The organism is Oscillospiraceae bacterium MB24-C1 (assembly GCA_030913685.1).
GTDB lineage: Bacteria > Bacillota > Clostridia > Oscillospirales > Ruminococcaceae > Yanshouia.
The window spans coordinates 634,387-865,072 of record CP133187.1; the positions used below are offsets into that span (position 1 = coordinate 634,387).

A 230,686-nucleotide genomic window follows, 5' to 3' on the forward strand; every position below is an offset into this window, starting at 1 on the left:
TCCACTCTGGGCTGTCAGCAACACGAGCGCCGTCAGTGTGCAGGAAAGTGTGGTATCTATAAACACCTCTAAAATGCCCCACATGCCCTGAGTCACCGGGTCACTGCAATTTGACTGCGAATGCGCGATGGGGCTGGAACCCATCCCGGCCTCGTTAGAAAACACGCCCCGAGCCAACCCGAACCGCATTGCGCTGCGCGCTGTATGGCCGATAGTTCCGCCCGCGGCAGCCCGCAGACCAAAGGCCTGCGAAAACATAGCACCGACTGCATCGGGCAGTTGTGATCTACCCTGCCATACCGCCACCATTGACAACAGTAGGTAACCGACCGTAATAACCGGTACAATCCAGGCTGATAATATCATAATGCCTCTGACTCCCTTACCGGTGGCCACCCAGGTGAACAATCCCAGCGCGACAGCGCATAGAATGGGCGAAACCGAAAAATACGCTAGCGCCTGCGCCGCAGAGTTGGACTGTGTCATATTCCCTGTGCCAAGTGAAGCCGCAACACAACTAACGGCAAACAAAGCGGCCAACACACCGCCCCATTTGCCCAACGCGTGCAGATAGCCCATCGGACCCGCACCCTGCCGTTTATATTTAACAGCCAGCGCCACTTCGGCAAACTTGATCATCATACCGGCGAGAGCAGCAAGCTGCATCCATACTACTGCGCCGGGCCCGCCCGCCACGATGGCGGTGGCAACACCGACGATATTTCCGGTGCCCATTGTGGCCCCAAGCGCAGTACTCATCGCCATAAAAGCGGAAACATCACGCTTTTCTTGACGTTTGACACCAAGATTGCCAAAGATGTTTTTAAATGCCTGTGGCATGCTTCTGAGTGAGAAAAATTGAGTTTTTACTGTTAGATATCCGCCCAGCCCCAAAATTATAACCATGGTAAACGGCCCCCACAGGGTGCCGGCGGCGCGTTCAAGCAGCATGTCGGTCAATGGTATCCCCTCCTTTAAACAGGCTATTCCCAATGACAGCGAATCATGCCGGGTAATAATGTTATAAGATAGCAAAATAACAGAGACCCGCCATTTTAAGCGGGTCTCTGTATTTAAGGAGAGTTTTGAACGAACGCGAGGGCTTTTTAGTGGAGAGCACCCTCGTCTATGAAGGTAAAAAAGGTTTTAGGAGAGTACCTTTTCACCGAGAAATCTGATGTTAGTGGCGATCCGGTGGCAGAATCTCAAGCCAGTAGCCATCCGGGTCGCTGATGAAATAAATTCCCATACCCTTATTTTCGTAGCAGATGCAGCCCATTTCGCTGTGCAGCGCATGCGCCGCCTCGAAATCATCAGTGCGAAACGCGATATGAATTTCGTTTTCGCCAAGATTATAAGGGTCGGTATGGTCGCGCAGCCAGGTCAGCTCAAGCTGGTGTTCGCTGCTGCCGTCCGACAAGAATGCCAGTGTAAAGCTGCCGTCCGCCGCGTTCTTGCGTCGCACTTCGTTTAATCCTAGCGCCTTTTTATAAAACGCGATACTGGCGTCTAAATCACAGACATTTATATTATTATGTGCAAACTTAAAGGTCATCAGCCATACCTCATTAATTAATTTTATGGGTTAATGATACCTTATTGAGTGCGCGATTTCATCCTTTGTTAATTAAAGAGTGGTTACAATTTGTTTTCAAGCATCAAAAGGTTATGACAAAGAAGATTTTTTGCAGTATTTTTTTTAATTTCGACCACTCTATATAATGTCAGCTTGTATAGTCTTCGATAAGCTGCAATAGCTCAGCATAATCTGAAACCTCGATACCCTGTTCAAGCCGCATGCGATCCACGTCGGGGAGATAATGCAGGTAGCGGTCAAACACTAGCTCAGGCTCTTTTTTCCCGATCATATATACCGCCAGCTTGCCCTCATACCCCGACAGTAGATAACGCGGTTTTTGCGGTGTCTCTTCGGCGCTTATCCCCGGCTTGACATCCATAGCTGCCTGAGGAATATCGGACGCCTGAAATTTTGCCCATATACCGAAAGCGCTGCCGCCCAATATAGCCACCGCCAAAGCTGCAACACCAAACCAACTCATCTTTCTCTTCACAGCTATCATCTCCTGCACAATTAATAGAAATTGAACAAACCTAGAACAGTTCATTCCCCTTATTTACAATGCCGCTATCAGAAATATTGTTGACTCTATTTCAGTGTGGTATGCGCTTCAAGCACAAAACTTTTGGGCAAAATACATGTACACAAACACTTTTATTTATGCTATACTTAGCGGTGATATCTTGATAAGGATATCATTATGATATGCAGAATATATCAGTTTGGCTTTGCCATGCAATATAAAAAAGGAGTGATTTGGTGTCAGTTGAAAACACCAGACAACCGGAGAACCGGCCGTCAAAGCGTCGCCGGCGCAGCCCCCGCTATAATCCACTGGCCATTTTCGGCAAGTTTTTTGCCGTAATTGTAATGGTCGGTATTATAACGGGTTGTATTGTTGCGTCTGTACTTACCGTTTATGTCCTTAATACGCTGGATTCTAGCGACCGCGTGGAGCTTGATAATGTTAAGATGAGTTTTACGACCATTCTTTACGCTAAAAAAGAAAACAGCGACGAGTATTTTGAATTGCAGCGTGTGCAGAACAACGAAAACCGTATCTGGGTGGATTATTCCGATATTCCACAGAGCCTCAAGGATGCGGCAGTCGCCGTTGAGGATAAGCGCTTCTGGTCTCATTCCGGTATCGACTTTAAACGCACATTGGCAGCGGTAATAAATTACGCAAACCCCTTTGCGCAGGACATGTTCGGCGGTTCTACCATCACCCAGCAGGTCATTAAAAATGTGACTAACGACAATGAGTTCGATGTAGGCCGTAAGGTGCGCGAGATTTTTCGCGCTATCAACCTAGAAAAGAACTATTCAAAAGAGCAGATTCTCGAAGTTTATCTTAACACCATTGCGCTGGGCAACGGTCAAAATGGCGTTCAGTCTGCCTCAAACCTTTATTTTGGAAAGAATGTCTCCGAGCTAACCCCGGCAGAATCTGCGTCGCTGATCGCGATTACCCAGAACCCGACCAAGTGGAATCCCTTTTCCAACCCCGAGGATAATCGCGCCCGTCAGCTGATGATTCTGGGTATGATGCATGAACAGAGTCACCCGGACGGCACCCCACTGCTGACCGACGAGGAATATGAAGCGGCGATCTCTCAGGAGATGATGTTCAAAAAGGATGAGTATGTCCAAAAGCTCGACACAGTGCAAAACTGGTTTATCGACACCGTCTATGAAGAGGTGCGCAAAGACCTTGTTGAAAAAGCAGGTTATACCGAATCGGGTGCGCGAGAGGCGGTTCGTACCGGCGGCTTTAGAATTTACACCACCGTCGATGCCGAAATGCAGGATTATCTGGAAGAAAAATATCTCAATCCTGATACCTTCCCGACCATCCGCAACAAGGAATATCCTGAATCAGCTTTTGTCATTTTAGATTTTAACGGCCAAATTAAAGCTATTGTCGGCTCAAACCGTGAAAAATCGGGTGCGCTTGTGTTCAATCGTGCCACCAGTGCGGTGCGTCATCCAGGCTCCACCATTAAGCCGATTGCCTCTTATGCGTTGGCACTGGAATACAATATGATCAACTGGTCGATGGTCTGGGAGGACAGCCCCATTCTGCTTGACCCCGAAGATCCGAACTCGATTTACCCAAAGAACTTCTACAATGCCTATAAAGGCCCGATCACCATTACCGAAGCCATACAGCGTTCAACCAACACCATACCGGTTAAGTTGGTACAAATGTTGTCGCCGCGTACCAGCTTTAATTTCCTGTGCGATTCGCTTGGGTTTAAAAACCTGGTGGAAAGTGAAGCAAAGAACGGCAAGGTTTATACCGATGTTGCGCTGGCACCTATGGCGCTGGGCGGCTTAACCAAGGGTGTTACGCCGCTTGAAATGGCCGGTTCCTATCAGATTTTTGGCAATGGCGGACTTTATACTCCGCCACATTCCTACACTAAGGTCATCGATTCCGAGGGTAATATTATCCTTGAAAACAAAGCTGTTCCCAAACGTGTCATTTCGCAAGAAACCGCAACCATTATGAATAAGCTGTTGCAGCGCGTAACCTCTGCGGCCCCCGGCACCGCCACTAACGCGCGTTTCCCGAACTCTAGCATGCCCATCGCGGGTAAAACCGGCACCTCGGATAACGACTATAATGAATGGTTTATTGGCGTGACTCCTTATTACGTCGGTGTGTGTTATCTCGGTTATGACGAGATGGAAACTATCAATTACTCCGGCTACTACTATCCACCACCCCTGATCTATCGCAATGTCATGGCGCCGATACATGCCAATCTGCCGGTTATCGACTTCCCTGTTTCCCCCAACGTTATCGAGCGCACCTATTGTACCGAATCAGGTTTACTCGCCTCCGAAAAGTGTACAAATACGGCTATGGGATGGTATAAAATCGATGCCATGCCGGAGGTCTGCGATATCCACGACGAAGAAGAAGTGGATGATGATGACATTGAGCGCTTTGACCCAAACTCTGACATGTCTTATTGGGACTGGCTCAGCTCCCGTTATCCCACAGAAGAATAAGCTTCATATTTAAAGACAGCAGAGGGTTTGAAACCCTCTGCTGTCTTTTGTTACATTGACAGACCCCATCGCATAAAGCAAACGCGCAACAGAACCGTTTCGGGTTTTGTCGCGCGTCCACCATTTTTAATGTTAATCAGCCAATGCAAAATCAATTCTACCTGTAGAAACCTCTGCGGCGGCCACAATAACCGCTATTTGATCCCCCACTCGGACGTGGCGCTTTCCGTCGGCGGTAGCATATTGCATCCTGCCATCGTAGAGCATTCCTTCACCCAGTGATTCGGTACGCACCAGTCCTTCGATGGTGTTTTCGAGCTGGACATAAACACCATGCGCCGCAGCGGAAGTAATGGTACCGGTATAGCGTTCGCCAATGTGACGACTCAAATATTCGGCTTTATAACAATCCTCGCAGGAACGTTCGGCGCCCATTGCGTTAACCTCCGCCTCGCTCGATTGCTTGGAGGCTGACGCCGCAAAACTGCCAAATCGCTTTTGCAGTTTTGGAACCGATTCACCCTTGACAAAGGCCGAAAGAATGCGATGAATCGCCAAATCGGGATAGCGACGGATCGGCGAGGTAAAATGCGTATAATTAGCCAGAGCAAGACCATAATGTCCCAGGTTTTTTTCATTGTAGCGTGCCTTTTGCATGGCGCGCAGTATGGCCGAATTAATCAGCACCGCATAAGGTGTCGGCTGCGCACGCTGCAAGATATCTGAAAGCACCGTAGGTCGCACGCCGGGCAGTACCTTACCGGAGGGCAGTCCAACAGTATCCAGCAACTCTTTTAGTGCTGCCAGCTTTTCGGGGGCGGGCGTCTCATGCACACGAAAGACAAACGGCAGTTGCTGATCTAAAGCTAGCGTTGCCGCCGCCTCATTCGCGGTAAGCATCAACTCTTCAATCAAACGCTCGGCTTCGCCCTGTACACGGGGCAAAACATCTGAGGCCACACCGTTTTCATCCACCTTAATTTTCGATTCGGTCGACGCCAGCGCCAAAGAACCTCTCTGAGAACGCTGCTTTTGCAAAAGCTTTGCCAGCTTCGCCATCTCAATAAGCTGCGACTTAACCTCACTATATTTTTGGTCTAGCGCTGCGTCCTGCTCACCCGAGAGGATGCGGTTGACCTCGTCATACACGCCCTTGACACGGGAACGTATCACTGTTTTGACAAAGCGATAATCAGTCAGCGCGCCATCGTGATCCAGCTTAATCAGCGCTGAAAAGGCAAGTCTATCCTCCTGCGGGTTCAGCGAACAGGCTCCGTTCGAGAGTGCAGGCGGCAACATTGGAATAACCGAGTCCGCAAAATAGACCGACGTACCACGATGGTACGCTTCGGCGTCAAGAGGGCTGTTTGGGGTGACATAGTGACTGACGTCCGCAATATGCACGCCCAACTCCCATCCGGTTTCGGTTTTTTTAAGCGAAACCGCATCGTCAATGTCCTTTGTGTCGGCACCATCTATTGTAAAAATTAGCTCATGACGTAAATCTAGTCGATTGATAATTTCCTCGGTAATATCGCGTCCGGCGGCCTTCTCTGCTGCTTGCAAAACCTCGGGTCGGAAGCGCCGGTCTATTCCAGCAGCGTCTAAAATGGCATCGCAACAATTTTTTGCTAGCATAGCACTGCCAAAACGACCCTCGACCACCGCACGATAATCACGGTGTCTGTCACCATCCTGCCGAATGGTTGCAACCACCTTTTCACCGTTTTCCACCGCGCGCTTTTGCCCTTCGATTAGCAACGGGGCAAAGGCGGGATTGTCGGGAATGAGCTCCAGCTCTCCATAGGCATTGGCTTTCGCAGTACCCGAAAGACGCACATGGGCACGTTCTAAGACAGAAAGCACCTCACCCGCATCTAATTCACCGTTAGATTTGCTAATCTTCAACATGACGCGGTCTCCGGGCATAGCACCCATCAGTTGATGTCCCGGTACAAAAACATCCCGATCCGCGCCATCCGGGCGTGCAAAACCAAAGGTACCTTTCACCTTGATAATGGTAGCAGGCTTTGCACCGACGTTTTGAGATAATACCACGCGACGGTTTTCGCCCACAATTTCGCCGCGCGCTTGCATCCGGTCTATTAGCTTTTGGTATTCGCCCATATCCTTATTACCCACTCTGGCGCGGCGGCGCAACTCTTTGTGTGCAATAGGCTTTTTACCGCTTTTGCGTAGCTGTACCCGAATTCTTTTTTCTAAATCCGACATAAATATTCCTTTCATATTATTGCTCTCACCATAAGGTGGACGAATTATATATAATCTTTTATTTTCGATTGACAAAGAACGTCTTTGCGCATTAGCACAAAACGTCTGTATTTAGTAGGAGATAAATTGATGATAAAAAACGGAGTCCCGCTATAAAAGCAGAACTCCGTCACCATATTTGCAGATTTATCTAAGCGACGCGAAAAGCACAACCAAAGTGACAATCACCATAGCGACGCCAGTGATAGTTGTTGCCCGAACCAACATGGCCTCTTTGGTTTTTCCGCGGTTTTTATCAAAAAACGTTCCAGACGATTCGCCTGCAATGGTGCCAAGTCCACTCTTAGATTCCTGAGCGGTAACGACGGCAATAATGATGACGCATAAAGCAATAAGAACAAAACCGCCGACGATTTCTAACATTCCCATTAATATGACCTCCGATTCATTTAAAGCATATGCTTTGACTGATAAATGATATCATAAAAAAAGCAGCAATGCAACCTTTACGTAAAAATACTTCATGAATAATGCTCGTGCATAAAGGCATAATAACAAACGCCGCACTGAGTTCGGGAAAGCGTTTGCCCTGCACTCTGTCGGTTTGCCCTTTTGGGCTAAGCTGTCATGTGAATTTTCACATGACAGCTTTTATTTATTCCTGTGATTCTAGCGTAATCTGGGTCATAATATCCTCTTCCCGCGGCGTATAGCCAGCCGAAGGAATAGATCGTGGGGCGTAGTGATGCGCATTATCCAACATGCCGTCCTCAAACATCTTCATGGTGGTGACAACATTTTTGCCTTTAACGGTCATTACCTGCACGCCGACTGAGTCACGTGCGGTTTTGGCCGAAATACGTGCGGTATCCAAAAGCATCACCTTGCCGTTCTTGGCCTTGAGCAACAGTGTAGCGTCACCTTCAGCCGAGAGCATCCCCGCTAGCGGCTCTTTGGTGCTATATGCACTAGTCAGCTTTTTACGGCGTGTTTTTGTTTCGTAAGAAGTCAGCGCAATTTTTGCAACCTTACCATTTTCAAAGCCAAAGAACATAAAGCCCTTATAGTCATTGGTCACCGCCATATAAACCGAGTTTTCGCCTTCGTCAAAGCCGAGCTTGGCTGCGATAAAATCGCCTAGAACACTGGCCTTGGTATCGTCGAAATCAGACGCGACAGCCTTATAAACCTGCCCCTTGTCCGAGAAGAACAACAGATGTGAACGGTTGCCGGCCTCGATCGCCTGCACCACCTCGTCGCCTTCTTTAAGCTTGTGCTCGCCCGACATGCGCCACGACTGCGGCGTAATCTTTTTAAAATAGCCCTCGCGGGTAAAGAACAAGTGCACCGGATAATCGGGCACGGCCTCCTCCACTTGGGCCTCTTCAATGTCGTCGTCAATGATGACCTCGCTTCTTCTCGGCTGTCCAAATTTTTTGGCGACGGCTTTAAGTTCGGACGTAACAATCGCAAGCATGCGGGGGCGGCTTTTCAGCGTCTCCTCCATATCGGCGATGCTGTTTTTAAGGTCGTCAATTTCCTCGATGCGCTTTAAGATATATTCGCGGTTTAATTGTCGCAGCTTAATTTCCGCCACGTATTCGGCTTGCACCTCGTCGATGCCAAACCCGATCATCAAATTCGGGACAACCTCGCGTTCCTCTTCGGTCTCGCGAACAATCTTGATTGCCTTGTCAATATCCAATAGAATCTTCGCTAGGCCCTGCAACAGATGCAGTTTTTCACGCTTCTTTTTAAGCTCAAAGAATAGCCTACGGCGGATACATTCCAACCGGAATGCCGTCCACTCGTTTAAAAGCTCACCAACGCCCATCACCCGCGGACTGGAGCCAATCAACACGTTAAAGTTGCATGAAAATGTGTCCTCCAGTGGCGTCAGCTTATAAAGTCGGCGTATCAGCTTCTCCCCATCGGCACCACGCTTCAGGTCGAGCGTAATTTTCAGGCCGCCGAGGTCGGTTTCGTCCCGAATATCTGCAATCTCACGTACCTTACCGGATTTAACCAGTTCAACCACCTTGTCGATGATGGCCTCCACCGTTGTGGTGGGCGGAATTGCAACAATCTCAAGGCAGCCGCTGCTCTTATCAATGCGATAGCGACTGCGCACCCGGACTGAACCACGCCCGGTAGCGTAGATTTTCTCCAGGTCATCGGCGTTGTAGATAATCTGCCCGCCGCCCGGAAAATCGGGTGCCTTCAGTGTGTCCGATATGACATGCTCCGGGTTTTTAATCAATGCAATCGCCGTTTCACAGACCTCAGCGAGGTTAAACGGACAGATAGAACTCGCCATACCAACCGCAATGCCGACGTTTGAATTGACCAAAATGCTTGGATACGATACCGGCAGCAGTGTTGGCTCCTTCATTCGACCGTCGTAACTGTCCACCATATCCACCGCATCTTTATCCAGATCGGCAAAAAGCTCCTGACACAGCGGCATCAGCTTGACCTCGGTATAACGTGCCGCGGCGTAAGCCATGTCACGCGAATAGGACTTGCCAAAGTTGCCCTTGGAATCAATATATGGATGCAGCAACGCCTCGTTACCACGCGAGAGACGCACCAGCGTCTCGTAGATGGCTTGGTCTCCATGCGGGTGTAGCTTCATTACCTCACCCACCGCGTTGGCCGATTTGACCCTGCCGCCGTTGATGAGCCCCATCTTGTACATAGTATAAAGAATCTTACGGTGTGAGGGTTTAAAGCCATCAATTTCGGGGATAGCGCGTGAGACAATGACGCTCATCGCGTAGGGCATGTAGTTTTTGGTCAGCGTCTGGGTAATCGGCTGTTCCTGCACAATCCCTGCATTTTCAATCACCGCATTACTGCCCGTAGTAGGCTTTAAGGAATCAGATTTTTTCTTTTTCGCCATTCGGTTGCTCTACCCCCTTTCTACGCCAAATCCAGCTCATCCAAATATAGATGACCATTTTGCGCAATGTAGTCTTTTCGCCCTGAGAGGTTGTCCCCTAGCAGCAGGTCAAAGGTCTCGGCAGTTTTAGCCGCCGCTTCCGGCGTAACACGAATCAGCCGACGGGTTTCAGGGTTCATGGTGGTCAGCCACATCATGTCCGCCTCATTCTCGCCCAAACCTTTCGAGCGTTGAATCGTCAGCTTCTGCCCCGCCAATGTCTCAGTGATGCGATTTTTCTCGGCGTCAGAATAGACAAACCAGGTCTTGTCCTTGCCGGTAATCTCATAAAGCGGTGACTCGGCGATGTAGACATATCCTTCTTCAATCAGCTTTGGCGTCAGCCTGTAAATCATGGTGAGGATCAGCGTGCGGATCTGGAAGCCATCGACGTCGGCGTCGGTACAAATGATGATTTTATTCCAGCGCAGGTTTTCCAAATCGAAGGAAGATAGCGCCTTGTTGGCTTTACTTTTAACCTCGACACCGCAGCCTAGCACCTTGATAACGTCTGTTATAATCTCATTTTTAAAGATCTTATCATATTCTGCCTTCAAACAATTTAAAATTTTACCGCGTACCGGCATGACAGCCTGAAACTCCGAGTCGCGCCCCATCTTGCAGGAACCCAGCGCAGAATCACCCTCAACGATGAAAACTTCACGACGAGAGACGTCCTTGGTGCGGCAGTCAACAAACTTTTGTACACGGTTAGAGATATCCAAAGACCCCGCCAACTTCTTTTTGATGTTGATTCGGGTCTTTTCAGCCGATTCACGGCTGCGCTTATTGATTAACACTTGTTCGGCAATTTTAAGCGCATCGTCGGGGTTTTCGGTAAAATACACTTCCAGATTATGCTTTAAAAATTCCGCCATGGCCTCGTATATAAAGCGGTTGTTTATCGCCTTTTTCGTCTGGTTTTCATAAGAAGTCTGGGTGGAAAAGTTGGAGGAAATCAGCGCAAGGCAGGGCTCAATATCATTATAGGTAATCTTGCTTTCATCCTTGAGGTATTTATTGTTCGACTTCAGCCATCCATCTATCTGGTTGACAAATGCCACCTTAACCGCCTTTTCAGGACTTCCACCATACTCGAGCCAGCTGGAGTTATGGTAATATTCGGTGAACGCTGTCGTGTTGGAAAAGCACAGTGTCACCAGAAGCTTGACGCGATATTCCGGGCGATCCTCGCGATCACGCCCCTTACGTTCGGCCGACCATGTCTGTATCGGCGTAATAAAGTCGCTTCCAACCCGTTCAGCTAGATAATCCGAAATGCCGTTCTGGTAGATGAATTGCTCCTCTTCAAAGGAATTACCGATCTGATTACGCAGAACGAACAATATATTGGGGTTGACCACCGCCTGACGGCGCACCGTCTCGCGGAAATAGTCTATCGGAATCGCAATGTCTGTAAATACGTCGAGATCGGGCCGCCACTTGATCTTGGTGCCGGTCTGTTTTTTCTTGGTGGGAACCTTCATCAGGTCCCCCACATTCTCGCCCTTTTCAAACGAAAGATTATATTGATAGCCGTCTCGTATGATCTCGACCTGCATATATTCCGACGCGTACTGCGCCGAGCAAAGACCAAGGCCATTTAGACCAAGCGAGAACTCATAGCTGTCTTCACCACCATCTTTATATTTTCCGCCTGCGTACAGCTCGCAAAACACAAGCTCCCAGTTAAAGCGTTCCTCGCGGGTGTTATAATCGACCGGTATGCCACGACCAAAGTCCTCGCACTCGATGGAGCCATCCGCATAGCGGGTGAGGATGATCTTGTTGCCATGGCCTTCGCGCGCCTCGTCGATCGAGTTTGAAAAAATCTCAAATACCGCATGCTGACAGCCATCCAGACCATCCGAACCGAAAATAACCGCCGGGCGCTTGCGCACACGGTCGGCTCCTTTTAGCGAGGTAATGCTTTCATTGGTATATCCCGAAGCAGGTTTCGCCATAAAATTCTCCTTCCTGCATAGTTGTAATGAAATGCCGTCATGAGATATCATATCCCCTTTTAACGGTCAAAATCAGTCAAAATAAACACGCAAAATGCAAAGCTGCACGTTTTGTTTTCCGGTGGTGGATTTATCCGCTTTAGATCAACGCAAAAGTAGGGGCTCATCGTCCCCTTCATCTTGCCGTATTCTATATATTTTATCTGGAAAACGCTGCATTTGTCAAGCGAGTACCATTGTACGCACAGCACAACTCATCGCCTGATCGCGTATTCGCATTGTATACATCAAAAATTTGATCCGTCCCGTTAACGCAAATATAGACGACATTCTATTCCTTCATAACGTACTTTACCCGCATTCGCTTCATAAGGAATATCCCTGCAATAATTAAACCCTAGCTTTTTTAGAATATTGCCGGAAGCCGGATTATCTTTTGCATATCTTCCGACCAGCTCTTTAATTTGCAAATCATTTTTGGCAAAATTAATTATTTCACGCATTGATTCCGTTGCAAAGCCTTGTCCCCAATATTGTTTCCCAAAATTATATCCCACTTCAAATAAGTTGTATTCCGGTTCAAAATAAATCAGCCCTGTACCGATTAAAACGCCTGTATGCTTTTCTGTTACCGCCCACCTATACCAGGCGTCTGAAGATATTTGCTCGATTTCGGACTTAACCCATTCCTTAGTCTTTTCTATATCATTATGGCTACGCCAAAACATATATTTTGAAACATCGGGGTCACTTTCCCAACAGTCAAATACATTTTGCGCATCATCTTCACAAAATGGTCTAAGTAAAAGTCTCGTTGTTTCCAAAAATGGTGTATTCATATAAACCTCAGTAATCAATGTAGTTAACATTCTTGCTATTTCAATTTGGGCGTTCTCCCACCTGCGCAATCAAACGGTTAACACCCTGCGCAATGCCGCCGTGATCAGGTCGGCTCAAATCAGGATCTTCCCTCAGTAGCGTGGCTGCTACCTGCTGCGCCTTTAAAAACAGCGCGGCATCCTGCGCCAGATCGGCATTCTCCAGCCCGGGCAGACCATGCTGTCGGGCGCCTAGGATATCACCCGGGCCACGTAGGCGTAAATCCTCTTCCGCGATGCGAAAGCCATCGTTTGTAGCGGCAATAGCCGCCAAACGCTCTGCAGTTGCCTGACTTTTAGAATCGGTAACGAGAATGCAATAGGCGCTGTGTTTGCCGCGCCCCACCCGCCCACGCAGCTGGTGCAGCTGTGAAAGGCCAAAGCGTTCGGCATTCTCAATGAGCATAACAGCCGCGTTGGGAACATCTACTCCAACCTCAATGACCGTTGTCGAAACCAACAACTGTATTTCACCTGCGGCAAAGCGCGCCATCACGCGCTCTTTATCCGCGGGCTTCATTTTACCATGTAATAGACCAACAGTGTAAGCTTTGAATACGCCTACAGCGAGTGTCTTGGCGTAGTCCTCAGCGGCGTGTAGTGGAGGGCCCGGCTGCGTTTGCTGTGTTTCTTCGTCCTGCGCACTGACCAGTGGACAGACGATATACGCCTGACGCCCCTCGTTTAACCTCTCGCAAATAAAACTGAAAGCGCGCAACCGCTTGGCGGAGTCAATGCGATAGGTTGCCACCGGTGTTCTGCCGGGTGGCAGCTCTTTGATTAGCGACACGTCAAGATCGCCGTACAAAATCAGCGATAGCGTACGCGGAATTGGCGTAGCGCTCATAACCAGCGTGTGTACCGCATTCCCCTTTGCGGTGAGTGCAGCGCGCTGCGCCACCCCAAACCGGTGCTGCTCATCGGTGATTACCAGTCCCAGCGACGCAAATTCGGTGCTGCCGGACAACAGCGCATGCGTGCCGACGATGACATCGCGTTCGCCTGACGCTACCCACGCATCCTGCACACGTCGTTCCTTGGCTTTAAGCGATCCAGTCATCAGTGCAACACGGATTCCAAAAGGTGTAAGCAGTTGCGTCAATGTTTTGTAGTGCTGTTCGGCAAGAAGCTCGGTCGGCGCCATCAGCGCCGTCTGTTTGCCGTTCTGCCACACAATGTAAGCCGCTGCTGCCGCTACTAGCGTCTTACCTGAGCCTACGTCTCCCTGAATAAGTCGGTTCATTACATTTCCAGATGAAAGATCGCGATCAATGTCCTCAATAGCCGCAAACTGTCCTCCGGTGGGCGTAAACGGCAGACTATCGAAGAACCTTCGCATCTCGCCCGATACCATCGGTGCTGTTTTTTGGTCACACCGAGATGAACGCAGCCGCAACATAGCGGCAGAGAAAACCAGTAGCTCTTCAAATAAAATGCGCCCACGCGCCGCCTCACATTGAGGCAGCGACTCCGGTGCATGTACGATACGGACGGCTTCATCCAGCGTGGGCAACCCGGCATTCTCACGCACATCCTGCGGCAGTGTATCCGTCACCGGCTCAGAGAGTGCGGCCAGCGCCCGTTGCACATCCTGCGCCACCGCGCGAGAGGAAAGTCCCGCACAAACGGGGTACACCGGCATTAACCGCCCCAGCCAACGGTCCGACAGAATCTGAGGCGCACTGATCTCGCGTTTAATAAGTGTGCCACCCATGATGCCGTAAAACAAATAGCTTTGTCCTACTTTGAGGGAATCTACCACAAAACGGGTGTTAAAAAAAGTGAGTAGAAGCGTTTCTTCACCATCTCCAACCTCTACCTTAAAAATAGACAACCCTTTTCTAATCCGCTGTTCACGTGATTTCTTCAAAACTTCGGCACGTATAACGTAGGGGTTTCCAAATCCGCATTGCGCAATTGTGGAAATGCGCGTTAAATCAACATAGCTTCGCGGCAGATGTAGCAGCAAACGGCGCACACTGTCAATGCCCAGTCTGTGGTAGAGCAGGGCCTTTTTAGGGCCGACGCCATTGATTTTAGTCACGCTGTCGTTCAACGTTAGCCCCATTGTGCATCCCCCTCTTTCCAGCCGCTTATTCCTTTTATCGCTTTAAATTATTCTATTCATGCGCGGCCTCCCAGTTTTTGGCCTCACCGTAGCATTTTACGCAAAGTTCTTTGCCTTTGTATGTAACAAACACCGCTCTATCACAGTCGGGTGTCGAACATGTTTTGTTGGGGTTGGTTACCCTTGGCTTGTCACTGGTAGCTGCCGTTTTTTCAGCAGTTTCCACTTTTTCGATACTTTCGGATGAAGATGCTGTCGACTTCGATTTTTTGGCACTCGTGCTGGGACGGTCTACATTTTCTACACTTCGGTTAGCGTACCATTCATATGCACCACCCGCCAGAATACCCGCTACAAATACTAATGCAAAAACTACTATTACCTTTTTCACCTTTTGGTACCTCGGTTTTAAAATATTGTTACCAATTTAGCAGCATAACTACTAAACATTTCTTTTATATTTTACATGGTTTGCCTAATAAGAGCAACATACTTCATGGCTTCCTAAGAAATTTTTATATTTTTACAGGCTTTTATAGCCTTTTTCCGGCAAACACAATCTTTTAATTACACAAAATAATATTTTTATTTAACTTATTGACAAATCCACTTACAGTTGCTATACTAGACAAGCATCATTTGAGCCACTAGCTCAGTTGGCAGAGCATTTGACTTTTAATCAAAGGGTCCGGAGTTCGAATCTCCGGTGGCTCACCAGAAAAGGACATTCTGAAAAGAGTGTCCTTTTTTCCTTTTGTCATGCGTTTTTTAAGTATCAAATGAGATTGTCCAGCGGACTAAAGTCCAAGAATTTTGACACGGTTTTTCGAGGTGTAGTGTGGACATATCGCTTTACCATTTCGAGCGAAGTATGGCCTAATATCTGTTGCAGCGCATAAATATCCCCACCGTTCTCTAAGAACCGTGTAGCGAAGGTATGGCGCAACAGATGTGCTTTTAGTCTTGGGATTCCAGAACGCTTTTTAAGCTTGCGGAAAAGCTGCTTAACTGTACCAAGGGAGATCGGCCGCATATCACCCATGAGAAACAGCCGATCTGTTGCCGCTAAAGCTGGGCGGTGCGAAAGATACTTCAGCAAGACCTTTCGGGATTGTAGCCCTAATGGAACAATACGCTGCTTGTTTCCTTTTCCCTCAACAACGATATATCCGTCAGACAGATGCAAGGCCGAAACTGTAAGAGTTACAGCTTCATTCATTCTCAAACCACAGTCTAGCATCAGGCAGCAAATGCAATAATTCCGCAGATGAATGTTATAGCGCAGATTAAAGCAGCTCATAAGCTGGCGAACTTCGGAATCCGTCAGCGTATCAATAACTTTTCGTTTCGCTTTGGGCAATCGGAACTTCTGCGAAAAATCCACAGAGCAATATTCCTCATCATAGCACCAAGACAGAAAACACCTTAATGCCCGAACATAGGTCTGAATCGTCACGCTGCTTAAGTTACGACCAGATAAAGAAACATAGTAGCTTTTCAACATTGGCAGCGTCAGACCAGATACGTCGAAATCGTTCCCAACAAACGACACGAAGTAACCAATACAGGAACGATAAAACGAAACAGTATTTATAGAATTGCCCTTTACTTGCTGGTCAAGCAAAAATGTTGAAAGGACAGCATCAACGGTCATAGTTAGAATTCTCCTTTAACCTGAATTTTGATACATGCTATATGTCACCACTCCGAGCTCATCTTCGCCCGAGTTTCCCTAATCGTTATTCTCATGCCTTAACCCCAAAGGAAATCGGGCTCGTTCGCCTTACGTTAGTGTCATCCCTAGCATGTGCAATAGAACGGCTGGACAGGGAAAATTGCAGCTAGAAGCCAAACCCTGTGCGCCTGGGCAAAGTCTGCTGTAACACAATTTTCTTGCCCTGGAGCGCTGGCTGCCGGGACGAATTGTGTTACTCCCCTCCTAGACCACGAATTTACTCCTGAAGATAAAGCGTGGGGGGCACGGTTTGTTTTGCGGCGCAAAGCTTTGCGCGCGCAAAAACAAAGCCGAAGCCCCTCCCTACGCCCTTATGTATATCCACTCAAACCAAAATTCATTAAAAGACTACATCAGGCTCGACGCCGATCAAGTAGGACAACCCACGGGCTGTATCTGCAACTTCATCCAATGCCATACAAAAAAGATCACTAGCAGCACGAGAATCCGTTAGACCGCCAAACTTTTTATCCATAATGTCCGAAAAAGCCTTTAGAGAAGCGTACGCAACCCCCAGACGGGCAACCTCGTTAGAAATGTCCTCATAGATCTCAGAGGAGATTTGCGGCCTTTCCTGCGGTACCTCCAATTGAATTGCTTTAACTGTTGACATGAACATTACCTCCTGTTTTGTTTTTAAGTGAGCCACAGCAAACATGCTACCATAAACAATTGTAAGAATTACTTACATTTTTAGCAAACGCCAAATGTAAGTGAAAATTACATATAGGCTTTAGAAATGTAAGAATAGCTTTCATATGCTTTCTTTTTCGCTTATAATTAAAACAAAGGAGTGAAGCCAAATGTCCGCATTTTCTGAAAGATTAAGAGCCGAAAGAAAGAAAGCGAAACTTACACAAGAACAAATGGCAAATCAGCTCGGAATTACCAGAGCCGCCTATACTCTTTATGAAACAGACAAAACACAGCCCACCCTAGAAACAGCAACTAAAATTGCAGAAATCTTAAAAACTTCATTGGATTACCTCACCGGACGCTATTCCTAGAAACAAAAAAAGACCTCCCACAGCTCAACGAAAGAGCCATGAAAGGTCTGCTTTTTTTGAATTATTGTGAAAATGCACAAAGAGCTTAAAAAAACGGCTTTATAATAACGTTTTTTTAAATCTATACTAAAATTGTATTGGAGTTAGTACCCCCCTGTTAGCCAGGGGGGGTTATGCTAGCCGAAGCTAGCAGTATGCACAATACACAAATACGAGATACTATAGTCCTATAATAACAAATCCACCGCAAAATGCAATACCAAAATGGACTTTCAAAGGGTTATAGTATCGACTTATAGAAGCAAACAATCTACCAGTCTTGCGAAATTGCAGAGCATGACTTTTAATCAAAGGGTCCGGAGTTCGAATCTCCGGTGGCTCACCAGAAAAGGACATTCTGAAAAGAGTGTCCTTTTTTCCTTTTGTCATGCGTTTTTTAAGTATCAAATGAGATTGTCCAGCGGACTAAAGTCCAAGAATTTTGACACGGTTTTTCGAGGTGTAGTGTGGACATATCGCTTTACCATTTCGAGCGAAGTATGGCCTAATATCTGTTGCAGCGCATAAATATCCCCACCGTTCTCTAAGAACCGTGTAGCGAAGGTATGGCGCAACAGATGTGCTTTTAGTCTTGGGATTCCAGAACGCTTTTTAAGCTTGCGGAAAAGCTGCTTAACTGTACCAAGGGAGATCGGCCGCATATCACCCATGAGAAACAGCCGATCTGTTGCCGCTAAAGCTGGGCGGTGCGAAAGATACTTCAGCAAGACCTTTCGGGATTGTAGCCCTAATGGAACAATACGCTGCTTGTTTCCTTTTCCCTCAACAACGATATATCCGTCAGACAGATGCAAGGCCGAAACTGTAAGAGTTACAGCTTCATTCATTCTCAAACCACAGTCTAGCATCAGGCAGCAAATGCAATAATTCCGCAGATGAATGTTATAGCGCAGATTAAAGCAGCTCATAAGCTGGCGAACTTCGGAATCCGTCAGCGTATCAATAACTTTTCGTTTCGCTTTGGGCAATCGGAACTTCTGCGAAAAATCCACAGAGCAATATTCCTCATCATAGCACCAAGACAGAAAACACCTTAATGCCCGAACATAGGTCTGAATCGTCACGCTGCTTAAGTTACGACCAGATAAAGAAACATAGTAGCTTTTCAACATTGGCAGCGTCAGACCAGATACGTCGAAATCGTTCCCAACAAACGACACGAAGTAACCAATACAGGAACGATAAAACGAAACAGTATTTATAGAATTGCCCTTTACTTGCTGGTCAAGCAAAAATGTTGAAAGGACAGCATCAACGGTCATAGTTAGAATTCTCCTTTAACCTGAATTTTGATACATGCTATATGTCACCACTCCGAGCTCATCTTCGCCCGAGTTTCCCTAATCGTTATTCTCATGCCTTAACCCCAAAGGAAATCGGGCTCGTTCGCCTTACGTTAGTGTCATCCCTAGCATGTGCAATAGAACGGCTGGACAGGGAAAATTGCAGCTAGAAGCCAAACCCTGTGCGCCTGGGCAAAGTCTGCTGTAACACAATTTTCTTGCCCTGGAGCGCTGGCTGCCGGGACGAATTGTGTTACTCCTCCTAGACCACGAATTTACTCCTGAAGATAAAGCGTGGGGGCACGGTTTGTTTTGCGGCGCAAAGCTTTGCGCGCGCAAAAACAAAGCCGAAGCCCCTCCCTACGCCCTTATGTATATCCACTCAAACCAAAATTCATTAAAAGACTACATCAGGCTCGACGCCGATCAAGTAGGACAACCCACGGGCTGTATCTGCAACTTCATCCAATGCCATACAAAAAAGATCACTAGCAGCACGAGAATCCGTTAGACCGCCAAACTTTTTATCCATAATGTCCGAAAAAGCCTTTAGAGAAGCGTACGCAACCCCCAGACGGGCAACCTCGTTAGAAATGTCCTCATAGATCTCAGAGGAGATTTGCGGCCTTTCCTGCGGTACCTCCAATTGAATTGCTTTAACTGTTGACATGAACATTACCTCCTGTTTTGTTTTTAAGTGAGCCACAGCAAACATGCTACCATAAACAATTGTAAGAATTACTTACATTTTTAGCAAACGCCAAATGTAAGTGAAAATTACATATAGGCTTTAGAAATGTAAGAATAGCTTTCATATGCTTTCTTTTTCGCTTATAATTAAAACAAAGGAGTGAAGCCAAATGTCCGCATTTTCTGAAAGATTAAGAGCCGAAAGAAAGAAAGCGAAACTTACACAAGAACAAATGGCAAATCAGCTCGGAATTACCAGAGCCGCCTATACTCTTTATGAAACAGACAAAACACAGCCCACCCTAGAAACAGCAACTAAAATTGCAGAAATCTTAAAAACTTCATTGGATTACCTCACCGGACGCTATTCCTAGAAACAAAAAAAGACCTCCCACAGCTCAACGAAAGAGCCATGAAAGGTCTGCTTTTTTTGAATTATTGTGAAAATGCACAAAGAGCTTAAAAAAACGGCTTTATAATAACGTTTTTTTAAATCTATACTAAAATTGTATTGGAGTTAGTACCCCCCTGTTAGCCAGGGGGGGTTATGCTAGCCGAAGCTAGCAGTATGCACAATACACAAATACGAGATACTATAGTCCTATAATAACAAATCCACCGCAAAATGCAATACCAAAATGGACTTTCAAAGGGTTATAGTATCGACTTATAGAAGCAAACAATCTACCAGTCTTGCGAAATTGCAGAGCATGACTTTTAATCAAAGGGTCCGGAGTTCGAATCTCCGGTGGCTCACCAGTGCAACCTTATCCGAACACTTCCCCTTATTTTACATCTTTTTGGGTGTGGGGTACAGTGTTCGGATATACTGTTTTTAAGCTTATATTATAACTATACCGCTCTGGATCGTTCCAGAGCGGTATTTTAAATTATAGATAGCTCTTGTTTGAAATAGCCATTCATGCTCTCAGAGTATTCCTAAAGGTATTATCTAAATAAAACATAATGGGAAATGGTTTAATGCAAATTAATTATATTCATTCATAAATCCCTTGTTTTCAAATTTGACAAAACACTTAATGTACCAAATTCCATGATGCCGCCACTCGTTCGGTTGCATACAAATTTATTTGAAAAGAAATCTATGTATTTATTTTCATGGGAATATATATTGGATGTCGGATAGATTAATATTCTAGTAGTATCTAATGCTCTAAAGCTATCAATTGACAGTTTTGAATTAGTGACTTGTCCAAATATAAGCCTATCAAATCTCATTTTACCTCCATACCAATGCTGTTTAATCCTCTTCAAAATGTCTTGTGTGGTTCCAATGTATAGCTGACAGAATTTATCAAGTATCATTATGTAATAGCCCGGGCAACTATAGTTTGTCAAGTCAGTAATTTCAAAAAATGGAGATCTGTGAAGGAAGTTAGTAATTTCTCTTTCAAACTCTTCATGATCCAATTTCCCAAAAAACTCAATATTTAGATCATAGTTCTGCATCACTTTAGCCAAGTGCGTTTTACACCAATCGTCTTTGTATACTAGACCTTCATAATCAGCATAAACTTCAGAATAACACTTTATAAGGTTCTCGTCTTTATCTTCTAGTGCTTTAATGTATATTAAATTTTTCCCTAGTGTACTTTTGTTTGAAACGTCAGCATAATTTTCTCGTGTTAATTTATAACCACGCGTCCGAAAATTCATTGATACTCCAAAATGAGTAATAGAGCTATGTTTCATCATATACCTCTTAGTTCATTAAATATTCAAGGAGTGATGATTATTATCTATTTTGGTCCAGAAGAGTGCCTTCTGGCTTGCCCCTTAAGTAAACATAATTGTCAATTAAGAAACTATACAAAAATGTGATGGGGATGTATTTTCAGAATATATAAGCAATGTTACCTTATTAATCAATACTAGCATATAACCCATACTTATTTCCTCTGTAGTTCTTAAACAGCGTTCTCTGATATGTACGGAATGTCATGATTTCGCTTATATTGTTATTTCTGTTATTCCAATTAAAGAAACTCTCTTTGGGCTTATTCCCTGTTGCATCCTTGCGTAACAAATAGTCACATACAAGACGCGTTGCTTGAGCACTAGGAGTATCTTCTGCGGCATCATTTTTTATCGATATGATAATATTTGTGGCTCTATCTTTTATCGCTTGTGATAAAAACGGACAGTTATGAAAAACCAACACAAACCAGAATTCTTGTTGCTCCAAGTGCTTTTTGTCAACTATTTTTTCTAGTTCAGAAGATATGATTCCCTCCAAATTTGCCACTGTTTTATTGAAGAATGGCTCGTGATATTCTGAATAAAGCAGAATGTTTGCTAACACTAACGGATTCCTCTCGTCTTGTGCCTTCTGATAAACGGCATTTTCGACACTCTTGCCGAGTGTTAGTCCATACTCTCTAAAAAATATAAACCAATCGCACAAATCGGCAAGATTGCCACGTTCGAAAAGGAATTCATACCGGTTGATTACTTGCTGTAGCTTCTCATTTTCCTTGCTTTCTATCTCAGAGAAACCTACCTCTGTGTTCATAAAGACAAGTATAGATATTAGCTTTCGGGTATGCTCAAAACATGGCGAGTATGAATACATAAACATTGACAAATCAACAAACAAAGTAGCCTTTTTTGTTGTGCCTTCTTTAAATAACTGGTATCCATCCTTCTTTAAACTAAATTTATTAAGTAGCGTTGATAGAAGAAAAGACACAATTGTTCGTCTGTCTTGCGGAAATTCCTTCATCAAAATCACAAACTCGTCTTTCATTCTGTCTACGGACACAAAATCAGATTTTACTATGTATCGTTTGTCCTCTTCTAAACTCTGATACTCCTGTTTTGTGCCACAAAAAAAGCACTCACTTATCTTATCAGCAAGAATGCGTGTTTTCTCAATCCAATTGCTGAATGTTGCCGGTGTCTCACACTCACTGAATTTGAGTTCGTTGAGTCTGAGAAGGTACTTCCCGCTAATGGACTGAAATGTAGCAATTATCTTTTCCCGTATCTCCGGAGTGTTGGAGAAAATAAATATATCGTCTACATATCTGAAAACTCGATAATCCTTCTTCACTTGGAAACCGCACTTTAGAAGCTCAACCAAAACCTCGGAATCAATTTGTTGTAATAGTATTTCAACTATCATTCGAGAAAACTCCGGGCCAACCACAACCCCATTTGACGAGTGACAATTAATGTTCTGTATAAGCCTGTCAATTGTTAGGTAGATGCTTGAATTACGGGCTTCTTTTGAGTCGATTACTTTACCCTCAATAATCCACTTGTATGAATGGGAATATATACTATCGAAGCAAGACTTGTAGTCTATTTTGGCAAAATACCGATATTTGAAATTGCATATACGCCAAATACGCGAAGCGGTAAATGACCTTACAGAATCAAACGGAGCAATCTTAAAGTATCCCCCTGTTTGTTGTAAGACGCCTTTGCCAATTTTTATAGATTCTGCCCTGAAATACTCAAATGCATTTTTTGAGCGTGTTCTGTAGTATAAATCGTTGCTCTTACGATGATAGCGAATGGAAAAACAATGATTTTTCTCAAACAAGTCTAATAGGCGCTTTTGATAGCACTCTATAAATAGGTAAATATTCAGTGCAGACAATGGCTGAATTAGGCTCATTTCCCGTAGCGAATTGACACCTTTAAGAATATTAAACTTCAATGGTGCAGTTGCCCACTTGTCTTTAAACAGAACAACATTGCTTTTTGCTTGTTCTGTTTTCAATTCTTCGATCAAGCTCGTAAGAACGGTGCTATTTTCCTTACGAAGGAGAAAGTCATAGAATGAACGGAACGAAAACAACTCCGATATCTCTACAGGGAGAAGTTCAGATAAAATAAAATCCAGTTTATTTCGTTCAATTCCATTCCAACTCATTGACTTCTACCACCTTATTTATTAAAATAATATTGCAAGATAAGATCGCTACTTGCTTGCAGTGCTTCGGCACACACATCATCGGCGCACCGCCTGCTTTGCAATTTTACATATGCGACGGTTCGTTTAGAACATACCTACGGGAAATGTTCAACAAAGGGGCAGGGGAAACCTTGTCCCTTTGTTTAATACCCAACTTTTGTTTTTATCAAATAGTCTCTTACTAATTCGCCATATCCCTTGTTGCGCTGGCTATCATTGCGTTCGTTAGACCTCACAGTCAAAGGGATGCCGATTTTCTGACACATCTTTTCTAATGTGTTTCTATCAATGCCGATATGTTCTACAAACAACATTGTTTTATTATATTTGAGGTTTTCCAACAGGTTATAGCCCCTATTGCCATTTGCGCCTTTGATGAAGTATGGGAGTGGCAATCCCGCACGATAAAACGCCTCATCAACCATATTGTTTAAAAATCGTTTCGAAACAGAATCTATAATAGTCGTATCAGTTAAATATCGCAGTTCACCATAGTTTGCAATGAATCCTTTTACCTTCCACTGAGACGAGTTAAAATGTTTACTCATATAAACAGTTCGTTGTGCGAACGCGGCTATCCTATGGCGCAGTAACTCAAGGTCACCTTCTTCACTTGGCACAGTTCCCATACCTTGATAAGCGTCAATGATCTCATCCATCCGTTTATTGTATTTCTTTCTTTTAGCCTCTGTTATTCCGCATCTCAATTCGACTTTATCGTTATTAAGGCGAAAAATAAACTCATATCCTAAGTAATCCACGCGAACGGACGAATTTGTCAAAGCCCTATGAGAGATGTATACAAATTTATTGTCGTTGAATTTTGTCTTACATTTTACTCCAACGTTAATAGCTGCATCGTGATACACTTCAGTAAGAGCTTGTACAAAAATTTCATTGCACCTATCTTCGCTAATATGTTTGTTAAGGACTATTATGCTATCATCGATGTAGCGTTCAAAAAAGAGTAGTCCGCTACCGGAAAATAACATTTTTATCTTCTCATCAAACTGTTGTGCAATTATCTCAGAGATAACATTTGAGGTGCATAATCCAGCGTATGCGTAACGTGTCTGTACAGCAAAGGCATTAATAAGGTCAGTTTCAAAACGTGTTTTAATTTTGTCTTTTATGTATTTTTCAAAGACATAAATAGAGGACACTGAGTTGAAGTAATCCTTGAAGTCAAATTTGATGATAGTAAAATCCGACATTTGCCGAATAGCTTTCATTATATCAAATAAGGCTCGAACAGACTTGTTTCTATTAGGATACTTAATTGAAAAACTTCTGTCCAGTATCTGTTTAACGCAGTGGCACAGAATATTCTCACACGAAAACTCATCAAAAACTTTTACAAGTCGTTTTTTATCATTTTGATTTAATATTATAGATTGCGCTGATGTAAAATCATATGAACGACCTTTCGCTTTCGCAATGCTTTCGCTTATGAGAATAGTCATTTCTTCGGGTGACTTTTTATCCGAAACGGCAGCGTTTACGTTGATATGATTAACCGCTCTTTTTACCATATCTTCAAAATTCATACCGTTGTCGCCTCCTTGTCGTTCATAATATCAACATATAGCCAACTTCACCTAATTGCTAAACCCTTCCGTTAGCCTAGTTATTGCTATAACCTGTCGTTAGACCCAAGTAAAAAGAAATATTTACCACCATTATACATTTGATTGCATCAAGTTACAAGTTTCGCGCTCTAAAGAACTTACCAAAATTCAGGCGTGATTTTCTTTTTGTCACTACGCAAAAATAAGATGGGCCTCCTGATTCAAAATCAGGAGGCCCTTTCGTCACATACCTATAAACTTTATTCCCCGTCAACAAGCGCCCGCAGCTTGGCCAGCAGCCTCTCATACATCGCCTTATAATCCGGCTTCGTGTCGTAGTCTTTTTCCGGCTCGTCCGTTTTGCTCCAGCCATTCAGCCCCGCACCCTTGATAATGCTTGGGTAATCCACATAGCACACATTGACGTCACAGTTCGCACCTACCCCCGGCACTGCGCCGTCAATCGTGAAGTCCTTGCCCTTGGTGCCGTATGAACCGATCACCCCATGCTGCCAAATGCCGACCTTGCCGGTAAAGGTGCAGGCGCTCGCATACTGCGCCACCCACGCCGCAAATTTAGCCACTCTGCCCGGTGCGTAGTTGTACAACTTTTGCAGATAATAGGCACTCATGTAGATCATGCCAAAGTAACCGGCCTTTTCAATAACACTCAAAAATGCCTCAATGATACAAAGCTGCTTTTCCAGACTGTACCCCTTGTAAGTAATCCCGTTTTTAGTACCGCCGATCTGGAACGGTTCTTCAAAGTCGAACGCCACCGGCATGGTGGGCTTGTACGGCGCAATATGCCGCAGGAAGAACTCTGCCTCTTTGACGGCATCCTCCGGGCTTTCGGCATAGGAATAATGATAGAAGCCATACGGCAGGCCCACGGCCTCACATCCGGCGATATTCGCCATCATTTTCGGGTCAATCTGCTTGTCATTGTCCCAACCATAGGTGGCCTTTATCATGGCGAATTCATAACCTGCAGCTTTGACCTTTGCCCAGTCAATCACGCCCTGATAATGTGAAACATCTATGCCTTTCATTCACTACACCCCCGACTTGCCTTTTTCTTCGGCCTGCTGCTGCACCCACTTGACCATAGGCAGCAGGAATGCGGGCGACTTCACGCCAATGTCGCCGATGTTCTCCAGAATACTAAGAATTTCATTGGCAACCAACCAGATTGCTACCAGCGCAGCAAACAGGCATTTGACCGGCGACACCATACCGAGCGTTGCAGCGGCGAAAATCAGCAGCCAGTCAAGCGCCATACCAAGGCCGACCAGCACCAGCATGCACAGCTTTTTTGCAATCCCACGAAAGCCCTTGTCGCTGTTGCGCGTCTCACCGCGATAGGGTGCCGCAGTCACGCCGGTAATATAATCGGTAATCTGCAAAATCAGCAGCAGATAGACCAGCGGAGCCAGCGTTCCCAACCATGCGTTAATGACCGTAAATATCGCGATAAATATTCCTTTGACCTCATTTGTTTTCATAGACACTTTCCTTTCATATCAAATCCCCGCCACTTTTCAGCAGCGGGGATTCTTTTTTATATTAGTCTGTACGACGGCATTTTGTCGCCGTACCACTTCCAGCGCAGTATATCATCCAGTATGATTATCGGCCCGGATAGCACCACCCACAGGAAACTATACTGTGGGCAGATTTGCCCCCACAGGTTGCCCAGCAGCGCGGAATAATCCCACACGTTCCAGCCAAACCAGAGGTTCACGACGATGCCAGTCAGCAGCTCGCCGACCGTGATAATCAGCCCGCCGAGCAGCATTTGACGCACCAGTGGCATTTCCCACGGCAAAAACTCATTGAGGCCGCCCACCAGCACAAAGCATAGCCCACCGAGAACAAACATTGTCCAGTGAGAATATCCCCGCCACAGTGTTTCAAACAGGAAGTACAACGCCCCGCCCGTCATGAACAGGGCGCTTATCCGCTTCATGATCCGTAGGCGATCACAATCGCCTCGACTTCGGCCACGGTGCTGCAGGCGTTAATGGCCACCTCTGCGGCCTGCTGCTGTGAGACAAGTGGCTCAACATAGGCCGCAATCTCCAAGGCCAGCGCCGCCAGATCAGCGTATTCCCACACGGTGCATTCCTCGCCGGTGGCGTTCCACTTTAACGCAGTTTGCACCCCGGCGGCGGTTGCAATCTGATATCGCGCCAGTGCCGAGGTCAGCAGGCTTTGCTTCTCGGCGGTGACGCTGTATTGCTTGCCGTCGGTGTATGTAAGCGGGTGGGTTTCTAAATACTCTGCGAGCTGTGTTTTGCTGGCGGAAATTTTGGAAGATTTGATTTCATTCAATGATCTTTCTGACCATTCCCCGCCGCTGATGGCATAACAAGAAAAATCGGATATGCCTTCAAAGCTAGCGATGCAGTTGCCGCCACTGTCAAACAGATATATATCCCTGTCTCCCTTAACGGCTTTGGCACACTCAAATTGTGCTCCATATGCTGTCATTTTCATGTTTTATCCCCCTTTTTTAGCCAGTATATGCTTGACCTCCGCGTGTCTTTGAGACTTCTGTTGTTGAAAATCCGCTTTGTAAAGTCCCATATGTTATAATTCCTCCCCACGCTCTAATGCCAATTCCGTTCCCGTTCCCCATAATGGTATTGGCATAAACACGACCTGTTCCGTTTGCTGCAATAGCAGCATTGGTCATGTCTGTGATGCTTATTGTTCCGCTTGCAACAGCGGTGTTCATGTTGCCGCCTAACTCGGCTAATACTCCAATAACCCCTGACAGGCCACTGGTATTAGTTAATATCAGCGTTTTATTGTCAAGGTTAAATGTTCCGCCTCTGTTAACATTCACCAATATAGCAGACGCAGACGTAGCATTTATCGTAAGATTATTACCGAGAACAATTTGCGCTCCTGATATGGTCAGTGTTCCGTTTATCGTGGTACTCCCAGATGGGCTTAACGTTACAACATTACTGATATTTGCAATCAAAATATTCTCTGTGTATGTCCCGGTAGCTATATTGATGGTGGTGTTATAGTTGCCCGCAGACACAGGCGTTAGCATGCTTACGGCCTTGCTTATAGTTGCGTACGGATTTGCACTTGTGCCATCGCCAGTAATGTCGCTCCCCGTAGTTGCTACGTATATGGTGCGGCTGCTTCTCATGAAATCAGGTGCGGCCCCTATCTCGCCAGTCGTTGGTAACCAGTCATTAGGCCGTGCGTCTACGTCTGGCGCAGTCAGCGTCACATCAGCAGAAAGCGCCTTGCCGTTCACCTTCCGCGTGGTCGGAACAGCGCCCACCGCCGCCGCTGTGTGGTTGTGGTTGCCCAGCGCCACGGTGCCGGATGTGGTGCCGGTACACATCCACGCCGCCGCGCCGAAACTTGCGTACCACTTCATGAGCTTGCCGAAGATCACCGACAGCTTTTCACCGCTGGAAATGTTCAATTTTGACGATGCCTGTGTAAAGTCCGCCGTCACATTCGAGCCGTTGCCGTCAGTGTTCAGCTTACCGGTGTTCAGTTTCTCAATATTCGCCTTGAAAGCGTCGTGGTCGTAGGCCGTGAAATTTCGCGCGATGGTCGTTCTGTCCGCCCACGTCCGGGCGGTACCGTTCACCGCGCGCTGAATGGTCAGCGTCGAGCCAGACACCGCCGTCAGCAGCACCGTCTCGGCGTCGGGCCTGTCGCCGCCGATCACCAAAAGGTTCGGCGGCACCGGTATTTTGGTAATGTCCTGCACCGTCACGGTGGTGTCGGTCGGCGAAATCGCGCCGAGCGTCACCGTTTCCGGGCTGTTTACAAAAGCCGGGTACATCGTTTGCATTTAATAATCCCCCTTGCCGCGAGAATTGATGAAAACCTGCACCATGACCGACGCCTCGATGCGGGTCAGCAGGTTGGGTATAATCTCGATAGAATGCCACGCCGACCGGGTGATTTTCCCCGCGTTGTCGGTGGCCAGATATTGCACAATATCCAGCTCGGTGTCGGCGGTCGCCGGAATGGCGCGCCCGTCTACCTTGATGGTCGCCGCGCTGGCTTTGGTGCCGGTAAAAATGCCATGCTGCATGTCGTGCGTGTGTGTCGGAACATCTACCTTGTGGGTGTGGGAAGGAATATCGAAGGAATGCCGGTGATCCGGTATCGCTACCTCATGTGTATGACCCGGGACGGTGTGCGAATGCGCCATTGTCCCCGTTCCCACCGTGTGGTAATGCTCTTCAATGCCCTCGCCGTCGTCATATTTGGGATAGCTCGACGCCACCGAGTTGTAGGTCGGCGAATAGGACACCGTCACCCTGCCGCCCGATTCGCTCGTTACACTGTCCCCGCCGCCCGCGTCGGATGTGGCGCTTTGTCCGCCGCCAGACTTCGAGGTCACGCTGCTGCCGCCCCCGCTCGCAACACCCTTAGAGAATGAACGAAACGGCAGGAAGGAATAGGTCAGCTTCACCGCGTTGATCCGCACCGCCTCGGCAGGAATATAAAACCGCAGCGTTGCCGGATTAGATGCGTCACAGTTGTCGGCGAAGTCGTGGGAGTCGATGTTGGTCGCCCCCTGCGCGTAGAGGTCGGCGATCCGCTGCCGGTCAGAAAGGTCGGCAATCGTCGCCGCCACATCCTGCACCTTGCTGGCGATCTGCACTGTGACGTTATCCTGCGCCACCGTCATAGCAGCCACGACGGCATAAAATTCGATGCCGTCCTCGTCGTCTAGTACCCGCACTGTTTCGCCGATGGTTGCGGCCTTGTCGGTCGCCTGCATCGTGTAACTGACATATGGTTCCTTGGCTGCCTCCAGCACCGCCCGCCCCGCCGCGCGCAGGCTTTCACGGGTCTGCTGGCTGCGGTCGACATAGATTTTAGAAATAATGCCATAGCGGTCGATGGTGTCGGCATCCAGATACGGCGGGCTGCCAATCGTCAGCTGGTTGTCCCCCTCCCCATACCCGAGGCAATAAAGCCGGGTCGTCAAGTTGGTGGCGTCCACCGTCTTGGTGATCTCCGACATATTTTTGCGGTAGCGGATTTCCTTGCCGCTGAAAGTCTCGTCGGCAGGAATGAGATTCAGCACCCACGGCGTCACGGTCGTGTCAAATGTCCAGCGGTACGCCACCGTAAAGGGTGACGGAATGGAAAAGAGTGCCGACAGCAGGTTTTCGTTCTCCCACGCATACTGATAATAGTCGCCGAAATCGCACCGCCCCAACTGCCAGCGCGTCACAACCTGCCGGTCGAGGACATAGCGCATGATCTGAGGCGTGGCCATGTTGCCCAGCTCATGCCAGCCGAATAGCACATCGTCCATCAGCACCGCGAGAACATGCTCGCACTCGTAGGTGTAGGCGTGGGTGTCCGCCGTCCGGGTGAAGGTATACGGCATGATGCGAAACAGCTCGACCCGCTCGTCGCCGTCGAACAGCTCCACATAATTAAACGGTGTACAATAGGCGTTTTTGGCGTCCTCCGCCGGGAGGGAGAACCGCGCCGTGTGTAGGCCGTTGAGGTTCAGCGAATATTCAATGTCAAAGGCATTTTGCAGAAAACACAGCCGCAGCCCCGTTTTGTGGTCGTAGATTGTCGTCACCATATCACAGCCACCTGTCGCGCCATGTCACCGTGAGGGCTGCTTTGCGCGCCGATCCGGTGTCGTAATAAATGAACGTATTTTCGCCCGGTGCCAGCTCAAAAAACTTGCTGCCCAGCTGCCAGTGCTGCACCGCGTTTTTGCCGTTGATGGTTACCGTCATGTTCTCGGTGTCGATCTCCAGCGTTTCACCGGGCATCAGCGCAATGCCTTTCAGGTCGATGTAATCATAGGCGGTGGTGCGCAGCGTCGGGGCGGATAGCGAAAACTGCGCGATAATCTGCGCCGTTCCCAAATTGACCAGATACTTCGGCCTTGCCACACCTGAGAATGCCGACTGAATCGAACAGCGAGCGGCCAACGTCGCCGACAGCCTGCCGGTCACGCCATGCGCCGCTGAAAGCGTCGTGCGCTCCAGCTTTACAAGCGTGGACATGCGCGCTTCAACCCCGTGTGACGCGCGTACATCGCAAATGAAGCTGGTCGTGTCCCCACCCGAAACGTTGAACTTGCCCCTGTTAAAGCGGATCATTGCCCCGCCCCCTTATTCAAGGAATACCGTCAGCGTCCCCGCCTCAAATTTCGGCGTTGTCCCGGTCAGCACATCGAGCGCCGTACTCAGTGCGCCATAATATAGCAGGTTGCCGCCGGTTGCGGCATCGCGAATGCCAAGATAGGCGACGCGCCCCCATGAGCCGCCCGCTTCGGGGAACGTCACGACCGCCGAATTGGACACCGACGAAGATGTCCCGCTCGACGTGGCAGCCGAAAATGCCACCGGCACCCGCTCATAGTTGATGCCGTTGACCTCCGTGCCCGAATCGCTCGACCCGGGGTTAGTGGTGTAAAGCGCCAGATAGCAGGTGTTTGGAATGGTCGGCACAGTCCCGCGCAAAAACGCGTTGAGGGCTTGCCGCTGTAAATAGTTGCTTGCAGGCATATCAATTGACCTCCTTCCGGTGCCCGATCTGGATGTTATAAATCGGGCTGGTGCCGGTATTTTTGATGCGGATCACGCAAGGTGTATCAGCGGTGCCGCTGACCGCGACCTGCGCAGTTTGCTCGTGGCTGCTGATGAAGAAGTCCACCATATTGGGCTGGCTCAACGCAAAGGGAAAGCCTGAAAATGCAATTTGAAAGGACTGTGTTGACTGGTTGGGCGACAGCACAATCTCCCCGTCCGGCGACATGTCATAAATGCGGCCGGGCGTCGAGAGGATCACCAGCTCGCCGGAAGTGGAAAGCCATTTGGCGATGGCCTCCACTTTCAGCTGTAGCGCCGCGCGACTGTGCTCAATCAGCATGCAATCCATGAGGATCTGACGCTCGGCATAGGTGCCGTCGGTCTGGCGCGTCACACCGTTGCGCCCAGCAATGGTCAGCAGATTGACCCGCTTCGCCGGTTTTAGCAAGTTCGTGATCCGCTGCACAATAATGCCCTTTGACGAGGCGCGTTCACCCCTGAATGTAAAATCATTGACCATTAAGGCAACCCCCTCCCGCGCTTTTCACGCTGGATTTTCCGATGCAGCGCCGTTGCAATCTTGTCAATATCGGCCTCTTCCCGCACGATGATGGTGTCGGCCAGCTTGGCGATAGTGACACCGCCCTCCTGCCCGTAGCCTCTGGCCTCATCAGCGGTCAGCACCCGCTCGCCTTGGTGCAGCTCCGCGACATAACCGTCATACGGCACATAAGAAAGGCCGGTTGCATGGCTGCCGTCGATGTCGTCGCCCTCGCTCATCTGCGACTTTCCGCTGCGCCAGAATGCGAGCTTGTCGGCCAGCCAAGAGACTTTTTCACTCACCCAGCTGACAATGCCGTCCCACACGCTTTTAAGGCCGTCCCACAGCGCATTGAACAGGCTCTCACCGACATCAAACAGCAGCGAAAAGCCCAGCTCAAAAGCTTTGATAAAGGCTTGCAGCAGCAGCGGCACCAGCTGAACAATGCCATCCCACAAGGATTTGAGCAGGGTTTTAATCTCTGTCCAAAAGCCCGACCAGTCCCCTTTGAACAAGGCGGCGAATGCCCGGAACAGCGCCATGAGGACATTGAGGGCGGTGTCGATAATGACCTTCACGCCCTCCCACAGCGGTTCGATAATTGCGATGATCTCGTCGCCGTGGGCTTTCCAAAAGGCGCTCATTGCATCCATAAAAGCCTTAATGACTTCTAAAACGGTCGCCGCCAACTCTTGCACCCACTCCCAAAGAGAAGCGAGCGCCGCCATGACGGCGTCTATCGTTTCTTGGTTGCTGGTCGCCCATTCGGCCCATGCCGCAATGAGCTGCGCGATAAAGTCCACAACAACCGAAACGCCCGACCCGATGATGTCAAAGACCTTGCTCACAACTTTCTGGATCATGGGCATGTTTTCAATGACCCAGCTCGCCGCCTGCTGGATGATGGGCATCAGCTTGACGCCCACCTGCGTGGCCGCCGCACCGAAAGAGCGCTTCATCTGGTCAATGGTGTCGGTGAACTTTACACCGGCATCGACCGCATCGTCGGCAATGACAAGCCCTAATTCATGCGCCTGCTTGCGCATTTCCTCCATGCTGCCCGCCTGCCCGTTTAATAACGGCATCAGCTCGGTGCCGGTTCGCCCGAAAAGCTCCTGTGCGAGGCGGGCCTTTTCGGTGCCGTCCTCCATCTTCTGAAAGGCGTCGATGGTATCAAAAAGCACATCCTCCTGATTGCGCAGGTTGCCGTTGGCATCCACCGCCGACACACCCAGCTTATTAAAGTTTTCAATGGCAGCCTTGTTGCCGGTGCTGACGCCATCAATGGCCGTGGTCAGCGACTTCATGCCCGACTGCATTTTATCGACTGATGTGCCGCTCTGCGACAGCACAAAGTCCAATTCCTGATAGGCGGTGCGCGAGACGCCAATCTTCTGGCTCATTTTGTCGATGGTGTCGGTCGCTGCCGCTGCCTTGGTCGCCATGCCATACATCGCCGCCGCACCGGCAGAGGCCGCAGCCCCCACCGCCACCGCCGCACCCGCGACGGCCTTGATCCCACCGCCGACCGAATCCATCAGCCCTTTGGCTTTGCCGTCGGTCTGGCTGATGCTGTTGAGCGCCTCTTTGTTATCGACTAGAATTGTGCCAAACAGTTTAAACAGTTCCACAGCATCACCTCGCCATGCTCAAAATAGACTTCACGTCCGCTAAAATATCCGATTCGTTCCGGGTGTCCGCCCGCGCCGACAGGCCGCGCTTGAATTCCTCAAACGGTATGTGCTGATATCCTGCCACCCAGCGCTGGCGCAGAAAATCCTCTTCCCGCTCTCGCATGGCGTGGCGGATCAGCCGCAGCCCATCCCCGGACGGCATCGCCATGATGAACGCTATTTCGCGATAGCGGCAAAGGACGAGGTCGAGGACTTCGGTGTAGTCAAGCCGCCCAGCAACGTAAAAAAACCGGCGAGGTTGTTTTCCTCCGCCAGTGTTTTAACGTTTTCCGCTAAATCCATCAGCGGCATGTCGCGCACTTCCTCGGGCGTTATTTCAAACGGCCCGGCGAGAAATTCATAAATGCGCCCCTCCGCCTTTTTAGAAACAAACAGATCCAACACCTTCATAAACGCCTGCGCGCCAATCTCGTCTTTAGACAGTTTGCCATCGTTGGCCAGCTGCGCAAGGGTCTGAATCTCGTCTTTAAGCTGCAAATCCGAAGCAATTCGCAGCGCAGAAAAAACATCCTGCGTCGTTAATTTTCTCATGCCTATGCCTCCGTTTCAGCCTTGGGATAGAAAATCTTAAATGGCGGGCTGTCCAAACTCGCTTGGTCATAGTGCCCGGTGAAAATCATCTGCACCACGCCCTCGTTCTTGTCTTGCATGCTGGCGGTCAGTCCGTTGGTGTTAATGGCGTTCATTACCTGAATAATCACCGGCATACCGCTGCCCGAAAGCTTGCCCACCCATGTAACATTCTCGATATAGTCCGCCAAATCGAAGTAGTTGCGGGCCGAAAGAATGTTGTAATCAGTGTTGGTCGTGCTGTCCACATCCGCCGAAACCAGTGCCAATTTTAGCACGTCCTCCGAGAGTTCCAAGAAATTGGCCATCAGTGTGACCACCCACTCGTCGATGGCCTCCAGCCCCTTGGCCGCACCCTTGACGCCGTCCACCTCAATGCGGCGGATGGTCGGGGCAGCCTTAAATTCACCGCCTCCGCGTGTCGCGCCAATCAGTTTTCCGGCAGTCACCGCCGTGTCAAAGGTATCGGTCGCGGCATCAAAATTCTTAAAAAAAGCGCCCGCATCCAAAAGCAGGCGCTCCGGGGTCTTTGCAGTAAAACCGCTATATGTTTTGCTCATGTGTTACTCCTTTCGTAAGCATAAAGTTCAAATGTCAATCGTCGGCGCCGCAGTTCGGGGTCGGGGTCTTCCACCTTGTTGCGCGTCGCCCGGTAAATGCGGTATTGCAGTGTGTCGGTCAGTTCACAGCGGTGATCCAACGCCTTGGTGCAGGCATCCGCCAACGCATCGACCGCCGCCGTGTCACTTGACCTGTCCCACACATTAATCTCCAGCGAATAGTCCCACCGATCCCCGCTGAAAAAACAGTTGAGATCAAACACAATGTGCGGGAACAGCTTCTCGGGCGGCGCGTCCTCATAATAAACATTCGGGCAGCGTGCCATCAGCAGCGCCCGGATGATGGTTTTAAGTTTCTGCGTCATCGTCGCCCGCCTCCCCGATTTCCTCGTTTTCGTCGATTAGCTCCTGCGCGCGGATGTCGTCCTCAATAGCGGATAGATACGCGCCCTGAATCTTGCGAATGTCCTCGATGCTCTCCCGCACCGTGGATTGCAGAATCTCGCGCCGCGGCTGGTTCGAGGTGCCCAGCTCTTGCAGTTCGCCATACCATGCCTCACCGTGCGCGCCCCGCTGCAAATTGTGAATGCCAATAATCAGGTCATTTTCCTGCTTGCGCACCCAAAATTGAAATTTACCGGTGCGGTTTTTGTTCATGAACTTCGAGCCGCCCGGAAGTGTCCGCAGTTTGCGCGCGCAGCGCATGAGGATCAACCGCCCAGTGTCTTTTAAGGCGGCGCGGGTTAATTCGGTCAGGGTGTAGCTGGCGCGGTCAACGCTAGAAACAAGCTCAACCTGCCCCTTTCTAAACTTCACGGGTGAAGGAATCGCCATTAACCCACCCCCGACTGACAGGTTAGCTCCATATGGTCGCCATCCTGATAGGTTCGGTTAATGCGATACACCCGCCCGTCAATTTCCACCTGTTGCTGGCCAGCGTATTCCACCGCCCAAATCACGGCTTTAATCTCCGGCTTTTGCCCCAATGCCTGCGCCTGATAAAATTCAGACTGACCGACCGAGCGAATGCGCGCAACCACGTCGGTGCGCGCGCTGCCCGGGATCGTATCGCCCGCCGCATTGACAGAGGGTTCACCACCCAGCAGCGTTATCACGGTGTCACGATTCAACACGATAATCCCCCGCAATCATCAAAGAACCTTTCAGCATGTCGTAGGACTGCTGATAGCGCCCGGCGTTGTCGTCCGCGCCAAAATGCGCCTTGCAATAAAGCACAACGGCCCGCTTTATCAGCGGGTCGTCCTGTTTTTCGGCAGCATTGACGCCGCACAGTGTCAAATCGGCCTGCGCGGCGTCGATCAAATCAGTCAGTTCAGCGTCAAAATAGCCGGTTGTAATCCGCAGCGCCAGTTTGACCACGTCCAGTATCGCCGCCATTAGGCCACCTTGACGGTCAGCAGCGCGAAGGACTTATCATCCATCAGCGCGCCCTCGCCTCGGGCATAACCGGCATAAGTATAGACGTGGTTTTTGATGTCCTTGTCCCGCTCGATCATGATATCCTGCACCATGTTGAACAGCACCCGGTTCGGGTCGCCGATCAGAATCTTATCGTCGCCAACCGAATCCTCAATGCGGATCAGGCCGCCCAGCAGCGCACCCTTGGCACCGTCCTGCATGTTGGGCTGGAAAATCGGCCGGCCGGTGTCGTCGATCATAGCCACCAGCCGGTTGTAAAGGGTGGCGTTGGTGACATAAATCTTGATGTCGCGCGCCCGCTTTAGCAGCCCGAAGAGGGCAGCCAGCTCCTTGTAGGTGACGGTCGCCACCGTCGCCGTTTCAACTTTGTTCGTCGCGTTGATACCTGCGATAATCGTGGCGACCGCGTCGTCGGCCATCGCCTCGCCCAGCTGCTCCGAAAGCTCGGTGACAAGATACGCCTCCAGCGCGTCAATGCTCATTTGCGCCATGGCATACGAAACGTTGATATGCTTCGAAAAGTCGTTGCCGGTGAGTGTGACATCCACGAAGGTGTTCTTCTCGTCGTCGTTGGCGGCACCCTCCGCCACCTTCTTGGCCTTGCCCTGCACAATGGCGATATGCTTTGCAACCTTAATCACGGTGCCGGTTTTCAGCACCTTGATATCCTTCATGATGCTGTGCTGCCCGCTCACCAAGTCCCAAATCTGGTTTAGAGTCGTGGTCGGCAGCACGGCGGTGGTGTTGGTGGTCAGGTGGGTGAAAGCGGCGCGTTCCTCGGTGTCCAGCTCGCGGCCCAGCAGGTTTTTAAAAAACGCGCTGCGGTACTCGGGCGATTCAGCGGAATACTTGCGCGCCTCCGGCCCATCGCCAAAATTGCGGATCACCTGACCCGCACCACCCTCGGAAATGCTGTCCAGCAACTTCTGGCGCTTTTCGGCCTGTTCCAGCAGGCCCTTGCGCTCTTCCTGCAAGTCGCCCGCCTCCTTGGTCAGCGCGTCAATGTTCGCGTCGTCCTTTGCCGCCTCGGTCTTGATGGCCGACAGGCGCGCTTCAATTTCAAGAATTCTCTTTTTCATGCTAAAATCCCTCCGTTGTTAAATTTAAAATCAGTCTTTTTGCCGCATTTCGGTGCTGAATAACTTCTGCCGCCTCGGCTTCTGCCTGCGCCTCAAAAAAGGAACGCGCCGAAATGCTGGTGCTATCGTAAGCCGGAATATCGACCGCAGCCACGTCATAGATGCGCTCGAAGCCGGAAATACGCCGTGTATGGGTCAGCCGGTCATAGCTGTCCCGGTTGGGGTCTGCCTTGAAGGTAAAGGACATTTTGTCGATGTACCCGCCCTTGACCTCTTCGTAGAGCCTGCGCCCCTCTTCGGTGCCGGAAAGGTCGGCCTTGATTTTCAGGCCGTAGTCGTCCACCTCCAGCGTCAGGGTGCCGTTCTTGGTGCGGGCCACCGGCTTGCCCCGGTGGTTAAAGTTCATCATCACGTCGGACATCTGCGCGCCGGTGAACGCCCCGCGCGAAATGACCTCGTAATACTTGATGCCGTCATATTCATACAACACGGTGGGCTGCTCAAAAGTGGCGGCGTAGCCCTCAACGGTCATGCCGTCCGCCGCTGCCCGAATCTCAAATGTGCGGTGCTGCCGGTCTTTTGTAACCAAATTGCTTCTCCCTTCCTGTTTCTGTACACTCTCATGCGCTTTAAACCATTCATCTATTTTAGTTCGCCACGCTTCTTTGTCCGGTCGGTCATCATCCCCCGCTAACCTTTTGTAGCATTCTTCCTTGGAAACATCCATTTCGATGTAGTTGGGGTTCATCGTGTCCAAATAGCTTTTGAAGTTGTCGCTCAAATTCGTTGTAATAATCCATGCATTCTTAACGTCTTTTTCCCGATTTAGCCGTCTGAGAATCGCCATTCTAACCTCAATAACATACGGGTGAATTGCCTCGCGCTCAGTCTTATGCTGCTTGTCATAGGTCAGTGCCCGAGCAATACGGTCATAGTCGGAAACAATATCGCCCTCTTTGATGCGCTCTTGCACATAGGTCGATTTTCCCGAACAAGGAGGGCCTATGATAACATTAATTGTCATGTCGGTTCCTCCTTTGTCGGGTGATATTCGCCGCGAATATAATAGCCGTCCCCATCATCCAGTGGTGGCAGGTTCCAAATCTCGCGTATCTCGTTGCGGTTCATGAGGCCACGGTCGAACATTAAGGTTGACACCCGCAACTTGTCATTGTTTGTCATGTATTGCAGCCGGTTGGCAGTGAGAAAAATCTGGTTGCCGGTTGAACGCTCGCGGTCGGTGAAGGTCATATTGGTCATAACGGTGGAAATCTGAATGGAAAGCGGCTCGATCTGCCCCTCATAGAATGCCGCCCAGCTGTCGCCGATGGCCTTATTCTGCAAAATCTCCTCATTGACCCCGAAGTAATTAAACACATTCGCCTGAATCGCCTGCATCTGCGCGGCATCCACTACAAACGGCTGGCTTTTAATCTGCTGTATGTTGGTGTAGGTGTTCGGGAACAGCAGCAGCCCGCCCGACTCTTCGGCGGCGAAGTTCTCGGTGGTGAAGCGCTTGCGCTCGGCAGTCAAATCGGTACCCTTGGCGAAGTTTGAGGACTGCGCCATAAAGCGGAATGTCGCCGAATTCTTCACGCCCTCCTGAATACCCTGATTTTGTGTGTGGATCAGCTGCATGGTCGGGTTCATGGCCGCGTTATTTTCGCCGAAAAAGTCGTCGCGATACTGGTGCATCGTCAGCACCCCCGCCCGCTCCAGTTCAATGGTCGCGCGTTTCCCGCTCGAAAAGGTATAACGCAAATAGGGCCTGCCGCTCACCTCCATGACCTCGCAAAGCTGCGGCAGCGCCGGATAATACCCGATGATGTCCCCGAATCCGTCCTCAATCGGCACAATGAAAGCCGTGTTATTCACCAGCAGAATGGTGGCCAGCCGGTATAAAAACTGCGGCGTCGATGAAAACGGGTTCGGGCGGTAGGCAAGTGTGCGCGCCAAATGTGGCTTTGCCGCCCCGATCACCTCCGGCTTTAGCTTGCTGACGTGGTTTGCTACCGCGTGAACCGCCGCGCGGGTCAGCTCCATCTCATACAGCCCGCCCTCAAACGAAGAAAACACCGGGCGGTAGGCCGTCAGGGTTTGAAAATACTGCCCGGCGTCGTTCGCGCGGTTGGGCCGCTTAAAAATACTCTCGAAAAGTCCCAAAGAATCACCCCTCGTTTTTTAGCTGCTCGCCGATGTCGGCATACCATTTTTGGCGCACCGTCATGGCGTCGATCACGGCGACAAAGCCGTCAATGCGCTCACGCTGCCCAATCTTCACCGGGCGGAATTTTCTTGTCTCGCTGTTGTGTTTTAGCGCCACATTGAGAAAATGCGCCTTTAACAGCGCATTGTCGCCCATCTCGAACGCGCCGTCTTTCAGAATGCCCTCGAATTCCCGAATAACCGGTGTGAGGTTCTCGCCCTGATGCACGTCGTCCATGTGAAAGCCGTATTGCTTCATTTCCTCCACCAAATACTGCGCCGAATAACGGTCATAGCCGATTTTTAGCGGTAGAATCTCGTATTCCTCCACCAGCATTCGGAACCAGTTTAGGCAGTCCCGATAGTCCACATAGTTCTCGCCAGAAAGCTGCAAGAGGCCGCACTGCCGGAACAGCTCATAAGGCACACCGTCCTCGGCCTGCGCCGCCTCCAGCCGAGACGCAGGCATGAAGAATTTTGCAAAGGTGAACAGTTTCCCCTCCCGCTCGATCACCACACAGCAGGCGGTCAGGTCGGTGGTCTGCGAGAGGTCGATGCCACCAACGCAGTAGGACGAACGGAAGTCCTCGAGGCTATAAACCTTTTTCGCGGCCTTGTCCACTGTCTGATAATCCAGCCACGCGACAGAGGCGTTCTGCTTGATGTTGCAGTATTTGGTCAGGAATTCTGCCCGCTTTGAAAGGCTGTTTTCGGCGACTGCAATCTCTTCCAGCAGAAAATCCACCGCCACCGACACGCCGAGGTTCGGCCCCGCCTTTTGCAGTTCGTTGATGTCGCTCCACTTGTCCGGGTCGTCGATCATGTACAAAAACGGCAGCAGGCGGCGCTCCCGGCTGCTCCCCAGCAAAAAGGCCGTGGCGCGCTTGACCAGCTCGTCATAAATCGAATCGTTGATATAGCCCGCAGTAGAGATTGAAAGAATCAACGGCTGCCGCCGGGCACCGAGCGCCGACTTCATGACCTCATACTGCCGCAACCCCGCCTCACCTGACCAGCCCGCGATCTCGTCGCAGATCACCAAATGCGGGTTGAAGCCGTCCGACTTCTTGGCATTAAAGGCTATAGGCTTGATGCTGGTGTTATAGTCGGCGATGTAAATATCCGACCGGCGTTTCTTGGCCAGCGCCGACAATTCCGGCTCCTTTTCCACCATCTGATAAAAGTTTTCGTACACGATGGCGGCCTGCTCCAGCTTTGGCGCGAGGCAATAGACCTTTGCGCCATACTCGCCGTCGAGGTACGCCATATAGGCGATAATCGCCGAGGCGAAAAGCGTCTTGCCCTGCTTGCGCATCATGATGATTAATACCTCGCGGAATACGCGCAGGCCCTCACCGTCCACAATGCCGAAAACGCAGGAGAGTATCGCCTTTTGCCACAGCTCCAGCTTAATTAAATCGCTGCGCCCTTCGCAGTGGTGACAAAACGCCTCCACAAAGCGGATGGCCTTGCCCGCCTTTTTAGAGGAAAAGAAAAACGAGCCGTTTTCCAGCCCGCTCACGATATATTCGTACACCAGCAAAATCCACTTGCCGACGATGATTTCCCCGGCCTTGATTTTCTGGTAATACTCCAGTATGTAGTTCATCCGCTCCCCCCTTACTCGCCGCGCATCGCGTCAAGCTTGGACTTTCGCTGCTCCGGCGGCAGCAGTTTTTCAAGCCGTTCCATGACGGTGTTGTAATTCTTGAAAAGGCTGTTGTACGCCTGCAAATCGGACGAGGCTTTCTTCCCGAACTGGTTGGCCCCGTTCCGGTAGTCCTCGCTGCAGCCGTTGGAGTTGAGCGACGCCTGCAGGTCGTCCAGCGTGACACGCATAAACGCCGCGTTTTCGATCAGCGGAAAGGCGAGCGCATACTTACCCGGCTCCAAAACCTTGTAGATTTTGTTAAGTCTGTTCTTCTCCTTCTTGATCCGCTCTGCTTTAGTTTTTTCTGGCTTATTTTCCATGGGTACACCCCCCTTCGCGACCCTGCGGTAAAAAATGAATGGCCCCTCTCGGTCTTGAGGTATTGATAAACGAAAAATTTTCAAGGGGGGAGTACGTTTCCATCTGCCCCCCACCGGTACCGTTGCGGGCGCTCCTGCTGCCGCGCGGCATGTTCTTTGTTGTGGCATTCCTGACAGAGATATTCCAGCCTTGCATGGTTGAGTGTAACGCCCGGGTCGTTGATATTATGCGGCGTGAGAATGGTCTTGTGGTGGACGATGTCGCCCGGTTTGCCGCACCGCTCGCACAGGCCAAACACCGACGCGATGTAGCTCTCTCTACAGGCTTGCCATGCTGTTGAATTGTAGAATGCTTTTGCGAATAATTTTGCCATGTTTGCATCCTTCTGGTTACCCGTCTAGGAATGTTGAATTTATTATAAATCAGTGGTAATATATGTATTATTCTTTATATTGGAGGTACCTACTATGCCTGGTAGCGCTGCACCCAGTTCTGATGCACTTCTTGGATTTGGTAAAGAATTTGTTGGCCCTAGTTCAGGATTGATTAATAAAATAGCCTGCTTTGGGCTAAATCCACTTATTCCATGGTTAGCTAAAAGATCCGATGAAGAAGAAGCTGTAAAATCATTAAGACATTCTTTAGAAGCCATGGATATGGACCCTTTAATGAAAGCCGCTATGATAGCCACAGCAAGACAAAATTTAAATTATTTTCTAAATCAAAGTAGCATTATAGAAAAAGCCATCCCGTTACTGCACGAAACAGAGCGTTCACAAGATGTTGACGAAGAATGGCTCTCTCGTTTTTTAGATGGCGCAAAGCATGTTTCCTCAGACGAGGTGAGAACTATATGGGCTAATATTCTAGCTAGCGAATGCAACGAACCCGGAACAATTCCGAAATCAATTTTGGCTGCTCTGGCTTCTATCGAAATTGAAACTGCGAGAGCCTTTGAAATTCTAGCAAAGTTCGTCATACAACTGTCCCCCTACGGACTTCCAAATTTAGTGATTGATTGGAATCAAAATTTTGTGTTGCGTAAATTTGGTGTTTCTTTCGCAGATATTTTAGAACTTTCCAGAATAGGCTTAGTCTCATGGAGTAATGAAAATGGTTTTAATTTTGATGTCGAACAAGTGACATTTAAATTGCCCCTTGAATCCGATTTCTGCCACACATTTGTTTATGATGTAAAAAAGCCGCATCATAAGTTTTACACTCAACAAGGCCGCATTTCAAGGGGAAACGTAGTATTTACACCTGCTGGTCTATCGCTTTATCAAACGCTTACTGTAGAGCCTCTGGACGCAACAGATTTTATGGCATATTTGAATACATTTGCTGAAAGCTATGACCTTCTGATTAAATAATGCATCTTATGATACTGAAAGTGATTTCTACAATATATAAGGCACCCTCCTTGTGAGGGTGCCTTATATTATATCTATAATACCACTTGATTTTTGCCCCGTGATATCAACATCAGGCCAAACCGGCATTTTTTGCAACGTACCAGATATAACGAGAACGCCACCGCTGCCACGTTGCACTACCGGCTATAATCGGGTAAGGCATTCCATAAAGAACATTGTTCCATACACCCCGTCGGTATTCTTCTGGTATTTTTTCTGCCGCCCGCTCGATGGCTCGAATCTGATCTTCAACTCGGCTCAGTCGTTCCGCTTTATTATACGTTTGGTCTGCTGGTTCGGAAGAGCGTGGCATGCCGTCATTAATTGGAACAGCGCATAGTATGTCTTGGCGCTCTGCACGCAACCGATCATAATCCTTCGTCATGTAAAGAACCTGCTTATAAACATTGTGTGGTAAAAGATATGGGTTTCGCCGCTGACGCTGGTAATCTCTCAATTTATCATCACCTTTCTGTTGAGGGTGTTATATGGTTATTGCTCCTCTCGCGCACTATGTATTATCAGCACCCAATAACGCTTTACCGGGTCGCCGCCCCACTCAGGGCTATGCCCGCTCGCTCGGCGTATCGGCGTGACTTCACAAATAGCGGTGGGTGACGTGCTACTATACCCGTTGCGCAGCTTAATGGTTATGCGCTGACCTTCGTAGCGCTTAAAGCGGGCGGCATAATAAGGCGTATCGTCGCGGTATTCCTCGCCTTTTATGCCTGCAAGTATCATCTGGTACCAGTTGCTTTTTATCGGCAAAGTTAGCATTTCTACACCTCAAAACTACTGTTTGCACAGTTGAAGGTCTTGCGCATCTGCTATGCGCTTCTTTGCAACATCGAAATTATGTGAGTCAAGTTCTATCCCAACAAAATTTCGGGATGTATTGATGCAGGCCACGCCCGTGCTGCCGCTGCCCATGAAGCAATCGCAAACGGTGCCACCCTCGGGAACGATTCTTACAATGTTCTCCATTAGCTCAACCGGCTTTTCGGTCTGGTGGTTTAGTTTGCTGGTTGGGACATTGGAGTGAGAAAAAAGCCCGTCTAGTATAGGAACACCCCGGTCAAAAGGCATCTTGCCATTACTACCCCACACGACATATTCGCACCGGTTTCTAAATCTGCCCATTTGCGGGCGACTGTTTTTCTTATCCCATACGACAATGCCGCGCCATGTCCAGCCCGCCATTTGTATGGCATCGGCTACTGCAGGCAGATTTCTAAAATCAATAAACACGCAGCACACGCCGCCTTCTTTTGTTTTCGCTCTGGCAGTGAACAACACCTCGCGCAAAAAGTTGGTATAACTGCGCATATCCATATTGTCGCCACTAAAGGATGGCATTTTTACTGCCCTTGCGCTGCCGCTGCTCGCATATTTGCTTGCTGTATCGTTTTTTCTTTGGGTAGAAAACGTTCCACCCGAAGAATATGGCGGGTCAATGATAAAGCCGTCAATGCTGTCAGCGGGCAACTTTGACATTTCGGTTAAACAATCCCCGCAGAAAAGTTTTGCTGTTTGATTCATTGTTTATATGCGTCCTCCAATTTAAATTTGTTTTTCTGTCGCTTTTTGATGTATAATGTTTCCAAAAGAGGTGATTTCCTTGGGCTTAGATTGGGAACAGATCATGCAGGATAGCCTAGCAATTTTTATTAAAATGGCCTCAGATATACTTGTTGATACTTGGCCTATTTGGGCCTCAATTATCGGCGCTGCAATCGCCAGTTTTATTGTCAACCGCACTTTGCGTAGCGGTTTTATCTTTGCAGGATACCCTCGCCACCAAGCCAAGAAAAAGGCTGATAAAATCAGCGGTATTTTGGATTTAATATCCACCGCATCCGATTTGAATAAAAAGAAATGACAGGACGTTAATTGTTTCATCGCGCCTCAAAATCATAGTTTGTGATTACATTTCTTGCACTTCGCCGGTATCACAATTCACGGTCAGCCCCATTTCTGCCAGCTGCTCGGCCTGTTTTCTGACCTTCTCCCGCTCGGTGGCTAATCGTATTTGATCCGCCAGCCCTTCAAGAGAATCGGCAAAGTTGCCTTTTGGCATCGACATGGGCATAATGGCCGCCTGCACAATCAAGCCAGTTTTCACAACGATGTAACTAATGCCGTTCGCCGTCTTGCGCTCAAAGAAGCGCTGAAAGTCCTGTTCGTCTGATACCGGTTTGAGGTACTTTGTCTGAATGAACATAATACCGTCGCTGATTCTCAGCGGCTTCAAGACCCGCTCGGTATAGACAATTTCGGGGTAGGCGTCCCGCTCGTCTATTGGCAATTCATTTTCGCAGCAGTCGGTCATGTTGATTTCGGTCGGCAGCGCCCGATTTAGCACCGTCCACTTAGGGCGGTTTTTCTCTGGCACATCAAAGATGGTCAGCAGGTTTGAAGCGTCCAAATAAGGCAGCCTGAACAGCTTATAAATGCCCCCGCCGTCACTGACATACTGCTCCACGGTGTCTTCTCCCCTGCTCTCGAACAAAATAGCCACCTTGTTTTTCTTGCATATAGTCGCCACGTCTTTAATTTTCATGCTGTCCTCCTGTCTCGCCAGTTGCTTCTGCAGCTGGCTTTTATGTTTTATGATCTTACATGGCATCTTTTGCCCGCAGGCGACAAAACGCCTCCAGCTTCGCCCGTGCCGTGGGCCTGTCCTCTGCCTGCATGTGCTTATTGATCCAGTTGTGAGCATCGGGCAGAAGGTCACCCGGATGGCTGCCGGAAGAGATCAGCACATCAACGCGGTTTATCAGGGCAGCGTATGAAGGATATTTCAAAATCAGCTCTGCATGTTTAATCACCCGCTCGCCCCTTCCCTTTTGGCAGTGTTGGGCGCGGTTCATATAGCCCTGTTTCATCGGTTCCGGCCACATAGCGCAAAATCACCCGGGCGGCATCTTCGCAGGAATAGCAAACTGCAACGCAATAGCCTTGACCGACAAGCTGCTCCATCCACCACGTTTGATTTTTATCGGGCCGGTTCTTGCCGAACTTCATTTCGATATAAAGGCCGTGATATGTATCGCGGGCAACTGGCAGGCACAGATCGGGAACGCCCGCTCGCAGTCCTAACCGTTTTTGACGGGCACCACCGGCAACACTGCGCTTGCCCTCGTTCGGCACATGATACAACAGCTGCAATTCGGGGTATCGGGCGGTCTGCCATGCGGCCCATGCAATAAGCTGCTGCTGTTCGTTGTCCTCGCTGGACTGAATGGGATATTTCATTGCTGGCGGTTCCTCCTTTCGGTTTCCTGTTCTGCCTGCTCGAATGACTCAAACAGATCATGCGGCAATACCAAATCAGTGAGCGATAAATCGTCGACATCTTGGACGGCATAGGTCATGCCTGTACCAAAAGCATGAATATCTACCATTCCGGCCAGCTTCTTTTCGACCGGCTGCCATGTGCTTTCTTCATCCACCACTAGCACCCAGCAGGATTGACCCAGCGGCACAGGCAATCTGTGCCAACAGCGGCGATTGCGGTTCCAGTCCCGGTCTTGCCACGAGCGGGTGAGTCTTTTCTTTGCACGACTGTTCATTTTCAACATCTCCTTTTGATCGGTTGTAATCGGATGAGGGTATAGCGCAGGTATTCGGCCCCGCTGTATGGGTTGCGTCCCCGTTCCGGTTCGGTCTGCGGGTCGAGCATCCAGCCCTTTGGCACCTTGATACCCTCCCGCCAATGTTTTGCCTTAATGGTCGCCTGCTTTGGTTGGGGCCTGTCCAGCCCTTTTGAGCATTTCCAGCGATTGCCCACCCGCTCGGGTGTGTCGGTGTGGGCAAAGATATACTCTGCCAGCCTGCGATATTGCCCCGATTCATCTAGCGGGCGCACATTGACATGACCATACGGCCATAGCGCCTGCAGCTGTCTCAGCTTGATGCCCGGCAGCACCATATGGTGGTGCGATTTCTTCGATGGTCTTTGTTCTGTGACAGCCACATACCGCAACGGGACGTTTTCAGCAGCGTATATTTTTCTGATATTCTGCATTAAGGTGTGATAATGGGCTAATGCTTCGGCAGTAGTTGGGCGCAGCTCTTTGCGATAGGTGAACGTCACCCATATATCCTCCGGGCCGAAATTCGCATTGAGGATATGGCGCAGCCGTCGAAGAGCGTTACTGCGGTTTACTCTTGCGATCTCTTCGGGGGATGGCTTATGCCACTCTTCCCCCGATCCCGTGGACTGGCTGCGGACGGCTCTCTGCCTTAGTTCTACCTCTCGGGTTCGACCGGCGTCGGTCGTTCTCTTACAGTAGGGCATGGTTTGTTCCTTCTGTCCCCCTCGGGGCGGGTGAACCAAAAGTTAATACCCCTTAATCAAGCTAAAAGGCGCATTCTGGCGCACTTTTTAATTGATTTTCTCGCGCGATTATGCTATAATATTTATGTACAGTTGGCGCGAAAGCGTTGGGTATTTTAGGGGCATCACCGTTTGCGGCGGCGATGCCCTATCTCTTTATGCGCTTTGATGCCGGGGGCGCGTCCCGGTGCGTTGGCTCGGCGAATTGCCGGGCCTCTTTGCTTTGGTTAAAGTTGCAGACTGTGCGGCTGCTGCTCTGGTCGAGGTGCGGGCAACCGCTGTAACAATGGGTCATGCAGACGGGTGCCTGATGCTTCGGGCATCGTACCCATGACCGCTGTTGTTCCGGTGTCTTTCCGCAGACAGGGCAGCGCGTGTCATGTTCCGACATTCTCGCACACCTCCCCGGTGTAGCGATTGCGCCCGCTCGCTTCGAGCTTGTCCCCGATGGCGCGGCGGCCATCCGTTTCGAGGATGTTTATAAAGTTCTGCCATGCGATAAGCGGGTTCTCGTCCCACATCGCCCGCTCGATGGCTTCATCCACAAGGCGATGCAGTTCTGAGCGCTTCATAGCGGCGGTTGGTGCTATAACTGCCACCTCCCCCACCCGATCAGGAACAGGCCCAACAGCACGAGGCACACCCGCGACGGAAAATAAACGATATGTATCACAACCGGCAGCAGTATCATGACAAGGCCCGTAACCGTAAAAAGGCGCTTTAATCTGGTACGCGCCGCCTCGGCGAGGAAGATGCTTTTTAAGGCAAATAGCCGTTTGAAATAGCATGAAAGGTGTTTCCGCCGTTTTGTCCGGCAACCTTTAAGCGAAGCAAGTCGCATGTCATGGGTGATTTTCGGTGCGGTCAGCATAGGCCGCTCTTTTCCAACTGCGATTTCAGCAGCTTCGCCCGACGGTAGAATGCTTCACGGTCGTAATACATCGCGTCGGTCAGCTCTTTGCAGGTGTTGGGGTTGGTGACATAATAAACAAACTGCTCCAGTAGTTTCAGCGCATCGCCGGTGATTGTTGGGTTCAATACGAACATCCTTTCTTAGAGCATTAATATGTTGCACCTGCTAACATTTTTTCGCGCTGCCCTTCCCGCCACTGATACGGCCTGCCGTACTTTTCAACGTGCCACTTTTCAAAAGAGGCTATATTGTCCGGGTCTTGGTAAAACCGCGAAACGGCACCAATCGTCTTATGCGCCAGTAGCCTTTCCTGATAGGGCAGCAATTCCATTTTTCTACGCTCCTTTCATCTGTTTTTCGTATCTGTGCAAAATTTCCGCCGAGGTTGTGACGATCGCCTCGGCTTTTTTGCCGCGACGGGTGCCGGATAGCGACGAACTAAGCTCGGTTCCGCAGGTTTTAATTCCTCTTTCCTCTAATCTGTTTATCAGCCATATGTTTGAAAGCGAATTATCACTTAGCGCTCTCCGCACATAGAGTCTGACTTCCAGATTGCCCACTTGTTGATTTCTGACTTCCTGCACAGCATCACCCCCTTTCATTTGCGGCATTTTGTAAACATTTATTGACAAATTACATCCCCAGTGGTACAATTCATTTGTCGAGTTGAATTAAACCATTGGAGAACCGCAGCGCAGGGTGTCCCGCGTTGTGGCTAGTGTTTTATTGTCTTTTCTGTTTACAGTCTCAGTATATCCTACATAAGTTGGATAGTCAATTATATTTTCCTACTTTTGTTGGATTTCCCTTTATCTTATAAAAAGGTGGTGCTTTTGTTGTTGATTTTTGACAGGCTCGAGCGACTGGTCGAAGATAAGGGTATAAGCAAAGCCTTTATTGCTTCTAAGCTGGGCAAATCTCGCTCATTATTGATTGACTGGAAAAAGCAAAAATCTCAGCCGACACAAGAAGATTTAATTGTGGTGGCTGACATTCTTAGCACTACTGTCGAATATCTCACAGGCCAAACCGATATAAAAGAAAAGCCCATCTCCAATACTGGCGATGAGCTTTCGACCTTGGACAAGCAACTTATGAATGCAATGTTAGGTCTTTCTGACGATCAGAAGCGCTTTCTTCTGGCTCAGATCGAGGTAACGTTGAAGCAAGAGCAATGATTTTCAACTGTCCCTCACGGGATAGCAGATTGAACTTTTTTAGAATTTCATCTTCAATATTTGTGTTGCTGTTTACTTTCACGCTTTTGCTCCTTTCGTTAAGAACATTTGTTCTAGTATAATACTGCACTTTTCATTTACTTGCAATCGTATTTACTGTTTTTGGAGGAATTGACAAATGAGAGGTAAAATATCTGGTAGTGCTTCGGATATATTAGTTTTAGATGTTGAAACTCCGAACTTAAAGAATGACAGCATCTGTTCTATCGGGCTTGTGCGAATCCGCGATGGCGTAATTGAAGAACCATACTATTCACTAATCAACCCCGAAACTTATTTCAACGAAAAAAACATTGAAATTCACGGCATAACCAAAAATGACGTTCGATCTGCACCGCTGTTTCCAGACCTGTGGAAACAGTTTGAAGAAGATTTTAATTCCTGTATACTCGCAGCGCATAATGCATCATTTGATCTTGGTGTAATTAACAAAACTTTAGCGCGATATGGCTTGCCTCTTTCCTCTGTCAATTATCTTTGTACATTGGAAATGTCGCGTTTTGCGTTTAAGGGGCTTTCGAGCTACAGCTTGTCCACATTATGTGAGCTTACAAAAATCCCGCTCGATCATCATAATGCAAAAAGTGACAGCTTGGCGTGTGCAAACCTGCTTAAAATCTTTATAGACTCAGGTATGCCTATTGATAGATTTATTTCTGAATATCATTTTAACAAAATGCCAAGGCAAGAATATTGCTGTGCTAATCCAAAGGAAAGCACTAAACTGTTGCGCGAACTTATTGATTTTTTAGAATCTGCCTGCAGCGAAGGGCAATTGAGCGCACAGCATATTTTTGCACTTGAAAACTGGCTGAGAGATAACAATGCACTTTGCGGCAATTACCCGTTTGACAGAGTATGCACGATTGTTTCCGATGTCCTCGCCGATGGTCGGATTGATTGCGACGAAATCGGTATTATGACCGACCTGTTTCAAGAGCTATGCGATCCTGTCGCCGCAGTGTCGACCCCGTGCGGGCAGATAGATGTCACTGACAAAAATATTGTGCTGACTGGTGAATTTGATTTTGGCGAGCGATTGAAGATAGAATATATCTTGAACAGTTTAGGCGCTAAATGCCAAAAGTCCGTTAATAAAGCAACTGACTATCTCGTGGTAGGCGGTCAAGGGAGTTCTGCTTGGTGTGCCGGTAATTATGGCACCAAAGTGAAAAAAGCACTTGAAATGCAAAGCAAGGGTTCCCCTATTGTGATTATCAGAGAAAACGAATTTTTTGATGCTGTTGGAGGATTGTATGGAACAGTTAATGCTTGACCAGCAAATAAGCGATACAGAAGCCATAACTTACATACACGACACGATTGCCGGGCAACTATCTGATTCAATGTACCTGAAATCGCTAAAAATAGTACAGAATAAAAACGATCTTTCTGTTCGGGCCGAGAACAACGTAGTATGTAACATTAAACTTAATGGAAAAACACGCTATATTAAATTTTCGACTCAGGATAAATCAGTTTTTCCATCTGATACTAAAATTGAAGATATCGCCAAAGGCTTTTCGAGAATTCTAATAAATGATATCCATGACATTTCTATGTTTTCTCAACCATTAACTGACCTTTTTATCATTGAACTTGCAAAGTTGGGTGTTGGTAATTTTGGCTGCTGCCATCGCTATGAAGAGTGCAGCGATGCCAAAGAATGTACACACCCCGACCGACTTCGCGCTATGTGCTGCGATTACAAAAAGCATCTTGAAGAAGGGCGTATTTTCTATGGCCAAAACCGAAACGTCTATCATTAACGAAAACGACACGACCATGAATGTCGTACTTTATTTGCGTTATTCCTCTGAAAAACAGTCCGAGCAATCCATCGAGGGACAGGATCGCATTTGCCGCGCTTTTTGCGAGCGCATGGGATATACTGTCGTCGGAACCTATATTGACCGCGCACTGTCGGCCTCAAAGCATACCGAAAAGCGGGCTGAATTTCAGCGGATGATAAAGGAATCTGATAAGCACAAATGGTCGGGCGTCGTTGTTTATAAGCTTGACCGCTTTGCCCGTGACCGTTACGATAGCGCCACCTACAAGGCTAGACTAAAACGAAATGGTGTGCGCGTAATCTCAGCAACCGAAAATATTAGCGATAATCCAGAGGGCATTATTCTGGAGGCTGTGCTGGAAGGTATGGCCGAATTTTATTCCAAAGAGCTTTCACAGAAAGTCACTCGCGGAATGACACAATCAGCGTTAAAAGGCAATTCGACCGGCGGCAGCATTCCTCTCGGCTATAAAATTCAAGATAAGAAATATGTTATCGACCCGCTCGGTGAAAAGATTGTAAAAGAAGCTTTTGAGCTTTATGCCGCTGGTGAATCCGTTGCATCCATTTGCGAAACCTTTAATAACCGAGGATATCGCAATAATAGGGGTGGTCTGTTCAATAAAAACAGCTTTCACCGCATGTTTTCAAACCAAAAATATATCGGAAATTTCACTTATAAAGATATAGTGACCGAGGGCGCTGTACCAAGCATTATTGATAGAGAATTATTTGATAAGGTTCAGCGTAGGCTAAAAGGCAGCAAGGGAGAGGTTATGAAAAAGCGAAAGGTCATGGACTATCAGCTCACCGGCAAGCTTTTTTGCGGCCTGTGTCAAAGTCCTATGGTCGGCGATTCCGGCACAGATTCCCGAGGCAACCGTCATTATTACTATACCTGCAGCAGTAAAAAGCGTTTTAAAAATTGCGGTAAAAAGTCTATCAGAAAAGACGCTATTGAAATGGCCATCGCTTCTGAAATTAAAACCATGTTGACGGACGAGAATATTAATTTCATTGCTGATGTTGCCATCGCTGAAATAGAAAAAGACCGGCAAAATGATACCCTTGTGGATTCTGTAAAACAAAAATTACAGGAAACTGAAAGCGGCATATCCAATATAATGAAAGCTATTGAAATGGGGGCCGTTTCCCCCACTCTTGCCGAACGGCTTAACGCCTTAGAGGCAGAAAAGAAAGCCTATACCATTGAACTGTCAAAAGAAGAATCACGCTTCCCTGTTTTTAGCAAAGAGCATATTGTATATTGGCTTTCGCAGTTTAAGGACGGCTCTGTAGACGATGAAGAGTATCGGCGCTTTTTAATTGATCTGCTTCTTAATGCCGCGTATGTGTTTGATGATCCTGATGGCGGCTATCACTTGACGCTCGCCTTTAATTTGGTAAAAGAAAAAACCGCTGCAATATCCCTTTCTGAGATATCGCAGGCGGTAATGAAATGTTCGGATAACGTGACATGTGGCTCACCAAAAGGCACTCCGTTAGGAGTGCCTTTTCTCGTGCCAAAATCTTATTCTAATCACGTTTTCAAGATTTAACGCTCTTAATTTCACATATTTTCGCACCTTAGTCTCATGTCTTTATACTATCGCTAATTACTCATATTGCAACTCGCCATACAAAAGAACCGTATGATATTTTGCATCCTGTGATTCTTTTGCGCCAGTGATTAACAGAGGATTAGGTTGCTGTCCGAGGCCGCGAAATAATTTTTTGAACAATTAGAATACCGATCAGTACGACAAAGCCGATAATATCGGTGATAAAACTGCTATTAATCAGGAACAGCGCGCCGACAAACAGTACCATGCGCAATACGAGATTAATTTTTGTAAAGAGATACCCTTCCGCCGCAGTACCGATCATAAAGACACCAATGCATGCTGCAGCGGTCACCCAGAGACCACCCAGGAATGTGGTTTCCCTAAGCAGCAGTTCGGGTGAATACACAAACATATACGGTACGATAAAACCCGCAATAGAAAGCTTCACAGACTGTACACCGGTTTTGACGGCATTGCCGCCCGAAAGTCCTGCAGCCGCAAACGCAGCAAGCGCGACAGGAGGCGTAATATTTGCAAACATAGCAAAGTAGAACGCAAACAGATGCGCCGCGATTTCTGAAATGCCAAGCTGAGCCAGTGCAGGTGCCGCAATGGTTGCAGTGATAATATATGCAGGAATGGAAGGCAGGCCCATGCCAAGAATCATACAGGTAATCATCGAGAAAACCAGTGTAAAGAATAGGCTCTTGCCGCCAAGCGCGATAATAGCGTTCGCCATGTTCAATCCAAAGCCAGTCTTGGAAGAAACGCCTATGATGATGCCGACGCAGGCGCATGCAATTGCTACAGCCACAGTGGCCTTAGCGCCCTCGGCCAAGGAATCGACAATGTCCTTACCACTCATACGGGTGGATTTTCTTAGGAACGATACCAGTACAGTAACAATGATGGTGTAAAACGCCGAATAGATAACGGTAGTGCCGGAGAAAAATAGCATAAACAGAAGGAAGATGATCGGAATTATCAGGTGTCCCTGCTCCTTCATGATAATCCCGGTCTTGGGCAGCTTTTCCTTAGGGATACCCATAAGCCCGTTCTTCGACGCACGAAGCTGAACCTGCACCAGAATGCCAGTGTAATAAAGCAGTGCAGGAACAGCTGCACAAACGATAATTTCTGAATATTTGACGCCCAGCATTTCAGCCATTATAAATGCTGCGGCACCCATGACAGGCGGTAGAAGCTGACCGCCAACCGAAGCCGAAGATTCAACAGCACCGGAAAACTCAGCCGAATAGCCGGTTCTTTTCATCAGCGGGATGGTAAAAGCACCGGTAGTCACAACATTGGCAACCGCTGAGCCGTTAATCGACCCCAACAGACCGGAGGCAATAACTGATACCTTGGCAGGGCCACCCTTGGTATGCCCAGCAAGCGCGAGGGAAATGTCATTGAAAAATTTACCCATACCCGACTTGTTCATAACGGCACCAAACAGGATAAAGAGAAAGATATAGCTTGAAGCAACGTTAACAGATGTACCGTAAATACCCTCGGTGTTGGCAAAGAAATGGTTGGAAAGTGCCGCCCATGTATAACCGCGATGCGCGAACATTCCCGGCAGGTTTCGTCCCCATAACCCATAGGAAATAAAAACCAGACTCAATACCGGCAGCGCCCAACCGCCGCAGCGCCGAGCTGCTTCCAACACCAGCACAACGAGCAGGGTCGCCATAATCAAGTCTATTTGATTAGGCTTACCTGCGCGTTCAACCACGCCGATAAACTGCGTCCAGATATAAATTGGCGCAGCAAAGGAGAGTGCAAACAAAACCCAGTCGTACCAGGCAACGGTTCTTTTATATTTCGACTTTGAGGAAATAGGATACATGATAAAGGTCATAGCCAGCATCATTGCGACATGTAGTGAGCGGTGCTTGAGGGTCAGGGGCGGGCCAAAGGCCGCCGTATAAAGATGATAAAGCGAGACAAGCACCGCCAGCAAGTAAAGCGCCTTGCCAAGACCGCCGCTAAGCTTTCTGGTCGCAGACTCCTTATCAAGGGATTCGATAAGCTTCTGCTGTTTTTCATTAAGCTGCCCATCGGCTGGGATGTCTATAATCTCGTCGGCGTTATCTATGTTTTTATTATCAGGGATTTTATTTGCCACTAAAAAATCTCCTTTCGATTACGAGTCTAAGTCGGGTATGCTCCGGCAACTGCTCGCCGCTTGTGATCAGTGTTTCGTTAAGCTTGATGTCGCGGACGGCGAAGTGCGAATTAATCCAAACAAATTCGTCAAATTCCTGCCCAATTTCGTCCATATAAATCAGCCCATTTTCAATCCTGCAGGTCTTGCCCTTGTTCTCGGGAATACCTGCGCCAAAAGCCGGAAAACTGATGGTGTCTAGAACCAATATGTTGTCGGTTGCAATGTGGTAATGTTCATTCCAAGGTATTTTCTCAAGCGAGTGCACCCACCCAAAAAAAAGATTATCACCCGCTTTAGCAGGTACCTCGATATACACTTCCCCTGTTTTCCAGTCAGATATCCTCAAAACAGTCTCAGAGGCCCAACTACACCCCAAAAACACGCTAATTAATAACAAAATAATTAATGCAACGGAGAAAACACCGAAGCGTTTTCTCCGTACATTATGAAAGGGTTTTCCCTCTTTAATGTGGCTCATATCTGTTAGCTGATGGCAATGCCTTTATCGGTATAGAATTTGATGGCGCCGGGATGAAGTTGTACAGAGGTACCCTTCAGGCCACGCAGCGCATTTTCAATCTTAATTTCTTTCTTGGCGGTGGCGTGGGATGCGCTAATAGTTTCGAGCCCCTTTTCGGAATAGAAATTCTCAAGCATGTCATAAACAACGTCGTCGGACACATCCTTTGAAACAAGCATAATGTTCATAACCGCGGCAGTGGTGGTGTCTTCCTTTGTGCCATAAACATCCTTCGGAATGGTCCACTCAACATAGAAGGGGTATTTGTCAACCAGGTTCTTGAGCGCTTCGCCTTCAACGGGGACAAAAACGATCTCCTTGGTGACGCCAAGTTCCTTGATGGTGGCGTTGCCAAGGCCAGAGGTAACAAACGCGACATCACACTGACCATTTTTCATCTGGTCAATTGCTTCTCCGTAAGACAGGTAGTCGACCTTGCAGTCGTCATAGGTCATACCGTGTGCTTCAAACATCATTCTGGCATTGAGTTCAACGCCGGAGTTGGGTGCGCCAACGCCAACCTTCTTGCCCTTCATATCTTCAAACTTCTTGATACCGGAATCAGCAGTGGTAACGATCTGGCAAACATTCGGCCATAGACCCATCATTGCGCGTAGATCGGTGGCCGGTTCCTTCCCCTCATATGCGCCAAAAGCTTCGACAGCCTGGATAACCGAGTCGCTCATGGCAATGGCCAATTCTCCCTGTCCGGTGAGAATAGCGTTAATGTTCTCGGCTGTTGCGCCAGTTGCGGTTGCAGATGTCTTGTAGCCAATATCGCCGAGCACCTTGGAAAAGGCGCCGCCTATCGGGAAATAAATGCCGCTGGTCGGGCCGGTGAGCACCGTGATAAACTCCTTGTTTCTATCGACTGTGGGCGCTGAAGAAGCACCGGCAGATTCCGAAGTTGCAGCAGACGACGAAGCAGGTGCAGAAGAGGTTCCACCACAGGATGCCAACACGGTAACGAGCATCAGTACAAGTGCTAAAGTGAGTAATTTTTTCATGATAATCCTCCTATTTTGTTTTCATTTAAGACAATTTAGCCTTAAATACAGTAAACTAAACAGACAAATAATCCACAAGAATGGGATATACTACATTTTAACATTCTGACAAATTGAAAAAAGTCGATTTCGGGTAAGTTTTCATTTACACTACCCCATCGTCTTTGTTGCTATGGGTTATGCATAAATTACAACATATTATCGTTACAATTTTTTTAAAATAAAAACCCCACTTATTTATTATCAAATATGCACAACAATATACAAATAGATAAATTTACGTCACCATTATTTTCGGGCACGCCCAATAATACGCCAAAATAGAACAAGCCCGCCCCTAATGGGCAGGCTTGTTTACTAAACAAATCAGATAAGTTGCATTTTAGCTTCAGAACAACCTACATCAAGCGCTCCATCTCGCATGGTGCACTTAAATAGATCAAATTAAACATATTGTTGCTCAACCGCGCGCAATTTAAATTTGGATACCTCTTTCATAAGCATCTCTGCCTGAGCCGAAAGTTCTTCGCTGGCCGCCGCACTTTCCTCTGCGGTTGCAGAGCTACTCTGAATTACCTTTGAAACCTGTTCGACGCCTAGCGAAATTTCAGAGATTGCTGTGGATTGTTTCTCAGACGCCTGCTTAATCTGGGCCACCGCACCATTGATATCTTCCATCCGTGTGGATATCTCGCCAAGGGTGCCCGCTGTGTTATCTGCAATTTTTGATCCAGCCGCCACTTTGTCTATAGAACCGGCAATGAGATCGGCCGTTTGTTTTGCCGCTTCAGCTGCCTTTGCGGAAAGCATGCGAACCTCGTCAGCTACAACCGAAAAGCCCTTTCCAGCCTCCCCCGCTCTCGCTGCTTCAACCGCGGCATTGAGCGCCAGAATATTTGTCTGGAAGGCGACACCATCAATAACCTTGATAATTTTAGAAATTTCGTCCGACGACATCTTGATCTCATCCATCGCCAGTAACATTTGCTGCATCTGCTCATTGCACTGTGTGACCTGCGCAGTTGTCTCAGAAATGTGGCTGGACATCTGATTGACACGGTCGGTATTATAGTTGACCTCATCAGAAATCTTCATTGCTGACGCCGTTAACTCTTCAATTGAACCTGCTTGCTCAGTCGCACCCTGTGCAAGCATTTGCGCACCATCCGAGACCTGCCCCGAACCGCTGTTAACCTGCATGGCCGAATTCTGAACAACCTCGAAAAGTGTATTCTGCGAATCTAATATTCTATTAACAGAGGCAGAGATTGGCGCAAAATCCCCATCGTAGTTTTGCAACAAAGGTACAGATAGATCGCCTTCTGAAATTCTAACCAGATAACCGGATATTTCACCAACAATGCTCTGCAAGTTGGAAAATGCCGAACGAAGCGAGGCCGCAAGCTGACCCATCTCATTTTTAGATTCATATTCAATCGTCTTATCGAGCTTGCCGTGGGCAAAATGATCAGCAACGTCAACCAGCTCCTTGAGCGGCTTGCCGATAGCCTTGGGAATACTGCTGCACAATACGATCGAGATCAGCACCGCTAAACCTATTACGCCCAACAACACCAAAGAAAGCAGCACGAATAACCACTGATTAGAATTGCTCTTTTCCAGCGCGTCTTGGTTGCTTTGCTCAAAACACTGGTTTAGAAGATCAGTCAATTTATCTGCAGCTCTCGTCCCTACCACCAGATTTATCTTTGCGCCCTGAACATCCCTATTAAAAATGAGCGTCAATGCTTCTTCATACTCGGGGTAAAAAGAAGAAGCATAAATTTCGGCTGCCTCATTTATAATGTCAGCGTTTGCTTCGGGGCTCATAGAATTCAGGAAATTTTGCTGATTTTCCAAGTATACCTGATTATATTCTGTTACCCGATTCTCAACGCCAACTAACTCTGAGTGGTTCATATTATTAATAATGGCATAACTGACCTCGGCCCGCATACGCTGGACCGTTTCGACCATTTTTGAAACATATACCAGTGGCTTTGTTTGCTGCTCGTACAAAGACTTATCCTCTGTACTGATTTTGTACATACCAAAGATACCAAGACTGCCAATAATGATTTCAAGCAAAATCACAGCTACAAAGCCAAATTTAAGCCGAGTCGAAATTTTCATATCATGGATATTGATACGAGTTTTCTTTCTTTTTGTCCTTAGGTTGATCTTCATGATGTCAAAAAACTCCTTGCGCAATGTATTTTGCAATAATTTTTGTCAATAAAGCAAATCACTGTATTTTTGCATGATCATCATTGACAATATAGCTTTGTTAATTCTATTCTTAATCCTAATATATGTCAATACATCTTAATAGTTATTATATATGTAACAGATATATATATACTTTACATAATCCTATCTGTTACAAACAAAACCAGCAGCCATTTAAGGCATAATGCCAGACAATCTCTTAAGAACCGCCAAATATTTTTTATTGCACCACATCTCCCACACCTGCTAACACAGTTTGGTTAAAGCTAAAACAAAAAGAGCCGCTATCGTTTTATGATAACGACTCTATAAAAGCTGTTGTTATTCAGCAGAAATAATAAAGTAATAGACCGGCTGCCCCCCATTGACAAGAGTGACCTCAACATCGCCATATTTAGCGTGGATTATATTCTCGATCTGTTTGGCCTGCTCTTCGGTCGCGTCAGCACCATAAATAATGGTGACAAAAGCACAATCACTCTGTTTTTTAATTAAAGATTTCGCCAGCTTTCCGGCGGCCTTAATTAAATCTTTTTCGACAAAGGCAAGTTTCCCATTTTCAATCGCGAGAATTTCGCCCTCTTTGATCTTATGCCCGTCAAAATCGCTGTCACGCGCAGCAAAGGTGATCTGACCTGTACCGACCCGCTCGGCAGTTTTGCTCATCTCGATAAAATTGCTTTCACCGTCGCTGCCTGGGTCAAACGCCAACATCGCCGAAAGGCCCTGAGGCACTGTCTTAGTCTGCAGTACCATCACATGTCGGTCGGCCAGCTTAATGGCTTGTTCTGCTGCCATAATAATATTTTTGTTATTTGGCAAAACAAACACTGTTTTTGCAGGTGTCGCATGAATAGCAGAAAGAATATCGTCGGTTGAAGGATTCATAGTCTGTCCGCCGGACACCACATTGTCCGTTCCGAGATCCATAAATAGTTGGCGCATGCCATCGCCGGCTGCCACCGCTACAAAGCCAAAGTCACGCTGAGGGTCCACAGGCTGGTAATCAAATGTGCCGTCCGCTTTCTTCGCCTCTGCCTGCGCGGTCTTCTGCGCGTTTGAAACGCCCGCGGCAAACTGTTCACGCATGTTCTCAATTTTAAGGTTGGTCAGCATGCCAAAGGTAAGCGCTTCTTCTAACGCCTTGCCCGGATGGTCGGTGTGCACATGCACTTTGATGATTTCTTCATCCTCCACAACAACGACGCAGTCGCCAATTGTTTCAAGAAAAGCGCGCAGCGCGAGCGCGTTCTGATCGGTCTCTTTGCGCAACACAATAAATTCGGTACAATAGGTAAATGTAATCTCGCCCTCAAAACCATGCTCATCCCTGAAGATGACTGCACCCGCCGCCTCAGACGACGCAGCGGCGCGGCCTGTGTCGCCATCCAGCGGTATAATTACACCACTTTTAATCACCGACTGCATGCCCTCAAGCACGACGAGAAAACCCTTTCCGCCCGCGTCTACAACGCCGGCCTTTTTAAGTACCGGCAGCATGTCGGGAGTCTTATCGAGCATCTGCGACGCTGCCTCGGTAATTTGATCCCACAAGCCTACAACATCCCCGCCAAAGCTGGCGGCGGCCTCCCGGGCAGTTTCAGCCGCAGCGCGCGACACGGTGAGAATCGTGCCTTCGGTCGGCTTCATCACCGCTTTGTAGGCGGCTTCAACACCTAGTGTCAACGCATTGGCAATATCGTCGGCCGCAGCGGACTTTTTACCCGTAAGCCCTTTTGAGAACCCACGAAACAGCAGTGACAGAATAACGCCTGAGTTACCGCGTGCACCGCGCAACAATGCGGAGGCAGCAGTCTTCGAAACCTCTTCAACGGTGGTATCGTCATCAAGCCGCTCAAGTTCGCGCTTGGCGGCCGAAATGGTCATAGACATATTGGTGCCGGTATCGCCATCCGGCACCGGAAACACGTTGAGTGCATCCACCTTTTGCCGGTTGTTTGCAATGTGATTTGCGCCCGAAATGATCGCATCACGAAGCACTTTTCCCTGTATCAAACGATTCACTCTCCCTAACTACGCTCTCTTTATTCGCATTTCATCGCATCGACAAAAACGTTGACGCGGGTCACCTTGAATCCCGTAATATCCTCGACGGCATAACGAACTTCCGAAACGATGCTGCGTACAACCGCGGCAATGTTCACACCATAAGCAACTTCGATATGCAAATCGACAATCAGGGCACCGTCTTTGGCACTGACCTGCACACCCTTATCCGGAAGCTCGGCACCGGTCATCTGCCGCAGTCCCTGAGACGCGCCGGAGACCACCATACCAGAGACGCCAAAACAGCTTGAAGCGGCATGACTGACGAGTTCGGCGAAAAAATTTGTGGAAATTTCAACCGTTCCCAATCTATTTTCTACTCGGATCATCTACGATTCCTCCTTTATAAGCTCTAGTTTAAGCACCACGCTTAACCTTGAAATCAATTCGTCCTATTATAAAAAATATTACCCTACGTTGCAAGAAACAGATTGTTAATTTTACCAGCGTATTTCATTCAAAAATTCCGATAAATACGCTCGATCGCTTTTGTTTTCCCACTCTTTTCGTCGATCTCAACGGCGATGCCGCAGATAATCTGCTCGCCATCAGGGTTTTCAAACCGCGTCGGCATTGCGGTACGAAACCGGGCAATGACTTGTTCAGGCTTAACGCCTAACACCGACTGCTTTGGCCCACACATACCCAGATCGGTAATGTAGCCGGTACCATTGGGCAATATCTGCTCGTCGGCGGTCTGCACATGGGTGTGCGTACCGGCAAACAGTGAGATGCGCCCATCGAGATAAAAGCCCATGGCGCGCTTTTCCGAGGTGGTCTCGGCGTGAAAATCCAGAATAATGTTTGGGGTATCCAATGTTTTTAAAATGCTATCGATCGTGTCAAAAGGGTTTGCTAGCGGTTCCATTCCCGCCGTTCCCATTAAATTGACGACCGCAATGCGACAGCGCAACATATCCAACACATAGACGCCGGTCCCCGGCGTTTCGGGCGAAAAATTAGCCGGGCGGATAATTCCCTCCCGCCGATCGAGCAGCTCATAAATTTCACGGCGGCGGAAGACATGGTTGCCGGTGGTAATTACGTTTGCGCCGGAATCAAACAAGTGCTTAGCGCTAGATGGCAGAATACCATTGCCCTGTGCAGAATTCTCTCCATTTATAATGACAGTATCCGCTTCGTAATGCCGTTTTAACCCCGGCAGATGTTCGCGGATCGCCTCGCAGCCGCCCTGCCCGACCACATCGCCCAGCATCAGGATGTTCATAGGCCGTATCCTCCAAAAATAAATCTCCCGCCTGTAATAACAGGCTGCATTCGCTCGGTTTCCACCTAAGCTGCATAAAAAACCAAAATGCTAAACTGTAGGCATAAATCGGCACCACAACGTAAACACAGGACACGCCGATGCCAATCATATACTGCCGCCATTGCTTTTTGCTATTTATCCGCTGCTTCGCCGTACAATCCGGCGCGCGCTGTACATTCCAATTCCTGCGCTTTTATCAATGCTTCTTTGAGCTGTTTCTCTGAAAAATGCTTTAGTAATTCCGCTTTCATATCTACCGGCAGCCCAGCCATAACCTTTACCTCAGCACCGGAAAGTGGGTGGGTCAGCGTCATGACAAAGCAGTGTAGCGCGTGTCGGTTCAAAATCGTGCAGTTACCGCCATAAAGCGCGTCACCCACCAGCGAACTGCCAAGGTGCGCCATGTGTACCCGAATCTGATGTGTGCGCCCCGTCTCAAGCCAAAGCGCCAGAAAAGAAAGCCCCTCGCCTTCCAGCAGCGTTTTATAATGTGTCACCGCACGTTGCCCATCAGTACGCACACAGCGGCGCTGACTGCCCTCAGCCTCACGAACAATTGGCGCATCCACCGTACCCCTGGGCTGCGGTAATGGGTTGGCGATCAAAGCCAAGTAGACTTTGACGGGTTTATTCTCGCCGGACAGTCGGTATGCCGCGTGCGCATGTTTGGCACACAGCACCGCCCCCGAGGTATCTCTATCCAAACGGCCTACCGGGCGAAAGTACAGCCCTCTTGTATCAGGCCGTGCCGCAAACACATTGGCTAGTGTGTCGAAAGGATGCCCCTTAGAGGGGTGGCACGGCATGCCTGCCGGTTTGTTGTATATGATCATATCGTCATCAACGTAAAGAGTCTCTACCGTAGCCGCACTTGGCAAATAACTGCGATGCACCACATCGGTTACAACCCTGATGACAGCCCCTGCACGCAGTGGGTCGACGGTACGGATATGCCGACCGTCCATCGTCAGGCCACCCTGGATGCTTTTAGCCCGTTTGATTGTCGTCCCAGAAAATTGATGAACGGTGCGTAGAAACGCATCCAGCTTTTTGCCGTCCCATTCAGTCGGTACAATAAATTCAAGCGTCGCCAAAGGTTTTCCTCATTTCAAAGTGGTCCATCATTTAAAAAGGAGTGCGAATCAGTGCCTTAGACTGCCATCGCCGCGCCCGCGGACATGACGAATTCTTGAATATTATACCACAAGCAGCATGCATTAACAACACGCCCTGACGATCATTATGTTTTTTAACGCGTATATACGATATATTACTTTTCAAAGTATTACGAAATATGATATAATAATGCAAAATATACATTCATGTATTTGAATTTGTAACGCTATCACCCGCAACTGTCAAAAAGGAGACCTGCCAAATGGAAGCTTTAATCCCAGAAAAGACAATCCCACGCATGGGCTACTATCTGTACAAGTTTTGCCGTTTCACCGTGGTATCCATTATTGTAGGCCTAGTTGTCGGAATCTTAACCACCGTGTTTGGGCACCTGCTGCTGACCGTTACCGACTTTAGAACGGCAAATCCCTGGGTTATATGGTTACTGCCCTTTGCCGGATTATTAATTGTATTCTTTTATAATATTACAAATACTAGAACCCCTCGCGGCACCAACCTGGTTATTGAGGCGGTGCGTTCTGAAGACCGTATTCCAGCAAAAATGGCACCGCTGATCTTTGTTTCCACTGTTTTAACCCATCTTTTTGGCGGTTCTGCCGGACGTGAGGGCGCAGCACTCCAGCTTGGCGGTAGCATTGGCCATCTGATCGGTGATATCTTCAAAACACGTGAGAGTAAAAAGCATATTCTTGTCATGTGTGGTATGAGCGCCGCCTTTTCGGCACTGTTTGGCACACCGCTAGCCGCCACCGTTTTCGCACTTGAGTTGGCGAATATCGGTATCATGTGCTATTCAGCTTTGGTGCCCTGCACCGTTTCGGCAATTATTGCCTATTCGATTGCACAACATAGCGGACTGCCTGCTGAGCGCTTTCACATCGAAGAAATTCCGTTTACCGTCACCGTCACAACCGGTGTCATTGTTTTGGGTATTCTTTGCGCAGGATTAAGCATCCTGTTTTGTGCATCGTTGGAGCGTACGTCCAATTTGTCTCGACGTTTTATTCCCAATCCTTATTTGCGTGCCTTTACAGGTGGCCTATTGGTCATAGCAATGACCTACATATTCCAAACGCGTGATTATCTAGGCTCCGGTATCAACATCATTGAAGATGCACTGCAGGGCGAGACTGTACCCGAGGCATTTATTTTAAAACTGCTTTTTACTGCCGCAACGCTGAGCTTTGGCTTTAAGGGCGGCGAGATTATCCCAACCCTTTTTGTGGGTGCCACCTTTGGCAGCGCGATTTCTGGCTTTCTGGGGATGGATCCACATGCGGCAGCCGCCATCGGGATGATTGCAATGTTCTGCGGGGTTACAAACTGCCCGCTCACATCGCTGCTGCTGGCTTGCGAGGTGTTCGGTTTTGTTTCGCCGCAGATGTTCCTGCTCGGCCTAGCTGTCAGCTATATGCTCTCAGGATATTATAGTCTTTACAGTTCTCAAAAAATTGTCCATTCAAAAACCCACCCGGTGGTTATTAACCGCACAGCCCACTGATGCTGTTGCTGAAAGGGATGTCTGACCGATGCACACCTTCGTTTGGTTCGCTTATTTTTGGCTTTATCTAATTATGGTTTATCCGCTGTTGCTATGGACGCAGCATCTGCGACGAAAAGGTGAAATCTGGCGACATGATGCCATCGTCTTTTCCGTCATACATAAATGGGCCCGTCGGCTACTAAAGGCCGCCGGGGCAAAAATTACGGTTCAAGGACTTGAAAATCTGCCCCCCGACGACATTGCTGCTGTCTATGTCGGCAATCATCAGGGCTATTTTGATATTCCGCTGGTTCTTGGTTACTTAGGCGGCGCAAAAGGCCTCGTTGCAAAAAAAGAAATTCAAAAGATGCCGCTGATACGCAGCTGGATGCTGGAACTTGGCTGTGTTTTCATCGACAGAGATAACCCGCGCGCCTCGATGAATGCGCTCAATGAGGCAGGGCGGCGTGTGCAGAATGGTTATCCGATGGTTGTATTCCCCGAGGGCACCCGCAGTAAAACCGGTGATATGGCGGATTTTAAAGCCGGAGCATTCAAAATTGCTCAGAAAAACAACGCCCCTGTTGTACCGTTTTTTATTGAGGGCACCGGGCACTTGCTGGAGCGAAACGGCTACCGAATCAAGCCCGCAACTGTAACCATCACCGTTTTGCCGATGATTGATACGGACGGCTATGCCCGCGAGGATTGGAAGGCTTTACCCGCCCTTGCACAAGACCGTGTACGCCAGGCGCTGGAGCAACATCGGGCTCAGTCGGCTTTAAAGGAGTTGTGAAACATGAAGCGATTGTCTATGGTTGTTAGTGTGGTCCTTCTGTTATTCGCTCTCACAGGCTGTTTTGAAAAAGAGTTTGACAGCAACGCAATCGTCCTGCGCGGGGCTAAAAACCTTAATTTTTCAGTGGGCGAGACAAAATCAGTGAAAGCCGAACTACCACAACTCGAAGGTCTCAAGTTGACCGCTATCTGCAGAGATCCGGCGCTCGACGCACAAATATCCGATGGCAACGCCCTGACCCTCTCGTGCGATACAGCCGGAGATTATATTCTTACCCTTCGGCTAGAAGCCAAGGGCTACCGCACAAAGGAGACGCGATATCCTGTTTCGGTCACCACACAACTCATGTCGATAATTGCCGTTTTAGAGGACGGAAAAGAGCTGGACTTAGGCGAGGGTCTCACGCTCAACATGGGGGATGAAAAATCGTTTGAGTTGTCTGGCGCGCCTGAAAATGCCGTGTACAGTATCCAAAATGCAGACACGGCCGTAGTAAGCGTCGATCAGCAGTCGGATGCTATCATGTTGGCCGCTGTTGCGCCCGGTAAAACAACCTTACAAATAGGCGTGACCTGCGTCGGTTACCAGCCGTTTTCAGCTCAGCTGTCCGTCGAGGTGGATAAACCAACGGCGATGCTGGAGCTGGCGAATCAAAGCATATCGGGAACCACACGAGACACGCTTAACGTGACCTGCCTTGCATTCCAGCCGGGCGGTCGTCTAACCGCATCGGCCAATGATCCTGCGGTATCAGCCAAAGTCGATGCGAATATTATTCGCATTTCTTCAACTAAAGCGGGTAATTTTACGGTGATCGTTTCTTGTGAGGCCGAGGGGTACCACACCACCACGCAAACGGTCAGCGCAGCTTTTACTATGCCACTGGTGCCCATGTCGCTACCTTCGTCTATATCATTGGCATTAGGGCAAACTAAAGAGGCCAACATTGCCGGATTGCCCGATGGTGCAGCGTTGTCTGTGTCCATTGATAATGATAATATTGCCGTTCAATACAGTAACGGCGTGCTTTCAATCGAAGGCAAAGCCGTCGGCAACACCAACATCACCATAATTGCAAGCTGCACAGGCTACGCCGAAAGCCGGGTAACGCTGCCGATTGCGGTCAACGCCGTCGCTTATAACGTCAGCAGCAAATATGACCATTATGTTGAGGAAATTGTTGATCTGGTCAATGAAGAGCGCGCCCGCTACGGCCTTTCGACGTTGGCCTATCTGCCAGACCTTGAGGGTGCCTGCCAGACCCGCGCCAAAGAAGCCTCCACCGTGTGGGACCACTCCCGCCCGGATGGCCGCGGCTGGGAAACGGTACTGACAGACATGGGGTATTCCTATCATGCCGCGGGAGAAAATCTGCTGGACGCCAATGTTCTCAACGCTACCAGCGCCGTAGAAGCTTGGATGGGATCACCGGGCCACCGTGAAAATATTCTAAGGCCGAAGTTTACCGGTATCTGCGTCGGCATTGTACAGGGTACCGACGGCGACTATTACTATGCGCAGCTTTTCATCACAAAGGAATAGCATCATGAAACAAAAAGTAGTCTATATAGCTTCCATTCTTCTGTCTATTTTATATTTGATCGTCGGCAGCAGGGTTGCTTCATCCAATATGCCTGAATTTGAGCATATTTATCAGGATAACTGTGAAAAGGCTCAGGTTCAAGGCATTATCGCCCGCCAATCGGCAGCACAGGAGGTTGGCGGCATGCAGTATGGCCAAGGTGTCAATATCATTTTTGGCGCAAAGCTGCTCACTGGCCCTCAAAAGGGCGCCTTGATTACAGCACTGCAAAACTGTGACCCCGATTCTCCCTATCAACTTCGGGAGGTAAAAACAGGAGATCATGTGCTCGTTATCCTAAACCCCGATTTTCACGGCGAAGTCAAGTGGATGATGGGCGAATATGTCCGAACTGATACATTGTTGATATTTGCCGTCGTCTTTGGTGTAATGTTGATTCTTTTCGGACGCTTTAAAGGCCTTAATACAATCTTATCCCTGACATTTACTTGCCTAGCTATCTTCACCGTATTTGTTCCCGCCATTTTATCGGGTAAGAACATCTATTTTTGGGCGATTCTCACCTGTGCATTCATCATTATCATGACACTGCTCATCGTCAACGGCGCCAATAAAAAGAGCCTCTGCAGCGGCATCGGCTGTTTTTCTGGTATTTTGCTGTCCGGTGGACTGACGCTGTTTTCAGACAAATTTTTGCGCCTGACCGGTATGCTCAATGAGGAATCACTGTACCTGAAGTTTTTAATTGAGGGGCATACAATTGATCTCAAGGCTATCATCTTTGCCGCCATTCTCATCGGCGCGGTCGGCGCTATCATGGATGTCGCCATCTCGCTTTCTTCGGCGCTATATGAGATTTATGAAGCTACTCCAGAATGTACCCCCGCCGCCATTATGCGCTCCGGTATGACCATTGGGCGCGACATTATGGGCACCATGTCCAACACGCTGGTACTTGCCTATATCGGCGGTTCGCTTTCTCTGACGCTGCTTCTCATCGCCTACAGCAGCTCATGGCTGGGGCTTTTAAACCGCGAAATGATCGTCGTGGAAATCCTTCAGGCGCTAGTGGGCAGCTTTGGGCTACTCTTAACCATTCCGCTGACCTCAGCGGTCTGCGCCACAATCTACTGTTTGAGCAAAAAAGATGATAAATCTGACCCTCCCACCGTTTTGCCGAATAACTAACCTTTTTTGTTACTATTACTATTTTAAAAAAGAACCTGAGATTACAGCATATATCTGTAATCTCAGGTTCTAAACATTTCGCTTAACCGTAAGGGTATTTTCAGTGACCCCACGGCGGCACCTGGCGTTACCAACCAGAGCGCCACCTCCAATGCTATTGATCTGTCATATAATCTGAAATGCCTGCAAGTTCCCCTGCCATGGTAGCAAAGCCTAGGCTGGCATTCGCCGTTTCTTGTATAGATACCTCTTGGGATTTTACAGTGCCATCAACCGCTTGAATTTTTTCATTCATTTGGATAATAGACTGTTGTACCTTATCCAATAAATCTTTTATATTTTTAACTGATTCAGCACTTTCTACTGCTAGTTTCCGAACTTCACCGGCTACAACACCAAAGCCTCTGCCAAGCTCGCCAACGCGAGCAGCTTCTATGGCTGCATTCAAGCCTAATAAATTAGTTTGTTTAGCTATGCTACTGATAAAAGCAACTATTTCATCTGTCTGTTTTATTGAACTGGTTAAATCCTTACTAAAAGCTCCAAGCTCGTTAGAGATATTCGCTAATTCCGCAGTTGTAGCAGCGATCTCTTCCATATTTGCTGTGTGCTCTTGTGCAAATGCCGCTAATTCTTTTGAAATTTGTTGTATTTTTTCTTGACTTTCTACGGCCTGAGTTGTAATAACACAACCAATTACCTTGCTGCCGTTTTTAACCGGGTATGCACATGCTATATAGGGTATACCAAAGGCTGATTGCTCCTTTGTAATCTTTCGCACAACTTTCTTACCGGTTGTTATACATTGTTCGCTAACTTGACCTTGCATTGGCTCTCCAGCCTTAATCCTTAAGTCGAAAGATTTACCAGGGACATATGAAGTGTAATAGCCCTCTTTAATGACAGATACACCAACATCCTCGATAAATATTTCATTAAGATATGGCGCCAAAACTGTAAAAGAATCTAAAATCTCTTCCGCTGAATAATTTTTCACAATATCCGCCCCTTTATATTTCTCATTTTAAAATGATTATTAAATATAAATACGCTTAAGCCATTGAGAAAATCCCTAATCTATCGCCTTGATTACTCTAAAAATTACAAATTAATATTGGAACAATGATAATTATTAATATTTTAGCCTTTTCCGTGATGAATTGTCAAGTATGACACTTTGTGTAGAAAAGCCTGATACTAATCTCAAATAAAACAGAGTACTTGTTAGAGTGGATACTTGTGGGTAGTGTTTGCAAGGCTTTTTCGTGGTACAAGACGGACGACGCAAGCAGGGCAACGTAGCAGGCGCATAAAATAAACCGCAAATACCAAAGTGCTTTTAGAGTTACTCGGCTATAAATAAAGGTTAGCGTTACCGCGTAGCCACACGCTAAATAAATCAAAGCGCCCATTTTCAGAAGTAAATATCCTGAAAATGGGCGTTAAATAATGATTTTTGCTGGTCAGCTTCTACCGCTTGGTCGTGTTGCGCATAGCCTGACGGGTGGTGCGCACCTCGGTAAGCAGTTTTGCCAGCGTCTCTTCCGACTGACGCAAAAGATCATCCGAAAACTCTTGTGAAGCCGTGCGGAGGTCTTTCGCTTTGCTCTGCGCCTGCGAAAGAATCTCAACCGCCTTCTGTTGTGCCTGTTTAACAATTTCCTCCTGCGCAATAAGCGCGCGGGCGCGGTCCTCGGCGCGGCGCACAACAGCATCCGCCTCGCGTTTGGCAGTGGCGATGATATCGGCGCGATCTGAAACAATGCTCTTGGCCTGCTTGATCTCGCCAGGTAGGTTCATGCGAATATCGTCGAGCAGCTCCTGAATCTTCTCAATATCCACCACACTACGATTGTTGGTCAGCGGAAGATTCCAGCTTTTATCCAACAGCTCATCGAGCATGTCTAAAATTTCTTCAATGTTCATTCTGAAGCGTCTCCACCTTTCTTCTCAAATCGCTGATATACCCGCTCATGTAGGCACCGGGGAACTAACCCAGAAAGATCGCCCTTGAGCATCGCCATCTGCCGCACCAAACTGGAACTTAAGTAAAGGTTATACAGGCTGGTGGTCAAAAACACCGTCTCGGCACCCGGATACAGCTTCTTATTGGTGATCGCCATCTGGAATTCATATTCGAAATCGCTCATAGCGCGCAGTCCCTTGACGATGGCCACAGCGTTTTTATCGCGGACATAGTTGATGAGCAGGCCAGAATAGCTGTCAACCTCAACATTGGGATATTCGGCGACCACCTCACGGATCATCTGCATACGCTCCTCAACCGAAAAGGTCGGGTGCTTGTCCGGGTTGATGACCACGACCACAATCACCTTGTCAAACAGCTTGGAGGCACGCTTAAAAATATCCAAATGACCGTAAGTGACGGGGTCAAAGCTGCCGGGGCATACTGCAATTCTCATAATGTCTCCTTAAAGCGCACGGTAGGTCGTCAACTTTGCCTTACCGTAACGATATTCTTTGCGCGCGGCAAAAATGCCCACGGCTTCGGGCAGCATTTCATCCCGCTCAGTTTCACACATAATAATGCCGCCGGGGTTCATACAAGGCACCAGCAACGGCAGCAACGAATTAATCAGCTCTTTGTTGTAGGGCGGGTCTAACAACGCAATATCAAAAGGCTCGCGTACAGTTTTTAAAAACGCGACAGCGTCCATCATGACGATCCGCGCATGGTCTTTGAGCTTGGTGTGTTCAAGGTTCTGGGTAATGGCCTGATTTGCCTCGCGCGAAGCGTCGACAAAAACCGCCGAACGTGCGCCGCGCGACAGCGCCTCAATGCCAAGCTGACCCGAACCTGCAAAAAGATCCAGCACCGCAGAACCTTCCACCTCAAACTGAATGATAGAAAACAGCGCTTCTTTTGCCATATCTGAGGTCGGGCGGGTATCTAATCCCTGCGGAGCCACAAGCTTGCGCCCTCTGGCCGTGCCGGTGATAACTCTCATGACTTGTCTCCTTAAAGCTCGGCCGCGAGCAGCCGATTGTTTAAACTATTCACTCACCCATTAAAAGGTAAACATAATTTGCAAGGGAACTTTTCTCCCAAAGACGAGCGATAGTATTAGGTGTTAATCTATTAAAGATCGCTTATTATTATCCCTTTTTTATGACAATTTGTCAACCGATTTCACCCTTCTGCACCGCATCGAGCAGCGCTCTGGCTGCGCGCAGGTTCATACCCTTGACGGCAGCAAGCGCTTTTTCATCTGCGGTGAGAATCGCCTTTTTGGTTTTAAAATGTGAAAAAAGGGCGCGCGCCCTCACATCTCCAATACCCTTGACCTTGGTGAGCGAAAGCTCAAAAGCTGTCTTTTTGTGCGCCTTACGCGCATAGTTTATGGCAAAACGATGCGTTTCATCCTGAATCATGGTCACAAGCGTGAAAACACTACGATGAGAAGCGATTCCAATCTCGCCCCCCTGAGACGAAATGGCACGGGTACGGTGCCGGTCATCTTTAACCATACCGAACACCGGTATGTTCAGTGACAGCGACTCCAGCACGCCCTTAGCGGTGGAAACATGCCCCCGGCCGCCATCGATTAACAGCAAATCTGGTAGACGATTAAAAAAACCGCCGTCTTCGGCCTGCGCCAGATAGCGGGCAAACCGGCGATTGAGCATCTGCGCCATACTGGCGTAGTCATCCGGCCCCACGATATCCTTGATCGAAAAATGCTTATAGGCTGCCTTTTGCGGCCGACCATTTTCAAACACCACCATCGAGCCAACGATCGTCTCGCTGCCAATGTTTGAAATATCATAGGATTCGATCCAGACCGGTGGTTTTGATAATCCCAGAAGCTTTGCCAGTTCGTCGAGCGCCGCCAGTTCTCGCCCAGTGCGCCCACTGCTTCGCAGCGACAGCTGCTCGGCGGCATTTAATCGCGCCATCTCCACCAGCTTAACCAGGTCGCCGCGCTGCGGCTGCACAATGGACACTTTTTTGCCTAAACGCTGCGACAATAGCTGTTCAATCAACGGTTTATCGGGTAGCGGTCCATCCACCGTCAGCTGGCTCGGCAGCTCGTGCATCGGGTCTGAGTAGTAACGCGAGATGAATTCCTCTCTGGCATCCTCAACCGACGAGATGTCGGGGAACAAAAAGTCAAGCTTATCCACCAGCCTTTGCCCTCGGAATTTGATCAGCGACAACGATAAATCGTCGCCCGATTGTACAAACGCCAGCACATCCTGATCAGTAACATTGGCGTACACCACCCGCTGGCGGTCGGCAAAGCGGGCGATCGCCCGAAGCCTGTCGCGGCATTTAGCTGCCTTTTCAAACTCAAGATTCTCGGCCGCTTGTTCCATCTGTTCAGTGAGCAGTTTTTGCGCCTCAGCGCTACCGCCCTTAATGTATTCCATTGCCTGCCGCATAATTTCGGCGTACTCCTCCGGCGAAATGCCGCCCCGACATACCCCCATGCACTGTTTAAGATGGTAATTGAGACAGGGCCGTCCCTTTTTAATATCGCGGGGGAACTGCCGCGTGCAGGTGGGTAGCCCAAATGCCTTGTTCGCTTCATCAGCAGTATTTTTCACTACCCACGCCGACATATACGGTCCAATATAGGTCGCGCCATCATCCGTCTTCTGTTTGACCTCGGTGATACGAGGGTATTCCCCTTTGTCAATGCGCAGATAGCTGTAGCCTTTGTCGTCCTTGAGCAAAATATTATATTTTGGCGTATGTTGCTTAATCAGGCTGCATTCAAGCACAAGCGCTTCAAACTCACTGGCAGTGACGATCGTTTCAAAACTCTGTACCTGCAATACCATCGCCAACACCTTTGGCAGATGCTTATCCAACGCACGGAAATAGCTTGAGACACGGTTTTTTAAGTTTTTGGCTTTGCCAACATAGATGATCTCGCCGGCTTTATTACGCATTAAATAAACGCCCGGCTCAGCCGTCAATGCCCGGGATTTCTGATGAAGCGCGTGTATTCTCTCTTCCGACATATCTTTCCCCCATCAAACCGGCAGTGCTGCCGCGTAACAAAAACGGTGTGCCGCCAACAAAAGCAGCACACCGTCTCGCTGTGTCCAAAACCTAGAATTGCTCAGTAAAGCCGGTTTCAACAAGCTTTGCCAAACCGTCAACAGCGGCTTGCTCATCAGCGCCGTCCGCTATGATACGTATAGAGGAGCCCCCGACGATGCCCAGAGAAAGAACACCTAAAAGACTCTTGGCATTCACACGTCGTTCATCTTTTTCGACCCAAATGGATGCTTTGAATTCATTTGCCTTCTGGATAAAAAAAGTAGCGGGACGGGCGTGCAGTCCAATCTGATTCTGCACATTAACATCCTTCATATACATAGTACATATCTCCTATCATCGGTGATTTAAAACAACAATTTTATATCCTCATCTTCATTATACGGTCATTCTGCCACCACGTCAATCACACAAAAGGCAATTAAATGTCATACGGCCAATTTTCTACGCATACGCAATAAATTTGCCTGTATGGACAAGCTGTTTGTGCTAATTTACTAAGTATTTTTCAACATCATTATAAAATTATACATTACAGGGCCCAACATTGCCGGCAAAAGATTGGCAGTCTTGACTTTGGTTGATCCTAGCATATTGGTGCCGATCAAGAGAACAATGCAATATCCCACCATACATATTTGGTTAAGTAGCTCAGTGCCGTCCAAGACCGGCGCCAATAGCCCCGCACACAGCGTAATCAGTCCTTGATAAACCAGCACCGCGAGGGCTGAAAACAACACACCGTAACCAAGCGCCGCCGCCAACACAATGGAGGTAATGCCGTCGAGCGTCGCCTTAACAAACAGAATGCTACTGTCCTGATTAAGCCCGTCCGAAAGAGCGCCTACAATCGCCATAGCTCCGATGCAAAACAACATCGAGGCCGACACAAACCCCTTGGCAAACCCTTGAGCGCCCAGCTTTTTCTCTATGGTCACCCCGCCTGCGTAGAGCTTGTCCTCTATGCAGAAAAGCTCGCCGATAATACCACCAGCAGCCAGGCTAAGCACCAACAAAATACCGCCCTCATATGAGAGCAACCCCGTGGCAGTGTCGGCAGTGATCATGGCGCAGATAACGCCGTTCAGACCTAAAATCGCCACACCAGTTCCCACAAACTTCAGTGCATTTTCCTCTATGCGCTTTGGCAGACCCTTTTTAAACAGCAGCCCGATTGCAGCACCCGCCGCAATTGCCGCCGCATTGACAATGGTTCCTGTCATACATCAAGATTCTCCCTCTTTAGCGTGCTTTTCCAGCAGCTTTCTGTCCTGTTTGGTCAGCTCGACCTTTTCATATAGATCGGGGCGGCGTACCTCTGTGAGATGCAGCGATTGCACCCGTCGCCAGCCTGCAATGTTGGCATGGTGCCCAGACAACAATACCGGCGGCACCACTCTACCGCGCCATTCGGGCGGGCGGGTGTACTGCGGATATTCCAAAAGGCCGTTGTAGTGGCTTTCTTGCGTGTAGCACTCTGCGTCAGAGAGCACGCCCTCGCAAAGACGGCCCACCGCGTCGGTGACGATGAGTGCAGCCAATTCACCCCCCGTCAGCACATAGTCGCCGACGGATAGCTCCTCATCTACACACTCCTCTATAAAGCGCTGGTCAACGCCCTCATAGTGCCCGCACACCAACAGCAATGCGGGCTTTTTAGCGTATTCAATCGCCTTTTGCTGATCAAAAACTGTCCCCTTAGGTGAGAGATAAACGACATAAGGTTTTTCATCAGTCTGATGCCGCTGCCCAAAGGCCTCGCAGCAGCGTGCCAGTGGTTCAGCTTCCAGCACCATACCCATGCCGCCGCCGTAGGGTGTATCATCGACACGATGAAAGCGGTCGTCGGAATAATCTCGGATGTTGACACAAGAGATGTCCAGCTTGCCCGCGCGGCGCGCCCGTCCGATGATACTTTCATCCACCACGCGCTCACACATCTCGGGAAACAGCGTTGCAATCTCAATCTTCATCATCAAACAACCCCTTGAGCGGACGGATACACATCACCCCGGCATCGATATCGGTGGAAATGACAACCTGCGGAATAACCGGTGCCAACCGGACGCTTCCGTCTGGAAATGTGATGTGATAAACGTCGTTGGCTCCCGTTTCAGTCACATCGGAAAGGGTGCCATAGGTGTGACCGTCGTCGGCATCCACTACCGTCATGCCAATGAGATCTTGTATAAAGTGCTCGCCTTCCTCCAGCGGAATGTCGTCGCGGTTGGCCCACAAAACCTTGCCCCGCAAAGCCTGGGCCTGTTCGATGCTGTCCACGCCTTTGAGCTTTAGGAGTGCCATATTTTTATGAACACGTCCGCGCTGCACCTCTAGCGAAGTTTTACCGCCATCAAAATAAAGTGTTGCAATCTCCACCAATTCCTCGGGGGTATTGCACCATGGCTGCACCTTAATCTCACCGATAACACCATGTGTGGTGACAATCTTACCGCATTCAAGATATTGTTTTTTCATCTCTTTTCTCCTCAAACGACCGCCATTGTGCGGATGGTAAAAAGAGTGCCCCTAAATGCATGGGATGCATTTGGAGACACTCCCTTTTTGTTTTTAAAACCGGAAGAACTCAGTCGATTTCGACTATGGCCTTCTCACCGGTTCTGCCGCAAGCGGAGCGAACCACGGTACGGATCGCCTTGGCGATACGCCCCTGCTTGCCGATTACGCGTCCCATATCCTCCGCCCCGACATGCAGGTGATAAACCACCGTTCCGTCTTCAGCGGGCGCATCGGCAGTGACGGTCACCGCATCCTTGTCATCGACAAGGCCTTTGGCAATAACGCTGATTAACTGTTCCATCCTGCCCTCCAATGATTAAAGCACGTCGTTCTTCTTCAGGATCGCACGCACCGTATCGGTGGGCTGAGCGCCGTTGGCGATCCACTTCTTTGCCTTTTCTGCATCGATCTGCATAACCGAAGGCTCCTTAGTGGGATCATAATAGCCCAATTCCTCGATGAATCTTCCGTCTCTGGGATATCTGGAATCCGCTACAACAATTCTGTAAAAGGGAGCCTTCTTGGCACCCATACGGCGAAGTCTTATTTTAACAGCCAAACCTGTCACCTCCTAGTTTTTGTATAAGATTATTTTTACCCAGCATCGTGGGGAAAAACCTGTGTTGATCCGCCTTTAAAACGGCAGACCCGCTCTGCCGAGCATACCGCGGCCTTTGGTGTTCTTCAGATGCTTCATCATCTTTTGCATCTGCTCAAACTGACGCAAAATGCGATTGACATCTTCGACTCGGGTGCCGCTGCCCGCAGCAATACGGCGTTTGCGCTTGGGGTCGATGATCGAGGGCTTTTCACGCTCGGCCAAAGTCATTGAAAAAATGATGGCTTCCATCTTTTTCAATTCCTTCTCACCACGCTGAGCATCCTCATCGTTTATCTTAACACCCGGAATCATACCGAGCACCTGACCCAGCGGCCCCATGCCCTGTATCTGCTTCATCTGATCCAAAAGATCGGTGAGGGTAAAGCTATTTTTCTTAATTTTCTGCGCAAGCTGCTGCGCCTTTTTTTCATCGACAGTGCTTTGTGCCTTTTCGATGAGTGTGACCACGTCGCCCATGCCCAGAATTCGGGAGGCCATGCGATCAGGATAAAATGGCTCGAGCTGGTCAAGCCGCTCGCCCATGCCGACAAACTTGATCGGCTTGCCTGTAACCGCACGAACAGAGAGCGCCGCGCCGCCGCGGGTGTCACCGTCGCACTTGGTGAGAATGACGCCGTCGATGCCCAGTCGCTCGTCAAAGGTTTTGGCGACGTTGACGGCATCTTGACCGGTCATAGCGTCGACCACCAACAGAATTTCGTGCGGGCCAACCGCTTCTTTAATGTTAGAAAGCTCACCCATCAGCGCTTCGTCGATATGCAGACGACCGGCGGTATCGAGAATGACGATGTCATCGCCATGGTCACGAGCACGTATAATGGCCTTTTTTGCAATCTGAACCGGGTCGCCCTGCCCCATTTCAAAAACGGGCACTTTGACCTGTTCGCCAACAACCTGAAGCTGCTTGATAGCAGCGGGACGGTAAACGTCGCAGGCCACAAGCAGCGGCCGTTTACCCAGTTCCTTAAAATGCTTGGCCAACTTGGCGCAATGGGTGGTTTTACCGGAACCTTGTAAGCCACACATCATAATGATGGTGGGTAACTTAGAAGAAAAACGAATTCTGACATTCTCAGTGCCCATCAGAGCCGTCATTTCTTCGTCGACAATTTTAATAACCTGCTGCGCAGGAGTCAGGCTTTCAAGCACTTGCGCACCGACTGCTTTTTCGGAAACAGCGGCAACAAAGTCCTTGGCGACCTTATAGTTAACGTCGGCCTCAAGCAGCGCCAGGCGCACCTCGCGCATAACCTCTTTGATATCTGATTCCTTGAGCTTCCCTCGGGATTTCAGCCGTTTAAAAACGGAATTCAACTTGTCGGAAAGTCCTTCAAAAGCCATGCCAGTCCTCCATTGTTCTTACAGTTCAGCCACATGACGCGCCAGCTTAGTTATTCTGCTGACACGGGTGCTGATGTCTTTTGAGTTGTAGAGCCGTGAATTGATCTGCTCAATTTCAAAGGCGTTCTTTAATATATCGTCAAGGCTGCCTTTTATTTCTTCAAAACGATTTGCCAGCCCAAGCTGTTCTTCAAATTCCGAAAGCTGAAACTCAGCACGCTTTATTGAATCGCGCACACCCTGCCTTGTGATGCCGCTATGCGAGGCAATTTCAGAAAGCGAGAGATCTTCGTTATAATAAAGCTCTATAACCTCCTGCTGCTTTTCAGTCAGTAAGTCGCCATAAAAATCATAAAGCATCGAAATACTTAGATCCTTTGCCATAAAACAGCGCTCCCTTTCTATAACAGCAATTGGTACTTCATGATTATAGCGAAGCGCACGTCCCCTGTCAAGTGTTTTCTCTTTACATCTAAGCACAAAATATTGTGTTAATCTCCGGTTCATTCCCACTCATTGTGCATTTTGTCATAAAGTATAAGGACTAAAAAAACATCGTGGGAAAAAGCATTCTTTTATCCTCATTCCTCATTTTCATACTTTTTTCATTATTTAATAGGTTGTTCGCAAACATTTTTTATGTTATAATGGTTAAACTATCCAAAAAGGAGGGAACCGCTTTGAAGCGTACGCTCGCGTTCATTTTTGCCTGTTCGTTACTTTTTACACTTTCTGTCGGCGTTTTGGCTGCAACAGATGTCGAATATCCTGTCGACGAAATCTATGATGTCGGCTATTTGCTGGATGAGGATGACTCCTACGTCGATTTTAGCGAGGAGCTAGACGACTCGGTGCCCTATGGCGAGACCATATACTACCCGTTACTTTCGGATTCGGGCTCGGGCTATGCCGGCGTACATGAAAGCACTGCTACCAGAGGCATTAAAATAAGAACCGATTGGGATGGTGGCTCCTCATATATTGACAAGCTTTCGGTGGTCAAAAAGCGTTTTATTGGCACCCCCAGTAGCAACATAGATTTATCCGCTTCAAAATATTGCTATTTTCTTGCGATAAAAACTAAAACCCGCTCTTCTACAACTACTGCAAAAAACGATGTTTACGGCACAGTAAAACTGAGAAAGAGTGGTGACTACGGCTTTGATTATGACGACATGCAGGTTGAAGTCGACTTTGAGGTAGGCTATACCGCCCCTGAGGACTCCAACGTCATTCCCATCACGCCAGCGTTGTTCGTTCCCGAGGAGGATTTTGACGAATACGACGATGAAACCTTCGATTTTGAGGCGGATTCCTATAGTTATTTTGTCGTAAATACTAATAATCAGAAAAAAATTGTTCTCGGTATGGATACGGATTATGACGATGACATCGCCGACAAATATCCCAACGCGAACTTGGACTTTTTTAACGGAAACGGGGCTACTTTTAATAAATTGGGCTATCTGTATTTAAATGCCGATAGAAGTAGCTATGTATACGAAGTTGAGGATAATAACACCCTTAAAAAGATCAATGCTTCCTACGACTCTTATGATGATGCGTTTGTTATCCGCACCCGAACGCTTGGACGCTATGTCGTATCTGACATGAAGCTGAAAGTCGCGGAACAGAATACCAACACCGACGACGACGATACCGCTGTTATCTATGATAACGACACCCAAACCAATTACAACCCGGGTACCGGTGGCTTCGGCTTTGATCACATCGCCTATGGTATTCCAAGTCAAACACAGGCACCAGCTGTCGCCAACAACCCCGTCTCGACAGCTCCCGCCGTTATCAACAACTCTTCTACGCCTGCATCCACTGTCGAGCAGTCCGATGATGACTCTCCCACCATTATTGGTACCACTAAAAAGACTGAAAATAAGCTGAGCGCGCCCACTGTGACAAATCCAGCAGTCAGCGATGCGACAACTGCAACTGATTATCGCAGACTAGCCATGATCGTTTGCAGCATCGGCGCACTTCTTTCGGTGATCGGCCTCGTGATCTGTGCATTGGTCAACTTTAGCCGTTCGAGACAAAGATACTATTAATAAACTTATATTTGCTATAAAACTGTAATCGAAGCCGGCACCCTTTGGTGTCGACTTCGATTTTATTATTACTGTATTTAAAATAATGTAATACTCACCATTGTTGCGCTTCTCTAGTAGAGGCGAGAACTTTTTTGAAGAAGCTGTACTTGTGTGGTGTTTTCCTTTAAAACAGCCTCGTTCAGAATAAATGCTTGGTTTCAAAGTAAATATATTAAAAACAGCCGTCTCGAATGCGAATTCCGAAACGACTGTTTTTAGTGATAAAGTTCACACTTATACGTGCACCTGATCTGACTATAATCACAACGTCAACTAAATAATATGATGTTGTGCAAAAGCAAACTTACTTTGATTTCCCAGAATTGTTCCGGTGCATATTACAAGTTTCTATTTCGTATAGTTTCTTTGCTTTACGCGAAGATTGCCGGGCAAATTCCGTATGCTTTCGATATAGTTCACAGGTTATTGCGCTCGATGGCCCACATAAATTTTTTGGTATTATTCTAGGATTTACGTGATTAGGGTTTAGCTCCTAAACCACATAACCCAAGCTGCGGGGAAGGAGCAGGCAAATTGAAGGAAAGATAATAATCAATGCAAGAACCACCACATAGGTCAGATAAAAGGGCATAAATCCTTTGACAGATTTCTCTATCGGAATGTTTGCAATGGCACAACCAGCCCATAGCGAGGTACCGACCGGTGGCGTCAACAAACCAAGACCCAGTGTAAGTACAATAATCAGGCCAAAGTGATACGGATTATATCCGATAGACATGGCTACGGGATAGAGAATAGGTGTAAGCAGGATAATGAGAATTCCCATATCCATAACACATCCCAGAATGACCATCATCATTATCATGAGGAGCATGACAACAGCCGGCTCATCAGAAACCGAGGTTAGCGCAGAGGCTACTCTGGTCGGCACTTTCAGATAAGAGAGTACATAGCTGAATGCGCTAGAAGTAGCAATGATCGCCATGATCGTGCTGAGGGTTTTCAGAGACTTGAGCAGGCAACCCATTAGCTTTTTAAAATCCATCGTACGGTAAACAAAGCTGGTAATCAGCAAAGCATATACAGCTGCTATAGCACCGGCCTCGGTAGCGGTAAAAACACCCGCTGTAATACCGACGGCAACAATTAGAATTGTAACGAGACCAAGCAGCGCTTCTCTGATAATTTTAATATTTTCTTTCCAAGAATACTTCTGGGATTTAGGGTATTTCTTTTTTACTGCGATCACAAAGGAACAAATACAAAGGGCCGTGGTCAAAAGAAGGCCTGGGATATATCCGCACATAAACATCGTGCTGATTGATAACCCGCTGCCAGCCGCAACAACGTAAAAAATCATGTTTTGGCTGGGTGGTATAATGACGCCTTCGACAGAACTTGTACAGGTAACTGCAACGCTGTAATCCGGGTCATAGCCCTCTTTAATCATAGCCGGAATCAGAAATCCACCAATCGAAGAAACGTCAGCGATAGATGAACCGGAGATTCCGCCAAAGAACATCGAAACTACACAGTTAACGACTGCAGTACCGCCGCGCATACGTCCGACCAACACGTTGCAAAATTTCGTCAACCGGTCAGAAATGCCGCCATCCGTCATAATCTGAGCCATGATGATAAAGAATGGCACACACATAAAGGTGAAACTCGTAATGCCGGTCGCCATTTTCTGAAACAGATTGAGAAAGGGTATATCCAGATAAAGAGCGGTAACAAGGGCAGATATTCCAAGGCTAAAGGAAATTGGCACACGCAACGCCATCAAAAATATCAGAGCACCAAACAATATTGTAGTGCCCATGACAACGCTATTCATACAGTGCCCCCCCTTTCAATGTTCATTTCCTCCACTGTCTTTTCGTGGTCTGGCTTCGTATGGTATTCAGACAGCGGCTTGAGGAGAACCGACAGTAAGTTGACGAGCGAATATAGCAGCATAAAGAGCCCGCCGACAACCAGCGGGGCGAAAAGCCACCCCTGAGAAAAATGGGTAGCGGGCTGGGGCTTGGGGAGATTCATCTTCGTTATAATCCAACCGTACTTGAGCATCTCATAGAAAAGCCAAAAAAGTGCGCCATGACGAAGCAGGTCCGCAAGCTTTTTAGGCAGAGGAGGAAGCTTATTATACAAAAAATAGAGAGCAGAATGTGTATCGGTGTAGATATCAATTGACATACAAATATAACCGAACCACACCAAAAACATCAGGGTAACTTCTTCAGCCCAGCTAAACGGAGCCCTGAAAACAAAACGCATTATGACCTGAACAAAAGTAATCGACGTCATAATAATTAGCAGCACTGCGCAAATATACCGCTTAATATCTACTACTTTGTCCAAGGCCTTGCGAACAACACTTATGGTATTATTCACCTTAAAAAACCTCCAATAGTGGTTTAAGAAAATAAAAAACCATCGTGCCGGGGCGTCTATTGACACGATGGTTTTTTATAAAGCAGCTAGTTACGATACGGCCTTAATCTGCTCGATAACCTCGGCATACTGAGGATACATATCATAGATTTCGGAAACCTTTGCCTGGAATGCAGGAACCTCAACTTCAAAGACCTGGCATCCTGCCTCCTCAACCTTGGCGCGTGCCTCATTCTGATAAGTGTCCATAGCATCACGCTGCCACACTGCAGCTTCACGAGCAGCTTCCTTAATCGCGGTGCGCTGGTTATCGCTCATCTCATCCCAAACATTTTTAGCCATCAACAGCATAGCGGGCGGTGCCATGTGAGCATCAAGCGAGAAATAGGGAGCAACTTCATAGTGACCCGAGGTGTAGTACGAAACAAAATCGTTTTCAGCACCGTCGATAACGCCGGTCTGAAGGCCCTGATAAACCTCGCCATATGCCATGGGCGTTGCGGCACCGCCGAGAAGCTCAACCATCTTGATAGCAACATCCGACTGCTGCACACGAAGCTTCAATCCTGCAATGTCCTCGACACTCTTCACAGGCTTCTTGGTGGTGTAGAAGTTACGGGAACCAGCTTCCCAAAACTCAAGGCCGATCATATTGTACTGCTCAAGATCCTTCACGACACTCTGGCCGATTTCACCATCAAGAACTTTGTATTTGTGCTCGGGGCTTGTGAAGACGTACGGCAGCGTAAACACGCCGACGGAGTCAGCCGTCACAGCCAAAGCAGAGGTGTTGATACGTGCAAAATCCAGAGTTCCGGCCTGAATCTGGTCAATTGTCTCATTTTCGTTGCCGAGCTGCGCGTCGAGATATACTTCAATCTTAACGGTGCCGCCGGTTTTTTCGGCTACAAGATCGGCAAACATCTGCATACCTTTAGAAATCGGGTTGTCGGCAGGCTGATTTTCTGCCAGCTTTAGTTCAAAAACAGTTTCACTTGTAGACGCTGCCTGTGATTCAGAACCCTGAGAAGCGGGCGCACTTGAGGCGGAAGACGGAGAGGAGCCACCGCATCCAGCAACCGATAAAACCATGATTCCTACGAGTAGAGCCGATAATACTTTTTTCATAATTCTTGATCCTCCTATTGTCATGAATATCATTATTCTTACAAGGGACAAGTCTAAATATATTTTTCAAAAAATCGCAAATTGTTTTTCATAATAACACTGATTGGAACTGTAACCTGTGTTTTCTTTGGTTGGATATTTTTGACCACGTAATCAAATAGAATTCGAAAGCCCAGCATGCCTTTGTCAAACGCGTTTTTATAGATAAGCGCCTGTACGACGTTATCTCTTAACAGTTGGGCAGATTCTGGGAACAGATCGCTACCAACCCCCCGCAACACACCAGCAAACCCGAGTTCTTTGACCGCATGACACAATGGCAGTGTGCTTCGTGCTGTTACAGAATAAAACGCAACAATGTCCTTGTGCTCTTTCAGCAGGCGAAGCGCCTGATTGTAGCATCGGTCATAATTGCCATATTCCTGTATTACCAGCAGTTCAAACGGATTGCCGTTTTCGTTTAGATAATCGCGAAAGCCTTGCAGGTTATGCATATGCGCAGCACTGTCAGCGCTTCCGTTGGCAATAAGAATTTTTCCCTTTTGGTGGGTTGTGGTCAGTAGTATTTCTGCACCAAGGCGTCCCGTCATGTGATCATGAGGTGCAACACAACATAAATGATGGGAACCGGGCAGATCGTTGTCGATCAAAACCACTGGAATATTACGATATCCAAAACGTTCTATCATCTGTTGCATGCTGGGATCGCACTTGGCGGGCATAGTTAGTAACCCGTCAACCGGCACTTCTTCTTCAAGCAATGTGCCAAGCAGCGCAAACTGCTCATCGGTGTCTTCCTCAAAAGAGTAAAACTCAATAGAGGCGTTTAAACTACTGGCTTCCGGCAAAAAGGTTTCGACAGAATTCCAAAAGTATTTATGGTAATACTGGCCTTTTCCGTCTTTGCGTGGCAATACGACAGCAAGCCGAACCGTCTTGCGCTTGAGGGATGACGCAACATAGTTAGCTGTATATCCCATCTCTTCTGCCCTACTGCGAATAGTCGCCCGCAACTGATCGCTGATGCCTTCCTTTCCGTGCAGCGCACGGTGAACCGTGGTACGGGAAATTCCAAGATCCAAAGCAATATCTTTTAATGTAACTCGACCGCTCATATTTTGCTCCTATGAATTGAAATCGTTAACGTAATCGGTTACGTTAAGGGTTCCTTAACAATTTAACATACATTTTTTTATAATTCAATTAGCTAAAGAAATCAAATAATACTTCATTTCTTGTGCAGTTTGCTATATTATACCTGCATTTTGATAATACACTTGACAATTTTCGAACCTATGGCATATATTAAGCTTGACTCGACAACTTTTTGCTCCGAAAGGAGTGGATCAGTGAAAATATTTCTAAACGCGCGTCTTGTCTGCAAAGACAGGATTATTCAGCGCGGCTTTTTGACAGAAAAAGATGGCATCATAACCAGCTTGGGCGATATGAGCGAAGCGCCGGCAATCCAAGAGGAAATCGTGGACTGCCGGGGTTTATATCTTTCGCCCGGGTTTATTGATTTACATACACACGGCGCCGGCGGATACGACTTTATGGACGGCAGCGTGCGTGATGTAATTGGGGCAGCTAGAACACAAATGGCCCACGGAACAACTGCCCTTATGCCGACAACCTTGACCAGCGACGACGAAGATCTGTATGCTGCGATAGACGCTTACCATCAGGCGCTGGAAGTAAAAGAAAATATGCCACATTTGCTTGGCCTGCATCTTGAAGGCCCTTATTTCGCGAGTGAGCACAAGGGCGCACAGGACGAACGCTATTTGATGCATCCTCATCCTGAGCATTATTTAAAGATCTTGGCCTATGCAAGAGGACATATCAAACGGTGGTCTTTCGCACCGGAGCTTCCGGGAGCGCTTGAGATGGCAGACCGCCTTGCTGACAGCGGTATTTTGCTTTCGGCAGCACACACTTCTGCTACATTTGAACAAATGCAGCAGGCTTTTGAGCATGGCATTACACACCTGACGCATTTTTATTCCGCTATGTCCAGCATTGTCCGGATAAACGGAATGCGTACCCTGGGCGTTGTTGAAAGCGGCTATTTGCTCGACGGGTTGACCCTTGAAATAATTTCTGACGGTATACACCTTCCGCCAAATTTGTTGCGGATGATTTTGCGCTGTAAGGACCATAACGCTATATGCTTATGCACCGACAGCATGCGAGGCGCGGGAATGCCAGATGGCCCGTCCATACTGGGTTCTAAAAAGGACGGCCAGAAGGTAATTGTTGAAGACGGTATAGCACTAATGCCAGATAGGTCTTGTTTTGCCGGTAGTGTTGCGACTACCGACCGTCTTGTGCGCGTAATGGTGTATCAAGCCGGTTTGTCTGTGTGGGAAGCAGTCAAGATGATGTCGCTCAACCCAGCCAGATTTGTGAATATGGACAGCAAAATTGGTTCTCTAGAGGTTGGAAAGCAGGCCGATCTTGTCCTGTTTGACAACGATATTTCCATAAAGTCGGTCTACGTTTCTGGTATTAAAACCATATAGGAGGATTTATCCCTATGAATATGACGATTAATGTAAAGAGCACGCCCGTTGAAATGGGCAATGCTGCTGCCATAAAAGCGGCAGCGGCGCTCAACGACGCCATTGCCACAAAAGGCAAAGCTCGGCTTGTTTTGTCCACCGGCTCATCGCAGTTTGATACCATATCTGCTCTTATCAAACAAAATGTCGATTGGTCCAAAGTGGAAATGTTCCATCTTGATGAATATGTGAACCTGCCGGAAAGCCATCCCGCAAGTTTTAGAAAGTATCTGAAAGAAAGATTCACCTCACAGGTAACGCTTAAAAGCGCTTTCTTCGTAGATGGCGAGGGCGATGTTGCATCACATATTGCACAACTGAGCGATGAGATCAGAAAAGAACCAGTTGATGTCGGCCTGATTGGTATTGGCGAGAACGCTCATATTGCGTTTAATGACCCGCCAGCAAATTTTGAAACTGATGCGGCATATATGGTGGTTAATCTGGATGACAAGTGTAAAAATCAGCAGGTCGGCGAAGGTTGGTTCGCAACCATTGACGATGTGCCAAAACAGGCGATCACTATGACCGTCAAGCAAATTCTTGCCTGCAAAACCATTATCTCTTGCGTGCCGCACGCGGTGAAAGCCCAAGCCATAAAAGATGCGCTTACCCTCGCCGTAACCCCTCAGGTACCGGCTACAATTCTAAAAACGCATCCTGACTGGCATCTATTCATAGATAACGCCAGCGCTTCAGGGTTGTTCCAGGTGTAATGCATTGCCAAAAAATCAATCAGCAGAAATAATCGCTCTTGAAAACCATGTATTACGAGTGCTTTTCTCAACCTGCGGCGGACATATTGAGGAGATATTCGATAAAACCACCGGCAGAAGCCATGCATGGAAATATTCAGATTCTGTCTGGCCCCGGCGCACCTCAGTTTGTTTTCCCATTTGTGGAATGCTGCCGGATAATCGCTACCAGTATGAAGGCGTGGATTATGAGATGAATCCGCACGGATTTTTGCGGGAGCAGATTTTTGTTTTGGAAAATAAGGATACGACTTCTGCCACGCTTCTTTTGACCGACAGCCCTTCTACTCAGAAAGTTTTCCCATTCAGGTTTCACCTGCGGATTCGCTACACGTTGCAGGACGATTGCCTGTCTGTCGAATATGAGGTTTTCAATCCTTCGGAAAACCAGCGTTTGCTTTTTTCTATCGGCAGTCATTATGCTTATGCTTTGCCTGTTTCGGAAGGAGAGCAACTCGAAGATTACCGATTGAGACTATGCGGCGATTTGGATGCTGTGCGTATAAGAGTGGTAGACGGCTTACAGTCCGGTTCGGGCGAAAGCGTCGACGTCGGGCCTGATATTCCAGTTGCGAATTTGGTCGACAACCGCTCCATCATTCTTTCCTGCAATAAATCGCAAACAAGCCGCGTTACACTGGTAAACACAGTGTCGCACAGCGGAACGCAGGTTGATTTTACCGGGTTTGAATATTGTGTGTTGTGGGCTCCTTATGCTGGCGCTCCTTTCATATGTATAGAGCCGTGGGCGGGAATGACAGGAAAGCAAAGCGATAGTGCCATGTTGGAACAAAAAAATGACATTCAAGAGGTTTCTCCCCTTGCCAGCAAGCATTACTCTATCTGCATAAAGCCACTATAAATATAAATTATAAGGGTTGCCAGAGTTTTGGGCATTCTTGAAGTTTTAATAAATGTAGTGTTTTGTGATGCAATCCTTTGGAAATTTGAAAGTGCTTTATTATTAAGTTCTAATAAAAATTGCCACTAGCGTACGCTAGTGGCAATTTTAGTTTTGCCCCACCTCGCATGGGGGAATTTTTAATTCAAAAAAGGCACCTGTGCGCCTGCCTTAGAAAGATTCCCGTTTTGCTAGAGCCTCTGATATAGTTTTGAAACTTATCTAAATATTTGGCTATATCGTGTTCCCTACCATTTTTTTGCATATCCTCTTCCCCATTTATGTTTGAGTTATTGATTAAATAAAAAGCAGAAGACTCACTGCCATAACAGCCATTCCAGCAATTAATCCATAAATGGACAAATGATGCTCACCGTATTCCCTTGCAGAAGGTAGTAGTTCATCAAGGCTTATATAAACCATAATCCCTGCAACGGATGCAAAGATAAAACCAAACACCACGTCGTTAAAAAATCTGTACAGAAGAATATAACCAATCAACGCGCCTAATGGTTCAGAGAGCCCGGACAAAAATGATAATTTGAACGCTTTCATCCGACTTCCGGTTGCATAGAAGATAGGTACTGCCACAGCGATTCCTTCAGGTATGTTATGGATAGCTATCGCGACCGCAATCGGGACGCCAAGGCTCGGATCGCTTAATGCAGCTGTAAATGTCGCCAGCCCTTCAGGGAAATTATGAATACCAATTGCTAAAGCGGTAAATAACCCCATTCTCATCAGGTGAGATTTATGACTCTCACTTTCCCCGTCCATCTCTTCTACCGTATGTACTTCGTGGGGATTTTCTGTGGATGGAATCAAATTGTCTATTACTGCAATAAGAAGAATACCAAAAAAGAAACCACCAACAGTAACCCACGTCCCCATTTTTACACCCAAAGAAGCAACTAAAGCATCTTTGGCTTTCACAAAAATCTCAACAAAGGATACATATATCATCACTCCAGCCGAGAAACCTAAAGCCACTGACAAAAATCTCGGGTTCGTTCTTTTAGTCAGCAATGAAAGCGCGCTACCAATTCCTGTAGCCAAGCCCGCAAATAGTGTTAATGAAAAAGCGAATAGTACATTCGAAATATCCATAATCAGTATCCCTTCTCAGTTTAAATATCAACCAACATTTGATGTAAAGCGTCTTTATATATTTTCTTAGCAGCATCTACTACTTTTTCTTTTGATAACATAATTTCCTCCTAGATAATATTACACTTATTACTCTGCTGTCAGCAAATTCGTAATAGTAGAGACTACTTCTGCTTTTAGTACTTCAAAACGAATAAATTTATGGTGATAGTTTGTCTGCTCTAAGCCGAGCAAATCGAGTAATGTGTAGGCGAGATAGATTCTTTCCAAAATATCATCATGATATATGCCATGCTTTTTAAAAACCTCGGCAAACTTGAGAAAATACCAGCTTTCATAGTCGCAAAAATATCTGCTGATATCTTCGTCTATCGACATCGTATTTGTTAGCTCCAACATAGCGTTGGACGTATCCTTATATAAGACCAGAAATGCATCTACTATTTTTTCCACGAAAACCGTCAAGTCAGTTTGGGATGGCAGTTGCGCAACTTTGTCTAAAATCGGTACTGCATGTTCATTCAGAAAGTAATCAAAGGCCTCAATATAAATAGCCTTTTTGTCTTTAAAGTAACTGTAAAGCGCACCGGTCGAAACACCTGCTAGCTTTGCAATTTCAACTGTATTTGTATTGTGATAGCCTTTTTTTGAAAAAAGGCTCAACCCCGCAAGTATTATCTTATTTTTCTTTTCGATAGCGCGTTTTTGTTGCGGCTCACGTATTTTTGTTTCATCCATTCAAATCGCCTCCCGCTATCCCTTTATTATACTGCCATCCCCAAACAACGTCAACGAATACGAAGAATTATTCGTATTGACAGATATAACGTAAGTGTTATAATAAGAATACGAAGAATAGTTCATATTTTAGAGGGGGCTTTATTTTTATGAAAACAATCGATCAAGTAGATGAAAAACTGGCAAAATCATTGACGGCTGAAACAACCGACTTGCTTCCTTATCTTCCGTATCTTTTGCAAGATTTATGGGAACTTGGCAGCCAGCCCCAGAGCATTATTGACCTGATAAGCAAGAATATTCCCCTTGCCTCTAACACAACTATATTGGATTTGGCTTGCGGCAAGGGCGCTGTTAGCGTAAAGCTGGCAGAAGCTTTAAACGTAAATGTCAGAGGAGTGGACATCGTTCCTGAGTTCATTGAATTTGCTAAGAAAAAGGCAGAAGAACAAGGGGTAACTTCCTTGTGTTTGTTTGCGGTTGAGGACATCAATAAAACAATCAGTACTACTCAAAGCTATGATGGTGTCATTTTAGGTGCCGTCGGAGATGTATTAGGTTCGCCAAAAGTAACCCTAGAAAAGCTAAAAAGCGTTATTAAAACAGACGGATTTATCATTATAGACGATGCTTATTTAAAACCGGATGAAAATGAACAAAGCAATTACTCGGGCAATGAGTATCTAACCTATGCACAATGGCTCGATCTTTTTAAAGAAGTTGGATTAACCTTGGTAGATAGCGCCTCTACAGATGACATGGATGACGATATTAACGATTATAACACCAAATCTATTGTACGGCGAGCGAATGAATTAATAAAAAAGCATCCTGACAAAAAAGCCTTGTTTGAAGGCTATATAAAAAGCCAGGAGCTCGAATGTGATGACTTGGAAAATATCTTGACGGGTGTAACGTGGTTGCTCAGAAACAAGATATAGAAAGCCCACACTCGCATGTCCCCCATTCCAAAGGAATATATGCTTTATACTTGCAAGCCATTGGGCAAAGTTGAATACAATTAGACAAATCCCTGAGTAAATAGCAGACTCAGGGATTTGTTTGATATATACATGGCCGCTGTGACTACCGTCTCCAGCGCGAAGCCGTTCTTATCAAGACGCGTGGTATACATACCACACACGAAACAAACGCTTACGATCAGCTAAATAAATCAAACTGCCTAAAAGCTACTGACCAAACAACACCTTTGCCACTTTAGTATACATCTCGTCACGGTAACGGATAACATCCATGTCGCGCCCGTTTGAATAATCATAGAAACCGGCGCCATTTTTAACACCGAGCCGGTTCTCCTCAAAGTTCTCTTTAAGCTTGCTAAAGCAATCTTTTTCTGTTCCGAGATCTGCAAAAAGATAAGATGATATGTTGTGGAAAATATCTAGCCCACCAAGATCGGCAACCTCAAACGGGCCAAAGACGGCGTAGCGTGGACCAAGGCCATATTTCATGACCTTGTCAATGTCCTCGATGGACGCGATGTCCTGCTCATAGATATGTAGGCATTCACGCAATATGGCAAACTGAATACGGTTGAGAGCGAAACCAGGGGCATCGTTAATTCGAACAGGTTTTTTACCGAGGATTTCGCAGAACGTATAAACGGCGTCTGCTGTTTCAGGCGCAGTTTTTTCACCAGAAATCACCTCAACCAACGGAATAATATGCGGTGGATTGATCCAGTGCATACCCGCGAAGCGTTCAGGCCCTTCAATGACCTGCGCAATTTTTGTGATGCTTAGACCAGAAGTATTACTGACCAGAATGGTGTCTGGCTTTACGATTTTGGAGATTTCGCCCCAGAATTTATGCTTGACGTCAATTTTTTCTAGGATAGCCTCTACCAAAAAATCGACATCTTTAAACCCGTCGGTAGTTGTGCCGCATTGAATGCGCGCTAACAATGCCTCCGATTGCTCCTGAGTCAGGATATTTTCATTGACCTCAGTTTCCTGATTGAGGCGCATGATTTTTTTTGCCTTCTCGATAGCGTGCTCATAAATGTCGTAGAGATAAACGTCATACCCGTGCCGCGCGATGATTTGTGCAAGAGAAAAACCCATGGTACCTGCTCCAGCGATGCCAACCTTTTTGATTTCTGCCATGTATATGCTCCTCCTTTACTGTCTTTTTGTTGGTTTCCATTTTTTTCAATATAATTCTTATTGATAATATTACAAAAATATTTTCATATGTCAATAAAAATTAGAAAAATAAACAAACAAACAGAAATGGTAGAACTTTTTGGACACATATAGTAACTTGCTGTATGCGTTGAAAATAATAATTATGTAAATTTTTCCGTACATGTTGACTATTAGACAGGCTTGCGTTATGATGGAATTATCTGCTAATAAATGGTAATCATTTCAACAGGCATCACTGCAATATATAAAACAAAGGAGCCGACTATGGACGAAGCGCTATTGCTGGATACTCTCCTTAATGCTACCAACGAAGCAATTGTTATTGTGGATAAGGCTGGAATCATCACTGAGCTGAGCAAGGCGTATACGGAATTTTTGGGAATTAAAAAGGAAGATGCGCTAGGTCGGCATGTCACCGATGTTATTGAAAATACAAGAATGCACATAGTGATGAAAACAGGAAAGCCAGAAATTGCGGATGCCCAGCGTATCAAGAATCAGACCATGATTGCAACACGGATACCGATTTACAAAGATGGAAAAGTTGTTGGGGCATTTGGGCGCGTGTTATTCAAAAACACCAAGGAGCTATACTCACTGCATGATAGAATAATGGATATGGAAAGCCAGCTTTCGCTGTACCGAAGCAAGTATGGCAGAATTAACGAGGCCAAATATTCAGTGTACGACATCATCGGAGAAAGTCGCGAAATATCTAGCCTTAGAGAAACCATACAAAAAATTGCTGTCAGAAATTCCAATATATTGATTACCGGAGAAAGTGGCACCGGCAAAGAGCTGGTCGCACATGCAATTCACAATGCGAGCAGGCGGCGAAATGGTCCGATGATATGTGTCAATTGTGCTGCCATTCCGTCAGAACTGCTTGAATCGGAGTTGTTCGGCTATGAGGAAGGTGCCTTTACCGGCGCAAAAAAAGGCGGAAAGCCCGGACTACTTAAGGCGGCCAACGGCGGAACGCTGCTGCTTGACGAAATAGGCGATCTGTCTATGAGCATGCAAGTCAAGCTTTTGCGCACCATTCAGGATAAGGAAATTCGAAGGGTTGGTTCCTCGGTTGGGGAAGTCATCAACATCCGAATTATTTCCGCCACGAACAAAGATTTACACAAGATGGTTCAGGAAAACAGTTTTCGGGCGGACTTGTTTTATCGTTTGAATGTCATCAGCATACATATCCCGCCCATCCGCGATCGTAAAGAGGATATTCCCGAGTTGGTTGAACACTTTATGCAAAAAATTTCTGTCAGAGAAAATATTTCTCTGCGTGGTATTTCAGCGGGTGCGTTGGAACATTTTAAAACTTACGATTGGCCAGGCAATATACGCGAGTTAGAAAATGCGCTGGAGCGTGCCTCAAATTTTGTTGACGAAGACGGCATAATTAAGATAAAGCATCTGCAAAACAAGGTTTTGGGGACCGACTTCGGCTTTGAAAAAATGAATCTTAAAGATATTCTTGAAGATACCGAGCGTACAACAATCCTGCGTGCCATTTCAAAGCACAACGGGGTAAAAACTAACGCAGCCAACGAACTGGGAATAAGCCGAACTAGCCTTTATGAAAAAATGGTTAAATACAACATATCTCTGGATACTAAAGAACTATAATTACCGCAAAGTGTACACAAAGCATAACACTTTTTATTGTTTTTTTAGCAAGTGTTCGCTTTTCCTTACACGGCATTTAAAAAACTGTCTGCAACGCTTACATCGTGCGGACAGTTTTTTTGTTTTTTGTTTATAGTATGTACATAACATCATATTCTCAGGGTAAAATTGCACAAAAATTTGAGTTGGCATAGAATTTGCATATATCAATTTGTAAATACCCTAACCAATTACGTGGCATATGGGCATTAAAATTGAGGAGGCGATTCTATGCTAGAAAACAAAATTGCAATTGTTACTGGCGCGGCAAGCGGTATCGGTTATGCCGTGGCACATGCACTTACCCAGGAGGGTGCTAAGGTTGTAATGGCAGACGTCAACGAAGAAAAACTTAAAATTGCGGCGCAAGAGGTCGGGGGAGATTTTTCTGTTGCCGATTTAAGCAAGCGCAAAGACTGCAAGGCTTTGGTTGATTATACTCTTGAAAAGTACAGCAGGGTCGATATTCTTGTTAACATTGCCGGAATTCAAAATGTCGCTTCAATAGAAGATTTTCCTGAGGACAAATGGGACTTCATGATGTCGCTCATGCTGACAGCACCCTTTTTGCTTACAAAATATTGCTGGTCCTCAATGCGGCAGAACGAATGGGGACGGGTTATTAACCTGAATTCTATTCACGGTCTTGTTGCATCGGAGTTTAAATCGGCCTATGTTTCAGCAAAACACGGTCTGCTCGGGCTTACCAAAACTGCCGCGCTTGAGGGCGGTCCTTACGGGATTACGGTCAACTCCATTTGCCCTGCCTATGTTATGACACCGCTGGTTGAAGGGCAAATTACGGCACAGGCAAAAAACCACAATATTCCTGAGGAAAAGGTCATCAGCGATATTATGCTTGCGAAGGCGGCAATCAAGACTATGCTCAAGCCCGAAACTGTCGCATCTGTTGTCAAGTTCCTTTGCTCTGAAGACGCAGCTAATATTACAGGCATCGCACTTCCTATAGACGGGGGCTGGACAGCCAATTGACAAGGCATTTGCAATCATGCTGTTGTCGTGCTAAATAAAATAATTTAGCCTCGCCTTTGGTATACACTGCTCGGTTGGCTGACTCAGCGCAGTGTTACGCCTAAAATTAAATTTATTTTGTAGACAATATTGGTATTTTCGGTTTCGCTTGTGCTGTTGCTATAAGGTCTGTCAACGCAGCCGCATTAGTTGTGGAAGGACGATCTTGAGCGAAACCGCTTGCTCTGACAGTTATATCAGCCGGTTTATAAATGAATATTGATGGAGGTGCATCTTGTGAACGTTTCTATGATGGGCATTTTTATCGGGCTTGTCTTACTGATGTTTCTTGCATACAAAGGCCATTCTATTGTTTGGGTTGCGCCTGTTTGCGCCGCTCTTGTGGCTGTTCTCAGCGGAATGAGTATTTTGGATACATATGTAGGAAATTACATGGAAGGTCTGGCAGGCTATGTTAAAACATGGTTTCCTGCATTCTTTCTTGGTGCCGTTTATGGCAAGGTTATGGATATTACAGGCTCGGCGCGTTCTTTGGCCGAGAAACTCGTCAGTATTATCGGCGCACAGCGCGCAGTTGCTGCTGTGGTTTTACCCTGCCTTTTGATGACCTACGGCGGAATCTCATTGTTTGTGGTCGTTTTCGTTATTTATCCGATGGGATATGCCATTTACCGGGCGGCAAACCTGCCCAGAACACTGCTTCCGGGCGCTATTGCATATGGTGCGTTTGGCATCACCATGACAGCTGTTCCCGGAACGCCACAGATTCAGAACCTTATTCCCATGAACTTTTACGGAACGACACCCATGGCCGCCCCGACAATGTCCATTGCGGCAATTATTATTGTCGGAGTTCCCGGATATCTTTATCTTGAGTGGCGTGCGCGCAAAAGCCGTGAAAAAGGTTTGGTCTTTGTGGAAGATCCCAAACATATTGAATCGGCGCAGAATCAGAACCTGCCGTCCTGGCATTGGCTTGCTGGTTTGCTCCCCATTGTCACCGTCATCGTGACACTTAACGTATTTGAATGGCATATTGTCATGGCGTTGCTATCCGGCATTATCGTTTGCTGTCTCATCAATTTTGCGCAGTTCAAAATTCTTCTCCCCGCTATCAGCGCGGGCGCAAACGGTTCTCTCACGGCAATCATGAACACCTCCTGCGCAGTTGGCTTCGGCTCTGTCGTCAAGGCGGTTCCCGGCTTTACGGCTCTGACGGGCATCATGCTCAACATGCCGGGCAGCATCCTCTTCTCACAAGCGGTTGCCGTTAACGTTTTGGCAGGTGCAACCGGATCAGCTTCCGGCGGTATGTCCATCGCGCTCAGTGCGCTTGCACCGCAGTATCTGGAAAAGGCCATGGCAATTGGTCTTAACCCCGAATATCTGCACCGTATTGCTTCGCTCTCCTCGGGCGGTCTTGATACGCTTCCTCACAACGGCGCCGTTTTAACCCTGCTGGCAGTTTCAAATTGCACGCATAAAGAATCTTATCTGGATATATGCGTCACCACCTGCATTATACCGGTTATCGGCTCGTTGCTGCTCGCGCTAATTTGGGGCCTCATAATTTAACAGTGCTTCTAAGCTTGAATACACCAAGAAAGGGAGGAAGAAAAATTGAGTAAAAAACTTGTTACCGCTACTGAAGCGGTATCGGAAATTCATGACGGCGCAACTGTCATGATAAGCGGATTTCTAGGTACAGGAACACCAGAAATTTTGATAGATGCATTGGTCGCGAAGGGTGTGCGTCACCTCACAGTTATTGCTAATGATGGCGGTCTTCCTGCAAAAGAAGGTACAACCGCGCGCGGAATCGGAAAACTGCTTGAGCGCGGAATGATCGATCATATTATAGCATCTCACGTCGGCATGAACCCGCTGATTGGTCAGGGGATCAATAATGGTACATTAAATTGCACGCTGGTTCCGCAAGGCAGTCTGGCGGAGAAAATACGTGCAGGCGGCGCAGGTCTGGGCGGCGTACTGACGCCAACCGGTGTTGGAACCATTGTAGCCGAAGGAAAGCAGGTTATCAGTATTGATGGTAAGGACTACCTGCTCGAAAAACCGCTGAAGGCAGATTTTGCGTTAATTAGAGCGTCTATATGTGATGAGTATGGTAATTATAGCTGCGCCTTGGCAACCAAGAACTTTAACTATGTCATGGCAATGGCAGCACAGACTGTCATTTTAGCCTCTGAAAAAGTTGTTGGCGTAGGCGAATTGCCACCGGATACCTTTACAATGTCAGGCATTTTTGTGGATTCTATAGTTGGAGGTGAAAAGCCGTGGCAGATTTAAAGGCAAGAATAGCAGCAAGAACCGCTAAAGAGTTTAAAGATGGTGATGTTATAAACCTGGGAATAGGGCTTCCAACTTTAGTTGCCAATTATATTCCTGAAGATGTAAACATTATTTTGCATTCCGAAAACGGATTTGTAGGCCTTTCCTCTTCTGCAGAGCCAGGCAAAGAAAATGTTGATGTCATCAACTCCGGTGGCAGCTATGTGACCTATGTACCCGAGGTCAATTTCTTTGACACCGCTATGAGCTTTTCTATCGTCAGGGGCGGACATCTTGATGCTACTGTTCTTGGCGCTATGGAAGTCGACGAGCATGGCAATCTGGCTAACTGGATTGTTCCGGGCAAAATAGTGGCTGGCATGGGCGGTGCAATGGACCTTGTTGTAGGCGCAAAGAAGGTCATCATTTCAATGCTGCACACACAAAAGGGCGCACATAAAATCCTTAAAAAATGCACACTGCCCTATACGGCGCTGGGCGTCGTTAAGCTAATTATCACCGAGATGGGCGTTATAGAAGTAACGCCGAAGGGGCTGCTGCTAACTGAGCTACATCCCGATTACACTTTGGATGAAATTCGCGCCGCCACTGGCTGCGAACTGAAGATCAGTCCCGATCTCAAGATAATGGAAGAAGCTTAAAGCTTCATTCTAATTCATATAACGGCAGGGGTAACGTCAAGGCAGGCAACAATCAGTTGCTTGCCTTGACATTTTTATTAGCTTTATAAAATCTCGTCAGACGCTTGTCGGTCGATACTTTCCCCTGTTTGCTGTCCGCAAAAGACGCGCAACAAAATATGCCTTCCTATATATATCAAATTAATGAAATTATATTCACGTCCAATATCTAATGATATTAGACTAAGTTTGAAGAATATTATGCTGCAGGCGATGGCATATCTGGACTCGGTACGCGATTCACGATTTATTCCGTGAGCTTAGTATAAAAACAAATGGTAATGGTACATTCGGGTTATCAGCGCAGACACCGGTGGCAGAACATAAAAATTTGCGTCCTTGGCCATAACCATAATTTGGAGGGGTGGTTCCTCTAAAATCAATATAGCTAACTACTTGATGAATATAGAAAACAGTTGAAATAAATAATCGGCATATATTTTGTAAATAAGCATGTTATAACCCTGCTAAAACACAAAAAGCCGAGGCAACTATCTGGTATCAGTTGCCTCGGCTTTTTTTAACAATCGCACATCACCATAAAATTGGTGATTTTCATTTTATTTTGGATATCAAGCGCATAAGGTTTCGCATCGTCAACTGCATATTGTCGTGCGAAAGAAACTTTGATTCTGAAAATGGCATGGGTCTACGATTAATGCTAAATATGGCAGTGACGCCGGCATTATAAGCCGCTTCCGCGCCATCGGCGATATCACCCACAACCGCAACAACGGGGACATTTTGCTTTTGGCAACGCTTTGCAACGCCCACCACAACCTTGCCGCGTAGGCTTTGGCCGTCAATTCGGCCCTCTCCGGTCAGCACCAGATCAGCCTCTTGCAACAGCTCATCAAAGCCGACCGTATCCAGCACGGTATCAATACCCATTTGCAGCTTGGAGCCTAAAAGCCCTACCATGCCGCCACCCATACCGCCTGCAGCTCCCGCCCCGGGAAGATTCAGGATATCAGCGCCGATATCGCGCTTTAATATGGCTGCAAAGTGCGAAAGGCCCTCGTCAAGCAACCGGACTGTTGTAATGTCCGCCCCCTTCTGCGGTCCAAACACAGCAGCGGCACCATTCTCACCGCAAAGCGGATTGTCAATATCGCACATGGTCACAAAAGTAACGCCTTCTAGGCAAGGAGCTCGCCCGCTCACATCAATCTTCGCAATATCTTTTAGCGTATCGCCCACGGGAACAAAACTTTTGTCCTGTTCATTAAAAAAGCGCACCCCAAGAGCTGCTGCACAGCCCGCGCCGCCGTCGTTGGTGGCGCTACCGCCAAGTCCAACGATAATTCTTTTGGCACCGTCCTTTACGGCAGCTTCAATGAGCTGACCTACGCCGTAGGTTGTGGTTTTTTCTGCGTGCCGGTTTTCACCCACAAGGGGCAGGCCTGCCGCTGCCGCCATCTCTACAACCGCCAGCTCATTGCTCAGCTTTCCGTAAAAAGCCTCCATATCCTCGCCATAAGGGCCTTTTACGGTAACCCATTTCTTTTCGCCGCCGACAGCAGCCAGAAAAGCGTCTACGCTACCCTCGCCGCCATCCGCCACCGGTATGGCACATATCTTTGCATCAGGAAACACTGTGGCGATTTCCGCCTGCATCATACCACATATCTCGGTTGAAGAAAGCGTCCCCTTAAAGGAATCTGGAACCAAAATGAACTTTTTCATGCTGTCACCCTTTATTTGTTTACAATGTTTGTGGGACTACCCGCCAAAAACTGTTTAAGGTTGTCCACCGCAATATCCATCAAGCGCTGACGGCTTTCCCTAGGTGCCCATGAGATATGGGGCGTGATAATGCAGTTTTTGGCCTTGAGCAGAGGGTTATCTCCCTTGATCGGCTCAGTCGAAACAACGTCCAAGCCTGCCGCATAAACCTTGCCACTGTTGAGAGCGTCTGCCAGATCCTGCTCGACAATCAGTGGCCCGCGGGAGTTATTGAGTATGATAACACCATCTTTCATCTTGTCAATGTTCTTTTTGCAAATAATGCCCTGCGTAGACGGAAACAACGGACAATGTACAGCAATCACATCTGAAGTCTTGAGCAGTGCGTCAAGCGTAACATATTCCGCAATATCTTTACCGGTCTCATTGGGATATTCATCAAAGGCGACAATCTTCATTCCCATGGCCTTTGCAATGCGTCCGGTCGTCTGACCAATTCTACCAAAACCAATAATGCCCATCGTCTTCCCTGCCAGCTCAATGAGCGGATAATCCCAGAAACACCAGTCGGGGTTCTTTTCCCACCGTCCGGCGTGGACAGCGTCAGAATGATGTGCAACATGGTGGCAAATTTCTAGCAACATAGCAATAGCAAACTGTCCGACCGCATCGGTGCCATAGGTGGGTATATTGCAAACAGGAATACCCATACCCTTTGCACAAGCCACATCCACGACATTATAACCAGTCGCCAGTACGCCAATAAATTGAATGTTCTGGCAGGCATCTAGCACCTGTTTTGAAAGAGGCGTTTTATTTGTGTAAACAATTTCGGCATCCCCGATCCGCGCAATAATTTCATTTTCGTCCGTTAAAGAAGTGCGGTCATAAACCTTAAGTACACCAAGCTTCTCAAACCCTTCCCAGCTGATGTCACCGGGATTTAGTGTATATCCGTCCAATACGACTATTTTCATGGTTCAAACTCCTTTCAACAATGCGTGGGCACCGCATTTATGTAGCGCTCATGCGGCAATTAAAATCAGCGTAAATAAAGATTTCCGTTGTTTAAAATGAACCCCGGCACTGTCGCTTTTCTCAATAAGTTTGAAACGACAGTCCTGTCACATTCTCCGAGGCATATAGGAACACACCAACCTGCGGGGTAATAGACCGAAGGGCAGCGTGGTAATTAAAGAGTACAACAAAGATGCCAACGAAACAACCGCCGGCAGAAGTATGGGCACAAGGATATAATAGCGGCTGTGGCATCCATAAACATCCGACAAAATAAGATCAGGAACATGACGACAATCTAATTAATTCAACGACCTTTTCAAACATGTCCCCGTTTGAAAAGGCAATATTCAAAACTTCTGAAGTACTCTGTCCTGCTTAATCTTGGTACATTTTTCGCGATTGGAGTTCCGCCGCTGGATTTTAATCTGAATATCAGGTTTTGAAAGGTTTCCGCTGCACCTCACCCTATCACTACTTATGTGCGTTTAGGTCTATTAAGTATCCACAGACAAATCGCTTTTGATTATTTTACAAATACATAATATCACAGATGTGGTGTATCATTCTATGTCCTTGCAAAATTTTATATTTGCCCTAAAGCGCGACCATGAGTTTAAGGCGATATTATCAACCGCATCTCCCGCTCGTTGTCAGCGTAACGACGCAAGAAGGCTTTTCTCAATGCCGGTCAATTATTACTCTTTTTAATGATAACCATTTATTGCTGCTTATGTGACTTAATCACATGACATACTGATTCCAATGTGGTATTATAACCATAATATCACACCGAGGAGGTAGACTATTATGATTGATAATAGAGTTAATAACAATTATGAGTCTAGTGACATTGCTTGCTCTGCCGAATTTAGTGCTTATGGCTGCAAAGAGTCAGTGGATGATAACGAATAATAACACCATAACTTAAGCACCTGCGATGAGCAGGTGCTTTTTTGTTAAATTCTCACTTATCGCTGCTGGGCAGATAATAACTCGTTCCTATAGCCTTTTTAAAATATGATACTAATGTTTTTGCAATTTCAACGCATTGAAAAATTTTCACTATTATGTTATTATTGTTGGATATTATTTCCATAAGAAAGGAAGTTATAAAGTAATGAAAAAACTATTATTGTTAGCGCTTTTAGTCTCACTTATTATTCTTGCACTTCCAACTTCTGTAATAGCTGCAGACCCACCAGAACCTTTTGATTTTTCAAAGTTACTCACCGAGGAGGGCGATGTTCTTATAGGATCTTCACCCGCTGTTTTTACACTGACAGGTGGCTTTTGCTTTACTGCCGATGACCTTTCATCGCTAGACGGTATTCTTTCCACAGCTACATTAAATGGCATACCCGTCTTTTTGTTAGACAGCCCCACGAGGCCAACAACAATATTACCTGCCGCCCAGACAAGTGAGCACAATAAAACAATTTACTATATACCTAGTTCGACAGATCATTTAGTGGGTTACGATAGTTATAGTACTTTCTCTTTTGATATCCGCCGCACAGAAAGCTCCGATACAATTGGCTATGCTATTTATTCGGGTGGTACATATAAATGTAATGAAAACTATTGTGACATGTACTTATATATCAGCTCGAATAATGCCGTGTATCCTATAATAGTTGCAGTCTCCGACGCGGACGGTGCCCCCGAAGTGGCTTGGAGCAAGCATTGGCCAACAAACAATGAAGAACTTACCGTTTTTTTACAAGAAAAACTAGATACCAATAACAACTATACTTTTTACATCACGCCTACCTTTGGTAAAAAGAGTTCATCGCACAAAAACTTGCTCTATCTTCCCATTACCGCTAATGCGGGTAAAGGCGGCAGCATTACCGAACCAGGTGAAAAGCTCTTTAGACCCGGCGATATCAACCAAAAATACACCATCACCGCCGACGAAGGCTACACCATCTACTATGTTCAGGTGGACGGAAAGGCTGTTCCCAATAGCATCAACTGCGGCGATACAGCCGCCTTCACCTTTGACGCCATCTATGGCACCAGAAGCATAAACGCTGTCTTTAAAAAGAAATAAAGGTCTCTTCATCTAAAACTGAACGTTTAAATAACTGGAGGTAGTGAAAATGAGACCAAAAGAAGTTTTGCTATTGTTTATTGACTCTTTTAATGAGGCCGATGCCGAAGCATTATCATTACTCTATGCAGAAGACGCCATCAACTACCAAGTAGCAAATGAACCGGTACGCGGTCGTGAAAATATTAAAAAATTCTTTAAGGATGAATTTGAACAAGCCAAGATGGTTTGTATCGTGGAAAATATTTTTGAGGATGGGCAGTGGGCAATTATGGAATGGCGTGATCCCCTGGGGCTTCGAGGTTGCGGATTTTTTCAGGTTGTGAATGATAAAATTGTTTTCCAACGTGGCTATTGGGATAAGCTTTCTTTTCTTAGGCAGCATGGATTGCCGATTGAATAACACGTTATGAGAATAACGCAAGCAAATAAATTACGATTTCTGAGCCGTATGACTGGCAATATCCTGAAAGGGAAATCATATTATGTAACAATGTATTTTTTGAAAGGTAGTGTTACATATGTCCTCATGCCCCTCAGGATTTTTATATACCGTCCGACCTGGCGACTCTTTATGGCAGATCGCGCAACGTTTTCATACATCCATACCGGAAATCGTGTTATTAAATCCCGAACTTGATATAAATAATCTGTCTATCGGGCAAACGCTCTGCATTCCTCAGGAATACAACCCCTATAAGACGCCCATGCAACCTGTTCCCTTTTGCATCAGCACGACAGAACAGACACTCAGCAACCACCTGAGAATGTTGTGGGAACAGCATGTTTATTGGACGAGACTGCTCATTCTCAGCATGGCTTTTGAATTACCGAATACGGACCCCGTCGCCAATCGTCTCCTGCGTAACCCCAAAGATTTCGAAGCGGCTCTGAAACGATTCTATGGAGAGGACCTTGCAGCAAAATTTTCAGAGTTATTTACAAGTCATCTTACAATTGCCGTCGAGCTTGTTAAATCTGCAAAAGCGGGCGACAGTACCGCAGCGGCCGACACAGAGAAACGATGGTACGCAAACGCAACTCAAATTGCAACTTTCCTTGGTAAAATCAATCCGTATTGGTCTGCTCAGGCGTGGCAGAAAATATTATATGACCACCTTGCCATGACAAAATCTGAAGCTGTCTATTTCTTAACCCAAAAATATGCAGACACGATCAATGTGTTTGAAAAAATTGAACAGGAAGCATTAATAATGGCCGATATGATGACTCAGGGTATTGTAAAGCAGTTTCCAAAATATTTCATATGAGAAAGACGGTAAATCAACACGTTTTTCACTCAGTAATTGGCACTACATTCTCGCAAATAGAAAAGCTAAAAAAGGCGGTTAAAACCGATAAATGTAGTCACTCATGAAAAAAAGCGCTTCGGAATTACATTCCAAAGCGCTTTTTTATGTGCTTTCTGCTCATATAGAATATCATAACTCTTACCTTCAGTCTTTATCCAGACTTGAACTATCACTTCGTATTATGCTCATAATCTATATGATAACTTTTTATTTATTTATCTTCTCGTAATTGTTTTCGTCAAACTGATAAACAATTCCTCCATTAGGAGCTATTATGTTCATTTTTTGAAAATAGGGTTCTCTTTGCATATTAGAACCTGCTACAAAATGAGTTACCAAATATTCGTGAGTAAATCCCAAACTATCTACAGCCACAACATTGGAAGTAAGGATTTGTCCATCATTTATAGAAAATTTATCGTCAATATCAAGCGTAAATGTTTCACTTAATCCATTCTCTTTTTCTGAAATTACATCTGTTTCTTTTATGATTTTATCATTCACTTTAATCACATATTTTATATCAACAAAGGAATTATTCTCCTGTAACGGTTTACAACTTATATTAAGTTTTCCTTTTGCACGATATTCATTTGATCTATAAGAAGATTCCCCAGAAAAACCAGCATAAAAATAGGGAAATACTTGCTCTTTTATGCTTGATACCCGCAACCCCATATGCTCTTCGATGTTTTTTACGCCATTATCCTCCATAATAATCTTTGGAGAAATGCTATCCGATATTTCAAAATTTTTAATTGTGGAATACTGCACTCCTGATTTCTCAAGTCGGATAATCTCTCCGTTAAAATCAAGAAATACAGACATAGTTTCTGTTACTGTCTTTGGCTCTACCATAAATGTAATAGGTACAGTGAGAGTACCAATATCCAGTTTTCCTACTTTTGTCCAGGACTTATGAATTAAGCTTGCCTGTGCCTCTAATTTTTGATCTACCTTTTGATAGATAGAGTTAATTTGATTATCTAACCGATTTTCAACAGAATTAATTATATTATTGGTGTTTTCAACCCTGCTTTGCAATAAATTTATCTTTACTAAGGAATAAAACTGAAAAACTATCAGTACAGCAATTAAAATACATTCTATCTGTTTTTTCATTCCCTCTTTATCCTCCCGTATATTATATAAAAAACTTGATTAAAGCAACCCCATAAGAGTAAACACAATAATTCCAAAACTTATGCAAGCCAAAACTGTATATCTTGATGCAGAGTCATCATTTGAAACTTTGATTGCTTTTATCAAAAATGCAGGAAATGCCACGCCCATAATAATACTGATTAATTTGAAGGCAAATATCATCGTCTCATCCTTTCTGTTATATAAATGGTTTCATCTTAAGTTTATCATAAATAAAACAAAAAATCATGTATGAGTTCAAAAGCTCATACATGATTTTTTATGGTGCGGTAGATGGGACTTGAACTCTAAAAAAACAAACACATTAAAAACACCGACACTGGTTTTTAGCTTATCCAAGCCGTTTTTCGCATTATAAAAATGCTATAAAATTATCATAATGTAGATCGAACAAAAAAAGTGTGGTCAAAAAAATAATGAAAACTGAATGCGAAACTTTTAATTTCAACCTGCTATTAGATTACTAACCGTTAGAGCTTGGTAATTGCGGAATCTAAACATTAAACGAAGTTCGTAAGTCCTAAATCAGTGTCACTGAGCTCAAACCTACGACTGAGTTACTGTGCTTGCCATTAATACAACTTAATATTTTCTGGATTTTATTTAGTCTCTTTCTCTATGTATAAAGCTCTTATTGTGCTCAAGTGTTAAACACATCAAAGGATCCACGGAAGCTGCATTCAATCAAAGCTTCCTTTTGGCTATCGTATTTTTTACTATCATGGTAATCTGATTTATCAGAAAGATAGTTGCCTTTTACAAAAATGTACAGTCCATCTACGCCCCCATCGTTTCCGCCATCTACTAACACAAAATCATTAAATGCCATAATATAATCCGCCTCTCCATTAAGCTCCGATTTCAAATGAATGGGAAGGCAAAGGGAATTTTCTTTAAATACTCCTTGCTTCTTTCTCTCCGGTGTGTTATGGTTTAAAGCAATAAATGAAATGCGAAGAAGGAAACTAGTAGAACAGAATCCGCCCTTCAGAGAGCATCCGGTCGGTGTAAGGATGCAGACGGACTGTTTGAATACATTCCCGAGCAGCTGCCTGAATAGAGCGAGTAGGGTAAGCCGGGTACGCCCGATACAGCGTTGCGTGTGTGTTTGCACACAAAGAGGAGCATTTCGCGAGAACTGCTCAAACCAGAGGTGGTACCACGATGAATCATCGTCCTCTGTCCCGGCCCAGGGACAGAGGACGATGTTTTATTTTTGAATGATTTGAAAAGGAGCTATTAAAATGGAACAGAAGGAACATGGATTTCGAAGTCGATGGGGCATCATTCTTGCCTCTGTCGGTTCGGCGGTAGGCATGGCAAATGTGTGGGGGTTCCCCAACAAGCTGGGGAGCAACGGCGGAGGCGCTTTTTTGCTCGTCTATCTGTTTTTCGTTTTTGTGTTCAGCTATGTCGGACTGCCCGCAGAGTTTGCAATCGGACGGCGTGCAAAAACCGGTACACTGGGATCTTACGAAAACGCATGGAAAACCAGAGATGAACGAGCCGGAAAGGCCGGCGGCCTTTTGGCCTGGCTTCCTCTGGCCGGTTCCATGTGTATCGCCATCGGCTATGCCGTTATCGTCTCTTACATTTTAAAGGCACTGTATGACTCGCTGACCGGTACGCTGATGTCCGTGGACACGGGCGCCTGGTTTGAGTCGTTCTCCCTCTCTACCTATTCCGTAGTCCCTTTCCATATCATCGTCGTATTCGGCACCCTGCTGACGCTGCTGCTTGGAGCAAAGAGTATTGAAAAAACCAATAAAATCATGATGCCCGCCTTCTTCATTATTTTCGTTATCCTGGCAATTCGGGTGGCAATGCTCCCCAATGTTCTGGAAGGATACCTCTTTCTCCTGATTCCCCGCTGGGAAGCTTTGAAAGATCCGATGGTGTGGATATGGGCAATGGGGCAGGCATTTTTCTCTCTTTCCATTACCGGAAGCGGCATGATTGTTTATGGTGCTTATTTGGACGACCACGAGGACGTCGTCTCCATTGCCCGTCACACCGCTTTTTTAGATACCATTGCAGCGTTGGTTGCAACGCTTGTGATTATCCCTGCGTGTTTTTCCTACGGCGTGGATGTAGGGGCAGGCCCCAGCCTGCTATTTGTCACCCTGCCCACGATTTTACAGGACGTTCCCTTCGGGCAGTGTTTTGCCGTGATTCTTTACATTGCAATGATTCTCGCAGGGATCAGTTCTCTGCAAAATATGTTTGAAGCCGTTGCGGAATCCCTGCTGCACCGGTTTCCAAAGCTGGGGCGCAAAGTCGCGCTGGGAATTCTCTGTCTGATCTGTCTGGGTGTAGGTCTCAATATGGAGGCCATCTTCCAATGGGGGCCCTGGATGGATCTGGTGTCGATCTATATCATTCCCATCGGCGCAACCCTCGGTTCAATTTCCTGGTTCTGGATCATGAGGAAAGAGGATCTGATGGCAGAAATCAACAGGGGCAGTTCTGTCCAGCGCGGTGACGGCTGGTATCGGACGGGCCGCTACCTCTATGTTCCCTTCGCCATCATCCTCTGCTGCGTCGCACTGTTTATGAAGGTGGCCTTTTGACGTCCACCGCATTGGAAAACCACGTCGGCGCGAGCCGCTTTTCTACCGTGTTTTTTCCAGCTCTTTGTCTGTTAATTTTTGAGGCAGCAATAAGTAGTTTTATTCTGCTGAATTACCTGTTCTGGTACTAATTTACAAGCCCAAGGGTATCCCTTGGGCTTGCCCTGTATAAACATTAAGCGAAATTCAGCGATTCTCTCAACTATAAGATCATATCAATAATGCGCAATTGATAAAAAAATCATTATGAATCTATGTGTTATTTCTTATTGATCTCATCTTGATTACATAGAAAGTAAACCTGAAGAAAAGTATGTGATAATTGAACAGTAGCGAAAAGCTTCAACTGAATGATAAGAAGGTTGGCGCTAGGGATTGTTCCTTTCGAACACTATTTTCAGTCACTGATTAAAATATATAAAACATTAATTACTGAAGGTGATAAATGTGCGAGAACTCAATCCGCAAAAAGTGTTTGTACAATATCGTGACAGCGTTAATCCTTATGAGCCGGTTGTAGGCAGAAAATATACTATTACTCATTCTGACATTACAGCGGAGCTATTTGTATTTGTTGCTGATAATTATGCTGATGATCAAGTTACCAGCATTCATGATGATGTAAAAATAGGTTGGGAGCAAACCGAAAGAGGACTTTTTTTAATAGGCTCAGTTCTTATAGATGGAGCAGGTATATTAGGTAATCCTGGAGTTAGGAATAGAATTTTTTATTCTGAAATGCCAACAGCCCTAAAAGCATTGAGACAGGCTGATAGATTCTTATTCCAAAAATATCCCAATATTGATAGCACGCCTGTGCTAATCCACTTTGTTTCAGAAAACCCTACATATGATAAGACTTATAATTTTGGACCTATCGGTAGATACACCCTAATTTAATATTTATTTCAAGCCACTTATGACAATAATACCAATATATATACTTGTATTTGAATTGCAAGGTCTTAAAATTAAAAGATGTGGTCTTAGGTGGTATATGAAAAAGAAAGTTGCGATTATAGGTAGCGGAATAGGTGGATTATGTACTGGAATTAGGCTGTTAAATGAGGGCTTTGATGTAGATATCTATGAAAAGCAAAAATTCGCCGGGGGAGTAACAGGAACAAACCCAAAAGGTGGATTCAGATTTGATACAACAGCTTCTATAGCGCTTGATCCATTAGAATATGATACTGTTTTTAAAGATTGTGGATTAAACCCTAGACAATATTTTAGCTTTATTGATCTAGATGTTCTTTATACCGTATTCTTTGAACATGGCAAGACGTGGCAAGTTAATAGAAGCGCCAATACCCAAAAAGAGAACTTTCTAAATTTTTTTGGTGAGCCTTTTAAAAATTATGCTACTTTTACTAATAAACTTTATAAAAAGTATCTTGTAGCAGATAAGTTTTTTTTAACTCAATCTTTTTGTGATGTTAAAAGCATAGTTAATAGCCAAACACTAATAGCAGCATTAAAGCTAAAACCTTATAAAAGTGCCTATAGTGAAATTTCCAACTACGTTAACAATCAAAATCTTCGTAATTTTCTCGCCTTTTTAAGCTTCTATATGGGCATCTCACCGTATAAGCTCATTAACATTTATGCATCTGTCCCAGCACTCACCCAAGTAAGGGGAATTAAGCATATAAAGGGTGGAATGTCACAATATACAAAGGCACTAATTATGGCTTTTAAAGACTTGGGTGGTAGGCTTTTTTGTGATATGCCCATCAAAGAAATAGCTATAAAAGACAGCATGGCCTATGGAGTTAAAACAAATGAAAAATTCGTGCCATATGACCTTGTAGTTTCTAATGTAGACTATTGCTACTCCATTTCAAACCTTATTAAGGATGAAACCATATCAAAGAGATATAATCCAAGGGTAACTAAAAGCGTAAAAACGTCCTGCTCGGTCTTTATTTTAAGACTTGTATTATTAAAAAAACTAGAAAACTTCAGCGTTCACAATATCTATATAGGCAATGATTTTAAAAAGGAAATAGATCGCATATTTAGTGGATTACTACCACGAAATCCACCTATATATTTTTATTATCCATCTTCCATTGACCAAAGCTTTGTTGTTAATGGAAGTGGTTCTATTAATATTATGGTTAGGGTACCAAATCTTAAAGACGATAACCCTAAATGGGATAACGAGACCATAGAATCATTAAAAAACCTACTAAAGTCAAAATTGTCCGAAATATCTGGTATTAGTGATATTGAAAATGTAATTGTTTATGAGGATGTTTTCACACCCATAGATTTGCAAGAAAGATACAACTGCTATTTAGGGGCGGCCTTTGGGTTAGGACATACAATTTTGCAGAGCATCTTTTTTAGACCTCAGGTTTATAATAGAAAAGTAGAAAACCTATATTTTGTGGGATCATCAATCCATCCAGGTAATGGTGTAACAATGGTTATGAAATGCGCGAAAACAGCCGCAGAGAAAATTACAAAAAATACAAGTAATTAAAATATTAAATTTATTTTAAATGTAAGCAAAGAGTTTATAAGTCTCATTTATTCTTATTTGGTATAATCGCCAATGTATATTGACCTAAGGGGGTACGGACAAAATCCTGGGCCAAAATGTAGTCACAGGAGGTTGTCCGCCCCCCTAGGGGTGCGCCCTAATGCTGCCCGCTTATTATCCTTGCTGAATAAGGGAATGGCGCTACGGGCGGCATGGGCGGCATTTCATTAAAAATATTTTAACTATTTTTCGGATGCAGATATATTTGAATATGGGTATGATCACGTAATAATGCCTTATATAAATAACAGCTATCTTATAATGCTCCAATATAATTATCTGAGATTTAAAATATTCAAACAGACTAATTATCTTATCAATCCGGTATTCAGGCAATCACTTAAAATATCGCATTGAGAGTATATAGCACTATAAAATATAAACCCGCATTATAACGCCATTATTATGATATTTTAATCTATATCAGAAACTATTTATAAATAATAGAAAAACGACCCTCAAGAAAGACTTGAGGATCGTTCTGGTGCCGCTGAAGCGTGATTAGTGGCCTACTCAACCATACTTTAAATGCTGATATGAGTTAGTATACAGGGTTGTATTATAGATAGTTTTGTAAAAATGCCGCCCATGCCGCCCGTAGCGCCCATTGCCTTGTTCAGCAAGGATATAAAGACGGGCAGCATTTGGGCGGCAATCTAAACTGTTCAGGTAATATCAATAATGGGAAATTCAATTAGTGTTATTATTTCTAGTTGGTGATGCAATATGCTCAAGTCGTAGAACCTCATTGCCATTTTCACTTATCCAAACATAGGGGGAGGCACTACTGGGAACACAATGGAGCAGTTGTCTCCACGCTGATGATGGAACCAGTTGACTATTACCAAAGCGAACCCTAATCTTGCCACCGACCCGATTGAAAAGGTTGATTCCACCATGAAAGATTGATGTATCTTTTGTCTCATCAATAGAGCCTTCCTTAGCAAGCAATCCAAAGTTCCCTAAACACCAATCAAAATGATTGTCACGATATGAATTAAAAATTGAGCACACCTTTGCTGTTTCTAAAAATACAGCCCCATCCTCATATCCCCAAGGGTACCAGACATATGCGGAAAGTGGCATTTTACCTGTAGGAAGCTTTTGAAACACAATTTTTGAGAGTTGTGTTTTATCAAGCCCTAATGCCATTTGCCATGTTTTTCTTTGGTATATAAAATCGCGTTTATATCTGGATTAAGCGCAGGTATTCTTATATCTCCTGTTTCGATATACTCGTCGTCAACATATTTTTCAGTGGCAGAAAATCTTGAGATGAACCTCCTAATTTTATTTGCATTTTGTGATTCTCTATCATGCTCTTCAGTTAAAGAAAGAAAGTTTTCAAAAATGCTTGAGTCATCGGGGCTCCCTGAGTCTGGAAGATCATAGTTAGGAGATTCTGCACTACAGTAGACTAAATTTGGATCATTGAATCTATAGTCTACAGGAATATTGAAGTTTCCTGTAATCCACAACTCTTGCGTAGCAAGTTCTTTCTCAAACAGCATCTTCATCTTATCGGGTTTTCTACTATATTGTAGTTTGAGCAGCAATTGCATATTGCGTATAGATGTTTGAAATAACTGTCCGCTTCGGGCTGATAAGCAGTTTCAATTTCCTTGGATTCATGATCTATGATAGTCATCCATTGTGGGGTGAGCATTTGTTTGAAAAAGGCATCTGAGTTTGACTCGGATTTTAGAGATTGATGCGAAACTCATTATTCCAAGAGTGCAATTCCCAGAAATTATCAAGACCGCTACGTACGGCTGCTTTCGTGATGTTATTACGAATGTCATAAGCATAGTGATTGTTGGATATTTCTGCGATTTTAGATTGCCGGTAAAGTCGAGACCCTATTTCACGCCATTGCGAAGGATCATTTATTGATATACTTTCGAAACATTCCGATAGACCCTGCATGGCGTATTCTTTATCGCCGATATAACCAACAACATCCCATTTGATTTTAGCTGTAAATTTTTGCATCATTTCCGGTTCCACAAGCTCCCCATATCGCCGGAATGTGTTATGCATTTCAGCTTTATTTTCCACTAAACTTATTGTGCTACAATTATCACCGTACAAAGCAAGGATGTACTCTTCATTATATAGAACACTGTAAAATATTACAAGTTTCCAACTCTTAAAACCCTACCAAAATACGGCTATAATTTACACTTGAAATTATAAAAGGTTACGCTTATGAACGCCGCGGGGATTGCTGTATCTCTACCGCAAGTGTGATTTACAACGCATTAGAATGCCCACTTGATGAATTCTATACCAAAGAAAAAACCGGGGAGTGATCCTCGGTTTTTTGTAAGAGCACCCCCGAATCGTCGAGGGTGCTCTTTGGTTAACTATACTAATGGATATTATCGATATATTGCTGCATCTGTGCTGCCTGGTGTGCTTCGGACTCCGCATACTGCTTAAAAAAGCTCTGAATGTTTTTATCATTTGACTTTTCAGAATACATCATAAAGTCCCGCACGCGCTCTTGTGTATCAACCAACGTCTTTTTTAGATAATCCTGCGTGTTGAGTTCCATGCCAAGGCCCCCTTTTGTTTGATAATAATAGTTTTACCGACGAGAGGACTTGTATGCTTGCGCATGATTAAATTCAGGTTAGTTCTGCAAATTTTTACAAATACAGAATACCACAGATTTGAGTGAATTAAAGTGCTGTGTTTTTGATGCCCATTGCAATCAAGGCCGCACCATGCAAAGTTATCGTCCACCGACGATCATAGTTCATCATTTCAGCAACATCGTCCCACGACAGTGAATCTATGTATCTGTACTCAAGCAGGTTCCGAAGCCACCCGTCCTCCACCGTATCAATTGCCGCCTGAATGCTGCGCCGCATCTCGGTGGCATCCGTCAGCCGGTCGTACAGCAAGGCCTTAATCTAGGCAATATTATCAACCGCGACCTGTACTTTGTCGCCATCAGTTCCATGCGCTGGTGCCAGGCTATAACTGGCCGTTACTTTCTCAGCTCGTGATTCCCAGCGGGAAATTTCCTCTTCGAGGCGCTTTATCTCTCGTTCATTATCTCCGTAGCGACGCAGGAAAGCTTTCTTTTCAATGTTGGTCAAACAGATTCCTCCTTCTGTGTCCTATATTTCACACATATACTCCTATCGCCATAATCTGTACTGTGTCCACTTTTCTTTGCTTTTTAAATAAGCTAAAAGGAGTGATCATTATGTACTTGTGGCCTTTGCTCTTGTTAGGCCTCTTCGGCTGCTCTAACGGATGCGGATGCGGTTGTAGATGCTGCAATCGATACTGGTATTAAATATAGCCTCTTGGGCTTGCTGTAAAAGCAGGCCCTTTTGTTTATGAGATAAACGTTCATTTATCAAAAATTAAATTTAAAAAATGTTGATAATTTTATGAAAAAACGGTAGAATTAACCAAAGGATTTTTGGTAAAAAATGAAATGAGGTTTTGCAATAGTTGAATTTGACTGGAGGAAACAATATGAAAAAAATTTTTAGTGTAATACTAAGCGTAGCATTGCTGTTTAGTTTGGTCATCATTTCCAACGCAAAGCCATCAGGCCCTCCGCTTATTACAAAAGGTTTTTCAACCGAGGGAATTATAGGGGCAATAGCATTTGAAGATAGCGAATACGCCCAGACGGTGGTTTTCGTGGATCAAGAAAAGAGCGTCGCTATGCCTACAGCAATTTGTCCCGCTGAATATGGCTCGGAAGTGATGGTGGTTCTTGCTACTGAAGGAGAAAGTGGCATCGAAGGCTTTAACCTTGACATGATACGAAATATTAAGGTAAAGGCTAATTGGGAAGAGGGCGGTGACCTTGTGGAATCTGTTTGGGTTACCCTTATAGGTGTTGACAGAGACGGTAACAGACTATATGACCCCGTCATAAAGATTAAACTAAAAGACAGCGAAAGCACCAGTGAAGCAGACGTTATCGGAACTATTACCCTTAACAAAAGAACGGGTGAAGCGGCATACCACATAAAAGATGCCGAGGTACCGGTGCAGTTTTCGGTAGACTATTTCCAAAGCTACCGCAACAGCCGCATGGTTACACAGGATCTGATCATTAAAGAAGATACACAATTTCTCTCTCCCGGCGACCCTTATCTGCTTAAGTTTGACTACGACGACAAAGTAGAATTCAGCTTTGGTTCCGATCCGAACGAAGGCACCTTCACGGTGGATGTTTCTGGCCAGGGCAAGCTGCTGCTGCTGTATGATACCACGCCCAATTCGGCTGTTGAGGCCGCCAACCCCACTGCCAACATGGTTTTTATTGGCTTTAACAATACCGCTTTCAACCGCACAGGAGAATTTTTCTACGAGACTGAAACCGGCAAATATATTTACGAACTTGTTGACGGTATGCCGGTAGAAATTCTGGGTGCTGTGTATGATGAGTCTTACGAAGGCTTCCGTTTCCGTACCCGCACATTGGGCCGTTATGTCATCTCGGATATTCCGTTAGTTTCTCCTGACCCAGAGGTGGCCAAGGCAGCGACACTTTCGGGCACCGAGCTATATAACCCCGTGGCGCGTGTATTCTCACGCCGATAATTGATATTTCGGATTAAGCCTGCACATAGGCTTTACCATATTTATATCCGGCGCCATTAACCTAAAACGCTATCCGGAATGGCATTTCTTAAAAGGACTGCCATGTTATGGATGGCGTTTTTTAGTTCTGTGCGCCTGATAAACTGTTATTTAGCGGCGTTTTGAACCCCCAGCGCCACAAGATTATCCGTGTCTTGCAAATCGCAGGCGCACCGCCCGGCATCGGGGTGCCCCCGCCAGTGACCACATGCCTTACAACTTTTCTCCTACGGCAAAGCCTGCATCAGCCTCTGCTAACACTGTGGTTTCTTCCGAGAGGCGTAGTATTTCGGTTAGCTTGTCAGCGTTCATTTTGCACCTCCAATGCAGGTTCGGCGGCTTCGCGGGTGAGAAATAAGCTTTTCCCGAACTCGCTTATTGGGCATGAGCCCGACACGCCAGATCTAGCATATTCTACTTGCCATCCTTCCATATATCTTCATCTTCATAGTCTTCGCCCATCATTGCGCCATTTCGAAATCCTATTACTGCATTCATAGTTGGGCGTTTAAAATCTATGTCGTATATGAAATCGCCAATCTTACACGGCAGCACCACGCACCGCCCGTCGCGCTCGGCCTCGCATAACTCGGTGAGGCGTGGGTTTTCAATGTCCTCTGTGGCCTCTATCCGCGCATTTCCGTCCTGTTCCTGCTGTTCCAACCATTCATTAGCGGAGGATTCAGCCAAATCGCAAAACGCCTCTGCATAGGCTTCTTCGGCTGCCCGTTTCGCAGATGCGGTTGTTGGAAACGCGACGAGGCGGCGGCTTTTCTCTGCCTCACAGATAAAAGCAAGGCGTTCAAGCGGTATGCCCTTGATTATGTCGTGTATGGTCATGCTGTCACGTCCTTTCTGTTGTTTGTTGCGTCAGCAGAATATTAGCCAACTGTTTTATGCTAAAATATTTGTCTTGACAATACTGGACAACCCGGGTATACTTAACGAGTGTTCTAAATGTACGAATTGATCGCCGCGGGTTGTAAGTCAATTTTCGTTTGACTTATTTCACCCGTGGTTTTTATTTTTGTTGTAGGATAACTTTTTTCAGGAGGTACTTTATGAATAAAGGTACTGTCAAGTGGTTCAACGAGGGCAAAGGATTTGGGTTTATCGCCAACGACGAAGGCGGCGAGGATGTTTTTGTTCACTTCTCTGCCATTCAAAGCAACGGTTTTAAATCGCTAGTCGAGGGGCAGAAGGTTTTCTTTGATACCGAACCCGACCCCAAGGATTCCCGCAAGCTGCGCGCCGTTAACGTTCGTGTAGCTTAACCCTCGCTACACAATCCGCTTCTTCACAGGAGCGGATTTGTGTGGGGTATATAATTATAAATTGAGGAAGGAGAATTAAGCGTGTTTCTAAATATTGGCGACATAGATGTAGATGATTTGATCTACGAAGACGAAGTCCCTTATGTAAGTGAGAGATAGTCAAAAGGAAGAGACCCGGGGCAGTTGCTGGCCCTGGATTTTTTTTGCCTATTTTTCCCCTGCTTTTTTCATATTTGCGTCCTTTCTGTCGGCAATCCGTCGATAAACTGTTATTTGTCGTCACATTAGCAATTGCCGAACTTTTAAACAGGGGTAGAATTCTCCAGCGACATTTGAGATAATAAAATAAAATGTTTATTTTAGACGAAGGAGAATTTTAGTGAAGAATATTAATTGGAAAATATTAAATTTAGCATTTTGGATAGAGATTGTTTTATCTTATCTTTTACCATTTAAGATAATTGACAATTTTCAATATAAGGTTGGTTTTCCCATACCGTTTATTACTATTTATGATACGGCAATTAGAGTAACCCCCTTGATGTCCATGCAACTAAATCCTCTATCTCTGTTGCTTAATGCAATGATTATTTATTTTATTATTTCGTTACCAATAAAAGCGTACTGCAGATTTAAATCCCAATCTAATCGCATAAAATGAACATAACGCAATGCAGGTAAATTATGGTTTATCTGTCTTTATCACAAAAGTACTATGTATCTCAGCCCAAACCGCATTGAGCCACTTGCGGAATTTATTGCACTCCCGGTAGGTCGGGCAGTCTCGCTTATTGCGTCTGTCTTTACCGACAAACGTATTATTGTAATAAACGTTCAGGGGATCACTGGCAAAAAGAAAGACTTCACATCGTTACCATATTCCAAAATCCAAAGCTTTTCAGTCGAGACAGCCGGCGTGCTGGATTTGGACAGTGAGCTTGTCCTGTGGTTTTCCGGACTCGGCAAGGTGAAACTGGAATTTACATCCGACTGCAATGTCTCGGAAATCTGCCGCATGATCAGCGAAAAAGTGCTTTAAACAAAAAATCCCGCCCGGTGCTACCAACGCCGAACGGAACGCAATATAAGCAGCCAACTATCACGAAAGCCGCTCTGCAAGGTGAATTATAACACCTTCGCAGGGCTTGCGTAAGCATACCTTCAGGAGGTTTATTTTTATGGGAAAACGAACAAATACTGCCGTTTGGATTAAAAAGCGAGGTCGCTGGAGAATTAACGTTCAAAAAGACGGGGAGCGCAAAAGTTTTTATAGTTCTAAGCCTGGGCGAACAGGACTGCGTGAGGCGAACGCCAAGGCCGACGCGTGGCTGGATGAGAATGTCACCAGAAGTAACGAAAGATTATCTAAAATTTATAATGAATATCTTGCTGAGCAAAAGAAGGTATATTCACAAGGTATGTATTTGCCACTTAATTCCCGATATACAACATGGATTGAACCAATGATCGGCAATGTGCGAGTAGAAAACCTCACCGAGCAGCACTTGCAACGTATTATTAATAGTGCTTACGCTGCTGGAAGGTCCCGCAAAACACTCATGAATCTACGAGCCGACTTAAGCGCATTCATGAAATATTTCCGCAAGTGCAAATATACCACGCTGTTACCAGAAAATATTACAATTCCTAAAGACGCAGAATTTAAAACTAAAAATATACTGCTACCCGCCGATCTTAAAAAGCTATTTTCCAGCAACAAGACTTTTTTGCGGGGTAAAGAAATTGAGGAAGAACTTGTATATGCCTTTCGCTTTCAAGTATTAACCGGCCTGCGCCCCGGAGAGCTTTTAGGCTTGGAATGGCCTGACATAGATTTGGATAATAAGTTGGTTCATATCCAACGTTCCATTAATAAATACGGTGAAACCACTAAGGGTAAAAATAAGTCGGCAAATAGAACCTTTGCATTAAGCAATATTGCAGCTGACGTTTTACGAGATCAGCGCACTTTGAATATGTTCGGGCGCGTGTTTGGCGATATTATACCCAAGTAATGTACGGGCAGCGCTGGCGCAAATACTGTGCGCATAACGGGATGAGTAAAACGACGCCTTACGAGCTACGCCACACCTTTGTTTCCGTTTCTGCCGAGATGCCAGAAGGCATGCTTCAAAAGCTGGTAGGACACACCACCAACATGGACAGTTTCGGCACATACGGACACGCTTACGATGATATGCGAAGAAAGACCGCCGAGAAATCAAATGAGATTTGGGAAAGTATTTTAAACGACAAATAACTTAGTGGGTTACAAAGTGGGTTGTTTAGAAAACAAAAAAGACTCAGGAACGTGATTCCTAAGCCTTTTCTTTATGGTGCGGTAGATGGGACTTGAACCCATACGTCTAGGACACACGCCCCTCAAACGTGCCTGTCTGCCGATTCCAGCACTACCGCATTTCGAGCCGCCATTTTCAGCGGCGAGTATCATTGTATCAAACAAACTGCAAAATGTCAATGGATTTATGTAATAAATTTCGTCCTTTTTTTACAGCACTTGAGTAGATACAGCATATTCGTTTATTCATAAAAAAATGCTATTCAAACGCAATCACTCAGATGATAAAATGACCCTCTGTATAGATTCGTGTACAACCGCATATAATCAACTATTAAAATGTATGGGATGAAATTTTTTACATGCCATTGTGAAAAACACATGTTCTCAACATGATAGAAAAGCCAAAAAGCCATAGTTTTGTTGAAAACTCTGTTGAAAGTGTTAATTACTTTAAGTATAGCTTTGTATAAACGGAATATTTACACGTTATTAAAAATGTTGCACTTTGCAAAATGCTGCAAACGTAGTATAATAGCGTTACTCAATCATGTACAAGGAGAATACTGTGAGCAGTAAAAAAATCCGGCGGTCCAAGCGCAAAAAAAGCGCTGTGGTACCGCTTATTATCGTTTCTTCAGCTGTCGCTTTTTCAGCTTTATTAGCTGGAATCTGGCAGCTCAATTCCCCCAAAATCGAAGTACTTTCACCGCTTGTTCTCGATCCTTCGATCACCGGTCAGTATTCCTCAGTTTCATCAGAGGCCGGTTCGTCCTCAGGGCAACCTACTTCCAGTAGCATCGCACCCTCTTCAGGCACAGATGCCAGTAGTACAGCATCTTCAGGTGCTGAAGGCAACGCCTCCGCTTCATCTGAAATTGTTTCGGCATCGGCTCGCCCCTCCCCACAAAATCAAGCACTGCCAGAGCAGCCACGCGTAACCAGCACTTATTTTGACGATGCTGTTTTTATCGGGGATTCATTAACGGTCGGCATTAAGCACTATGATGTCATGAGCAACACCACTGTTTTAGCCGCTACTGGCATCTCTCTTGAAAATATATTTACCAAACAGGCAATCAAACAGGATGGGCAAACGTTAACCATTCTGGACGCACTGGCTCAGCACCCCACAAAAAAAGTGTATATCATGCTAGGTGCCAACAGTCTACTTTCAAGCTTTGATTACCTGATTGAGCAGTACGAGCGTTTGGTCGACGAGGTGTTAAAGCGCACCGGCGATGATACCATCATCTACGTGCAGTCTGTTTTGCCGATCAATGAGCCGTTGTTTCATGTCAAATATGCACCTAACACCACTACAAACGCGGATATCGACCGTTTTAATGAGATGCTTTGTACCATGGCGACAGAAAAAGGCGTTTATTACCTTGATGTGGCTTCGGTCTTCAAAGATGCAAATAATGCTATGCCCGAAAGCAACACCCCTGACGGTATGCATATCATTTCTTCGCAATATATTATCTGGTTCGATTACCTTAAAACACACGCTTTATCATAACGTATAAACTGACAATAAAGGAGAAAGTTCTCGATGAAAAAAATTATCGCAGCAGCATTATGCTGTATTATGCTATCTATCATGTTTGCCGGATGTGGTGCATCTAAAAAGGAATTAGACATGGATTCCCTTTCAACCGACGTGCTTTCAAAAGGCAGCTTTAATGATGAACTGATTCTGCTTTCAGACAAGGTGGTCGGCGATTACTACGATCTTTCTTTTGAAGGACTGGACGAATATCGTGTTTATGTCTCATCCTCCAGTGCAACTGCAAGCGAATTTGCCCTGTTTAAATGTAGCAGTGATGCAGCGTTAAAGTCGGCTAAGGCCGCGGTAGAAGCAAGAATTTCAGACCAAATTTCAAACTATGAAAACTACCGCCCGGACGAAAAATTCCGACTGGAGAACGCATTAATAGAAACTAACGGCAACTATCTACTACTTGTTGTGTCCGATAATAATGACACTATTCAAAAACTATTTAACGAAGCACTGAAATAACTTCTTCTAGTAAAAAGGAGCCTCGCTATGATTTTTGAATGCAGCGCGATCATTCTTGTCATCCTTATAATGTCGTTCATGTCGCTTGGCAAAAAAAGCGCCTGGAGCATCGCGATGCTGCCTCTGTTATTAGTCCCTGCCGGACATATTGCAGGCCTGTGGTTAAGTGAACCGATTGCCGGACTGCTACACATCACAGTGGTTGCTGCATGGATAGGCATTGACCTGTGTGTGTTGACGCTGACCTGTGTCTTACTTGGCATAATATCTTTAAATATTAAAAGCACCCGCCTACGTGTCGGATATCTAAGCGTATGCGGTTTGTTTTCAGCCCTGCTCACCTGCGTACTAATCGTCAGATCAGTACTCACCACATAAAAAGCCTCAAAATGCAGTTTAGCATCCCGGTTACCAAATTAAGATTTTGGTAATCGGGATGCTTTTTAGTATCGACGGATAACCGCATTTGATAAACCATGCTTTAACGATATCCGAAAAGTTTTCTTTGCAAAAGCTCGGAAAGTCTCATCATTGGGATGCAGAGCAGAAACCACAGCCCACAAAAGCTTAGGCACACCTGTCCCAAAACAGAAAATGGCATATCAGAATAATCCCACACCTGCCAGCCCAGAACTATGTTCACAATGACACCTATTACAAATTCCACAGTCGTTACCGATATCGCCCCTGCAATGCACTTTTTAAAGATCCCCCATTCTTTGCGTCTCGCATTGATACTGTAGATCAGCATAAAACACAATCCGCCTGCTATAGTCATGCTCCAATGGGTATAACCGCGCCAGAGCGTCTCTAATAAACCATATCCCATCGCGCCCATCGTATATACTATTGAATACTCTGCTATAGTTGTGCGCAAAGCAAATCTCCCCTTGATTAAATATTAAATGCTTTCTCATTATCCCCCGCTATCTTAAAGGTTTTCACTTAACCAATCAATAATTTCTGGCAATATAATGCCTTGAATAGTTTTTAGTTCTCATTTAATTTTCATTAATGAAAACTCATTGCAATTTTTGTTGGTCAACAGTGCTGTTTTTTGCACCTTTCGTTATTTCAATACCAGTGCTTTTATCAATTGACAACCAACTTGTACAAATTTTATAATATTAACATAAGGAACTAAGAATATGGGAACAGAAGAACAAAATCGCAGTAAAGAGGTGTAAGTTGTGGACCTGGAGGTATTGCGCGCAGAGATTGACGGCGTGGACAGTCAGATTCTTACTTTGATTCTTAAACGTCGAACTCTTATTTCAGATGTTATACGCTATAAAAAAGAACACAACCTGCCAGTGTTTGCGCCCGACCGTGAGGAGCAGGTACTCAAGCGCGTGGGCGATGTGGTAGGTCCCGACGTCATGATGCAAAGCGGCTTAAAGCTGCTATACGGCATTTTGATGGATATTTATAAATTCCATGAATATGAACAGTCGCCAAAGAACATCTCGGTTCCAACCGACGTGGGCGGCGCATCGGTTCGTGCTATTTTGCAAGATAAGCCGGGGGCTTTAAGCCGTTACTTGTCTCCGTTAGCGGCCGCAGAAGTCAATATCACCAATATTCGTTCTCAGTCTATGCCTGGCGGTAATCTATTGGTGGATATTGAGTTGGCCGGTAAGACTAACGATCCGACTTTTATCGCCGCATTAGCCGTGTTGGCTGATACAGCGGAGAAGTTTACCCTAATATAAAGCCAAAACCACTAAATGGTGCTTAATAGGTTTTAAACTTAATAGAAAATGCCCCGACAAAATTGTCGGGGCGTTTGGTTTAAACAATCTAGTTAAGGTTTATGCCGCAATCTTCTTTTTAGAGACCTTAGCAAAAAAGAACAGGACTGCCATGACAGCAATACCAGCAAAGTTAGTCGGTGTGCCTGGCAGAACCAAACCTAAACCACCAGCTAACAGTAATAGTCTTTCGAGCATGTTCAGGTTCTTGAAATACCATCCCTGGAAGCCCATCGACATGGCAATAACGCCAAGCAGCGCTGTAACAAGGACATAAAGAATTTGAGCGCTTGAACCTTGCATCATAAATGCCGGGGTATAGCAGAATACAAAGGGCACAACAAACCCAGCAAACCCGACCTTACAGGCCTCAATGGCGGTGGTCATGGGGCTGCACTTGGCAATACCAGCACCCGCATACGCAGCCAGAGCAACAGGGGGCGTAATAGCGGACAAGCAGGCAAAGTAGAATACAAACAGATGTGCAGTCAACATAGCCAGGCCCAGCTTAATGAGCGCGGGAGCCAAAATTGACGCTGCAATAACATAGGCCGCCGTGGTAGGTAAGCCCATGCCAAGCACGATGCACGCCATGGCGGTAAACACAAGCGACATAAACAGGCTGCCGCCCGAAGCGGAGATCATCATATCGCCGAATACGACGCCGATACCGGTCAACGAAACCATCGAAACAACAATTCCGGCGCAGGCGCATCCGAGAACGATGGACATGGCGTTGAAGCCCGATTTTTTGAGAGAAGGAATTACATCTTTAAAAGTAAAACGCTTCTTCTTATCCAGCAGCATGATAAGCGGCACGCTGTAAATGGCAAACAACGCCGCGCGAGAGGGCGAAAGCTGCGCGCCAAGCAAGCAGTAAACAAGAATGGCGATGATCAGCAGATAAATCCAGCCATCTTTAAGCACTTTTTTGGTGACAGGAATCTGATCCTCGGGGGTGGGTACAATGCCACCGCGCTCTGCCTGTGCAATAACTGAGAAAGCGCAACCGACAAAGTAGCAGACAGCAGGCAACGTCGCGCACTTAACAATGGTCATGTAAGATTCTGCGGTGAATGCAACCATCAAGAACGCACCGGAACCCATAACAGGGGGAAGAATCTGTCCACCGGTTGAAGCGACCGCCTCAACACCGCCGGCAAATTCCGACTTATAGCCTCTCGATTTCATCAGCGGAATGGTAAAGGTACCAGTGCCGACCACGTTGGCAACAGCGGAACCATTGATGGTGCCCATCAGCGCAGATGCCATAACAGCCGACAGAGCCGGGCCACTCTTGATGCGTCCGGTTAGCGAGATGGCGATATCATTGATAAAGCCGGAGCAGCCAGAGGCTTCAAGAAAAGCGCCGAACATAACAAACATAAAGATAACCGTTGCAGAAACCGTCAGGCACTGACCAAACAGGCCATCACCCGCCACTGCGAGAAACTCAAAGATACGCTTGAAGCTATAGCCGCGATGCGCAATAGCCAGCGGCAGATGCGGACCTGCCAGCGCATAAGCGGTGAACAGCAGCGCCAGGCTGGGCAAAATCCAACCGAGCGAACGGCGAGAAGCCTCAATAACAATAACATATAGAATGCCGCCAGAGATAGAAGCCCAAATCGTAACAATGCCCATGTTATCGTTCTGGGCAAGGCTTTCGACACGGCACATGTAAGTAGCAAACCATACGAGCGCAATCAGCGCAAGGTCAATAAAACGACAAATTGCACGGTATGCTTTGTTGTCTTTCAAAACTTTTGTAAAGATATTGTGATCAGCAAGCGGCATGGTAAGCAGCAATATAGTAATAGCAAAACACATATGGGTGCCGCGCTGACCGATTGCATCGAATAAACCAAACTGCGCTGTATAAAGGTGGAACAAGCTCATCACGATGGCAACTACTGAAGCCGCTTTTATAAACGGATTCGCGCTACCCTCTTCAACAGCTTTCATAACAGCAAGATCGCTGTCCAAACTGGCTATGTCAATATCTGGAGCTGCATTGACATTTTCTTTTTTCGCCATAAAAATCTCCTTAATCCTCAATTCTCAACTATTATGGGAAATCCGTTGATGCCGTCCGAAGCGCCTCGCTCCGGACGGCATCTGACCTAATTAGGAAATATTGTTTAGATTTTTAGGGTTGCAATAACTTACTTGATAAGGCCAGCGTCCTTATAGTAAGCTTCGGCACCGGGATGCAGCGGAATGGGCAGGTCATTGCACATGAAAGCTGCGTCGGTCATAGCGGTCATAGCCGCATGTCCAGCAACCAGATCATCGGGATGGGTGTGCAGTGCTTCAGCCATTTTGCCGACAAGCTCATCGTCCATCGAAGCATTGACCGCTACGAGGCACTTAACGCCAAAGGTGGGGATATCCTCGGTCTGGTTGTTGTAGGTGCCCGCGGGGATAACAGCCTTGTAGTAAGAGCCGTTAGCAGCGATAACCTTATCAAGGGTCTCTTCCTTATAAGCAAGCAGGTGAGCAGCCTTGATGTTGGTCAGGTTGAGGAAACCACCGACAGGAATACCAGCAAATGCGTGCGCAGCGTCATGAACGCCGTCGCCAACAGAGTCGGCACCTTCGGTCAGGCCAAGGTACTCAGCAGCGCTCGGGGTAACGCCAGCAGCTTCAATGCCTGCGTTAGCAGCAATAGCAGTTGCGGAAGCAGACGGTCCGATGGCAAGCTTCTTGTCACCCAGATCCTCGATGTACTTCAGATTAGAAGAATCGAGCACGATCCAGTTGGAAAGAGACGGATAGCAAGCTGCAAGCGCACGGATGTCTGCGCAGGCTTTGCCCTCAAACTTGCCGGTTCCGGAATAAGCCTGATAAGCGACGTCGCCTGCGATCATGCCGAGGTCGATTTCGCCAGCCTGAAGATTAACGGTATTTGCAGGGGAACCTGCAGAGGTCTCGGCATTCACCTTAACACCCTCAACATTGTCGTTGATAACTTTGGCGATGGTGCAGCCTACGGGGTACATCGTGCCGCCAGTATCAGCAGTACCGATGGTCAAGATGGTGGTTTTGCCGGAAGCCGGTGCAGACGAAGCAGGTGCAGCGGAAGACGCCGGTGCGGAAGAAGCTGCGGGCGCCGCGCTGGACGCACCGCCGCAAGCGGTTGCCACAAGAATCATGGTTAACGCCAATGCAATTACGGAAATTTTCTTCATTATATTGGTCACTCCTATTCAATTTTTTTTGACAAATCAGTAACTTTCATATTTATCGCAAAAGTAACTATGTATAAACAACTGCAAACAATACAAAAACAATCGATCTGTCAAAATACATACCTACGGAAAATGCCTCTTACTGCTCTTACCCCCTACCTCCTTTCCGTTTCCTTCATCACTTTTACAAATACAATTTCGTGTTGTCCATGGTACGAGGACAGAACGATGAAAGAATACATATAAATATTAACATAAACTTAATTTATAAGCAATAATTATATATACGTCATATTACTTAAAAAACATCATACTGTTTTTAATAATTTGATCACTATATCGTCATACTGCACAATTTAGACGTGTGTTTTTAGGTGAATTGGTGTCTGGTTTTATTTTGTTAAGTTAATATTTGTTCTATTATTGCTATTAAAGTGTATTTATCAGCAAGACGGTAGAGCATATTTTGCAATATATTTTCATTTTTCAAATTATTTGAACAGGCATAATTTATCAAATATATGAATTGATAATGAAGAAAAAAGTTACTTCTTTACGCTTTTGTTAATATCTAATGATTAATAATTCGCTGGTTATGCAATCCCCTTCAAGTGAATTGTCTTACCTGAAAGACATAAAAACAATTTGCTGATGCTATATATACTTGAATTCGGTAGTTAAAACTTGAATCTTTGTTTGTATTTGGTGCAAGTGGCACGTTGCAGTTAGTTTTGAATGGTTTATATTAAGCTAGAAAAAAAACCACCTTTAAAAATGTTTTACATGGATAAAACCGCTCTTCACCGATCCGTTCGCTAAAAACAATTAATTACAATCTTTATAACTCTGGATATGAAGGTATGGTCAGTTTATCTCACCAATGAATAGTTAACTTTAATCCAATTAGCACTGAGGTGTATGGCGCTAAAGGCAATGAAAAGCTGGCACCGCTTAAAACGATGCCAGCTTAAATAAATTAAATATTCTATTGTAATTCCTTACCTTTTCCCCTTATCCCAGGAACGGTTCGCATACTGCGAACTCTTAACTGAAATCAAAACTATGATTAAGCTTACAGGGACAAAGCTTCTTTGACCTTTGCGATAATATGTGCACCAATGTCTTTAGAAGCGTCGATTGACTGTGCGCCAATATGGGGAGAGACAATAAAGTTATTGAGCTCAAACAACGGCGAATCAAAACCTGCGCCCTCAGTGAGACCGCCATCAGCTAGTTCGTTCTCGAGAACGTCGCTGCCGAATCCACCAAGCTGGCCGTTCTTGAGCGCCTCAAAAGCATCCTTTTCATTGACAATGCCGCCACGGCTCATATTGAGGACAACAGCGTCATTTTTCATGAAAGCGATCTGTTTCTTAGAGACCAGGTCACGTGTCTCGGGGGTAAGCGGAACATGGATGGAGATGAAGTCAGAAGTCTTCAGCAGCTCCTCAACCTCCATACCCGTGGTGTTTTCTTTCTGGAAATCCTCGGGCTTGAGGAACGGGTCATACGCAACAGTCGTCATGCCGAATGCGCGTCCCAACTCAGCGACACGGCGGCCAATACGACCAAATCCGACAACACCAAGGGTACGACCACGCAGCTCACGACCAACAAACTTATACTTATCCCACTGCTTGAGAACCTTAACATCGTGGTTAGCTTCCATGGTGTTACGAGCGAGGTCGAGCATCTTGGAAATGGTCAGCTCAGCAACAGCGTTGGCGTTAAGACCGGGAGCATTAAACACCTGAACGCCCTTTGCCTTAGCTGCCTCCATATCAATGTGGTTGAGGCCCACAGAGCAAACACCAATTACTTTAAGGTTCTTGGCGGCATCAAGAATCTCTTTATTAATTGCAGGATCAACACGCATAATCAGGACATCATAGTCGGGGATGAGTGAAACAAGCTCTGCCTGAGTGGGAAGCATCTTGTGATCTACCTGCATATGTTTTCCAAGTTCCTGCGCAATGGCTTCATGCACAGCGTCAATAATTAAGCACTTCATAATGGTTATATCCTCCCGAAATATTAATGATATTGGTGCGATAATATCTACATCATACCCCATTGCTTTTAATGCGTCAATAGCCTTTTTTTGCGCTTAGTTAAGCCATTTTAGCGCATTTTTGCATTATAATCGAAGTTTTGACGGAAGCAATTATTTTAATTCATATTTTAGCATATGAAATTAATTTTTTCATTTATTCTGCATTAATTTAATAGGTTTATTTCATTTTTTGAAAATGTAAAAAAAATAAAAATTTTACATTTCAATTAGAGTGGATAAATTAGAGTGAATTAAAAATCTGCAATTCCAATTTAAAATACCCTGCATAAAATTTCCAATATTGAAATGATGTTCTGTGTTTTTAACATCTTATTGTTATTTCTCAAAGCTATTTTACTCTATGATTGGGCAATCTGTGTTCACCTGTGCTTTCATTTTTCCTTAAAATATGCCATAATAGTTGGGTAATGATATCTATATAAAGGAAGTACCCACATGCTGCAATCCTTTTTTATCTCGGCACACCCTGCCGGGAATTGTCAATTAATTCTGGGGGAAAGTTCTGCCATACTGCTGGACTGCACCGTCTCGTTCTGTGCACCGGAAACGGTGGACAACATTAAAACACTTATAAACAACAGACCGCTGGACGCTATCATTCTCTCCCACTCACACTATGACCATGCGGCCGGGTTGCCCTGGCTGCGGCGTGCCTTTCCCGAGACGCCGATCTATGCGCACCCCTATGTGCGCGAGGTGTTCTCAAAACCAACTGCACTGGCTACGATCCACAAAATGTGCCAAAATGCCCAGCGGCTTTATGGCACCGGTTTTACGGGCGGCCACTTTGACGATGCCGAACTGCAGGTCATCACACCGCTTTTTGACGGACAGGAGCTCCCCTTTGATAACGGTGTGCTCCGGATACTGTTTACCCCGGGGCATACCAAGGACTCGCTCTCGGTCGATTTCCCCGATGAGAATACCACATGGCTGTGCGAAACGCTCGGTGTTCCGCGTCCCGACGGTCGCGTTCAGCCCTGTTTTTTAAGCGGCTATCAGGCCACACTTGATTCGGTGAGCCGCATTGCTTCACTGGGTAAACGCCAGTTCATTCTTTCTCATACCCAGGCGCCGCTTTCAATAGAACAAAGCGCTGATTATCTGACCGAATCTCGGGCGGCAATAACACAATCTGCCGCTTTAATCCGCCGCCTGTTCGACGAAGGGCGGGACTACGCCGGCATCTTTGAGGGTTACGCCGAGCAATACTGGAACGAGCTTTACCGCCCGATATGGCCCTATGAAGCTTTTAGCATCAATACGGCGGCGGCCATTAAAGTGGTGTTACGCGAACTTTGCGGGCAGGAGCTTTAACGCGCTTTAAACACGCCTCTGACAGTATTTCCTATAGTACACAATTTTATTTATAGATAAAAGCCTGACCCCGCCAACTAAAGCAAGGTCAGACTTAATGTAAACTGAACCAAAGCCGAAATATGAAGCCGGTAGCCCTGCGAAATCAGCTTATTCCGTCGTTTGATCTATTTTTCCAAAGCGCTCAACTTCATCAAGTGACAGCGCATAGGCCGGCAAATATTCCTTGATAAAAATCTGAGCCTCGGGAAGTTGAAGCGCAGGGTGTTCCGAAATCGCCTTGGATGCCGCCTGAAACTCCATGTTTCCAGCTTTGAGCTCTTCCGTACATTTTATCAACGCTGAAAGCTTGTCCGCAGCCTTGATGTACGGTCCATAAGTTTCCTTGTCCGTTTTGTCGGGATCCAGGCAGGGTGCAAACGCCGGCAGCAGCGATTCTGGCAGCATAGCCATCAACCGTTTGGTCGCCTGGCGTTCAATCGAGTGGTAGGCCACACGGATGCTTAAGTCGTGGTATTTCACCGGTGTGGGCAGATCTCCCGTGATGATCTCGGCGCAGTCGTGATACATGGCGATGAGTACCGCCCGTCCCGCGTCGAGCGAACGCATAAACCGAGCGTTGCCGATCTCAACCAGCGCGTGGGTGAGCATGGCGGTCTCCAACGTGTGCTCTGCAAGCGTCTCGTTCCTGGTGCAGCGCATCAGCCCCCACCGATCAATATATTTCATACGGGATATCATGGCAAAAAAACCGCGCATATGATCGTTCCTTTCGTTTTCAATCAAAGCACAAAACGGCCATGAAAAGGAATGACCATAAATGTGCATGTATTGCGGTTGCTCGTAGAACGAGCAGCACGCGCTTAAAATCAAGAAAGCTGAAGCTTATTTTAGTTCTTTTAATCGTTGTCATGTCAATTGCGCTATCATTGTAACATAAAACATGGCTAAAGACGATAACCTGTTGTTTTATAGCAGATTTTTTCTGTTTCTGATATTTGCTGATATGAAAATCTTGGTTTTGTGGTATACTATAAAATGAATAATTTCTTCTTAATGAGGTGAGTCGGTGGTTTTCAGAACCCAAACGGATACCCAACATGGGAAGGCAAAGGCGTTCCTGTGGGCACTGGGGCTTTCCTTTGCTATTTTTACGCCGCTAATGATATATAATCGAGGTTATTTTATTTTCCTTGGGGATTTTAATGTCCAGCAGATTCCTTTTTATAGGCTGGCACATGAAATGGTTCGTTCCGGCAACATCTTTTGGAACTGGAATACCGATCTGGGTGCAAATTTTATTGGTTCGTACAGCTTTTATCTGCTCTTCTCGCCATTTTTCTGGCTAACACTCCCCTTCCCCACCGATTTCGTGCCGCATCTCATGGCACCGCTACTGATGCTTAAGACCGCCTGTGCCTCGCTGACGGCGTACCTATATATTAAGCGGTTTGTACGGGACATAAACTGGGCCGTTGTCGGCGCAGTTTTATATGCTTTTTCGGGCTTTATGACATTTAACATCTTCTTTAATCACTTTCACGATGTTTGTGTCTTTTTCCCATTGTTGCTGGTTGCGCTCGAAGAACTGGTGGTCAATGACCGCCGGGGCTTTTTTGCCGTTATGGTGGCGGTCAACTGCCTGATCAATTACTGGTTTTTTATCGGTGAGGTCGTCTTTGTCATACTTTATGTCTTTATCCGCATCGCTACCGGCGGCTGGGGCTGCAGTTTCGCTAAGTTTATGCGTATTGCTTTCGAGGCGGTACTCGGCGTGGCTCTGTCGGCAATCTGCCTCATCCCCTCGGTGCTTGCGTTAATGGGCAACCCGCGTACCGGGACGGACAACCTAATCAACGGCTGGCTGATGTGGGTGTACGGCTTTAATCAGCGCCTCCCCGCCATTATTCAAAGCTTTTTCTTTCCGCCAGAATTGCCCTCGCGCCCGAATTTCTTCCCCGATATGGGCGCTAAATGGGCCTCCCTTTCAGCGTGGCTGCCGCTGTTTTCCACCACGGGTGTTATTGCGTTTTGTATGGCTAAGCGACATAATTTCCACAAACGGATGATTATTCTTTCGATGATTATGGCGCTCGTGCCGGTTTTTAATGCCACTTTTGTACTGTTTAATCACTCGTATTATGCGCGGTGGTTCTACATGCCAGTGCTCATGATGTGCGTTGCCACTGTAACCGCGTTAGAGGAGCGCGACACCGACGCTATGCGACTGGGCTGGATCAGCGGCTGGCGCTGGACGGCAGGTTTTATTTTCGTCATTTCGGCTGCCGTTGCCTTCTCGCCTGTCGCGGACAAAGAAGGGCAATTTACTTTCGGACTCTACGATAACGCGGCAGGCTTTTGGCTGATTGTCTTTGCCGCAATGCTCTGTCTGTCGCTTTCGGCGATTCTGCTGTTTTTGTTGCGCGATAGCCCAGCTTTTCAGCGTGTAACCTGTATTCTTCTCTCGTTTATCATCGTGGCGTTTACCTCCGGTTATCTCATCAGCGGCAAAAGCAGCAAGTCGCGGGACGATTGGTTTGTGGATGTGGCAATCGATGGCAGAAAAGCATTATCATTGCCGGACGAGCCTTTCGCCCGCAGTGATTTGTATGAGTGCATGGATAACCTCGGCATGTTCTGGGGGTTGCCAAATATACAAGCTTTTCATTCCATTGTGCCGGCATCCATCATGGAGTTTTACCCCTATGTCGGAATCAAGCGCGATGTTTCATCAAAGCCCCCAACCGAATACACAGCCCTGCGAGCGCTACTTTCGGTTCGCTGGCTTATTATTGCCGCCGATAACAAAGAGCAGTACCCCATGCCCGATTACACCCTTTTTGATGAGCAGTTAGGATATAATATCTACCAAAATAGTGACTATCTCCCCATGGGCTTTGCTTATGAATTTGCTGTCAATGATGAGGCCATGAAATCGCTTTCAGGTGAGCAGAAGGTTCGTCATATGCTGCATGCGCTCCAGCTTTCAGACGCCGCCATCATTAGAAACTTTGATATTATTGAGGAACTTCCGGCGGTGGATTATAGCGCTATTTCTGAGATTGGCCTTCAGGACGCCATTGACGCGCGTTCTACGCTTTTGGCCAGCAGCTTCGTTATAGATAACCGCGGCTTTACCGCCACGGCTAACCTGCCGCAGGAGCGCCTAATGTTCTTTTCGGTACCTTATGATAAGGGGTGGCAGGCCACCGTCAACGGTGTGCCCGCCGTAATAGAAAAGGCCAATGTCGGCTTTATGGCTGTGCGTGTACCTTCAGGCGAGGCGACCATTCGCTTTGATTACGTCACCCCGGGACTTGTGCTCGGTACAAAAATAACGCTGTCAGCGCTCGTAATACTGGCACTTTATCTGCTGTTAGCACATCTACTGAGAAGACGGCATTCGGATGCTTCTTACAACTCCCCGCCCGCCCCACCGTTGGCACCCCCGTCGCAGCGACCGCGTTCTCTGGAAGAATATCTTGAAACACTCGACGAGCTGCCCTATGTTCCGTCTGACATCGAGGAGGATGACCCATGACAACAGTACTCTATCTTGTTGTTCCCTGCTATAACGAAGAGGAGGTTTTACCTGAGACCGCCTCCCGCCTGCTCTCAAAGCTAGCAGCGCTGATTCAGTCGGAAAAGATAAACAATAAGAGCCGCATCCTCTTTGTTGATGACGGAAGCCGCGATAAAACCTGGCGCATTATTGAGGATTTATCGCAACAGGATGCGCATTTTGGTGGCGTCAAGCTTTCACGCAACAAAGGGCACCAGAATGCACTGCTGGCAGGTTTAACAGTAGCAAAGGATCATTGTGATGCTGCCATTAGCTTAGACGCCGATTTGCAGGATGACATCAACGCCATCGATGAGATGGTCGCGCATTTTCAGGACGGTTGCGACGTGGTGTATGGCGTACGCTCTAAACGCGACACCGATACCATATTTAAGCGCACGACGGCCGAGGGTTTTTATAAGCTAATGCAGGCACTGGGGGTTGACATTGTTGACAACCACGCGGATTACCGGTTGCTTTCTCGCCGTGCGCTCGAGGGACTGATGCAGTTTAACGAGGCGAACCTGTTTCTGCGTGGCATCGTACCATTGATCGGTTATAAGCACGCCATTGTCACTTATGAGCGGCATGAGCGTTTTGCAGGCGAGAGCAAATATCCGCTGAAAAAAATGTTGCTGTTCGCCTTCGACGGTATCACCGCTTTTTCGATTAAACCAATTCGTTTGGTGACCACGACTGGTGCGATGATCTTTTTAGCCAGTGTCATAACGCTGTTAGTTTTGTTGTTGCAAAAGCTGATGGGTTATACTGTCCAAGGCTGGACCACTTTAATGGGCTCAATCTGGCTGTTGGGTGGCATACAGTTGTTAAGCCTCGGCATCATCGGCGAATATGTCGGTCGGGTCTATCAAGAAGCCAAGCATCGTCCGCATTTTATCATCGATCAAATTACATTACAGTAAATTTTATAAGTGCTGGGGCATATGCTCCGGCACTTTTATACTACCACCGTGACATTAAAACCGCATAAAGAGTATGATATAACGATAGCAAAATTTATGCACAGGGGGAGATGCGCTTGCCTATTACCCCAGACATTCCCTTGAGCGAAGAATTGGAAGTTGTTGACACCTCGCTTGTTTTTCAGGCAATGGCACTGATGTCCGGTATTATTGCGATGGCTGTCTCCTGCATTCTTCGAGAAAATCTTGCAGGAACTTTAACCTTGGACAACTGTGAAGAATTTTCTTTATTAAAAACAAGAACAGCTGCTGGCATTATCGTTTTTGTAGCATTAATCTATTTTTTTCTTTTATCTATACAAACACTGAACGAAGCAGTTACACCTTGTGATGGCCTTTCTGGCAAGGTGAATTTGATGGCATCGTTTTTGGTGCTTGTCGCGTCTGCACTGCGATTATATGACCTTACCGCAATAGCCCCTCGGTTCCTTAGCGAACCGGAAGCACTCGAAATCGAAGAGCTTCCTTTATTATAAGCGTCAAGTGCTTACTTTAAATTTAGGGCTTCGTGTTTTAGAAGGAATGCGGTATTAGCTTGGCTTCTGTCATTCTCTTATTAAATTATGTTTTGTACTGGCGCACAAAAAAGTCCAGCCTGAGCTGAACTTCTTCCAAATATTAAAGCGAGGCATCACTAAGGACGCCCCGCTTTCTTTGATGCGTTTAACACATCTATTTTTTCACAATGTGAATGCACTTTTTCGGGCACTGCTCAACACAGGCGCCACAGGCGGTGCACTTTTCCTGATCGATATGCGCAAGGCTATCGACAACCGTGATTGCGTCGTACTGGCAAGCCTTCTGGCACTTCATACAGCCGATGCAGCTGACTTTGCAGTTCTTCATGGCAACTGCACCTTTATCCTTAGAATTACAGGTGACATGAATTTTGTAATCAAAGGGAATAACCTCGATGACATTGTTCGGGCAGGTTTTAGCACACAGGCCGCAACCGATGCAAAGATCGGTGTCGATATGGGCAATGCCGTTAACCATATCAATCGCATTTACAGGGCACACATCGGCGCAATCGCCCAAGCCCATGCAGCCATAGGTACAGGTTCCCTTACCACCGAAGAAAAGCTTGGCACCCTTGCAGGTCTTAGCGCTCTGATACTCAAGCTTGTCAAAAGTGTTGTCACAGGTGCCGTTGCACTTGACAGCGGCCACCATGGGCTTTACATCTTCAACAGCAAGACCAAGCGCTTCGCCAATGCCCTTGGCCGAGTCAGCACCGCCGGGGATGCACAGGCTGCCATTAGTACATTCGCCGGAAACCAGCGCCTGTGCGTAAGCGTCACAACCGGCATAGCCGCAGGCGCCGCAATTGGCCCCGGGGAGACATTCGCGGACAGGGCCGAAACGCTCATCAACCGGTACGGCCATAACTTTAGACGCAACTGCAAGGATCACAGCGGCAATCAGTCCGATCGCAGAAACGGCAACAATCGCCAAAACGATTCCATTCATAGTCTCATCTCCATTCTCAAATTATCGGAACAGGTTTTCAACCACGCCCACGAATCCCATGAAGGAGACCGAAGTAATGGAAGCGGCAACCAGTGTAATCGGAATACCCTGAAAAGATTCGGGCGCGTCGCAGCCTTCGATTCTAGAACGAACGCCGGAGAACAGCACCATGGCCAGCAAAAAGCCAAGACCTGAGCCAAACGCGTTCGCCATAGACTTGGCGAAATTAAAACCGCTGTCAATGTTCAGGATGGTAACGCCAAGCACAGCGCAGTTGGTGGTAATCAGCGGGAGGTAAACGCCCAGCGCTTTATGCAGTGCGGGTACATACTTCTTGAGCACGATTTCAACCAGCTGAACCAGTGCTGCAATAACCAGAATAAACACGATGGTTTGCAGATAGCCCAGGCCATTTGGATCCAGCAGATAAGTCTGAATCGGATAAGTAACAGCGGTAGCCATCATCATAACAAAGATAACGGCCATCGACATGCCAACAGCCGAATCCAGTTTCTTGGAAACGCCCAAAAAGGGGCAGATGCCAAGGAATTTAGCGAGAACATAGTTATTAACGAGCACGGCGCTCATGATGATAATAGCAAATTCCTTCATCGATTAGCACGCTCCCTTCGCATCTTCGCCGCATGCTTCTTCGGAATCGCAGCCAGCACAACCGAATTCCTTCTTCTTGATCGCCTTACCCTTACTGATCTTGTTGACCAACGCAATCAGCGCGCCGAAGACGAAGAAGCCGCCGGGCGCAAGGCCCATAATCGAGATGGTGCGCGCCTCTTCAGAGACGAGTCGAATGCCCATCCAGCTGCCGGCGCCAAAGATTTCGCGGATGGTAGCCATCAGCAGCAGTGCCAGCGTAAAGCCGATACCCATGCCGATGCCATCAAGCGCCGAATCAACAATACCATTCTTTGAAGCGAACATCTCGGCACGACCGAGAATGATGCAGTTAACAACGATCAGAGGCAGATAGATGCCCAGTGCTGCATCCAGCGCGGGCGCGTAAGCCTTGACAACCATCTGAACCAACGTAACGAAGCCTGCAATAACAACGATATAAGACGGGATACGGACCTTGTCTGGAATGATTTTACGCAATGCAGAAATAACAATGTTAGAGCAAACTAAAACCACAGTAGCGGCAAGGCCCATACCGATTGCGTTCTTGGCCTGCGTACTGACAGCCAGCATCGGGCAGGTACCCAGCAGCAGCACCAGAACGGGGTTTTCTTTAATAATACCTCTGGTGAGGTTGTTAAGTTTATTCATTGCTTTAAGCCCCCTTTACTACGGCGAGGTTTGCGACTGCCGCGTTAAAAGCCTCTTTAAAAGCCTTAGACGAAACGGTTGCACCCGCAATATTGTCTATGCCGTCGGCAGAAGTTTTGCCAACGAACTGTGAAGTAAAGGCTTCCTCAGCGATCTTGCTGCCGAGGCCTTCGGTCTCGGAGCTTTTTACGACGACCACATCAATAACCTTGTCGCTGCCGTCAAACAACACCGCAATGGTCAGATCGCCGCCGTAGCCCTTGGTAGTCACAAGCACGACATTGCCGGCAGCGCCGCAATGAATGCCGCCTGTCACTTCTTTAAACTCGGCGTTGGGATAACACTGCAGCATCTTAATCTCTAGTGGGTTCTCAACAGTGCCACCCAGCGCAATTTTCTGCGCCTCAAACGCCTTTTCTACTGCGCCGATAAAGCACTTGGAAGAAATGGTCGCGCCGCTGATAACCGAGACACCTGAGAGGCTCTCATCCTGACCGGGGAACTGGCTTTGGAACTTCGGCTCGGCTGCTTTTGAACCTAAGCCTGCAGTTTCGCCGTGAGAAAGGGTCTTAGTGCCGGTGATCTTGCCATCAGCATCAATACCAACGATAACCTTCATGACGCCACCGTAGCCTTTACCCTCGGCCATAACGACCGTACCGGTACCGTTGGTGGCGTTATAGACCTCGGTGACACCCTCGGGAAGATCGGAAAGCTCGAGCAGCTCAAAGCCGTCTGCTGCAGGCAGTACTTCTCTTCTGGCAGCCTCAGCATTGGCCTTTTCAGTCGCTTTAATAATCGGGGTGGTTGCCTGCTCGGTAAACGCCAATGCGGTGGTTATAACCAGGCAAATAACAGTAAGAACAACAATTGGCAGTACAAAATCATTTTTTGCGTTGCTCATTTTGCGGCACCTCCCAAAGCTTTATTCCGGGTATAGTTCGAGATGTGCGGAGCTATAATATTCATCAGCAGAATCGCGAAGGAAACGCCCTCGGGATAATTGCCGTACACACGAATCAGCACTGTTAAAATGCCGCAGCCAATACCAAAGATCACACGGCCCTTAGGTGTCTGGGGCGAGGTGCTGTAGTCGGTCGCCATAAAGATAGCACCCAGCATCAGGCCGCCAGTCAGCATGTGATAAACCGGGTTCTGGCCAAGAAGCGCAGTAAGTACCGCAACGGTGGCAATAAACGAAATGGTGATGTGCCAGGTAATAACCTTGCGGTAGAGCAGATAGGCAAAGCCGATAAGTAGTGCAACCGCACTGACTTCACCGATACAACCGCCAATCTGTCCCAGTGCCATTTGGGCGATGGAAGGCATTTTGTCGGTCTGGCCGGTAGCCATCAGCGTCAGGGGCGTCGCACCGGCAACGGTATCAGGATAGCCGGTCACCCAATCGGTCATCGGACCGGTAAAGGAGATCAGCAATACGATACGCGCGGTGATGGCAGGGTTTGCAAAGTTCTGGCCGATGCCGCCAAACAACTGCTTGGCAAAGATGATGGCCACAATGGAGCCAAATGCAGCCATCCACAGCGGGAGGCCGAGCGGCAGGTTATATGCAAGCAATAAGCCGGTAACAACGGCGGAATAATCGCCGATGGTGATGGGCTTGCCGCAGGCTTTTTCAAACACATATTCAGCGCCAACTGCAAAAGCAACGCAGACAGCGACGAGAACCAGTGCGTGCACACCGAAAACGAAAACAGAAACCAACAGTGCAGGAGCAAGTGCAATAAGCACATCGCGCATGATCGACTTGGTGGTATCTTGGTGACGAATGTGCGGAGAGCAGGTTACGATCATTGGATTACTCACTGTTTTCACCCCTTACTTTTTCTGCGAAGCTTCTCTGACCATCGCCTTAGCAAGCTTGTTGGTCAGAACGAGTTCGCGTTTCGCCGGACATACGAACGAGCAACAGCCGCACTCCATGCAGAGCATGACCTTGAGCTCGTTGAGCATATCGACATTTTTGATCTTGAATGCATGCTCAATGGTCGCCGGCATAAGGCCAACCGGGCAAGCTGCCACGCAGCGACCGCACTTGATGCAGGCGGTAGTAGGAGCCAAAGTGGCTTCTTTTTCGGCAAAGGCCAGCACAGCGTTGTTGTTCTTGAGCAGCGGAACCTCATCGCTGGGTACCGAGATGCCCATCATCGGGCCGCCATAGAGAATTTTTCTAGGCTCGGCCTTGTAGCCGCCGCAAAATTCAAATATTTTGGCAATGGGGGTGCCGATGGGCGCAATAACATTACCCGGCTTGGCAACGGCGGAGCCATCGACGGTCAGGCACTTTTCAATCAGCGGCATGCCGGTTTCAATATACTTGGAAATGAAGGCTAACGTCGTAACGTTGATGACAATGCAGCCCACGTCCAGCGGTAACTTGCCCTCGGGCACGTCGCGGCCAGTGGCGTTGTGAATGAGCACCTTTTCACCGCCCTGTGGGTAGAGAGAAGGCATCGCCATGACCTCAAAGTCGGGATCGTTCGCAGTCTTCTCCTGGAACAGCTTGATGGCTTCAGGCTTGTTGTCCTCAATGCCAATGATGGTCTTTTTCTGACCAACAAATTTTTTAATGAGTGCAGCACCCTTGATAATGTGCTCACAATCATCGATCATCGTGCGCAGATCGGAGGTTATGTAAGGCTCACACTCCGCGCCGTTGATGAGAAGATAGTCGATAGAATTCGGGTTCTTGACCGACAGCTTGACCACCGTCGGAAAGCCCGCGCCGCCTAAGCCAACCAATCCGCTGGCACGTACAGCAGCCAAAAACTGCTCAGTGGTCTCCACTGTGGGCGGGACGACTGTCTCGGCAACTTCCTGCAGACCGTCGGCCTCGATGACGACAGCCTTCGCCTTCGCACCGTTAGCCATTAGCAGCTCGTCAATCTTGACAACCTTTCCGGATACACTGGCATGAACGGGCACGCTGACAAATCCCGCTGCTTCACCGATCACCTGACCGACTTTAACAAGATCGCCCGCCTTGACTACAGGCGTAGATGGCGCTCCGATGTGCATATTCATCGGAATAATGACCTTGTCGGGAGTCGGAATGCGCTGTGGTGCGCACTCTGCGGTGTTCTTGTGGTGAGGCGCATGGACACCGCTCAGTCTTTTAATAGACACTGATGTTTCCCCCAATACTTAAAAAGTGTTGTTATTTGATTGCCCTATTGACGTTTTTCAAGTAGGGCATAACTAACCGAAGTAAAATTCCCGTGATAAGACCCATGCCTACACCGGACAGAATCATGACGGGTAGATAATAAAATGTGTAGACCGATTTTAAAATGATGCTGGCTAAAACAAGCTGACCAACATTATGCGAGATCGCCCCAACAATGCTGATGATATGATCGCCCAGCCCCGGTACCTTTCGAAAGAGCAGCATAAGGCAAACTGAACACAATCCGCCAGAAAGGCTCAACGCAGCGCCGATTACGCCGCGGGAGAGCAGCACGAAGAGCGACTTGAGTACTGCAACGGCAAACGCCGTTTTAGCGTCGAGAAAAAACAAACAGTACATCGTCACAATGTTTGAAAGCCCCAGTTTGACACCAACCGGTAAAAACGGCAGTGCAGGCATCATTGACTCAAAGAAAGAAAGCCCCAGTGCAAGCGCCAGCATCAGGCCAGGAAAGGCCACCTTATAGGCGGATCGGTGTTTTGGCGGCACCGGCATTCTCTCCTCTCGATATTATCTTAAAAATTAAATTTATAAGCAGTTTTTTGTGTGTTAACGGTCAGTCTCTCCTGCAGCGATCTTGAGGCGTAAACCTCAAAATCTTTTGTCACGGCCAGAACCATACAGTCATTACGCTCCAGATATTCGCAGAGCGCAACACTGCCCCGCATAAAAATCAGGGTAGAAAGGTAATCCGCCAGCGTGCCGTCTTCAGACACCACCGTCACCGAAATCAGATCGGTCGCAGAAGGATAGCCTGTAAAAGGATCCATCACATGATGATACTTTACGCCATCCTGTTCAAAATAGCGTTCATAATCGCCAGTGGTGGCCATGGTCAACCCGTCCAGCGATAGCGAAGCAATAAACTCCGAAGCATCGCCTCTCGGGTCGCGAACGCCGATCACATAATCTGAACCGTCCGCCTTTTTTCCCTGAACCATCATGTTGCCGCCAATGGACAGATAGCCTTGAACATCGTTTTCAACAGCGTACTGCCGCATTAGTGACGCAGCCAAGCCCTTAGCGATGCCGCCAAGATCAATGCGCATACCCTCATCGGCAAGCATTGCTGTCTTGTTTGTATCGTCAAATATGATGCGACGATAATCCACCAGCTTCTGCGCTGCTTTAATCTCTTCCTCAGAGGGAACACGTGGGTTTTCACTGTTCACATTCCAGACCAATGTAAGCGGTGCAACGGTGATATCGAACAACCCATCCGCCTGCACACAATAGTCGGTCGCCTGACGCAAAAACTGATAAGTGTCATGCGAAAGGGCGACGGGATGCACGCCCGCCGCTGAGTTCAAACGTGAAATTTCGCTTTCTTCTACGTAAAGCGAAAGCTTGCTCTCTAATTCTTTTAATGCACCTAAAACTTCGTCATAGGTTTTTTGTGCGTTTTTGCCATACCAGCGCTGCTCAACCCAAGTGTTCATGACAAACTCTATTCCGGCGACAGAGCGAGTTCCTGTCTGATCTTGTGGGTCGGTGCATCCAAACAACATGACGGTACATAGCACAATGATAATCGCTGTAAAGTATTTAGGTTTTCTCATTCATGCTTTTGCTCCCCATTATATGAATAAACGATAAAAAAGCCGCTTGTATTATTTAAATCATGCAAGACGCACATACTATTTTTATCGCTTTTTGACTAAAAAGTCAAGAGAAGTTTGTTATTTACCGAACGAATAGATGAAAATACCAATCAGAAATATCAAAGTTTAGTCGCATTTTATTTAATTTCCATAATTAAAATCAACTAACTTTTCTTAAAAACCGATACAGCTTAGGACAACTATCCATCAAATGTCAGTAGTCTGCTCTTTGGCGCACGGCTACCTCCCTGCGTCTTTTGCGGAGCCGAGCGGCACGACTCGCCGATAATGTAATCAGTACTGTCGGCAGCAATATCAGCAAAACAATTCCGACGGCCGCCAACAGGCCGCGTTTTTGCTTGTTGGTATTTTCTATTTTAATCTGTGTCGCCTTTGCTTCTGCAGCCGCAACCACTACCCCCTGATCGTCTATACCATACAGGTTTTCAAGCGCGTCTAAAAGGCCGGCGTAGGTTTTCTCTACGCCCACTTCATAGTTTCCGGTGGCAAAGTCGGGTTCGAGATTTTTCAAAAGCAGCTTATCCAATGATGTGTCCGACAGGGCAGTTTCAAGTCCCCGCCCCTGCAAGGCATAATAATTCTCCTCGCTGGTTGCCACCAACAACAACAGCCCGTTATTTTGAACCGCATCCCCTATTTGCAGCCGGTTGAATACACCCTCTGCGTAGTCGCGGATCGCCTCACCACCTAGGAAATCGACGGTGACCACTACAAGCTGCGCGCCGGTCAACGCATCTAGAGCGGCGCTTTTTTCGTCTATAGACGCTTCAACCTCTTCAGACAACACATTAGCCAAATCGCTGACATAAACCATTGCATCCGGCTCAGTTGCCAAATTATCTACCGCTAAGGCACAGGGCTGTAACAGCAGTACCGCAAGCAGTGCGGCAACAACGGGCAGTATGAAATGCTTTTGGCAGTACTTCATGGTAAGGTGTTCCCCCTGGTCATACATTATCAGCCCTTTAAATCCAGCAGCTTTTGCTTCAATTGGCTCTCTAGGCCGAATAGCTCCGACTCGATTGCGCGGCGCTTTTCCCTGCCCTGTGCCTGAATCTGCTGCACCTCGTCAAGGGTGCTGATCAGCATTGTGTTGGTATTTTGGAGCGTTTCAAGGTCGACAATGCCGCGTTGTGCCTCCCGTGCAGTTTCAATTGTTCCGGTTTTAAGCATTTCGGCATTTTTGCGCAGTAATTCGTTGGTCATATCCGATACCGCGCGCTGAGCCTGCATGGCCTGTTGCGAATGTGCAAGCCCTAATGCGAGCACCATCTGACTCTTCCACAGCGGAATGGTATTGACGATAGTGGATTGAATCTTTTCCACCATCAATGTGTTATTGTTTTGGAGCAGTCGGATTTGCGGCGCCATCTGAATGGACACCATTCGGGTCAACTCAAGGTCAGAAATTTTCTTTTCAAATCGGTCGCAAAGGTTCCCAAAATCATTGGCTGCCTGCGCGTCCTCGGGTAGATTTGAAAGCTTGGCCTTCTCCAAGAGCGTCGCCAATACGGTCTCGCGCTCCTGAGCCAGCTTCTTTTTGCCGGCTAAAATATACATCGAAAGCTCTTTAAAATATGAAAGGTTCATGTCATAGAGCTTGTCCAGCGTAGAAATGTCCTTGAACAGCAACAATTGATGCTGCTCAAGCATGGTAGAAATTTTTTCAACATTCTCTTCGGCCTTATTGTAGCCGATTTTAAGTGTATCAATGCGGTTTTGGCCTTTTTTGAACAGACCCATTAGGCCCTTTGGCTTTTCTTCGTCAAGAGAGAAGCCTTTGAGCGTGGCAATGAGATCAGTTATCATGCCACCTGTTTCGCCCAAGTCCTTGGTACGCACGTTTTCGAGCGCTGTTTCTGAAAAGCCCGCAATCTTTTTTTGCAAAGCAGTACCATATTGCAAGACCGTGTTGGAATTGGTCAGATCAATTTTCTGTGTGAATTCATTGATCATTTGCTGTTCTTTTGGCGAAAGCAAGTTGCTTTGGGCATCGGCAAAGCTGGGGTCAGTCGGGATGATAGCCTGTTCTGGTTGATTATTGGACACACGCAATTCCTCCTAACAGCATTGATAACGGTTTAATGCATCAACCTTAATGCATCTTTGAAGCGGGTCGATGTTTTTTACGGCGCGACGAACCAGCCCGCTTTGGTGCAGCACTCTGGCCCGACGGCCTATCGTCACCGGTGGGCTTCGCTGCTTTTTGCGGGGCAGGTTTTGTGGGGCGGGCCGCTTGCTGTCTGGGCATGTCGTTTCTGCGGCGCATGTTGGTAGGCTTTTTGGGTGCCGGTTCGAACACCTGCATGGGATAAGGATTCTCCTGCTCCACCCTAATCTTCTTGCGGATAAGCTTTTCAATATCCTTGAGATACTCCAGCTCATCAAAATCGCAAAATGACATCGCAACGCCGTCAGCACCAGCGCGTCCTGTTCTGCCAATGCGATGCACATAGGTATCAGGCTCATTGGGCAGATCAAAGTTGATAACATGCGAAAGCTGGTCGATGTCAATGCCGCGGGCGGCGATATCGGTAGCCACCAGCACCTGAACCCGACCGCTTTTAAAGTTGCTCAGCGCCAGCTGCCGCGCGCCCTGTGACTTGTCTCCGTGAATCGACATTGAGGAGATCTTCGCCCCATTAAGCGCCTTAGCCACACGGTCCGCACCATGCTTTGTGCGGGTAAACACCAGCGCCGAATAAATCGAATGATTTTTTAATATCCAAGTAAGCAATTCTCGTTTGTTTACTTTATCAGTCAGATAGACCGACTGTTCGATCAGCTCCACCGTCGTGGCAGGGGGCGCTACCGACACTTTGACAGGGTTTGTCAACATGCTGTTTGCCAGCTGCTCAATTTCGGCGGGCATGGTGGCAGAAAACAGCATGGTCTGCCGCTTTTGCGGAAGTCGGGCCACCACCTTTTTAACGTCGTTGATAAAGCCCATATCCAGCATGCGGTCTGCTTCATCCAAAACAAAAATCTCCAGACCGGAAAGATCAACAAAACCTTGATTGATAAGGTCAATCAGCCGCCCGGGGGTGGCCACTAGAATATCGGTACCCCGTGCAAGCTGCTCGGTCTGCGGATTCTGGGAAACGCCGCCGAAGATCACGGTGCCTTTAAGGGGCAACTGTTTGCCATAGGCAATTAAGCTTTCGTGTATCTGCAACGCCAGCTCACGAGTCGGCGTGAGTATTAGCGCGCGCGCCCTACGCTTGTTCTTAACAGCGCCGGTAGCGTTAAGTCGCTGTAAAATAGGCAGTGCAAAGGCTGCCGTCTTACCTGTTCCGGTCTGCGCACAGCCGAGCAGGTCCTTCCCTTCCAGCGCGGGTGTGATGGCCTGCTGCTGTATCGGCGTGGGCTTGTCATAGCCCTGTGTTTGTAGCGCAGCGAGAATAGGTGAAATTAAATTCAGTTCTTTAAATGTCATTGAGTAGGTTTTTTCCTTTTTCTGTGTTTCTCTTACGGCGGCAAATATTCACGCCGCAAGGCAATCTGTGCAAATATTATTATTTAATAGTATAGCACAACTGTGTGATAAATAATAGCGTAATGTTGATAATACGCTAATCTTGCCGACTGGCGTCAATCATTTTTTAGGCGATATTCCTTTAAAAAAATTGAGCGGATTGGCAAGCAAATTTATAGCTTATATAGCGGCCTAATTATTTCTTTTCCCTTTGGAATACATAATATATTTCTTGACACATGACCTGGGATAAAATCCTTAGGATTCCCTTTATAATTATTGGGATTGATGGGTGGTATCTGCATAATTACCTTTAGCTTGCCGCTAAAAACCTGCCGGAAAAACATCAGCTTTTAGCAGAGGAAAGCATGAAACGATCGCGCTTGCTTTCCCCTATGCGTCAGACAGCCGCAAAATGCCAGTAGCACTTTGCGGCTGCTCGTATTAAAGCAAACTGTTTCGTTATTTACAGATATCCAGCGCGATTTTGGCGAAAATCTGCGCCGCCAGCGGCAGCGCCGCCTCGTCAAAATCGAACCGGCCGTTGTGGTGCGGTGCTTTCAAGGGGGTACCGATAATCATTTCGGTCGCCTGACCACCTTGGGACTGCACCTTGCTCATCATATAAGTGAAATCTTCGCCGCCGCCAAAATCGACGTCCTTGTGAATTTCCTTAACATCAGGCAATTCACTGATTGATTCCGAAACCTTCTCCACCAGTTCTTTGTCGCAGACAGCGCTGCCTGCTGCCCCCATAAAGCGGCTTTCATAACTGCATTCATACATATCGGCGGAGGCACGACAGACGCGCTCGGCCTTCTCTGCCATGTATGCATTGATGTCGGTGGTAACACCTCGAGTCTCAACCGTCATTACCGCGGTTTCGGGGATAACGTTGCGGCCGGTTCCGGCGTTTAGGGTGCCAATGTTGATGCGGCTGCTTCCCGCGCTGTGGCGCGGAATGGCCAGGAGGTTGAGTGTGGCTGTTGCAGCGGCAGCCAGCGCATTGTTCCCCTGCTCTGGGCTTGCGCCCGCGTGAGAAGCCTTCCCCTGAAATGTCACATCAAATTTAGTGCTGGCTAAAAAGCCGTGTGTGCCGGTGGCAACAGTTCCCAGCTCCCACTTTTTAAGGCCAAGGTGTGCGCCAATCATATAATTCACCTTGTCGAGCACACCGGACTGTGCAATGGAGTTGGCACCGCGCAGACCTTCTTCCGCCGGTTGAAACACGAAGACAATTTTACCCTTGATTTGATCGCGATAAGCCAGCAACAGCCGCAGCGCACCGATACCGATAGCGGCATGTCCGTCATGTCCGCAGGCGTGCATCAGATTAGCATGGGTAGAGGCAAATCCCTCCTTAAAAGGGCGGTGATCTTCATCGGTTGATTCAGCTACATCATTACAATCAATATCCACTCTAAAACCAATGGTCGGGCCGGGCTGAGCGCCCTCTATCTCGGTGACGCATCCGGTAAAACCGCCACGCATCTCGGCAATCAGATCTTCCCTGCCGCATTCCGCAACCGCACGTGCTTCACACTGCTTTAAATATTCTTCGGAGGGCATACCATACATGTGTTCAGGCGTATGTATGCTTTTGCCATAAGTCACTTTCAGGCCAAGTGCGGTGAGTTGCTCGATGACCTTAACGGTCGTACGGTATTCGGTCCACCCTGATTCAGGATGTCTATGAAGGTCACGTCGCATGGAGATTAAATCCTTGGTGAAAGCATCCATATCTATACGTTCAAAACTAAAGCCCATTTTTGATAGCCTCCTTATAATAATTGCAGCATTGTATTTTTTATTCTAACACACCACATGACGAACAGCAATAAATTAATCTGTCGGCATTTTCAAAACACAACTTAGAGAAATTTCAGAAAAATGCTCAGAAAAATATATTGCTACGTTTATCCTCATTAATATTTTCTAACAACCCACTTGCTCCTTTTTACAAAAATGCCGCAAAGCTTTTAGGCTTTGCGGCATTTTTATCCGTATGATTACTTATCTGCAGCTTTCGCCGTTCTTGTTGTTAGTGCCCTTGGGGTTGCCAGTCTGTGTGGAGGACTGATAATTGTTTCTATTGCTATTCGTGCTGCTGGGAGAGTTGTTGCTGTTGGAAGTTTGGTAGTTGGTTTTGACAGAGTTCTGGGTGTTGCTCTGGGTATTTGTCTGGGTATTGCTCTGAGCCTCTCTCGAATTGTTGCTCTGTGCGCCTCGTGTAGTATTGTTGTTGTTGTTGTTCATTTCTTTTTCACCTCACTTTTGTTTTTATTATCTGTTCATAACAACGCTTTATACATTTCAATTTCATCTATTTCAAAAAAATATCAATTATTTGCTAAATTTTCAGTTATTTTTACCTATTGCAATAAACACACCATAGTGGTATGCTTATTGCAGAAAATAAATATTGCATTAATCAAAAAACAATTATATAATGTGGAGGAGCGAAAAATGAAAAAATTTATTTGTAGTGTTTGCGGTTATGTCCATGAAGGTGAGCAGCCCCCAGAGTTCTGTCCGCAATGCAAAGTACCTGCCAGCAAATTCAACGAAATGAAGAATGAGGGTCTTGTCTTCGCCGACGAACATAGAATTGGCGTTGCCAAGGATTGCGATCCCGAAGTTCTTGAGGGTCTGCGCAGCAACTTCATCGGCGAATGCACCGAGGTTGGTATGTACCTTGCCATGAGCCGCCAGGCCGATCGCGAGGGTTACCCCGAAATAGCGGCCGCTTTTGCCAAATACGCCTTTGAAGAAGCAGAGCACGCTGCCAAGTTTGCCGAACTGCTGGGCGAGGTGGTTCATGCCGACACCAAGAAAAACCTTGAGCTTCGCACTGCAGCTGAGCATGGTGCCTGCGAAGGTAAGAAGCAGATTGCTACCCGCGCAAAACAGCTTGGCTACGATGCTATCCACGACACTGTGCACGAGATGTGCAAGGACGAAGCACGCCACGGACGCGGTTTTGAGGGTCTTTTGAAAAGATATTTCAACTAATCCTCTGCTTAGATAAAAAAGACAAAAAGAAAAGGAGTGTCAAAAATGGCATACAGCTGGACTACCGATTTGGAGACTGGTAATGCTAAAATTGATGAACAACACAAGCAGCTGTTCATTGCAATTAACAATTTGTTGGAGGCCTGCGCCAAAGGCAAAGGTCGTGATGCGCTAAAAGAAACCACTTCTTTTCTTTACGATTATACTTCAAAGCACTTTGCGGATGAAGAAAAACTTCAGCTTGCTAGCCAATACCCCGATTATACCAACCACAAACAATATCATGAAACGTTTAAGAAAACGGTTCGTGAGCTAATGGATCAGCTTGAGCTACAGGGTCCCAACATTGTTTTGGTAGGTAAAGTGAATACCGCTGTCGCCGGTTGGCTGATCAGCCACATTAAACGAGAAGACGTCAAGGTGGCCGCACATATTCGTTCAAAACAATAGTACATTTTTAAAGCCGCGCGATCCAAATGGACCGCGCGGCTTTTTTATAAGTATTTATATTAATCGAATTGTCATCAAACTGAGGCGGAATCCTACAAGTCTGTTGGATTCCGCCTTTAATTTAGGATTATATGGAGATTGATCCCTGTTTTTATGAGTCCGCCGAATCAATGGCACGAAAGCCCTTGCCCAAAATTTGATTTGCTTCGTTGACAATAACAAACGCAAACGGGTCAGCTTCACGGATGAGACGCTTTAGCTTAAAAAACTCAGTTTTGCGCACAACACACATCAACACATATGTATCTTCAAAGTTATACGCACCGGTCCCGCTAAGAATCGTTGCGCTTCGGTGCAACTGATGAATAATGCTCTTAGAAATTGGCTGGGGCTGATTGCTTATAATCATCACGCTCATGGCGGAATCGGCACCGTTTAAGATGGTGTCTACAACCTTACCAGAGGTAAAGGACATGATCAAACCATAAAGTCCCGCTTCAATATTGCCGTAGACCACCGCGGCCATAACCATGATCACACCGTTGATGCCAACGACAAGCTGGCCGGTGGAGACATAAGGGTATTTCTTGCGTATGAGCTTGACTATTAAATCTGTTCCACCACTCGACGAGCCCTGAGAAAACACGATTCCGCCACCAATTCCGGAAAAAAGGCCACCAAACAGTGCCGCCAACAGCGGATCTCCTGCATAGACTGGCGGTGCAATGAACACCCAGTCCATCAACAGCGAAAAAACAATCAGCATACGCATAGTGTGCAAAACAAAATCTTTGCTGATAACCCGCCAGCAGATAATCAAAAACGGAATGTTCATCAGCAAGCTCATAGAGCCAATCGGCAAACCGGTCAGATAGTTAATCAGCACTGTAATGCCGGTAAACCCACTTGGCGCTATTTTATTGGGAACTGCAAACATTTTAACGCCGATTGCCAAAAAAGTCGAGGCTGCAACGTCTAGCACAATACCCTTGACGCCTAAAAAAAGCTGCCTCTTTGTGAATTTCATGGTCTTGTCTTCCTTTCTTATCTTGCATCTACTTCCCCATCATAACTGAGCGCATCGAAAATAACAATGTAATTATTGTCGATAGCAAGCTCTATTTATGATTAGTCCCAAAGCTGTTTAAACCCGGTGCCTAGTGTCTCGGTAGCATGGGCGATAATCACAAAGGCACTGCCGTCATTTCGGCGCACTAATGCCTTCAATTTAAAAATCTGCCTTTTATCCACCACACAAAGCAGCACAGAAATTGGCGCGCGGCTATACCCACCCTGTGCCGAAAGTACTGTAACTCCGCGTTCCAGCCCAGTCAGCAGCGCTTGTGTTACCGCTTGTTGCTCACGCGTGATAATCAGCACCAGCTTTCTGGCGTCCGCACCGTCTATGATACGGTCGATGACTACCGTTGAGGCATAAATCATCACCGTACCATACAGGATGGTATCCATGCTGCGATAGGCTATTGCAGCCATCAGCACGACAGCGCAATCGGTAACTAAAACGATAAAACCAAACGAAAGATGCGGACGCTTTTTCTTAATCAGCATGACAATAATATCGGTACCGCCGGTCGAATCACCGTGCATGAGGATAATGCCAAGGCCGGCGCCTGCAAAAAGCCCACCAAATACTGACGCCAAAAGTGGCTCGCCGTTATAGGGCGGCACCAGCGCCGTTGTAGCATCCATTATAACGGACATGATTACCGTAATGCGCAGCGTCCGTAAGATAAAACGATGCCCGAGTATTCGCCAGCCCAGCAGCAGCAACGGAATATTCAATGCAAGGCTGACCGTGCCAATTGGCAGACCAAACAAGATAAAAAGCACCGATGCAATACCTGAAAGACCGCCGCCAACAATACGGTTGGGTGCGGAGAATACGCATATTCCCAACGCCAACAGCGCTGCGGCGGCGGTTTCAGTAAGAAATTCAGTTTTGAGGTAATGCCACGTCTTCGATGTCGGGGTTCTGCCTTGCTTCATGCGAATCCCCGTCCAAAATCATTTTAAACAATGTACGAATACGCTGCTGATTTCCGCCGAGATATAACCACCCGAACAGCGCTTCAAGGCCTGTCGCAGTGCGATATTCACCGGCAGAAGTGTGACGTGGCGGCGTCACACCGTTTGCGTTGCGACCACGCTTAAACACCGTCATCTCCGCCTCGGTGAGGGCGCGCGAAATCACGGTAAAACCGCGCGCTTGCGCAGTCGCCCGCACCATCTCCACCGCAAGGGTATGCAGCTTGTTGGCCGAAAGGCTAGTATAGCGATTGACAATCTCTTCGCGCACCAACATCTCATATACGCCGTCTCCGACAAAAGCCAGTGTCAAAGGGTTAATTAGCCTGAGATCAGGCGCTTTTTCTGCATTCAGCATACAACAGCTCCTTATCTCAGATAATCAAATTCAAAACCGTCGATGTCAACGGTATCGCCCTCTTTGATGCCCATTTCCTCCAGCTTGTCGATGATGCCGCTACTACGCAGCGAACGCTGGAGATATTGCAGCGATTCATAGTCGTCCATATTAACCGAGCTGAGAATATAAGGCAGCCAGCTCGCTTTAATATAGTATATCCCATCATCGCTACGAGTAATCTCAAACTGACGTCGCCCGGTAGAATCCGTGTCGATTTCCGGCAGCGGATCGGGTTCATAGCGCAGCACTGGCGGCAGTTTATCCAGTTCGGCAGCAACTGCATTCTTTAGAGGCTCTATGCCCTGATTGGTCGCAGCAGAAATCGAGAACACTCGATAACCGCGCTGTTCCAGTGCTTTTGTAAAGCTGTCCACTTGTTCAGGCGATGCAATATCACACTTGTTGGCAGCCACCAGCATCGGCCGCTCGGCCAATGCCTCCGAAAAATTGGCCAGCTCACGATTAATCAAATTGAAGTCATCTAGGGGGTCTCTCCCCTCGCAACCTGAGACATCCACGACGTGAACCATCAGACGGCAGCGTTCTACATGGCGCAAAAACTCATGCCCCAATCCAACGCCTTCTGAAGCGCCCTCAATCAGTCCAGGGATATCCGCCATGACATAACTTTTTTCTGTATCCACCCGCACAACACCCAGCACCGGTGTTAGCGTAGTGAAATGGTAGTTGGCAATTTTGGGCTTGGCCTCGCTCACCATCGAAATCAGCGTCGATTTGCCCACATTCGGGAAACCTACCAATCCGACATCAGCCAACAGCTTTAATTCAAGCTGAACGTCAAATTCCTCGCCCGGCATGCCCGGCTTTGCAAAGCGCGGTATCTGCCGAGTGGGTGTAGCAAAATGCTGGTTGCCCCAACCACCGCGTCCGCCCTTGGCGATAACCACCGGCGCATCGTCCGAGATGTCGGCTAGCAGCCTGCCTGATTCGCGCTCACGTATCAGCGTGCCCATTGGCACACGAACGACAAGATCCTCGGCATTTTTGCCGCTGCACTGGCGGCGACCGCCCGGCTCACCTTCGGGAGCAAAATAACGAGTCTTATATTTAAACTCCATCAGAGTGGTTTTGTTGGTATCGGCCACAAACACGACATTACCGCCACGTCCGCCGTCGCCACCGTCCGGGCCGCCTGCCGCGACATATTTTTCACGGTGGAACGACACACAACCGTCGCCGCCCTTGCCGCCCTTTATTTTAATAAACGCCTTATCAATAAACATGCTTTTCCCTCCTTTGTGGGGGCGCACACCAATAGTTTTGCCCATCGGGTGCGGGTTATCCTGCTCACAGCGTGTGTTCAGAAAAGAGTAAGCCGAACGACTTTCAAAACCGGTCCGGTTGCTAAGAGACACTCTGCCCGGCTCATTCTCTACGAATTGCTGCAAAACCATCATCATTCCATTTTGTAATAATAGTGCGTCGCCCCAGACCACCAGATGGATCAAAAGTGCGTCACAAGGCCACAACACAGAAAAATCCCGAGCGAACGCTCGGGATTTTTGTTCGTAAGCTTAGTTCTCTGCCGCGTAGACCGAAGCCTTCTTACGGTCACGGCCGAGGCGCTCAAAACGGAGCGTTCCGTCAGAAAGCGCGAACAGAGTGTCATCCGAACCGATTCCGACATTCTCGCCGGGATGGATGTGGGTGCCTCTCTGACGAACCAGAATATTGCCAGCCTTTACAAACTGACCGTCGGCACGCTTCACGCCTAGTCGTTTGGACTCGGAGTCGCGACCGTTTTTAGTTGAGCCAACGCCCTTCTTATGTGCCATTGGTTTTGCACCTCCAGTAAATAAATGGTTTAGATTTCTTTAAGCATTAATCGCGGTGATTTCAAGCTTGGTATAGGGCTGTCTGTGGCCCATCTTACGCTTGGAATCCTTCTTGGAGCGGTAGGTGAAGACGGTGATCTTCTTGCCCTTACCGTTCTTCAGAGCCTTGGCAACAACCTTAGCTCCCGCTACGGTGGGGGTGCCCACAACAGCGCTGTCATCCTTGCCAACAACGAGAACGTTGTCGAACTCGATGGTTTGGTCGACCTCAATGTCGAGTTTTTCGACGAAAATCACGTCGCCCTGAGCGACACGGTACTGCTTACCGCCGGTAGTGAATACTGCGTACATGTTACACCTGCTTATCTGTTCAGTCTCGCTGCTTTCAGGCGTCACCTTTGATTAAAAAAAGGTATACTTATAACCTGAAACATGCGGCAAAAATTATAGTATCATAGACTTTTGGCTTTGTCAAGGCATTTTTCTGCCTTTTACAACATTTTGACAACGCTAACCTTTGTCAATGCTGATATGAACATAGACATCAAAATAAAACTTATTTGATTATAATACTTGCAATCAAAACACCCAGTACAAGGCCGTAGACTGTTGAACTCCACGGATTAGACGTGATTAGACAGCGCCCGGAAGCACAGCCCACAAAATAATAGTACAGATAACCTGCCAAAGCACCAACAGCACCGCCAATTACATAGCCTAAAATTTTCATAGCACTCACCTCACTGGCTTAATGCTATCAAAAACCACTTAATAAGACTGTGACTCAATCACAATAGCCGCAAAACGGTCTGTTTTACACTTCGTGTATTTTTCGAGCAAGGAGTTATGTCTTAATCCTGACTGCGGCTCGCTTCATCAGCACTCTCTGTATCATGATCTTCGGACATAGTCTCTTCCGGCTGCAATTGCTCGGTTGTAGCAGTTTGGGTGCTATCTGCAGTCTCTGTCGCATCTGCCGGCTCAGGCGTCGTCAGTAACATCCACGCCGGTGCGGTACCATCGGCCAGCTTTTTGTACACTGCAAGCCAGAGCACCACGGCAAACACCACCATGCAGCCTGCTAACAGCTGAGAGACACGAATGCTGCCGGCAGTCAGGCTGTCGGTGCGCAATCCTTCAATGACCGCGCGGCCTAGGCCGTTGATGAAAAAGTACATCAACGTCAGCTCACCGTTAAATCTGCGCCGTTTGGTGTACCACACGATAAATAAAAAGCCCAGCATCGTCCATGCCGATTCATAGAAAAAGGTGGGATGCACCGGTATGTCGCTCATCTGTAATACCTGATCGGGCGTAAAGCCCGGTAGCAAATCGGGGTGCATGTGAAAATAATTGTCTATAACCGGGCTGACCATGCGCCACGGACCTTCATAATAGCCGCCAAACGCCTCAATGTTGACAAAATTGCCCCAGCGCCCGATTGACTGCCCTAATAACAAACCGCCCAGCGAGGCATCCAGTGCCCGCACCACCGGAAGCTTCCAGCGGCGGCACAGCAGATAACCGCAGAGAATTGCCGCGATAATGCCGCCGTAAAAAGCGATGCCGCCCTTCCATATCTGAATAATCTCTTCGGGGTGCAGCTTATAATAATCCCACGAAAAAGCAACATAGTAGGCCCTCGCACCCAGCATGCCCGCGATGATTGCATAAAGAAAAACGTCGCTGAGCTTCTCTTTGTCAACACCGAACTGAGCGGCGCGCCAGGTGGCGTAAATGACGCCGAGTGCGATGCCAGTCACCACAATGATGCCGTACCAGTAAATAGTGAACGGCCCGATAAAGACCGCTACCCGTGAGATGGAAAAATCCAAACCTAAACCGGGAAACGCCAACTTTGCAGCGGTATCAGCACTGGCCAAATGGATAAATGAATCCATGTTTGTCCCCTCTTTTCTGTCTAATCCCGTACTACCGAGAGCGCGCAGCGCGCAGGGTCAAAATTCTCACGCAGAAAAGCCTGCGCGTCATTCAAAGTCAATTCGTCGATCAGCTCCAACGGTTCATAGGCGCTAAAGTCCGCGAGAGACGCCAGCACCATCATACCCGCCATCGCCTCAACCGAGCTATAAACGCCGGCATAGCGGCCGTAGGCGGCGCGGCGCGCACGTTCAAAAGCTTCGGCCGAAATGCCATTTTGCTGTAACTCTTCCACACCTTTTAAAATACGCGCAAATACCTCGTCGGGGTTTCTTGATTCGCCAGAGAAAATGTTCACAAGATAATTGGGACCCGCCATCACCTCGGAGCCAAAGCTAGCATTAATCAGCCCCTCGTCGTAAAGTGTACGGTAAAGCTCGGTCGACTCACCCACGGCCAGATCGCAAACAATCTCACCGGTCACCTGCGCGAGAATATTCTCGCGGTAGCTTTTCGGGGTACCCTTAAAGCCAATTTGGAACAACGGAGTCGCAACCTCAAGCTTTTGTTCGACCCGACGCTCACGCACCGACTGGGGTTCGTCAACTTCGCGCGTGCGAACCGTCACCGGTGCGGCAGGCAATAAAATTTTATCACAGGCCTTAATCACCGTGTCAATGTCGAAGTTGCCGGCGACCGACAGCACCATATTGTTCAGGTTATAAAACGCGTTGTAGCAACGATAAAGCAGTTCGGCGGTAATCTCAGAAATCGACTCCACCGTTCCTGCGATATCCACTCGAATCGGATGGTTATGATACAGCGCCCCGAGCAGGTTAAAATATACGCGCCAGTCGGGATCGTCGTCGTACATTCTGATCTCTTGCCCGATGATACCCTGTTCCTTCTGTACCGTTTTTTCAGTGAAATAGGGCTTTGTAACAAGATTCAATAGAATTTCAATCGACTGGTCAAAATTATCGGTGCAGCCAAAAAGATAGGCCGTACGATCAAACGAAGTGTAGGCGTTGGCAGAAGCACCGGTTTTGGCATACTGCTCAAAGGCATCCCCCTCTTCGCTTTCAAAGAGCTTATGCTCTAAAAAGTGCGCGATGCCATTGGGCACAGTGGTGTATTCTTCGTCGCCGATTGCAAACGAATCATCTATCGAACCACAGCGAGTGGCAAACAGCGCATGTGCGCCTGAAAAGCCCTCCATCGGGCAAAGCATCAGCGTCAGACCACTGGGGTGGACGATGCGGGTATAGCTCTCCTCCAAACGGCGGCAAGCAACAGTTTCACTAAGCATCTACCGATTCCTCCTTTGAAGTGAGCAGATAAATCGCATCAAGCCGAATTTTTTTGGCAGCCTCAATCACCTGCTCTCGGGTTACGGCATCAATCGCACGCATCTCCTCTTCAGGCGTGGCAACTTCATCTGATAAAATGCGGGAGATATACCATTCCTCCAAAGTGCCGGGATAATCCGACACGGCGCGCAGGCTGTTTTTAATCTGAAGGCGGGTATTTTCAAGTGTTTCATCATCAAAATTGCCGTTTCTAATCTCATCAAGCTGCACAAGTATTTCTTTTTTAGCACTTTCAATGTTTTCTTTTTCCACGCCGCAATCCACGAACATGACGGCCGAGCTACGATCATAGCGTGCCGCACAATAATAGCAAAGCGACAATTTCTCTCGTACGTTCAAAAACAACTTCGAAGACGGCGTGCCGCCATAAAGCGCCGTCATCAGGCGCATGGCAGACTGCTCGGCCATATTACCGCGTTTATCACTGCGGAAGCCCAGCACCATCTTGGACTGTGCCACATCGAGGTATTCCACCTTTTTAAGCGTCTCTTCACCCGCAGGGCAAATTTTCGCGTCTGTAAAGGGTTGCGGCGCTCTTGTCATACCAGCAAAGGCCTTTTTCATGACCTCTGAAGCAGCCGAAGGGTCGCCCGAACCGACAAACATAATCTCAACGGCGGCGGTATCCAAAAGCCTGCGGTAAGCTTCAGCCGCGTCTTTTGGGGTAAGTTTTTGGGCCTGCTCCACCGTGCCATATTTTTGCAGTGCTGCGGAATCATTGCGGCCCATGAGCATCCGGCACTGGGAGAGTGCATAGCTGCGCTTGTCGTTTATCAGGCTCTCTATCGTATCAATCAAATTCTGACGCTCTAGGAAAAATTCCTTTCGGTCAAAAACGCCGTCTTCAATCAACGGCTCCATCAGCAGCTCGCGCAGCAGCGTGGCCGCCTGCTGCACCAGCGCTTCCCCGCCGAGAGTAAAACGGTCATCAAGCATTTTTATGCCCAGTGTAATAATCTGGTTACCCCCGCTTTTACTGACGTCGGCAGCAAGCGAGGCGCCATACATCGCGTCAAGACGGCGGTTGAGCTGAGTAAAATCTTTGCAACTTTGGCTGCCCTTGCGCAGGAGAAACGGTAATATGGCATTGCAGCTCACCGTCTGCGCGTCAAGCGGCACAATCAGGTTAATTGAAATCCGGTTATGCTTAAATTTAGGATCGCTTAACACTGACAGGTTAACGCCGCGCGAGAGCGCGGTACGAATCAGATTTGTCGTCATCAATACCTCTCCAACCTTTTCATGTCTTATTTCATAAATTTTCATTTTGTCATTGTATCACAGATTTATGAACATTTCCAGCATTATACTAAACACTAGCTAAAGCGCGAATGGATTTGCGCAAACAGTTTTTGAGTCTGTCAAGGCAGACGGGCTACCGCCCTGCAAGGAGGATAACAAAGACAGGCGCAAAATTAAACGCAAAGGCATCGTGGTTTTTAGGCAGTATTTTGTATTAGTCTGCACCAAAATCCGCTTTAGAATGCACGGACAAAAGCCGCCCCGCAAAATGATGATAAAAATCATTCTGCAGCGCGGCTTTTTAATCGGCTTTAAGCGCGTGGTGGGACGTCGTCGTTCGACGAAGCCTCTTCGCCAAGCAAAGACTCTGTGATAGTGTCGTCAGACGTTGTAACATCAGTCTTATCGATAACAGCTACTTCGTCCGCTTTATCGTTTCCAGCGGCAGGAGCGGCTGTGTTCTTTTTAACAGAAGTCATTTCACCCGTGGACATCAGGCTTTCAAAATCCTCTGCGTCGATCTTCTCGCAGCGAATGAGCGTTTCTGCAATCAGCACCAGCTGATCCATATGCTCAACGAGATTTTTCTTTGCCAGTTCAAAGCCCTCTTCAACCAAATTGCGAATCTCGTTATCAATTTCAGAGGCAACCTCTTCGGAATAGTTGCGGGACTGGTTGAAATCACGCCCTAAGAACACTTCACTCTGGTCATGACCGTAAACAACCGGCCCAAGCTTTTCAGAAAATCCGTAGCGAGTAACCATTGCGCGGGCGATGGCGGTAGCGCGTTCAATATCATTGGAAGCACCGGTCGATATATCGTCGAGTACCAGTGCCTCAGCCACACGACCACCCAGCAGGGTGATGATATTCTCCTTCATCTCCTTACGGGTATGGTAGCTCTTGTCCTCAGTGGGCAGGCTCATGGTAAAGCCGCCCGCCATACCGCGAGGAATGATCGACACCTGATGCACCTTGTCGGCGGTATCCATATAATAAGTGACCACCGCGTGACCCGCCTCGTGATAAGCGGTAAGTCTCTTATCCTTTTCGGTGATGAGACGCGACTTCTTCTCGGGGCCTGCAATAACCTTGATGGTTGCTTCCTCGACGGTTTCCATCGTGATAGCCTTCAGGTTCTTTCTGGCAGCCAACAGAGCCGCCTCGTTGAGAACATTCTCAAGGTCAGCGCCGGTGAAGCCAGCGGTGGTGGAAGCAATGGTCTTCAGGTTAACATCGGGGCCTAGCGGTTTATTTTTAGAATGAACCTTCAAGATTTCTTCGCGGCCCTTTATATCGGGATAACCCACAACAATCTGACGGTCAAAGCGACCCGGGCGCAGCAGTGCTGGATCAAGGATATCCCGGCGGTTGGTCGCAGCAACGACAATGACACCGGTATTGGAGCCGAAGCCGTCCATCTCGACCAGCAGCTGGTTTAAGGTTTGTTCACGCTCGTCATGACCGCCGCCCAAACCTGCGCCACGCTGGCGACCAACAGCGTCGATCTCGTCGATGAAGATGATGGCAGGGGCGTTCTTTTTTGCCTGCTCAAACAGGTCGCGAACACGCGAAGCGCCGACGCCGACAAACATCTCAACAAAGTCGGAACCGGAAATTGAAAAGAACGGCGCGCCCGCCTCACCCGCAACAGCACGAGCCAGCAGGGTTTTACCAGTTCCGGGAGGGCCAACAAGCAGCACACCCTTGGGAATGCGCGCGCCGAGCGTATTAAACCGCTCCGGCGATTTTAAGAACTCGACCACCTCGACCAGTTCAGCTTTTTCTTCGTCCGCACCGGCGACATCGGCGAAGGTAACGCGGCGACCCTGGTCGGGAGTGCGCGCCTTAGCCTTGCCAAAGCCCGAGATATTGCCGCCTCCGCGCGATTGCTTAATGGTGAACCACCACAACGCGCCCATGGCGAGAATAAGCAGCAGTGTCGGCAGGTACGAAACCCAGAACGGCATCGTCGCAATCGGTATTAGTTCATGGGGTATTCTATCGCTGGGATTCTCACGGTTATATTCCTCAACCTTTTCCTGCACCGTGTTGATGAACAAATTGGTGTTGGGCACTGTATAGATTTTCTCTTCGGTTTCGCCCTTCAATTTGAATTTGAGTTCGCCGGTACCGAGGTCAAAGGTATATTCCTGAACTTTATTGTCGTCAAAAAACGCGACAATTTCGGAATATTTATAGGGGCTCTCTTTGTTGCTCAGACCGAACGTACTGCTGGCAATAAGCACAAGCGCAATCAGCACGGCAACATAAATAATAATGCCACGGTTATTTTTAGGGTTGAAGCTGTTGCGCGGGTTCTGCCCCGGGCCCTGATTGGGGTTTTTATTTGGCTGGTTAGAATTATTCAATCGTTACACTCCCTGCTAAAATTTATTCTTCATATACGCAGGGCTTGAGAATGCCCACATACGGTAGATTGCGATATTTTTCGTCGAAGTCCAGGCCGTATCCGACCACAAATTCATCCGGGACGGCAAAGCCTTTGTAATCTGGCACAATGTTGACACGGCGACGTTCAGGCTTATCAAGCAAGGTCGCAATACGAATGCTTTTGGCATCCTTGGCGCCGATATGCTCTTTGAGATAAGCAAGCGTCATGCCAGAGTCGAGAATATCCTCGACAATCAGAATATCCCTGCCAGTGAGCACCTCGTCAAGGTCTTTAATAATTTTGACGACACCGGTGGTCTTGACGCCGCTGCCGTAACTGGAGACAGACATAAAATCAATTGAGGCCGGAATGGTAATGGCACGCATCAAGTCGGCCATAAATACCACCGAACCTTTGAGTACGCTGACCAGCATCAGGTTTTTGTCCTTATAATCCTCTGAAATCTGACGTCCTAGCTCCGCAACCTTATTCTTGATTTCCTCTTCAGAAATAAGTACCTTCTGAATATCATTTTGCACTTTTTGTCATTCCTCCTGTATTCTGATCAGCACTGCGCGCCGGGTATTCCGTGAAATGGCGGCCCGTTCGCTGACGCCAAGCCCTTCGATCCAGACGGGCCCTTTTTCATCGCTCAGGACAGCTAAGCCATCTCTGAGCAGCGCTGGAACGGTCATTGCATTGAGCAGTTTTTTTAGCGATTGTGTGCAATTATGCCCAACAAGCGCAATTCTATCACCAGCCGCACGCGGGCGCAGGGTGATAATCTCATTTATTCTATCACAGTCAATTGCGTTTTTAAATTGCAAACTACGGTTATTTACAAAAAATTTTATCTCTGTTATATCAATTTCGCATATTTGAAGAAAAACACCCTCATTTAGCGGGATTTTTATTGGTATCGTCGTCTCAGAGAGCGAAATTTGCCGTTCTTCAAGCCTTGGCGGCTTAAACAGTGTCTCAAGAAAAAGAGCTTCGCCGTCACAGCGCAGCGTGTTGCAGCCATCGAGCGAAACGCCCCCGCTGCCCACCAGCACCAGCTCGTCGACCAGTGCCAGTCGGTCAGCGTCGTAGCGCTGACCTGCTGTAAGCAGCATTTCTTTATAACAGCGCAACCGAACCGGTTTGGGCTGACTTATCAACGCCGCGCGCGACCATTTTGGCCGCCGTGGTAAAAGCGGTACCAAGCGTTTGGCCCAGTCCGGTAGAATTACAGGCGTTTCAGGCATAGCGGCCGCAGCTAACGCCTGCGCCGTCATCTGTCCCAAAAGCACTTTATCCGCCTGCAAAGCGTCAACAGTACGGCGCACCGCCTGCTCAAAGGACGGGTTGAGTGCCTTTAACAACGGTATCAGCGTATGTCGAATGCGGTTGCGCTTGTAATCATTTGAATGGTTGGTCGAATCAGTGACAAAATCCTGTCCCTGTTCTTTAAGATACTCCTCCACCTCATCGCGGGTACAGTTGATCAGCGGACGTATGATGTTATTTCTGACGGGTGGAATGCCGCACAGCCCCTCGAGCGCCGCGCCGCGCGTCAGATTCATCAGCAGCGTTTCGGCATTGTCAGAAAGAGTATGTGCTGTCGCAATTTTAGCGTCAGAATCAAGACTTTGCAGTGCTTGATACCGAAGGTCGCGCGCCCCCTCTTCGGTACCACAGCCATTTTGGGCGCAATAGGACAACACATCGACGTTTTTCACGACTAACGAAATACCCAGCCGACTGCAAAGCGCCCCGCAAAAACGCTCGTCACGAAGGCTTTCTTCCCCACGCAGATTATGGTTGATGTGGCAGGCCGAAAGCGTAATGCGTAATTCGTCTTTAAGAGAATATAAAACGCAAAGCAGGGCAACCGAATCCGCCCCGCCGGAAAGCCCGACAATGACGTTTTCGCCCTGCTTGAGCATATGGTGTGATTGAATGGTCTTTAAAACGCTATCCTTCATCCCGTACAAGCTCCGGTGTCGTGAAAGTCGTGTGCGCGCCATCCCAACCGAATTTGACACTTCCGGTTGTGCCATGGCGGTTTTTAGCCACGATACATTCGGCTTCGCCCTGTGGCACGTTGGGGTCGTCTTTGGCGTAGTAGGCCGCGCGGTAAAGCATCATGACAATATCGGCGTCCTGCTCGATCGAGCCGGATTCACGAAGATCCGACAGCATCGGCCGCCGGTCAGTACGTGTTTCAGGTCCGCGCGAAAGCTGCGACAGCACGATAACCGGCACATTGAACTCCTTCGCCATAATTTTAAGTGAACGCGTCATCTCCGAAACCTCTTGAACGCGGTTTTCGCTGCGGCGTTTGGAGCCGTCGCCACCGGTCATGAGCTGAAGATAATCGATTACAACCAGCGAGACGTCGCGCAGCCTTCGCAGCTTGCCCTTCATTTCGCCAATATGTATACCTGCTGTATCATCCAAATAAACAGGTAGCGGTGTCAGCCTTTGTGTGGCGACCGCAATTTTCTCCCAGTCCTCTAACGATATATTGCCACGATGCAAATTTTCTGAAGCGATAAGCCCCTCGGAGGAAATCAGGCGCTCCACGAGCTGCTCGTTACTCATTTCCAGCGAAAAAATAGCAACTCTGCGTTTTTGCTTCGCAACATTCAACGCAAGGTTTAACGCAAAAGCAGTTTTACCCATACCGGGACGAGCCGCCAATACTATAAGGTCGGATTTGTTCAAGCCCATAATAACGTTATCCAGCAGCGGGTATCCGGTTGGAATGCCGACATACTGTTCGCGGTCCTCACCGCTTAAACGCTGCAAACGATCATAGGTTCCCGCGATGACGTCCTTGATATGCGTAAAGCCGGAGGAATCTCGCCCCTGTCGCAGATCATATATTCCCTGCTCGGCCATATCCATGAGCAAGTTTGCGTCTGTATTGCCCTCGCGCGAAGCGCCGATAACCTGCTCAAAGGTAGAAATTAGGCTGCGCAAATAATATTTTTCCCGAACGATACGGGCATAGGCTTCTGCGTTACCGGCAGTGGGCACCACCTGCGCTAACTGCGTCAGATAAATTTTCGCATCCTGGTCGGTCGGGAAAACATCCTCCCGGCAGACCTGCTCTAAAATCGTAATAAAGTCTATCGTCTCAGAGGCGATAAACATCCGCATAATAATCGAAAAAATATCCCGGTGCTGTTGACGATAAAAACTTTCAGGTTTTAGGTATTTGAGCACCTCCGGTACGCACTGCGAATCGATGAGCACCGCGCCGAGCACCGACTGCTCCGCCTCAAGATTATAAGGAAGTTCCTGTGGCGTTGCGCCGAAATAGTTATCAAATTTATTCTCCACCCCAAGATCTCCTTTGCCTGAATCAATCTAAAAGCGCAATAGAAACTGACCGCTGGCAGTCAATAAACCGCAGCGATTATAATGGGCAATTGTACCTACTCACAAACAATAACTTTTGTTTTTGCCGCGATGCCCGCATGCAGCTTGACAATCGCTTCATACTCTCCGTAGGTCTTGATGTCCCCGTCGATCGAAACCTTTTTCTTATCAACCACCGTACCGAGCTGCTCGGTCATGGCATCTGCAATTTCCTTGGTAGTAACAGCGCCGAACAGCTTGCCGCCTACGCCCGCCTTTGCGTGTACCTTAACAGTCATGGCGTTGAGCTTCTTGGCCAGCGCCTCAGCATTCTGACGCTCAACCTCCGCGTGATGAGCTGCAGAATCCTGCTTGGCCTTCATTTCACCCACCGCCTGGGGGGTAGCGGGTTGCGCCAGCTTTTTAGGTAGCAAAAAGTTGCGAGCATACCCATCCGAAACCTCGCGAAGTTCTCCCTTTTTACCGGTTCCCTTAACATCCGCTAATAAAATTACCTTCATTTTAGTGTACCTCCAGCGTTTAAATTTAAACAGCAAGTTAGGCAATATGATTTTGCTGTGTGTAGTCCTCGATTGCTTCAAGTAGCTTTTGGCGCGCGTCCTCCATCGAAATGTCCGGAATCTGGGTCGCAGCCATAGTCTGATGTCCGCCGCCGCCGAGGGCCTCCATGATGACCTGAACGTTCATCTTACCCATTGAGCGTGCAGAAATTGATATGCCATCATCATATTCATAAAGTACAAACGATGCATCCACACCGCTGATATTTAACAGTTCATCAGCTGCCTGTGGCGCAACAAGCTTGATATTTTCACTCATTGCAGTCGCTGTGGCGATAGCGCAGCGGTGGTATATTTCTGCCGAGGAAACCACCCGCGCCCGCCGCTGGTAAAATTCCATCGACGAGGAAAATAACTTACGTACCTCAACAGTATCCGCACCCTGACGCCGCAAATAGGCCGCCGCCTCAAAAGTTCGCACACCGGTACGGATGACAAAATTTCGGGTGTCGAGCATAATGCCGGCCAAAAGCGCCTCCGCTTCCACACGGGTGATGCGATGCTTATCGCCGAAATACTGTATCAGTTCGGTCACCATTTCAGAAGCTGAGGACGCATAGGGTTCATGATAAAAAATAACCGCGTTGTCGATATAGCCCACCATGCGGCGGTGATGGTCGATGATGGCGACATTTTTACACGCGCGGTAAATCTCAGAAGATTCCAGCACGTGTTCAAGATGCGTGTCCACAATGATGAGCAGCGTGTTGGGGGTAATGGTATCCATAATGTCAAACGGGTTTAAGAAGCTATTTTCGTAGCCGTTCTTCTCTAAGCGCTCAATCAGTGTATTAACAAGGTTGCGCGAGCGATTAATGGCGATTACAGCCGGCTTACCCATCTGGCGAATCGGCCGCAACAGGCCGACCGCAGCACCCAGGCTGTCCAGATCTGCAAACTTGTGCCCCATAATAATAACATTGGAGCTTGAGTTGATCAGTTCGGCCAGCGCGGTTGCAACAATGCGAGTCTTGACCTTGGTGCGTTTTTCAATACCCTTAGAAACGCCGCCGTAAAAATCGTAGCCGCTAGGCGTCTTGACAGCGGCCTGATCACCGCCGCGGCCCTGCGCCATATCCAGCGCTTGACGCGCCGCTTGTTCGCCCTCGGGATATGAATCAACATTTCTTGCAACGCCAATCGACAGCGTCACCGGGATTTTATCCACACTTGAAAGCGCACGTACACGGTCGAGCAGCGCAAAGCGCTTTTCGACAATACCGGGCATGTGCCGCTCCTCGATAACCGCAAAAAACCGGTCGCGATCAGTCTTTATGACAAAGCCGTCGTGGTCACCGACAAACTGCTCAATAACATATTCGACCTGTGCCATCAGCTGAGAACGCTCATTTTCTTTGGCATCCTGTAGTGCTTCATCGAGACTGTCTATCATGATGGCCATCATCGAGGGGCGTGACGCCCAGTATTGTGCCGCGTCGCATTTTAAGTCAGTGTCGTCGCACAGGTAATAGACAAATAGCGAACGTCCGGCCTCCGATGTTAGATTTTTGCCGCTACCACGAGTGCTACGGGCCGAATAAACAGTGTAAGAACGATCTTTAAACTCAATAGAAAAACAGCCGTCCTCGCTGTCGATCTCGCCGAGAATTTCGCTAATAGGATGACCGTAGCGCTCACCCTCAGTAAACAGGTGCGTACGGCAGTAGTCATTATACCAAAGCAGCTCCCCCTTATCATCTGCCACCATAACCGGCATGGGCAGCGACACGAGCGTGTCGGTCTGCATTTTGCTGATTTCTTGACCAATCTGGGTGACAAAGCGATCGACCTCGCGGTCGGCTCGAAGCATGTAAATCAGTGCCAAACCAAGCGAAAGCAAAGAAATGGACACCACAGTATAAAAATAGGTAATATTAAAATACAACGCCGCCAGCGAAACCGCAGCCAGCTCAAACAGCATTAGATAAAAGACAGGCCGATAAAGCCTATTTTTTTGTCTCATCACATTCTCCTATGTCAAAAGTCTAAAACGTGGTTAACAGGTGACGTGCTGATTAATTATAACATCTTTGTTCTAAAATGGCAAAACAAAATCGGTCTGCCGAAAGTTGCTTTTTGGCAGACCGATTACTGTGCAATGCCGGACTACGGCACCTGTATTTCCTGTATAATTGGCAAAATCAGCGGCCGACGCTTGGTCTTATTATAGAGGAAGCCGCCGAGCTGATCTCGAACCGCCTGCTTAAGATTGGACCATTCCCTGCCGCCCTGTGCGTTGGTAGCTGTCGAGCTAAGCGCCTGCTTGCAAACCTGCTTGGCACTGTTTAGCAGCTCCTCAGATTCACGTACATATACAAATCCACGCGAGACGATATCCGGCCCGGAAATGACAGCGCCGGTCTTAGCATCAATCGCTGCAACAGCAATGATCAATCCCTCTTCAGCTAAGAGTCTGCGGTCGCGCAGCACGATGCTGCCTACATCACCGATGCCGCTTCCGTCGACCATGACGGCACCGGATTGCACCGTCGCCACAGCCTTGGCCGAATTCTCGGTCAACTCAATAACGCGGCCGGTTTCGCTGACGACGATATGATCGGGTTTAACACCCATCTCAATAGCCAACTCGCGATTTTTAACCAGATGCTTGTATTCACCGTGCACCGGAATAAAATACTTTGGCTTAATCAGTCCTAAAATGGTGCGAATTTCCTCACGGCAGGCGTGACCCGACACATGGATGCCCATGGTGCTTTCGTAGATCACTTCAGCGCCCAGCACCATAAGGTCATTGATGACCTTGCCGACCAGCTTTTCGTTTCCAGGAATCGGCGTGGCAGAGATGATGATGAAATCATGCCCTGTGACATTGATTTTACGGTGGTCACCACGCGCCATTCGGGTAAGCGCACTCATTGGCTCGCCCTGGCTGCCGGTGGTGATGATGACAACATTTTCATCCGGAATGCCGCGCATGTGGTCGACGTCGATAACCGTGTCCTTTGGCGCTTTAAGATAGCCCAGTTCCATGGCCTTTGCCGTTACATTCTCCATGCTGCGCCCGGAAACAACAACCTTACGGCCGTGACGCACAGCGGTATCAATGACCTGCTGGATGCGATGCACATTAGAAGAAAACGAAGCGACAATAATCCGGCGGTCCCCCGCCTTTTTAAACAACATCTCAAACGATTCGCCCACGCGGCGCTCGCTCGGCGTCATACCGGGGCGTTCAGCGTTGGTCGAGTCGGACATCAGCGCAAGCACACCGTGGCGACCCAGCTCGCCGAAGCGCGCAAGATCAATCATTTGGCCGTCAACCGGCGTGTAGTCGATTTTAAAGTCACCGGTATGCACAAGCGTGCCGGCGGGTGTAAAGATCGCAAAACCGCAGGCGTCCGGAATGGAATGGTTGACCGCGATGAACTCCACCGAAATGGCCCCCATCTTGACAACATCCCCCGCCTTTTGAACATTGAGCTTTGCGCTGTTCAGGATACCGGCTTCCTTGAGTTTGCCTTCCACCAGTCCAATGGTCAACCGCGCCGAATAAACGGGCACGTTAATCTCTTTTAACAAGTAGCTCAGGGCGCCGATATGGTCCTCATGACCGTGGGTCAAAAAGACGCCACGTACCTTTTCCTTGTTTTTGACCACATATGAGAAATCCGGAATCACAAGGTCGATACCCGGCATGTCATCATCCGGGAAAGCTAGACCGCAATCGATGATCACCATATCATTTTTGTATTCGATAGCCGTCATATTTTTACCGATTTCGCCCAGACCGCCAAGCGGAATAATGCGAACCGGGGTTTTATCCGCTGCATCCTTCTTTTGTCCACGGCGATTTTTTGGCTTTTTGGCCTCAACCGGCACAGTGGCAAGTGGCGCTGCTTCGTTTACCGTCTGCGCAACATCAGACTTTTTGGGTCTACCGCGTCGGCGGCTAGCGGGCTTTTGCGGTTGAGTCGCCAAGGTAGGCTGCTCAGTGCGGTTATCGCCCTTTTGTTCAAATATCTCTTTCTTAGTAAGCGGTTTTCTGGGCCGGTGTGTCCCTTCGACCTGCTTTTTCTGGGGCTGCTCCTGCGTCTGCTGAGGTGCGGCAGCCTTCTGGGCGTCTAAATCCACCTTTCCATACAAGCCAGTTTCAGTTATAACAACATTTTCAGAAGCTTGTTGGCGGTTTTTAGGCGCAAATCTTGAGCGCCGGGAGAAATTGTTTTTTCCCTCGGCGGACGTTTTGTTTTTTGTTTCAGGCACAAATAATCCTCCATATTCTATTTTTCATAATTTAATATGTAAGTTTCGCCGCCATTTCCGGTCAACGACGAAAAAAAACAAATCCAATATCAAAACGGTATTCACCGTTAATATAAACGATATAGTTCTACAATTGAATTATTATATTCGCTACTACCAAATTTGTCAAGTAAATGCCCTTAAACGGCACATTACTATTGTGTACGGAGTATAGGTGTAATATAATAGAGTTAAAACTTTATTAAAAAAATAGCACAAGTTCTGGAGGGTTTTATGTCGATACCGCAAAAGAAGGTTTCAATATTTACTGACGGCGCATGCTCCGGCAACCCTGGCCCGGGTGGTTGGGGGGCTATTCTGCGCTATGGCACCGTCGAGCGAGAGCTTTCGGGCGGAGAACGAGAGACGACAAACAACCGCATGGAGCTCACCGCTGTGATACAGGCGCTTTCAGCGCTCAAGGAGCCCTGTGACGTTACCATTTACAGCGACTCCAAATATGTCATCGACGCAGTTGAAAAAGGCTGGGCGCGTGGCTGGCGCGCACGTGGCTGGGTCAAAGCGGATAAAAAGCCTGCATTAAATGTCGATCTCTGGCAGCAGTTGCTTGAACTATTAGAGCGACACAACGCACGTTTTGTTTGGGTAAAAGGGCATAATGAACACCCTGAAAACGAGCGCTGCGATCGGCTTGCAGTAGCCGAAAGTAAAAAATTTTAAAAAATTAAACAAAGCTATTGCATTTCATACAAATAAGGTATACAATAAAGTTGACAAAAAGAGTATAGCTTCTCTGTTTTTAGGTATTCTAATGTATAAGACCGTAATTTTATAGCGCTGCGTCTGCTACGGCTCCCTTTGGTTCGGCAGGACGGCAATTTAAATAGCGATTTTCGCTCTTGGAGGATTTATCATGGAAAAACGTTTTGTTTATGCGGATAATTCCGCTACAACCGCGGTGTCCAAACCTGTGTTGGACGCTATGTTACCTTATTTGACTGAGCATTACGGCAACCCTTCGAGCGTTTATTCCAAGGGCCGCGAGGCCAAGTCCGGGCTTGACACCGCCCGTGAAAAGGTTGCCAAGGCTTTGAACGCCAAAGTCAATGAAATCTTTTTCACCTCTTGCGGAACCGAGTCGGATAACTGGGCAATAAAGGGTGCTGCTGCCGTTGGTGCTAAAAAAGGCAAAAAACACCTCATCACCACCAATTTTGAACATCATGCTGTGTTGCATTCCTTTCAGGCGCTTGAAAAACAGGGCTTTGAAGTGACATACCTACCAGTTGACAGCGAAGGGCTGATTTCCGCCGAGCAGGTTAAGGCTGCTATCCGGCCCGATACGGCGCTTGTCAGCATCATGTATGCCAACAATGAAATCGCCACCGTGCTGCCTATCGCCGAAATTGGTGCCGTCTGTCGTGCAGCTAAGGTTCTGTTCCACACCGATGCGGTGCAAGCGGTTGGCAATGTACCGATTGACGTCGTGGCTCAGAATATTGACATGCTTTCGCTGTCAGGTCATAAGATCCACGCCCCCAAAGGCGTCGGCGTGCTGTATGTCAAAAACGGTGTTGTTATCGATACCTTTATGGACGGCGGCGCACAAGAGCGTAGCCGCCGCGCCGGCACCGAAAACCTCGCCTCCATCGTGGGGCTTGGCGCTGCCATTGAGATTGCCACGACCGATATAGATGCCCGCAACGCCCACAAGAAGGAAATGCGCGATCGCCTGATCGACGGTATTTTAAAGGAAATCCCTCGTTGCCGCCTTAATGGCAGCCGCGAACACCGTTTGCCAGGCAGCTTAAACATCTCTTTCGAGGGCATTGAGGGAGAATCGATGCTGCTGATGCTTGATATGAAGGGCATCTGCGCCTCTTCCGGCTCCGCCTGTACCTCTGGCTCGCTTGATCCTAGTCATGTGTTGCTTGCCATCGGCCTGCCGCACGAGATTGCACACGGTTCGCTGCGCCTTTCTCTTAGTGACGAAAATACCATGGAGGATGTTGACTATATTCTAGCTGAGCTACAGCCCATCATCTCCCGCCTCCGTGCAATGTCCCCGCTGTGGGAAAAGTTGATGGCTGAAGAAAAGTAATCTTCCAAATAATAAGGATGTGTGATAGTTATGATGTATTCTGAAAAGGTTTTAGACCATTTTTCCAATCCGCGCAATGTAGGTGAGCTGCCCGATGCCAACGGCGTCGGCGAGGTAGGCAACGCCGTGTGCGGCGATATTATGAAAATGTATTTAAAGATTGACGAGGGCGTCATTAAGGACGTCAAGTTTAAGACCTTCGGTTGCGGTGCCGCCATTGCAACCAGTTCGATGGCTACCGAGCTTATCAAGGGCAAAACACTTGACGAGGCCCTTCAACTCTCGAACAAAGCGGTCATCTCCGCCCTTGATGGGCTGCCCCCTGTCAAGGTACATTGCTCGGTACTGGCCGAGCAGGCGGTTCGTGCCGCACTTTCGGATTATTATCGCAGGCAGGGTGTAGACCCTGAGCCGATTGTTGGCAAGATTGTGGATGATCCGCACCACTGCGATAACTGCGCAACCTGCGAAAACAACTAACACCTGTAAAGCCAAACACGGCAATTCGGTTTGTCCGATTAGATCCGCCGAATTTTCCGGCACATATCTTAATTCTAAAGCCAGCGTCTAAAAGGCGCTGGCTTTTAGCATATCTTGAAAAAATCCACCAGACAAATGTGCTTGAACGCTCTGTTTTCTTGGCAGATAATCATTGTCACAGCACCAATGTGCTGGGCGATGCTATAAAGTAAAGCCATCATTTTCATATTTTTGATACGCTTTAAATATAATGCAATATGCATTAAGCCTGCTTATATAATCGCTTTTCGTATTAGCAACCCTGTATTTGAACATGTTTCCGGGAGGCGTAAACTTTGGATAACAGCGATTTATATTCTGAAGATATTGTAGACTTTTTCATTAGAAAAGGGGCCTATTTTGAGCGCTTTATATTCGAACATCCGGGTTTCATCACCAGCCACACAATTAACGACACCTATACCATCTGTTACGCTACCCGCGACGGATATGAAGAAATGGCCCGCTTCATGGGGTCTGAACCCGGTTTGCCGAATGTTCTGGGTCTTCTGGGCCGCTCGGAGTTAGAGGCATCTGGCATTACCCAGATTCAACAGCAGCCCTATCTCGACCTAAAAGGTCAAGGAGTACTGATTGGTTTTTTGGACACAGGCATCGATTATACAAAAGACGTCTTTAAAAAGAGCGATGGCACCAGTAAAATAGAGTTTATATATGACCAGTCTATCCCGGGAACACCGCCGGATGGCTTTCCGATAGGAGCCGAATTCACCAAAGAGCAAATTAACGCTGCGCTGGCCTCAGAGTCTCCCCAAAGCGTTCTACCACATATCGACGATGCTGGGCACGGAACTTTTTTGGCATCAGTAGCAGCCGGCTCTGCCCATGGCGATTTTATTGGCGCTGCACCGGAAGCAGGCATTATCATGGTCAAACTCAAAAAAGCTTACCCGTTCATGCGTGAACAGCTATTAATACCAGAAGAACAGCAAAACGCTTTCGAATCCACATCGGTGATTCTAGGTGTGGAGTACATTATAAAAAAGGCAAGGCAACTTGATTGCCCGGTTGTCATATGCATCGGGCTTGGCTCCAATTATGATAATCATGACGGCAGCAGCCCGCTAGAAGATTATCTGTTCGATGTTTCAAACATTCCGGGGGTATGTGTCTGCGTAGCTGCCGGCAACGAGAGTCAGGCGAAGCATCACTATTACAATCGTTTTACGCGCGATAAAGCGCCCATGAACATTGATATTCAGGTGGGTCAAAACGCCGGAAATATTTTGATCACCATTACAAACCGCCTTTCTGACATCATATCAGTATCGGTACGTTCCCCCACCGGCGAGCTGGTAAAACGAGTGCCGGCCAAGCCACTGCTCACACAAGTTACAAAACTTGTGCTGGAGAAGTCGGAGGTTAGCATCTCCTATTCCTTTCCGGTAAGCAGCAGTGGTGACCAGGTGACCGTGGTCAGAATACACAATGCCACACCCGGCCTATGGACCATCACCGCCTATGGGGATTTTATCATAGATGGTTCTATTTTTGCTTGGCTTCCGATGACCGGTTTTATTTCGCCTAATGTTGAATTTTTATCATCCATCCCTTATAACACCATCACCTTTCCAGCCACCGGACTGGGTCCTATATGCTGCGGCGCCTATAACAGTGTGCGCAACATTCTATATCCCCTATCCTCTTGGGGCCCGACGAGAATGCAAAACGACGTACCCGACCTACTGGCACCCGGTTATCAAATTGGCGGTATATATCCTACGGGATTCGGCTATATGAGCGGCACAAGTTGTTCCGCTGCCATCACCGCGGGCGCGAGTGCGCTGCTGATGCAATGGGGCATTGTAAAAGGCCACGATTTTGGTTTTTGTACGCCTGTAATAAGAGCTTATCTTATCCGTGGCTGCAACCGAAATGAATTGATTGTTTACCCCAATAATCAGTGGGGTTTCGGCATGCTAAACCTGACGCGAACTTTCTATTATATGCGCGAGCTATAAATGAGGGGGTATTCCTCTAGGTTTTCATCTTTATAAACGCTTCGGCGCACATGCTGTGCCGTCCGAAAGGAGGCTCTTTTTTGGATAAAGACACACTGTACGCACCGGATATCGTTGATTTTATAATAAGAAAAGATGCTTATTATGACCAGATGATTTTAAATCATCCCGGTCTTATTGCAAGCTATACCGTTAAAGGCACCTATATCATCTGTTTTGCCAGAATTAAAGATTATAATGAAATGACGTCATATATGGGTACAGATTATATAAATAGCATCCCAACGGTTTTGGGGCTCACCATTCGGCCCAGTCTGGAATCATCCGGTATTATTCAGGTGCAGCAGCAGCCCTATCTTAATCTAGACGGCACAGGGGTAATCATCGGGTTTGTAGATACTGGAATTGATTATACCCAATCGGTTTTTAAGCACAAGGATGGCTCCAGTAAGATCAGATATATCTACGACCAAACAATTCCCGGCACACCGCCAAACGGCTTCCCGCTGGGAACGGAGTATAGCAACGAACAAATAAACGCCGCACTGGCTTCAGATAATCCTTATGAAATTGTTCCACACCGAGACGAGGTGGGGCATGGCACTTTTCTTGCTTCGGTTGCGGCCGCCAGTCCCTCGGAAGATGTCATCGGCGCAGCACCCAATGCTGAAATTATTATGGTGAAGTTAAAAAAAGCTTACCCTTTTTATCTCGATCGATTTATGGTACCTAAAGAACAAGAAAATGCCTTTGAGGCTTCTTTTCTCATGCTAGGCGTTGATTATATTGCCAAAAAAGCAATCGAGATGAATCGTCCGGCCATCATATGCATTGGTCTAGGTTCAGATTATGACAGTCATGACGGCTATAGTGCCTGTGAGGAGTATTTGTATACAATTGGTAGCATTCCCGGTATATGCATATGCACCTCAGCTGGAAATGAAAGTCAAAGCAAGCGCCATTTTTATAAACGTTTCTCGCCGGATAAAGGGCCGGTGGACATTGATGTTCGAGCGGGTGAAGACGCCGGGGATATTTTTATAGTAGTTTCAAATAAAATTAGTGACAGAACCTCTGTGTCGCTGCGCTCCCCTACCGGCGAACTGATTGAACGAGTACCCGCCAAGGCTGCCTACTCGTTAACCACTCGCCTTGTGCTAGAACGCTCAGAGGTTAACATCTCCTATCACTTTCCAATTGAGGGCAGTGGCGATCAGGTTACAATCGTTAAAATACATGATGCCACCCCCGGCATATGGACCATCACTGTATATGGGGATATTATTCTCGACGGAACGATACAGGCCTGGCTACCGTTAATGGGGTTTGTTTCACCCAGCGTAGAATTTCTCACCTCGGACCCTTACTACACCATCACCTATCCCGCAACCGGACTAGGGACAATACGCTGCGGCGCCACCGACTCTGACAGCAATATTCTATATCCCCAGTCCTCATGGGGGCCCACAAGAATCGACCCCATTGCGCCAGATCTTGTGGCGCCAGGTTATCAGATTGGCGATATCTACCCTACGGGATACGGTTTTATGAGCGGCACCAGTATTGCCACCGCCATCACTTCTGGCGCGTGCGCGCTGATGATGCAGTGGGCCATCGTCAACGGACACGATCTTGGATTTAGCACTTCCTCCATCAAAGCCTACTTAATACGTGGATGTAACCGTAGCAATGAAATGAACTACCCCAACTCTCAGTGGGGTTTTGGTTCTTTAAACCTGCTGCAATCCTTCTATTATATGCGTGAAATATCTGCCAGATAAGATTGCCAATTGCTCCTGAGGTAACTTTTCGACATTAATAGAAACTTGTCGTCAATAAACATGCATTTTTGTTTTAACGAAATAAGGTTTTTGCGTTTTGCGCCTTAATAAACGCTATATGACAGAAAGAAACGGCTGCATCCCATAGCAGCCGTTTCTTTCCGGTTGAATAAAGCCCATTCTATAAACACTTATTCTTGTTGGTAATTACATGTTGTGCGCAGCAAAGTAGGTTTTGGCCGATTCAAGGCAGCGGCGCGCATGTTCGACGGCACCATAAACACCAATCCGCTTTAAATGTGGCAGCTCTATGCTGCAAACAACATCATTCGGCATACGGCTGACATAGGCGGCAATATCAATAACACCTTCGCCGACATAATAGCGCCCATCGCGTCCGACAACAAGCAGTTCTTCCTTGCTGGTCGGAATATCAGCCGGGCCGTCACAAATATGGCAGAACTTAAACCAGCTTTTCGGACAATCATCCAGCTCCTCAGGTGCAACACGAGAACGGTGTGCATGTAGCGTATCTAACATGATACCCGCGTTATCCCGGTTGATGGCTGTCAATACTTCTTTTACCTGCGTAAGGTTCGCAACATCGGCCCATGTGACAAACTCAAGCTGCACGCCCATACCATAGGACTTGGCTAGATCGCAAAGCTGTGCAAACTTTTCGATGTAAAGTTCCTTATTCGACGTCCATATGCTACTGAGCACATGACGCGCGCCAAGGCGGGCGCCTACTTCTACCGCTGCTGTATACCTTTTGACATCGGTATCCTCTAAAATTCGCAATAGCTCGATATCGTGTACGCGAATGCCGGTATCTTCCATGGCATTCATAGTATCTCGAAGCATTTCGGGCTGCGACGCGAGATCATAATTAGATTCACCCTTAACGCCAAGGTTGACAATGCGGGGACTGACATAATCATAACCGGCCAGCTTGGCGGTGTAGACTAGTTCAGGGGGCGGGCAGCGTAGCGCGGTCAAGTGCGCCAGCGAATATTCTCGTTTCAACAACAATCATCCTTTCAGGAGTATCTGTAGTATTAAAAGGTTAAAGAATACACAAGAAAGATCAAAATACCAACCACAGTATTTATAACGAACGTATTGGTGACCACCTCGTGATCTTCACGCGCACAGTTTTGCCCAACCAAAACAGTGAGCGAAATTGAACTGTGCTGTGTCAATAAAATAAAGTATGCTGCGTCAAACAAAGGGTTTGGCGCAATCAGGTTATCAATAATGATTAACTTAAATGCAAAAGCAACACTGAGTGATACGGCATAACGAACGACAACATAAAGAACACTTTCCACTAGATTCTTTCTGTTTGAAAGCTGTAACCGATATCCTATGATAACAAGCGTTAAAGTTAGCGAAATAGCGCCTAGCCGTTCAATCGCGCCGTAAAGGCCCAGCCCAAGCGCATTATTAAAAAGGAGCTCGCGCAAACCAAAAACACGGATAATAAGCCCCATAAATGTCATAACTAAAAAAGGATTTTTTAAAGATCTAAGTAATTGATACGGTGTAATTTTTTCTCCGCTTAAACACATTTGGGCCAATGGTAAGAAAACAAGCGCGATGAAAACTTCATGCCCAACGCCAAGGACACTTAAATACTTTAGATTCTCTTGCCCAAAAAGTGCGACATAAAAAGGTATCGATGTGGTGCCGAAGCCGAAGGAGGTCAGTAAAAACGGAAAGAAACTTCTTTTTATAGGAAATATTCGATAAATAACAAAGCCAAGCACCAGCAAAATGACCATTAAAGAAAAGAATGCCACGCTTAGCCAGGCATAGGAGACATCAACGTCCAAATTGATAAAAGTGATACATAACATACACGGAAGTGCAATATTAAGCACCAGCGATTGTAGCTTGAAGAAGGCCTCTTCCCCCAAAAATTGCATGCGCTGCAAAATGTAGCCCAGTGCAATTAGAAAGAGCAAAGGAAGAACCTTGCCCAAAATTTCTGTCATGCCAATAGTCCTCCTATGCCGGGTTTATCACGTGAAAGGAATAAGAGTAAAAGAGAAGATAGCTGTTTTTACTTTTGGTCGGCCTGAATTTCAGCAACAATCTTGTTGATTGATTCTGTCATAACCTCAACCGGCTCAGGCAACCCCGACCAGAGATTCACCTGAATGGCGCCCTGATGGATGCTCATGCCAAGGCCGTTGAGAATGCGACAGCCGACCTTCTCTGCCTCTTGCAGGAAGCGCGTTTTAAGCGGATTATAGGTTGCGTCAAAAGCAATCTGCCCTGCGTGAAGCAGTGCTGCGTCTATCGGTGTTTCGTCAGTGTGCGGATACATACCGACGCCAGAACAGTTCATAACGACATTACATTCGCCTATGACTTTTTCGTATTCCGATTTCTCTTCAAAAGAAATCCATCTGGCGACAGGCGCAAAGCTCTTATTAATGTCTTCCGCCAGGCTTTTGGCGGCCGCGTCAAAACGGTCGACGATTACAATTTCTTTTGCGCCGTGAAAAGCCAGAGCACAGCAGATTGCACGGCCGGCTCCACCGGCGCCAAAGGCGAAAAAGGTGCTGGATGTTATATCGCAGCCGGTTTCAAGCGTCAGAGAACGGATAAATCCAGGTCCGTCAGTATTGTAACCGATCAGCTTGCCGTCCCGCTTAACCACGGTATTAACTGCCCCCATTTTTTCAGCAAACTCATCGAGGCTGTCGAGGTATTCAATGACCTTAATCTTATTGGGCTTGGTCACAGCAAATCCGGGGCTGTTCAGGTTACGAAATGCCTGAACCATATCTTTGAGGTGCTCATTTTCTACCTCCAGCGGGAAGTATAAAAACTCCAACCCAAGTGCGCGATAAGCCTCATTTTGCATTCTGGGTGCAAAGGATTGGCGTAAAGGATTTCCCATAAGGGCAATCAACTTGGTATCTACAGTAATCATGGTTTACCCTCTTTTAAGTACTCAGCGGGCGAACGAGCCGCCCGCTGAATATTGGTTTTTCTTACTTACCGAGATAGGCGTCGACGAGATCCTGTCCGACCTTTTCAGCGACGGAATCGTACACGGGCTGCGCAGCAGCTTTAATCTCAGCATAGAGCTCTGCGGAAACCGGAACAACCTCGGTGCCAGATTCGGCAATAACCTTGGTCTTGTCAGCTTCAAGCTTGTCAGCCTGCTCGCGTGCATAAGCAGTAGCAGTGGTAACAGCCTGATCAAGAAGTGCCTTCTCCTCGTCGTTGAGCGCATTGTATTCGGCAGGGTTCATGATCAGCGCAAGAATGTGGGGCAGATGGTTGGTCTGGATGATGTAATCCTGAACCTCATACAGCTTGTTGGCCGCGATAACCGCATAGGGATTCTCCTGTGCGACAACGGTACCCTGCTGCAAGCCGGTGTACAGCTCGCCGAAAGCCATAGGAGTGGGTGCAGCGCCAAGTGCCTTCCAGAACGCCATGTGGTTAGCATTTTCCATGGTACGGATCTTTACGCCGGAGAAATCGTCAAACTTTTCAATCTTCTTGTTGGAGGACATAACGCGGAAGGTCTGATCCGCATATCCCAGCAACTTGTAGCCGGCCGCATCATAGAAGCCTGCAACCTTACCCATGAAGTCTGCATTATCGAAAATTGCGCGAAATTCCTGAATGGTGGGATACACAGCGGGCATGTCGAATACAGCCAGCTCAGGGATAAAGTTTACCTGCGGTGCAGTGGTCTGAACAACAAAGGTCACACTGCCGTCCTTGCAGCTCTCAAGAAGCGCAACGTCGCCGCCGAGGGTGCCGTCGGTGTAAACATCGATGGCCATCTTACCGCCGGAAAGGGCTGCAATCTCTTCAGAAAGCTTCTCGCCGTAGAAATAGGTGACCGTGTCCTTGGGGCTATCCATACCAAGCGTCCAAGAATGCTCACCAATGTTGCCGCCTGCTTGAGCAGGTGTGCTGGCAGAGGCAGCCGGATCTGCCGAGGAGGCAGGCGCAGCGCTGGAGGCTGCAGGCTTAGAGCCACAAGCGGTAAGAGAAAACGCAGTGGCAATAGAAAGAGCAAGTGCTAACAGTTTCGAGTACTTTTTCATTGTTTGTCTTTCTCCTTTCAAAATAGGGCATCGCCCTTATTGGGAAACAAAATTTAGATGCCGACCAACGCAAGGCTGATTGCTGGGAAAGCAACAATAAGCACCAACGCCAACAGGAACAGCAAAATAAAGGGGATGGCATGTTTTGCCACATCCATAACAGGGACGTCGGTAATCGAGCTGGCAACAAACAGGTTGATGCCGATGGGCGGGGTTACAAAGCCGATAGCAAGGTTAGTTACCAAGAAAACACCAAAGTGTAGTGGGTGTACACCAACAGTCTGCATAATCGGCAGAAGGATAGGCGTCAGAATAAGAATAGCGGGACCGCCGTCCATGACCATGCCCACCATCAGCAAGAACAGGTTGACAACCAGTAAAATGAGGAACTTGTTGCCACCAAAGGTATCACTAATCGCGGTGCTGACAAGCTGTGGAACCTTGAGGAAGGTCAGCACACGTGCAAATGCAGTCGCTGCGGCAAGCAGGAATAAAAGCGGTGCATATGTGCGAACACTTTCTACAAATATTTTGTACAGCTCGTTAAGCTTTAGCGTTTTATAGACGAATAAGCTGATAAACAGGGCATAGAACACCGACAGAACCGCAGCTTCGGTCGGAGAAGCCACGCCGGTATAGATACTGCCCAAGATAATAACCGGTGTCATCAGTGCCCAGAAGCTGTCAAAGAACACCTTGACAAAACCCTGCTTGTGCAGGTCACCAACAACCTCATTAATCTTCGCTTTGTCCTCGCCATTGCGCAAGCAATAAAAGAGAGCATAGCCCATCAGGCAAAATGCGATCAAAAAGCCAGGGACAACGCCTGCGATAAACAGCTGGCCTACCGAAGCGCCGGAAGCCATGCAGTAAAGCACAAATGGAATAGACGGTGGAATGATAACACCCAGGCTGCCTGAAACAGCGACAACAGCGGTTGAAAACTTCTTATCATAACCAAGGCTGACTAACACTGGCACGGTCATGCTGCCAACAGCGGCAACAGTAGCCGGTGCAGAGCCGGAAATAGCGCCGTAGAACAGGCAGGTGATGATAACCGCACAGGGTACGCCAGCGGGAATTCTGCCCAGAAAGTAAGTGAAAAAGTTAAAAAGCTTCTTTGAAACACCACCACGGGCCATGATAATGCCAGAGAAAATGAACATCGGGATAGCAAGCAGCGGGAAGCTGTTGATGCCACCGATCATCTCACGGATCAAATAGGTTCCGTTAGCCGGAAATTTAGGGAGTATCAGCGAAGGCACGATTGAAGTAATCGCAATACTGGATGAAATGGGGATAGAGATAATCAGTAATACAAAAAATGTTATAAATACAATTACAGCAGTCATTATTGTCCTCCTCCCACCTGACCAGGCCCAGCCTTAGCACCACGCACAAAGACCAAAGACTTTTCTACAACGCCTTGCGTCAGACGGATAATGCTTAAAATGAAACCTATTAGCGGGGCAATGTAAATAAAAGACATAGGTATCTGCATCGCCGGACTAAGCTGGCCGCTCGTTATAGCGTTGTTGAAATAGGTCCAAGCAAAAGGAACCATATAAATATAGAATAACAACATGGTTGTTTTTTCAATAATTTTGAAAACCGTTGCAACTTTCTGCGGAAGCAGAGAGACAAGTTGCTCTATTTTAATGGATATTTGTTTTTTAAAGCAGTAGCTGATGCTAAGGAAACCCGACCATACAAATAGAAAACGGGAAAGTTCCTCAGACCAGGAGAGTGGACTATTAAAAATATATCTTGCTATGATCTGTGCGCCCATAGCCAGCGACATAATCAGCAAAAGTACAACCAGAATAGTTTCTTCCAGGCTTTCATCCAACCATTTGAGAACCTTCATAGGTCACCTTTTTTCCTTTCTAACAAGTGTTACCGCGTATGGCGGCGGCGCTTAAAGCAAGCGCCGCTGCCTTGCGATTATTGAATGGGATTAGGGGGTGTGCTTTTTTATAGTGATTAATTAGGTTTTATGCGAAGCAGAATGCTTCGGCGGCTCGTAAACGCCTTCAGCGTTGCGGATGACCTTGCCGTTGACAACACGGCCATCAGGAGAATAGATATCGTTAATGTTCCAGCAACCCGGGGTGGGTACCGGAATGTTCTGCATAGGTACATCAAGTAGATAGGGTCTATTAGCTTCAATCGCTTTTTTCAAGGCGGGAGCAAACTCATCAGCAGATTCGATCTTCACTGCTTCGATGCCGTAGCCCTTGGCGATCTCCGCCCAGTTGGGGGTATAGCTCTCGCCATCAGGAGTTGCAAACATCGTACCAAATTTGGTGCCGTAGTTACCGTACTCAAGGCCGGCGATGGTACCAAACGCGGAGTTATTCATAACAACCCATACAACGGGGATGTTCTGCTCGACCGCAGTGGCAATAACCGAGGGATTAGTGCCAAAACCGCCGTCACCGATGAGCGTGATCACTGCCTTTTCAGGGGCAGCCAGCTTAGCGCCTAAGATGGCTGCCGAGCCGAAGCCCATGGTTGCAAGACCGGACGGATGGTGGATGCTGCCGGGAATTTCAACGTCGAACTGCTGTGCGACACCATTCTTGTTCCAGCCCACGTCGGTGAAAATGAGCGAATCGACAGGAAGCTGCTCTTTAACGTCCTTGAGGATGCGCTGAGGTGTCATCGGGAAGCGGCTATCGTTGCTGATTTCGACGTTGGAAGCCTTGAATGCAGCCTTCTCTGCGGCAATTTCCGCGCGCAGTTCAGGGCGCTCAATGCCGTTGGGGCAAAGCTTTTTGGCTTCTTCAAGAATCTGCTGCAACGCATATTTAAGGTCTGCTACCGCACCGATTTCAACAGGATAGTTTCGACCAATTTCGGTGGGGTCGATGTCGATCTGCAAAAACTTGGTCTTTGCCATATCGAAGGTCACGCCCGGGTACCAGCTGGAACTATCAGCCTCGGCAAAGCGGGTTCCAAGACCGAGGATTACGTCGGCATTGGCGGTCAGCTCATGGGTGAACGCCATACCCCAGAAGCCGGTCTGGCCAATCATCAACGGGTGTTTATCCGAGATGCAGCCCTGACCCATCAGGGTGCGCGAAACGGGTATGTCAAGGAACTCGGCCAGCGCCGCTAGATCTTCAGAAGCCTGCGCCAGCAAAATGCCGCCGCCTGCGTGCATCACAGGATTTTTGGCTTCAACCAAACGCTTGGCAATTGCCTTGGCAGCGTCAGGAGCAAGTGCGGGACGAATCGTGAGATCGCTATCGAGATAAGTGCGTTCAAAGAGATCTGTATCAATCTCGCGAGAGAACATATCCATCGGAACCGAGATAAGCACCGGGCCGGGTCTGCCGCTTTCGGCAAGGCGAAACGCCTTATCAAGAATTGCGGGCATCGCCTCGGGGTCGTCTATGCGCCATGCGCGCTTGACGATGGGCTTGTAAATATCGTACTGTGAGCCGTCGCAGTGTAGGTTAACCTCTTGATGCGGGTGACGGCCGTAATAATAGCTGGGCGCATCGCCTGCAATCACAACCATAGGAATAGAATCAAATGCCGCATTCGCAACGCCGGTCAGGGCATTGGTCATGCCGGGGCCGATGTGGCACATAACCACGCTCGCCTTATGAGTGACACGCGCATAGCCGTCGGCCGCAGTGGATGCGATCTGCTCGTGACGATTGGAAATATACTTAATTTTCTTGCTCTTCTCAAGCGCGTCCAGCATGGCAATAACGGTATGACCACAAAGCCCAAAAACATGCTCAACGCCACGACGCTCCAAATAATCAACTATTTGGTAAGAAAGTAATTTCTTCATGTTTTATCTGCGCTCCTTTCTAAGCAAAGCGTTATATATGGAGGGGAGGGACGGCGGCTTTGACGCCGTCCCGCGTAAGATGATAACATTGAACCGTCTTACTTGTCCATCTCCGGGTCGTAGAACTCACCGAACAGCCACTCATCGCTGGGTTTATCTTCAGGAATCGGCACAGACACCCAGGTCACGTTCATGTACTGACGCAGTGCAATATTCTCAGAGATGATGTTTCCACCCCAGGTGCCGCAACCCATCGAGTTGGTCATCGGCATGCCGTTGGTGTAAGAACCGGCGTTGGCCTTATTCTGCGGCTGGCGAACCATAATTCTAGAAACAGGTGCAGCCAGGCCAAGTCTGTGGATGTGATCCTGGTTGAAGGAATAGATGCCGCAGGAATGGCCCTTGCCGCCAACTTCGTAGATGGCGCGCATCATGTCGAGCGCATTCTCGAACTCGCCGTCATACTTAAACAGTGCGAGCAATGTGGTCAGCTTCTCGCTGGAGAAGAAATGCTCCTTGCCGATGCCGTCGCCCATGACAGCGATAAACTTGTACTCCGGTCCAATGCTAAAGCCGGCCTTCTCAGCGAGCTTCTGGGGAGGAAGCGCAACGGTCTCGGGCAGTCTATGGCCATTTTCGTCCCACATGACACGCTTGATCAGCTCTTTTTCTTCCTCGTTGGCGAGATAAGCGCCTTCTTCCTTGAGGGCTTCAACCGTCGCGTCGAAGATGGAAGCGTGTATAATCAGGTTGCCGTCGCAGGAACATCCGGAACCAAAGTCCGAAGTCTTTGAAATGCGGGTGTTTTTTGCTGCTTCTTTAGGATCGGCAGTCTCATCGTAAATCATAGTGGAGTTGCCTGCGCCAGAGCCAAAGGCCGGGGTGCCGGAGGAATAAGCAGCCTTAACCATGGGACGGCCGCCGGTGGCAATGATCAGGTTTGCGCGTCTCATCAGCTCATCGGTCTTGGCCAAGTTCGGCTCTTCAATAACCTGAAGAATGTCGGCAGGTGCGCCTTCACGGACAAGCGCCTCGCGCATAATCTGTACGCACTTGGCAGTACACTTCTTTGCACGGGGATGCGGAGAAAAGATGATGGCGTTACGCGCCTTTATAGAGTACATCGCCTGACCAGCAGGAGTGGAGGTCGGGTTGGTGGTGGGAACCAGCGAAGCGATAATGCCTACGGGCTTTGCGTATTTAACAATTCCCTTCTCGGGGATCTCTTCGATAATACCAACGCTCTTTCCGCGCAGTGCATCGCGCAGCATGCCGCGCACCTTGTTGCGCTTGCTAATCTTAGAAATCGGATCTCCAAGACCGGTCTCTTCGACAACCTCATAGCAGAGCGGTTCCCAGGTTTTGAGATTGGTGATGGCCCAGCCGACAGCGCGGCAGAGGTGATCTACACGCTCCTGGTCGTATGTTGCGATAATGTCAGCCGCTTTTTGTGCGCGCTCAAACATCTCGTCAAATTCTTTCAATTGTTCTGCAGTAAGCTCCTTACTTGCCATAGTAAAAATCATCCTTTCGCTTTTATAAAGATTGAATTAAGAAACTTGTTTAGACAACATCAGCAGTAAATAAAGCACTTTAAACCTTATAGAGGTCCGATACCTTACCGGCTTTCAATACCGCACCCGGAAGTGAATGCCCAACCATATCCTGCAGCTCGTGGGCAGCCGCGATCATCTTATCAAGATCAACGCCGGTTTCAATGCCCATCTCGCCGCACATATGCAGAAGATCTTCGGTTGCGATGTTCCCGGTTGCACCGGGGGCAAATGGACAACCGCCCAAACCGCCCAAACTTGCGTCAAAACGGGTTACCCCCGCTTGCATACCGGCCAGAACATTAGCCAGACCCATACCGCGCGTGTTGTGAAAGTGGAGGTTCCACATCACCTCGGGAAAAGCTTCTTGCATTTCGATACACTGGCGATAAACCAGTGCTGGATTGGCCATTCCAGTCGTGTCCGACATAGAAAGTTCGGTTATGCCGATTTTTCTAAATTCTGCGGTAACCGCCTTGATCCGCTCAATCGGAATCTTCCCTTCAAACGGGCATCCGAAAGATGTCGCCATTGCCCCGGAAAGCGTCACGCCATGTGCAGCGGCATATTCTGCCATGGGGGCAAATTTTTCGAACATTTCAAGCGGCGTTGAATTCGCGTTTGCTCTCTGATGTGCCTCGCTGACCGACAGGGTGATTTTCACCTTTTTCATACCGACTTCCACCGCGCGCTCCAAGCCTTTTTGGTTTAAAACGAGCACACGATATTCTGCGTCGGGCCTTTTCTCTAGCTTCTGATATACCTCCCCAGTGTCCGCCATTTGCGGAACAGCCTTTGGATTGACCATGCTACCAATTTCAATCAGCCAAACGCCCGCTTCCTGAATTTTATCTAGCAAAGCTAGCTTTTGCTCAGTTCTAAGCACTGCTTTTTCATTTTGTAGGCCATCGCGTAGGCCAACTTCACACACTGTTATGGATTTTGGCATATTCATAAAGTTCAGCTCCTTTTTGCAGGGTGCATATTTCTTGAAAAGACATTCTGCCGTCTATGGTCATTATCCAAGAAGGCAAATAAAAAGTCCAACACCGAAATTCGATCGTTAAATCGGACATTTCGATTAGTTGGACTAATTGGCTGTTATTATGTTTAAATTTTTGTTTGTTTTGTACAACGAAATTTGCATGAAATCTTAAAGTCGATTAAGCGGTTTTGCATAAAGTTTCATGCACTAATTTAGTCATTTATACATATATGCTGTCCGCCTCGGGAAGGGGCTTGCAGATAAAGCTTTTAAAATGTTCAATGGCAGGCGAAGAAAAATGATCCTTGGCCCACAACAAATAAATCTGACGACAAAAACGTTCATCAGCAATAGGTATCGCTTTTACACGATAGGACTGAAACGACGGAATCTCAGGCATAACAGCTACGCCAAATCCCGCGCTGACAAACGAGGCCATCGAGTTGCACTCCTCAGCTTCAAACGCTATTTTGCAGGTAAACCCGAGCGAATCAAAGATGCTGCTAAGATGCTTATAAAGCCCGCTGCTCGGCGTTATGCCCACAAAGGTTTCATCGCGCATGTCGTCAACTGACACACTTTTAAAACTGGCAAGCGGATGGCTATTGGGCACAACAAGGTACAGCTCTTGAAGGTGTACCGGCATAGCGCTGATGGTATCATCATCACCCGGCTCAACCGAAAGCGCCAGATCCAACTCACCGCGCTTGAGCTTCTGCATGATAACCGAGCTTAAGCCCTGAAAGAATTTAAAAGAAACTGCGCTGTTGCCCGGCTGGGTTCTAAACCCCTTGATCACTTTAGGTAGGTAGTTAAAACTTAAGGAGTAGATATACCCCAAATTAATTACCGAATTGGATTGTAGCATCTGCGATATATGCCGCACCCCGGCATCAACGGCATCCAGCGCCTGAGTAGCGTACGGAAGAAAACCTTGTCCGTATTTTGAAAGCACCGTCTGTTTGCCCCGCTTTTCAAATAACGGTGCATCTAATTCCTCTTCAAGCTTTGACAGCGCGTAGCTAAGACTGGACTGCGAAATATATAATTTCTGAGCCGCTTCGGTATAGTGAAGCGTTTCTGCCATCACACAAAAATATTTTAACTGTTGTAATGTCAACATAGGTTCCTCCTTTATATGGTATTGTGTATTTGCGCGCTTCCTAAAATAAAGGAACTATCATTATCATACCACTTTTATGCCAAAAAAGTAAACGAACTTATTGTCTCACGAGCAAAATAAGTTCGTTTATTTGGATTATTTTTAAATTATATTTGTGACCGATTATCTTTTTAATTGATTTTCGACGATTAGTGCCTGTGTCAAATCCGTGCCGACTTCCCTCTCAATCTCATTAAGCATTGGCAGCAGTAGTGTTTTTAGCAACTCCTGATCGTCTTGTGATAAACTGTTGATGGTCAGCCCATATACTTCGATCGGATTTTTGCGCATTCGGGTTATATTCTCTGCCATTGCCGTATACAGCTCCTCTTTGAGGATTTTCTGGTAGTCAGCGGGCAGCGAATCGTAAGCTTTTTTGTTCATTGCCAAAGAATTGTAGGTAACAAAGAACGGTCCATTGAGGGCATAAGGATGAATATCTTGTAATCTGCCCATCCGAATGATTTCCAGGGGATTGTCCTGCGCCTCGACCACCCCCTCCTGTAAGGCATAGTATAGCTCACTCCACTCGATGTTCTGATAGGGCTCTGCATCAAGCAGCTCCCAAAGCCTTACATGGAAACGATTATCCAGCGTCCGGATTCGCAGCCCCTTGAGCTGCTCAAGCGAGGTGATTGAGGACGCACTGGTCAAAAGGCGGTATCCGCTTGACTCCTGCACCATCAGTTCAAAGCCCGCCTTGTTAAAACACTTGTTAAATTGTTCGTAAAATTCTCCGTCGTAAGAAATGTAGGGCTGCACATACTGCTTATAGCAAGCAGGGATGTTGATAACGGCCGCTTCCGGCACCAGCGGTTGAAAAATGGACGTGTTGGTTGCCGCAATGCTCAACGTTCCATTTTGCACCGCACGTATAATCTCAGCATCGGTACCCATCTGCCCATCAGAAAAGATGACCAGTTTCATATCGCCGTCAGTACGTTTTTGAATGTTTGCGGCGGCCTGATAGATCTTTTTTGAATAACTGTTTCCGGTAAAGGCCACAGAAAACTCATATGTCGCCTGCTTTTCTTGGACCGGCGGCTGCGAAACCTCTTGGATTTGCGGTTCAAGAGAAGATAGGTCTGACGCCGTCATGCAACCACAAAGCAACACCAAAAAAGTCAGCAATACTGTGGACATGCGTCTCATGACTCCCTCTCCTTTTCCTTGCGGTATTGGCTGGGCGTCGTGCCCGCAAACTTTTTAAAAACACGGTTAAAGCTTTGCATTGAATTAAATCCAGTTTTAAAACCGATTTCCTTTATTGGAATACCAGTCTGTCGCAAAAGTAGCTTGGCATTTTCGATGCGGTAGAGATTTAAGGTATCAATAAAATTCTCTTCCCCACTCGAATAGAATAGCCGACTTAAATAGTTTGGGTTAATACCGATATAAGCCGCTACTTTAGACAGGGATAAATCACTGTCTGAGCAATGTTGTGAAATATATTCCTTTGCCTGACGGATATAGCGGTTCTTGCTTTTTTGGCCGTAGATGCCCAGTGTGGTCAGGGCTGTCTGCGCTGTAACCAAAAATGTTTCGCTCAGCACGTCCTCGTTATAAGGCGATTTGAGCGCATAATACGACTCGAATGCCTCCATTTCCTGATCGGTGGCGCGAAATGCCACCAGACGCTCGGTCATGGCGTCAAGCATGCGGTCAAAACGCAGTTTAAGCGCAGCAGTTTCGGTCGATTCAGACTTCGCCAGGCGGATAAAATTCTCCAAGGCGGCATCAGCTAATCGACGGTTACCATCAAGTACCAAATCAATGATTTCGGTCTGCTGCTCCTGATCGCCAAAACGCTCCGACCACTCACTTTCGGCTGAAACGTTATCCTCAAAATACTGGTAACGCTGGTAGTTCAAGTCCTTCTCGGCCAACTCGTAGCAGTAAAAGAGATTCGAAATGCCAAGCGTCGGCTTTGAAAGTCCAGCAAAAAGCCTGAAGCCAGTTTCCTTAATACGGTTTAAAATTTCTTTTTCAAGCCCGAGCACCATATTTTTGACTGTAACAACAGACATTTCAGGATCAAAACCAACAATAAAGATAAAATGGTTGTTATCGGTGACCACCCAGTCAAACCGGAGATTGTCCATCAGCGAAGGAATTACGTTTTCAAGCGCCTGATAGATCAAATTAATCTCAATTTCAGAGCAGTCCTCCCCCTGCAACGTGGTGGCGGACAGCGCCATGACCATGTACAAATCGTCATAGTCAAACGGGCAGTTGGCAGAGGACAATGTTTCGTGGATATATAGCTCATCCATTTCGCGCCCGAACAAAAGGTTTTTATAGAGCTTTTCACGGATAGTCGGCGCAATGCTGGCCAGCTGCTCTGACAACGCGTTGCGCTGTTGCATGGCGTTGGTATAAGCGGTTTGAACCACCGAAAGCTCGTCCTGTCCTTTCATTGATCCGGGAGAAACGTCGCTGTTCATAACCATCTGGAACAAGCGACTAATGGGGCGATAAATATGATAGGTGACATTGGTCGCCAAAAAAATGCTCATTAAAATAAAAACAATCGCAAGTGGAGCCGTCATAATGATTGCTCTACCCACGCCAAAGCCTTCAGCTTTAATCGGGCCTGTAAAGCGGTAGCTCCAAGAGGTTATTGGCGATGTGACAGAGAGCGTGAACGGCTGAAAAATGACGGGTCGTTCATCCTCCTCAAAAAGCGGGAAAAGCGGATAATAATCCGATGAAACAACCTGTACGGTATCGGGGTCAAACTGGATGATGGGCGAGAAAAGCTCGTACATATCCAACATAATCAAAATGCCGCCGTTATTTTCAGGTGTGGGAAACTGCCGAAACAGCGCTGCCTGACCATTGATTGTAACCAATGTCAAGCCGCGCATCCCCTCTTCTTTCAGATGAACCGACTTTTCGCCGTCGCGCTGCAAAAATGAGCTGTAAACGAAGTTAGAAAGGTTATATACACTGCCGTTTGAGCTGTATACTGCGCCCTGACTGTTGACTACAAGATGTGCCGAAGCGACCATCCCATTGGTTCTCTCGAAATTTTCCAACACCTTCGCAACCGCCGAACGTTTAAGGTAATCGGCGTCATCCGGGAGCAGCATCAGGGATATAACATCCTCATTGTAGAGAATCTGCTCCATTGCTGAGTTGATCTCATTGAGGCTATGGTCAATCTGTGTGCTAGCTGTGCTAAGAATCTGTCTTTGAATCTCAACCGAGCGCTGCTGAAATATCTGATAGAGATATCCATATACAAAATAATAGACCACCGCAAACATTAAGAGCGACATGGACATCAAAATGATTAATATTTTGTAAAAGAGCCTATTCTCCCGATACTTGCTAATAAATTGCATTGACACACCCGCCGAAGTCTATTTTTAGATTGTTATATAGTCTATTTGGAATTTTACCAAATACAACTTTTAAATTAGATAAAAAACAATGATAAGAAAGGCGTTGATATTATGAACCGACCCGCCTTAAAAATCGTAATCTTTACTACCTGACTGATCCATCGGGAAAGCAGGGGTTCCCGGCCCTCTGACGCTGTTTCTCGCTGCAAACCGAACATTTTTGCTTTACATACAGGTTTTTAAGATGAGTGCTCCTCAAAATAAGCGCTGCTTAAATCCAAAGTATTAATGCTTCCAGCTCTCTTTTGAAAAAAGCATAATCATCGGAAAAATCTCTAGTCTCCCGAAGAGCATATTAAGGGTCAGCACCGCCTTTGAAAGCATCGACAACCTCGAGTAATTGCCCACCGGGCCAACAACATCCAAGCCCGGGCCGATATTATTAAGGCAGGCTATAACCGATGTAAAGGTAGTCTCCATGCTAAAATTGTCCAGTGCTATGATACCCATCGACACCACACAGATAATGCCGTACACCGTCATAAACGCATAGGTACCCCGCACAACGCCTTCCTCAATTTTTTTGCCATCCATTCGTGGCGGACGAACGGCACGAGGATGTGCCAGCGTCAGAATCTCGCTTTTGGCCGACTTGCCCATAATCAGCAATCGCATCACCTTAATGCCACCGCCGGTCGAACCCGCCGACGCACCGATGATCATAAGACCAACCAGAATATAACGGGAAAGCTGTGGCCAAAGGTTGAAGTCCGCCGTAGCAAAACCGGTGGTTGTCATGATGGAGGAAACCTGAAAAAATGAATCCAGAAAAGCCTTGCCAAATCCGGTATACATCGAACGTATATTAACAGCGATAACAATTACCGCTAAGGCTATTATTCCCAAATAGGCGCGTAACTCCTCGTTTTTAAATGCGAGACCCACTTTACCTATAAGCAGCAGATAGAAAATATTGAAGTTCACCCCGAACAGCACCATAAAAATGCCGATAACCGCTTGGATATATGCGCTATCATAGGCAGCGATACTGCTATTCATAATCGAAAAGCCACCGGTTCCGGCTGTGGCAAAGGCGTGCGTCAACGCATCGAATAAAGGCAGGCCCCCTGCCAGTAGCAAAACGATTTCAATAATGGTCAAAGCAATATAAATGCCGTAAAGAATGCGCGTGGTAACACGGATGGTGGGAGAAAGCTTCCCTACCGTCGGGCCGGGACTTTCGGCACGAAACAGGTGCAGTGTTTGGCCGCTGCCTTGGCTGTGAGGTACCACCGCCAACATAAACACCAGCACGCCCATGCCGCCCAGCCAGTTTGTAAAGCTTCGCCAGTATAAAATACCTTTGGGCAATGACTCAATATCGTTAAGGATGCTGGCACCCGTCGTAGTAAAGCCCGATACCGTCTCAAACCAGCAGTCCATAAAATTAGGGATGGCGCCACTGATAAAAAACGGCAAAGCACCAAAAAAAGATATAGCAATCCAGCCGAGCGCAACGGTAATAAACCCTTCTCGGGCGTAAATGCTTTTAATGTTAACCGAAACTCGGGTCATAATAAAACCCAAAATCAACAGCAGTGATATCGTTAAAACAAACGCATGGATAGCGGGCTTTTCGCCGTAGCCCAGTGCTATCGCCAGCGCAGGGATCATAAAAAGGCCCTCAAGCTTCAAAATATGCCCTATGTAGATGGTTATAGCGCGCAAATTCATCAGTTAAGTCCTCACTTTATATCATTTGCCATGTTCCCATATTGCACAGCAAAAATATCATTCAGGCTCGAAACCGCTACAGGCTGAGCCCGCATAACCACAACAATGTTATCCCCCGCCTCGATGCAGGTGGTGCCGTTGGGTATGATCACGTGATTGGCACGAATAATGCTGGTGATCAGCGTGTTGGGCTTGAGTTGCAGTTCCGCAAGAGAAACGCCCAGATAACCGGCCTTTTCCGGTACGGTAAAGCCAAGCGCCTCCGCCCTGCCATCCGCAATGCGGTAGAGCGTATCGACGCTGCCGCTCTCGGTCGCTCCAACCGCACGCACATAACGGACTATTTCGTTGGCGGTCAGCAGCTTGGGTCGAACGATGGTATCGATGCCAATATTTGAAAATGACTCGATAAACTCCAGTCGATTCATCTTGGTAATGGTCTTGTGTACGCCGATATGGTTAGCAAGCATGGAAATGACCAGATTCTCTTCGTCAATCCCGGTCAGTGTCACCACGGCATCCATTTCGCGGATACCCTCGGCATACAAAACGTTTTCTTCTGCACCGTTCCCGTTAATAATCAGTGCCTTGGGCAGCTGCTCTGAAAGTTCTTTGCAGCGCTCTTTCTTTTCCTCGATAATTCGCACGTTAACATTGGCTTTGATGAGTCCGGCCGCCAGATAGGCCGCAATTCGACTACCGCCTATAATCATAACTTGACGTATTTTTTTATGGCCAATCTTTAAGGCATTAATCAATTCAACAAGCTGCGCCGTTTCAGCCGCAACAGTGATCTTATCCTCGGCCTGCAGGCAGAAACTGCCGGACGGGATATAGACCTCGTTGTCACGTTCAACGGCGCAAATCAATGCGTTCATATTCCAGATGTCAGACATGTTATCCAGTCTGCGCCCCACCAGAATGTTGTCCGGTTTTAAGCGCATCTCAACCAGTTCCACCAAGCCTTTGGCAAAGGAGTCGCGCTTTAAAAACGACGGAAACTGCAACAGGCTGAATATCTCTTTGGCCGCCGCTTTCTCAGGGTTAATTGAAAAAGACAGACCCAAATCATCTTTTAAGAAACCTAACTGCTGGTCATATTCAGGGTTACGCACCCGCGCCACCGTGTTTTTGCAACCAAGCTTTCTGGCTACAAAGCAGCAAAACAGATTGATTTCATCACCGGAGGTCGCCGCAATTAAAAGGTCACTATGTTGTACACCAGCAGCAATCTGCACATCAACAAGGGCGCCATTGCCTTCAACAACAGCAACATCAAGGCTCTCTTGTGTATCCTGCAGCGTGTCAAGGTTACTATCGATAATGGTAACGTCGTGCCCCTCACCAGATAGAATCCTGGTCAGGGTATGTCCCACCTTGCCGTCACCAACAACTACAATCTTCATCATGTACTAAATCTCCAATCGGGCTATCAGGCCGCGTGTTTATTGCAAAAAAAGACATATATTTGATTATAGCTCAAACCCCCTGCTAAATCAATGCCGGAATCAAATTGCAGCTCGTATTAAACCAGTAATTTTTAACATGCCAAAAATCGGTCTTTGGATTATAGCCAGCGCATAACAAGCATCAAAACCAGCATAATCAACGGCTGATGCAACAAATATATTATAAGACTCTTACGCCCAAGTATGCTCAACGGCGGCAGGTCAAAGCGTAGTGCAGCCTGCACAGAGCTGTTGGGTTTTATGAAGCGCCACAGAAAATGGCCGAATGAAAATAGGAAAAACCACGGTATAAGCGCAAAATAATCGCTGGAATAAAAACCTGCGGGCGGAAAGCCCAAAACAAACCCACCCGGAAGGGTATAAAGCCGTTCCGGTATTTGCATTAAAATTAAGCGCTCAAAACCAAGCGACCCGCGGCTGACATTCCGAAACAGAAAAAACAGCACCGCACTGATAGCTGCAGCAAGGCGCGGGTCAACGTTTTTAGTCAGGCGGCTCACCGGAATCATCAGCAAAGTGGCCGCGCCAATAAAGCTTAATATGCCCATAATGATCAGCTGAGATGGCATAAAAATGGCAGTCGTCAGCGTTATAAGCAGACCGCACGTCGAAATGACAAGTCCCTTTTTAAGCGGACTTCGACCAAAATGCCAGCTGATGCCTGAAAGCAAAATAAAACCCCAACAGATCGATTGCTGCCAGAGATAGCCCGGCGTGTCAAAATACCATGGCAGACGAACGCCATATATGGCGACAAGATCATAGGTGGCATGATATGCTATCATACTTAACAGCGAAAAGCCCCTCAGTGCATCGAGCAGGGCGTATCTGGCAGACCTTTTCATAGCGGCCCCTCCAAAGTTTTAAATCAATTATATAAAATAAGTAAAAAAGAAGCGCGTCGGGCGCTTCCTTTTTATTTTGCCTTCTACTGTAATCCATTATAGCGCTTTGCGGCAAGGAAATATAGAGGTATTATAGCTTTTTAGCCACCATCAGAATAAACTGCGTTGCATCTTCAATCCCAAATTTGCTACTGTTGACGGCGAGATCATAGTTTTTAGCCTCGCCCCAAACTTCGCCGGTATAATGGGAATAGTAATTGGCGCGGTCTCGGTCGCGCTCGCGCATCTCGGCCTCGGCAGCGTCGGGATGGATACCATATTCAGCTGTGCATCGCTTGATCTTATCATTCAACTGACCGCTAATAAAAACTGAGAGTTGCTCAGGCACATCGCGCAAAACATAATTGGCGCAGCGTCCCACAATAACACAACCACCCTGCGACGCCAGTTCACGAATCACCTTACTCTGGGCCGAGAACAGCGTATCGCGATTGGTGATCGCTTTGCCACCATTAAGCCAAGGAGGTACACTGCCGCTTATCGCCATTTGAAACAGCATACTCTGTGTGATGCGCTGATCGTTTTCGGTGACGAAGTCCAGTGAATAGCCGCTTTTCTGCGCCACCATATCAATAAGTGTCTTGTCGTAGAAAGTCAGCCCCAACGCCTTGGCAATCTCTTCGCCTATCTGCCTGCCGCCGCTGCCAAACTCGCGGCTGATGGTAATAACCGGCTGTTTCATAACTTCGCTCTCCTTCGTAAGTAGATTATTGTTTATGGTTGGGCAGCGTTACCGTAAAGCATGCGCCCTCCCCTATATCACTTCTAACTAAAATGTCTCCACCGCATAACGTGACAATGCGCTTAGCCAACGCCAGCCCCAGACCATTCCCCTCTACAGCCCGGGTGTGGTCGCCCTGATAGAATTTTTCAAAAATATGAGGATGAATCTCTGGAGAAATTCCGATGCCGGTATCAGATACTGTGACCGTTACCTGCTCCGCTCGTTCAAATAGCCGCACTGAAACGGTACCATAGTGCGGAGTAAACTTAATAGCATTGCCCAAAATATTCAGCCAAACCTGTTGTAACAGCTCTTCACTGCCGTAGAACACTACGGGCATCAACTCAATGTCCAGCTCGATAGCCTTTTTTGCCCACTGTCCCTCCAGCAAAAGCAGCGCTTGTCGCAATTGTTCATCCAGCGAAAAATGCAGTTTGCTAGGGACGATTTCCTGATTCTCAAGCTTTGAAAGCCTGAGAATATTACTGGTGAGCATCGATAGTTTCTGTGTGCTCTCAATAATCAGCCGGCTATATTCCTCCCGATCCGCATCGGTGAGACTGACGTTTTGCAGCAGGGTGGCGTAACCCTCTATAGCGGCAATCGGTGTTTTAAACTCGTGTGAGACGTTGACGACAAAATCATTTCTCAATGTCTCTATGCTGCTCAATTCTTGAGCCATCACATTAAAATTGCGCATCATTTCACGCCCCTCAGGCAGCCATTTTGCTGTTGACATACGCACGTTAAAATTGCCGCGGGCAATTTCTTTGAGCGCTTCGCTCAATCGCTTGATCGGTTGTGTAATCTTGTGGCCAACCAGTACCGAAACCATGGTTCCAACCATCACAGCGGTGAACAAAAAGCTGATTAGCGGCACAAACGGATTTGGTCTCGCCATCGTAATCCACCCGCGCTTATTCATCATAACAAAAGCGCCGGTGGTGACAAAAGCCGAAAAGCTCATGATTAAAAAAACTGAAATGACAAAGCTGCCCCATAGTGTAATGTTTGCTTTAATCTTCATTGTGTTTTACCGCCTTATAGCCTAGCCCGCGTACCGTGATAATTTCAAAGTTACCGTTATCCTTGAACCGCTCACGTAGACGGTTAATATGTACATCAACCGTGCGGGCGTCGGTGGATGAATCCATGCCCCATATTTCGTCCATCAGCTGCTGCCGGGTAAAAATCTTACCGGCATAAGCCAACAGCTTATACAATAAATAGAACTCCTTTTGCGGCAACAGTTCGTTAATTTCCCCACCGCTGACCGTCAGCGCATCATAGTCCAGTGTCAGGCTTCCGCAGATGATCTTTCGTTCACTGATAATTTTGGCACGCCGCAACAGCGCTCTTACTCGCAACAGCATTTCATTGACATCTATCGGCTTAACCATATAATCGTCAGTACCCGCCAAAAATCCACGCTGCTTGTCAAAAAAAGTATCGCAGGCTGTCACCATCAACACCGGTAGTGTATATCCAGCCTCGCGCAGCGACCGAGTCAGTTCGCAGCCGTCCATGTTGGGCATCAGAATATCGCAGATCATCAGATCGACATACTCACGTTCCAAAGCCTCCAGCGCCTCACTGCCATCCGCTGCACCTGTGACACGATATCCGTTTTTTATCAATACCGTGCATAAAAGCTGACGCAGCTTCGGTTCGTCTTCCACAACTAAAATATGAAACATTTGCCCTTCCCCCTTACTAATACCACGCCTTTATTTTTAATTGAGGGCGCACACAAAATACAAGCACTTGTCTACACTTATCGTGCAAAACATCCCCGTACGACTCTACTAACAAGTCTTTGCTTTATATGAGATGTCAGGGTATCTTTTCTAAAAAACAATAGCATTTTCACATGAACTCATTGTAAACTTTTCTTTCTCGTCTCAATTTTCAATAGCTTTTTGGTAGAGTTTAACTTCAGTTGATAAAGCCGTGTTAAAATTCTGAATTGTAATATAACGCTTAGGAGTTGAAAACATGGGCTTGAATTTCTTGAAGACGTGCAGGTGGATCACACTGCTGACGCTTGCCACGGCCTTAGCCGCAAGTGTTTCCGGCTGCGGTAACAGCACACCGGCAATGGCACAGGGCGGTCGCCCCGCAGGGGCTAAAAGCAGTGTAATTTCGGTTCAGGTCACCTACCCCAGAACTGAAACGCTGGAACGCCAAACCGAATTCGCCGGCAAATTGGCGGCAGCGCAAAGCGTCAAGGTTTACCCCGAGGTGGGCGGAACTGTTACTAAGACCTATTTTAATGCTGGTGATACGGTTAAAAAGGGCGATCTTCTGTTTGAACTAGACGACGCCGACGCGCAGACGGCGCTTAAAAAAGCCGAGCTGGCCTATCAAAAAACACTGGCCAATATCGCTTCGGAGGAATCTGGCTCTACAAACGCGTTGACTGAGCTAAGCTACCAAAATGCGATTACAGCTGCACAGAATGCTTATGAAACAGCACGAGATAATTTAGAGGTCGCCACCGGTGACGATTTTGACCTTGTCAGTTTTAAACGCTATCGCAAAAATCTTAAAAAAGCCGAGGAAGCATATGACGACGATGAATCGGCCGAGAACTGGGAAGCCTACAACAAGGCTATGCAAGATTATAACGAAATGCTCGACGACTATGCCAGCTATACCAATTATAAAGCATTGATTACCCGATTTGAAACCGCTTACGACGATTATTTAACCGCACTGGACAAATATGACATATATAAAAGCATGACCACCGGCGAAGATGCCACCGCGCGTGAAATCACCCGATCACAGGCAGAGCTGACATTTCAAGATGCGCAGAAGACCGTTCAAAATCACAAGGTATACGCGCCGGTCTCGGGTGTTATAGCCAGCAAGAATATCAGCGATTATAACGTGATCTCCTCCCAGACCAGCAGTTATATCATTTCGCAGGAGGGGTTGCCCACCGTCAATTTTAATCTCTCAGAAGGTGGCGCATCGGTTATGACGATCGGTGCATCTGTGGTTGTCACCTCTAATGGCAATGAATATCAAGCCGAAGTCATTGAGCTTTCTCCCGAAGCAGATTCCGCTACCGGCCTTTACGCGTCCAAGGCGCAATTCACCGAGAATATCGGTGTCACCCGCTCGGGCGCCGTGGTAAAGGTTATGGCAATTACGGCCCAGGAAAAGGATGCCCTCACCGTTTCAATTGATAACATCTACTACGAGGGTAACCAGCCTTATCTTTACATATACGATAACGGCACCGCAAAACGTGTAAATATCACCGTTGGCATGACTACCGTCGACAAGGTATCGGTCACTTCGGGGATAACTGCAGACAATGCCATCATCACCACCTGGCACCCTAGGCTTAAAGACGGCGTCGAGGTGTCAAACAAGCAGCTTGACAGTGGCGAGGCATCGCCCGATCCCGCGCCGCAGTATACCGCACAACCTGGCCCAGCCCCCGCAAAGAAGGAGGGCTAGCACATGTTTTCTCTCCCGAATTTTGCTGTCAAGCGCCCAGTTTGCATGCTCGTTTGCATCCTTGCGCTTTTCTTGTTTGGCATCGGCTCTATCTTGGGTATGCCTATCGAATCGACACCTGAGATGGATATGCCGATGATGATTGTCATGACGCGTTACAGCGGTGCTTCGCCCGACGAGGTGGACCAGGCGATAACCGAACGGATCGAAAGTTCGCTCTCTGCCGTCAGCGGCGTTAAGAGCATGTCCTCAACCTCTAGCGAGGGGAGCTCGCGCGTTATGCTGGAGTTTTCTTACAATGACGACATGGACGACAAATATCAGGACGTCACATCGGCACTGTCAAGAATCAATTTGCCCGATGACGCAGGCGAACCCATCGTCATTAAGATGAGCACCGCCAACATGAACAACTCCGTCATGCGTCTGTCAATCACCTCCGACGGCGACACCAGCAGCATTACCGATTACATTGAAGATAATATCGTTCCGGAGATTGAAAAAATTGAAGGCGTCGGCGAGGTCAGCGTGCGCGGCGGTCGAAACAAATATATCAGCATCGAGTTGATGGAGGACCGTCTAAATCAGTACGGCTTGACCATGAGTGATGTTTCGAGAGCGATTGCCGCTGCAGAGTTTGAGGTAACCATGGGTACCGCGAATCGCGGCGAGGTTGAATTGAGCATGGTTGGCAGCGCAAAATACGACACTTATCAGGCGTTGGCATCTATTCCGATCTCGTTAAAATCCGGTGACATCTTGCATATTTCTGATATCGCCGACGTGTACATGGCTGAACAGGAACGTTCTTCTTACAGCCGGCAGAATGGTTACGAGAACATCAGCATTTCGGTCACTAAAGAGCAAAGCGCCAACACCATTCAGCTTTGCAATCAAATATCCACCTTGGTAAATGAGTTCAACGCAAACGGCAGCCTCGGCCTGAATATTAAAATCAGCTCAAACAGTGGTGAAACCATTATGAACAACATTAACAGTGTGGTTTCATCTTTAATGATGGGTCTTATTATTTCTGTTTTGGTTCTATTTTTCTTCTTTGGTGAATGGCGCGCCTCGCTCATCGTTGGATTGTCTATGCCTGTTTCGGTCTTGGCGGCGCTCGTGTTGATGTCGGCCTTTGACATAACGATCAACATGATGTCGCTAGGCGGCCTTGTTGTGGGCATTGGCATGATGGTAGATAACTCCATCGTCGTCATTGAAAGCTGCTTTAGAGCCCGAACCGAAGAACGCACCTTTAAAGAGAGCGTTGCAACCGGTGCAAATCTTGTCGCTGGCTCGGTTATCGCCTCAACCGCCACCACCGTTGTCGTTTTTTTGCCCATTTCGTTGATGGACGGAATGGCGGGTCAGCTTTTTAGTGATACCGGTTTTACCATCGTGTTTTCAATTACAGCATCCCTCATTAGCGCACTGACACTGGTTCCGCTTCTTTTCATGAAAATGAAACCAAAAGAAAAAATGGAATCCGCCTCCAACCGGATGCTCAAATTCATCGATAAGTATTACACCAGTCTGCTTAGAAAGGCGATCAATGCCCGAAAGATCGTCGTACTCGTCGCGGTGGTTTGCCTTGTTGCCGCGGGACTGATGTTCAGCCGGATTAAAATGGAAATGATGCCTATGATGGACCGCGGTGACGTCAGCCTGTCGGTTGAAACAAAATCCGGCCTAAGTCTTGAAGTTACCAACAGTATCATGACCGAGATCGAAAACATCATCAAGCAGGAACCCGACGTCGAGTCCTATTCACTGAGTGCTGGCGGTGGGGGCGGGGGCATGTTTGGCAGCTCTTCAGGCAGCGGCTCGATCTCGATTTCGCTCAAAGATAATCGCAGTACTTCCACCGATGATTTTGTTAATCAAATTCGTGAAAAAACAGCGCATATTCAAAACTGCAGCATCACCACCACCGCTGAAAGCGCCATGTCTTTTAACAGCAGCACCGATGTTGAGGTCAACCTTATCGGCGCTGATTACAATGTACTTAAAACCGCCTCCACGGCAGTTAAAGAACGTCTGGCTCTGATGGATGGCATCACCACAACCAGCAGTAGTGTCTCGGACGGCGACCCACGCGCTAAGATTGAGGTTGACCCCATCTTGGCCAGCGCGGTTGGCATGACGCCTTATTCGGTACTCACCGCCGCTTCCAGTAAAATTTCCGGCGTGAACGCTATGACGTATCAGGACGGTGACACCACCTACGACGTTAAAGTTGAATTCCCTTCCGGACGCTATAAGAACATCAGCGATTTATACGGCCTGATGATCGACACACCTTCAGGCGGACAGATCTCACTGACCGATATTGCGCAGGTTGTCTATGAGGAGGGACCCACCTCTATCTCGCGCGAGGACGGCGATTACATCGTCACCATCTCAGGTACACCAATTAGCGGCGCAGATGTCACTGCCATGACCAATCAGGCCGTCGCCATCATGCAAGATTTGAGTCTGCCAGACGGCGTAACACTGCAAGCCGGCGGCAATATGGACATGATGAAGGATGAGTTTACCAACATCGGCTATGCACTACTGACCGCAATATTCCTCGTTTTTGCGGTCATGGCTATCCAGTTTGAGTCGCTGACATTCGCGCTTGTGGTTATGATCGCCATTCCCTTTTCACTGACAGGCGCATTTTTTGGCCTGTCTATCACCGGAAGCTCTATCAGCATGACCTCTTTGATTGGCCTGGTTATGCTGGTGGGTATTGTAGTCAACAACGCCATTGTACTTATTGATTTTACAAACATCATGCGCATACAGGGCATGGAGGTGCGCGAGGCCATCGTCTTTTCGTGCCGTACCCGCATGCGACCAATCCTAATGTCTACTCTGACCACCGTTATGGGTCTTTTGCCCATGGCACTGGGTATCGGCGGTAAGGTTGAAATGATGCAGGGTATGTCGGTTGTCGTCATCGGTGGTCTGACCTTGTCGACGGTGCTTACGCTGGTGCTTATCCCCACCTTCTATCTGATGTTTGATAAAGAGGACCGCACACGCAGAAAGGAAGAAAAAAAGCAAAAGCGTGAATCGCCACAGCAGCAACAGAAATAACCATCCTCCGGACACAGAGCCTCTTTACGTAGCGGCTGCGGTTCTCCCTCCTAAGTTAACGGCGCGTCACCCCTAGATAGTTTAGAAGTCAAAATCGTGTCACTACAAAAACATAGCTACACATTAGAAAAAGCAGGGCGCTTCAATCTCCGATTAGAAGACTGACGCGCCCTTACTTATTTATTTAGCCCAGTTAAGTCGGTGATTAATATTTCAATTTGTCTTAGAATCATCCGGGAACTGAACAGTGATGGTCGTCCCCTCGTTTTCCTTGCTCTTTAACATGATCTTGGCGTTGTGTTGCGCCGCCGCATGCTTTACAATCGACAATCCTAGCCCGGTGCCACCAGTTTCTTTTGAGTGACTTTTGTCTACACGATAAAAACGCTCAAAGACACGACTCTGATGCGCTTCGGGAATGCCGCATCCGGTGTCCATTACGGTGAGCAGTGTGCTGCCATTCTGTGCGCGAGCAACTGAAACGGACGCCTTTCCGCCCTTGTGATTATATTTAATTGCATTGTCAAGCAAGTTGCAAATCATTTCAGAGATCAACCTGCGTACACCGTTAATCTCGGCGGGCTGCCCATCAATACTCAGGCTGACACCGACATCGTCTGCCGCCTGCTGCAATCTATCTGCTGATTCGCGCGCGACCGACAGCAGCTCAACCCGCTCGGTGGGCATATCTTTGCCCTCGTCAAGATGCGAAATGGCTATGATATCCTCCACCAATGCAATCAGGCGCTGCGCCTCGCGGTAGATGCGCTCGATAAACCGTGGGAAGTCTGCCGGTTTAGCGAGACCGCTTTTCATAATTTCGGCATAGCCCAGAATCGACTGAAGTGGCGTTTTAAGCTCATGCGAGACATTGGCCGAAAACTCTCGCCGCAGCTGTTCCGCCGCTAGTTGTTCGGTCACATCCATCATCAGCATCAGGCTGCCACCTGTCACAACGGGGTTTGCCAGCATGCGGTAACTGCGCCCCCCTTTGGTAACGATAAATTCGGCGCTCTTTTTTTGTGCGAGCTGCTCAATGGCGGTACGCATCTCCTCGCTACGCTCAAAATTCAACAAATATTTGCCGACGCAATTGTCGTGCGGGATGTCAAGCAGCCGCGCGGCGCTGGGGTTAATGGACAGAATGCTGCCGTCATTTGAAAGCAACACCAGCCCCTCGCGCATGTTCTGGATAATGGCGGAAAACTCACTCTGCATCTTTTTAAGATCGGCCATCTGCCTTTTAATCTGCATGTTCTGGCTGTTGATGCGTGAGAGCAGCGGATAGAGTTCCTCATAACTGTCGCAGGCCAACGGATCGGATAAATCCAGTCGGTTGATCGGCTCGACGATGCCTTTTGTAATGCGGCGGGACAGTAGCACAGATATCAATAGTACAACGAAAGTCACTACCACCAGCGTAAGCAAAGTAGAGGACATGGTGCTGTATAAGCTCTGGGTGCTATATGCGACGCGCAGTACCGTGCCATCCGCCATCTGACGCGCAAAATAATAGCTGGTCAAGCCGCCGAGCGTCGCAGAATGTCGGGTGTCCTCGCCCGAACCATTTTGCAGCGCCGAAATAACTTCCTGACGGTCGGCGTGATTCTCCATCATCTCAGGTCGGCTGGCACTGTCAAATAGCACCGTACCATCCGGTGCAATCCAAGTCACACGCCCTTGCGTAATAGACGAAAGAAGTTCAAGTTCATCTTCTGAAACGTTCCTACCCGATATATATGAGGCAATATATTCTGTTTCGGCCTGGATAGTTTGCTTAATTTCAGACAGATGCCGATCGTAGAGTAGCGCCGAAACCAGACCCGCCGTCAGCACTGTGGTCAGAATAACCATGGCACAGATCGCGGAAAAAATGCGTTTTGTCATACCCCTTCTCCCAGTCGGTAACCGACACCACGCACCGTTTCAATGATGCCGGCGGCGCTGCCCAGCTTTTGGCGCAGGGTGCGCACATGAACGTCCACCGTGCGGGTCTCTCCATCAAAATCATAGCCCCACAGCGTTTCAATCAGCATATCCCGTGTAAACACGCGTCCCGGGCTGCTCATCAACAGCCGTAGCAGTTCAAATTCCTTGAGCGTCAGCATAATCTCCTGCCCAGAAACCGTCACCATATGCCTGTCGGGTTGCATGTGGATCTCTCCCGCCGTCAGACTTTGGGCTTCGCCCTCGGGCACGCAGCGCCGCAGCACCGCCTTGACCCGTGAGAGTAGCTCCATCATGCCAAACGGCTTGGCAATATAATCGTCCGCGCCCGAATCAAGCCCGATTACCTTATCGTATTCTGCGCCCTTGGCAGTGGCCAGAATGACCGGAAGCCGCCGCAGCCGGGCTGAAGCGCGTATCCGGCGCAGAATACTCACACCATCCTCGCCCGGCAGCATGACATCCAGCAGGAGTAACGCAGGCATTTGCTGCCGTAGCGCTTCGTCAAGCTGGTTACCGTCTGAAAATCCTTTGGCCTCAAAGCCACCGGAACGCAGCGTATATACCACGAGCTCGCGAATGCTGTCGTCGTCTTCAACGCAGTAAATCATTGGCCTCCTCCTTGTCCTTTGGGTGTTCACCGGTGATGGAAAAAACAACCCATTCGGCAATATTGGTGGCGTGGTCACCGATGCGCTCAAGATATTTCACAATCATCAAAAGATCCAGCGCCCATTCACCTTGCGCATATTGCTCTGAGATCAGCGTAATCAGCGCTTTCTTAATCTGAACAAAATAGTCGTCCACCACATCATCGGCCGTTATCACCGACTCTGCCAGTGCAATATCCATTTGGACAAATGCTTCGATGCTGTCGGTCACCATCTCGATGGCGGCGCGCGCCATCTTGGCCACCGGCAGCTTATCATCCTCTGCGACGGCGCTGACGCCGCCGGTGCGTACAATTTCGGCAATGTCTGACGCCTGATCACCGATGCGCTCCATGTCGGTAATCATTTTGAGTGCGGAAGAAATCTGGCGCAAATCTTTTGCCACCGGCTGCTGATGCAGCAACAGCTTTAAGCAGAGCGATTCAATCTCGCGTTCCTTTTGGTCGATGCGGCTGTCGGTTTCTATTGCTTTGAGTGCCAGTGCCTGACCATCCTTGCCTTCAAAAAGAGCTTTTGCCGCACTGGCAATTGCATTTTCGCACAGCGCCCCCATGTGGGTCAGCTCTCGGTTTAACAGTTCCAGCTGGTCGTCGAATCGGCTTCTCATTATCCAAACCTCCCTGTGATGTAATCTTCGGTTCGCTTATCCTTGGGCATGGAAAATATGTTGTCGGTGCTGTCGAACTCCACAACCTCGCCAAGCAGGAAAAAGGCCGTTTTATCCGATATTCTGACCGCTTGCTGCATGTTGTGGGTGACGATAACAATAGTATAATTCTTTTTAAGTTCTGCGGCAAGTTCCTCAATTTTAAGCGTGGAAATCGGGTCAAGCGCCGAGGTCGGCTCATCCATAAGCAGCACCTCGGGGTTCACCGCCAGCGCACGCGCAATACACAGTCGTTGCTGTTGGCCACCAGATAGTCCTAATGCACTTTTTTTTAGCCTATCCTTAAGCTCATCCCAGATGGCAGCATCGCGCAGCGATTTTTCAACAATTTCATCGAGCTTATAACGGTTTTTAACGCCGTGGGTTCTGGGGCCAAAAGCAATGTTATCGTAAACGCTCATCGGGAATGGGTTCGGTTTTTGAAAAACCATGCCCACACGTTTTCTCAGCAAGTTTACATCCATACTGCCGTAAATATCCTCTCCGTCGAGCAGTACCTTGCCCTCAATACGGCAGCCCTCCACCAAATCATTCATACGGTTAAGCGTTTTTAACAGTGTGGATTTTCCGCAACCAGAAGGACCTATAAACGCTGTGATTTCTCCCGGCGCTACGCCAAGCGAGACGCTTTTAAGCGCCTTAAAATCTCCGTAATAAAGATCGAGTGCTTCTACTGTAAATTTATTCTCCATCTGCGTTCACCTCTCTCGTGTCAGTCTGCGCGCCAAATAGAACGACAGCGCGTTAATTCCGGTCACAATAATTAGCAGTACTACCGCCGTCGCATAGGCCTGGTCGATATAAAGCCCCTCGCTTGCCAGCGCATACATATGCACCGAGAGGGTTCGGCCCGATTCCATCAGCGATCCCGGTATCTTTGCCACCGTACCGGATGTATAAATTAGCGCGGCTGTCTCACCGACAATTCTGCCCACCGCGAGAATGACGCCCGCTAGGATGCCCGGTTGTGCCGCCGGCAGCACAATCTTAAACACCGTGCGCAACCTGCCCGCGCCAAGGCCAAAGCTGCCCTCTCTAAAAGAGTCGGGTACCGATTGAAGCGCCTCCTCAGTGGTGCGCATAATCAGCGGCAGAATCATGATGGCCAGTGTAAAGACGCCCGCTAGCATCGAATAGCTCCATCCTAGCGCTGATACAAAGAACAGAAAACCGAACAACCCATAGACAATGGAAGGAATACCCGAAAGCGTCTCGGACGTCATGCGTACAATTTTAACCAACTTGTTGCCACGACGTGCATATTCCACGGTGTAGACCGCCGAGAAGACCCCAAGCGGCACCGCCACAAGCAGCGACAGCGCTGTGATACTGAAAGTATTTATTAGCGCGGGGAACAAAGAGACGTTTTCACTATTATAGGTAAAGGAAAACAGCGATGGCGTGAGATGCGGCAGACCCTTGATCAGCACATACCCCACAACGGAGAGAAAAACCAATCCAGTTGTTGCTGTGGCAAGCCAGACAAACCCGCGCAGCACGACGGAAAGCGGATCGATTGAAGTGGCGATTTTTGGCGTTTTCATGACTTCTCCCTCCGAGTGACCAGCGAGAATAAGAGATTAATGATCAGAATAAAAACGAACAGCACCACGCCGGTGGCCACCAGCGCTTCACGGTGCAGATCGGCTGCGTACCCAATTTCTAATACGATGTTGGAAGTCAGAGTGCGAATGCCCTTGAGCAGCCCGGCTGGCATTCGCGCCTGATTGCCCGCAATCATCATGACTGCCATGGTCTCGCCGATGGCGCGACCCACACCGAGAATTGCCGCCGCCAACAGGCCGGATTTTGCCGCTGGCAGCACTGCAAAAAATACACTACGCTCTTTTGTGGCGCCCAGCGCCAGCGCGCCTTCGTAATAACTCTCCGGTACCGCCCTGATCGCCGCTTCCGAGACGTTGATTACCGTGGGCAGGATCATCATGCCTAACATCAATATTGCCGTCAGCATCGTGTCGCCTGTCGTGCCAGAATCCTCAAATATATTGCGGATCATTGGTACCAATACCACAAGGCCAAAAAAGCCGTAGATGACCGACGGGATGCCTGCCAATAGGTCGATGGCAGGTTTGAGCAGCCTATAAAGCCATTTGGGTGAAAACCGTGCAAGAAACACGGCCGTAAAAATTCCGGTCGGGACCCCGATTACCATTGCGCCCAACGTGACCCAGATGCTGCCCGCTATCATTGGCAAAATGCCGAAAATTTCGTTGCTTGGCTTCCATTTCTGCCCTAGTATAAAGTTAAAAAAGCCGATTTCAACCATAGCAGGTACACCGTTTGTAAATAGGAATACACAGATGAGTGCCACGGCGGCAATCGAGTTACAGGCGGCCAGTAAAAACACCAGCTTCATAACCTGCTCTTTAAGCTTCACAAAATCCTTCCTCTCAAAAGGCCTTACGACCATAAAATCCATCTCACTCTTTTTAGCGATAATAGCGTCAATGCCGCAAGACGCGGCTTACCCGCGTCTTTACGGCTGTACTTATAAGTTAGGCTACTTCATTCCACTTGGTGGCCTCTCCAGTGTAGATGGCGAGTACCTGCTCTGTGCTCAGATCGTTGACAGTGTTTTTGTTATTGACAACCACTGCAATGCCGTCGATAGCGATAACAGTGGGCTGAGCGCCCTTTTCAATCTCGCTGTCCTTGAGTTCACGTGAAGCCATGCCGATATCGCAGATGCCTTCAAGTGCCGAGTTGACACCGGTGGTGGAGTCGCTCTGCTGTACTTCAATGGTGGCGTTGGGGTTTACGGAAGCATACGCTTCTTTAAGCTTTTCCATAACCGGTGTTACCGAGGAAGATCCTGCAACAACAACCTTTCCGGAAGGTTTTTTGCTGGTATAGCCGGCAGCGTCTTCGCTGATGTAGCCACTTTTCTCAACAACCGCCTGACCGTCGGCGCTTAGGATAAAACCCATGAAGTCCTGCGCTACTTCGCTGACATCACCCTTGGTCACAATGTTGAAGGGGCGTGCTACTTTGTAAGTGCCGGTCTTGATGTTTTCTGCAGTCGCTTCAGCGCCATCAATTTTGAGTGCCTTAACAGTTTCGTTAAGCGAACCGAGCGAGATATAACCAATACCGTAGGGGTTGCCTGCAACGCTGGTCATCATGACCGAAGTGCTGTTGGTGATGGAGGCTTCCTCGGTGGTGTTGTCGATCTTTTTACCCTCTGCGTTCTTTTGCTCAATGCCAATCAGCTCAATAAAAGCGCCACGTGTGCCGGAACCCTCTTCTCGGGAGATTACGGCGATGTTTTTGGTGGTGTCAAATCCGGGTTCAGATGCTGGGGCGGAAGACGACACCGCGGAGGACGAAGCGCCACAGCCAGCCAATGCGGCCAATACCATAGCTAAAATTAAAGCGGTAGATAGTAGTTTTTTCATTTTAAATAAACTCCTTATAATCATTTATTCTTTCTTTTTCTTGATTGTCTTTATCTTAAAAAAATAAAGTAAAGTCTAAAAGTAGCTTTATGTTAAATCCGTGTAAAGTGAAAAATAAAGCATTGTTTTTATTTTTACCATTTTTCTCGCGTTTAACAATATACATATGGTTGACCAATTTAATGTAACCACCTATAATTAGGCATAACTAATACTTACTGAGGTGCCATAATGCAATTGAATGTCTCTGTTATTCTTATAGAAACAGCAAAATTCTGCGTGCTCATTTCCATCGGTTTTGTTGCAGTAAAAATTGGCGTCTTCACAAACGAGAGTCTTAAAACGCTTTCGACCTTTGCGCTTAAAATAACGTTGCCCGCGTTCTTAATAGCAAAGCTGTCAGCCGCAACCACACGTGCCATGCTGTTGCAAGCGCTGCCGCTGCTGGTGGTACTACCATTTTGGTATGCGCTTTTAACCATTGGCGGCGTTCTGACGGCTAGGCTCTTTAAAATGCCACCAAATACTGCTCGGGTACATATCGTCCAGTATGTTATGGGCAACATCGGCGTCATGGGCATGATTTTGATACTGACCACCCTAGGTAACGGTGTCGGAATTTATATGGCCTCCATCTACTTTTTAGATCAATGCATCATGTGGACTGTTTGTGAGAACTTGTCCTATCCCGCTGAGCAAAAACGAAAATTAAACTTGGCTTCTCTGAAAAAAGCCTTGATGACCCCAACGACGATTGCATTTTTTATTGCGTTTACCATGATCCTTCTCGAATGGCACCCCCAAAACCTGATCATGGATGTACTAGTGGACGTAGGAAATTCCTCCAAAACCATCGCAATGGTTTTCATCGGTGGCACATTGGCTACCCTCGATATTAAACGCCCGCCTTTTCTTGGCGGTGTGTTTACCATTATCATTATTAAAATGCTGCTTCTACCTTTGTTTGTATTTTGGGTAACCGGTCTGCTTGGCGAATTTTTGCACCCAATGGCGCGCATGGCGCTGGCCCTTACAACTGCCCTACCCAGTTTGTTTACTATGTCAATGCTCGCGCGCAACAACGGTACCGACTACGAATATGCGACAATGTCCGTCTTTGTCACCACCACGGCCAGCATGGTCACCATTCCGTTGGTGTCGTATCTTGTGAACCTGATGATGTAGACGGTTTATCCGGTGTTGATCTTCTTAAACAGGAAGAACCACAAAATGCTTTGCATTTTGTGGTTCTAATTTTTAACTCTAAAAAACTGATACTGAAGATTTTCGTTTCTCGTTTTACTTTTAATGCAAGGGATAATGTCTCACGTTAAACTGCAAAGGTTTTAGTTGTCAACCTTTGGTTGTATCAAAAAAAGTGTTGGTAAACTGCGTTAACAAGCCTTAATCATTTACCATATAATGTACTATCTCTGAATTATCTTGTCTAAGCGGGATTTACATAGAGAGGGATTAACAGTTCTTCTCTATAAATTTAAGCAATTAAGGTTTTTGGCCTTGTTGTCTGAAAGGAATTTTATAGTATGTATTATGGGTGCCCGCATGACGGTATAAGAGGACGGCAAGTAGCAGCAGCGAGTAATACTGGCGGCGCAGGACCGCTGCCTGTAATTACAACGCTCTTGGCCGCTCCTATTAATGTAGTATCAACTACCATCGACACTGCCGGGATGAGAGATGTCACCAATCTTCTCATCTTCACTAGTACGATTAATCTTCCACTTGGAATTTCAGTCACTTTGAATTTCCAAATCACACGGACGAATGGAGATGGCTCCACCATCAAAGTAGGTCCGACTTTTACGTTTTCTACTCTTGCAAATGTTTTAGAATCTGAATCGTTTGCTTTCCAGTTTGCAGATAATAACTTGAGGCCGGGTAACTACACTTATTCTATTGAAATTTCCACAAACTCTATTATTGACATTACGCCGGGTGTAACTGTAAACAACGCAACACTATCTGTCATTGGCTTTAATAATTAGTTATAGCGGAGCAACTCCAACTGGAGCTGCTCCGCTATAATAGATTCAGCTTATTCTAATTAAATATCACATGTTTGTAATCTCTTTTTGTCTTATCACATACATATAACTACTACATCTTGTACGATCAAAGATCTTTACTCGAAAATCCCATAGGGAACAAGTCACCCAACGTATGGGTCTCGTAATCATACTCGCTTTTAGCCAGCAGAATCTCCATCTCCGGCGAAGCAAACTCTATGAGCACCTGTCGGCAGACCCCGCAAGGTGAAACAATTTCCGGGAGCGGTGCATCCAGCGTATCATTTCCTGCTACCAGTGCCAGTTTTAAAAGGCGGCGCTCCCCTTCGCTCACCGCTTTAAACACGGCGGTACGCTCGCCACAGTTGGTTGGCGAATAGGCGGCATTTTCGATATTGCAGCCGGTGTATATGCGGCCGCTGTCCGCCAGCAGCGCCGCACCCACTGCAAAGTGCGAATAAGGCACATAGGCGTTTTTGCGCGCCAGAAGCGCTTGTGCAATCAGCTCTCTGTCAGAAATCATGGTCGTACCTCCTTGCAACCGTCGAGCACGCCGTACATCGTCGGCTCCGTATCATTATTAATCTTATAGTGATTATACACTGTCGAGCAAACTATTGATAGCCAAATTGATGCATTAACAGATGTGTTTAAGCAAGTGCTCAAACAACATCATGTCGTTTAGAAAAAAACCTTTGCTAACTTACCCAAAAATCGATAAATAGCGGCGCAAAGCATCTCGCTTCGCGCCGCTGCTATTTATACGTTATATGCCAGTTCCAAGGCCACCTTCATCATATCGTGGAAGCTCTCCTGCCGTTCAAGTGCCGAAAGCCCCTCGCCAGTAGCAACAATGTCTGAAATCGTGCAGATGCACAGCGCCTCTTTACCCGCCCGAGCCGCGTTATAATAAAGCCCGGCAGATTCCATTTCAACCGCTAGCACGCCCATCTCGGCCCACTTGCTGTTACCTGCATCGCTGTAAAAAGTATCGGAAGACAAAAGATTGCCTACCTTCATCGGGATGCCCAGTGATTGGGCGGCAACGTCGGCAGCATGCAAGAGCTGCCAGCTGGCAATCGGCGCAAAAGTGCCGGGCAGTCCGTATTGCGCGCCGTAATTGGAATTGGTGCAAGCGCCCATTCCAACGACCAAATCACGCACTTTAATATCCTTGCCAAGTCCACCGGCGGAACCGACACGGATAATGTTCTGGACATCGTACATGTTGTAAAGCTCATAGGAATAGATGCCGATGGAGGGAATGCCCATTCCACTTCCCTGTACTGAGACGGGCTTCCCGTTATAGTTTCCAGTGTAGCCAAACATGTTGCGCACCGTGTTATAGCATTTGACATCGGTCAGATAAGTTTCGGCAATCACCTTGGCGCGCAGCGGGTCGCCAGGCATCAGCACTGTTCTAGCAATATCGCCCTTTTCTGCAGCGTTATGCGGTGTAGACATCTCAAAAATCCTCCTTTTATTATTGAAGTTTATAGTTCCCCTGTAGATTGCACAACAGATAATCGTTACCGCCTGCGTTTTCAAGTGCTGCGGTCAGCATTGTGCTGTCGACCAGTGTCCCATCGGAGGCAGAAGCAGGTATGATGCTTATCCAGCGCGTATTGGATGCAGCAGAAGACGCATTGCGCAGCGCCGAAGCCCAAAGCGCATCGTCCGAGGGTAACGACAGCATCACTCTTGAAGTAAAGAATCCAACGGGGCTACCGCCGTAAAGCTGGCTGTTCCCGGACTGGATTTGTGCGTCGCGCACCACATCCCCGGTCGGCGCCCATCCTTCCTGCGCACAGAGAATCAACTCGCCGCCCTTGGCTTTTACCGCAGCGGAAATCGCTTCGACAAACTGCGTCAATACCTCGTCCTTGGCGGTGGTCTTGGCAGCCGTGCCATAGCCCGCTTTATCCAACCCTACGCCGGAAGGAAACTGTACTGAATCAAGCAAGATGATCTTGAATCCCTGCGAGCAAAGCTCACCCGCAAGCGAGATAATATACTGCTGTGCCGCCTGGGAATAAGGATTCAGCCAGGGCTTGCCGCCCATGTTGGGCGAATTGTCATACCAATATATATCCGTATCATAGTAATGCACCGCCATGTCGCGTTCATGCAAGGGTGCAATGCTATCGTGAAAAGCGTGGATACGTGCAGCGGGTATAAACCCTTTATCGCTGATGACTTTAGCCACATGCTGTGCCGAATAGGTGGTGTCCGCTAAAGCACCTGCCTTTTGTGCCAGCGCATTTTCAGAAGAAAACAGCACGGTGCCGGTGGCGTCCTTCGCATCAACCACCACAGTGTTTAGCTTTGCATGCGCCGCGCTGTTGAGCATATTCGAAAGCACAGTGTCATCCAGAAGCTGAGCCTGCGGAAGATAGATGCCGCGCATGCCCTCTTGCTGATTGGTTGGGGCGGTGTCTGCTGGCTGTGATGAGGTTGTGTTCTCTGGCGCAGGTTCGGGGGTTTGTTGTTGTTGTGACTCTGGCGTTGCCGGAGAAGAAACGGCAGTAGTGGCAGAAGAGGGCTCAGGAGGTGGCTGCGTCCCCAACTTCATTACAAACTCGTGCACCGGGGTATATAGGCTCCACCCAATCACCCCAAACAGCACCACGCCAAAAATCATGGCAATCAGTATAGGCCATGAGCCCGCGCCCATACCCCTTCCATAAATATTGCCATAACGTTTAATTTTCGTCCCTTTTCTCGCCATGATAACACCTCCCTGAGAAAAATCAAGTGGGTAGCTGGTGGCCAATCAAGCCATAGATCGCTAGGCTAAGTATTCCGATATAAATCATCGTAATGGGTAATCCGCTAAAAGACTTGGGGACCTTGCATAATTCAAGGCGTTCACGCCCGGAATGCACAAGCATCATCGCAATCGTCAGGCCCACTGAGCAGCCAAAACAATAGGCGATCGTTTGCAGCAATGTATCTTTACTTAAAATTGCAATTAATACCGCACCGAGTGAGGCACCGTTAAAAGCCGCCACCACGGGCAGCGATTGCGCAGTTTTAACCTTTCGCGTACCTATAATGATCGTAATCAGAAAATAGACCACGCTGATACTAATCAAGACCGACAAACCTCTGAATACCGGCCACCAGGCATAGCCTTTGAGGGAGAATTTAAAGACCCACGCTAAAATACCCCCAAAAAACGAAACAACACAGGTCATCGCGCCCAAGCGTATAATAGCATGATAGCTTTTTGTGCGCTCAAGAATGCGGTCTGCGCCAAGCGCACGCGCAAAAAGCAGATTTTCGGTCACGGCGGCGACAGTGATTATCGCCAGCATTTCATATACTGCTTTCATTCACAGTCACCCTCCCTTTCTACAGGCGCAGGCCCACGCGAAAGCATGCCGTTTACGACAGCGCGATCCACGCTACGGCATAGCGCGTTTAAAAAGCCTATGAGGATAAAACCGAAGAACGGCAGGGTAACGCCGACCATCTTAATGGGGTAAAGCCCGAAGGGAACACCCCAGATCGTCCTGTTGCCCAGCACCTCGCGCACGGCGCCAATGCCGCAAGCCACCAGCGCAAAGCCCAGACAGATCACCAGAGAGTCTCGCAGGCCGCGCCACGGCGTTTTGCGCGGATTTAAAGCGGTGATATCCAACATGATACCGTTGACTGCCGCCAGCGGAATATACAGCCCGAGGCCATCCAGCAGCACAGCATAACGCCGAAACAGCAACTGCGCCACGATGACGCCGGTCATTGCCAGCAGCGTATAACAGGGCACCAGATAGATCACAGGAATTTTTTTATGTGTGATAGGCGCTAATGTCGCCACCGGAACAGTAGCAACAAGGATAAAAACGCTGATTAACAGTCCGCTTTTTAAATTCAGGGTCGGCACAATGACAAAGGGCAGCGCCATACCCAGCGCCACAACGGGGTTATTCTTAATCAGCCCCGAGGTTTTCTTCAACCGCCGACGATATTTCCGAATTGGTTTTAAGTTCAATGTTCTTCCTCCTGAGAGCATGTGCAAGATGCTCTCCCCATAAATCAATAATCCAAACCGTGGCGTTCATGACTAAAATGGCAAACAACAGCGAATCTTCATACTCGCCCAAATGTCGAAATGTCATGCTGACAACGCCGGCCAAAAAGCCGTAAAGTACCTTGGGTAGCTTGCGTTTGGGCGACGTCACGGGGTCGTTTATCAGAAAAATAGCACCGATAAGCATCAAGCCACTCATCAATTCATAGTTGACCGAATTGAGCGGCGTAAGCATAGCCCGCGGTACAGCGGCAGCAACCAGTGCGGCTCCGGCTAAAAATGCGCCAGTCATCCAAACGCTCACGGTTTTTCTCACCGCGAGGAATAAGAAACATGTACATAAAACTAATATGTTAGTGGCCCCCATGGGACCTGCAAAATTACCCAACAGCATATCCAAGGGGTCGGTGCTCGGTGCGCCGCCCAACAACAGGGTGTAGGCTGGCGAATTGATCAGCTTCACCGTATCGTCAACAGCGACAGGGAGCCGGTCAAACGGGACGGGATACAAAAACATCGTCTTGGGCCAGCACACGGCAGCAAAGGCTGCGCCTGCCACAGCGGGGTTAAAAATGTTCTCTCCCACGCCGCCAAACGGGTGCTTGGCAACAGCGATACCAAACAGCGCAGCCGCCGCGACAATCTCAAACCGGATGGAGGCCGGCATCAAAAGCGGCAGCAGCATTCCGGTGACAGTGGGAGAAAGGTCGCGTATGTTCGGGACACTTCGCCTAGCGATAATGCAGAGCATATCAATAACGGTGGTTACCACCACACTGAATAACCCCAGTGCGAGGGCGCGCTTGCCGTAGTAATAGGTCGCCATTGCATAAAGCGGAAGCATGGCAATAATGGCATCCAGCATCACCGTCTGATTGCTTTCGCGCGAGCGGATATGCGGGGGGTTTTGTGCGCGTAGTTTCACAGCGAACCTCCTTGCTGCCGGGCACGTGTAAGCGCCGCCGCCCTGGCCATAACCTGTGCCAAATCAAGCTTGGCGGGGCAAACATAGCTGCAGGTTCCACAGCCGGTACAAAGTTCGGCATCCGCAAGCGAAAGATTGCGCTTATGCGTAGTCTGCATAACCTTGTAAATAAAATATGGTGAAAGCCCCTCGGGGCAAAAATCAGTACAGCGTCCACAACCAATGCAGCTGTAACCCATGTCCTTGAATTCTTCGACGAACGCCAGAATGCCCCTTGTCGTCACCGAAACAAAAACCTTGTCCGGGTCGGTGATACCAAATCCAGTCATCGAGCCACCCGCCACAATGCGCTTGGGGTTTGCGATGGTTCCCACTGCATAGAGCACCTGCGCAATTGAGCAGCCGACCGGAACCTCGTAATTGCCAGCGTTGGCGATGCAGTCACCGGCCACTGTCAAAAAGCAGCTGGTCTGGCATACGCCCTCATAAGCAGCGCGTCTCAGATGCATCAGCGCACAAGCGCCAATAATCAGCACGTTTTCGCGCTTCATCTGTCGCTTAGCACGGTATTCTGCCGGGTAGGCACCACTGATGCGTTCAACCTGAACCCCAAAAATATTATGCGGTATTCGCGTGTCGATGTCAAACAGATTGCGGTAGATTTCTATCGACGTTTTTGAAGCACCAACCGCTCTCTTTGCAAGCGCCACACCTTCGGCTAGTTGTTCTGGAAACTGCAACGCAGGCCCCAGCTGACTTGAAATGTACGGCTCATCATCCAGTGCATCCACAACGATACCTGAAATGCCATCCCGCGCGGCTGCGGCCAGCTTTTTCCATAGTTTGCGGCCGTCGCTTTCGTCCACAATCTTAGCCTCTCGTGCGATAGAAATAATCTCATACGGCGCCAGCAACTCCGGTGTGGGCGAAACCGGCGTATCAATCTTCTGCGTCGGAATTTCTAACCCTGGCAGCCGCTTAATCTCGCGCGACAAACCCGGTTCTTTATTCTGTTCTAGTAAAATCCCCTTGGAAGAATTGGTTCTCATCAACCGTCCTCCTTCGCCCATATGGTCTTTTTTGCATTGTAAAACCAATAAGGCGGTGATGTTTTTTGGTATTTCGTCTCGTAGCGCCCGACCGGTTAAAGGTCGTTTTAACAGCGCAGGATGTGCAGCAGGTAGGCGTAGACTGGGAAAGCCAGGACACGTCCGAGGTCAAAAAGCTGCGACGTTATCTACTCGGCGTATTGGCACAGGTACAGTCTCAGACCGACACCTCGTTTTTGCTGCTTGGCGACCGCTTGCTCATTGAGATTTATCCCGAAGATGACGGCGGTGCAACGGTTTATTTTGTTATGGAACAAAAAGAGACACACGCCTCTATTTGTGAGCCGGTAATCTTCAGCTTTGATGACGCCGAAGCACTAATTTGTGGGTCACTGCAGCTTTTCTCGCTGCATGGGCACCGCCTGCTGCAAAGCTCGCTCTATCGGCTTGAGGACAGCTGGCAGCTGATTATACGCCCGATGGACGGGCAAAACGGCCCAGCGGTCAACTTGCTCTCAGAATACGGCCAACGTGCCGAAGGCGGCAGCATACTTTCCGCCATCATCGAAGAGCACTGCAAACCGATCATCAGGGAACACGCCATCGATATGCTGTCCTATTATTTTAGCTGACATACACTTAAACTTTTGCCCGCATTAAAGGAAAGAACTTTGGTTTTTGCACCCAATGGTGTTAAAAACGTATGAGGATTGACCGCAAAGATTTCGATCCTTTGGCGAACCAACAACATTAAAGTGCGGTCTCAGCCGCTTTTCGGATAGCAGCAATAGGCTCGGCATAATTTTCATGGCGAAAGACCGCAGAGCCAGCCACCAGAACATTGGCCCCTGCCTTTGCAACCAGCGGCGCTGTGGTCGGGTCGATGCCACCATCCACCTGAATATCCACAGTACGGCCAATTTCAAGAACGCGTTGGCGTATTGCTGAAATTTTAGGCAGCATGTCCGACATAAAGCTCTGACCGCCAAACCCCGGCTCAACCGTCATCACCAAAACCATATCGATCTGATCTAAAAACGGAAACACCGCCTCGGCGGCGGTTTTAGGCTTGAGCGAGACCCCAACCTTTGCCCCGCTTTCACGAATGGCGTCAATGGTTTTTTGCACGTCACAGTCACACTCAAGATGAAAAGTGATGATATCGCTACCCGCCTTGGCAAAAGCGGGAACAAAGGTCAGCGGGTCGCTAATCATCAGATGCACGTCCAGCGGAATGGGGCTGATCTTCTTCAGTGACTGTACCACTGGCACACCAATGGTAATATTGGGCACAAAGTGCCCGTCCATAACGTCGACATGAGCTAAATCGGCGCCGTCCTTGGCAATTGCGCGCACTTCGCGCTCCAAATTGGCAAAGTCACTCGCCAGAATCGACGGTGAGATAAGAATCATGAATTTAACGCTCCCTTTTAGGTCTTCTTAAAAGCCAAAAACAATTGAAAATTCACAAAAAAGCACAAAACAAAACGCGTCGGAATACTTGATGTCTTCCGAGTATTTTTAATCATCTGCTTTTAAAATAGAATTGCCAAAGTTGGCGATTTTTTAAGAGCACCCATAGTTTGAAAAATCTGTAATATTATAATATTTTACCTTAAATACCATCAAAGGTCAATAAAATGTACCGGGCAATTCCTGTAAATTCTCATGCCTTTCACTCAAGCACGCAAATAAAGCGAGGTTCACATGCCGGGGCAAGGAGGTATTGCGTTTTGCCCCGGCATGCCGGCGCGCATCTATGTGATGCGGCGGGTAACGCGCGCGCGGGCGGGTCTGAGGACGCAAAAAGTTTTAAACCGATTTGCGCCACCCGAACGCTGCCGCCGCTAAGCCTCACTGCTATGTTATGCTACCAAAAGCAAAACGCCCAAATTTCATTTAGTGAATTGCAACGTCACAATCATATTTCTCCCTGCATAATCAACAGAATAGCAGCTTAGCACCCACTGTATTATAATTATGCCCTCTAAAAAATTTTTGCAATTTGAGCCGTGATATTAAACAGTTGTTGCAAAAGCAAAGTATATGGGTAAGGCATCGCGTCTGTAAAGCAGCCATGCAACGGACGAAAAACTCTCAAAAAAAGCGAACACTTTCAGGTACATAAACTGTTGTGTTTGGTTTGGAATGGCCATAAGTAATTCAGCGACAGCAACACGAGAACCGCTGCAAAATAGTAGCAATTTTGCAGCGGTTCCGATTTATAAGAGATTATTGTTGTGATACAAACGCCGCGTTGTCAACATCCTCCATCAGTGACATCACGACACTGAAGGTTTGCCCGCTGCCTTGCATACCACGGGCTGAGCGATACAGGGTCAGCGTAACACTTTCGCCCGGAGATTTTGTTTTAAGAAAGGCACTGATGTCATCAAAGGTTTCGATTTTGGTGTTATCAATGGCGGTGATGATATCACCCTGTTTGACGTTCTTGCCCGCCAGATCGGAAGTTGGGTCGATCGACTGGATATAAATACCCACCGGAATACTGTTGATCTGCGAGAGCGTCTGGTTGATCTCTACGCCAGAAATACCGATTTTGGTACGCCCCTTGACATAGCCGTAGGCCATGAGTTGGTCTATAATCGGCTTGGCCTCGCTAATCGGGATGGAGAAGCCGATGCCCTCGTAGTCAACCGCAGCAATTTTTGAAGAGTTGATTCCGATAACCTGTCCGTACTGGTTGACCAGTGCACCGCCGGAGTTACCAGGGTTGATGGCGGCATCGGTCTGGATATAGCTGCTGGAATAGCCGCCATCCTTGATCATTCGGTTGACCGCTGAAACAATTCCCTGTGTCACGCTGCCCGCCAGGGTTGAGCCACCAGGGTTACCGATGGCGACAACCGTCTCACCCACTTCGAGCGTGTCAGAATTGCCGAACTCAGCAGCGATAAGATCAGGCGCTTCTATCTTGATAACAGCAAGGTCGGTTTTGGCGTCGATGCCGATCAGCTTCGCCGAATAGTTCTCGCCGTTATCCAGCTCGACGTTGATGCCGGTCGATCCCGCGACAACATGAGCATTGGTGACGATGTATCCGTCGGCGTTCATGATAATACCGGATCCCTCGCCGGACGGCGTAAAGGTGTCCTGTAGGCTATACTGCGCGATACCGACGACAGACGGGCGCACCTTGCTGGCAATCTGAACAGTACTCAGCTTGCCGTTGCTTACAACCTCAAGGGCTTCGCTGCTGGCGTCTGGATGGTCTTTAATGGTTAACTTAGGGGCATCTGTGTTATCTATACCGACGGGTGGCACGCTCTGCTGGCTGCCGTCTTCAACGACAGAGGGGTGCCACAGGCTGTACACGCCGTAGCCCGAAAGGCACAGAACACCGACAAGCAAGACGGTACCCAACAGTGCCCCAATAACGGCGAGGGCCCCCGGCTTTTTCGGTGGCCGCGGATCTTTACGGCCCGCGGATTCGTAATCCTCAAATTTCCAGTGATATTCTTGCTTGTTATTTGACGAAAAATTTTGCTGATAGCCATTTTGGCCATGCGGATTAAAGCTGTATTGCCCGTAACCGTTACCATTGTAGTCCTGATTCGGGTGCTGCCCTTGGGACATATTACGGTTCTCGGACTGAGTAGCATTGTTTTGGGTATCGTGATTCTCCTGCTTTTTGTTTTCTTCAAACATACTCAGTTCCCCCTTCGATGAAATTTCTCTTGGTATTATCGTAGCTTTAAAATATTAAAACCGTATGAATGTCTTTTTAAGCATTTTTATTTAATTTTAAAAGCTATTATGGCTATTTTTTCGCTTTTTTTATTTGGTTTTTTCCGATTTGCGAAACAGTGACTGACCTGGCTTTTGAGCCGTCGGCAATGTAAAAGCAAACTCAGTATATTGACCCTCGACCGAGCGCACTGTGATGGTACCGCCCTGAAGATGAACCAGCGACTTGACAATATGCAACCCTAAGCCAACGCCTTTGGTGTCGATCCCGCGCGATCGGTCGCTCTTATAGAAGCGGTCGAACAGTCTCGGAATTTCCTCCTTGGGGATACCTTGGCCTGTGTTACGTATGGCGATGTGCAGCATCTTGCCCTCGTTTTTATATTCCACTGAAAGCGCACCGTAATCCGGCGTAAACTTAACTGCATTTTCGATCAGGTTATAGGTGATCTGATGCACAAGATCAGGGTCGGCCTCGGCAAAGACCTTCTCAGCGTCCAGCCCAATCACGTCGATGTGCTTTTGCTCAAGCACCTGCTCGAACCCTAGAATGGTGCGCAAGATAATCTCCTGGACATCGACGGTCTGCGGCCGCAACTGCATTTCACCAGCTTCAATACGCGAGATGTTAAGCATCGAAACCACCATGCGCGACAGTCTTTTAACTTCATTTGAGACAATACACAAATAATGCGGGTATTTCTCCTGCGGGATGGTGCCGTCTAAAATGCCATCAATAAACCCACCGATGGTCGTCATGGGGGTTTTAAGCTCGTGTGAGACATTGGCGATAAATGAGCGACGGGTCGATTCCAGTGTCGCAAGGCTCGAGGCCATATTATTAAACGCCATGGCAAGCTGTTCTATTTCCTCGTCGCCCTCAACTGGTACACGCACTGTAAAGTCACCCTTGGCAAAGCTGTCGGTCGCTTTTAGCATGGCGCGCAATGGGCGTACCATTGCCTCGGTGGTAAAGTAAATCACAATAAACGATACCGCAATAACCAGCACAGCACCGATTAAGAAGATCCGAAATACATCCTTTAAAAAGCGTGACATCCCAGAAGCGCTTGCCCCAGCAAATACGACGCCAATCATCTTCAGTTCCGCGTTCTCGTCCGACCTCCCGTTGAGATCCACTACCTCGACCACAACCGGTACGCCGACCACATAGGTGGCACCCGAATAGATGCCGTTTAAGCGGGTAACGCCGCGGTAGCCACCGCTTCTTGCCGCCTCCATAATCGTTTTGTCGATGATATTGTTTTTATGCGTACAGCTTTCGGAATCGAGACAGATTAACGTGCGACCCTCACCGTCAGTCAGAAAAATATCAGCTTCGGCTGCGGCGGAGAGAATGGCGAAGTTTGTGGTAACAATCGGCGATTCAATATACCCTTCATGAAGCATATAGTTTGCGGCGACCAGCCGAGCGGCCTGACCGGCCTTTTTTTCAAGCGAATCGAAATTTTCTTCTTTAAAATATTGCGCAGAAAGCGTGACCAGCATCACGCCGAGAAGCACGATGCTGGTTAGTATTATTGACGCACAAAGGCTGAAATATCGAGAAAAAAGATTTCTTTTCATACGAGATTAGTCCTTGGTCTCAAACTTATATCCCACACCCCAAACGGTTTTAAGCGTCCACTTTTCAGAAACGCCCTCAAGCTTTTCGCGCAGACGTTTGATATGAACGTCAACGGTGCGCGAATCACCATAATACTCAAAGCCCCATACCTCATCAAGCAACTGATCACGAGTATAAACGCGGTTGGGGTTTGAGGCCAAATGGAACAAAAGCTCCAGCTCCTTGGGCGGCGTATCCACAACCTTGCCGTCCACCTTCAGCTCGTACTTTGTCATGTTAACCACCAGCTTGTCGAAGCTAACCTCGCGCACGGTGTTCTCAGGCTGCACGCCATTGACTGTGCGGCGCAAAACCGCTTTGATGCGCGCGACAATTTCTTTGGCGTCAAACGGCTTGACCACGTAATCATCGGCGCCAAGTTCCAAACCGAGCACCTTATCAAAGGTCTCTCCCTTGGCGGTTATCATGATGATCGGAACATTCGATTTTTTGCGGATCTCACGGCAGACCTGCCAACCGTCCAACCCTGGCATCATCACGTCAAGCAGTATGAGCGCTGGTGCCTCCGCGTTAAACTTGGCGATCGCCTCGTTGCCATCGTTTGCAATTACGACGGTATACTGCTCCTTTTCGAGATAGAGTCTCAGCAGCTCGCAGATATTTTTGTCATCATCCGCCACCATAATTTTTTCCAGCGACATGACCACAGACCTCCTTATTATTTTGACATTTGATATGTTAAGTTTTAAAATATTGCAGTTATTTCCTTATATTATACATCATTTACGCCCCGAATCGTGAACTTTTAAGAAATTTTCTGCTACGGTATTTAAATTTTTATAATTAGAAAGGCAAGCCACGCGATTTGTTGCGAAAAACTAAAACTCATGCTACAATATATGTTTAGTATAACGCCTTTAAAAATCCATCATGAAACGGAGTTTATTAAATATGAAGCTTGGTATCGTGGGGCTTCCCAATGTCGGAAAATCTACGCTGTTCAATGCGATAACCAACGCCGGCGCACAGTCGGCCAACTACCCGTTCTGCACCATCGAGCCAAATGTCGGCATCGTAGCGGTGCCGGATAAGCGACTGGACAAGCTTGCCGAAATGTATAACCCCAAGAAAGTCACCCCCGCTGTCATTGAATTTGTCGATATCGCCGGGCTGGTGCGTGGCGCTTCAAAGGGCGAGGGCCTGGGCAACAAGTTTCTCTCGCACATCCGCGAGGTGGACGCTATTGTACATGTGGTGCGCTGCTTTGACGATGGGGAGATTATCCATGTAGACGGTTCGGTCGACCCCGCGCGTGACATTGAAACTATCAACCTTGAACTGGTCTTTTCGGACATCGAAATGGTAGAACGCCGTATTGACCGTGCAAAAAAAGCCGCTAAGGGTGACAAAAAATATCTAGCTGAGGTTGAGTTGCTTGAGCGTCTACACGTTCATCTGTCCGAGGGTAAATCTGCCCGTGGCATGGCGCTGACTAGTGAAGAGCAGGAGCTGTTGCACGAAGCGCCGCTGCTCTCGTCAAAGCCTGTTATCTATGCCACCAATTTATGTGAAGATGATCTTACAAACGCCGAGGGCGGCTACAATGCTTACTACCAGAAGGTATGTGACATCGCCAAGGATGAAAATGCACAGGTAATCCCCATTTGTGCCAAAATTGAAGAGGAAATTGCTGAACTGGACGAAGAGGACAAGCAGATGTTTTTGGAGGAGCTTGGTCTTCATGAATCCGGCCTTGATCGCCTGATCACCGCGGGCTATGATCTGCTTGGGCTGATCTCTTATCTCACTGCTGGTGAGCCGGAGGTGCGCGCTTGGACTATTCAAAAGGGCACTAAGGCTCCGCAAGCGGCTGGCAAAATCCATTCCGATTTTGAGCGCGGCTTTATTCGTGCCGAGGTTGTCTCGTTTGAGGATCTTGTGGCCTGCGGCTCCATTGCCGCCGCCAAGGAAAAAGGCATCTACCGCTCTGAGGGCAAAGACTATGTTTTTCAGGATGGCGATGTCGTGTTGTTCCGATTCAACGTGTAATTCAATCATAATATCAAGCGGGCTGCGTGATTAAAAAATCGTGCAGCCCGCTTTTTCAGTTCTGTTTAAGCAACAGCGCCAGATAAGTGGCCGCTGCGTATTCGCGCGGCAGCAACCCTGCCAGAATGCGCACCGCCTCGCCGTCGCTTTGCTCCCGCAGCATCAGCTGGGTAATGGAGGCTGACATCCTGCGCGGCTCCATCGACTGTAACGCGGCCGCAAGAATGCGCTTGATATCCTCCTTGGGCTGCAACTCCAGCGTTGGCAACACCGACGGAACTGTATGGTATAGCCGCAGCAACTGGTTGTTAAACTTCTCAAAGGTATACTGCTGTTCGGGCGAGATACCATAAACCGCGCCCGCTATTTCCGCCGCGCGGCATAGCTTCTCCTGCGCATGGCTCTCCCAGTTTGATTTCATCAAAAAGTCAATGGCGACATCCTTTTCCACCGTACTGATTGTTCGAACCATCGGGCTTTTGGCCAAGCGGGTAATTCGCTCACGCAACGTTGGAATCCCGTGCTCAAGCGCTTTGAGGTTCTTAGCGGATTCACCATACCCAAAGGTGTAATAATAGCCGTCCAACTTACCGAACGCCTTCATCGTGTCATAGTAGCCAAGGCGGCGGTTGCGGGCAAAGATATTTTTATCAAACTCAAACACCGCGCCCAAGTCCCAATAAGAGCGAATACGAACGATATCAACCCCCTGCTCAGAGACCGGCTCACGCACAAAACCGATACCGTCGAGATCCACTGCGACGACATAATCGGCACCCTCTTGAATCGCAAGATTAATCGGCACGTTGTCATAATAGCCGCCGTCGATGTAGCGTACCCCGTCGATTTCATAGGGCGAAAACACCGGAAAGCAGGATGCCGACGCCATCAGATAGCGGTAGAGCATACCATGCGATATCTCCTCAATCATCGGTGTTAAAGGGCGCATAGAGGGCAATTCAACTGTAACCAGTCCAAAGCGGACGGAGGACGCGCGCACCTTGTCCTCGTCCACCGCCTGTTTTATCAGCGCTTCGAGCGACGAGGAATCGACGCTGCCCTGAAGCAGTGCATCGTTGACCGCAAACTTAACCATGTCCAGCGCACTGTTGATGGTGCGGATGTTAGTTTTGCGCTCTTCGCGAAAAATATTCTCATATTCAATACTGTTCCACAGTTTATCGGCAATCTCAAAGGCATCCTGCACCATCAGCGCACCATTGATCGAGCCTATTGAGGTACCGGTGATGATGTCAAACCCTAGCTCCAACTCACGGAATGCCTGCCAAGCCCCCATCTGATAAGAGCCTTTCGCGCCGCCGCCGCCGAGTACCAACGCCCTTTTATTCATGTTGAAACACCCCTTTTAGCGTGCAATACCAATATAGTTTGCAAGGTTGGCGCTTTTATCCAGCACGCCGGTAATCAGCGGCTTTTTACAGGTCATCAGTGTGGTGATGCCCGGCCCATGCCCCATAACGGTACAATCCGAGTGCACGACCACCCCGATGGACACCGCACCGGTCAGATATCCGCGGCCAAAAGTGTTATCGCAATTTTGCAGCAGCACGATATCGCCATAACAGAGCCTGTCCAATCCGCAGCGGACAATTTCGTCCCAGTCGGCCGTCATCAGGTCGTAGTCACCTGTGTAGCCGGAACCCATTCCCTGCCCTGCGCCCATAAGATGCGCCGGAACAATGCCGGCAACCGGCAAGACCAGCTTACCGTCCTCGACCGACAGCTTCATGCGGTCAAGCAGCGCAGGGTCGATTCCAGTGAGCATAATCTCAGGAAAATCAAGAAGCGCCAACCCCTGTCCGTAGGCTTTGATCAGGATTCTATCCTCCGGCAACATTTTTTCCATATCCTCGTCTGAAAACCACAGCAGCGTATGTTCAATACCGCCGTGGAAACCTGTGACAAAGCCGCGCGCACCCTTGGCTTCTCCTGAAACGACCTTTGCCTCGTTGCCAATACAGGTCAACATCACCAGCGCGTCGTTCTCTTTGTCATTAGGGTTGCTCATGCTCACGCCCGGCTCAACGTGGTCGCAGACCTTGTCGAACACACAGTCGCCCAGCTTAACGTTATAGGTAATACCCCCGACGCTTGGCAGCACCCGATTACTGCCGTCATGGCAGAGCTTAAAGACGCCGCTACGCCCGATGGTGGGGTGGTGTATTCTGCCCATGACCGATTGCATAACAAGCCGGTCGCGGTTATCACGTAATTTCATGTTAAATACCTCCTGTGTATGATGCGTTGGTTATATCTTACACTGCTTTTCTTAAAAAGTCACGCAAAACAGTGGCTGAGCGGGCTATCCTGCCAGTCCGATTATATTTGCGCGATAAACCATGTGGTAAATTCTTGAAATCTGCTATGATGTACGGAATTAAGTAAATCTGGCGGTGGATTATTTTATGATAAATAATAAAAAACAGTATTTTTGGGGGGCGTCGTATTGCTATCCGTTCTGTTGGGCCTTGCCGGCGCAGCGCTTGAAATTCACGAAACCGCCAAGCATATATTATTAATTGTATGGTTTGGCGTCATAGCAGTGGTCTCAGTCGCCATTAATCTGCTATGGCTTCGGTCATTTAACAAACAGCTCAAGGCTCTGCTGCCCATTCTGTCAGAAGAGCACCGCAATTCTATCCGCGTTTAGAAAGCTGTCGGAGGGCGACAAATCCGAGGCTGCTGCAATTTTAGAGCAGGCGCGCGCCCGCCGGGAGAACGAACACAACGCCTTTGATTTTGACTATCTGGCGCAACAGTGTTCCTAAGATAATCGAGCATTTATCAAAATGGGCGATTTGCTCGTTTTGTCTTTTTTAAGGGAATAGTTCACCTCAGGTGCGCCTCAACGTAAAGTAAAGGCGTACAGTTAGATCGCTTGCGTGGCTTGGAGTGCTTGGTTAATCGTAACGGGCAATAGTTCTTTTAACCACCTCCTTCCTATTACTATGCTTTTACCGACATTCAAAACGTCGTCACGGGCCAAAAGAGGCCAGTGACGACGTTAAGTACTTATTACATCGATTTTAAAATGGCATTAACCAAGCTTTCAATCTCAAGTACCTTGTCCGTGCCAAGTGACGAAACGATGCTGAGCCGCTCGTCGAGAAGAGTCATGTTTTTCATCTCGTCCGTGACAAACTTCTGTATCTGATCACCGACCTTGCAAGCCCAGGAGCCATTTTCTATAATCGCTACGGTTCGGTTCTGAACATTGAGGGCTTTCATGTCATTTAGAAAATCATGCATCTTCGGGTAGATGCCAAGATTGTAGGTGGCCGAAGCCAACACCAAATGGCTGTATTTAAACACCTCAGAAATAAGCTGCGACACATCGGTTCTTGAGACATCATACATAACCACATTGGTCATGCCTCTTTCGCAAAGCTGCGCAGCCACCACTTGCGCCGCACTTTCGGTGTTGCCATACATCGAGGCGTAGGCAATGAGCACGCCCTTCTCTTCTGGCTCGTAGCGGCTCCAAATGTCATACTTTTCGACAAAGTAGTTTAAGTCCTTGCGCCAGACGGGGCCGTGTAGCGGGCAAAAGATTTTGATCTGGTCTTTGATACCGTCCATTTTTTTAAGCAGCTTTTGAATTTGGGGGCCATATTTTCCGACGATATTAGCCAGATAGCGGCGGGCATCATCCAACCAGTCGCGATCAAAATTCACCTCGTCAGCAAATAGCTTGCCGTCAAGCGTGCCAAAAGTTCCAAAAACATCGGCCGAAAACAGCACGCCGTTTGTCTCGTCAAAAGTGACCATAACTTCAGGCCAATGCACCATGGGTGCAAAAATAAACTGAACCTTATGCTTACCAAAGCAGTAGGTATCGCAGTCCTTGACCACTATGCACTCATGGGTGTCGATCTTAAACCCGAACTGGCACATCAGTGCAAAGGACTTTTGATTGCCTATCAACTTTATTTTGGGCCAACGAAGTAAAATCTCCTCAATGCTGGCTGCATGGTCAGGTTCTAAATGGTTGACGACCAGATAATCCAGCGTGCGCCCGTTTAAAACATGCGTAATATTTGCCAGAAGCTGCCGACTCGATGACCAGTCCACCGTATCAAACAAGACGGTGCTTTCGTCCAGTAACAAATATGAATTGTAGGTAACGCCACGCGGAATGGGGAACATGTTCTCAAAAACCCCAACCCTGTGATCATTAGCGCCCACCCAAAATAAATCATCTGTTACTTTTCTTACACAATACATCTATTGTTCCTCCCTTTGGCTTTGTGGCCCAAAAAACTATTCTCTTGGAATATATTCATAACCGGGTATCGTCTGGAAAACCAAATATACGCCCATATTGAGTGCGGTCAGACCAAACGCGCCGGCTCTCGTCCATATCATGATACGTGCGGGGTATTCTTTAAAGAAAATTATGTTTTAATAAGCTTAATTAATTGGTATAAGTAATTCTTTTATACTGTTTAAAAAATTAGCGTATAATAACTCGATTTTAGACCACGAAAGGTCTGTTTATAGCGCGCACCGGTCTTCCAGTAGATCAACAGCACCAGTATAAACGATAAAGTTTGGGCAACAGAAATGCGCACAATCTGCAATGTGTCAGTGCCCGAGGCGGTCACCACATGCAGCGTATTAATAATTGTGTTGTTAAAAAAGTGGTCACCCATCGGCATCCAAAGCGAGCCTGAGAGCCTTGTCAACAGGCAAAACTTCACACCGGCCACGCCTGTGAACAAGACGAGCATAAGCGACATAACCGCCGCCTGTGTCGCATTCATTTCACCGTCCAGCAGACTGCGCACTGGCGCGGCAATATGCCATAAGCCAAACAACGTCGAAGAAATCAGTACCGCATTTGCAAAAGAGTATCGACGCTCTGAAAGCCCGATAAACAAACCGCGGAAAACCCCCTCTTCCATCATCACGTTGATGATGTTGCCAGCAACGCACATGACGAAAAACAGCAACCCGGTTTCGCTGCCACGGTTTCCACTAACCGAATATCCAGTGACATAGATTCGCAGCGACGGAACATTGCCGTTGACCGCTAATAATAAAATTTCTGCACCGTAGGCAATTGCAAACGAAATCGCCCCCAGCAGCAACCCTTGAGCCACCTTTTTGATTGGTGCTTTTTTTGTAAACCCAATGTCACGCCAGCAAAGCGACAAATACCGCACCGCCGTCGCCAGAATCAAAATGCCCACCAGCTTGTGGACAAAGGCTTCTCCAATAATCGTCTGGTCCGTTCGCAAAAACATATATTCTAACGCCCGCAGAATACTGCAGGACACGTAAATGACCAGTATTAATGTTATCGGTTTTAGTCGCAGGGCCGCTTTCATAAGTAACGCTCCTAGCGTGATTCTATTTAGTACACCGGACGGACGTTGGGATGTACAGAAAACGCAATGTTTTTCACTATGATTAACACTTTTTATTATTAGGTTTCTACCGCAGATCAAGCCCCACCGGGCAGTGGTCGCTGCCTAAAATATCTGCGTATATGACGCTATCTTCTATCCGGTCAGTCAGACGCTGCGAAGTGATAAAATAGTCGATACGCCACCCCGCATTCTTCTCGCGGGCCTTGAACATATAGGACCACCAGCTATATGCGCCAGTTGTGTCCGGATAAAGATGACGAAAGCTATCGGTAAAACCTGCTTCGAGTAACAAGGTCATCTTCTCGCGCTCCTGCGGGGTAAAGCCCGCGCTCTTTGTATTTGTTTTTGGGTTTTTTAGGTCTATCTCTCTATGGGCGACATTGAGGTCGCCGCACAGTACTACCGGCTTTATTGCATCCAGCGTCAGCAGATACTGGCGAAAGTTGTCCTCCCACGCACAACGGTAATCAAGGCGTTCCAGCTCCCGCTTGGAATTGGGGGTATAGACGTTGACGAGATAGAAATCATCATATTCGGCGGTGATAACTCGACCTTCGTTATCAAACATCTCGCCAGGGCCATAGGTTACCGAAAGCGGCACCTTGCGAGAAAATATCGCGGTACCTGAGTAACCTTTTTTTTCGGCATAGTTCCAATAGGCATGCCATCCGCTAAGATCAAGATTCTCAGGCGGTTGTTGGAGCTTGGTTTCCTGCAGGCAGAACACATCCGCACCGCTGTTGGCTAAAAAATCGCCAAAGCCCTTTTGCAAGCAGGCTCGCAGGCCGTTCACATTCCAGGATATAAGCCGCATAAAATTACCTCCGTAGATTAAGCAATAGAGAGATTTTACCATAGTTTTCATATGATTGTCCACAATACAAAAGATTTCACGATAGCGTTCTGACCATAGCCAAACAGTAGAGAGTGGCGTTTTAAAACAACCAATGGCATCCCTATTACTTTTCCACCGCTTGGCATCATATTATAATGCCCGCGTCAAAACGCATCCCGGATGACAATTTGGTATTAAAGACAGATTCGTGTTCTACATATGTTGGTTTATACTATATTTATTATATGGCAGCAACCGTTTGTAAAAGCCGGTATATTCATACTACTAAGGGGCTTATGACATCTTTGTGGACAAAATGTCCTTATCGTGCTCGGGGCTCTCAAAAGTACAGCCACTAATGTGTAACAAGTGCAAAAGGGATATGTTTTTATATAAATTTTCATTTTTGAACAGGCTTCAACAAGACCTCAGAATGCAATTACGAACAAAAAATAATTTAAACTTAATAATCAAAGTCATCAACAATTGCGTTATGACATCGGTGGTTATGACCGTATAAACATCTGTTATGCCCTCGTTTTTCCATAGCAGCGAATAAAAAGGAGGAAAACGACGGCGTGAAAGTGGCTATTACCGGTTTCCGGTAGCACTAAAGTCTGAAACAGCATTACCCGTCTGATATACTTATAGGTTAGACTCATTATTTCGCATATCTACTCACACAAATAAGGAGGAAGAGAAATATGGTCACTTTGGGCGCACTGCATTACGTTTATATCATTATGACGGTCGTCATCATCGCGGCGCTTATGTTCAAGAAGGAGATCGTGCTTCCCTGCATTATCGGCGTACTACTGATGGGTTTTGTGAGCTCCGGCAATATTGTCACAACCATCCAAATCATGTACAATGCTCTGGTGGCTTCCAGCTCTGAATTTCTAGGTATCATCGTCGTTATCGCGCTGGTGGTATCCATGTCCAAGTCGCTTGGAGCCATCGGTGCGGACGAACTGATGATCCGGCCGTTCCAAAAGGTGATTAAATCCCCAAAAGTCGCTTTCTTTGTGGTCGGATTTGTTATGATGATTGCAGCCTGGTTTATCTGGCCGTCTCCTGCCGTTGCGCTTGTCGGCGCACTGTTATTGCCGGTTGCACTCAAGGCGGGACTGCCCGCAATCTGGGCTGCGGTTTCTATGAACCTCTTTGGCCATGGCATCGCACTCTCCGTTGATTTTTTTATTCAGGGCGCACCCGCGATCACCGCCAAATCGGCTGGTATTGAGGCCACCGATATCATAGAAGCAAGCATTCCGCTCTGGCTGGTAATGAGTGGTGTCACCCTTACCGTCGCGTTTATAATGTTCCTCAGAGAAATGAAGAAGACCCCTGTCGAGCAAGTGGCAGAGCAGGTTGCCGGGGTTAAATCAACAGTGGAACCCACTAAATTTGCCCAGTTGATGGCGCTCATCACCCCGGTGGCATTTGTTATCGACGTGGTGCTGATGATCATGTTCGACATCGTAGGCGGCGACGCCACTGCGTTGGTTGGTGGCACCGCGGTAATTATCATGAGCATCATTGTCATCGGGAAAGGCAATATTCTTGCTTCGCTTGATGATATCACAGACATGGTCAAGGACGGCTTCATCTTTGCAATTAAAATCTTTGCGCCCGTTATCGTAATTGCTTCTTTCTTCTTCATGGGCAGCGGTAGCATGGCTGGCAAGGTTCTAGGCGAAGGCGCACCAGATATTCTCACCGACCTGGGTATGTTTATGGCCAATCTAACCCCACTTGCCAAGCCCCCCATTGCCATCATACAGGCGCTAATCGGCGTAATCACAGGCCTGGACGGCTCTGGTTTTTCCGGGCTTCCCTTGGTTGGCTCTCTGGCGCATACCTTTTCGCTGGCTTCAGGTTCCGATGTTGCAACCCTTAGCGCACTGGGCCAGATTATCACCATTTGGACCGGTGGCGGTACCATCATTCCCTGGGGTGTCATCCCGGTGGCGGCCATCTGTAATGTAAAGGCGGCCGATCTCGCGCGCAAAAACCTGATCGCTGTGCTTTGTGGCATGGGCGCAACGTTGCTTGTCGCGATGTTCTTGATTTAATATCTCCAACATAAGGCTATCTCTTCACTGAAAGCAATATACTTAAAGCGGGGAAAAGACACGCGTCTTGTTCCCCGTTTTTTGCTTTAACCCCATTCCCTACACTTCAGCCAATGTACCCTGCGCAGCACAGCGAAGTGCTCCCCTCTACAAAAGTATTTTCTACTATTATTCTAAATCCTGATAGGAAAAATAAATGATTATCAAAACAATCAATCCTCGTTTTCAAACACGGCGTGGATTGATTGCACCTTGTCTATATGATAAAATTATTCCTGAGCCGTTCTTGCTCAAATGTACTGAACGACCGATCATATTGAATGGAGACCGTTTAGAAATGAACGAAAAAGAGATTTCAGAAATTCGCCGTCGCTTCCGCCCGGATAAGAGCAATATCTCCCGGGTACGCGGCTGTTATGTTAATGAAAAGCGTGAAATTGTGTCGCAGTTTAACCAGTCGCTGCGCATCATGTCTCAGGAGGAAAGTGAATCGTTATTGGGGATTCTCAAGAAGACCTTATCTGGGACACTTGGCAAAAACCTCATCGATATTGAATTTGCGACTCAACAGGTGGTGGACGGCGAAGAACATAAGCTTTTAATGGCGCTTAGAAATTCGTCGCTGGACGATGAAGAATCCGTACAGGCCTTTTTTATTCGTGTGATTGAAACACTTAGCCTTGATGAGAATTATTTGATATTGTTAGCGTACGATAAATACGATGTGCCCAATTATTCAAAAGATGGTGACAAACAGAACGATTCCTCAGATGTATTCTCGTACTTTTTGTGCAGCGTCTGCCCTGTGAAAATGACAAAGCCTGCGCTCGGCTATTACGCACCGGAAAATGTTTTCCGTAATATTACGGCGGACTGGGTGGTGTCCCCACCCGAACTGGGGTTCATGTTCCCGGCTTTTGACGACCGATGCACCAACATTTATAACGCGGTCTACTACACGCGCAACGTCGCTGAAAATCATGCCGAATTTATCAATGCCGTGTTTAAGACAGAGGTGCCTATGCCTGCCGCCGTACAAAAAGAGACTTTTGAGGCGATTTTGAGTGATACAATCGCCGACGACTG

Annotated in this window: 227 protein-coding genes, 2 tRNA genes and 1 other annotated feature (2 of these 230 running past the window's edge); of the genes, 60 read left to right on the forward strand and 169 right to left on the reverse strand. The window is 47.5% G+C overall.

Going from position 1 to position 230,686, the window contains the following annotated elements; translation table 11 throughout:
* From RBH76_03135 to RBH76_03145, 3 genes are all read right to left on the reverse strand, one after another.
* A protein-coding gene (locus RBH76_03135) for an amino acid carrier protein (protein WMJ85190.1) crosses the window boundary here: on the reverse strand, positions 1-951 show its 5' portion. Its footprint begins 375 nt before the window's first position; only the first 951 of its 1,326 coding nucleotides appear in the window; it begins with the start codon at positions 949-951; its stop codon lies beyond the left edge, outside the window.
* A gap of 229 nt (positions 952-1,180) precedes the next feature.
* Entirely contained in the window at positions 1,181-1,555 is a 375-nt protein-coding gene (locus RBH76_03140; protein ID WMJ84435.1) for a VOC family protein, read from the reverse strand.
* A gap of 169 nt (positions 1,556-1,724) precedes the next feature.
* Positions 1,725-2,072, reverse strand: coding sequence for a hypothetical protein (locus tag RBH76_03145; protein WMJ84436.1), 348 nt, complete (start codon positions 2,070-2,072; stop codon positions 1,725-1,727).
* A 266-nt stretch (positions 2,073-2,338) separates the two neighbouring features.
* Between RBH76_03145 and RBH76_03150 the strand changes: the two genes are divergently transcribed.
* A complete protein-coding gene (locus RBH76_03150; protein ID WMJ84437.1) occupies positions 2,339-4,600 on the forward strand; it encodes a transglycosylase domain-containing protein in 2,262 nt (753 codons plus the stop codon).
* Between the two features lie 132 nt (positions 4,601-4,732).
* Here RBH76_03150 and rnr read toward each other — a convergent pair whose 3' ends face one another.
* The 7 genes from rnr to RBH76_03185 form a co-directional block, all read right to left on the reverse strand.
* Complete coding sequence (gene rnr / locus RBH76_03155) at positions 4,733-6,847, reverse strand: ribonuclease R (GenBank protein ID WMJ84438.1); 2,115 nt, start codon at positions 6,845-6,847, stop codon at positions 4,733-4,735.
* 171 nt (positions 6,848-7,018) lie between these two features.
* Positions 7,019-7,261: a preprotein translocase subunit SecG gene (gene secG / locus RBH76_03160; GenBank protein WMJ84439.1), complete on the reverse strand. Its 243-nt coding sequence runs from the start codon at positions 7,259-7,261 to the stop codon at positions 7,019-7,021.
* A 226-nt stretch (positions 7,262-7,487) separates the two neighbouring features.
* Positions 7,488-9,734: a DNA topoisomerase (ATP-hydrolyzing) subunit A gene (locus tag RBH76_03165; protein WMJ84440.1), complete on the reverse strand. Its 2,247-nt coding sequence runs from the start codon at positions 9,732-9,734 to the stop codon at positions 7,488-7,490.
* 20 nt (positions 9,735-9,754) lie between these two features.
* Positions 9,755-11,737 carry a toprim domain-containing protein gene (locus tag RBH76_03170; protein ID WMJ84441.1) on the reverse strand — a complete coding sequence of 661 codons (1,983 nt, stop codon included), beginning with the start codon at positions 11,735-11,737 and terminating at the stop codon, positions 9,755-9,757.
* A 308-nt stretch (positions 11,738-12,045) separates the two neighbouring features.
* The gene (locus RBH76_03175) at positions 12,046-12,576 is read right to left on the reverse strand and encodes a GNAT family N-acetyltransferase (GenBank protein WMJ84442.1); all 531 of its coding nucleotides are present in this window, start codon (positions 12,574-12,576) and stop codon (positions 12,046-12,048) included.
* A gap of 40 nt (positions 12,577-12,616) precedes the next feature.
* Positions 12,617-14,683: an ATP-dependent DNA helicase RecG gene (gene recG / locus RBH76_03180; protein WMJ84443.1), complete on the reverse strand. Its 2,067-nt coding sequence runs from the start codon at positions 14,681-14,683 to the stop codon at positions 12,617-12,619.
* 52 nt (positions 14,684-14,735) lie between these two features.
* The gene (locus tag RBH76_03185; GenBank protein ID WMJ84444.1) at positions 14,736-15,074 is read right to left on the reverse strand and encodes a hypothetical protein; all 339 of its coding nucleotides are present in this window, start codon (positions 15,072-15,074) and stop codon (positions 14,736-14,738) included.
* Between the two features lie 250 nt (positions 15,075-15,324).
* Here RBH76_03185 and RBH76_03190 point away from each other — a divergent pair.
* Positions 15,325-15,400, forward strand: a tRNA-Lys gene (locus RBH76_03190).
* A 58-nt stretch (positions 15,401-15,458) separates the two neighbouring features.
* Here RBH76_03190 and RBH76_03195 read toward each other — a convergent pair.
* Positions 15,459-16,337, reverse strand: coding sequence for a tyrosine-type recombinase/integrase (locus tag RBH76_03195; GenBank protein WMJ84445.1), 879 nt, complete (start codon positions 16,335-16,337; stop codon positions 15,459-15,461).
* A 421-nt stretch (positions 16,338-16,758) separates the two neighbouring features.
* Entirely contained in the window at positions 16,759-17,031 is a 273-nt protein-coding gene (locus RBH76_03200; protein WMJ84446.1) for a hypothetical protein, read from the reverse strand.
* 190 nt (positions 17,032-17,221) lie between these two features.
* On the opposite strand from RBH76_03200, the gene RBH76_03205 reads away from it, so the two are divergent.
* Positions 17,222-17,425, forward strand: coding sequence for a helix-turn-helix transcriptional regulator (locus tag RBH76_03205; GenBank protein WMJ84447.1), 204 nt, complete (start codon positions 17,222-17,224; stop codon positions 17,423-17,425).
* Positions 17,426-17,868: 443 nt separating this feature from the next.
* On the opposite strand, the gene RBH76_03210 is transcribed toward RBH76_03205, so the two are convergent.
* On the reverse strand, positions 17,869-18,747 hold the full coding sequence (locus RBH76_03210; GenBank protein WMJ84448.1) for a tyrosine-type recombinase/integrase: 879 nt from the start codon (positions 18,745-18,747) through the stop codon (positions 17,869-17,871).
* 418 nt (positions 18,748-19,165) lie between these two features.
* On the reverse strand, positions 19,166-19,438 hold the full coding sequence (locus tag RBH76_03215; GenBank protein WMJ84449.1) for a hypothetical protein: 273 nt from the start codon (positions 19,436-19,438) through the stop codon (positions 19,166-19,168).
* Positions 19,439-19,628: 190 nt separating this feature from the next.
* On the opposite strand from RBH76_03215, the gene RBH76_03220 reads away from it, so the two are divergent.
* Complete coding sequence (locus RBH76_03220; protein ID WMJ84450.1) at positions 19,629-19,832, forward strand: helix-turn-helix transcriptional regulator; 204 nt, start codon at positions 19,629-19,631, stop codon at positions 19,830-19,832.
* 628 nt (positions 19,833-20,460) lie between these two features.
* Here RBH76_03220 and RBH76_03225 read toward each other — a convergent pair.
* The 26 genes from RBH76_03225 to RBH76_03350 all read right to left on the reverse strand — a co-directional run bounded on the left by RBH76_03225 (position 20,461) and on the right by RBH76_03350 (position 41,963).
* Entirely contained in the window at positions 20,461-21,135 is a 675-nt protein-coding gene (locus RBH76_03225) for a hypothetical protein (protein WMJ84451.1), read from the reverse strand.
* Between the two features lie 205 nt (positions 21,136-21,340).
* Positions 21,341-23,359 carry an RNA-directed DNA polymerase gene (locus RBH76_03230; protein WMJ84452.1) on the reverse strand — a complete coding sequence of 673 codons (2,019 nt, stop codon included), beginning with the start codon at positions 23,357-23,359 and terminating at the stop codon, positions 21,341-21,343.
* A gap of 185 nt (positions 23,360-23,544) precedes the next feature.
* Complete coding sequence (locus RBH76_03235) at positions 23,545-24,948, reverse strand: hypothetical protein (GenBank protein ID WMJ84453.1); 1,404 nt, start codon at positions 24,946-24,948, stop codon at positions 23,545-23,547.
* A gap of 281 nt (positions 24,949-25,229) precedes the next feature.
* Positions 25,230-26,021 (reverse strand): glycoside hydrolase family 25 protein, encoded by a 792-nt coding sequence (locus RBH76_03240; protein ID WMJ84454.1) that lies wholly within the window; start codon positions 26,019-26,021, stop codon positions 25,230-25,232.
* A 3-nt stretch (positions 26,022-26,024) separates the two neighbouring features.
* Complete coding sequence (locus RBH76_03245; protein WMJ84455.1) at positions 26,025-26,474, reverse strand: phage holin family protein; 450 nt, start codon at positions 26,472-26,474, stop codon at positions 26,025-26,027.
* Positions 26,475-26,530: 56 nt separating this feature from the next.
* Positions 26,531-26,938: a hypothetical protein gene (locus tag RBH76_03250; protein WMJ84456.1), complete on the reverse strand. Its 408-nt coding sequence runs from the start codon at positions 26,936-26,938 to the stop codon at positions 26,531-26,533.
* Positions 26,935-27,468 carry a hypothetical protein gene (locus RBH76_03255; GenBank protein WMJ84457.1) on the reverse strand — a complete coding sequence of 178 codons (534 nt, stop codon included), beginning with the start codon at positions 27,466-27,468 and terminating at the stop codon, positions 26,935-26,937. The genes RBH76_03250 and RBH76_03255 overlap by 4 nt, the downstream gene beginning before the upstream one ends.
* A 16-nt stretch (positions 27,469-27,484) precedes the next feature.
* Positions 27,485-28,801 (reverse strand): hypothetical protein, encoded by a 1,317-nt coding sequence (locus RBH76_03260; GenBank protein WMJ84458.1) that lies wholly within the window; start codon positions 28,799-28,801, stop codon positions 27,485-27,487.
* Positions 28,802-30,568: a phage tail spike protein gene (locus RBH76_03265; protein ID WMJ84459.1), complete on the reverse strand. Its 1,767-nt coding sequence runs from the start codon at positions 30,566-30,568 to the stop codon at positions 28,802-28,804.
* A 1-nt stretch (position 30,569) separates the two neighbouring features.
* On the reverse strand, positions 30,570-31,097 hold the full coding sequence (locus tag RBH76_03270) for a phage tail family protein (GenBank protein WMJ84460.1): 528 nt from the start codon (positions 31,095-31,097) through the stop codon (positions 30,570-30,572).
* A 12-nt stretch (positions 31,098-31,109) separates the two neighbouring features.
* Positions 31,110-31,505, reverse strand: coding sequence for a hypothetical protein (locus tag RBH76_03275; GenBank protein ID WMJ84461.1), 396 nt, complete (start codon positions 31,503-31,505; stop codon positions 31,110-31,112).
* Between the two features lies 1 nt (position 31,506).
* The gene (locus RBH76_03280; GenBank protein ID WMJ84462.1) at positions 31,507-32,049 is read right to left on the reverse strand and encodes a phage tail family protein; all 543 of its coding nucleotides are present in this window, start codon (positions 32,047-32,049) and stop codon (positions 31,507-31,509) included.
* Positions 32,049-33,701, reverse strand: a complete 1,653-nt coding sequence (locus tag RBH76_03285; protein WMJ84463.1) for a hypothetical protein — start codon at positions 33,699-33,701, stop codon at positions 32,049-32,051. The genes RBH76_03280 and RBH76_03285 overlap by 1 nt, the downstream gene beginning before the upstream one ends.
* A 4-nt stretch (positions 33,702-33,705) precedes the next feature.
* Positions 33,706-33,906, reverse strand: a complete 201-nt coding sequence (locus RBH76_03290) for a hypothetical protein (GenBank protein ID WMJ84464.1) — start codon at positions 33,904-33,906, stop codon at positions 33,706-33,708.
* A 14-nt stretch (positions 33,907-33,920) separates the two neighbouring features.
* The gene (locus RBH76_03295; GenBank protein WMJ84465.1) at positions 33,921-34,295 is read right to left on the reverse strand and encodes a hypothetical protein; all 375 of its coding nucleotides are present in this window, start codon (positions 34,293-34,295) and stop codon (positions 33,921-33,923) included.
* Positions 34,296-34,297: 2 nt separating this feature from the next.
* Positions 34,298-34,894: a hypothetical protein gene (locus RBH76_03300; GenBank protein ID WMJ84466.1), complete on the reverse strand. Its 597-nt coding sequence runs from the start codon at positions 34,892-34,894 to the stop codon at positions 34,298-34,300.
* Entirely contained in the window at positions 34,891-35,259 is a 369-nt protein-coding gene (locus RBH76_03305) for a DUF3168 domain-containing protein (protein ID WMJ84467.1), read from the reverse strand. The genes RBH76_03300 and RBH76_03305 overlap by 4 nt, the downstream gene beginning before the upstream one ends.
* Entirely contained in the window at positions 35,243-35,728 is a 486-nt protein-coding gene (locus RBH76_03310) for a hypothetical protein (GenBank protein ID WMJ84468.1), read from the reverse strand. The genes RBH76_03305 and RBH76_03310 overlap by 17 nt, the downstream gene beginning before the upstream one ends.
* Positions 35,728-36,027, reverse strand: a complete 300-nt coding sequence (locus tag RBH76_03315) for a phage head closure protein (GenBank protein WMJ84469.1) — start codon at positions 36,025-36,027, stop codon at positions 35,728-35,730. The genes RBH76_03310 and RBH76_03315 overlap by 1 nt, the downstream gene beginning before the upstream one ends.
* Positions 36,014-36,292 (reverse strand): head-tail connector protein, encoded by a 279-nt coding sequence (locus tag RBH76_03320; protein ID WMJ84470.1) that lies wholly within the window; start codon positions 36,290-36,292, stop codon positions 36,014-36,016. Before RBH76_03320 ends, RBH76_03315 begins: the two co-directional genes overlap by 14 nt.
* Positions 36,292-37,413, reverse strand: coding sequence for a phage major capsid protein (locus RBH76_03325; GenBank protein ID WMJ84471.1), 1,122 nt, complete (start codon positions 37,411-37,413; stop codon positions 36,292-36,294). Before RBH76_03325 ends, RBH76_03320 begins: the two co-directional genes overlap by 1 nt.
* A 1-nt stretch (position 37,414) precedes the next feature.
* Positions 37,415-38,437: an HK97 family phage prohead protease gene (locus RBH76_03330; GenBank protein ID WMJ84472.1), complete on the reverse strand. Its 1,023-nt coding sequence runs from the start codon at positions 38,435-38,437 to the stop codon at positions 37,415-37,417.
* On the reverse strand, positions 38,434-39,576 hold the full coding sequence (locus RBH76_03335; protein WMJ84473.1) for a phage portal protein: 1,143 nt from the start codon (positions 39,574-39,576) through the stop codon (positions 38,434-38,436). The genes RBH76_03330 and RBH76_03335 overlap by 4 nt, the downstream gene beginning before the upstream one ends.
* A 4-nt stretch (positions 39,577-39,580) precedes the next feature.
* On the reverse strand, positions 39,581-41,227 hold the full coding sequence (locus RBH76_03340) for a terminase large subunit (protein WMJ84474.1): 1,647 nt from the start codon (positions 41,225-41,227) through the stop codon (positions 39,581-39,583).
* Between the two features lie 11 nt (positions 41,228-41,238).
* Complete coding sequence (locus tag RBH76_03345; protein ID WMJ84475.1) at positions 41,239-41,589, reverse strand: hypothetical protein; 351 nt, start codon at positions 41,587-41,589, stop codon at positions 41,239-41,241.
* 80 nt (positions 41,590-41,669) lie between these two features.
* Complete coding sequence (locus RBH76_03350) at positions 41,670-41,963, reverse strand: HNH endonuclease (GenBank protein ID WMJ84476.1); 294 nt, start codon at positions 41,961-41,963, stop codon at positions 41,670-41,672.
* 94 nt (positions 41,964-42,057) lie between these two features.
* Between RBH76_03350 and RBH76_03355 the strand changes: the two genes are divergently transcribed.
* Positions 42,058-42,963 (forward strand): DUF2806 domain-containing protein, encoded by a 906-nt coding sequence (locus tag RBH76_03355; GenBank protein WMJ84477.1) that lies wholly within the window; start codon positions 42,058-42,060, stop codon positions 42,961-42,963.
* A 112-nt stretch (positions 42,964-43,075) separates the two neighbouring features.
* Here the strand turns inward: RBH76_03355 and RBH76_03360 are convergent, their stop codons facing one another.
* The 3 genes from RBH76_03360 to RBH76_03370 form a co-directional block, all read right to left on the reverse strand.
* Positions 43,076-43,390: a hypothetical protein gene (locus RBH76_03360; protein WMJ84478.1), complete on the reverse strand. Its 315-nt coding sequence runs from the start codon at positions 43,388-43,390 to the stop codon at positions 43,076-43,078.
* A gap of 107 nt (positions 43,391-43,497) precedes the next feature.
* Positions 43,498-43,782, reverse strand: coding sequence for an ASCH domain-containing protein (locus RBH76_03365; GenBank protein ID WMJ84479.1), 285 nt, complete (start codon positions 43,780-43,782; stop codon positions 43,498-43,500).
* A 15-nt stretch (positions 43,783-43,797) separates the two neighbouring features.
* Positions 43,798-44,544 (reverse strand): site-specific DNA-methyltransferase, encoded by a 747-nt coding sequence (locus RBH76_03370; GenBank protein WMJ84480.1) that lies wholly within the window; start codon positions 44,542-44,544, stop codon positions 43,798-43,800.
* Between the two features lie 79 nt (positions 44,545-44,623).
* On the opposite strand from RBH76_03370, the gene RBH76_03375 reads away from it, so the two are divergent.
* Positions 44,624-44,884 (forward strand): hypothetical protein, encoded by a 261-nt coding sequence (locus RBH76_03375; GenBank protein ID WMJ84481.1) that lies wholly within the window; start codon positions 44,624-44,626, stop codon positions 44,882-44,884.
* 45 nt (positions 44,885-44,929) lie between these two features.
* Here RBH76_03375 and RBH76_03380 read toward each other — a convergent pair whose 3' ends face one another.
* The 10 genes from RBH76_03380 to RBH76_03425 all read right to left on the reverse strand — a co-directional run bounded on the left by RBH76_03380 (position 44,930) and on the right by RBH76_03425 (position 48,841).
* Positions 44,930-45,565: a hypothetical protein gene (locus RBH76_03380; protein ID WMJ84482.1), complete on the reverse strand. Its 636-nt coding sequence runs from the start codon at positions 45,563-45,565 to the stop codon at positions 44,930-44,932.
* A gap of 55 nt (positions 45,566-45,620) precedes the next feature.
* Positions 45,621-45,833 (reverse strand): hypothetical protein, encoded by a 213-nt coding sequence (locus RBH76_03385; GenBank protein ID WMJ84483.1) that lies wholly within the window; start codon positions 45,831-45,833, stop codon positions 45,621-45,623.
* On the reverse strand, positions 45,826-46,260 hold the full coding sequence (locus RBH76_03390; protein WMJ84484.1) for a VRR-NUC domain-containing protein: 435 nt from the start codon (positions 46,258-46,260) through the stop codon (positions 45,826-45,828). The genes RBH76_03385 and RBH76_03390 overlap by 8 nt, the downstream gene beginning before the upstream one ends.
* Positions 46,257-46,577 carry a hypothetical protein gene (locus RBH76_03395; protein WMJ84485.1) on the reverse strand — a complete coding sequence of 107 codons (321 nt, stop codon included), beginning with the start codon at positions 46,575-46,577 and terminating at the stop codon, positions 46,257-46,259. Before RBH76_03395 ends, RBH76_03390 begins: the two co-directional genes overlap by 4 nt.
* Positions 46,578-46,579: 2 nt before the next feature.
* Positions 46,580-47,305 (reverse strand): hypothetical protein, encoded by a 726-nt coding sequence (locus tag RBH76_03400; protein WMJ84486.1) that lies wholly within the window; start codon positions 47,303-47,305, stop codon positions 46,580-46,582.
* Between the two features lie 187 nt (positions 47,306-47,492).
* Positions 47,493-47,735 (reverse strand): hypothetical protein, encoded by a 243-nt coding sequence (locus RBH76_03405; protein ID WMJ84487.1) that lies wholly within the window; start codon positions 47,733-47,735, stop codon positions 47,493-47,495.
* Positions 47,722-48,132, reverse strand: coding sequence for a hypothetical protein (locus RBH76_03410; protein ID WMJ84488.1), 411 nt, complete (start codon positions 48,130-48,132; stop codon positions 47,722-47,724). The genes RBH76_03405 and RBH76_03410 overlap by 14 nt, the downstream gene beginning before the upstream one ends.
* A 76-nt stretch (positions 48,133-48,208) precedes the next feature.
* Entirely contained in the window at positions 48,209-48,382 is a 174-nt protein-coding gene (locus RBH76_03415) for a hypothetical protein (GenBank protein WMJ84489.1), read from the reverse strand.
* A 23-nt stretch (positions 48,383-48,405) separates the two neighbouring features.
* Positions 48,406-48,588, reverse strand: coding sequence for a hypothetical protein (locus RBH76_03420; protein WMJ84490.1), 183 nt, complete (start codon positions 48,586-48,588; stop codon positions 48,406-48,408).
* Between the two features lie 4 nt (positions 48,589-48,592).
* The gene (locus RBH76_03425; protein WMJ84491.1) at positions 48,593-48,841 is read right to left on the reverse strand and encodes a hypothetical protein; all 249 of its coding nucleotides are present in this window, start codon (positions 48,839-48,841) and stop codon (positions 48,593-48,595) included.
* A gap of 252 nt (positions 48,842-49,093) precedes the next feature.
* Between RBH76_03425 and RBH76_03430 the strand changes: the two genes are divergently transcribed.
* From RBH76_03430 to RBH76_03445, 4 genes are all read left to right on the forward strand, one after another.
* The gene (locus tag RBH76_03430) at positions 49,094-49,435 is read left to right on the forward strand and encodes a helix-turn-helix transcriptional regulator (protein ID WMJ84492.1); all 342 of its coding nucleotides are present in this window, start codon (positions 49,094-49,096) and stop codon (positions 49,433-49,435) included.
* 178 nt (positions 49,436-49,613) lie between these two features.
* The gene (locus RBH76_03435; GenBank protein ID WMJ84493.1) at positions 49,614-50,771 is read left to right on the forward strand and encodes an exonuclease domain-containing protein; all 1,158 of its coding nucleotides are present in this window, start codon (positions 49,614-49,616) and stop codon (positions 50,769-50,771) included.
* Entirely contained in the window at positions 50,752-51,264 is a 513-nt protein-coding gene (locus RBH76_03440) for a hypothetical protein (protein WMJ84494.1), read from the forward strand. Before RBH76_03435 ends, RBH76_03440 begins: the two co-directional genes overlap by 20 nt.
* A complete protein-coding gene (locus tag RBH76_03445; GenBank protein ID WMJ84495.1) occupies positions 51,236-52,846 on the forward strand; it encodes a recombinase family protein in 1,611 nt (536 codons plus the stop codon). The genes RBH76_03440 and RBH76_03445 overlap by 29 nt, the downstream gene beginning before the upstream one ends.
* Positions 52,847-52,988: 142 nt before the next feature.
* Here the strand turns inward: RBH76_03445 and RBH76_03450 are convergent, their stop codons facing one another.
* From RBH76_03450 to RBH76_03485, 8 genes are all read right to left on the reverse strand, one after another.
* The gene (locus tag RBH76_03450; protein WMJ84496.1) at positions 52,989-54,983 is read right to left on the reverse strand and encodes a TRAP transporter permease; all 1,995 of its coding nucleotides are present in this window, start codon (positions 54,981-54,983) and stop codon (positions 52,989-52,991) included.
* Positions 54,973-55,503: a DUF1850 domain-containing protein gene (locus RBH76_03455; GenBank protein ID WMJ84497.1), complete on the reverse strand. Its 531-nt coding sequence runs from the start codon at positions 55,501-55,503 to the stop codon at positions 54,973-54,975. The genes RBH76_03450 and RBH76_03455 overlap by 11 nt, the downstream gene beginning before the upstream one ends.
* 5 nt (positions 55,504-55,508) lie before the next feature.
* Complete coding sequence (locus RBH76_03460) at positions 55,509-56,552, reverse strand: TAXI family TRAP transporter solute-binding subunit (GenBank protein ID WMJ84498.1); 1,044 nt, start codon at positions 56,550-56,552, stop codon at positions 55,509-55,511.
* A 444-nt stretch (positions 56,553-56,996) separates the two neighbouring features.
* Complete coding sequence (locus RBH76_03465; GenBank protein ID WMJ84499.1) at positions 56,997-58,739, reverse strand: methyl-accepting chemotaxis protein; 1,743 nt, start codon at positions 58,737-58,739, stop codon at positions 56,997-56,999.
* A 363-nt stretch (positions 58,740-59,102) separates the two neighbouring features.
* Positions 59,103-60,797 (reverse strand): DAK2 domain-containing protein, encoded by a 1,695-nt coding sequence (locus RBH76_03470; GenBank protein WMJ84500.1) that lies wholly within the window; start codon positions 60,795-60,797, stop codon positions 59,103-59,105.
* Positions 60,798-60,826: 29 nt separating this feature from the next.
* A complete protein-coding gene (locus RBH76_03475) occupies positions 60,827-61,177 on the reverse strand; it encodes an Asp23/Gls24 family envelope stress response protein (GenBank protein ID WMJ84501.1) in 351 nt (116 codons plus the stop codon).
* Positions 61,178-61,305: 128 nt separating this feature from the next.
* Positions 61,306-62,076 (reverse strand): TIGR00282 family metallophosphoesterase, encoded by a 771-nt coding sequence (locus RBH76_03480; GenBank protein ID WMJ84502.1) that lies wholly within the window; start codon positions 62,074-62,076, stop codon positions 61,306-61,308.
* 173 nt (positions 62,077-62,249) lie between these two features.
* Positions 62,250-63,212 carry an RluA family pseudouridine synthase gene (locus RBH76_03485; GenBank protein WMJ84503.1) on the reverse strand — a complete coding sequence of 321 codons (963 nt, stop codon included), beginning with the start codon at positions 63,210-63,212 and terminating at the stop codon, positions 62,250-62,252.
* Positions 63,213-63,496: 284 nt separating this feature from the next.
* Here RBH76_03485 and RBH76_03490 point away from each other — a divergent pair, with 284 nt between their 5' ends.
* From RBH76_03490 to RBH76_03505, 4 genes are read left to right on the forward strand one after another with little or no spacing between them, the layout of a single operon-like run.
* Positions 63,497-64,756: a chloride channel protein gene (locus RBH76_03490; protein ID WMJ84504.1), complete on the forward strand. Its 1,260-nt coding sequence runs from the start codon at positions 63,497-63,499 to the stop codon at positions 64,754-64,756.
* Between the two features lie 28 nt (positions 64,757-64,784).
* Positions 64,785-65,534 (forward strand): lysophospholipid acyltransferase family protein, encoded by a 750-nt coding sequence (locus RBH76_03495; protein ID WMJ84505.1) that lies wholly within the window; start codon positions 64,785-64,787, stop codon positions 65,532-65,534.
* A gap of 3 nt (positions 65,535-65,537) precedes the next feature.
* Positions 65,538-67,079, forward strand: coding sequence for a CAP domain-containing protein (locus tag RBH76_03500; GenBank protein WMJ84506.1), 1,542 nt, complete (start codon positions 65,538-65,540; stop codon positions 67,077-67,079).
* A 4-nt stretch (positions 67,080-67,083) separates the two neighbouring features.
* Positions 67,084-68,268 (forward strand): YibE/F family protein, encoded by a 1,185-nt coding sequence (locus tag RBH76_03505; protein ID WMJ84507.1) that lies wholly within the window; start codon positions 67,084-67,086, stop codon positions 68,266-68,268.
* 154 nt (positions 68,269-68,422) lie between these two features.
* On the opposite strand, the gene RBH76_03510 is transcribed toward RBH76_03505, so the two are convergent.
* The 13 genes from RBH76_03510 to RBH76_03570 form a co-directional block, all read right to left on the reverse strand.
* A complete protein-coding gene (locus RBH76_03510) occupies positions 68,423-69,265 on the reverse strand; it encodes a methyl-accepting chemotaxis protein (protein WMJ84508.1) in 843 nt (280 codons plus the stop codon).
* Between the two features lie 473 nt (positions 69,266-69,738).
* Positions 69,739-70,194, reverse strand: coding sequence for an ATPase (locus RBH76_03515; protein WMJ84509.1), 456 nt, complete (start codon positions 70,192-70,194; stop codon positions 69,739-69,741).
* The gene (gene coaD, locus RBH76_03520; GenBank protein WMJ84510.1) at positions 70,191-70,691 is read right to left on the reverse strand and encodes a pantetheine-phosphate adenylyltransferase; all 501 of its coding nucleotides are present in this window, start codon (positions 70,689-70,691) and stop codon (positions 70,191-70,193) included. Before coaD ends, RBH76_03515 begins: the two co-directional genes overlap by 4 nt.
* 9 nt (positions 70,692-70,700) lie before the next feature.
* Positions 70,701-71,237 (reverse strand): 16S rRNA (guanine(966)-N(2))-methyltransferase RsmD, encoded by a 537-nt coding sequence (gene rsmD / locus RBH76_03525; protein WMJ84511.1) that lies wholly within the window; start codon positions 71,235-71,237, stop codon positions 70,701-70,703.
* Between the two features lie 172 nt (positions 71,238-71,409).
* Positions 71,410-73,257 (reverse strand): excinuclease ABC subunit UvrC, encoded by a 1,848-nt coding sequence (gene uvrC / locus RBH76_03530; protein ID WMJ84512.1) that lies wholly within the window; start codon positions 73,255-73,257, stop codon positions 71,410-71,412.
* Between the two features lie 91 nt (positions 73,258-73,348).
* A complete protein-coding gene (locus RBH76_03535) occupies positions 73,349-73,618 on the reverse strand; it encodes an HPr family phosphocarrier protein (GenBank protein WMJ84513.1) in 270 nt (89 codons plus the stop codon).
* A 176-nt stretch (positions 73,619-73,794) separates the two neighbouring features.
* Positions 73,795-74,520 carry a DUF554 domain-containing protein gene (locus RBH76_03540; GenBank protein ID WMJ84514.1) on the reverse strand — a complete coding sequence of 242 codons (726 nt, stop codon included), beginning with the start codon at positions 74,518-74,520 and terminating at the stop codon, positions 73,795-73,797.
* 3 nt (positions 74,521-74,523) lie between these two features.
* Entirely contained in the window at positions 74,524-75,270 is a 747-nt protein-coding gene (gene trmD / locus RBH76_03545) for a tRNA (guanosine(37)-N1)-methyltransferase TrmD (GenBank protein WMJ85191.1), read from the reverse strand.
* Positions 75,260-75,775, reverse strand: coding sequence for a ribosome maturation factor RimM (gene rimM, locus RBH76_03550; GenBank protein WMJ84515.1), 516 nt, complete (start codon positions 75,773-75,775; stop codon positions 75,260-75,262). Before rimM ends, trmD begins: the two co-directional genes overlap by 11 nt.
* A 109-nt stretch (positions 75,776-75,884) precedes the next feature.
* Entirely contained in the window at positions 75,885-76,118 is a 234-nt protein-coding gene (locus RBH76_03555) for a KH domain-containing protein (GenBank protein ID WMJ84516.1), read from the reverse strand.
* 15 nt (positions 76,119-76,133) lie between these two features.
* On the reverse strand, positions 76,134-76,376 hold the full coding sequence (gene rpsP, locus RBH76_03560) for a 30S ribosomal protein S16 (protein WMJ84517.1): 243 nt from the start codon (positions 76,374-76,376) through the stop codon (positions 76,134-76,136).
* A 75-nt stretch (positions 76,377-76,451) separates the two neighbouring features.
* Complete coding sequence (ffh, locus tag RBH76_03565; protein WMJ84518.1) at positions 76,452-77,780, reverse strand: signal recognition particle protein; 1,329 nt, start codon at positions 77,778-77,780, stop codon at positions 76,452-76,454.
* An 18-nt stretch (positions 77,781-77,798) separates the two neighbouring features.
* Complete coding sequence (locus RBH76_03570; GenBank protein WMJ84519.1) at positions 77,799-78,164, reverse strand: YlxM family DNA-binding protein; 366 nt, start codon at positions 78,162-78,164, stop codon at positions 77,799-77,801.
* Positions 78,165-78,460: 296 nt separating this feature from the next.
* Here RBH76_03570 and RBH76_03575 point away from each other — a divergent pair, with 296 nt between their 5' ends.
* Positions 78,461-79,846, forward strand: a complete 1,386-nt coding sequence (locus tag RBH76_03575; protein WMJ84520.1) for a hypothetical protein — start codon at positions 78,461-78,463, stop codon at positions 79,844-79,846.
* A gap of 535 nt (positions 79,847-80,381) precedes the next feature.
* Here RBH76_03575 and RBH76_03580 read toward each other — a convergent pair.
* From RBH76_03580 to RBH76_03595, 4 genes are all read right to left on the reverse strand, one after another.
* Positions 80,382-81,686, reverse strand: coding sequence for a TRAP transporter large permease (locus tag RBH76_03580; protein WMJ84521.1), 1,305 nt, complete (start codon positions 81,684-81,686; stop codon positions 80,382-80,384).
* Positions 81,683-82,243 carry a TRAP transporter small permease gene (locus RBH76_03585; GenBank protein WMJ84522.1) on the reverse strand — a complete coding sequence of 187 codons (561 nt, stop codon included), beginning with the start codon at positions 82,241-82,243 and terminating at the stop codon, positions 81,683-81,685. The genes RBH76_03580 and RBH76_03585 overlap by 4 nt, the downstream gene beginning before the upstream one ends.
* Positions 82,244-82,333: 90 nt before the next feature.
* The gene (locus RBH76_03590) at positions 82,334-83,371 is read right to left on the reverse strand and encodes a TRAP transporter substrate-binding protein (protein WMJ84523.1); all 1,038 of its coding nucleotides are present in this window, start codon (positions 83,369-83,371) and stop codon (positions 82,334-82,336) included.
* 53 nt (positions 83,372-83,424) lie between these two features.
* Positions 83,425-84,486, reverse strand: coding sequence for a LacI family DNA-binding transcriptional regulator (locus RBH76_03595; GenBank protein WMJ84524.1), 1,062 nt, complete (start codon positions 84,484-84,486; stop codon positions 83,425-83,427).
* Positions 84,487-84,720: 234 nt separating this feature from the next.
* On the opposite strand from RBH76_03595, the gene nagA reads away from it, so the two are divergent.
* The 3 genes from nagA to RBH76_03610 are packed head-to-tail and all read left to right on the forward strand — an operon-like array spanning position 84,721 to position 87,552.
* Positions 84,721-85,896: an N-acetylglucosamine-6-phosphate deacetylase gene (nagA, locus tag RBH76_03600; protein WMJ84525.1), complete on the forward strand. Its 1,176-nt coding sequence runs from the start codon at positions 84,721-84,723 to the stop codon at positions 85,894-85,896.
* 14 nt (positions 85,897-85,910) lie between these two features.
* Positions 85,911-86,651: a 6-phosphogluconolactonase gene (locus tag RBH76_03605; GenBank protein WMJ84526.1), complete on the forward strand. Its 741-nt coding sequence runs from the start codon at positions 85,911-85,913 to the stop codon at positions 86,649-86,651.
* 4 nt (positions 86,652-86,655) lie between these two features.
* A complete protein-coding gene (locus RBH76_03610) occupies positions 86,656-87,552 on the forward strand; it encodes a hypothetical protein (protein WMJ84527.1) in 897 nt (298 codons plus the stop codon).
* A 336-nt stretch (positions 87,553-87,888) separates the two neighbouring features.
* Here RBH76_03610 and zupT read toward each other — a convergent pair whose 3' ends face one another.
* Both zupT and RBH76_03620 read right to left on the reverse strand, forming a co-directional pair.
* Positions 87,889-88,698, reverse strand: coding sequence for a zinc transporter ZupT (gene zupT, locus RBH76_03615; GenBank protein WMJ84528.1), 810 nt, complete (start codon positions 88,696-88,698; stop codon positions 87,889-87,891).
* A 129-nt stretch (positions 88,699-88,827) separates the two neighbouring features.
* Positions 88,828-89,436 (reverse strand): TetR/AcrR family transcriptional regulator, encoded by a 609-nt coding sequence (locus RBH76_03620; protein WMJ84529.1) that lies wholly within the window; start codon positions 89,434-89,436, stop codon positions 88,828-88,830.
* Between the two features lie 149 nt (positions 89,437-89,585).
* Between RBH76_03620 and RBH76_03625 the strand changes: the two genes are divergently transcribed.
* Positions 89,586-90,377 carry a methyltransferase domain-containing protein gene (locus RBH76_03625; protein WMJ84530.1) on the forward strand — a complete coding sequence of 264 codons (792 nt, stop codon included), beginning with the start codon at positions 89,586-89,588 and terminating at the stop codon, positions 90,375-90,377.
* Positions 90,378-90,626: 249 nt separating this feature from the next.
* Here the strand turns inward: RBH76_03625 and RBH76_03630 are convergent, their stop codons facing one another.
* Entirely contained in the window at positions 90,627-91,562 is a 936-nt protein-coding gene (locus RBH76_03630) for a 3-hydroxyacyl-CoA dehydrogenase family protein (GenBank protein WMJ84531.1), read from the reverse strand.
* Between the two features lie 306 nt (positions 91,563-91,868).
* Here RBH76_03630 and RBH76_03635 point away from each other — a divergent pair, with 306 nt between their 5' ends.
* From RBH76_03635 to RBH76_03655, 5 genes are all read left to right on the forward strand, one after another.
* Positions 91,869-93,236, forward strand: a complete 1,368-nt coding sequence (locus RBH76_03635) for a sigma 54-interacting transcriptional regulator (protein WMJ84532.1) — start codon at positions 91,869-91,871, stop codon at positions 93,234-93,236.
* A 270-nt stretch (positions 93,237-93,506) separates the two neighbouring features.
* On the forward strand, positions 93,507-94,268 hold the full coding sequence (locus RBH76_03640) for a 3-hydroxybutyrate dehydrogenase (GenBank protein ID WMJ84533.1): 762 nt from the start codon (positions 93,507-93,509) through the stop codon (positions 94,266-94,268).
* A gap of 276 nt (positions 94,269-94,544) precedes the next feature.
* Positions 94,545-95,843, forward strand: a complete 1,299-nt coding sequence (locus tag RBH76_03645; protein WMJ84534.1) for a GntP family permease — start codon at positions 94,545-94,547, stop codon at positions 95,841-95,843.
* A gap of 108 nt (positions 95,844-95,951) precedes the next feature.
* A complete protein-coding gene (locus RBH76_03650; protein WMJ85192.1) occupies positions 95,952-96,575 on the forward strand; it encodes a 3-oxoacid CoA-transferase subunit A in 624 nt (207 codons plus the stop codon).
* Positions 96,563-97,219, forward strand: a complete 657-nt coding sequence (locus tag RBH76_03655) for a 3-oxoacid CoA-transferase subunit B (protein WMJ84535.1) — start codon at positions 96,563-96,565, stop codon at positions 97,217-97,219. Before RBH76_03650 ends, RBH76_03655 begins: the two co-directional genes overlap by 13 nt.
* Before the next feature lie 594 nt (positions 97,220-97,813).
* Here the strand turns inward: RBH76_03655 and RBH76_03660 are convergent.
* The gene (locus RBH76_03660) at positions 97,814-98,944 is read right to left on the reverse strand and encodes a glycerate kinase (protein WMJ84536.1); all 1,131 of its coding nucleotides are present in this window, start codon (positions 98,942-98,944) and stop codon (positions 97,814-97,816) included.
* Between the two features lie 11 nt (positions 98,945-98,955).
* The gene (locus tag RBH76_03665) at positions 98,956-99,921 is read right to left on the reverse strand and encodes a D-2-hydroxyacid dehydrogenase (protein WMJ84537.1); all 966 of its coding nucleotides are present in this window, start codon (positions 99,919-99,921) and stop codon (positions 98,956-98,958) included.
* A gap of 1,160 nt (positions 99,922-101,081) precedes the next feature.
* Between RBH76_03665 and RBH76_03670 the strand changes: the two genes are divergently transcribed.
* The 3 genes from RBH76_03670 to RBH76_03680 all read left to right on the forward strand — a co-directional run bounded on the left by RBH76_03670 (position 101,082) and on the right by RBH76_03680 (position 103,288).
* Complete coding sequence (locus RBH76_03670) at positions 101,082-102,017, forward strand: hypothetical protein (protein WMJ84538.1); 936 nt, start codon at positions 101,082-101,084, stop codon at positions 102,015-102,017.
* 49 nt (positions 102,018-102,066) lie between these two features.
* Positions 102,067-102,420: a nuclear transport factor 2 family protein gene (locus RBH76_03675; protein WMJ84539.1), complete on the forward strand. Its 354-nt coding sequence runs from the start codon at positions 102,067-102,069 to the stop codon at positions 102,418-102,420.
* Positions 102,421-102,538: 118 nt separating this feature from the next.
* Positions 102,539-103,288: a LysM peptidoglycan-binding domain-containing protein gene (locus RBH76_03680; protein WMJ84540.1), complete on the forward strand. Its 750-nt coding sequence runs from the start codon at positions 102,539-102,541 to the stop codon at positions 103,286-103,288.
* Between the two features lie 249 nt (positions 103,289-103,537).
* Here RBH76_03680 and RBH76_03685 read toward each other — a convergent pair whose 3' ends face one another.
* Both RBH76_03685 and RBH76_03690 read right to left on the reverse strand, forming a co-directional pair.
* Positions 103,538-104,452, reverse strand: coding sequence for a hypothetical protein (locus tag RBH76_03685; GenBank protein WMJ84541.1), 915 nt, complete (start codon positions 104,450-104,452; stop codon positions 103,538-103,540).
* A 682-nt stretch (positions 104,453-105,134) separates the two neighbouring features.
* Positions 105,135-105,323, reverse strand: a complete 189-nt coding sequence (locus tag RBH76_03690; protein ID WMJ84542.1) for a hypothetical protein — start codon at positions 105,321-105,323, stop codon at positions 105,135-105,137.
* Positions 105,324-105,440: 117 nt separating this feature from the next.
* Positions 105,441-105,677, forward strand: a binding site (T-box leader).
* A 61-nt stretch (positions 105,678-105,738) separates the two neighbouring features.
* Here RBH76_03690 and RBH76_03695 point away from each other — a divergent pair.
* From RBH76_03695 to crtI, 3 genes are all read left to right on the forward strand, one after another.
* Positions 105,739-107,064, forward strand: a complete 1,326-nt coding sequence (locus RBH76_03695; GenBank protein ID WMJ84543.1) for a sodium-dependent transporter — start codon at positions 105,739-105,741, stop codon at positions 107,062-107,064.
* A 447-nt stretch (positions 107,065-107,511) separates the two neighbouring features.
* Positions 107,512-107,964: a staygreen family protein gene (locus RBH76_03700; GenBank protein WMJ84544.1), complete on the forward strand. Its 453-nt coding sequence runs from the start codon at positions 107,512-107,514 to the stop codon at positions 107,962-107,964.
* 97 nt (positions 107,965-108,061) lie between these two features.
* Positions 108,062-109,555 (forward strand): phytoene desaturase family protein, encoded by a 1,494-nt coding sequence (crtI, locus tag RBH76_03705; protein WMJ84545.1) that lies wholly within the window; start codon positions 108,062-108,064, stop codon positions 109,553-109,555.
* A 750-nt stretch (positions 109,556-110,305) separates the two neighbouring features.
* Here the strand turns inward: crtI and RBH76_03710 are convergent.
* The 6 genes from RBH76_03710 to RBH76_03735 all read right to left on the reverse strand — a co-directional run bounded on the left by RBH76_03710 (position 110,306) and on the right by RBH76_03735 (position 112,722).
* Complete coding sequence (locus RBH76_03710) at positions 110,306-110,767, reverse strand: hypothetical protein (GenBank protein WMJ84546.1); 462 nt, start codon at positions 110,765-110,767, stop codon at positions 110,306-110,308.
* Positions 110,758-111,132: a hypothetical protein gene (locus RBH76_03715; protein WMJ84547.1), complete on the reverse strand. Its 375-nt coding sequence runs from the start codon at positions 111,130-111,132 to the stop codon at positions 110,758-110,760. Before RBH76_03715 ends, RBH76_03710 begins: the two co-directional genes overlap by 10 nt.
* 184 nt (positions 111,133-111,316) lie before the next feature.
* A complete protein-coding gene (locus RBH76_03720) occupies positions 111,317-111,622 on the reverse strand; it encodes a hypothetical protein (GenBank protein ID WMJ84548.1) in 306 nt (101 codons plus the stop codon).
* A gap of 364 nt (positions 111,623-111,986) precedes the next feature.
* On the reverse strand, positions 111,987-112,172 hold the full coding sequence (locus RBH76_03725; GenBank protein WMJ84549.1) for a hypothetical protein: 186 nt from the start codon (positions 112,170-112,172) through the stop codon (positions 111,987-111,989).
* A 127-nt stretch (positions 112,173-112,299) separates the two neighbouring features.
* Entirely contained in the window at positions 112,300-112,491 is a 192-nt protein-coding gene (locus RBH76_03730; GenBank protein ID WMJ84550.1) for a hypothetical protein, read from the reverse strand.
* Positions 112,492-112,533: 42 nt separating this feature from the next.
* The gene (locus tag RBH76_03735) at positions 112,534-112,722 is read right to left on the reverse strand and encodes a hypothetical protein (protein WMJ84551.1); all 189 of its coding nucleotides are present in this window, start codon (positions 112,720-112,722) and stop codon (positions 112,534-112,536) included.
* 388 nt (positions 112,723-113,110) lie between these two features.
* Between RBH76_03735 and RBH76_03740 the strand changes: the two genes are divergently transcribed.
* Complete coding sequence (locus RBH76_03740; protein ID WMJ84552.1) at positions 113,111-114,193, forward strand: hypothetical protein; 1,083 nt, start codon at positions 113,111-113,113, stop codon at positions 114,191-114,193.
* A gap of 453 nt (positions 114,194-114,646) precedes the next feature.
* On the opposite strand, the gene RBH76_03745 is transcribed toward RBH76_03740, so the two are convergent.
* The gene (locus RBH76_03745; GenBank protein ID WMJ84553.1) at positions 114,647-115,072 is read right to left on the reverse strand and encodes a hypothetical protein; all 426 of its coding nucleotides are present in this window, start codon (positions 115,070-115,072) and stop codon (positions 114,647-114,649) included.
* A 221-nt stretch (positions 115,073-115,293) separates the two neighbouring features.
* On the opposite strand from RBH76_03745, the gene RBH76_03750 reads away from it, so the two are divergent.
* The 4 genes from RBH76_03750 to RBH76_03765 all read left to right on the forward strand — a co-directional run bounded on the left by RBH76_03750 (position 115,294) and on the right by RBH76_03765 (position 117,766).
* A complete protein-coding gene (locus tag RBH76_03750; GenBank protein ID WMJ84554.1) occupies positions 115,294-115,506 on the forward strand; it encodes a cold-shock protein in 213 nt (70 codons plus the stop codon).
* A 715-nt stretch (positions 115,507-116,221) separates the two neighbouring features.
* The gene (locus RBH76_03755; protein ID WMJ84555.1) at positions 116,222-116,545 is read left to right on the forward strand and encodes a PH domain-containing protein; all 324 of its coding nucleotides are present in this window, start codon (positions 116,222-116,224) and stop codon (positions 116,543-116,545) included.
* 139 nt (positions 116,546-116,684) lie between these two features.
* Positions 116,685-117,521, forward strand: a complete 837-nt coding sequence (locus RBH76_03760) for a tyrosine-type recombinase/integrase (GenBank protein WMJ84556.1) — start codon at positions 116,685-116,687, stop codon at positions 117,519-117,521.
* A gap of 41 nt (positions 117,522-117,562) precedes the next feature.
* Positions 117,563-117,766, forward strand: coding sequence for a hypothetical protein (locus RBH76_03765; GenBank protein WMJ84557.1), 204 nt, complete (start codon positions 117,563-117,565; stop codon positions 117,764-117,766).
* A 74-nt stretch (positions 117,767-117,840) separates the two neighbouring features.
* On the opposite strand, the gene RBH76_03770 is transcribed toward RBH76_03765, so the two are convergent.
* Positions 117,841-117,924 (reverse strand) — tRNA-Leu (locus tag RBH76_03770).
* Positions 117,925-118,373: 449 nt separating this feature from the next.
* Between RBH76_03770 and RBH76_03775 the strand changes: the two genes are divergently transcribed.
* The 3 genes from RBH76_03775 to RBH76_03785 are packed head-to-tail and all read left to right on the forward strand — an operon-like array spanning position 118,374 to position 120,206.
* Entirely contained in the window at positions 118,374-119,327 is a 954-nt protein-coding gene (locus tag RBH76_03775) for a GDSL-type esterase/lipase family protein (protein ID WMJ84558.1), read from the forward strand.
* Between the two features lie 33 nt (positions 119,328-119,360).
* Entirely contained in the window at positions 119,361-119,828 is a 468-nt protein-coding gene (locus RBH76_03780) for a DUF4358 domain-containing protein (GenBank protein ID WMJ84559.1), read from the forward strand.
* A 27-nt stretch (positions 119,829-119,855) separates the two neighbouring features.
* Positions 119,856-120,206, forward strand: a complete 351-nt coding sequence (locus tag RBH76_03785; GenBank protein WMJ84560.1) for a hypothetical protein — start codon at positions 119,856-119,858, stop codon at positions 120,204-120,206.
* A gap of 103 nt (positions 120,207-120,309) precedes the next feature.
* Here RBH76_03785 and RBH76_03790 read toward each other — a convergent pair whose 3' ends face one another.
* The gene (locus RBH76_03790) at positions 120,310-120,705 is read right to left on the reverse strand and encodes a hypothetical protein (GenBank protein ID WMJ84561.1); all 396 of its coding nucleotides are present in this window, start codon (positions 120,703-120,705) and stop codon (positions 120,310-120,312) included.
* A 313-nt stretch (positions 120,706-121,018) separates the two neighbouring features.
* Between RBH76_03790 and RBH76_03795 the strand changes: the two genes are divergently transcribed.
* The gene (locus RBH76_03795; protein ID WMJ84562.1) at positions 121,019-121,540 is read left to right on the forward strand and encodes a chorismate mutase; all 522 of its coding nucleotides are present in this window, start codon (positions 121,019-121,021) and stop codon (positions 121,538-121,540) included.
* 99 nt (positions 121,541-121,639) lie between these two features.
* On the opposite strand, the gene RBH76_03800 is transcribed toward RBH76_03795, so the two are convergent.
* The 3 genes from RBH76_03800 to RBH76_03810 all read right to left on the reverse strand — a co-directional run bounded on the left by RBH76_03800 (position 121,640) and on the right by RBH76_03810 (position 126,781).
* Positions 121,640-123,616 (reverse strand): TRAP transporter fused permease subunit, encoded by a 1,977-nt coding sequence (locus RBH76_03800; GenBank protein ID WMJ84563.1) that lies wholly within the window; start codon positions 123,614-123,616, stop codon positions 121,640-121,642.
* A 128-nt stretch (positions 123,617-123,744) separates the two neighbouring features.
* Positions 123,745-124,770 (reverse strand): TAXI family TRAP transporter solute-binding subunit, encoded by a 1,026-nt coding sequence (locus RBH76_03805; GenBank protein ID WMJ84564.1) that lies wholly within the window; start codon positions 124,768-124,770, stop codon positions 123,745-123,747.
* 1,072 nt (positions 124,771-125,842) lie between these two features.
* Positions 125,843-126,781, reverse strand: a complete 939-nt coding sequence (locus RBH76_03810; protein ID WMJ84565.1) for a D-2-hydroxyacid dehydrogenase — start codon at positions 126,779-126,781, stop codon at positions 125,843-125,845.
* Positions 126,782-127,279: 498 nt separating this feature from the next.
* Here RBH76_03810 and RBH76_03815 point away from each other — a divergent pair, with 498 nt between their 5' ends.
* On the forward strand, positions 127,280-128,161 hold the full coding sequence (locus RBH76_03815; GenBank protein WMJ84566.1) for an MBL fold metallo-hydrolase: 882 nt from the start codon (positions 127,280-127,282) through the stop codon (positions 128,159-128,161).
* A 150-nt stretch (positions 128,162-128,311) separates the two neighbouring features.
* Here the strand turns inward: RBH76_03815 and yfbR are convergent, their stop codons facing one another.
* Entirely contained in the window at positions 128,312-128,920 is a 609-nt protein-coding gene (yfbR, locus tag RBH76_03820) for a 5'-deoxynucleotidase (protein WMJ84567.1), read from the reverse strand.
* 310 nt (positions 128,921-129,230) lie between these two features.
* On the opposite strand from yfbR, the gene RBH76_03825 reads away from it, so the two are divergent.
* The 3 genes from RBH76_03825 (at position 129,231) to RBH76_03835 (ending at position 133,182) form a co-directional block, all read left to right on the forward strand.
* The gene (locus tag RBH76_03825) at positions 129,231-131,702 is read left to right on the forward strand and encodes a YfhO family protein (GenBank protein WMJ84568.1); all 2,472 of its coding nucleotides are present in this window, start codon (positions 129,231-129,233) and stop codon (positions 131,700-131,702) included.
* Positions 131,699-132,646 carry a glycosyltransferase family 2 protein gene (locus tag RBH76_03830; GenBank protein WMJ84569.1) on the forward strand — a complete coding sequence of 316 codons (948 nt, stop codon included), beginning with the start codon at positions 131,699-131,701 and terminating at the stop codon, positions 132,644-132,646. Before RBH76_03825 ends, RBH76_03830 begins: the two co-directional genes overlap by 4 nt.
* A 116-nt stretch (positions 132,647-132,762) precedes the next feature.
* Positions 132,763-133,182 (forward strand): hypothetical protein, encoded by a 420-nt coding sequence (locus RBH76_03835; GenBank protein WMJ84570.1) that lies wholly within the window; start codon positions 132,763-132,765, stop codon positions 133,180-133,182.
* 196 nt (positions 133,183-133,378) lie between these two features.
* On the opposite strand, the gene RBH76_03840 is transcribed toward RBH76_03835, so the two are convergent.
* The 13 genes from RBH76_03840 to RBH76_03900 all read right to left on the reverse strand — a co-directional run bounded on the left by RBH76_03840 (position 133,379) and on the right by RBH76_03900 (position 146,021).
* On the reverse strand, positions 133,379-134,176 hold the full coding sequence (locus tag RBH76_03840; GenBank protein ID WMJ84571.1) for an RnfABCDGE type electron transport complex subunit B: 798 nt from the start codon (positions 134,174-134,176) through the stop codon (positions 133,379-133,381).
* Between the two features lie 21 nt (positions 134,177-134,197).
* Positions 134,198-134,788, reverse strand: coding sequence for an electron transport complex subunit RsxA (gene rsxA / locus RBH76_03845; protein WMJ84572.1), 591 nt, complete (start codon positions 134,786-134,788; stop codon positions 134,198-134,200).
* Between the two features lie 3 nt (positions 134,789-134,791).
* Positions 134,792-135,460 carry an electron transport complex subunit E gene (locus RBH76_03850; protein WMJ84573.1) on the reverse strand — a complete coding sequence of 223 codons (669 nt, stop codon included), beginning with the start codon at positions 135,458-135,460 and terminating at the stop codon, positions 134,792-134,794.
* Positions 135,461-135,464: 4 nt separating this feature from the next.
* Complete coding sequence (locus RBH76_03855) at positions 135,465-136,364, reverse strand: FMN-binding protein (protein WMJ84574.1); 900 nt, start codon at positions 136,362-136,364, stop codon at positions 135,465-135,467.
* A complete protein-coding gene (locus RBH76_03860; GenBank protein WMJ85193.1) occupies positions 136,361-137,275 on the reverse strand; it encodes an RnfABCDGE type electron transport complex subunit D in 915 nt (304 codons plus the stop codon). The genes RBH76_03855 and RBH76_03860 overlap by 4 nt, the downstream gene beginning before the upstream one ends.
* Before the next feature lie 24 nt (positions 137,276-137,299).
* Positions 137,300-138,607 (reverse strand): electron transport complex subunit RsxC, encoded by a 1,308-nt coding sequence (gene rsxC / locus RBH76_03865; protein WMJ84575.1) that lies wholly within the window; start codon positions 138,605-138,607, stop codon positions 137,300-137,302.
* A 31-nt stretch (positions 138,608-138,638) separates the two neighbouring features.
* Positions 138,639-139,157 carry a Gx transporter family protein gene (locus tag RBH76_03870; protein WMJ84576.1) on the reverse strand — a complete coding sequence of 173 codons (519 nt, stop codon included), beginning with the start codon at positions 139,155-139,157 and terminating at the stop codon, positions 138,639-138,641.
* A gap of 26 nt (positions 139,158-139,183) precedes the next feature.
* Entirely contained in the window at positions 139,184-140,227 is a 1,044-nt protein-coding gene (locus RBH76_03875) for an FAD:protein FMN transferase (protein WMJ84577.1), read from the reverse strand.
* A 256-nt stretch (positions 140,228-140,483) separates the two neighbouring features.
* Positions 140,484-141,218 carry a TPM domain-containing protein gene (locus tag RBH76_03880; protein ID WMJ84578.1) on the reverse strand — a complete coding sequence of 245 codons (735 nt, stop codon included), beginning with the start codon at positions 141,216-141,218 and terminating at the stop codon, positions 140,484-140,486.
* Positions 141,219-141,247: 29 nt separating this feature from the next.
* Positions 141,248-142,312, reverse strand: a complete 1,065-nt coding sequence (locus RBH76_03885) for a toxic anion resistance protein (GenBank protein WMJ85194.1) — start codon at positions 142,310-142,312, stop codon at positions 141,248-141,250.
* A 73-nt stretch (positions 142,313-142,385) separates the two neighbouring features.
* Positions 142,386-143,726 carry a DEAD/DEAH box helicase gene (locus RBH76_03890; GenBank protein WMJ84579.1) on the reverse strand — a complete coding sequence of 447 codons (1,341 nt, stop codon included), beginning with the start codon at positions 143,724-143,726 and terminating at the stop codon, positions 142,386-142,388.
* Positions 143,727-144,227: 501 nt separating this feature from the next.
* Entirely contained in the window at positions 144,228-145,532 is a 1,305-nt protein-coding gene (locus RBH76_03895) for an amidohydrolase (GenBank protein WMJ84580.1), read from the reverse strand.
* A 246-nt stretch (positions 145,533-145,778) separates the two neighbouring features.
* On the reverse strand, positions 145,779-146,021 hold the full coding sequence (locus RBH76_03900) for a hypothetical protein (protein ID WMJ84581.1): 243 nt from the start codon (positions 146,019-146,021) through the stop codon (positions 145,779-145,781).
* 210 nt (positions 146,022-146,231) lie between these two features.
* On the opposite strand from RBH76_03900, the gene RBH76_03905 reads away from it, so the two are divergent.
* Both RBH76_03905 and RBH76_03910 read left to right on the forward strand, forming a co-directional pair.
* Entirely contained in the window at positions 146,232-146,777 is a 546-nt protein-coding gene (locus RBH76_03905; GenBank protein ID WMJ84582.1) for an NADH peroxidase, read from the forward strand.
* Positions 146,778-146,822: 45 nt separating this feature from the next.
* A complete protein-coding gene (locus RBH76_03910) occupies positions 146,823-147,227 on the forward strand; it encodes a hemerythrin family protein (GenBank protein ID WMJ84583.1) in 405 nt (134 codons plus the stop codon).
* 151 nt (positions 147,228-147,378) lie between these two features.
* On the opposite strand, the gene RBH76_03915 is transcribed toward RBH76_03910, so the two are convergent.
* The 17 genes from RBH76_03915 to RBH76_03995 form a co-directional block, all read right to left on the reverse strand.
* The gene (locus tag RBH76_03915) at positions 147,379-148,254 is read right to left on the reverse strand and encodes a YitT family protein (protein WMJ84584.1); all 876 of its coding nucleotides are present in this window, start codon (positions 148,252-148,254) and stop codon (positions 147,379-147,381) included.
* Positions 148,255-148,355: 101 nt separating this feature from the next.
* Positions 148,356-149,234 carry a YitT family protein gene (locus RBH76_03920; GenBank protein ID WMJ84585.1) on the reverse strand — a complete coding sequence of 293 codons (879 nt, stop codon included), beginning with the start codon at positions 149,232-149,234 and terminating at the stop codon, positions 148,356-148,358.
* A complete protein-coding gene (locus RBH76_03925) occupies positions 149,182-149,631 on the reverse strand; it encodes a ribonuclease III domain-containing protein (GenBank protein ID WMJ84586.1) in 450 nt (149 codons plus the stop codon). The genes RBH76_03920 and RBH76_03925 overlap by 53 nt, the downstream gene beginning before the upstream one ends.
* An 11-nt stretch (positions 149,632-149,642) precedes the next feature.
* Positions 149,643-150,917 (reverse strand): GTPase ObgE, encoded by a 1,275-nt coding sequence (gene obgE, locus RBH76_03930; protein ID WMJ84587.1) that lies wholly within the window; start codon positions 150,915-150,917, stop codon positions 149,643-149,645.
* A 291-nt stretch (positions 150,918-151,208) separates the two neighbouring features.
* Entirely contained in the window at positions 151,209-151,469 is a 261-nt protein-coding gene (gene rpmA / locus RBH76_03935; protein ID WMJ84588.1) for a 50S ribosomal protein L27, read from the reverse strand.
* A 39-nt stretch (positions 151,470-151,508) separates the two neighbouring features.
* A complete protein-coding gene (rplU, locus tag RBH76_03940) occupies positions 151,509-151,820 on the reverse strand; it encodes a 50S ribosomal protein L21 (protein ID WMJ84589.1) in 312 nt (103 codons plus the stop codon).
* A gap of 205 nt (positions 151,821-152,025) precedes the next feature.
* On the reverse strand, positions 152,026-152,199 hold the full coding sequence (locus tag RBH76_03945) for a DUF6132 family protein (protein ID WMJ84590.1): 174 nt from the start codon (positions 152,197-152,199) through the stop codon (positions 152,026-152,028).
* Between the two features lie 121 nt (positions 152,200-152,320).
* Entirely contained in the window at positions 152,321-153,370 is a 1,050-nt protein-coding gene (lgt, locus tag RBH76_03950) for a prolipoprotein diacylglyceryl transferase (GenBank protein ID WMJ84591.1), read from the reverse strand.
* A gap of 20 nt (positions 153,371-153,390) precedes the next feature.
* Positions 153,391-154,659: a pitrilysin family protein gene (locus RBH76_03955; GenBank protein ID WMJ84592.1), complete on the reverse strand. Its 1,269-nt coding sequence runs from the start codon at positions 154,657-154,659 to the stop codon at positions 153,391-153,393.
* Positions 154,652-155,941: an insulinase family protein gene (locus RBH76_03960; protein WMJ84593.1), complete on the reverse strand. Its 1,290-nt coding sequence runs from the start codon at positions 155,939-155,941 to the stop codon at positions 154,652-154,654. The genes RBH76_03955 and RBH76_03960 overlap by 8 nt, the downstream gene beginning before the upstream one ends.
* Positions 155,942-156,273: 332 nt before the next feature.
* Positions 156,274-158,211 carry an ATP-dependent zinc metalloprotease FtsH gene (ftsH, locus tag RBH76_03965; protein WMJ85195.1) on the reverse strand — a complete coding sequence of 646 codons (1,938 nt, stop codon included), beginning with the start codon at positions 158,209-158,211 and terminating at the stop codon, positions 156,274-156,276.
* A 145-nt stretch (positions 158,212-158,356) separates the two neighbouring features.
* Positions 158,357-158,896: a hypoxanthine phosphoribosyltransferase gene (hpt, locus tag RBH76_03970; protein ID WMJ84594.1), complete on the reverse strand. Its 540-nt coding sequence runs from the start codon at positions 158,894-158,896 to the stop codon at positions 158,357-158,359.
* A 6-nt stretch (positions 158,897-158,902) separates the two neighbouring features.
* Positions 158,903-160,324 (reverse strand): tRNA lysidine(34) synthetase TilS, encoded by a 1,422-nt coding sequence (gene tilS, locus RBH76_03975; protein WMJ84595.1) that lies wholly within the window; start codon positions 160,322-160,324, stop codon positions 158,903-158,905.
* Entirely contained in the window at positions 160,314-161,687 is a 1,374-nt protein-coding gene (gene dnaB, locus RBH76_03980) for a replicative DNA helicase (GenBank protein WMJ84596.1), read from the reverse strand. The genes tilS and dnaB overlap by 11 nt, the downstream gene beginning before the upstream one ends.
* Before the next feature lie 95 nt (positions 161,688-161,782).
* Entirely contained in the window at positions 161,783-162,226 is a 444-nt protein-coding gene (gene rplI / locus RBH76_03985; protein ID WMJ84597.1) for a 50S ribosomal protein L9, read from the reverse strand.
* 37 nt (positions 162,227-162,263) lie between these two features.
* On the reverse strand, positions 162,264-164,249 hold the full coding sequence (locus RBH76_03990; protein ID WMJ84598.1) for a DHH family phosphoesterase: 1,986 nt from the start codon (positions 164,247-164,249) through the stop codon (positions 162,264-162,266).
* Between the two features lie 143 nt (positions 164,250-164,392).
* Positions 164,393-166,051 (reverse strand): ribonuclease J, encoded by a 1,659-nt coding sequence (locus RBH76_03995; GenBank protein WMJ85196.1) that lies wholly within the window; start codon positions 166,049-166,051, stop codon positions 164,393-164,395.
* A 732-nt stretch (positions 166,052-166,783) separates the two neighbouring features.
* On the opposite strand from RBH76_03995, the gene rnhA reads away from it, so the two are divergent.
* From rnhA to RBH76_04020, 5 genes are all read left to right on the forward strand, one after another.
* Entirely contained in the window at positions 166,784-167,230 is a 447-nt protein-coding gene (gene rnhA / locus RBH76_04000) for a ribonuclease HI (GenBank protein ID WMJ84599.1), read from the forward strand.
* Between the two features lie 193 nt (positions 167,231-167,423).
* Entirely contained in the window at positions 167,424-168,611 is a 1,188-nt protein-coding gene (nifS, locus tag RBH76_04005) for a cysteine desulfurase NifS (protein ID WMJ84600.1), read from the forward strand.
* 30 nt (positions 168,612-168,641) lie between these two features.
* On the forward strand, positions 168,642-169,091 hold the full coding sequence (gene nifU / locus RBH76_04010; GenBank protein WMJ84601.1) for a Fe-S cluster assembly scaffold protein NifU: 450 nt from the start codon (positions 168,642-168,644) through the stop codon (positions 169,089-169,091).
* Positions 169,092-169,426: 335 nt separating this feature from the next.
* Positions 169,427-171,112, forward strand: coding sequence for a S8 family peptidase (locus RBH76_04015; protein WMJ84602.1), 1,686 nt, complete (start codon positions 169,427-169,429; stop codon positions 171,110-171,112).
* 80 nt (positions 171,113-171,192) lie between these two features.
* The gene (locus RBH76_04020; protein ID WMJ84603.1) at positions 171,193-172,893 is read left to right on the forward strand and encodes a S8 family peptidase; all 1,701 of its coding nucleotides are present in this window, start codon (positions 171,193-171,195) and stop codon (positions 172,891-172,893) included.
* A 207-nt stretch (positions 172,894-173,100) separates the two neighbouring features.
* Here RBH76_04020 and RBH76_04025 read toward each other — a convergent pair whose 3' ends face one another.
* The 18 genes from RBH76_04025 to RBH76_04110 form a co-directional block, all read right to left on the reverse strand.
* Positions 173,101-173,919: a TIM barrel protein gene (locus tag RBH76_04025; GenBank protein WMJ84604.1), complete on the reverse strand. Its 819-nt coding sequence runs from the start codon at positions 173,917-173,919 to the stop codon at positions 173,101-173,103.
* Positions 173,920-173,951: 32 nt separating this feature from the next.
* A complete protein-coding gene (locus RBH76_04030; protein WMJ84605.1) occupies positions 173,952-174,890 on the reverse strand; it encodes a hypothetical protein in 939 nt (312 codons plus the stop codon).
* A 68-nt stretch (positions 174,891-174,958) separates the two neighbouring features.
* Positions 174,959-175,837, reverse strand: coding sequence for a shikimate dehydrogenase (aroE, locus tag RBH76_04035; protein WMJ84606.1), 879 nt, complete (start codon positions 175,835-175,837; stop codon positions 174,959-174,961).
* Between the two features lie 61 nt (positions 175,838-175,898).
* Positions 175,899-176,972, reverse strand: a complete 1,074-nt coding sequence (locus RBH76_04040) for a TRAP transporter substrate-binding protein (GenBank protein WMJ84607.1) — start codon at positions 176,970-176,972, stop codon at positions 175,899-175,901.
* Positions 176,973-177,025: 53 nt separating this feature from the next.
* Positions 177,026-178,324 (reverse strand): TRAP transporter large permease, encoded by a 1,299-nt coding sequence (locus tag RBH76_04045; GenBank protein ID WMJ84608.1) that lies wholly within the window; start codon positions 178,322-178,324, stop codon positions 177,026-177,028.
* The gene (locus RBH76_04050; GenBank protein WMJ84609.1) at positions 178,324-178,839 is read right to left on the reverse strand and encodes a TRAP transporter small permease; all 516 of its coding nucleotides are present in this window, start codon (positions 178,837-178,839) and stop codon (positions 178,324-178,326) included. The genes RBH76_04045 and RBH76_04050 overlap by 1 nt, the downstream gene beginning before the upstream one ends.
* 120 nt (positions 178,840-178,959) lie before the next feature.
* The gene (locus tag RBH76_04055; protein WMJ84610.1) at positions 178,960-180,780 is read right to left on the reverse strand and encodes a thiamine pyrophosphate-binding protein; all 1,821 of its coding nucleotides are present in this window, start codon (positions 180,778-180,780) and stop codon (positions 178,960-178,962) included.
* Positions 180,781-180,878: 98 nt separating this feature from the next.
* Complete coding sequence (locus RBH76_04060; GenBank protein ID WMJ84611.1) at positions 180,879-182,294, reverse strand: aldehyde dehydrogenase family protein; 1,416 nt, start codon at positions 182,292-182,294, stop codon at positions 180,879-180,881.
* Between the two features lie 79 nt (positions 182,295-182,373).
* Positions 182,374-183,288, reverse strand: coding sequence for a hydroxymethylglutaryl-CoA lyase (locus RBH76_04065; protein ID WMJ84612.1), 915 nt, complete (start codon positions 183,286-183,288; stop codon positions 182,374-182,376).
* 250 nt (positions 183,289-183,538) lie between these two features.
* Positions 183,539-184,441, reverse strand: a complete 903-nt coding sequence (locus RBH76_04070) for a LysR family transcriptional regulator (GenBank protein ID WMJ84613.1) — start codon at positions 184,439-184,441, stop codon at positions 183,539-183,541.
* Positions 184,442-184,603: 162 nt separating this feature from the next.
* Entirely contained in the window at positions 184,604-185,632 is a 1,029-nt protein-coding gene (locus RBH76_04075; GenBank protein WMJ84614.1) for a TRAP transporter substrate-binding protein, read from the reverse strand.
* Positions 185,629-187,827 carry an AraC family transcriptional regulator gene (locus RBH76_04080; GenBank protein WMJ84615.1) on the reverse strand — a complete coding sequence of 733 codons (2,199 nt, stop codon included), beginning with the start codon at positions 187,825-187,827 and terminating at the stop codon, positions 185,629-185,631. The genes RBH76_04075 and RBH76_04080 overlap by 4 nt, the downstream gene beginning before the upstream one ends.
* Positions 187,828-188,112: 285 nt before the next feature.
* Entirely contained in the window at positions 188,113-189,561 is a 1,449-nt protein-coding gene (locus tag RBH76_04085; protein ID WMJ84616.1) for a TrkH family potassium uptake protein, read from the reverse strand.
* Positions 189,562-189,572: 11 nt separating this feature from the next.
* Positions 189,573-190,970 carry a Trk system potassium transporter TrkA gene (gene trkA, locus RBH76_04090; protein ID WMJ84617.1) on the reverse strand — a complete coding sequence of 466 codons (1,398 nt, stop codon included), beginning with the start codon at positions 190,968-190,970 and terminating at the stop codon, positions 189,573-189,575.
* 158 nt (positions 190,971-191,128) lie between these two features.
* Positions 191,129-191,875, reverse strand: a complete 747-nt coding sequence (locus RBH76_04095; protein WMJ84618.1) for a heparan-alpha-glucosaminide N-acetyltransferase — start codon at positions 191,873-191,875, stop codon at positions 191,129-191,131.
* Between the two features lie 130 nt (positions 191,876-192,005).
* The gene (locus RBH76_04100; GenBank protein ID WMJ84619.1) at positions 192,006-192,617 is read right to left on the reverse strand and encodes a cytidylate kinase-like family protein; all 612 of its coding nucleotides are present in this window, start codon (positions 192,615-192,617) and stop codon (positions 192,006-192,008) included.
* A 25-nt stretch (positions 192,618-192,642) separates the two neighbouring features.
* Complete coding sequence (locus RBH76_04105) at positions 192,643-193,686, reverse strand: HAMP domain-containing sensor histidine kinase (protein ID WMJ84620.1); 1,044 nt, start codon at positions 193,684-193,686, stop codon at positions 192,643-192,645.
* Positions 193,676-194,356, reverse strand: coding sequence for a response regulator transcription factor (locus RBH76_04110; GenBank protein ID WMJ84621.1), 681 nt, complete (start codon positions 194,354-194,356; stop codon positions 193,676-193,678). The genes RBH76_04105 and RBH76_04110 overlap by 11 nt, the downstream gene beginning before the upstream one ends.
* A gap of 298 nt (positions 194,357-194,654) precedes the next feature.
* Between RBH76_04110 and RBH76_04115 the strand changes: the two genes are divergently transcribed.
* Positions 194,655-196,130 (forward strand): efflux RND transporter periplasmic adaptor subunit, encoded by a 1,476-nt coding sequence (locus RBH76_04115; GenBank protein ID WMJ84622.1) that lies wholly within the window; start codon positions 194,655-194,657, stop codon positions 196,128-196,130.
* A gap of 3 nt (positions 196,131-196,133) precedes the next feature.
* Positions 196,134-199,217, forward strand: a complete 3,084-nt coding sequence (locus tag RBH76_04120) for an efflux RND transporter permease subunit (GenBank protein WMJ84623.1) — start codon at positions 196,134-196,136, stop codon at positions 199,215-199,217.
* Positions 199,218-199,430: 213 nt separating this feature from the next.
* Here the strand turns inward: RBH76_04120 and RBH76_04125 are convergent, their stop codons facing one another.
* From RBH76_04125 to RBH76_04155, 7 genes are all read right to left on the reverse strand, one after another.
* The gene (locus RBH76_04125; GenBank protein WMJ84624.1) at positions 199,431-201,104 is read right to left on the reverse strand and encodes an ATP-binding protein; all 1,674 of its coding nucleotides are present in this window, start codon (positions 201,102-201,104) and stop codon (positions 199,431-199,433) included.
* Positions 201,101-201,775: a response regulator transcription factor gene (locus RBH76_04130; GenBank protein WMJ84625.1), complete on the reverse strand. Its 675-nt coding sequence runs from the start codon at positions 201,773-201,775 to the stop codon at positions 201,101-201,103. Before RBH76_04130 ends, RBH76_04125 begins: the two co-directional genes overlap by 4 nt.
* The gene (gene phoU, locus RBH76_04135; protein ID WMJ84626.1) at positions 201,759-202,442 is read right to left on the reverse strand and encodes a phosphate signaling complex protein PhoU; all 684 of its coding nucleotides are present in this window, start codon (positions 202,440-202,442) and stop codon (positions 201,759-201,761) included. The genes RBH76_04130 and phoU overlap by 17 nt, the downstream gene beginning before the upstream one ends.
* Positions 202,442-203,194, reverse strand: coding sequence for a phosphate ABC transporter ATP-binding protein PstB (gene pstB / locus RBH76_04140; protein ID WMJ84627.1), 753 nt, complete (start codon positions 203,192-203,194; stop codon positions 202,442-202,444). Before pstB ends, phoU begins: the two co-directional genes overlap by 1 nt.
* A 6-nt stretch (positions 203,195-203,200) precedes the next feature.
* Positions 203,201-204,046 carry a phosphate ABC transporter permease PstA gene (gene pstA / locus RBH76_04145; GenBank protein ID WMJ84628.1) on the reverse strand — a complete coding sequence of 282 codons (846 nt, stop codon included), beginning with the start codon at positions 204,044-204,046 and terminating at the stop codon, positions 203,201-203,203.
* Positions 204,043-204,933, reverse strand: a complete 891-nt coding sequence (gene pstC, locus RBH76_04150; GenBank protein ID WMJ84629.1) for a phosphate ABC transporter permease subunit PstC — start codon at positions 204,931-204,933, stop codon at positions 204,043-204,045. Before pstC ends, pstA begins: the two co-directional genes overlap by 4 nt.
* Before the next feature lie 85 nt (positions 204,934-205,018).
* Positions 205,019-205,918: a substrate-binding domain-containing protein gene (locus RBH76_04155; protein ID WMJ84630.1), complete on the reverse strand. Its 900-nt coding sequence runs from the start codon at positions 205,916-205,918 to the stop codon at positions 205,019-205,021.
* A gap of 231 nt (positions 205,919-206,149) precedes the next feature.
* Between RBH76_04155 and RBH76_04160 the strand changes: the two genes are divergently transcribed.
* Together RBH76_04160 and RBH76_04165 are read left to right on the forward strand one after the other, a co-directional pair.
* The gene (locus RBH76_04160) at positions 206,150-207,103 is read left to right on the forward strand and encodes an AEC family transporter (protein WMJ84631.1); all 954 of its coding nucleotides are present in this window, start codon (positions 206,150-206,152) and stop codon (positions 207,101-207,103) included.
* A 359-nt stretch (positions 207,104-207,462) separates the two neighbouring features.
* Positions 207,463-207,924: a DUF4489 domain-containing protein gene (locus tag RBH76_04165; GenBank protein WMJ84632.1), complete on the forward strand. Its 462-nt coding sequence runs from the start codon at positions 207,463-207,465 to the stop codon at positions 207,922-207,924.
* 127 nt (positions 207,925-208,051) lie between these two features.
* Here RBH76_04165 and RBH76_04170 read toward each other — a convergent pair whose 3' ends face one another.
* The 7 genes from RBH76_04170 to RBH76_04200 form a co-directional block, all read right to left on the reverse strand.
* Positions 208,052-208,465, reverse strand: a complete 414-nt coding sequence (locus RBH76_04170) for a cytidine deaminase (GenBank protein WMJ85197.1) — start codon at positions 208,463-208,465, stop codon at positions 208,052-208,054.
* A 239-nt stretch (positions 208,466-208,704) separates the two neighbouring features.
* A complete protein-coding gene (gene deoD / locus RBH76_04175; GenBank protein ID WMJ84633.1) occupies positions 208,705-209,409 on the reverse strand; it encodes a purine-nucleoside phosphorylase in 705 nt (234 codons plus the stop codon).
* Between the two features lie 19 nt (positions 209,410-209,428).
* The gene (locus tag RBH76_04180) at positions 209,429-210,673 is read right to left on the reverse strand and encodes a putative glycoside hydrolase (GenBank protein ID WMJ84634.1); all 1,245 of its coding nucleotides are present in this window, start codon (positions 210,671-210,673) and stop codon (positions 209,429-209,431) included.
* Positions 210,674-210,695: 22 nt separating this feature from the next.
* Complete coding sequence (locus tag RBH76_04185) at positions 210,696-211,280, reverse strand: Rnf-Nqr domain containing protein (GenBank protein WMJ84635.1); 585 nt, start codon at positions 211,278-211,280, stop codon at positions 210,696-210,698.
* Positions 211,277-211,939, reverse strand: coding sequence for an Rnf-Nqr domain containing protein (locus RBH76_04190; GenBank protein ID WMJ84636.1), 663 nt, complete (start codon positions 211,937-211,939; stop codon positions 211,277-211,279). The genes RBH76_04185 and RBH76_04190 overlap by 4 nt, the downstream gene beginning before the upstream one ends.
* Entirely contained in the window at positions 211,878-212,903 is a 1,026-nt protein-coding gene (locus RBH76_04195; GenBank protein ID WMJ84637.1) for an RnfABCDGE type electron transport complex subunit D, read from the reverse strand. Before RBH76_04195 ends, RBH76_04190 begins: the two co-directional genes overlap by 62 nt.
* Positions 212,900-213,952, reverse strand: a complete 1,053-nt coding sequence (locus tag RBH76_04200) for a 4Fe-4S binding protein (GenBank protein WMJ84638.1) — start codon at positions 213,950-213,952, stop codon at positions 212,900-212,902. Before RBH76_04200 ends, RBH76_04195 begins: the two co-directional genes overlap by 4 nt.
* A gap of 65 nt (positions 213,953-214,017) precedes the next feature.
* Between RBH76_04200 and RBH76_04205 the strand changes: the two genes are divergently transcribed.
* Positions 214,018-214,584 carry an adaptor protein MecA gene (locus RBH76_04205; GenBank protein ID WMJ84639.1) on the forward strand — a complete coding sequence of 189 codons (567 nt, stop codon included), beginning with the start codon at positions 214,018-214,020 and terminating at the stop codon, positions 214,582-214,584.
* 118 nt (positions 214,585-214,702) lie between these two features.
* On the opposite strand, the gene rpe is transcribed toward RBH76_04205, so the two are convergent.
* Positions 214,703-215,365 carry a ribulose-phosphate 3-epimerase gene (rpe, locus tag RBH76_04210; protein WMJ84640.1) on the reverse strand — a complete coding sequence of 221 codons (663 nt, stop codon included), beginning with the start codon at positions 215,363-215,365 and terminating at the stop codon, positions 214,703-214,705.
* Positions 215,366-215,659: 294 nt separating this feature from the next.
* Between rpe and RBH76_04215 the strand changes: the two genes are divergently transcribed.
* Complete coding sequence (locus tag RBH76_04215; GenBank protein WMJ84641.1) at positions 215,660-215,803, forward strand: hypothetical protein; 144 nt, start codon at positions 215,660-215,662, stop codon at positions 215,801-215,803.
* A gap of 381 nt (positions 215,804-216,184) precedes the next feature.
* On the opposite strand, the gene RBH76_04220 is transcribed toward RBH76_04215, so the two are convergent.
* From RBH76_04220 to RBH76_04230, 3 genes are all read right to left on the reverse strand, one after another.
* Positions 216,185-217,621 carry a trypsin-like peptidase domain-containing protein gene (locus tag RBH76_04220; GenBank protein ID WMJ84642.1) on the reverse strand — a complete coding sequence of 479 codons (1,437 nt, stop codon included), beginning with the start codon at positions 217,619-217,621 and terminating at the stop codon, positions 216,185-216,187.
* A gap of 129 nt (positions 217,622-217,750) precedes the next feature.
* Positions 217,751-219,247 (reverse strand): HAMP domain-containing sensor histidine kinase, encoded by a 1,497-nt coding sequence (locus RBH76_04225; GenBank protein WMJ84643.1) that lies wholly within the window; start codon positions 219,245-219,247, stop codon positions 217,751-217,753.
* A 6-nt stretch (positions 219,248-219,253) separates the two neighbouring features.
* On the reverse strand, positions 219,254-219,949 hold the full coding sequence (locus RBH76_04230) for a response regulator transcription factor (GenBank protein ID WMJ84644.1): 696 nt from the start codon (positions 219,947-219,949) through the stop codon (positions 219,254-219,256).
* A 250-nt stretch (positions 219,950-220,199) separates the two neighbouring features.
* Between RBH76_04230 and ychF the strand changes: the two genes are divergently transcribed.
* Positions 220,200-221,297: a redox-regulated ATPase YchF gene (ychF, locus tag RBH76_04235; protein ID WMJ84645.1), complete on the forward strand. Its 1,098-nt coding sequence runs from the start codon at positions 220,200-220,202 to the stop codon at positions 221,295-221,297.
* A 55-nt stretch (positions 221,298-221,352) separates the two neighbouring features.
* Here the strand turns inward: ychF and RBH76_04240 are convergent, their stop codons facing one another.
* Both RBH76_04240 and RBH76_04245 read right to left on the reverse strand, forming a co-directional pair.
* A complete protein-coding gene (locus tag RBH76_04240; protein WMJ84646.1) occupies positions 221,353-222,648 on the reverse strand; it encodes a patatin-like phospholipase family protein in 1,296 nt (431 codons plus the stop codon).
* Positions 222,649-222,663: 15 nt separating this feature from the next.
* Positions 222,664-223,536 (reverse strand): DUF4438 domain-containing protein, encoded by an 873-nt coding sequence (locus RBH76_04245; GenBank protein WMJ84647.1) that lies wholly within the window; start codon positions 223,534-223,536, stop codon positions 222,664-222,666.
* Positions 223,537-223,764: 228 nt separating this feature from the next.
* Here RBH76_04245 and RBH76_04250 point away from each other — a divergent pair, with 228 nt between their 5' ends.
* A complete protein-coding gene (locus RBH76_04250; protein ID WMJ84648.1) occupies positions 223,765-223,968 on the forward strand; it encodes a hypothetical protein in 204 nt (67 codons plus the stop codon).
* 365 nt (positions 223,969-224,333) lie between these two features.
* Here RBH76_04250 and RBH76_04255 read toward each other — a convergent pair whose 3' ends face one another.
* The 3 genes from RBH76_04255 to RBH76_04265 form a co-directional block, all read right to left on the reverse strand.
* Entirely contained in the window at positions 224,334-225,542 is a 1,209-nt protein-coding gene (locus RBH76_04255; GenBank protein WMJ84649.1) for an FprA family A-type flavoprotein, read from the reverse strand.
* Between the two features lie 221 nt (positions 225,543-225,763).
* Positions 225,764-226,648 carry a CPBP family intramembrane glutamic endopeptidase gene (locus RBH76_04260; protein WMJ84650.1) on the reverse strand — a complete coding sequence of 295 codons (885 nt, stop codon included), beginning with the start codon at positions 226,646-226,648 and terminating at the stop codon, positions 225,764-225,766.
* Between the two features lie 106 nt (positions 226,649-226,754).
* Positions 226,755-227,504: an exodeoxyribonuclease III gene (locus RBH76_04265; protein ID WMJ84651.1), complete on the reverse strand. Its 750-nt coding sequence runs from the start codon at positions 227,502-227,504 to the stop codon at positions 226,755-226,757.
* Between the two features lie 725 nt (positions 227,505-228,229).
* On the opposite strand from RBH76_04265, the gene RBH76_04270 reads away from it, so the two are divergent.
* Both RBH76_04270 and RBH76_04275 read left to right on the forward strand, forming a co-directional pair.
* Positions 228,230-229,600, forward strand: a complete 1,371-nt coding sequence (locus tag RBH76_04270; GenBank protein ID WMJ84652.1) for a hypothetical protein — start codon at positions 228,230-228,232, stop codon at positions 229,598-229,600.
* Positions 229,601-229,937: 337 nt separating this feature from the next.
* On the forward strand, positions 229,938-230,686 hold the 5' portion of the coding sequence (locus tag RBH76_04275) for a DUF4317 domain-containing protein (GenBank protein WMJ85198.1). 409 nt of this gene lie beyond the right edge of the window; only the first 749 of its 1,158 coding nucleotides appear in the window; its start codon is at positions 229,938-229,940; the stop codon falls past the right edge of the window.

Excerpts from the sequence above, each read along its gene's own strand:
- RBH76_03140 (WMJ84435.1), bottom strand. The coding sequence starts at position 1,555 with ATGACCTTTAAGTTTGCACATAATAATATAAATGTCTGTGATTTAGAC.
- rnr (WMJ84438.1), bottom strand. The coding sequence starts at position 6,847 with ATGAAAGGAATATTTATGTCGGATTTAGAAAAAAGAATTCGGGTACAG.
- secG (WMJ84439.1), bottom strand. The coding sequence starts at position 7,261 with ATGGGAATGTTAGAAATCGTCGGCGGTTTTGTTCTTATTGCTTTATGC.
- RBH76_03165 (WMJ84440.1), bottom strand. The coding sequence starts at position 9,734 with ATGGCGAAAAAGAAAAAATCTGATTCCTTAAAGCCTACTACGGGCAGT.
- RBH76_03170 (WMJ84441.1), bottom strand. The coding sequence starts at position 11,737 with ATGGCGAAACCTGCTTCGGGATATACCAATGAAAGCATTACCTCGCTA.
- RBH76_03175 (WMJ84442.1), bottom strand. The coding sequence starts at position 12,576 with ATGAATACACCATTTTTGGAAACAACGAGACTTTTACTTAGACCATTT.
- recG (WMJ84443.1), bottom strand. The coding sequence starts at position 14,683 with ATGGGGCTAACGTTGAACGACAGCGTGACTAAAATCAATGGCGTCGGC.
- RBH76_03195 (WMJ84445.1), bottom strand. The coding sequence starts at position 16,337 with ATGACCGTTGATGCTGTCCTTTCAACATTTTTGCTTGACCAGCAAGTA.
- RBH76_03200 (WMJ84446.1), bottom strand. The coding sequence starts at position 17,031 with ATGTCAACAGTTAAAGCAATTCAATTGGAGGTACCGCAGGAAAGGCCG.
- RBH76_03205 (WMJ84447.1), top strand. The coding sequence starts at position 17,222 with ATGTCCGCATTTTCTGAAAGATTAAGAGCCGAAAGAAAGAAAGCGAAA.
- RBH76_03210 (WMJ84448.1), bottom strand. The coding sequence starts at position 18,747 with ATGACCGTTGATGCTGTCCTTTCAACATTTTTGCTTGACCAGCAAGTA.
- RBH76_03215 (WMJ84449.1), bottom strand. The coding sequence starts at position 19,438 with ATGTCAACAGTTAAAGCAATTCAATTGGAGGTACCGCAGGAAAGGCCG.
- RBH76_03220 (WMJ84450.1), top strand. The coding sequence starts at position 19,629 with ATGTCCGCATTTTCTGAAAGATTAAGAGCCGAAAGAAAGAAAGCGAAA.
- RBH76_03225 (WMJ84451.1), bottom strand. The coding sequence starts at position 21,135 with ATGAATTTTCGGACGCGTGGTTATAAATTAACACGAGAAAATTATGCT.
- RBH76_03230 (WMJ84452.1), bottom strand. The coding sequence starts at position 23,359 with ATGAGTTGGAATGGAATTGAACGAAATAAACTGGATTTTATTTTATCT.
- RBH76_03235 (WMJ84453.1), bottom strand. The coding sequence starts at position 24,948 with ATGAATTTTGAAGATATGGTAAAAAGAGCGGTTAATCATATCAACGTA.
- RBH76_03240 (WMJ84454.1), bottom strand. The coding sequence starts at position 26,021 with ATGAAAGGCATAGATGTTTCACATTATCAGGGCGTGATTGACTGGGCA.
- RBH76_03245 (WMJ84455.1), bottom strand. The coding sequence starts at position 26,474 with ATGAAAACAAATGAGGTCAAAGGAATATTTATCGCGATATTTACGGTC.
- RBH76_03250 (WMJ84456.1), bottom strand. The coding sequence starts at position 26,938 with ATGAAGCGGATAAGCGCCCTGTTCATGACGGGCGGGGCGTTGTACTTC.
- RBH76_03255 (WMJ84457.1), bottom strand. The coding sequence starts at position 27,468 with ATGAAAATGACAGCATATGGAGCACAATTTGAGTGTGCCAAAGCCGTT.
- RBH76_03260 (WMJ84458.1), bottom strand. The coding sequence starts at position 28,801 with ATGCAAACGATGTACCCGGCTTTTGTAAACAGCCCGGAAACGGTGACG.
- RBH76_03265 (WMJ84459.1), bottom strand. The coding sequence starts at position 30,568 with ATGGTGACGACAATCTACGACCACAAAACGGGGCTGCGGCTGTGTTTT.
- RBH76_03270 (WMJ84460.1), bottom strand. The coding sequence starts at position 31,097 with ATGATCCGCTTTAACAGGGGCAAGTTCAACGTTTCGGGTGGGGACACG.
- RBH76_03275 (WMJ84461.1), bottom strand. The coding sequence starts at position 31,505 with ATGCCTGCAAGCAACTATTTACAGCGGCAAGCCCTCAACGCGTTTTTG.
- RBH76_03280 (WMJ84462.1), bottom strand. The coding sequence starts at position 32,049 with ATGGTCAATGATTTTACATTCAGGGGTGAACGCGCCTCGTCAAAGGGC.
- RBH76_03290 (WMJ84464.1), bottom strand. The coding sequence starts at position 33,906 with ATGCCGTCCGGGGATGGGCTGCGGCTGATCCGCCACGCCATGCGAGAG.
- RBH76_03295 (WMJ84465.1), bottom strand. The coding sequence starts at position 34,295 with ATGAGAAAATTAACGACGCAGGATGTTTTTTCTGCGCTGCGAATTGCT.
- RBH76_03300 (WMJ84466.1), bottom strand. The coding sequence starts at position 34,894 with ATGAGCAAAACATATAGCGGTTTTACTGCAAAGACCCCGGAGCGCCTG.
- RBH76_03305 (WMJ84467.1), bottom strand. The coding sequence starts at position 35,259 with ATGACGCAGAAACTTAAAACCATCATCCGGGCGCTGCTGATGGCACGC.
- RBH76_03310 (WMJ84468.1), bottom strand. The coding sequence starts at position 35,728 with ATGGCGATTCCTTCACCCGTGAAGTTTAGAAAGGGGCAGGTTGAGCTT.
- RBH76_03320 (WMJ84470.1), bottom strand. The coding sequence starts at position 36,292 with ATGGCGGCGATACTGGACGTGGTCAAACTGGCGCTGCGGATTACAACC.
- RBH76_03325 (WMJ84471.1), bottom strand. The coding sequence starts at position 37,413 with ATGAAAAAGAGAATTCTTGAAATTGAAGCGCGCCTGTCGGCCATCAAG.
- RBH76_03330 (WMJ84472.1), bottom strand. The coding sequence starts at position 38,437 with ATGACAATTAATGTTATCATAGGCCCTCCTTGTTCGGGAAAATCGACC.
- RBH76_03340 (WMJ84474.1), bottom strand. The coding sequence starts at position 41,227 with ATGAACTACATACTGGAGTATTACCAGAAAATCAAGGCCGGGGAAATC.
- RBH76_03345 (WMJ84475.1), bottom strand. The coding sequence starts at position 41,589 with ATGGAAAATAAGCCAGAAAAAACTAAAGCAGAGCGGATCAAGAAGGAG.
- RBH76_03350 (WMJ84476.1), bottom strand. The coding sequence starts at position 41,963 with ATGGCAAAATTATTCGCAAAAGCATTCTACAATTCAACAGCATGGCAA.
- RBH76_03355 (WMJ84477.1), top strand. The coding sequence starts at position 42,058 with ATGCCTGGTAGCGCTGCACCCAGTTCTGATGCACTTCTTGGATTTGGT.
- RBH76_03360 (WMJ84478.1), bottom strand. The coding sequence starts at position 43,390 with ATGACGAAGGATTATGATCGGTTGCGTGCAGAGCGCCAAGACATACTA.
- RBH76_03365 (WMJ84479.1), bottom strand. The coding sequence starts at position 43,782 with ATGCTAACTTTGCCGATAAAAAGCAACTGGTACCAGATGATACTTGCA.
- RBH76_03370 (WMJ84480.1), bottom strand. The coding sequence starts at position 44,544 with ATGAATCAAACAGCAAAACTTTTCTGCGGGGATTGTTTAACCGAAATG.
- RBH76_03380 (WMJ84482.1), bottom strand. The coding sequence starts at position 45,565 with ATGAAAATTAAAGACGTGGCGACTATATGCAAGAAAAACAAGGTGGCT.
- RBH76_03390 (WMJ84484.1), bottom strand. The coding sequence starts at position 46,260 with ATGAAATATCCCATTCAGTCCAGCGAGGACAACGAACAGCAGCAGCTT.
- RBH76_03395 (WMJ84485.1), bottom strand. The coding sequence starts at position 46,577 with ATGAACAGTCGTGCAAAGAAAAGACTCACCCGCTCGTGGCAAGACCGG.
- RBH76_03400 (WMJ84486.1), bottom strand. The coding sequence starts at position 47,305 with ATGCCCTACTGTAAGAGAACGACCGACGCCGGTCGAACCCGAGAGGTA.
- RBH76_03405 (WMJ84487.1), bottom strand. The coding sequence starts at position 47,735 with ATGTCGGAACATGACACGCGCTGCCCTGTCTGCGGAAAGACACCGGAA.
- RBH76_03410 (WMJ84488.1), bottom strand. The coding sequence starts at position 48,132 with ATGCTATTTCAAACGGCTATTTGCCTTAAAAAGCATCTTCCTCGCCGA.
- RBH76_03420 (WMJ84490.1), bottom strand. The coding sequence starts at position 48,588 with ATGGAATTGCTGCCCTATCAGGAAAGGCTACTGGCGCATAAGACGATT.
- RBH76_03435 (WMJ84493.1), top strand. The coding sequence starts at position 49,614 with ATGAGAGGTAAAATATCTGGTAGTGCTTCGGATATATTAGTTTTAGAT.
- RBH76_03440 (WMJ84494.1), top strand. The coding sequence starts at position 50,752 with ATGGAACAGTTAATGCTTGACCAGCAAATAAGCGATACAGAAGCCATA.
- RBH76_03445 (WMJ84495.1), top strand. The coding sequence starts at position 51,236 with ATGGCCAAAACCGAAACGTCTATCATTAACGAAAACGACACGACCATG.
- RBH76_03455 (WMJ84497.1), bottom strand. The coding sequence starts at position 55,503 with ATGAGCCACATTAAAGAGGGAAAACCCTTTCATAATGTACGGAGAAAA.
- RBH76_03460 (WMJ84498.1), bottom strand. The coding sequence starts at position 56,552 with ATGAAAAAATTACTCACTTTAGCACTTGTACTGATGCTCGTTACCGTG.
- RBH76_03465 (WMJ84499.1), bottom strand. The coding sequence starts at position 58,739 with ATGAAGATCAACCTAAGGACAAAAAGAAAGAAAACTCGTATCAATATC.
- RBH76_03475 (WMJ84501.1), bottom strand. The coding sequence starts at position 61,177 with ATGATCCGAGTAGAAAATAGATTGGGAACGGTTGAAATTTCCACAAAT.
- RBH76_03480 (WMJ84502.1), bottom strand. The coding sequence starts at position 62,076 with ATGAACATCCTGATGCTGGGCGATGTGGTCGGGCAGGGCGGCTGCGAG.
- RBH76_03490 (WMJ84504.1), top strand. The coding sequence starts at position 63,497 with ATGGAAGCTTTAATCCCAGAAAAGACAATCCCACGCATGGGCTACTAT.
- RBH76_03495 (WMJ84505.1), top strand. The coding sequence starts at position 64,785 with ATGCACACCTTCGTTTGGTTCGCTTATTTTTGGCTTTATCTAATTATG.
- RBH76_03500 (WMJ84506.1), top strand. The coding sequence starts at position 65,538 with ATGAAGCGATTGTCTATGGTTGTTAGTGTGGTCCTTCTGTTATTCGCT.
- RBH76_03505 (WMJ84507.1), top strand. The coding sequence starts at position 67,084 with ATGAAACAAAAAGTAGTCTATATAGCTTCCATTCTTCTGTCTATTTTA.
- RBH76_03515 (WMJ84509.1), bottom strand. The coding sequence starts at position 70,194 with ATGAACATTGAAGAAATTTTAGACATGCTCGATGAGCTGTTGGATAAA.
- coaD (WMJ84510.1), bottom strand. The coding sequence starts at position 70,691 with ATGAGAATTGCAGTATGCCCCGGCAGCTTTGACCCCGTCACTTACGGT.
- rsmD (WMJ84511.1), bottom strand. The coding sequence starts at position 71,237 with ATGAGAGTTATCACCGGCACGGCCAGAGGGCGCAAGCTTGTGGCTCCG.
- uvrC (WMJ84512.1), bottom strand. The coding sequence starts at position 73,257 with ATGTCGGAAGAGAGAATACACGCGCTTCATCAGAAATCCCGGGCATTG.
- RBH76_03535 (WMJ84513.1), bottom strand. The coding sequence starts at position 73,618 with ATGTATATGAAGGATGTTAATGTGCAGAATCAGATTGGACTGCACGCC.
- RBH76_03540 (WMJ84514.1), bottom strand. The coding sequence starts at position 74,520 with ATGACAGGAACCATTGTCAATGCGGCGGCAATTGCGGCGGGTGCTGCA.
- trmD (WMJ85191.1), bottom strand. The coding sequence starts at position 75,270 with ATGAAGATTGAGATTGCAACGCTGTTTCCCGAGATGTGTGAGCGCGTG.
- rimM (WMJ84515.1), bottom strand. The coding sequence starts at position 75,775 with ATGAAAAAACAATATCTTGAATGCGGTAAGATTGTCACCACACATGGT.
- RBH76_03555 (WMJ84516.1), bottom strand. The coding sequence starts at position 76,118 with ATGGAACAGTTAATCAGCGTTATTGCCAAAGGCCTTGTCGATGACAAG.
- ffh (WMJ84518.1), bottom strand. The coding sequence starts at position 77,780 with ATGGCTTTTGAAGGACTTTCCGACAAGTTGAATTCCGTTTTTAAACGG.
- RBH76_03570 (WMJ84519.1), bottom strand. The coding sequence starts at position 78,164 with ATGGCAAAGGATCTAAGTATTTCGATGCTTTATGATTTTTATGGCGAC.
- RBH76_03580 (WMJ84521.1), bottom strand. The coding sequence starts at position 81,686 with ATGAATAGCGTTGTCATGGGCACTACAATATTGTTTGGTGCTCTGATA.
- RBH76_03590 (WMJ84523.1), bottom strand. The coding sequence starts at position 83,371 with ATGAAAAAAGTATTATCGGCTCTACTCGTAGGAATCATGGTTTTATCG.
- RBH76_03595 (WMJ84524.1), bottom strand. The coding sequence starts at position 84,486 with ATGAGCGGTCGAGTTACATTAAAAGATATTGCTTTGGATCTTGGAATT.
- RBH76_03605 (WMJ84526.1), top strand. The coding sequence starts at position 85,911 with ATGAATATGACGATTAATGTAAAGAGCACGCCCGTTGAAATGGGCAAT.
- zupT (WMJ84528.1), bottom strand. The coding sequence starts at position 88,698 with ATGGATATTTCGAATGTACTATTCGCTTTTTCATTAACACTATTTGCG.
- RBH76_03620 (WMJ84529.1), bottom strand. The coding sequence starts at position 89,436 with ATGGATGAAACAAAAATACGTGAGCCGCAACAAAAACGCGCTATCGAA.
- RBH76_03625 (WMJ84530.1), top strand. The coding sequence starts at position 89,586 with ATGAAAACAATCGATCAAGTAGATGAAAAACTGGCAAAATCATTGACG.
- RBH76_03630 (WMJ84531.1), bottom strand. The coding sequence starts at position 91,562 with ATGGCAGAAATCAAAAAGGTTGGCATCGCTGGAGCAGGTACCATGGGT.
- RBH76_03635 (WMJ84532.1), top strand. The coding sequence starts at position 91,869 with ATGGACGAAGCGCTATTGCTGGATACTCTCCTTAATGCTACCAACGAA.
- RBH76_03640 (WMJ84533.1), top strand. The coding sequence starts at position 93,507 with ATGCTAGAAAACAAAATTGCAATTGTTACTGGCGCGGCAAGCGGTATC.
- RBH76_03650 (WMJ85192.1), top strand. The coding sequence starts at position 95,952 with ATGATAAGCGGATTTCTAGGTACAGGAACACCAGAAATTTTGATAGAT.
- RBH76_03660 (WMJ84536.1), bottom strand. The coding sequence starts at position 98,944 with ATGAAAAAGTTCATTTTGGTTCCAGATTCCTTTAAGGGGACGCTTTCT.
- RBH76_03665 (WMJ84537.1), bottom strand. The coding sequence starts at position 99,921 with ATGAAAATAGTCGTATTGGACGGATATACACTAAATCCCGGTGACATC.
- RBH76_03670 (WMJ84538.1), top strand. The coding sequence starts at position 101,082 with ATGAAAAAACTATTATTGTTAGCGCTTTTAGTCTCACTTATTATTCTT.
- RBH76_03675 (WMJ84539.1), top strand. The coding sequence starts at position 102,067 with ATGAGACCAAAAGAAGTTTTGCTATTGTTTATTGACTCTTTTAATGAG.
- RBH76_03680 (WMJ84540.1), top strand. The coding sequence starts at position 102,539 with ATGTCCTCATGCCCCTCAGGATTTTTATATACCGTCCGACCTGGCGAC.
- RBH76_03685 (WMJ84541.1), bottom strand. The coding sequence starts at position 104,452 with ATGAAAAAACAGATAGAATGTATTTTAATTGCTGTACTGATAGTTTTT.
- RBH76_03690 (WMJ84542.1), bottom strand. The coding sequence starts at position 105,323 with ATGGCATTTAATGATTTTGTGTTAGTAGATGGCGGAAACGATGGGGGC.
- RBH76_03695 (WMJ84543.1), top strand. The coding sequence starts at position 105,739 with ATGGAACAGAAGGAACATGGATTTCGAAGTCGATGGGGCATCATTCTT.
- crtI (WMJ84545.1), top strand. The coding sequence starts at position 108,062 with ATGAAAAAGAAAGTTGCGATTATAGGTAGCGGAATAGGTGGATTATGT.
- RBH76_03710 (WMJ84546.1), bottom strand. The coding sequence starts at position 110,767 with ATGGCATTAGGGCTTGATAAAACACAACTCTCAAAAATTGTGTTTCAA.
- RBH76_03715 (WMJ84547.1), bottom strand. The coding sequence starts at position 111,132 with ATGAAGATGCTGTTTGAGAAAGAACTTGCTACGCAAGAGTTGTGGATT.
- RBH76_03725 (WMJ84549.1), bottom strand. The coding sequence starts at position 112,172 with ATGGAACTCAACACGCAGGATTATCTAAAAAAGACGTTGGTTGATACA.
- RBH76_03730 (WMJ84550.1), bottom strand. The coding sequence starts at position 112,491 with ATGCGGCGCAGCATTCAGGCGGCAATTGATACGGTGGAGGACGGGTGG.
- RBH76_03740 (WMJ84552.1), top strand. The coding sequence starts at position 113,111 with ATGAAAAAAATTTTTAGTGTAATACTAAGCGTAGCATTGCTGTTTAGT.
- RBH76_03745 (WMJ84553.1), bottom strand. The coding sequence starts at position 115,072 with ATGACCATACACGACATAATCAAGGGCATACCGCTTGAACGCCTTGCT.
- RBH76_03750 (WMJ84554.1), top strand. The coding sequence starts at position 115,294 with ATGAATAAAGGTACTGTCAAGTGGTTCAACGAGGGCAAAGGATTTGGG.
- RBH76_03755 (WMJ84555.1), top strand. The coding sequence starts at position 116,222 with ATGTATCTCAGCCCAAACCGCATTGAGCCACTTGCGGAATTTATTGCA.
- RBH76_03760 (WMJ84556.1), top strand. The coding sequence starts at position 116,685 with ATGGGAAAACGAACAAATACTGCCGTTTGGATTAAAAAGCGAGGTCGC.
- RBH76_03765 (WMJ84557.1), top strand. The coding sequence starts at position 117,563 with ATGAGTAAAACGACGCCTTACGAGCTACGCCACACCTTTGTTTCCGTT.
- RBH76_03780 (WMJ84559.1), top strand. The coding sequence starts at position 119,361 with ATGAAAAAAATTATCGCAGCAGCATTATGCTGTATTATGCTATCTATC.
- RBH76_03785 (WMJ84560.1), top strand. The coding sequence starts at position 119,856 with ATGATTTTTGAATGCAGCGCGATCATTCTTGTCATCCTTATAATGTCG.
- RBH76_03800 (WMJ84563.1), bottom strand. The coding sequence starts at position 123,616 with ATGGCGAAAAAAGAAAATGTCAATGCAGCTCCAGATATTGACATAGCC.
- RBH76_03805 (WMJ84564.1), bottom strand. The coding sequence starts at position 124,770 with ATGAAGAAAATTTCCGTAATTGCATTGGCGTTAACCATGATTCTTGTG.
- RBH76_03810 (WMJ84565.1), bottom strand. The coding sequence starts at position 126,781 with ATGAAGTGCTTAATTATTGACGCTGTGCATGAAGCCATTGCGCAGGAA.
- RBH76_03815 (WMJ84566.1), top strand. The coding sequence starts at position 127,280 with ATGCTGCAATCCTTTTTTATCTCGGCACACCCTGCCGGGAATTGTCAA.
- yfbR (WMJ84567.1), bottom strand. The coding sequence starts at position 128,920 with ATGCGCGGTTTTTTTGCCATGATATCCCGTATGAAATATATTGATCGG.
- RBH76_03830 (WMJ84569.1), top strand. The coding sequence starts at position 131,699 with ATGACAACAGTACTCTATCTTGTTGTTCCCTGCTATAACGAAGAGGAG.
- RBH76_03840 (WMJ84571.1), bottom strand. The coding sequence starts at position 134,176 with ATGAATGGAATCGTTTTGGCGATTGTTGCCGTTTCTGCGATCGGACTG.
- rsxA (WMJ84572.1), bottom strand. The coding sequence starts at position 134,788 with ATGAAGGAATTTGCTATTATCATCATGAGCGCCGTGCTCGTTAATAAC.
- RBH76_03850 (WMJ84573.1), bottom strand. The coding sequence starts at position 135,460 with ATGAATAAACTTAACAACCTCACCAGAGGTATTATTAAAGAAAACCCC.
- RBH76_03855 (WMJ84574.1), bottom strand. The coding sequence starts at position 136,364 with ATGAGCAACGCAAAAAATGATTTTGTACTGCCAATTGTTGTTCTTACT.
- RBH76_03860 (WMJ85193.1), bottom strand. The coding sequence starts at position 137,275 with ATGATCGTAACCTGCTCTCCGCACATTCGTCACCAAGATACCACCAAG.
- RBH76_03875 (WMJ84577.1), bottom strand. The coding sequence starts at position 140,227 with ATGAGAAAACCTAAATACTTTACAGCGATTATCATTGTGCTATGTACC.
- RBH76_03880 (WMJ84578.1), bottom strand. The coding sequence starts at position 141,218 with ATGAAGTACTGCCAAAAGCATTTCATACTGCCCGTTGTTGCCGCACTG.
- RBH76_03890 (WMJ84579.1), bottom strand. The coding sequence starts at position 143,726 with ATGACATTTAAAGAACTGAATTTAATTTCACCTATTCTCGCTGCGCTA.
- RBH76_03895 (WMJ84580.1), bottom strand. The coding sequence starts at position 145,532 with ATGGGCTTTAGTTTTGAACGTATAGATATGGATGCTTTCACCAAGGAT.
- RBH76_03900 (WMJ84581.1), bottom strand. The coding sequence starts at position 146,021 with ATGAACAACAACAACAACAATACTACACGAGGCGCACAGAGCAACAAT.
- RBH76_03905 (WMJ84582.1), top strand. The coding sequence starts at position 146,232 with ATGAAAAAATTTATTTGTAGTGTTTGCGGTTATGTCCATGAAGGTGAG.
- RBH76_03910 (WMJ84583.1), top strand. The coding sequence starts at position 146,823 with ATGGCATACAGCTGGACTACCGATTTGGAGACTGGTAATGCTAAAATT.
- RBH76_03915 (WMJ84584.1), bottom strand. The coding sequence starts at position 148,254 with ATGAAATTCACAAAGAGGCAGCTTTTTTTAGGCGTCAAGGGTATTGTG.
- RBH76_03920 (WMJ84585.1), bottom strand. The coding sequence starts at position 149,234 with ATGAAGCAAGGCAGAACCCCGACATCGAAGACGTGGCATTACCTCAAA.
- RBH76_03925 (WMJ84586.1), bottom strand. The coding sequence starts at position 149,631 with ATGCTGAATGCAGAAAAAGCGCCTGATCTCAGGCTAATTAACCCTTTG.
- obgE (WMJ84587.1), bottom strand. The coding sequence starts at position 150,917 with ATGTTTATTGATAAGGCGTTTATTAAAATAAAGGGCGGCAAGGGCGGC.
- rpmA (WMJ84588.1), bottom strand. The coding sequence starts at position 151,469 with ATGGCACATAAGAAGGGCGTTGGCTCAACTAAAAACGGTCGCGACTCC.
- rplU (WMJ84589.1), bottom strand. The coding sequence starts at position 151,820 with ATGTACGCAGTATTCACTACCGGCGGTAAGCAGTACCGTGTCGCTCAG.
- RBH76_03945 (WMJ84590.1), bottom strand. The coding sequence starts at position 152,199 with ATGAAAATTTTAGGCTATGTAATTGGCGGTGCTGTTGGTGCTTTGGCA.
- lgt (WMJ84591.1), bottom strand. The coding sequence starts at position 153,370 with ATGGATTCATTTATCCATTTGGCCAGTGCTGATACCGCTGCAAAGTTG.
- RBH76_03955 (WMJ84592.1), bottom strand. The coding sequence starts at position 154,659 with ATGCTTAGTGAAACTGTTGCTTGCCGCCGTTTGGAGGAGAGCTATACC.
- RBH76_03960 (WMJ84593.1), bottom strand. The coding sequence starts at position 155,941 with ATGACGACAAATCTGATTCGTACCGCGCTCTCGCGCGGCGTTAACCTG.
- tilS (WMJ84595.1), bottom strand. The coding sequence starts at position 160,324 with ATGAAGGATAGCGTTTTAAAGACCATTCAATCACACCATATGCTCAAG.
- rplI (WMJ84597.1), bottom strand. The coding sequence starts at position 162,226 with ATGAAGGTAATTTTATTAGCGGATGTTAAGGGAACCGGTAAAAAGGGA.
- RBH76_03990 (WMJ84598.1), bottom strand. The coding sequence starts at position 164,249 with ATGAGACAAAAAAATAGGCTTTATCGGCCTGTCTTTTATCTAATGCTG.
- rnhA (WMJ84599.1), top strand. The coding sequence starts at position 166,784 with ATGTCGATACCGCAAAAGAAGGTTTCAATATTTACTGACGGCGCATGC.
- nifS (WMJ84600.1), top strand. The coding sequence starts at position 167,424 with ATGGAAAAACGTTTTGTTTATGCGGATAATTCCGCTACAACCGCGGTG.
- nifU (WMJ84601.1), top strand. The coding sequence starts at position 168,642 with ATGATGTATTCTGAAAAGGTTTTAGACCATTTTTCCAATCCGCGCAAT.
- RBH76_04030 (WMJ84605.1), bottom strand. The coding sequence starts at position 174,890 with ATGACAGAAATTTTGGGCAAGGTTCTTCCTTTGCTCTTTCTAATTGCA.
- aroE (WMJ84606.1), bottom strand. The coding sequence starts at position 175,837 with ATGATTACTGTAGATACCAAGTTGATTGCCCTTATGGGAAATCCTTTA.
- RBH76_04040 (WMJ84607.1), bottom strand. The coding sequence starts at position 176,972 with ATGAAAAAGTACTCGAAACTGTTAGCACTTGCTCTTTCTATTGCCACT.
- RBH76_04045 (WMJ84608.1), bottom strand. The coding sequence starts at position 178,324 with ATGACTGCTGTAATTGTATTTATAACATTTTTTGTATTACTGATTATC.
- RBH76_04050 (WMJ84609.1), bottom strand. The coding sequence starts at position 178,839 with ATGAAGGTTCTCAAATGGTTGGATGAAAGCCTGGAAGAAACTATTCTG.
- RBH76_04055 (WMJ84610.1), bottom strand. The coding sequence starts at position 180,780 with ATGAAGAAATTACTTTCTTACCAAATAGTTGATTATTTGGAGCGTCGT.
- RBH76_04060 (WMJ84611.1), bottom strand. The coding sequence starts at position 182,294 with ATGGCAAGTAAGGAGCTTACTGCAGAACAATTGAAAGAATTTGACGAG.
- RBH76_04065 (WMJ84612.1), bottom strand. The coding sequence starts at position 183,288 with ATGAATATGCCAAAATCCATAACAGTGTGTGAAGTTGGCCTACGCGAT.
- RBH76_04070 (WMJ84613.1), bottom strand. The coding sequence starts at position 184,441 with ATGTTGACATTACAACAGTTAAAATATTTTTGTGTGATGGCAGAAACG.
- RBH76_04075 (WMJ84614.1), bottom strand. The coding sequence starts at position 185,632 with ATGAGACGCATGTCCACAGTATTGCTGACTTTTTTGGTGTTGCTTTGT.
- RBH76_04080 (WMJ84615.1), bottom strand. The coding sequence starts at position 187,827 with ATGCAATTTATTAGCAAGTATCGGGAGAATAGGCTCTTTTACAAAATA.
- RBH76_04085 (WMJ84616.1), bottom strand. The coding sequence starts at position 189,561 with ATGAATTTGCGCGCTATAACCATCTACATAGGGCATATTTTGAAGCTT.
- trkA (WMJ84617.1), bottom strand. The coding sequence starts at position 190,970 with ATGATGAAGATTGTAGTTGTTGGTGACGGCAAGGTGGGACATACCCTG.
- RBH76_04095 (WMJ84618.1), bottom strand. The coding sequence starts at position 191,875 with ATGAAAAGGTCTGCCAGATACGCCCTGCTCGATGCACTGAGGGGCTTT.
- RBH76_04100 (WMJ84619.1), bottom strand. The coding sequence starts at position 192,617 with ATGAAACAGCCGGTTATTACCATCAGCCGCGAGTTTGGCAGCGGCGGC.
- RBH76_04105 (WMJ84620.1), bottom strand. The coding sequence starts at position 193,686 with ATGAAGATTAAAGCAAACATTACACTATGGGGCAGCTTTGTCATTTCA.
- RBH76_04110 (WMJ84621.1), bottom strand. The coding sequence starts at position 194,356 with ATGTTTCATATTTTAGTTGTGGAAGACGAACCGAAGCTGCGTCAGCTT.
- RBH76_04115 (WMJ84622.1), top strand. The coding sequence starts at position 194,655 with ATGGGCTTGAATTTCTTGAAGACGTGCAGGTGGATCACACTGCTGACG.
- RBH76_04120 (WMJ84623.1), top strand. The coding sequence starts at position 196,134 with ATGTTTTCTCTCCCGAATTTTGCTGTCAAGCGCCCAGTTTGCATGCTC.
- RBH76_04125 (WMJ84624.1), bottom strand. The coding sequence starts at position 201,104 with ATGACAAAACGCATTTTTTCCGCGATCTGTGCCATGGTTATTCTGACC.
- RBH76_04130 (WMJ84625.1), bottom strand. The coding sequence starts at position 201,775 with ATGATTTACTGCGTTGAAGACGACGACAGCATTCGCGAGCTCGTGGTA.
- phoU (WMJ84626.1), bottom strand. The coding sequence starts at position 202,442 with ATGAGAAGCCGATTCGACGACCAGCTGGAACTGTTAAACCGAGAGCTG.
- pstB (WMJ84627.1), bottom strand. The coding sequence starts at position 203,194 with ATGGAGAATAAATTTACAGTAGAAGCACTCGATCTTTATTACGGAGAT.
- pstA (WMJ84628.1), bottom strand. The coding sequence starts at position 204,046 with ATGAAAACGCCAAAAATCGCCACTTCAATCGATCCGCTTTCCGTCGTG.
- pstC (WMJ84629.1), bottom strand. The coding sequence starts at position 204,933 with ATGGTCGTAAGGCCTTTTGAGAGGAAGGATTTTGTGAAGCTTAAAGAG.
- RBH76_04155 (WMJ84630.1), bottom strand. The coding sequence starts at position 205,918 with ATGAAAAAACTACTATCTACCGCTTTAATTTTAGCTATGGTATTGGCC.
- RBH76_04160 (WMJ84631.1), top strand. The coding sequence starts at position 206,150 with ATGCAATTGAATGTCTCTGTTATTCTTATAGAAACAGCAAAATTCTGC.
- RBH76_04165 (WMJ84632.1), top strand. The coding sequence starts at position 207,463 with ATGTATTATGGGTGCCCGCATGACGGTATAAGAGGACGGCAAGTAGCA.
- deoD (WMJ84633.1), bottom strand. The coding sequence starts at position 209,409 with ATGTCTACACCGCATAACGCTGCAGAAAAGGGCGATATTGCTAGAACA.
- RBH76_04180 (WMJ84634.1), bottom strand. The coding sequence starts at position 210,673 with ATGGCGAGAAAAGGGACGAAAATTAAACGTTATGGCAATATTTATGGA.
- RBH76_04185 (WMJ84635.1), bottom strand. The coding sequence starts at position 211,280 with ATGAAAGCAGTATATGAAATGCTGGCGATAATCACTGTCGCCGCCGTG.
- RBH76_04200 (WMJ84638.1), bottom strand. The coding sequence starts at position 213,952 with ATGAGAACCAATTCTTCCAAGGGGATTTTACTAGAACAGAATAAAGAA.
- rpe (WMJ84640.1), bottom strand. The coding sequence starts at position 215,365 with ATGATTCTTATCTCACCGTCGATTCTGGCGAGTGACTTTGCCAATTTG.
- RBH76_04215 (WMJ84641.1), top strand. The coding sequence starts at position 215,660 with ATGCCGGGGCAAGGAGGTATTGCGTTTTGCCCCGGCATGCCGGCGCGC.
- RBH76_04220 (WMJ84642.1), bottom strand. The coding sequence starts at position 217,621 with ATGTTTGAAGAAAACAAAAAGCAGGAGAATCACGATACCCAAAACAAT.
- RBH76_04225 (WMJ84643.1), bottom strand. The coding sequence starts at position 219,247 with ATGAAAAGAAATCTTTTTTCTCGATATTTCAGCCTTTGTGCGTCAATA.
- RBH76_04230 (WMJ84644.1), bottom strand. The coding sequence starts at position 219,949 with ATGTCGCTGGAAAAAATTATGGTGGCGGATGATGACAAAAATATCTGC.
- ychF (WMJ84645.1), top strand. The coding sequence starts at position 220,200 with ATGAAGCTTGGTATCGTGGGGCTTCCCAATGTCGGAAAATCTACGCTG.
- RBH76_04240 (WMJ84646.1), bottom strand. The coding sequence starts at position 222,648 with ATGAATAAAAGGGCGTTGGTACTCGGCGGCGGCGGCGCGAAAGGCTCT.
- RBH76_04245 (WMJ84647.1), bottom strand. The coding sequence starts at position 223,536 with ATGAAATTACGTGATAACCGCGACCGGCTTGTTATGCAATCGGTCATG.
- RBH76_04255 (WMJ84649.1), bottom strand. The coding sequence starts at position 225,542 with ATGTATTGTGTAAGAAAAGTAACAGATGATTTATTTTGGGTGGGCGCT.
- RBH76_04260 (WMJ84650.1), bottom strand. The coding sequence starts at position 226,648 with ATGAAAGCGGCCCTGCGACTAAAACCGATAACATTAATACTGGTCATT.
- RBH76_04265 (WMJ84651.1), bottom strand. The coding sequence starts at position 227,504 with ATGCGGCTTATATCCTGGAATGTGAACGGCCTGCGAGCCTGCTTGCAA.
- RBH76_04270 (WMJ84652.1), top strand. The coding sequence starts at position 228,230 with ATGGTCACTTTGGGCGCACTGCATTACGTTTATATCATTATGACGGTC.